Origin of the sequence: Mucilaginibacter sp. SMC90 (genome assembly GCF_022811725.1) — a bacterium.
GTDB lineage: Bacteria > Bacteroidota > Bacteroidia > Sphingobacteriales > Sphingobacteriaceae > Mucilaginibacter.
On the sequence record NZ_CP094527.1, the window covers coordinates 2,709,204 to 2,939,889 of the forward strand.

At 41.9% G+C, this 230,686-nt stretch carries 170 protein-coding genes (2 of these 170 only partly in view); 98 read left to right on the forward strand and 72 right to left on the reverse strand.

The genetic code is table 11. From position 1 onward, the window contains the following. Positions 1-4, reverse strand: the 5' end (the start) of a protein-coding gene (locus tag MTO98_RS11710) for a penicillin-binding protein 1A (protein ID WP_243486835.1). It extends 2,327 nt beyond the left edge of the window; the window shows 4 of its 2,331 coding nt (coding positions 1-4); it begins with the start codon at positions 2-4; its stop codon lies off the left edge, out of view. 248 nt (positions 5-252) lie between these two features. On the opposite strand from MTO98_RS11710, the gene MTO98_RS11715 reads away from it, so the two are divergent. Next, complete coding sequence (locus MTO98_RS11715) at positions 253-1,131, forward strand: polyphosphate kinase 2 family protein (RefSeq protein ID WP_243486836.1); 879 nt, start codon at positions 253-255, stop codon at positions 1,129-1,131. A gap of 64 nt (positions 1,132-1,195) precedes the next feature. Here MTO98_RS11715 and MTO98_RS11720 read toward each other — a convergent pair whose 3' ends face one another. The 9 genes from MTO98_RS11720 to MTO98_RS11760 all read right to left on the reverse strand — a co-directional run bounded on the left by MTO98_RS11720 (position 1,196) and on the right by MTO98_RS11760 (position 15,805). Then, complete coding sequence (locus MTO98_RS11720; RefSeq protein WP_243486837.1) at positions 1,196-1,564, reverse strand: DUF4870 domain-containing protein; 369 nt, start codon at positions 1,562-1,564, stop codon at positions 1,196-1,198. Between the two features lie 123 nt (positions 1,565-1,687). Then, a complete protein-coding gene (locus tag MTO98_RS11725) occupies positions 1,688-4,735 on the reverse strand; it encodes a GH92 family glycosyl hydrolase (protein ID WP_243486838.1) in 3,048 nt (1,015 codons plus the stop codon). Between the two features lie 208 nt (positions 4,736-4,943). Next, positions 4,944-8,081 (reverse strand): efflux RND transporter permease subunit, encoded by a 3,138-nt coding sequence (locus tag MTO98_RS11730; protein ID WP_243486839.1) that lies wholly within the window; start codon positions 8,079-8,081, stop codon positions 4,944-4,946. Between the two features lie 71 nt (positions 8,082-8,152). Continuing rightward, entirely contained in the window at positions 8,153-9,256 is a 1,104-nt protein-coding gene (locus MTO98_RS11735; protein WP_243486840.1) for an efflux RND transporter periplasmic adaptor subunit, read from the reverse strand. A 20-nt stretch (positions 9,257-9,276) separates the two neighbouring features. Further along, positions 9,277-10,551 (reverse strand): TolC family protein, encoded by a 1,275-nt coding sequence (locus MTO98_RS11740; protein ID WP_243486841.1) that lies wholly within the window; start codon positions 10,549-10,551, stop codon positions 9,277-9,279. Between the two features lie 168 nt (positions 10,552-10,719). Beyond that, complete coding sequence (locus tag MTO98_RS11745; protein ID WP_243486842.1) at positions 10,720-11,505, reverse strand: amidohydrolase; 786 nt, start codon at positions 11,503-11,505, stop codon at positions 10,720-10,722. A gap of 121 nt (positions 11,506-11,626) precedes the next feature. After that, positions 11,627-12,772, reverse strand: coding sequence for a methionine aminotransferase (locus MTO98_RS11750; RefSeq protein WP_243486843.1), 1,146 nt, complete (start codon positions 12,770-12,772; stop codon positions 11,627-11,629). A 142-nt stretch (positions 12,773-12,914) separates the two neighbouring features. Continuing rightward, positions 12,915-13,637, reverse strand: coding sequence for a DUF4184 family protein (locus tag MTO98_RS11755; protein ID WP_243486844.1), 723 nt, complete (start codon positions 13,635-13,637; stop codon positions 12,915-12,917). Positions 13,638-13,654: 17 nt separating this feature from the next. Further along, positions 13,655-15,805, reverse strand: a complete 2,151-nt coding sequence (locus MTO98_RS11760) for an FUSC family membrane protein (RefSeq protein WP_243486845.1) — start codon at positions 15,803-15,805, stop codon at positions 13,655-13,657. 273 nt (positions 15,806-16,078) lie between these two features. Between MTO98_RS11760 and MTO98_RS11765 the strand changes: the two genes are divergently transcribed. The 8 genes from MTO98_RS11765 (at position 16,079) to MTO98_RS11800 (ending at position 26,976) form a co-directional block, all read left to right on the forward strand. Next, on the forward strand, positions 16,079-18,655 hold the full coding sequence (locus MTO98_RS11765) for a phosphoenolpyruvate carboxylase (protein WP_243486846.1): 2,577 nt from the start codon (positions 16,079-16,081) through the stop codon (positions 18,653-18,655). 172 nt (positions 18,656-18,827) lie between these two features. Beyond that, a complete protein-coding gene (locus tag MTO98_RS11770; RefSeq protein ID WP_243486847.1) occupies positions 18,828-20,972 on the forward strand; it encodes a S9 family peptidase in 2,145 nt (714 codons plus the stop codon). Between the two features lie 221 nt (positions 20,973-21,193). Continuing rightward, positions 21,194-22,999 (forward strand): M61 family metallopeptidase, encoded by a 1,806-nt coding sequence (locus MTO98_RS11775; RefSeq protein WP_243486848.1) that lies wholly within the window; start codon positions 21,194-21,196, stop codon positions 22,997-22,999. Positions 23,000-23,252: 253 nt separating this feature from the next. Then, positions 23,253-23,465 (forward strand): hypothetical protein, encoded by a 213-nt coding sequence (locus MTO98_RS11780; protein WP_243486849.1) that lies wholly within the window; start codon positions 23,253-23,255, stop codon positions 23,463-23,465. Positions 23,466-23,471: 6 nt separating this feature from the next. Further along, the gene (locus tag MTO98_RS11785; protein WP_243486850.1) at positions 23,472-23,879 is read left to right on the forward strand and encodes a putative toxin-antitoxin system toxin component, PIN family; all 408 of its coding nucleotides are present in this window, start codon (positions 23,472-23,474) and stop codon (positions 23,877-23,879) included. Between the two features lie 129 nt (positions 23,880-24,008). Continuing rightward, positions 24,009-24,287: a 30S ribosomal protein S15 gene (gene rpsO / locus MTO98_RS11790; RefSeq protein WP_243486851.1), complete on the forward strand. Its 279-nt coding sequence runs from the start codon at positions 24,009-24,011 to the stop codon at positions 24,285-24,287. A gap of 127 nt (positions 24,288-24,414) precedes the next feature. Beyond that, positions 24,415-26,547 carry a polyribonucleotide nucleotidyltransferase gene (gene pnp / locus MTO98_RS11795; protein ID WP_243486852.1) on the forward strand — a complete coding sequence of 711 codons (2,133 nt, stop codon included), beginning with the start codon at positions 24,415-24,417 and terminating at the stop codon, positions 26,545-26,547. A gap of 156 nt (positions 26,548-26,703) precedes the next feature. After that, on the forward strand, positions 26,704-26,976 hold the full coding sequence (locus MTO98_RS11800; protein WP_243486853.1) for a hypothetical protein: 273 nt from the start codon (positions 26,704-26,706) through the stop codon (positions 26,974-26,976). A gap of 194 nt (positions 26,977-27,170) precedes the next feature. Here the strand turns inward: MTO98_RS11800 and MTO98_RS11805 are convergent, their stop codons facing one another. Next, a complete protein-coding gene (locus MTO98_RS11805) occupies positions 27,171-28,337 on the reverse strand; it encodes a putative sensor domain DACNV-containing protein (RefSeq protein WP_243486854.1) in 1,167 nt (388 codons plus the stop codon). A 237-nt stretch (positions 28,338-28,574) separates the two neighbouring features. Here MTO98_RS11805 and MTO98_RS11810 point away from each other — a divergent pair, with 237 nt between their 5' ends. From MTO98_RS11810 to MTO98_RS11840, 7 genes are all read left to right on the forward strand, one after another. After that, positions 28,575-28,745 (forward strand): hypothetical protein, encoded by a 171-nt coding sequence (locus MTO98_RS11810; protein ID WP_243486855.1) that lies wholly within the window; start codon positions 28,575-28,577, stop codon positions 28,743-28,745. Positions 28,746-28,803: 58 nt separating this feature from the next. After that, complete coding sequence (locus tag MTO98_RS11815; RefSeq protein WP_243486856.1) at positions 28,804-29,964, forward strand: MFS transporter; 1,161 nt, start codon at positions 28,804-28,806, stop codon at positions 29,962-29,964. A gap of 95 nt (positions 29,965-30,059) precedes the next feature. After that, the gene (locus MTO98_RS11820; protein WP_243486857.1) at positions 30,060-30,575 is read left to right on the forward strand and encodes a DinB family protein; all 516 of its coding nucleotides are present in this window, start codon (positions 30,060-30,062) and stop codon (positions 30,573-30,575) included. A 141-nt stretch (positions 30,576-30,716) separates the two neighbouring features. After that, on the forward strand, positions 30,717-31,331 hold the full coding sequence (locus tag MTO98_RS11825) for a TetR/AcrR family transcriptional regulator (RefSeq protein WP_243486859.1): 615 nt from the start codon (positions 30,717-30,719) through the stop codon (positions 31,329-31,331). Positions 31,332-31,734: 403 nt separating this feature from the next. Further along, positions 31,735-32,880, forward strand: coding sequence for an efflux RND transporter periplasmic adaptor subunit (locus tag MTO98_RS11830; protein ID WP_243486860.1), 1,146 nt, complete (start codon positions 31,735-31,737; stop codon positions 32,878-32,880). Positions 32,881-32,904: 24 nt separating this feature from the next. Further along, positions 32,905-36,108 (forward strand): efflux RND transporter permease subunit, encoded by a 3,204-nt coding sequence (locus MTO98_RS11835; RefSeq protein ID WP_243486861.1) that lies wholly within the window; start codon positions 32,905-32,907, stop codon positions 36,106-36,108. Positions 36,109-36,173: 65 nt separating this feature from the next. Then, entirely contained in the window at positions 36,174-37,586 is a 1,413-nt protein-coding gene (locus MTO98_RS11840; protein ID WP_243486862.1) for an efflux transporter outer membrane subunit, read from the forward strand. An 80-nt stretch (positions 37,587-37,666) separates the two neighbouring features. Here MTO98_RS11840 and MTO98_RS11845 read toward each other — a convergent pair whose 3' ends face one another. The 3 genes from MTO98_RS11845 to MTO98_RS11855 form a co-directional block, all read right to left on the reverse strand. Continuing rightward, positions 37,667-38,146 (reverse strand): OmpA family protein, encoded by a 480-nt coding sequence (locus tag MTO98_RS11845; RefSeq protein ID WP_243486863.1) that lies wholly within the window; start codon positions 38,144-38,146, stop codon positions 37,667-37,669. A gap of 53 nt (positions 38,147-38,199) precedes the next feature. Then, entirely contained in the window at positions 38,200-39,630 is a 1,431-nt protein-coding gene (locus tag MTO98_RS11850; protein ID WP_243486864.1) for a hypothetical protein, read from the reverse strand. 362 nt (positions 39,631-39,992) lie between these two features. Continuing rightward, a complete protein-coding gene (locus tag MTO98_RS11855; protein WP_243486865.1) occupies positions 39,993-41,552 on the reverse strand; it encodes a hypothetical protein in 1,560 nt (519 codons plus the stop codon). Positions 41,553-41,901: 349 nt separating this feature from the next. On the opposite strand from MTO98_RS11855, the gene MTO98_RS11860 reads away from it, so the two are divergent. Beyond that, complete coding sequence (locus MTO98_RS11860) at positions 41,902-43,689, forward strand: beta-N-acetylhexosaminidase (RefSeq protein ID WP_243486866.1); 1,788 nt, start codon at positions 41,902-41,904, stop codon at positions 43,687-43,689. A gap of 41 nt (positions 43,690-43,730) precedes the next feature. On the opposite strand, the gene MTO98_RS11865 is transcribed toward MTO98_RS11860, so the two are convergent. Beyond that, entirely contained in the window at positions 43,731-44,072 is a 342-nt protein-coding gene (locus MTO98_RS11865; RefSeq protein ID WP_243486867.1) for a hypothetical protein, read from the reverse strand. A gap of 332 nt (positions 44,073-44,404) precedes the next feature. On the opposite strand from MTO98_RS11865, the gene MTO98_RS11870 reads away from it, so the two are divergent. Beyond that, positions 44,405-46,183, forward strand: coding sequence for a glycoside hydrolase family 9 protein (locus MTO98_RS11870; protein WP_243486868.1), 1,779 nt, complete (start codon positions 44,405-44,407; stop codon positions 46,181-46,183). 357 nt (positions 46,184-46,540) lie between these two features. Continuing rightward, a complete protein-coding gene (locus tag MTO98_RS11875; RefSeq protein WP_243486869.1) occupies positions 46,541-47,326 on the forward strand; it encodes an alpha/beta fold hydrolase in 786 nt (261 codons plus the stop codon). Here MTO98_RS11875 and MTO98_RS11880 read toward each other — a convergent pair. The 4 genes from MTO98_RS11880 to MTO98_RS11895 all read right to left on the reverse strand — a co-directional run bounded on the left by MTO98_RS11880 (position 47,323) and on the right by MTO98_RS11895 (position 53,426). Continuing rightward, positions 47,323-48,360 carry an Atu2307/SP_0267 family LLM class monooxygenase gene (locus MTO98_RS11880; RefSeq protein ID WP_243486870.1) on the reverse strand — a complete coding sequence of 346 codons (1,038 nt, stop codon included), beginning with the start codon at positions 48,358-48,360 and terminating at the stop codon, positions 47,323-47,325. The two genes, MTO98_RS11875 and MTO98_RS11880, sit on opposite strands and share 4 nt — an antisense overlap. A 3-nt stretch (positions 48,361-48,363) precedes the next feature. Next, a complete protein-coding gene (locus MTO98_RS11885) occupies positions 48,364-50,691 on the reverse strand; it encodes a family 20 glycosylhydrolase (RefSeq protein ID WP_243486871.1) in 2,328 nt (775 codons plus the stop codon). An 88-nt stretch (positions 50,692-50,779) separates the two neighbouring features. Then, positions 50,780-52,690 carry an AAA domain-containing protein gene (locus MTO98_RS11890; RefSeq protein WP_243486872.1) on the reverse strand — a complete coding sequence of 637 codons (1,911 nt, stop codon included), beginning with the start codon at positions 52,688-52,690 and terminating at the stop codon, positions 50,780-50,782. A gap of 97 nt (positions 52,691-52,787) precedes the next feature. Next, positions 52,788-53,426, reverse strand: a complete 639-nt coding sequence (locus MTO98_RS11895; protein WP_243486873.1) for a two-component system response regulator — start codon at positions 53,424-53,426, stop codon at positions 52,788-52,790. A gap of 420 nt (positions 53,427-53,846) precedes the next feature. Here MTO98_RS11895 and MTO98_RS11900 point away from each other — a divergent pair, with 420 nt between their 5' ends. Beyond that, a complete protein-coding gene (locus MTO98_RS11900) occupies positions 53,847-54,380 on the forward strand; it encodes a DUF4142 domain-containing protein (protein WP_243486874.1) in 534 nt (177 codons plus the stop codon). Here the strand turns inward: MTO98_RS11900 and MTO98_RS11905 are convergent. From MTO98_RS11905 to MTO98_RS11915, 3 genes are all read right to left on the reverse strand, one after another. Continuing rightward, a complete protein-coding gene (locus MTO98_RS11905) occupies positions 54,372-55,574 on the reverse strand; it encodes a DUF763 domain-containing protein (RefSeq protein WP_243486875.1) in 1,203 nt (400 codons plus the stop codon). The genes MTO98_RS11900 and MTO98_RS11905 overlap by 9 nt on opposite strands. A 193-nt stretch (positions 55,575-55,767) precedes the next feature. Continuing rightward, positions 55,768-57,678, reverse strand: a complete 1,911-nt coding sequence (locus tag MTO98_RS11910; protein WP_243486876.1) for a long-chain fatty acid--CoA ligase — start codon at positions 57,676-57,678, stop codon at positions 55,768-55,770. A 59-nt stretch (positions 57,679-57,737) separates the two neighbouring features. Then, a complete protein-coding gene (locus MTO98_RS11915; protein WP_243486877.1) occupies positions 57,738-58,472 on the reverse strand; it encodes a DUF2625 domain-containing protein in 735 nt (244 codons plus the stop codon). A 124-nt stretch (positions 58,473-58,596) separates the two neighbouring features. Between MTO98_RS11915 and MTO98_RS11920 the strand changes: the two genes are divergently transcribed. Then, the gene (locus tag MTO98_RS11920) at positions 58,597-59,193 is read left to right on the forward strand and encodes a short chain dehydrogenase (RefSeq protein WP_243486878.1); all 597 of its coding nucleotides are present in this window, start codon (positions 58,597-58,599) and stop codon (positions 59,191-59,193) included. A 262-nt stretch (positions 59,194-59,455) separates the two neighbouring features. Continuing rightward, complete coding sequence (locus MTO98_RS11925) at positions 59,456-60,286, forward strand: nuclear transport factor 2 family protein (RefSeq protein WP_243486879.1); 831 nt, start codon at positions 59,456-59,458, stop codon at positions 60,284-60,286. 124 nt (positions 60,287-60,410) lie between these two features. Here MTO98_RS11925 and MTO98_RS11930 read toward each other — a convergent pair whose 3' ends face one another. From MTO98_RS11930 to MTO98_RS11940, 3 genes are all read right to left on the reverse strand, one after another. Next, the gene (locus MTO98_RS11930; RefSeq protein WP_090526181.1) at positions 60,411-60,737 is read right to left on the reverse strand and encodes an iron-sulfur cluster assembly accessory protein; all 327 of its coding nucleotides are present in this window, start codon (positions 60,735-60,737) and stop codon (positions 60,411-60,413) included. A 131-nt stretch (positions 60,738-60,868) separates the two neighbouring features. Next, positions 60,869-61,282, reverse strand: coding sequence for a Fe-S cluster assembly scaffold IscU (gene iscU / locus MTO98_RS11935; RefSeq protein ID WP_076378185.1), 414 nt, complete (start codon positions 61,280-61,282; stop codon positions 60,869-60,871). Between the two features lie 111 nt (positions 61,283-61,393). Continuing rightward, on the reverse strand, positions 61,394-62,605 hold the full coding sequence (locus MTO98_RS11940; protein ID WP_243486880.1) for an IscS subfamily cysteine desulfurase: 1,212 nt from the start codon (positions 62,603-62,605) through the stop codon (positions 61,394-61,396). 110 nt (positions 62,606-62,715) lie between these two features. Between MTO98_RS11940 and mce the strand changes: the two genes are divergently transcribed. The 6 genes from mce to prmA all read left to right on the forward strand — a co-directional run bounded on the left by mce (position 62,716) and on the right by prmA (position 67,669). After that, positions 62,716-63,552 (forward strand): methylmalonyl-CoA epimerase, encoded by an 837-nt coding sequence (mce, locus tag MTO98_RS11945; RefSeq protein ID WP_243486881.1) that lies wholly within the window; start codon positions 62,716-62,718, stop codon positions 63,550-63,552. 238 nt (positions 63,553-63,790) lie between these two features. Next, positions 63,791-64,039, forward strand: a complete 249-nt coding sequence (locus MTO98_RS11950) for a type B 50S ribosomal protein L31 (RefSeq protein WP_090524811.1) — start codon at positions 63,791-63,793, stop codon at positions 64,037-64,039. Positions 64,040-64,103: 64 nt separating this feature from the next. Beyond that, on the forward strand, positions 64,104-65,288 hold the full coding sequence (locus MTO98_RS11955) for a GlmU family protein (protein ID WP_243486882.1): 1,185 nt from the start codon (positions 64,104-64,106) through the stop codon (positions 65,286-65,288). Between the two features lie 120 nt (positions 65,289-65,408). Continuing rightward, the gene (tpiA, locus tag MTO98_RS11960; protein ID WP_243486883.1) at positions 65,409-66,173 is read left to right on the forward strand and encodes a triose-phosphate isomerase; all 765 of its coding nucleotides are present in this window, start codon (positions 65,409-65,411) and stop codon (positions 66,171-66,173) included. 134 nt (positions 66,174-66,307) lie between these two features. Continuing rightward, positions 66,308-66,778 (forward strand): hypothetical protein, encoded by a 471-nt coding sequence (locus MTO98_RS11965; RefSeq protein WP_243486884.1) that lies wholly within the window; start codon positions 66,308-66,310, stop codon positions 66,776-66,778. A gap of 54 nt (positions 66,779-66,832) precedes the next feature. Next, positions 66,833-67,669: a 50S ribosomal protein L11 methyltransferase gene (gene prmA / locus MTO98_RS11970; protein WP_243486885.1), complete on the forward strand. Its 837-nt coding sequence runs from the start codon at positions 66,833-66,835 to the stop codon at positions 67,667-67,669. A 119-nt stretch (positions 67,670-67,788) separates the two neighbouring features. On the opposite strand, the gene MTO98_RS11975 is transcribed toward prmA, so the two are convergent. Then, the gene (locus tag MTO98_RS11975; RefSeq protein ID WP_243486886.1) at positions 67,789-68,430 is read right to left on the reverse strand and encodes an NAD(P)-dependent oxidoreductase; all 642 of its coding nucleotides are present in this window, start codon (positions 68,428-68,430) and stop codon (positions 67,789-67,791) included. A gap of 55 nt (positions 68,431-68,485) precedes the next feature. Continuing rightward, positions 68,486-68,893 (reverse strand): Rrf2 family transcriptional regulator, encoded by a 408-nt coding sequence (locus MTO98_RS11980; RefSeq protein ID WP_243486887.1) that lies wholly within the window; start codon positions 68,891-68,893, stop codon positions 68,486-68,488. A gap of 310 nt (positions 68,894-69,203) precedes the next feature. Between MTO98_RS11980 and MTO98_RS11985 the strand changes: the two genes are divergently transcribed. Beyond that, positions 69,204-69,545, forward strand: a complete 342-nt coding sequence (locus tag MTO98_RS11985; RefSeq protein ID WP_243486888.1) for a helix-turn-helix domain-containing protein — start codon at positions 69,204-69,206, stop codon at positions 69,543-69,545. Positions 69,546-69,569: 24 nt separating this feature from the next. On the opposite strand, the gene MTO98_RS11990 is transcribed toward MTO98_RS11985, so the two are convergent. The 5 genes from MTO98_RS11990 to MTO98_RS12010 form a co-directional block, all read right to left on the reverse strand. Beyond that, positions 69,570-70,691 carry a GNAT family N-acetyltransferase gene (locus MTO98_RS11990; RefSeq protein ID WP_243486889.1) on the reverse strand — a complete coding sequence of 374 codons (1,122 nt, stop codon included), beginning with the start codon at positions 70,689-70,691 and terminating at the stop codon, positions 69,570-69,572. Between the two features lie 81 nt (positions 70,692-70,772). Next, entirely contained in the window at positions 70,773-70,967 is a 195-nt protein-coding gene (locus tag MTO98_RS11995) for a hypothetical protein (protein WP_243486890.1), read from the reverse strand. A 142-nt stretch (positions 70,968-71,109) separates the two neighbouring features. Then, on the reverse strand, positions 71,110-71,661 hold the full coding sequence (gene scpB, locus MTO98_RS12000) for an SMC-Scp complex subunit ScpB (RefSeq protein WP_243486891.1): 552 nt from the start codon (positions 71,659-71,661) through the stop codon (positions 71,110-71,112). 126 nt (positions 71,662-71,787) lie between these two features. Next, positions 71,788-72,912, reverse strand: coding sequence for a cyclic dehypoxanthinyl futalosine synthase (gene mqnC, locus MTO98_RS12005; protein WP_243486892.1), 1,125 nt, complete (start codon positions 72,910-72,912; stop codon positions 71,788-71,790). Between the two features lie 166 nt (positions 72,913-73,078). Continuing rightward, positions 73,079-74,581 (reverse strand): ATP-binding cassette domain-containing protein, encoded by a 1,503-nt coding sequence (locus MTO98_RS12010; RefSeq protein ID WP_243486893.1) that lies wholly within the window; start codon positions 74,579-74,581, stop codon positions 73,079-73,081. A 757-nt stretch (positions 74,582-75,338) separates the two neighbouring features. On the opposite strand from MTO98_RS12010, the gene MTO98_RS12015 reads away from it, so the two are divergent. After that, entirely contained in the window at positions 75,339-75,506 is a 168-nt protein-coding gene (locus tag MTO98_RS12015) for a phosphatidate cytidylyltransferase (protein ID WP_243486894.1), read from the forward strand. Positions 75,507-75,588: 82 nt separating this feature from the next. After that, positions 75,589-76,044, forward strand: a complete 456-nt coding sequence (locus tag MTO98_RS12020; protein WP_243486895.1) for a PA2169 family four-helix-bundle protein — start codon at positions 75,589-75,591, stop codon at positions 76,042-76,044. A gap of 79 nt (positions 76,045-76,123) precedes the next feature. On the opposite strand, the gene MTO98_RS12025 is transcribed toward MTO98_RS12020, so the two are convergent. The 3 genes from MTO98_RS12025 to MTO98_RS12035 all read right to left on the reverse strand — a co-directional run bounded on the left by MTO98_RS12025 (position 76,124) and on the right by MTO98_RS12035 (position 77,270). Further along, the gene (locus MTO98_RS12025; protein ID WP_243486896.1) at positions 76,124-76,573 is read right to left on the reverse strand and encodes a hypothetical protein; all 450 of its coding nucleotides are present in this window, start codon (positions 76,571-76,573) and stop codon (positions 76,124-76,126) included. 109 nt (positions 76,574-76,682) lie between these two features. Further along, on the reverse strand, positions 76,683-76,892 hold the full coding sequence (locus MTO98_RS12030; protein WP_243486897.1) for a hypothetical protein: 210 nt from the start codon (positions 76,890-76,892) through the stop codon (positions 76,683-76,685). Between the two features lie 177 nt (positions 76,893-77,069). Then, complete coding sequence (locus tag MTO98_RS12035) at positions 77,070-77,270, reverse strand: hypothetical protein (protein ID WP_243486898.1); 201 nt, start codon at positions 77,268-77,270, stop codon at positions 77,070-77,072. A gap of 330 nt (positions 77,271-77,600) precedes the next feature. On the opposite strand from MTO98_RS12035, the gene MTO98_RS12040 reads away from it, so the two are divergent. Further along, positions 77,601-78,170, forward strand: a complete 570-nt coding sequence (locus tag MTO98_RS12040) for an RNA polymerase sigma factor (protein ID WP_243486899.1) — start codon at positions 77,601-77,603, stop codon at positions 78,168-78,170. 12 nt (positions 78,171-78,182) lie between these two features. Then, on the forward strand, positions 78,183-79,277 hold the full coding sequence (locus MTO98_RS12045) for a S1C family serine protease (RefSeq protein ID WP_243486900.1): 1,095 nt from the start codon (positions 78,183-78,185) through the stop codon (positions 79,275-79,277). 192 nt (positions 79,278-79,469) lie between these two features. Here MTO98_RS12045 and MTO98_RS12050 read toward each other — a convergent pair whose 3' ends face one another. The 4 genes from MTO98_RS12050 to pdxH all read right to left on the reverse strand — a co-directional run bounded on the left by MTO98_RS12050 (position 79,470) and on the right by pdxH (position 82,910). After that, positions 79,470-80,594 carry an NADH-quinone oxidoreductase subunit D gene (locus tag MTO98_RS12050; RefSeq protein WP_243487926.1) on the reverse strand — a complete coding sequence of 375 codons (1,125 nt, stop codon included), beginning with the start codon at positions 80,592-80,594 and terminating at the stop codon, positions 79,470-79,472. Positions 80,595-80,798: 204 nt separating this feature from the next. Continuing rightward, the gene (locus tag MTO98_RS12055) at positions 80,799-81,647 is read right to left on the reverse strand and encodes a cupin-like domain-containing protein (RefSeq protein ID WP_243486901.1); all 849 of its coding nucleotides are present in this window, start codon (positions 81,645-81,647) and stop codon (positions 80,799-80,801) included. A gap of 121 nt (positions 81,648-81,768) precedes the next feature. Further along, on the reverse strand, positions 81,769-82,266 hold the full coding sequence (locus tag MTO98_RS12060) for an NADH-quinone oxidoreductase subunit C (protein WP_243486902.1): 498 nt from the start codon (positions 82,264-82,266) through the stop codon (positions 81,769-81,771). Continuing rightward, positions 82,263-82,910 (reverse strand): pyridoxamine 5'-phosphate oxidase, encoded by a 648-nt coding sequence (gene pdxH / locus MTO98_RS12065; RefSeq protein WP_243486903.1) that lies wholly within the window; start codon positions 82,908-82,910, stop codon positions 82,263-82,265. Before pdxH ends, MTO98_RS12060 begins: the two co-directional genes overlap by 4 nt. A gap of 108 nt (positions 82,911-83,018) precedes the next feature. Here pdxH and MTO98_RS12070 point away from each other — a divergent pair, with 108 nt between their 5' ends. Beyond that, positions 83,019-83,582: a YqgE/AlgH family protein gene (locus tag MTO98_RS12070; protein ID WP_243486904.1), complete on the forward strand. Its 564-nt coding sequence runs from the start codon at positions 83,019-83,021 to the stop codon at positions 83,580-83,582. A gap of 135 nt (positions 83,583-83,717) precedes the next feature. Here MTO98_RS12070 and purE read toward each other — a convergent pair whose 3' ends face one another. The 3 genes from purE to MTO98_RS12085 form a co-directional block, all read right to left on the reverse strand. After that, positions 83,718-84,215, reverse strand: coding sequence for a 5-(carboxyamino)imidazole ribonucleotide mutase (gene purE, locus MTO98_RS12075; RefSeq protein WP_243486905.1), 498 nt, complete (start codon positions 84,213-84,215; stop codon positions 83,718-83,720). A gap of 110 nt (positions 84,216-84,325) precedes the next feature. Next, on the reverse strand, positions 84,326-85,465 hold the full coding sequence (locus tag MTO98_RS12080; RefSeq protein ID WP_243486906.1) for a 5-(carboxyamino)imidazole ribonucleotide synthase: 1,140 nt from the start codon (positions 85,463-85,465) through the stop codon (positions 84,326-84,328). 65 nt (positions 85,466-85,530) lie between these two features. Next, positions 85,531-85,920 (reverse strand): hypothetical protein, encoded by a 390-nt coding sequence (locus MTO98_RS12085; RefSeq protein ID WP_243486907.1) that lies wholly within the window; start codon positions 85,918-85,920, stop codon positions 85,531-85,533. Positions 85,921-86,224: 304 nt separating this feature from the next. Between MTO98_RS12085 and MTO98_RS12090 the strand changes: the two genes are divergently transcribed. Then, entirely contained in the window at positions 86,225-87,205 is a 981-nt protein-coding gene (locus MTO98_RS12090; RefSeq protein ID WP_243486908.1) for a glycosyltransferase family 2 protein, read from the forward strand. Positions 87,206-87,382: 177 nt separating this feature from the next. On the opposite strand, the gene MTO98_RS12095 is transcribed toward MTO98_RS12090, so the two are convergent. Further along, the gene (locus MTO98_RS12095; protein WP_243486909.1) at positions 87,383-88,597 is read right to left on the reverse strand and encodes an NAD(P)/FAD-dependent oxidoreductase; all 1,215 of its coding nucleotides are present in this window, start codon (positions 88,595-88,597) and stop codon (positions 87,383-87,385) included. Here MTO98_RS12095 and MTO98_RS12100 point away from each other — a divergent pair. The 6 genes from MTO98_RS12100 (at position 88,596) to MTO98_RS12125 (ending at position 92,320) form a co-directional block, all read left to right on the forward strand. Beyond that, entirely contained in the window at positions 88,596-89,225 is a 630-nt protein-coding gene (locus tag MTO98_RS12100; protein WP_243486910.1) for an NADH-quinone oxidoreductase subunit A, read from the forward strand. The two genes, MTO98_RS12095 and MTO98_RS12100, sit on opposite strands and share 2 nt — an antisense overlap. Beyond that, complete coding sequence (locus tag MTO98_RS12105) at positions 89,218-89,700, forward strand: NADH-quinone oxidoreductase subunit B (protein ID WP_121227190.1); 483 nt, start codon at positions 89,218-89,220, stop codon at positions 89,698-89,700. Before MTO98_RS12100 ends, MTO98_RS12105 begins: the two co-directional genes overlap by 8 nt. A 28-nt stretch (positions 89,701-89,728) precedes the next feature. Beyond that, on the forward strand, positions 89,729-90,181 hold the full coding sequence (locus MTO98_RS12110) for a hypothetical protein (RefSeq protein ID WP_243486911.1): 453 nt from the start codon (positions 89,729-89,731) through the stop codon (positions 90,179-90,181). Between the two features lie 47 nt (positions 90,182-90,228). After that, on the forward strand, positions 90,229-91,137 hold the full coding sequence (locus MTO98_RS12115) for an alpha/beta hydrolase (protein WP_243486912.1): 909 nt from the start codon (positions 90,229-90,231) through the stop codon (positions 91,135-91,137). Positions 91,138-91,263: 126 nt separating this feature from the next. Next, entirely contained in the window at positions 91,264-91,743 is a 480-nt protein-coding gene (locus MTO98_RS12120) for a hypothetical protein (protein WP_243486913.1), read from the forward strand. 7 nt (positions 91,744-91,750) lie between these two features. Beyond that, positions 91,751-92,320 carry a GNAT family N-acetyltransferase gene (locus tag MTO98_RS12125; protein ID WP_243486914.1) on the forward strand — a complete coding sequence of 190 codons (570 nt, stop codon included), beginning with the start codon at positions 91,751-91,753 and terminating at the stop codon, positions 92,318-92,320. Positions 92,321-92,366: 46 nt separating this feature from the next. Here the strand turns inward: MTO98_RS12125 and MTO98_RS12130 are convergent, their stop codons facing one another. From MTO98_RS12130 to MTO98_RS12140, 3 genes are all read right to left on the reverse strand, one after another. Further along, positions 92,367-92,954, reverse strand: coding sequence for a fasciclin domain-containing protein (locus tag MTO98_RS12130; protein WP_243486915.1), 588 nt, complete (start codon positions 92,952-92,954; stop codon positions 92,367-92,369). A gap of 305 nt (positions 92,955-93,259) precedes the next feature. Then, positions 93,260-93,940 carry a hypothetical protein gene (locus tag MTO98_RS12135; protein WP_243486916.1) on the reverse strand — a complete coding sequence of 227 codons (681 nt, stop codon included), beginning with the start codon at positions 93,938-93,940 and terminating at the stop codon, positions 93,260-93,262. Between the two features lie 61 nt (positions 93,941-94,001). After that, positions 94,002-94,625: a hypothetical protein gene (locus tag MTO98_RS12140; protein WP_243486917.1), complete on the reverse strand. Its 624-nt coding sequence runs from the start codon at positions 94,623-94,625 to the stop codon at positions 94,002-94,004. Between the two features lie 41 nt (positions 94,626-94,666). Between MTO98_RS12140 and MTO98_RS12145 the strand changes: the two genes are divergently transcribed. The 6 genes from MTO98_RS12145 (at position 94,667) to MTO98_RS12170 (ending at position 105,816) form a co-directional block, all read left to right on the forward strand. Then, complete coding sequence (locus MTO98_RS12145; protein ID WP_243486918.1) at positions 94,667-95,683, forward strand: low specificity L-threonine aldolase; 1,017 nt, start codon at positions 94,667-94,669, stop codon at positions 95,681-95,683. A gap of 599 nt (positions 95,684-96,282) precedes the next feature. After that, entirely contained in the window at positions 96,283-96,870 is a 588-nt protein-coding gene (locus tag MTO98_RS12150; RefSeq protein WP_243486919.1) for an RNA polymerase sigma factor, read from the forward strand. Between the two features lie 110 nt (positions 96,871-96,980). Beyond that, a complete protein-coding gene (locus MTO98_RS12155; protein WP_243486920.1) occupies positions 96,981-98,183 on the forward strand; it encodes a FecR family protein in 1,203 nt (400 codons plus the stop codon). A 276-nt stretch (positions 98,184-98,459) separates the two neighbouring features. Further along, the gene (locus MTO98_RS12160) at positions 98,460-101,909 is read left to right on the forward strand and encodes a TonB-dependent receptor (RefSeq protein WP_243486921.1); all 3,450 of its coding nucleotides are present in this window, start codon (positions 98,460-98,462) and stop codon (positions 101,907-101,909) included. Between the two features lie 21 nt (positions 101,910-101,930). Beyond that, positions 101,931-103,430 (forward strand): RagB/SusD family nutrient uptake outer membrane protein, encoded by a 1,500-nt coding sequence (locus tag MTO98_RS12165; RefSeq protein WP_243486922.1) that lies wholly within the window; start codon positions 101,931-101,933, stop codon positions 103,428-103,430. A 103-nt stretch (positions 103,431-103,533) separates the two neighbouring features. Then, the gene (locus tag MTO98_RS12170; protein WP_243486923.1) at positions 103,534-105,816 is read left to right on the forward strand and encodes a GH92 family glycosyl hydrolase; all 2,283 of its coding nucleotides are present in this window, start codon (positions 103,534-103,536) and stop codon (positions 105,814-105,816) included. Positions 105,817-106,111: 295 nt separating this feature from the next. Here the strand turns inward: MTO98_RS12170 and MTO98_RS12175 are convergent, their stop codons facing one another. Together MTO98_RS12175 and MTO98_RS12180 are read right to left on the reverse strand one after the other, a co-directional pair. After that, positions 106,112-106,726 (reverse strand): trimeric intracellular cation channel family protein, encoded by a 615-nt coding sequence (locus MTO98_RS12175; protein ID WP_243486924.1) that lies wholly within the window; start codon positions 106,724-106,726, stop codon positions 106,112-106,114. Between the two features lie 210 nt (positions 106,727-106,936). After that, complete coding sequence (locus tag MTO98_RS12180) at positions 106,937-108,169, reverse strand: dicarboxylate/amino acid:cation symporter (RefSeq protein ID WP_243486925.1); 1,233 nt, start codon at positions 108,167-108,169, stop codon at positions 106,937-106,939. Positions 108,170-108,341: 172 nt separating this feature from the next. Between MTO98_RS12180 and MTO98_RS12185 the strand changes: the two genes are divergently transcribed. The 3 genes from MTO98_RS12185 to MTO98_RS12195 all read left to right on the forward strand — a co-directional run bounded on the left by MTO98_RS12185 (position 108,342) and on the right by MTO98_RS12195 (position 110,654). Beyond that, positions 108,342-108,917 carry an HD domain-containing protein gene (locus tag MTO98_RS12185; protein ID WP_243486926.1) on the forward strand — a complete coding sequence of 192 codons (576 nt, stop codon included), beginning with the start codon at positions 108,342-108,344 and terminating at the stop codon, positions 108,915-108,917. 12 nt (positions 108,918-108,929) lie between these two features. Further along, a complete protein-coding gene (locus MTO98_RS12190; protein ID WP_243486927.1) occupies positions 108,930-109,808 on the forward strand; it encodes a YitT family protein in 879 nt (292 codons plus the stop codon). A gap of 207 nt (positions 109,809-110,015) precedes the next feature. Then, complete coding sequence (locus MTO98_RS12195; RefSeq protein ID WP_243486928.1) at positions 110,016-110,654, forward strand: hypothetical protein; 639 nt, start codon at positions 110,016-110,018, stop codon at positions 110,652-110,654. A gap of 239 nt (positions 110,655-110,893) precedes the next feature. On the opposite strand, the gene MTO98_RS12200 is transcribed toward MTO98_RS12195, so the two are convergent. The 3 genes from MTO98_RS12200 to MTO98_RS12210 form a co-directional block, all read right to left on the reverse strand. Beyond that, positions 110,894-111,937, reverse strand: a complete 1,044-nt coding sequence (locus tag MTO98_RS12200) for an adenylate/guanylate cyclase domain-containing response regulator (protein ID WP_243486929.1) — start codon at positions 111,935-111,937, stop codon at positions 110,894-110,896. After that, positions 111,937-112,314: a response regulator gene (locus tag MTO98_RS12205; RefSeq protein ID WP_243486930.1), complete on the reverse strand. Its 378-nt coding sequence runs from the start codon at positions 112,312-112,314 to the stop codon at positions 111,937-111,939. The genes MTO98_RS12200 and MTO98_RS12205 overlap by 1 nt, the downstream gene beginning before the upstream one ends. A 64-nt stretch (positions 112,315-112,378) precedes the next feature. Further along, positions 112,379-113,770, reverse strand: coding sequence for a sensor histidine kinase (locus MTO98_RS12210; RefSeq protein WP_243486931.1), 1,392 nt, complete (start codon positions 113,768-113,770; stop codon positions 112,379-112,381). A 296-nt stretch (positions 113,771-114,066) separates the two neighbouring features. Here MTO98_RS12210 and MTO98_RS12215 point away from each other — a divergent pair, with 296 nt between their 5' ends. After that, positions 114,067-115,755 (forward strand): ABC transporter ATP-binding protein, encoded by a 1,689-nt coding sequence (locus MTO98_RS12215; RefSeq protein WP_243486932.1) that lies wholly within the window; start codon positions 114,067-114,069, stop codon positions 115,753-115,755. 49 nt (positions 115,756-115,804) lie between these two features. On the opposite strand, the gene MTO98_RS12220 is transcribed toward MTO98_RS12215, so the two are convergent. From MTO98_RS12220 to MTO98_RS12245, 6 genes are read right to left on the reverse strand one after another with little or no spacing between them, the layout of a single operon-like run. Beyond that, positions 115,805-116,908, reverse strand: coding sequence for a glycosyltransferase family 4 protein (locus MTO98_RS12220; RefSeq protein WP_243486933.1), 1,104 nt, complete (start codon positions 116,906-116,908; stop codon positions 115,805-115,807). Beyond that, on the reverse strand, positions 116,908-117,828 hold the full coding sequence (locus tag MTO98_RS12225) for a hypothetical protein (RefSeq protein ID WP_243486934.1): 921 nt from the start codon (positions 117,826-117,828) through the stop codon (positions 116,908-116,910). Before MTO98_RS12225 ends, MTO98_RS12220 begins: the two co-directional genes overlap by 1 nt. Before the next feature lie 5 nt (positions 117,829-117,833). Continuing rightward, positions 117,834-118,769, reverse strand: a complete 936-nt coding sequence (locus MTO98_RS12230; protein WP_243486935.1) for a GNAT family N-acetyltransferase — start codon at positions 118,767-118,769, stop codon at positions 117,834-117,836. Further along, entirely contained in the window at positions 118,762-119,766 is a 1,005-nt protein-coding gene (locus tag MTO98_RS12235) for a polysaccharide deacetylase family protein (RefSeq protein WP_243486936.1), read from the reverse strand. Before MTO98_RS12235 ends, MTO98_RS12230 begins: the two co-directional genes overlap by 8 nt. Beyond that, on the reverse strand, positions 119,763-120,920 hold the full coding sequence (locus tag MTO98_RS12240) for an amidohydrolase family protein (protein WP_243486937.1): 1,158 nt from the start codon (positions 120,918-120,920) through the stop codon (positions 119,763-119,765). Before MTO98_RS12240 ends, MTO98_RS12235 begins: the two co-directional genes overlap by 4 nt. Next, entirely contained in the window at positions 120,907-121,659 is a 753-nt protein-coding gene (locus tag MTO98_RS12245) for a class I SAM-dependent methyltransferase (protein ID WP_243486938.1), read from the reverse strand. The genes MTO98_RS12240 and MTO98_RS12245 overlap by 14 nt, the downstream gene beginning before the upstream one ends. A gap of 318 nt (positions 121,660-121,977) precedes the next feature. On the opposite strand from MTO98_RS12245, the gene MTO98_RS12250 reads away from it, so the two are divergent. From MTO98_RS12250 to MTO98_RS12265, 4 genes are all read left to right on the forward strand, one after another. After that, a complete protein-coding gene (locus tag MTO98_RS12250; RefSeq protein WP_243486939.1) occupies positions 121,978-123,480 on the forward strand; it encodes a radical SAM protein in 1,503 nt (500 codons plus the stop codon). A gap of 3 nt (positions 123,481-123,483) precedes the next feature. Further along, positions 123,484-124,536 carry a radical SAM protein gene (locus tag MTO98_RS12255; RefSeq protein ID WP_243486940.1) on the forward strand — a complete coding sequence of 351 codons (1,053 nt, stop codon included), beginning with the start codon at positions 123,484-123,486 and terminating at the stop codon, positions 124,534-124,536. Positions 124,537-124,763: 227 nt separating this feature from the next. Beyond that, positions 124,764-126,227, forward strand: coding sequence for a radical SAM protein (locus tag MTO98_RS12260; protein ID WP_243486941.1), 1,464 nt, complete (start codon positions 124,764-124,766; stop codon positions 126,225-126,227). Next, on the forward strand, positions 126,224-127,045 hold the full coding sequence (locus tag MTO98_RS12265) for a bifunctional 2-polyprenyl-6-hydroxyphenol methylase/3-demethylubiquinol 3-O-methyltransferase UbiG (protein WP_243486942.1): 822 nt from the start codon (positions 126,224-126,226) through the stop codon (positions 127,043-127,045). The genes MTO98_RS12260 and MTO98_RS12265 overlap by 4 nt, the downstream gene beginning before the upstream one ends. Positions 127,046-127,079: 34 nt before the next feature. Here MTO98_RS12265 and topB read toward each other — a convergent pair whose 3' ends face one another. The 3 genes from topB to MTO98_RS12280 all read right to left on the reverse strand — a co-directional run bounded on the left by topB (position 127,080) and on the right by MTO98_RS12280 (position 131,253). Beyond that, a complete protein-coding gene (gene topB / locus MTO98_RS12270; protein ID WP_243486943.1) occupies positions 127,080-128,933 on the reverse strand; it encodes a DNA topoisomerase III in 1,854 nt (617 codons plus the stop codon). 127 nt (positions 128,934-129,060) lie between these two features. After that, positions 129,061-130,146, reverse strand: a complete 1,086-nt coding sequence (locus tag MTO98_RS12275; protein ID WP_243486944.1) for a phosphotransferase enzyme family protein — start codon at positions 130,144-130,146, stop codon at positions 129,061-129,063. Positions 130,147-130,227: 81 nt separating this feature from the next. After that, on the reverse strand, positions 130,228-131,253 hold the full coding sequence (locus MTO98_RS12280; protein ID WP_243486945.1) for a LacI family DNA-binding transcriptional regulator: 1,026 nt from the start codon (positions 131,251-131,253) through the stop codon (positions 130,228-130,230). A gap of 447 nt (positions 131,254-131,700) precedes the next feature. Here MTO98_RS12280 and MTO98_RS12285 point away from each other — a divergent pair, with 447 nt between their 5' ends. The 9 genes from MTO98_RS12285 to MTO98_RS12325 all read left to right on the forward strand — a co-directional run bounded on the left by MTO98_RS12285 (position 131,701) and on the right by MTO98_RS12325 (position 149,027). After that, complete coding sequence (locus MTO98_RS12285) at positions 131,701-133,014, forward strand: DUF3472 domain-containing protein (RefSeq protein WP_243486946.1); 1,314 nt, start codon at positions 131,701-131,703, stop codon at positions 133,012-133,014. A gap of 24 nt (positions 133,015-133,038) precedes the next feature. Beyond that, the gene (locus MTO98_RS12290; protein ID WP_243486947.1) at positions 133,039-134,388 is read left to right on the forward strand and encodes a Gfo/Idh/MocA family protein; all 1,350 of its coding nucleotides are present in this window, start codon (positions 133,039-133,041) and stop codon (positions 134,386-134,388) included. Between the two features lie 766 nt (positions 134,389-135,154). Then, on the forward strand, positions 135,155-138,259 hold the full coding sequence (locus tag MTO98_RS12295; RefSeq protein WP_243486948.1) for a TonB-dependent receptor: 3,105 nt from the start codon (positions 135,155-135,157) through the stop codon (positions 138,257-138,259). 40 nt (positions 138,260-138,299) lie between these two features. Beyond that, the gene (locus MTO98_RS12300) at positions 138,300-139,820 is read left to right on the forward strand and encodes a RagB/SusD family nutrient uptake outer membrane protein (RefSeq protein WP_243486949.1); all 1,521 of its coding nucleotides are present in this window, start codon (positions 138,300-138,302) and stop codon (positions 139,818-139,820) included. 84 nt (positions 139,821-139,904) lie between these two features. Further along, complete coding sequence (locus MTO98_RS12305) at positions 139,905-141,305, forward strand: aryl-sulfate sulfotransferase (RefSeq protein WP_243486950.1); 1,401 nt, start codon at positions 139,905-139,907, stop codon at positions 141,303-141,305. 10 nt (positions 141,306-141,315) lie between these two features. After that, positions 141,316-142,329 (forward strand): c-type cytochrome, encoded by a 1,014-nt coding sequence (locus MTO98_RS12310; protein WP_243486951.1) that lies wholly within the window; start codon positions 141,316-141,318, stop codon positions 142,327-142,329. A gap of 259 nt (positions 142,330-142,588) precedes the next feature. Then, positions 142,589-145,570: a glycoside hydrolase domain-containing protein gene (locus MTO98_RS12315; RefSeq protein ID WP_243486952.1), complete on the forward strand. Its 2,982-nt coding sequence runs from the start codon at positions 142,589-142,591 to the stop codon at positions 145,568-145,570. 7 nt (positions 145,571-145,577) lie between these two features. Beyond that, positions 145,578-148,679: a DUF5107 domain-containing protein gene (locus MTO98_RS12320; RefSeq protein WP_243486953.1), complete on the forward strand. Its 3,102-nt coding sequence runs from the start codon at positions 145,578-145,580 to the stop codon at positions 148,677-148,679. 75 nt (positions 148,680-148,754) lie between these two features. Then, entirely contained in the window at positions 148,755-149,027 is a 273-nt protein-coding gene (locus MTO98_RS12325; RefSeq protein WP_243486954.1) for a hypothetical protein, read from the forward strand. A gap of 15 nt (positions 149,028-149,042) precedes the next feature. Here the strand turns inward: MTO98_RS12325 and MTO98_RS12330 are convergent, their stop codons facing one another. After that, a complete protein-coding gene (locus tag MTO98_RS12330) occupies positions 149,043-149,861 on the reverse strand; it encodes an AraC family transcriptional regulator (protein WP_243486955.1) in 819 nt (272 codons plus the stop codon). Positions 149,862-149,922: 61 nt separating this feature from the next. Here MTO98_RS12330 and MTO98_RS12335 point away from each other — a divergent pair, with 61 nt between their 5' ends. The 3 genes from MTO98_RS12335 to MTO98_RS12345 are packed head-to-tail and all read left to right on the forward strand — an operon-like array spanning position 149,923 to position 153,922. Beyond that, a complete protein-coding gene (locus MTO98_RS12335; RefSeq protein ID WP_243486956.1) occupies positions 149,923-151,263 on the forward strand; it encodes a TolC family protein in 1,341 nt (446 codons plus the stop codon). 2 nt (positions 151,264-151,265) lie between these two features. After that, the gene (locus tag MTO98_RS12340; RefSeq protein WP_243486957.1) at positions 151,266-152,321 is read left to right on the forward strand and encodes an HlyD family secretion protein; all 1,056 of its coding nucleotides are present in this window, start codon (positions 151,266-151,268) and stop codon (positions 152,319-152,321) included. Positions 152,322-152,326: 5 nt separating this feature from the next. Continuing rightward, entirely contained in the window at positions 152,327-153,922 is a 1,596-nt protein-coding gene (locus tag MTO98_RS12345) for an MFS transporter (protein WP_243486958.1), read from the forward strand. A 5-nt stretch (positions 153,923-153,927) separates the two neighbouring features. Here the strand turns inward: MTO98_RS12345 and MTO98_RS12350 are convergent, their stop codons facing one another. Continuing rightward, positions 153,928-156,339, reverse strand: coding sequence for an FtsX-like permease family protein (locus MTO98_RS12350; protein ID WP_243486959.1), 2,412 nt, complete (start codon positions 156,337-156,339; stop codon positions 153,928-153,930). A gap of 353 nt (positions 156,340-156,692) precedes the next feature. Further along, entirely contained in the window at positions 156,693-157,025 is a 333-nt protein-coding gene (locus tag MTO98_RS12355) for a helix-turn-helix transcriptional regulator (protein ID WP_243486960.1), read from the reverse strand. 837 nt (positions 157,026-157,862) lie between these two features. On the opposite strand from MTO98_RS12355, the gene MTO98_RS12360 reads away from it, so the two are divergent. Continuing rightward, on the forward strand, positions 157,863-158,423 hold the full coding sequence (locus MTO98_RS12360) for an inorganic diphosphatase (protein WP_243486961.1): 561 nt from the start codon (positions 157,863-157,865) through the stop codon (positions 158,421-158,423). Between the two features lie 187 nt (positions 158,424-158,610). Here MTO98_RS12360 and MTO98_RS12365 read toward each other — a convergent pair whose 3' ends face one another. Then, a complete protein-coding gene (locus tag MTO98_RS12365) occupies positions 158,611-158,979 on the reverse strand; it encodes a hypothetical protein (protein ID WP_243486962.1) in 369 nt (122 codons plus the stop codon). A 107-nt stretch (positions 158,980-159,086) separates the two neighbouring features. Then, positions 159,087-159,620, reverse strand: a complete 534-nt coding sequence (locus MTO98_RS12370; protein WP_243486963.1) for a UpxY family transcription antiterminator — start codon at positions 159,618-159,620, stop codon at positions 159,087-159,089. Positions 159,621-160,439: 819 nt separating this feature from the next. Here MTO98_RS12370 and MTO98_RS12375 point away from each other — a divergent pair. Further along, positions 160,440-161,741: a WcaI family glycosyltransferase gene (locus MTO98_RS12375; protein WP_243486964.1), complete on the forward strand. Its 1,302-nt coding sequence runs from the start codon at positions 160,440-160,442 to the stop codon at positions 161,739-161,741. Between the two features lie 28 nt (positions 161,742-161,769). Here the strand turns inward: MTO98_RS12375 and MTO98_RS12380 are convergent, their stop codons facing one another. Then, complete coding sequence (locus MTO98_RS12380) at positions 161,770-161,991, reverse strand: hypothetical protein (protein WP_243486965.1); 222 nt, start codon at positions 161,989-161,991, stop codon at positions 161,770-161,772. 166 nt (positions 161,992-162,157) lie between these two features. Between MTO98_RS12380 and MTO98_RS12385 the strand changes: the two genes are divergently transcribed. Beyond that, positions 162,158-162,547, forward strand: a complete 390-nt coding sequence (locus MTO98_RS12385; RefSeq protein WP_243486966.1) for a response regulator — start codon at positions 162,158-162,160, stop codon at positions 162,545-162,547. A gap of 7 nt (positions 162,548-162,554) precedes the next feature. Here the strand turns inward: MTO98_RS12385 and MTO98_RS12390 are convergent, their stop codons facing one another. Continuing rightward, positions 162,555-162,794 carry a hypothetical protein gene (locus tag MTO98_RS12390; protein WP_243486967.1) on the reverse strand — a complete coding sequence of 80 codons (240 nt, stop codon included), beginning with the start codon at positions 162,792-162,794 and terminating at the stop codon, positions 162,555-162,557. A gap of 206 nt (positions 162,795-163,000) precedes the next feature. Here MTO98_RS12390 and MTO98_RS12395 point away from each other — a divergent pair, with 206 nt between their 5' ends. From MTO98_RS12395 to MTO98_RS12520, 26 genes are all read left to right on the forward strand, one after another. Then, a complete protein-coding gene (locus MTO98_RS12395) occupies positions 163,001-163,789 on the forward strand; it encodes a polysaccharide biosynthesis/export family protein (RefSeq protein ID WP_243486968.1) in 789 nt (262 codons plus the stop codon). A 38-nt stretch (positions 163,790-163,827) separates the two neighbouring features. Then, positions 163,828-166,161 carry a polysaccharide biosynthesis tyrosine autokinase gene (locus MTO98_RS12400; RefSeq protein WP_243486969.1) on the forward strand — a complete coding sequence of 778 codons (2,334 nt, stop codon included), beginning with the start codon at positions 163,828-163,830 and terminating at the stop codon, positions 166,159-166,161. A 76-nt stretch (positions 166,162-166,237) separates the two neighbouring features. Further along, a complete protein-coding gene (locus tag MTO98_RS12405; protein ID WP_243486970.1) occupies positions 166,238-167,539 on the forward strand; it encodes a polysaccharide biosynthesis protein in 1,302 nt (433 codons plus the stop codon). Then, on the forward strand, positions 167,539-168,096 hold the full coding sequence (locus MTO98_RS12410; RefSeq protein WP_243486971.1) for an acyltransferase: 558 nt from the start codon (positions 167,539-167,541) through the stop codon (positions 168,094-168,096). The genes MTO98_RS12405 and MTO98_RS12410 overlap by 1 nt, the downstream gene beginning before the upstream one ends. Positions 168,097-168,102: 6 nt before the next feature. Beyond that, entirely contained in the window at positions 168,103-169,071 is a 969-nt protein-coding gene (locus MTO98_RS12415; protein ID WP_243486972.1) for a hypothetical protein, read from the forward strand. Positions 169,072-169,106: 35 nt separating this feature from the next. Continuing rightward, positions 169,107-170,240 (forward strand): hypothetical protein, encoded by a 1,134-nt coding sequence (locus tag MTO98_RS12420; RefSeq protein ID WP_243486973.1) that lies wholly within the window; start codon positions 169,107-169,109, stop codon positions 170,238-170,240. Next, on the forward strand, positions 170,237-171,109 hold the full coding sequence (locus MTO98_RS12425; protein WP_243486974.1) for a glycosyltransferase family 2 protein: 873 nt from the start codon (positions 170,237-170,239) through the stop codon (positions 171,107-171,109). The genes MTO98_RS12420 and MTO98_RS12425 overlap by 4 nt, the downstream gene beginning before the upstream one ends. Before the next feature lie 12 nt (positions 171,110-171,121). Continuing rightward, positions 171,122-172,228 (forward strand): acyltransferase, encoded by a 1,107-nt coding sequence (locus MTO98_RS12430; RefSeq protein WP_243486975.1) that lies wholly within the window; start codon positions 171,122-171,124, stop codon positions 172,226-172,228. A 1-nt stretch (position 172,229) separates the two neighbouring features. Then, positions 172,230-173,279: a glycosyltransferase family 4 protein gene (locus tag MTO98_RS12435; protein ID WP_243486976.1), complete on the forward strand. Its 1,050-nt coding sequence runs from the start codon at positions 172,230-172,232 to the stop codon at positions 173,277-173,279. Positions 173,280-173,286: 7 nt separating this feature from the next. Continuing rightward, positions 173,287-174,453: a glycosyltransferase family 4 protein gene (locus MTO98_RS12440; protein WP_243486977.1), complete on the forward strand. Its 1,167-nt coding sequence runs from the start codon at positions 173,287-173,289 to the stop codon at positions 174,451-174,453. A gap of 11 nt (positions 174,454-174,464) precedes the next feature. Then, positions 174,465-175,850 carry a hypothetical protein gene (locus tag MTO98_RS12445; RefSeq protein ID WP_243486978.1) on the forward strand — a complete coding sequence of 462 codons (1,386 nt, stop codon included), beginning with the start codon at positions 174,465-174,467 and terminating at the stop codon, positions 175,848-175,850. A 19-nt stretch (positions 175,851-175,869) separates the two neighbouring features. Then, the gene (locus tag MTO98_RS12450; protein WP_243486979.1) at positions 175,870-177,081 is read left to right on the forward strand and encodes a glycosyltransferase family 4 protein; all 1,212 of its coding nucleotides are present in this window, start codon (positions 175,870-175,872) and stop codon (positions 177,079-177,081) included. 8 nt (positions 177,082-177,089) lie between these two features. Beyond that, entirely contained in the window at positions 177,090-178,274 is a 1,185-nt protein-coding gene (locus MTO98_RS12455) for a glycosyltransferase (protein WP_243486980.1), read from the forward strand. A 41-nt stretch (positions 178,275-178,315) separates the two neighbouring features. Next, positions 178,316-179,458, forward strand: a complete 1,143-nt coding sequence (locus MTO98_RS12460; protein ID WP_243486981.1) for an acyltransferase — start codon at positions 178,316-178,318, stop codon at positions 179,456-179,458. A 75-nt stretch (positions 179,459-179,533) separates the two neighbouring features. Beyond that, complete coding sequence (locus tag MTO98_RS12465; protein WP_243486982.1) at positions 179,534-180,085, forward strand: WcaF family extracellular polysaccharide biosynthesis acetyltransferase; 552 nt, start codon at positions 179,534-179,536, stop codon at positions 180,083-180,085. Between the two features lie 23 nt (positions 180,086-180,108). Then, a complete protein-coding gene (locus tag MTO98_RS12470) occupies positions 180,109-180,816 on the forward strand; it encodes a thioesterase II family protein (RefSeq protein ID WP_243486983.1) in 708 nt (235 codons plus the stop codon). A gap of 13 nt (positions 180,817-180,829) precedes the next feature. Then, entirely contained in the window at positions 180,830-182,452 is a 1,623-nt protein-coding gene (locus MTO98_RS12475) for an MBL fold metallo-hydrolase (RefSeq protein WP_243486984.1), read from the forward strand. 35 nt (positions 182,453-182,487) lie between these two features. Continuing rightward, positions 182,488-188,787, forward strand: a complete 6,300-nt coding sequence (locus MTO98_RS12480; protein ID WP_243486985.1) for a non-ribosomal peptide synthetase — start codon at positions 182,488-182,490, stop codon at positions 188,785-188,787. 54 nt (positions 188,788-188,841) lie between these two features. Beyond that, positions 188,842-203,100, forward strand: a complete 14,259-nt coding sequence (locus tag MTO98_RS12485) for a non-ribosomal peptide synthetase (RefSeq protein WP_243486986.1) — start codon at positions 188,842-188,844, stop codon at positions 203,098-203,100. Positions 203,101-203,148: 48 nt separating this feature from the next. Then, the gene (locus tag MTO98_RS12490; protein ID WP_243486987.1) at positions 203,149-216,720 is read left to right on the forward strand and encodes a non-ribosomal peptide synthase/polyketide synthase; all 13,572 of its coding nucleotides are present in this window, start codon (positions 203,149-203,151) and stop codon (positions 216,718-216,720) included. A gap of 14 nt (positions 216,721-216,734) precedes the next feature. Then, positions 216,735-218,537: an ABC transporter ATP-binding protein gene (locus MTO98_RS12495; RefSeq protein WP_243486988.1), complete on the forward strand. Its 1,803-nt coding sequence runs from the start codon at positions 216,735-216,737 to the stop codon at positions 218,535-218,537. A gap of 66 nt (positions 218,538-218,603) precedes the next feature. Further along, entirely contained in the window at positions 218,604-219,446 is an 843-nt protein-coding gene (locus tag MTO98_RS12500; RefSeq protein ID WP_243486989.1) for a glycosyltransferase family 2 protein, read from the forward strand. 46 nt (positions 219,447-219,492) lie between these two features. Beyond that, entirely contained in the window at positions 219,493-220,614 is a 1,122-nt protein-coding gene (locus tag MTO98_RS12505; RefSeq protein WP_243486990.1) for an XrtY-associated glycosyltransferase XYAG1, read from the forward strand. A 258-nt stretch (positions 220,615-220,872) separates the two neighbouring features. Continuing rightward, a complete protein-coding gene (locus MTO98_RS12510; RefSeq protein WP_243486991.1) occupies positions 220,873-221,856 on the forward strand; it encodes a UDP-glucuronic acid decarboxylase family protein in 984 nt (327 codons plus the stop codon). A gap of 284 nt (positions 221,857-222,140) precedes the next feature. Beyond that, positions 222,141-223,256 (forward strand): GDP-mannose 4,6-dehydratase, encoded by a 1,116-nt coding sequence (gmd, locus tag MTO98_RS12515; protein ID WP_243486992.1) that lies wholly within the window; start codon positions 222,141-222,143, stop codon positions 223,254-223,256. Between the two features lie 92 nt (positions 223,257-223,348). After that, positions 223,349-224,434 carry a mannose-1-phosphate guanylyltransferase gene (locus MTO98_RS12520; protein WP_243486993.1) on the forward strand — a complete coding sequence of 362 codons (1,086 nt, stop codon included), beginning with the start codon at positions 223,349-223,351 and terminating at the stop codon, positions 224,432-224,434. Positions 224,435-224,545: 111 nt separating this feature from the next. On the opposite strand, the gene MTO98_RS12525 is transcribed toward MTO98_RS12520, so the two are convergent. The 5 genes from MTO98_RS12525 to MTO98_RS12545 all read right to left on the reverse strand — a co-directional run bounded on the left by MTO98_RS12525 (position 224,546) and on the right by MTO98_RS12545 (position 228,986). Continuing rightward, positions 224,546-225,358, reverse strand: coding sequence for a hypothetical protein (locus MTO98_RS12525; protein WP_243486994.1), 813 nt, complete (start codon positions 225,356-225,358; stop codon positions 224,546-224,548). A gap of 90 nt (positions 225,359-225,448) precedes the next feature. Next, complete coding sequence (locus MTO98_RS12530) at positions 225,449-226,543, reverse strand: SGNH/GDSL hydrolase family protein (protein WP_243486995.1); 1,095 nt, start codon at positions 226,541-226,543, stop codon at positions 225,449-225,451. Positions 226,544-226,650: 107 nt separating this feature from the next. Next, on the reverse strand, positions 226,651-226,974 hold the full coding sequence (locus MTO98_RS12535) for a phosphoribosylpyrophosphate synthetase (RefSeq protein ID WP_243486996.1): 324 nt from the start codon (positions 226,972-226,974) through the stop codon (positions 226,651-226,653). A gap of 33 nt (positions 226,975-227,007) precedes the next feature. Continuing rightward, positions 227,008-227,940: a cation diffusion facilitator family transporter gene (locus MTO98_RS12540; RefSeq protein WP_243486997.1), complete on the reverse strand. Its 933-nt coding sequence runs from the start codon at positions 227,938-227,940 to the stop codon at positions 227,008-227,010. 5 nt (positions 227,941-227,945) lie between these two features. After that, positions 227,946-228,986 (reverse strand): AI-2E family transporter, encoded by a 1,041-nt coding sequence (locus MTO98_RS12545; RefSeq protein WP_243486998.1) that lies wholly within the window; start codon positions 228,984-228,986, stop codon positions 227,946-227,948. A gap of 231 nt (positions 228,987-229,217) precedes the next feature. Between MTO98_RS12545 and MTO98_RS12550 the strand changes: the two genes are divergently transcribed. Both MTO98_RS12550 and MTO98_RS12555 read left to right on the forward strand, forming a co-directional pair. Beyond that, entirely contained in the window at positions 229,218-230,456 is a 1,239-nt protein-coding gene (locus tag MTO98_RS12550; protein ID WP_243486999.1) for an MFS transporter, read from the forward strand. A 7-nt stretch (positions 230,457-230,463) separates the two neighbouring features. After that, positions 230,464-230,686, forward strand: the beginning of a protein-coding gene (locus tag MTO98_RS12555) for an ROK family protein (RefSeq protein WP_243487000.1). It continues 632 nt past the right edge of the window; only the first 223 of its 855 coding nucleotides appear in the window; the start codon lies at positions 230,464-230,466; its stop codon lies off the right edge, out of view.

The following is a 230,686-nucleotide window of genomic DNA, read 5'->3' on the forward strand; positions in this document are numbered from 1 at the left end:
ACATTGGGTAAAGATGAAAAATTATAGCACTACATCATAGTGTTGTTTGACAAATATAAACAACGTAAAATAGACAGGTAAATTTTAGGTTAACACTGGTATAATACATATTTATGATGTGCAAAGTACACAATAAATAAATTAAATGCTGCCGGGATCAAAAAAAGACGCTTTTGTTACGTACCGGCATGTTTAAACCAGGTTAGTAAAACATTATCCGGTATTTTATATTTTGTTTAGATACCTATTAATATGAAGAATCTTACAGAACAATTCAAAGTAAAAAATGACGCTAAATTTTCGTTGAAAGATTACGATCCGGCGTTTAGCGACGGCTACAAAAAAGAGGATGCCAGGGATGTACTAATTGAGTTGATAGGCGAAACTTTCAAGTTGCAAACCCAGCTCTATGCTTCAAACAACTATTCATTACTGATCATTTTTCAGGCAATGGATGCAGCAGGGAAAGACAGTGCCATTGCTCATACCATGTCTGGCTTAAATCCCCAGGGCTGCCAGGTTTATAGTTTTAAACAGCCAAGTTCTGAAGATTATGATCATGATTTTTTATGGCGGCATTACAAAGCCCTGCCCGAGAGAGGCCGCATAGGTATCCATAACCGGTCGCACTATGAAAATGTGCTGATAGTTAAAGTGCACCCGGAACTTGCTTTAAAGGAGAATAACCCGGCGATAAAAGAAGTGAAAGATATTGACAAGCAGTTTTGGGAGCAGCGGTATGAGAGTATCCGTAATTTTGAAAAGCATATTAGCAGCAGTGGTACTGTTGTAATCAAGTTTTTCCTGAATGTTTCTAAACAGGAGCAAAAAAAACGGTTTTTAAAGCGAATTGATAACCCGGAAAAGAACTGGAAATTTCAGGCCAGCGATATAGCAGAACGGGAACATTGGGATGAGTATATGAGTGCTTACGAAAAGGCTATCAGCGAAACATCTACAGATGATAGCCCATGGTATGTGATCCCCGCTGATAAAAAGTGGTTTACCCGTATAGCAATCTCAACTATAATTCGCGATACCTTGAAAGACTTGAAGCTGGAGTTTCCTGTTTTACCTAAAGATGAAATGGACAAGCTTCAGGAAGCAAAAGAGATATTAGAAAAGCAGTAGCAATGTATCAAGCCTTACAAAGTTTTTAAAACTTCGTAAGGCTTAAGGACAATTTAATTCAAGATTAAATGCCCGAAAACATATTTTGAGCAGGTTCACCAATAAGTGGCATGGGTTTTCTTTCTCCGTTGATCGCGCCTATCAGCCCGATGATCCAGATAACTAAAAATCCTAAACGAACTATCCAGATAATGGATACGCCTACAAATACACCCGATGTTACAAAGGCCATACCGATAATGAAACCGGCAATCCACGAAACCAGTATTGAAGCAAGGTGAAATAATAAGGTTTGCCTTAACTGGTAAGCTGCCAGGGGAGTCTTATTGTTGGTATACAAAGCAAAGTAGGCAATAAGCCAGCCAATAAGCGTAAAATAACTGATGATGCCGGCGGTTTTGCCGTCGTCGGTTGTTGGTTTGAAATTTTCCATGTGTGGTAAAGTTTTTTGTATAAATCTAACTATTTAAAAATGAAATGGTTTTAGTCATTTTTAAATGGTGCCTCCATGACCGGCTGATTCATTTACACATCCGCACATCTGAAATCTACACATTTACTCTACCGTTATCTCATCAGCAAAAATGTATGATTGGCTGCCTTTATTTTCATGCCAATCGGGCAGCGGACCGTATTGTTTGGCTATCAGTTTAATATAACGGGTACTGGTGTTTAGCGGTGCTGTAAATTGCTGGGTTTGTACACTGGTATCTTTAATGTCAACTTTGGTATCAACGGTAGCGGCAAGTTTATAAGTTTTGCCATCATTTGATGTCCAAAACTGCACATATTTAGGGAATACGATCCATGCACGGCTATCCTGCAATGCGCCAATGCTAATTTGCTTTACAGGTTTAACAGCGCTCATATCAACCACAGCAATAAAATCTTTACCCTGGTAGCCTTGCCAGTTTCCTAAGCGCCAGTTGGTGGTACCATGCTGCCCGTCAATTAATGATTCATCGCCTTTAGCCGCGTAGTTTGGCAGGTATTTATTTACAATGGTTAGCTTAATATCATTGCGCAATTTGATGAAACTCGCTTCATCAATAAAGCTGCTTTTGCCATCTTTTATAGCGACGGCTTTCACCGTAATATTATCACTGATGTTAATAGGTTGGGTATAAGGTGTTGAAGCAGTGGTAGGGGCAGAGCCATCAATGGTATAATAGATATTTGCATCAGCGTCCTGGTTTTTTATCTGGATGCTGAATGGCTGTTTAAATGATTTGGCAGGCGCTATGATGTAAGGATTGGGAACAATTAGATTATCAGTGATCTTTGAAACAGGCTTTTCCAAATCCTGGGTAAAGATCTTATTAGCCAACCGGCCGGTAAACACTTCAAAATCTCCGCCTTTTACAATATCATCGTAATTAATAAAAAGTTTGCTGTACACTTTTTTATCAAGGTTCATGCCCTGCAGATAGATATTGCTTCGGGTGATACCGGCACCGGGGTTGATAATATTGAATTTTTTACCGTTTTCGAGATTGATCACCGCCTTATCAAATTGTGGGATGCCGATCTGGAAATCCTGCTGACCGGGCGCAATATTATAAATGCCCAGTGAACTCATCACATACCAGGCCGACATTTGTCCGCAATCCTCATTACCTGCTAAGCCGTCGGGTTTGTTGCTGTATTCTTCGCGTAAAATCCGGCTTACGTAAAATTGGGTCTTATCAGGCGAATCGGTAAAGTTGTACAGGTATGCCATGTGATGGCTCGGCTCATTGCCATGGGCGTATTGACCTATGAGGCCAGCTACATCCGGGATGTCGCTGCCACTCAATTTTGATTGTGTGCTGAACAGTTCATCAAGTTTGTTTTCAAATGATTGTTTGCCGCCCATTTTTTCAATGAGGGTTTCTACATCATGAGGAACTAAAAACGAATATTGCCAGGAGTTGCCCTCAGTATAATTTCCGTTGATCTCTGTAGGATCAAAAGGTTCCAGCCAGCCGCCGTTTGTGCGGGCCTGCATAAAGGTATTTTGGTTGTTGTAAACGTTTTTCCAGTATTGGGCCCGCTGAATATATTGGATATAATCATCAGTTTTATTGAGCATTTTGGCCATCTGTGCTATGCACCAATCATCATAAGCATACTCTAAAGTTTTGGATACGGAGGCATCTTCCACATCCGATTGAACTGCTCCGTTTTTGCGATAATTATCAAGGCCGAACTGATTCCTGTTAACGGCGGCTTTCATTGCTGTAAAAGCTTTCTCTGCATCAAAATCACGGATGCCTTTTGCGTAGGCATCAACAATAACAGGGATGGAGTGATTACCGATCATGCAGTAAGTTTCGGTAGTGGCCAGTGGCCATATCGGTAGTAAACCACCCTGATCATACATCGCCATAAAGCTTTTGATGAAATCAAGCGTACGTTTACGATCAATCAGCGTCAGTAGCGGGTTCTCGGCCCTGAAAGTATCCCAAAGCGAAAATACGGTGTAATAATCAAATCCCTGTGCTGTATGCACCTGCTGATCCATGCCACGGTATTGCCCGTCAACATCGCTGTAAATGTTCGGGGCTACCATGCTATGGTATAGCGCGGTGTAAAAGATGGTTTGCTTTATTTTAGCATAATTAGGCTGGACTACTTTTTTGGCGGGTGCGGTGTAATTGTATGGGCCGGTACCGCCTACCGCCTGAGTTTGCGACGATGGTGCGGGAGCGCCACCTTCAACCTGAATTTTATTAAGTTCATGATTCCAGGCTATTTTGGCATCCTTTTGGATTTTTTTAAAGTCGAAATCCGGTACTTCTGCATCCAGGTTTTTCAAAGCGCCTTCGGTACTCACGGAAGAGATACCTACTTTGCTGACCACTTCGCCGGGATTATCAAATTGCAGAAACAGCTTTATATTTTTACCCTGTACTTTACTCTGCCCATTTTGAACCTCGTTATTTGAGGCAATGCCATAGGTTTTAAAAGGCTTTGAAAACTTGGCGTAAAAATACACCTGTTGTTTATCTGCCCATGATTTTGACATGCGGAAGCCGCGTACCTCATGATCGTTTACCACTTCAATCCATGAATCCAGCACTTCATCGCGATGCTGCAGATCAATAATAATGTTTGCCTTATCGGTAGACGGATACGTGTATCGATGTACCCCCGCGCGCGTGGTGGCTGTTAACTCAACGCCAATATTATATTTATCAAGCAGGGTATGGTAGTAGCCGGGGGTAGCGCTTTCATTCTTTTTGGTAAAATGAGAACGGTATTCGGTGTTTTTAAATTTAGGGTCGCCGGTGGTTGGCATAAAAAGTACATCACAATAATCGGGTACGCCGGTTCCGCTTAAATGGGTATGCGAAAAACCATAAACCAAACTATCGGTATAATGATAGCCCGAGCAGCCATCCCAGCCTTCTAACCTTGTATCCGGGCTAAGCTGCACCATGCCAAACGGCATTACCGCACCGGGGTAGGTGTGCCCATGCCCGCCGGTACCTATAAAAGGATCAACCAGTTGGGCGTAGTCCTTATCCTTTTCTTTTTTCTTTTGTGCCGATGAAAAAAAAGGCAAAACAAGCAACAAGGCGACTGGTAAAGCAGAACGGAATACGGGCTTTATGAGTGACATATTATTAAAAACCAATTATATGATTTGAGTGTGCACAAATTACACTAATTACCATGAATATTTATTAACAGGAACGGTCTCTATTTTATTGTCAGGATAATAATGATCCGTAAAAACAAATAGCGACAGGTATACAACCCATCGCTATCTGTTTTAGAATAACTAATTCTTGAAATTCGATTTAGTTCGAAATAATCAGCGTTCAATCTTATCCTTTTATCATTCCTACTTTTTTAAGCAGTTTACGGTTTTCACGACGGTGAATGAGGCGGTAAACTATGGCGTAGATGATTGGTAATATCAATAAGGTAAGTATAGTTGAAGTTACCAGGCCACCAATTACCACTATAGCCAGCGGTTTTTGTGTTTCAGAACCAATGCCGGTTGAAATAGCCGCTGGCATCAAACCAATGGCAGCCATCAATGCGGTCATCACTACAGGACGAACGCGTGATATCACGCCTTGCATAATGGCCTCATCAAGGTGCATTTTATCTTCAATGTTTTTCTTGAACACCGATATCAGGATCACCCCGTTTTGGATACAGACACCAAATAGTGCAATGAAACCGATACCTGCCGATATACTAAAGTTTGTGTTGGTGATATGCAATGCTAAGATACCGCCTATCAGGGCGAATGGAACATTGAGGATAACCAATACTGCATCTTTAGCATTACCGAAGGTTATGAACAGGATCAGGAATATCACCAGCAAACATATTGGTACTACGTGTGCTAAAGTATTTGAAGCCCTGATCTGGTTTTCAAATTCACCGTTCCAGGTAAATGAATAGCCCTGATCCAGTTTTACGGCAGCACCTACTTTTTCCTGTGCTTCGGCTATGGTACTACCTAAGTCGCGGCCACGCACCGAGAATTTTACAGCGATATAGCGCATGTTGTTGTCGCGGTAAATAAATGCCGGGCCGGTTAAAGTAGTGATCTTCGAGATCTCTTTGATGGCAATTTTTGAACCGTTTAAGGTTGGCACCATCAGGTTTTCAATTTTACTTTGAGTATCCCTGAATTGTTTTTGATAACGGATCCTGATATCAAACTTACGTTCGCCTTCATAAAGTTGTGAAGCTGCTTTACCGCCTATAGCCATTTCAATAACGGAGTTGGCATCGGCAGTTGATACACCATAAAGTGCCATTTTACGTTGGTCGAGCTCAATACGGAACTCTGGTTGGCCAAGGTTGCGAAGGATACCAAGGTCTTCAACACCCTGGATCTTTTTAAGTACAGCCATAACCGAATCGGCCTTTTCATCGAGTACCTGGAAATCCGGACCGAATATTTTAACAGCCATTGACGCCGGTACACCCGCAACAGCCTCGGCCACGTTATCAATAATAGGCTGCGAGTAGTTGAACACTATACCCGGAAACTGACTCAGTTTTTTATCCATGTCAGCTATCAGCTGTTCCTGGGTGATACTGCGTTTCCACTCTTTTTTAGGTAAAAGGTCAACTTGTATTTGTACGTTGAAAAAACCTTTAGGGTCGGTACCGTCATTGGTTCGGCCAACTTGCGATAGGGTTTGCTTTACTTCGGGGAAGGTTGCAAGGATCTGTCTCATTTTATCAGTTACCTTAACCGAGCTTTCCAACGATGTGCTCATTGGCAACTGCGCAGTTACCCAAAGGGCACCCTCATTAAGCTGCGGAAGGAACTCTGATCCTAAAAACTTAGCCGAGAAAAAGGTAACTGCCATGAAGGCTACAGCTACAATGAGGCTTAATTTTTGGTTACGGTAAGTGTAGCTAAACATACGGCGGATACCTTGTTCAAAAAACAATACTACCGGGTTGTGTTTTTCTCTTACATTTTTGTTAAGCAATATGCTTGACAGGGCCGGTACAAGTGTAAGGGTAAATATCAATGCACCAAGCAAAGCGAAGCCTAAAGTGTAAGCCAGCGGGGAGAACATTTTACCTTCAACCTTTTGAAACGCGAAGATTGGCACCAAACAGGTAAGGATAATGAGTTTAGAGAAGAAGATAGCTTTACCCATCTCTGCACCAACGTTCTTAAACAAGCCGAGCTTGGCAAGACCATTAAATTTCTGCATGCCTACCTCCTTGGCCCGGTGATCAAGCGCTACGAAGATGCCCTCAACCATCACCACTGCTCCATCTATGATAATACCGAAATCGACCGCCCCCATCGAGAGCAGGTTGGCGCTCATCCCTTTTAATTTTAAACAGATAAAGGCAAACAATAAAGCCAGCGGAATGATGATTGCTACGGTAAGTGTAGTACGCCAGTCGGCCATGAATAGCAGCACGATAACAGTTACCAGTATAATACCTTCGCAAAGGTTATGGATAACGGTTTCGGTACAAAAATCCATCAGGTTGGTACGATCGTAAAAGGTAGAGATCTTTACGTCGGCAGGTAACACGTTTTTATTAAGGTCAACAACCTTTTGGTTAATGAGCTTTAACACCTCAGCAGGGTTCTCGCCCTTACGCATTACCACAATGCCTTCGATAACATCGTTATCTTTATCACGGCCAACCTGGCCTAAACGAGGTAACCCACCTTCTTTAATTTCGGCAATATCGCGGGCCAGGATAGGTACATTATTTACATTTTTAATAATGATATTCTGGATCTCGTCAATATTATTGATCAAACCTATGCCACGTACAACATAAGCCTGGTCATTTTTTTCGATGATATCACCACCCACATTAATGTTACTGCGGTTAAGGGCAGTATAAACATCAAGCGAGGTAAGCCCGTATTTTTGCAACAGTGAAGGGTTTACGCTTACTTCATAAGTTTTTTCTTCACCGCCAAAGCTGTTTACGTCGGCTACACCCGGAATTGATTTAAACTGGCGGTCGAGTACCCAATCCTGTATCGCAGTAAGATCATGTAATGATTTGGTATGGCTTTTTAACGTATAGCGGAAAATTTCACCTGTTGGGCCGTATGGAGGCTCAACTTCAGGTTTTACACCATCTGGCAAATCGGCGTTGCCCAGCCGGCTTAATACCTGCTGGCGCGCAAAGGCGTCATCAACGTCGTCATCAAAAATGATACGGATGTATGAAAGACCGAATGATGATGTGGTACGGAGGTTAGCCTTTTTCTGTACCGAATTTAGAACGGTTTCCATTGGGATGGTAACCATCTTTTCCATCTCCTCGGCACTGCGGCCAGGCCATTGGGCTATAATGATGATCTGCGTATTGGTAACGTCAGGAAAGGTCTCGATAGGGGTATTGGAGTAGCTCCAAACACCCAATACCACCAGTACCAGTGTCATGAAAAACACGAAGTAGCGGTGCCTGAGCGAGAAGTATATGATATTTTTGATGAACTTGTTCATTGTAGTCTTTATGTTTAAAAAACGTAATTGCCTGGTTTTAAAGTCAGACAGTTGTTTTAATAACCTGCCTCTTAGTTATTGCCGGCAATGGCATCATAAAAAAGTAACTGGTTTTTCGATATGATCTTATCACCTGCCTGCAGGCCTGATGATATATAGGTGGTGTCCTCAACCGTTTTGATAACGGCTACCTGGCGCACTTTCAAATCGTCTTTACTGTTATAAACTACTACAAAGTTTTTGCTGTTATCGTAAACAACCGCTTTTGCCGGTATGGCTACTGATTGTGCTTTTTCACTATTGGCTATTACCACGCTGGTAAACATCTCCGGCTTAAGTAGCATGCCATCGTTAGGTAGTATTATCTTGATCTTTAATACTTTGTTATCAGGGTCAAGTACCGAGCTAACCGCATCAACTTTACCGGTAAATACCTTATCAGGGTAAGCAATGGTAGTAACTTTAGCTGTATAGCCAACTTTAACACGGCTGATGTCTGATTCAAATACGTTAGCCCAGATCCACACATCTTTCATGTTTGATATGGTGAACATACTGTTTGCATTATCCGGACGGATGAAGCCGCCTGCTGTAATGTTTTTTTCAACTACGAAACCGCTTTCAGGGGCTTTGATCACCAAAGTACCACCCGGGCTGGTGTTGCCACCACCGTTAATGGCAATTTGATCTTTTACTTTGCTGTAAGCTGCTTCGGCTTTGTTATAGTTCTCTTTAGCCTCGGTATAATCGCGCTCGCTTGATATACCGTTTTTGTACAGGTATTCGGCCTGTTCAAGCTGACGTTTGTAAATGGCAAGATCTGATTTTGATGAACTCAAATCAGTATAGTTCCCGGCAACATCGGCGCTGCGTACAATGGCCAGGGTTTGCCCTTTGCTTACTTTATCGCCCAGCGAAACTTTCACGTCCAGCACCTGCCCGCTTGAAAAAGGGAATACTTTAACAACAGTATTGTCATCGTATGATACCTCGCCCGAAAGGGTAAGCTCGTTTTTTATAGTGGCGATCTTGGCTGTATCGATAGTGATAATTTTTGCCATTGAATCACTTACGGTTACCTGTTTGTTTTCGACAGCAGGAGGGGTTTTGCCTTTGCAGGCAGCAAGTAGTAGCAAAGCTGAGATGCCGGAAAACAGCGTTTCTCTTTTCATCATAGTAAGTCTTAAAAAGTTAGTCAGGATTTTATTACGGTTGTGCCAACAGCAAAATTGAGGTCGGCAATAGCTTTTTGCAGGTTGAATTGCTGCTGCAATATTTTCAGTTTGGTATCCTTATAGGTATCAAAAAAATCAACAAATTCTACAAGGCTTATCTGGCGTTGCTGGAAACTCTTAAGCATTGCGCTAAACAGTTTGTCATACTGTTCATTAAAGGCTATTTGCTGAGTTGAAAACAATTGGATGTTTAATTTATACTGATTAACAGCTGCAACTACATCGTTTTTAAGCTGAAACTCACTTTGTTTTAAAGTGCTTTCCTGGCTTTTGATATTATATTGTGCCGATTTGATATTGCCCTGGTTACGGTTAAACAACGGTATAGGAAAACCAACTTGCAAACCGTAATAATGCGGGGCATAGCTGCTGTTTTGATCGTATGATAAACCTACGGTAACATCGGGCACAGCAAGCGCTTTTTGATAAGCAAGGTTGTGCGTAGCTGAACTTAACTGGTACTGGTTTGATAAATAATCGGGCCTGTTGGTCATGGCCTGATTAATAAGGGATTGAACATCCAAATCAACTGTTTCTGTTGGTTTGTCGTTAATGACAGGCTGTACAAACGTAGTCTCTTTGGTTTGCAGCAACGTTTTAAGCTCCGTTTGCAGATCATTGATCTGGCGGTTATTTTCAACCATATCATTCTGCAAGCCAAATAGCAATGCTTTTAAACGGATAAGGTCTTTAGCCGAAGTGTTTCCTACATCATAGGATTTTTGAATGGCGTTAACCAGATCGGTTGCCGATTTGATCTCGTTTTGGTAAACCAGTTGCTGCGCGTTAAGCGAACCTAACTGACTGAAATCAAGCTGCAGATTGTAACGAAGGTTACGCATCAGATCATTAAAAGCAGCTTCCTGAACCTTGGCATCATCTTCGGCTACTTTTACTTGTTTGCCGCGTTTACCGGCAGTAGCAAACACCTGGTTTAGCTGAACAAATACTTGTCCGCCGCCATTTGAGTGATTGAAAAATTTATTTGTGCTGCCGTCATGAATATTCTGATCGGTGCTTAAAACGGGGTTATCCCATAGTTTAGCTTGTTGAATGAGCGCCTTTGAGGCATCAACGTTATACTTTTGGGCAAGCAGGCTAAGGTTATTTTCAATGAACTGCTTTTCAGCATCAGGAAAAGTGATCTTTAACGTATCTGTTTGTGCTTCGGCCTTTTGTGTTAGTAAGCTAAAAAATAAGGGTGATATAAATAGCAGGGATTTTATATTTCGCATTGTCCTTCATCAAATTCAACAATACAAAAATTCAAAACGGTTATGAATTTTGTATGAAGTGAAGGAAAACTAATGGTAGAGGGGGGGGACCTTGATTCGTAGGATTTAAGGATTTCTTGATAGTTAGCTGAATCAAGTTATCCTTAAATCCTACGAATCAAGGTTCCTTCAGATATTGATCTCAAAACCATCTGCATCTTTCAAAAACGGCAGGGCAGTACGTACCTTCTCAATCTCATCGCCTACAATGCTAAAAGTGTAAAGGTCTTCTTCATCGCGCTTATAGTAAATCACTTTGCCGTTAGGATCAATACAGGTAGAATCGCCGCTATGGTAAACCTCGTTACCATCATGGCCCACCCGGTTAACCGCAATAACGTACGATTGGTTTTCGACAGCGCGTGCAGGTATAAGGGTACGCCAATGTGCAGCACGGCGCTCGGGCCAGTTAGCTACAACAATAAGCAAATCGTAAGCGTTTTCTTCAATGTTGCGTAACCATACCGGAAAACGCAGGTCATAGCAAATCACCGGGCAAATTTTCCAGCCATTAAGCTCAACAAACAGTTTTTTTGTACCGGCGGTATAGGTATTATGCTCCTGGCCAAGCGCAAAAAGATGACGCTTGTCATAGTGCTCGTGGGTGCCATCCGGGCGCATCCATACCAGACGATTGTAGTATTTGCCGCTTTCTTTAATAATGATACTTCCGGTTATAACACAATCATATTGCCTGGCGGTTTTCTCCATCCATTGCATGGTTTTGCCATTCATGGGCTCGGCCAGCTCCGCTGCATTCATGGTAAAGCCGGTGCTGAACATTTCGGGCAATATAATGAGGTCTGTTTTTTCGCGGATCCCACCCGATAGCCTTAGCGTAATATTTTGAAGATTTTTATCGGTGTTTTCCCAAAAAAGGTAACCCTGAAAAACAGTAATTTTTAGATTTTCCATAGTTAGTTCATAATTGATGGATCATGGTTCATCGCTAAATTGCACGAATAGTTTTCAGACCCATAAAAGTAAAACCTATTAAATGGTTATGGTACGTTATTGATGAACCATGAACCAAAAATTAAACTCGAATTAACCTATCAACGGCTTTATCCAAAGTTTCTTGTCTTTTGGCGAAACAAAACCTTAACACATGGTGATCAATTCCCTTACTATAAAAGGCGGAAACAGGTATAGTAGCTACCCCGAATTCCTTAGCTATGCGGATGGAAAAGTCAACATCTTTTTCATCGCTTATGTGCTGGTAAGTTACTGATTGAAAGTACGAACCGCTGCAAGGTAAAAGCTTAAAACGTGTTTGTTCAAGCCCTTTGCGGAAATGGTCGCGTTTCTCCCTGAAAAATTCGGCTAAACCCAGGTAAGTTTCTTCATTTTTTAAATGCTCGGCAATGGCATATTGAATAGGTGTATTCACTGCAAATACCAAAAACTGGTGAATTTTTCTGAATTCGTTCATCAGATAAGCAGGGGCCATGCAATATCCAACCTTCCAGCCTGTGGCGTGAAAAGGCTTGCCGAACGAAGCTACTATGAAACTGCGTTGCTGCAATTCAGGGTAGCGGGCCATGCTGTGGTGCGTTTCGCCATCGTAAATAAGGTGTTCGTAAACCTCATCACTTAAAATAAGTATATCCTGGTTTTTTACCAGCGCGCTTAGTTGTTCAATATCTTCCTTATGCAAAATCGTTGCCGTTGGGTTATGCGGCGAGTTAAGGATGATCATTTTTGTTTTTTGATTGATAAGCCGCTTTACCATGTCCCAGGCAATACGATAATTGGGTGGCTCAAGGGCAAGCGATTTTACAACGCCGCCCATCAATTTAATGGCAGGAGCGTAGCAATCAAAAGCGGGTTCAAAAATGATCACTTCATCATTAGGATGTATCACAGCACTTATAGCCGTAAATATGGCCTGTGTGCCGCCTGCGGTAATAGTGATCTCTGTTTCCGGGTTATAAACGGCACCGTAAAGTTTTTCTGTTTTTTCGGCAATACGTTCTCTTAAAGCCATTACACCAGCCATGGGCGCATATTGATTATGCCCTTCTTGCATGGCCTTATTTACAAGTTCGATCAGCTCTGGCGAACAATTATAGTCGGGAAAACCCTGCGACAGATTTATTGCACCCAGCTCGTTGGCCAGGGCCGACATGACGGTGAATATGGTAGTTCCGGTTTGGGGTAATTTTGAAACAACGGGTATCATCAATGGCTAAAGTAGGGAAAAATCATCATGAACCTATCCACATAAGTGGGTATTTTTTGTATTTAGAAATATTTTAATTTATAGGTTTAAACATATTTGGAATATTTTACAGCGAAATTTTGACTGAAAAACGATTTACTTCTCAATTTGAAACAGCGGTTTTAAAAAATAAAGAAGCGATCATGATCGCCGACAAAAATGCCGAAATTACAGATACCACCACATTGGCAACAAGCCGGTAGTCGGGAATTATCCAAAACCTCAACGCAATTATAATTGTTGCCGAACTACCTGCCTGGATCCAGTATTTTGAAGTTGGCAGGTTTGTGTGATGAATTGCAGGCATCTTCAGGAAGTAATAAATTATATATAAAGTACTGATCAGTGTAAATGAATGTTGCAGGATTTTATACAGCGGAATATCGGCGATAATAGTTTGGTTAAACACGCCGGGTAGCAGATTGACAAAATACCCCGCCGGGTGAGTAAAAGCGTCTAAAAATAAATGGGATACTGCACCAATAAAAACCGAATACAAAACCACAAGCCAATGCTTTTTGAAATAGTTATTCCAATTAAAGGTTTTGTAAGTTAACAGGCGCTCACTTAAAACAGGCGGTAAATTATCGAACAGCTCGTTACGAACTATATTGTGGAATAAAAATGCCAGCAATATTCCCAAAGGAATATCAAACCAAAACAATCCGCAAATAGTGTGGCTGTAAATGCTGTAGATACGCATCCTGATAAAGTATTCAAAATCCGGAACAAGGGCACCGGTGATTAATCCGGTTAAGGAAAACCTGCGGGTTTTAAGGTTATCAAGTGGTAAAACTATAGCCGGATGCGCAAAGGTAAAAGGCATGGGGTGTTGTTTAATAGCTAAACCAGGATACTATCTGTGATCCTGGCAATATCATAGCTGATTTTGTTGATAAAGCCCAATTGCTCCTTTAATAATACATCCTCTGCCAGTGCTACCGACTTTGGGGTTTCGGCACCGACAGGCGGAATTTTACCTATATTAAACTCAATATTTTGAGCATGCAGTTTTTGACCAGTATCATTTAGCACGGTTATGCTTTTCTTGATCAGCTTCATGGCTTCGGGGTGGGCAACGGGGATCTCCTTTTTGCTTTGTGCCGATGCAATGGTTGCTATGTACGATGAAAGAATGTGGTTAAGCACCACAAATTTATGCACCTCCTTTATTTTGCGCTGTTTGCTTTTAGGCTCTGATGTCATGCGCTCAAACATGGCCGAAAGGTTAGCTGATTTTACGTAAACTTCTTTGCGCGCCAGCTTATAGGTAGTAATGCTGATCATCTTACCCGAGATGCTTTCTGCAATGGTAACCAGGTAGTTGATATTTGCAGTAACCACGTCTCTAAGGGTTTCCTGGATCTGTTCAAACTCCCATGTTGGGAAAATTAAATAGCTGGCTACCAAAGCAATGGTTGAGCCTATGATAGTGTCAATGATCCTTTCCTGTGCCACATTGAGCAAACCTACCCCTAAAAACTTAAACAGTATAAGTACGTAAGGTGTGGTGAAAATAACGCTTACTACATAATTAAGGCGTTGAAAGCTGTAAGCGCCCATCATAAATATGATCAGGAAAATAAATTGCACAGTTATGTTAGGTATAAAAGTAAGTATGGCTATACCTATAACACCGCCGCCAATAGTGCCTATCAAACGTTGATAGTTACGTTGTTTGGAAAGGCTGAATCCTGGTTTTAATATTACAATGATAGTGAGCAGCACCCAATAGCTATGGTGGCCCAGGGATACCAGTTTAGCTGTAACAAAGCCTATTAAACATACCAGGGCTACCCGTAGGGCATGCTTAAACGCACCCGAGGCCAGAGTGAAGTTATCAAAGAAAATATGAGGTGCAAAATCCTGGTGGCTAACAAATGCAGTATACTCCACATCGCCTTTAGGTTCGTTTAATGATTCGGCTGCTTTTGAGCTGTAGTATTTATAAATGTTGTTGATGCCTTCGCCAAGCGTACGCAGGTTTATCAGGATTTTTTTAAGTACCAGGTTGCTTGTTTCCTGGTTGTTTTTGCCAATTGAATCAATCTTTATTTTAAGTTTTTCCAGCTCAATATTAAAATCTGTAAGATGACGGCGACGGGTGTTTGATAATACGATATAGGCTACGTCATCGAGCTCATCGGCCATGTTGTGGATAATGCGGGCCACCTCAGTAAGTACACCGGTATCTTTAAATTTTTCACGAATATAGGCGTAGTCGTAATGTGTGGCCATGATCTGCTCATAGATATCAACCAGGTCAACAAAGGTGAGTATTAATATGCGGCTCGGAGCCGTTGATTCACGTGCCATAATACGGCTTTTGAAAAGCAGTTCACGTACTGCATCCTGGTGCTGGCTCACCTGTATTTGTTTGGAAACCAGTTTGCGATAATTTTCATCGATATCAGTATCCGATAAATAAAAATCGGCTTTGATGCGTAAAAAGCGAGCTATATCGGTTACGTTTTCGCCAAGTGCCTGTTGTGCGGCGCGGTAAGGACGAATGCCAAAAAAAAGAAGACTAAAGATCATATACCAGATACCGCCTGCCAAAATTGTAGCGCTGTAACCCAATACCTCGGGTGCGGCCAAAGCTTTATCCATCATGAATATCATGATCAGTAATGAACAGGTACCCACTGATGCCGCCCTGTTGCCATACACAGTGAACATGGAAAACAAAAAAGCAAAGAAGGTGATCTCAATGCCCAGGGTAACTACGTTGAGCCGTGCGAAACCGGTAATAACAGCTACTAAAAACAGGCACAGATTACCCGCAGCCATAGCATTACGTTTATGCGATACAGGGCCGGGGGTATCAATAACGCAAATGCACAATGCACCCAGTGAAAGCGTAAGGCCAAGATCAAATTTATCAAACTGCATCAACAGTAAAGAAGGCAGTAAAATGCCTGTGCATATCCGGATCCCATCAGAAAAATATTGGCTGTAAAAGAAACTTTTTATCTCCCTGATGTTTATAGACATGGTAGTAGCAGCTTTATAAATAACAGAACTATTATAAGCAATTTTGTTTGTTCGGGCTGTTTTTATTAAATATAATTTATTGCCCTCAAATTGCGTTTTGGATTTTCATTTTTTTAATTATTGTTTGTTTTTTTGAAAAAATGGTATTAATTAAAGATTTGTGTTAATAAATATTTACTTTTTGATGAATTTAAATTAAAGATCAGTAAATTCACCCCCCGGAAAAGGCCAAAAGCTAAACCAATCAATTTTACCTCAATTTAAATTTTTACTATGTCGCCAACGTTAAAACTCAGCCAAAGAGAAGCAGCCTTCAATAATGAGGTTGTTACCCGATTTGAGTTATATAACAGTTTGTTTCAAACACTTCCGTTTTACCAGGTAAAGGATACCGGTATTTTACTACCGTTCTTTAGTTCTCATTGTGAAAAAGGCGCTATCACCCATGATTCGCCGACAGCTATTATTGAGTCGTTTTTTGAAAAATACGTACCCGGTATTGAACATCGCGAGCAGATTAACCGAATGTTCAGGTTTATACAATATATAGAACGGCAGGTGGTTTTGTTCGATGCTATTGAAGACTCGTCGTTTAATAAAATAGGAAAGTTTGATGACAGCGGTACCCTGCAAAGTTTACTGCAACATGCTGCCATAAGCGATGAGAGCCGTCAGGACATCAGCGAAAAGCTTAAAGATTTTTCGTTACGCCTGGTACTTACCGCTCACCCTACGCAATTTTATCCGGGCACGGTGCTTGGCATCATGACCGATTTGATTGAGGCCGTAAAAACCAACGATATTAATAGTATCGATGTATTGCTGCAGCAATTGGGTAAAACCCCTTTCTTTAATAAAACATCGCCAACACCGGTTGATGAGGCTGTTAGTCTTTCCTGGTTTTTGGAAAATATATTTTACCATGCCGTATCAGATATTCAGGCCAAGCTTGAAGAAGAATTTGATATTGACGCAGCAAGCCGTCAGATACTGGAACTTGGTTTTTGGCCGGGCGGAGATCGTGACGGTAACCCTAACGTAACCACCCAAACCACCAAAGAAGTAGCCAGCTTTTTAAGGCAACGTTTGTTCAGGTGTTATTATCGCGATTTCAGGACACTTAAACGCCGTATTACCTTCCGCGGGGTTGAGCAGGCTATGGCCCAATTGGAAAACCTGTTTTATAAAAATGCCAATGAACAGTTGGCACCGGTTGACTTACAGGGTGAAATATTGGAATTATTGCTGTCCATTAAAGATGTGATCCTTAAAGATCACGATGGCTTGTTTGTTGATATCGTTGAGGATATGATCCAGAAAGTACGCCTTTTTGGATGCTATTTTGCAACGCTGGATATCAGGCAGGACAGCCGTATTTTACGTAAAGTATTTGAATACGGTACCCAAAACATTGGTACAGGGGTGCCCGATGGTTATGCTGACTTAAGTGAGGATGAAAAAATAAACAGCATCGTTTTTAAAGAGGCCGACTTTGTTTGCCCTGAAGCGGAAAAAGATGCTATGATCCATGATACACTGGATACCATCAGGCTGGTTAAGCAGATTCAGGAAGGTAATGGCGAAAGGGCATGTCAGCGCTTTATCATCAGTAATTGCCAGCGGGCATCAGATATCCTGCAGCTTATCGACCTGTTTTTATGGAGCGGATGGAAAAAAGATAACCTGAGCATCGATTTCATGCCTTTGTTTGAAACCGTAAACGACCTGGAACATGCGGCGGGTATCATGGAGCAACTATATACACATCCGTTTTATGCCGAACATCTTAAAAACAGGGGCAGCCAGCAAACCATCATGCTCGGTTTTTCGGATAGTACAAAAGACGGTGGTTACCTGATGGCTAACTGGTCGATATATAAAGCTAAGGTCGAGCTTACTGCTATGGCCCGCAAATATGGTATTCAACTGGCGTTTTTTGACGGCAGGGGAGGCCCACCCGCTCGTGGTGGTGGTAAAACACACCGTTTCTACGCATCAATGGGTAAAGAGATTGCCAATGAGCATATCCAGTTAACTATCCAGGGACAAACGGTGAGTTCACAATATGGTTCGGTTGAAACTGCAAGATTTAACATGGAGCAGCTGATCAATGCCGGTGTTATTTCGGCACTGCACCCTAACCGTAACGATCTGTTGGATAACCGCCATAAAGAACTCATTCAGCAAATGGCCGATGTGAGTTACAAGCTGTTTATCGATCTGCGTGCACATCCTTTATTTGTTGAATACCTGGAGAAATTCAGTCCGCTTAAATTACTTTCCAGGATTAATATCAGCAGCCGCCCAACCAAACGTAATGCAGGTGCGCAATTGAAACTGGAAGATTTAAGAGCTATCAGTTTCGTGACCTCATGGAGCCAGCTAAAGCAAAACATCCCTGGTTTTTATGGTGTTGGCACAGCGCTTAAACAGGTTAAGGAAACCGGCGGCTGGGATGAGGTTAAAGAGCTTTACCAAACTTCGGGTTTCTTTAAAACCATGCTTGATAACTGTATGATGTCGATGTCGAAATCAGATTTCAGGGTTACAGCTTATCTTGAGGAGGATGAAAAATTTGGTGCTTTCTGGAAAGTGCTGCGTGACGAGTTTACGCTTACCCGCGAAATGCTGATAGAACTAACAGGCAGTACAGTACTCATGGAGGAATACCCTGTTGAGCGTCGTTCTATCGCTATCCGCGAAAAAATTGTGTTGCCATTGGTTATCATTCAGCACTACGCCCTGCAGTGTATAAACTACGAAAAGGATACCGAGCTTAATGATATTTATAATAAGCTGGTGATCCGTACAGTTTATGGTATTGTAAATGCCGGGCGCAATTTGGCTTAGTAGTTTATTGTTTTAATTTATATCCCCATCCACCTGTTAGCAATAGCAGGTGGATTTTTTTTGCCCGTATCGTGCGCTTATGTTAAAAACGGTAACCGCTTAAAATGCTGACTGTTATTGGCTTTTTATGTTTATAAACTTAACTTTATACAAGTCCCTCAAACCATCACCTATGAAAAAAGTAATTATCCCGGTAAGTATTTTGATCTTTGCCGCTTCGTGCAAACAAAAAACAGAAACTACTATGTATAAATGGCCTGATGTAAAACCTCCCATTGCCGAAGTTAAGCCGCATATCCGCACCATCCACAATGATACGGTTACTGATAACTATTACTGGATGATAGACTATTTTAAGAAAGGGCCTGACAGTACCAAAGCCGTGGACTACCTGAAAGCCGAAAACGCCTATCAGGATACCATGATGAGCGGTACCAGGAGTTTTCAAAAGGTGTTATTTGATGAGATGAAGGCCAGGATAAAGGAGAAGGACGAATCGGTACCGGTATTTAAAAATGGTTATTACTATTATTCGCGTACGGACGAAGGAGAAGAGTATTTTAAATATTGCCGCAAAAAAGGAAGTCTTGAGGCCAAAGAGGAAGTGTTGCTTGATGTGGATAAAATGGCCAAGGGACATAGCTATTATTCGGTTAGCGGGTTTAATATTAGTCCGGATAACAAGTTGCTTGCTTATGGAGTTGATATGGTATCGCGCAGGCAGTACGCTATTCATATTAAGAACCTGGAAACGGGGGAGATCTATACCGATGCAATAATTAATACAACCGGCGGATCTGTTTGGGCCAAGGATAACAAAACACTATTCTATACAGCCAAGAACCCGGAAACGCTGCTTACAGAAAAAGTTAAGCGTCATGCGCTGGGATCGAAAGAGGCTGACGTTGTTGTATACGAGGAGAAAGATAAATCAAACTACATAGGTGTAGATAAATCTAAATCAGGTGAGTATATTTTTATCCAATCGCAGGCTACCTTATCATCCGAATTAAGGTATTTGGATGCCAATAAACCTAATGACGCGTTTAAAGTTTTTCAGCCGCGCATCAAAGATGTATTATACAGCGTAACCGCGCTGGCCGATAAATTTTTGATAGTGACTAACCAGGATGCCATTAATTTTAAGTTGATGGAATGCCCGCTTAATAAAACGGAAAGCAGCAACTGGAAGGAAGTATTACCGCATCGTAAGGATGTATTGCTTGAAGGTGTTGAAGAATTTAAGGATTATATTGTGATCACCGAGCGCAAAAGCGGACTGAGCCAGTTCAGGGTGCGTAACCTTGCATCAGGACAGGAACATTACGTTGACTTTAAGGAAGCTGCTTATGCTATTTACGTTGGTGCCAATCCCGATTATAACAGCAAGGTATTAAGGTATGGTTATACATCGCTTACCACGCCATCATCTACTTTTGATTATAACATGGATACCAAAACATCCAAACTGATGAAGCAACAGGAGGTATTGGGTGGTTACAAAACCGATGACTATGTAACCGAACGTCTTTATGCAACTGCTACCGACGGTACTAAAGTGCCGATATCGCTGGTTTACAAAAAAGGCTTTGAAAAGAATGGTAAGGCACCTTTGCTGCTGTATGGTTATGGATCGTACGGGTATACCAATGATGTGTATTTTTCAAGTGCCAGGCTGAGTTTGCTTGACAGGGGATTTGTTTTTGCAATGGCCGGAATCCGCGGAGGGCAGGAGATGGGCCGTCAATGGTACCTGGATGGTAAACTGATGAAAAAGAAAAACACGTTTACCGATTTTATTGACTGTGGTAAATACCTTGTTGATCAAAAATATACCAGTAAAGAACACCTGTATGCCGAAGGTGGGAGTGCGGGTGGTTTACTGATGGGTGCTGTAGCCAACATGGCTCCCGATTTGTGGCATGGCATTATTGCCGAAGTTCCCTTTGTTGACGTGGTGAACACTATGCTTGACGAAAGTATTCCGTTAACCACCAATGAGTTTGACGAATGGGGAAATCCTAAAAATGAGGATGCTTACAAATACATGAAGAGCTATTCGCCTTATGAAAACGTAGAGAAGAAAGCTTATCCGAATATGTTGGTTATAACCGGTTTGCACGATAGCCAGGTGCAATACTTTGAACCTGCAAAATGGGTAGCCAAGCTAAGGGCTGATAAAACAGGTAGCAACGTATTAATGCTTCATACCAATATGGATTATGGCCACGGTGGTGCATCGGGCAGGTTTGATTATTTAAAGGAAGAGGCATTGAATTACGCGTTTTTATTTGCTTTAGAGGGAATAGATAAGTGAGTAGTTGGTAGGTAACAGAACTTTAACAGGTTAATTAGGCACGCAAAGGCGCTAAGACGCAAAGTTTTTCTTAGCGCCTTCGCGTCTTTGCGTGATCATATTGGTAGCTGTTTGTAAATTTTATCTCCTTAAAATAGATAGCTTTATCTTTATAGCTAATTTAAGGTGAGTAGTCGAATAAATAATTGCGGTTTATTATATTCGGCAAAACCACTGCGATAATGAGATTACTATCTAAGTTAACCCTGTCATTTTGCCTGTTTTTGAGCACCGGCGCTTGGGCTCAGCAGCTTGTTAATATGCAATATTCGGTATCGATGGAAAAGGCGGCCGAACATTTGTATCATGTTGAGCTCACCAATAAAACCCACCTCCAAACGCTTAGTTTTAAAATGTGCGTTTGGACGCCCGGGTATTATCAGCTGATCAATTTTGCAGGTGCCGTACAGAATTTTACTGTTGCCGATGCAAAAGGCAACCCGCTTAAATTTGATAAGCCTACTAAAGATACATGGAAGGTTACTAACCCTGCAGCCGGTGATGTGAAGATCACTTACGATGTTAAAGCCGTTGTGCCCTTTGTAGGCAACGTTTATTTGGATGAAACAAGAGCTTACATTACGCCCGGCGGCTTGTTCATGTACCTCGAGCAGGAATTGCGCCACCCGGTTACCATCAAAATGAAGCCATACAGCAAGTGGAAAGATTTGGTAGCAACGGGACTGGATACCTTGAAAGGACAATACCATATTTATAAAGCGGCCAATTTTGATGTGCTTTATGACAGCCCGTTTTTAATGGGCGAGCTGGAAGTATTGCCGCCATTTAACGTGCAAAACAAACCGCACAACTTTATCGGTTATAAGCTACCCGCTTTCGACAGGCAGGCGTTTATGGATGATCTGAAAAAGATCGTAGTTACCGGCAGTAATATCATAGGCGAAATCCCTTATACGCATTACACCTTTTTATCAATAGGTGAAGGTGGCGGCGGTATCGAGCATTTAAATTCAACATCATTAAGTTTTAGCGGTGGCGAGGGATTTAATACGCCCGAGGCCCGTAAAAGACTTTACAATTTTATAGCGCACGAATATTTTCACCATTATAATGTTAAACGCATCAGACCGGTTGAACTTGGTCCGTTTGATTACTCAAAAGAGAACCATACCAATATGCTGTGGGTATCGGAAGGGTTCACCGTTTATTATGAGTACATGATCACTAGGCATGCCGATTTAATGAACAACGAAGATATGTTTGGTGATTTTCAGAACAACCTGCGTAACTACGAAAATCAGCCGGGGCATTTATATCAATCGGCAACGCAGGCCAGTTATGATACCTGGGATGACGGGCCTAACGGCAGGCAGGGCGATGATTTTAATAAAACAATCTCTTATTATGATAAAGGACCGATTTTGGGTCTGATGCTCGATTTTAACATTCGTCACGCTACCCAAAACAAAAAAACGCTTGATGATGTAATGCGCCTGCTTTATTACAAATATTATAAAAAACTGAACCGTGGGTTTACCGAGCAGGAGTTTAGAAACGAATGCGAAAAAATGGCCGGTGTACCTTTAACAGAGGTCTTTGAATATGCGTCGACTGTTAAACCGCCCGATTATCCTAAATATTTTGCTTATGGTGGTTTAGCTGTTGATACGGCAACTAAAGTAGTTTCAGAATCATGGGCCGGACTTAACGTGCGGCAGCAGGGCGATACCCTCCGGATCAATACCGTTGCTTATAAATCACCAGCCTGGGACAAAGGTATCAGAGGCCGTACGGTTATCCTTACGGTTGATGGCTCCCCTGCAACAAAGGATGTACTTTTTAAAGCTTTTGAAACCAAGAATACCGGAGACAGCTTAACACTGGGTTTGTTAAAGAATGGAGAAAAGAAAGATGTAACCATTGTTTTGGGCAGGCTGAGAGAAAAGACATTTAAAATAACGCCCTTGCCAAACCCTGATAAACTGCAGGCTGCCATTTTTAAAAGCTGGACGGAGGGTGACCGCTGATTTTATTTTTTAGGATTTCACCGATTGAAGAATGATTTCATTGATTTTATAAATTAGTAATTGATTGGGTAGGATTAAGTGAGTAGTTGGCTCAAAAACTTTAATTATGATCTAAGTTGACCAAAGGTAGCGGATACCGTCCTGTTACTAAGGTTGGTAGGCATTTGGGCGTACAGCACGGGCTGTGGTTAACACCATCATTTCAATAGGTAATAGTAATATTAATTGTTTATTTTTGTATAAATACGGCATTATGAGCGCGGTTGAAAAATTAACCAATGTGCAATTGGAATTGTTAAAGCTATTTCCATATAATCTACCGGAGAAACAACTGGTAGAGATAAAAGACATTCTCGCGAAATATTTTGCACAATCAGCTACAAAGGAAATGGATAGATTGTGGGAAGAAAATAATTGGGATGCAGAAACTATGGAGAATTGGACAAAAGAACATTTAAGAAAATAATATTAAATGATCGTTGTTTTAGATACTAATGTCCTGTTGGTATCGATTCCTGAAAAATCTAAATATAGGCCAATTCTTGATAAATTAATTGATTCAAAATTTGAATTGATATTAAGTAATGAAATTCTGTCTGAATATGTAGAGATCATCGAGCAGAAAGCTAATAGCGTTGTTGCCAGTAATATAGCCGAAATGCTATTGAATTTACATAATGTGCGAAAGATAGATGTTTATTTTGAATGGAAACTAATTGAACAGGACTTGGATGGCAATAAGTTTGTTGATGCGGCAATAGCCGGGAGTGCTGACTTTATAGTTACCAATGATACTCACTTTCATAGATTAAAATTGATTGACTTTCCTAAGGTCAATGTGATAAGTATTGATGAATTTCTTAATCAAGTGACAGTTTAACCACTCACATAAATAACCCAATCAACCATTCACCCAAAATTCACCCACCCCGCTTGCTTTTGCATAATTAATCACTATCTTTGCACCCACAATTAATAAAATAGTTAACGCTTTAATATTATTCAAGTAATGTATTTAGGTAAAGAAGCAAAGGCAGAGATCTTTGCAAAACACGGTAAATCAGCTACAGACACAGGTTCTGCAGAAGGACAGGTAGCTTTATTCACCACTCGCATCGCGCATTTAACTGGTCACCTGAAAAAAAACAAACATGATTTTTCAACCCAGTTATCACTGCAAAAATTAGTAGGTAAACGTCGCGCTTTACTTGCGTACTTATTCAAAAAAGACATTGAAAGATATCGTGCTATCATCAAGGCTTTACAGCTAAGGGATATCATTAAGTAATTCTCTCCTTTTTTATTTAAAAGCCATCCCCATTTTAGGATGGCTTTTTTACTTTTGAAACATATATTTACAAACATAAAATCCGATACGCTCCCGAAGATGAAAAGTGTATCACAAACAAAAAAAGATGAGTTTAAACGTAATTAAAAAAGTTATTGATCTGGGCGACGGACGCACCATTGAGATCGAGACAGGTAAACTGGCCAAGCAAGCAGATGGCTCGGTAGTAGTAAAAATGGGTGATACCATGTTGCTGGCTACTGTTGTATCATCGCCTGAAGCTAAAGAAGGTGTTGACTTCTTGCCGTTATCTGTTGACTACCAGGAAAAATACGCTGCAACAGGCCGTATCCCGGGTGGTTTTTTACGCCGCGAGGCCCGTTTATCAGACTATGAGGTATTGATCTCTCGTTTGGTTGACCGTGCTTTGCGTCCATTATTCCCTGAAGATTATCACGCAGATACACAAGTGATGATCTCTTTAATATCTGCCGATAAAGATATCATGCCTGATGCATTAGCCGGTTTGGCAGCATCTGCAGCTTTATCTGTGTCTAACATCCCTTTTAACGGTCCTATCTCTGAAGTACGTGTTGCTAAAATTGATGGTCAGTTAGTAATTAACCCTACTTTAAGCCAGCTGGCAAACGCTACTTTAGAATTTATTGTAGCAGGCAGCGAGCATGATATTAACATGGTTGAAGGCGAATCAAAAGAAATTCAGGAAGCTGAATTGGTTGAAGCTATCAAATTTGCCCATGCTGCTATCAAAGTTCAGTGTTTAGCTCAAAAAGAACTGACCATTGAAGTTGGTAAAACAGAAAAACGTGTTTACAGCCACGAGCACAGCAATGAGGACTTGAAAAAAGCCATCTACGCTGCTACTTATGACCAGGTTTACGCCATTGCTTCTGCTGCATCAGCAAAAGAAGAGCGTGGTGCTAAATTTAAAGAAGTACGCGACGCATACATCGAAACTTTAGGTGAGATCGACGATATCACTAAAGGTCTTGCTAAAAAATATTACCACGATGTGGAGTATGATGCTATCCGTAACCTTGTATTAGACGAAGGCAAACGTTTAGACGGTCGTACTACTACTCAGATCCGCCCGATATGGAGCGAAGTTGGTTATTTGCCATCTGCTCACGGTTCGGCGGTATTTACCCGTGGCGAAACTCAATCATTAACTACTGTTACCTTAGGTGCTAAGGATGATGAGCAAATGATTGACGGTGCGTTCATTAACGGATACCAAAAATTCCTGTTGCACTACAATTTCCCTGGTTTCTCAACCGGCGAGGTTAGGCCTAACAGGGGTGCTGGTCGCCGCGAAATTGGTCACGGTAACCTGGCTATGCGTTCATTGAAACAAGTATTGCCTTCTGAAGATGAAAACCCATACACTATCCGTGTAGTTTCTGATATTTTGGAATCAAATGGTTCATCATCAATGGCTACAGTTTGTGCCGGTACACTGGCACTTATGGATGCGGGTGTTAAAATCAAAGAGCCAGTATCAGGTATTGCAATGGGCTTGATCACCAATGAAATGGGTACCAAATATGCTATCCTTTCTGATATCCTTGGTGACGAAGATCACTTAGGCGATATGGACTTTAAAGTTACCGGTACTAAAAACGGTATCGTTGCTGTACAAATGGACTTGAAGATCAATGGCCTTTCGTACGAAGTTTTAACCAACGCGTTAAACCAGGCTAAAGATGGTCGTTTACATATCCTTGGCGAAATGGCCAAAACCATTACCGAGGCACGTGCCGATTACAAACCACACGCTCCGCGTATTGTTACCATTAAAATTGATAAAGAATTTATTGGTGCAGTTATCGGGCCCGGTGGTAAAATCATCCAGGAAATGCAGCGTGAAACTGGCGCAACCATTTCTATCGAAGAAAAAGACAACCAGGGTATTGTTCAGGTATTTGCCGATAATAAAGCCTCAATTGATGCTGCTTTAGGACGCATTCGCGCTATCGCTTCAAAACCTGAAGTGGGTGAAATTTACGAAGGTAAAGTAAAATCAATTATGCCTTTTGGTGCATTTGTTGAGATCATGCCTGGTAAAGATGGTTTACTGCACATATCTGAAATTGATCACCGCCGTATCGAAACTATGGATGGTATCTTCCAGATTGGTGATGAGGTTAGGGTAAAACTGCTTGACGTAGATAAGCAAGGTAAGCTTAAGCTGTCGCGCAAGGTTTTATTACCAAAACCGGAGCCAAAACCGAATAATTAAGTAATTTTTTATAGTAACAAAACCCTCTTTATGAGGGTTTTGTTATTTTGTTTGAATTTTTTTTAATTTTTTTAAAACAAAAAGCGGATGTTTAAACTTATTAACTGTTAATACATAGTTGGTAAAACCATAATTCCGATCCTGTTTGATAAAAAAATGACCCCTGCTACTAACGATCCTTTAGATTTCCTGAATAAAAATTCGGCTGGAATGCAGGCGGGTACTCAGACTGATTTGGTTCAGCAGCTACTGTATGAAATAATCAGGGTAAAAGAAATTATTATTTATTACGACTCCATCCCAAACGGAGGCGGTCAGTTGGGCTCATCTATCCTTAACGAACTGGTTTCAGAGGCCTATCAGTCGCTGGTTAATTATGATACCGTGCTGATGAGAAAATATTACGATTTGTTGCTGAATTGCGATTAGTCTGAACCAGGATTTGGGGGGATTAATGGATTGCGCAGATAAAAGTCATGTCATTGCAAGGCACGAAGCAATCAGTACGGAAGCATGGCCGCGCTGTATAGTTTGCGATTACCGCGCTACGCTTACAATGACATAGTTACCAGTTTCGCAGCCTGAGTCTTCCTAACCTCCAATCACCAACCTCTAATCTCTGCTCACAGCAACAATATATCAATCTGATGTGCATGCACCATGCCTACAACCGGCGACCATGCAAATACCGTAAACCGGCCATCCTGCGAAGCTACCAGCGCCAAAGCATCCTTCTGGTCATAAACAAACTGAGCTGCCGCCAAATGCCTTGTACCGCCGTTTTGAGCAGGGTGGATCACCCGGGTTGAGCAGCCTACTATTGGTTCGGTCACTACGATCTCCTCGATAGGTGAGCTTTTTTCTGAGCGGCCTATTTTGGCACCGAAAGCCAGTAGCTCATGCTTATCATTTATTAGTGTAGCGCCATCTATCGACGTTAACCCGCCTATGGTATCAACCGCACGGCGCATTTTTTCCTGCCATGAGGTGTGGTACCGGTCAATGCCTTCGTGAATCATCAGATCGGTAAGTCCTGAAAACGGAGGATCGACAGGGTAGGAGATAGGGGTGATGATGGAATCGCGCCACTCTTCACTTCCGGAGGGGACAACCAACAATATGCCGCCGCGTTTGTGGGCTTGCATAGAGGTAGCCAGTTGAACTAATACGTTTACCGGATCATTCCATAGGGATGGCAAAGTAAAATCAAGCATGGCCGAAAGCACATTAGGACAATCAGAAATGCTGGAGCCGTGTTCATCAACTACTTTAATCTCGTCGCCTTTTAATATGGCTATGTTTACAAATTTGCCAAAACCCTCTATACGGCGATGCTTGATCACTAATAACCCGGGTTCAATTACCTCCAGCACAAAACAATAAGCCGGGATAGCCAGGGTGGTCCCCCAGATATATAGCTCATCATCTTCTATCCAGATACCTAAATGGATGCCCGGCTGTTGTACTGCCGAAGCAAATTTGGTTAGGATATTAGGCGCGAGTTTAATTTTACCACCAAACAACAACGGCTGACCGGCGGCTTCGGGCGGTAAAAATGCCAGGGTGAATTTTGGTGAAAATCCCTCTTCCCGGCGTAAACTGGCCCAAAATGAAATATCGATAAGTGATTCGATAGTGGTACAGCTGGGCGTAGGGGCAAGGTCTATCTCATTGTTATCGGCAAGAGCCTTGGCGTGAAAATGCCTGAAATGCCTTTCGATGATGGTTGCCACTTTGCCGGCTGCTTTATATGTAGGTCCTGAACTCAAAGTTTTGGTGGTGTCTTTCATTTAAATACTTATCTCAAAAGTAAAGCTAAATAAACAGGCTTACAAACAAACGCCTCAATATTGCAATTGGCGGATAATTGGTTTAAATAGCTAATATTTAAACTTGTTTAAATATTACATTGTCAGCTGTTTATCATACTTACACGCAATTATCTGCCAAACGTCAGGTGTTAATGTATGTCAATTTTTTTTTGAAATGATTGTAGCACTTTTGCGGCCGGAAACGATAATGTAATTATGAAACTGCTATCACACATTATATCACTCACACTGCCTGATACTACTCCGCTGCAGGTGTCGGCGGTTTTAAACTTAGGTTTAACTTATGTACAAAGGGGCTTTAACAAGGTTTTCCATAAGGAGCAAAAGACCGAAAACCCTTGCGGACAATTGCAGCCTTGTATGTAAGCCGCATTAAATTAACGTAACAGCGTCTATGCATGCAATTTATCCATAAATTTGCGGCATGGATCAGTTATCGGCTGCGGGCAAATCAAAAATGAGGATTGCCAACAGTGTATTCTTCTTCATTTCGGGCTTTGGTTATTCATCATGGGCCTCACGTATTCCATCCATAAAACATCAGCTTAATTTAAATGAAGCTCAGTTAGGGCTCGTATTGTTCGCTATGCCTGTTGGTTTGATGCTTACCATGCCTTTAACGGCCAAAATGATCAAGCATTTCAGCAGCCGTATAATGATGCTGATAGGGGCGCTGGCTTTTAGTATAATACTTTGTCTGCCGGGCTTTATGGCCTATATGTGGCAGCTGATGGTTGTTCTGTTCTTTATAGGTTCTACACGTAATATATTAGGCTTATCCATGAATTCGCAGGCAGTGGGGATCCAGGCTTTATATGATAAGTCTATCATGGTAACTTTTCATGGCATCTGGAGCCTGGCCGGTTTTGGCGGAGCGGCGGTAGGCTATCTGATGGTATTGTTTAACATAGCTCCATCATATCACTTGTTATTTGTGGGAATTGCGATGCTGATCCTATCTGCAATGTTTTATCCTTCGACATATGATTACCGGCCTCCGGAGACACCTAATAAATCGGTATTTTCAATGCCTGATAAGCACCTGCTTAAATTTTCATTGATCTGCTTTGCTTCCATGGCTTGCGAAAACACTTTGTATGACTGGAGCGGTGTTTACTTTGAAAAAGTTGTACACGCTACCAAATCATTTGCAGAAGCCGGTTTTGTAGTTTATATGGTAACCATGACCATTGGCCGTTTTGCAGGCGATAGGGTAGTATCGGCTATCGGAGTAAAAAGGGTTTTAACATACAGCAGCGGGCTGGTATTGGCAGGTTTACTGGTTTCGGTGTTTTTGCCATATACGTTAACCGTTTATTTAGGTTATGCCATGATCGGCCTCGGCGTATCATGTATAGTACCGCTGATATTTAGTATGGCCGGTAAGTCAAAAACGATGAATAGCAGCCAGGCGCTGGCAGCCATATCAACAGTTGGTTATCTTGGCTTTGTGATAATACCTCCAATTGTTGGTTTTATCGCCCAGATAGCCAACCTTCAGATAGCTTTCTTTGTTGTTGCCGCCTTTGCTGCTATGATGATATGGATGGTTCGTAAAATTGAAGATGAGCCCGTGGTATCATAGTTTTGTCAAATAAGTAAGACAGTATATAGGTGGATTCTGTTTTGGCTTATAATTGTAATATCAAATCAGCCGGTTTGGTATTACATCTGCAAAAAATGAGCACAAACATTACCGATATCAACGTACAGCCGTCAACAGAGTTATTTATTAAGATGGTAGTTTCTAACTGGGAACTGCAAAACAGCCGTTTGAATGGTTTGCTTGATAAACTTACCGACGAAGCACTTGCAACTGAAACCGCCCCGGGCCGTAACAGTGGTATTTACCTGCTCGGTCACCTTACCGCTGTAAGCGACGGAATGTTTACCTACTTAGGTTTAGGTGAAAGGCTGTATCCTCAGCTTGATCAGATTTTTGTTAAAAGTCCTGAAAATTCAGGTTTAGAGAAACCTTCGTTGGCCAAGCTTAAGCAATATTGGGCTAAAGTGAACGAGGTATTAACAGAAAAAATGAATGCTATGCGGCCCGAAGATTGGTTTAAGCCGCATAGTGCGATTGCGGCAGATGATTTTGAGAAGGAACCACATCGCAACAGACTGAATATTCTGATTAATCGTACTATACACCAGGGCTACCACATAGGACAATTGGTTTACCTGGTAAAGAAATAAGCTTTCAGCGACCGGATTTGGCTCAAAAGGTTTAATCCATGACAATAGGATGAAACCTTTTTGACAAAGGGATGGTAAATAATCCTTAAAACCGTCATACTTTTGCTTAACACTGTTAAATGATTTAATGGTGTAATTAAAATGGCAAGTAAAGAACGTATACAGCGCTTAAAAGAAGAAACCAGGGTCAATATCCTGGATGCTGCGCTCCACATAGTTAAGCATGAAGGCTGGCAGGCCTTAAGCATGCGTAAAATTGCTGACGTAATTGAATATACCGCCCCTATTATATATGAATACTTTGCAAACAAGGATGCCATATTAATGGAACTTACCCGCAAAGGTTACTTGATATTAGCAAAGGATATGGAGATAGCAAAAAAGAACTATCACCTTCCCGAAGAGCAATTGGAAGCCATGTGGCTTGCATACTGGAACTTTGCTTTTGACAATAAGGAACTTTACCAGGTGATGTTTGGCGTACAGATGAACTGTTGCTGCGAGGTGGTAAGATCAATGCCTGAAGCTCAACGTTTCACTACTATGGTTAGCGAAGCGATTATGCAGGTTATGCATATAAAGGATATCAATGACGAAATGATATGTACAAAATACTACACTTTCTGGTCGGTTGTACACGGATTGGTATCCATCAACTTACTAAGCAGAGGATTCTCTGACGAAGTTAACCGCCAGGTTTTGAAAGATACCATAGGCGGTATCATCAGGTCGATGAAAGACGCTGTTCTTTTGTGATCCAAAAACAACACTGTTAAATTATCTTACAGTGTTAAGTAACTGTTAAGCACTTTAAAATAAACTCTTAATACAATGGAAAAGCTCACTCACAACCCACACAATCTATTTAACAGTGTTAAACGATTTAACGGTGTTGTAACATCTAATTTACACAACTGCTTTTATTAGCGCACACCTTCTTGATATATCGTAATGAGAAATCGCGAGTATCACGATATAAAGCACTTGGAATAAAAATACATATTATAAAATATTGATATTAAGCCTGTTGTGAAACTGGCACCTCAATTGAAAAATGATCGGCAACAATAAAACAATGAAAACAATCAAATCATCATATATCACAAGCCCAACGGCTTATTCTAATCCTATCCATTCACCACTCTTAAAATCATCACTCATGAAAACACTCCTTTTAGCAGCAGTTGCGGCTTTAACATTATATGGATGTTCATCTGCACCGCAGGCTCCAACAGCACCACCGCCGCCGGCTTTACCGGTTGCTACAATTGCATCAGGTACCGAAACTACTTTCCAGGAATATCCTGCTTCAATTGAAGGTACTGTTAACGTAGAGATCAGGCCGCAGGTGAGCGGCACTTTAGATAAAGTATTTGTTGACGAAGGTGCATTTGTATCTGCCGGACAGCCAATATTTAAAATTAACGAACAACCATACCGCGCAGCTTTAAATAATGCATTGGCGAGCTTACATGCCGCCGAAGCAGCACAGGTAAACGCGCAACTGGAAGTTGAAAAATTAACCCCGCTTGTAGCAAATAAAGTAGTATCTGATTACCAGTTGAAAACAGCTAAAGCGGCAGCTGATGTTGCTAAAGCCAATATCGAATCGGCTAAAGCCAATGTAGCTACTGCGCAGATCAATTTAGGTTATACCTTAATTAAAGCTCCTGTAAGCGGTTATATCGGTCGCTTGGAAAAGAAACAAGGTAGCCTTGTAGCACCTGCGGATGTTGCAGCACTTACTCAATTATCTGATGTTCACGACGTACACGTTTACTTTTCATTGGGCGAAAAAGATTTCGTAGCCTTTAAAGAACAATATCCTGGTGCTAACCTGAAAGATAAATTAAAAAATGTACCATCAGTATCATTATTACTTGCTGATAATACAGAATACGCTAAACAAGGTAAAATTGATATCATCGACGGTCAGTTTGATAAAAACACCGGTGCTATTACACTAAGAGCAAATTTCTCAAATCCTGACGGTCTTTTACGTTCAGGCAATACCGGTAAGATCCGTTTAAGCCTGAGCCATAAAGATGCTTTGATCGTACCTGAAGCCTCAACTATTGAAATGCAGGATAAAGTATTTGTATTTATCGTTGGCGATAGCAGCAAAGTTAAAAAACAACCTATTGACATCGTTGGTAAATCAGGCGATCACTACCTGGTTAAAGACAAAGAGGCTATTAAAGCAGGCGACCAGATTGTGTTAGAGGGCATAGATAAACTACAGGAAGGTATGGTTATCCAGCCTCAAAAGGCTTCAGATAAAGTAGCCGCTGTAGTTAAGAAATAATACATACACTTAAACTTTAAAGTCATGTTTCAGAAATTTATAGAAAGACCGGTACTCTCAACTGTTATCTCCATATTGCTGGTGATAGTGGGTGTACTTGGTTTAACAAAACTGCCCTTAGAGCGGTTTCCTGATATTGCCCCTCCGTCAGTATTGGTATCTGCTGTATATCCGGGCGCCAATGCCGAAACTATTTTACGTTCCGTTACGCCTTCGTTAGAAGAAGCAATTAACGGTGTGGAAAATATGACCTATATGACCTCTACTGCCAGTAATGACGGTACATTAGGTATCACTGTTTACTTTAAACAAGGTACCAACCCCGACCAGGCAGCGGTAAACGTTCAAAACCGTGTTTCTCAGGCTTCAAGCCAGTTGCCTGCCGAGGTTTTGCAATATGGTATTACAACTACCAAGCAGCAAAACAGCTTCATTGGCGCTATGGCAATTTACTCTGATGATCCAAAAAAATACGATCAAACCTTTGTAGCCAACTACGCGCAGATCAATATCGTTCCGGAAATTAAACGTATACCGGGTGTAGGTTCTGCAAGTATCTTTGGTGGTATTAAGGATTACTCCATGCGTGTTTGGTTAAATCCTACCCAAATGGCAGCCTACAATGTTACACCTGCCGAAGTAACCGCAGCTATACAGGACAAAAACCTTGAAGCGGCACCAGGTAAATTTGGTGAGCGCAGCAACGAAGCATTTGAGTATGTAATTAAATATAAAGGTAAACTTACCAAACCAGAAGAATATCAAAATATCGCTATCCGTGCAAATGCAGATGGTTCTGTATTACGTTTGAAAGACGTTGCACGCGTTGAATTGGGTGCTTACTCCTATAATAGTGTAAGTAACCTGAATGGCCACGACGGTATTATTATTGGTATTATCCAGCTGTCAGGTTCAAACGCTAACGAAATTCAGATCGCGATTGATAACCTGATGGTGAAATTATCAAAGGATTTCCCGGTTGGTATCAAATATAACCAGTTCTATCGTACCAAAACCGACCTTGATGAATCAATTAACCAGGTTGAACATACGTTGGTAGAAGCCTTTATACTGGTATTTATCGTAGTATTTATATTCCTGCAGGATTTCAGGTCGACCCTGATCCCGGCAATAGCGGTTCCGGTTGCTATTATCGGTACGTTCTTCTTCATGAACCTGTTTGGTTTCTCGGTTAACTTATTAACCCTGTTCGCATTGGTGCTGGCTATTGGTATCGTTGTGGATGACGCCATTGTGGTGGTGGAGGCGGTGCATGCCAAAATGGAGCATGATCCAAGTCTTACCCCTAAAGCGGCAACTACCGAAGCTATGCACGAAATTACCGGTGCGATCATATCTATTACGCTGGTTATGGCTGCGGTATTTTTACCGGTGAGTTTCATGACCGGGTCTACAGGTATTTTCTATCGCCAGTTTGCATTAACTATGGCTATTTCCATCATTATATCAGCTGTTAACGCTTTAACCTTAAGTCCGGCTTTGGCTGCCTTATTCTTAAAGAATAAACACAGCGAAGGTGGTCATGGTGCACCCAAGAAAAGCTTTTTAGATAAATTCTACGCAGGCTTTAACGGCGGGTTCAATTACATGACCAACAGGTATGTTGGAGGCTTAAAATTCCTTATCCGTAAAAAATGGATAGGCATAGGCGGGCTTATTTTGGTAGTTGCCGCTACTGTTTACATGGTAAACAAAACAAAAACAGGCTTTATTCCAACAGAGGATCAGGGCTTTGTGGCCATAGCTGTTAATACACCATCCGGTACTTCATTAAGCGGTACCAACAAAGTGTTTAAACAAGCCGAAGATCAGCTGAAAACTTTACCATCAGCAAGGTTCGTTACTGCGCTGTCTGGTTTCAACTTCCTTACCCAGTCAAGCAGTCCGTCGGCAGGTGTTATCTTCCTGTTGTTAAAACCTACTGAAGAAAGGGGCGAGGTTAAAAACATCGATGCTATTCAGAATATAGTGAGGGGCAGATTAGGTGGTATACCGGGCGGTACATTCTTCGTGTTCAGTTTCCCAACTGTTCCTGGTTTCAGTAACGTTGAGGCGCTTGACGTTATGCTGCAGGATAAAACCAACGGCAGGCTGGATAAGTTTAGCGGTGTTGCCAATAACTTTATTGCTAAGCTGATGCAGAAACCGGCTGTTGCTTTTGCCTTCACTTCATACAAAGCTGATTATCCTCAGTTACAATTAGAAGTTGATGATGAAAAAGCTAACCAGTTAGGTGTAAGTGTGAAAGATATCCTGTCAACCATGCAAGCTTACTTTGGTACTGCACAGGCGTCAGACTTTAACCGCTTCGGTAAATATTACCGTGTGGTAGTTCAGGCTGATATTGCCGACAGAACCGACCCATCGGCCATTGACCGTGTGTTTGTTAAAAACAAATCGGGCGAAAATGTACCTATCAATACCCTGGTTAAACTAAAACGTGTTTACGGTTCAGAAACTGCTTCACGTTACAACTTGTTTAACTCTATCGAGATCAATGCCATCCCTAAACCTGGTTACAGCTCTGGTGATGCTATCAAAGCGATAGAGGAAACAGCTAAAGAGCAATTGCCATCTGGTTTTGCTTACGAGTTCACCGGCCAAACCCGTGAGGAGATTTCTTCAGGCGGTCAGTCAACTGTGATCTTCCTGTTGTGTTTGGTGTTCGTGTACTTCCTGTTATCGGCACAGTATGAAAGTTATATCCTGCCATTAGCAGTAATACTTTCAATACCTACAGGTTTATTCGGTGTGTTTGTAGTGTTAGGTTTAACCGGTATCGAAAATAACATTTATGTACAGGTTGCACTCATCATGCTTATCGGTTTGTTGGCGAAGAACGCCATTCTGATCGTAGAGTTTGCGGTGCAACGCCGAAAGGCAGGGCATGGACTGGTCCAGTCGGCTATTGAAGCTGCACAGCTCCGTATCCGTCCAATCATCATGACCTCAATGGCTTTCGTATTCGGTTTATTCCCGATGAGTATTGCTACCGGCCCATCTGCACAGGGTAACCACTCTATCAGTATCGGTGCAGCAGGCGGGATGGTTTCAGGTGTAATATTAGGTTTGTTCATCATACCTGTATTGTACGTGATATTCCAGGGTTTGCAGGAGCGCATAAGTGGTAAGCCTAAACCGCTTGCCGCCAACGCCGGCGACCATGGTAAAGATGTGCCCGTGTTTGAAAACGAATATTCAGCTTAATCAACTAAACATCAACTAAAACTATCATGGGTTTTAAACCCGTGATAGTTTAAAAAGATATAACAATGAAAAATATAATAGGCAGTTTGGCTATTGCACTGGTGGTGCTGGCAGGCTGTAAAGTTTCAAAAGATGTTGCTACACCAAAGGATGGGCTGCCTGAAAACTTCAGGAATGCAGTTACCACCGGCGATACAAGCAGCATTGCCGACTTGCAATGGAAAAACTTTTTCACTGATGCTGCTCTTCAAAAATTGATTGATAGCGCCATAGAAAGAAATTATGATTTGCAGGTAGCCGTTAAAAATATCGAAGCCGCACAATTGCAGTTTAAACAGGTTAAATGGAACTATGTGCCGGCCGTAGGCTTAAATGTTACAGCAAGCAGCAACCGTCCGTCTGATAATAGTGTTACCGGTTTAAGCCTAACCCAATACAATATCGGCACTAAACATATTGAAGATTATAATGCTAATCTTTCGCTTTCATGGGAGGCAGATATCTGGGGTAAAATTCGCAGTCAAAACCGCGAAGCTTTGGCTCAGTACCTGCAAACAAATGAAGCAAAAAGAGCAATTCAAACCAATATTGTATCAAGCGTATCTCAAGGTTATTACAACCTGCTAATGCTTGATGAGCAACTGGAAATAGCTAAGAAAAACGTAAAGCTGAATGATAGCACCTTACGCATCATCAAATTACAATATGATGCCGGTCAGGTAACGCTTTTGGGCGTACAACAGGCCCAGGCACAGTTAGAGGCGGCCGCCCAGTTGGTTCCTCAGTTTGAGCGCGATATCAATGTTCAGGAAAACGGGTTGAGTATATTAGCAGGCAGATTACCTAATGCAATTGAGCGCAATGTTACGCTGAATGATATTACTTTCCCTGAAGCCCCTTCAACAGGTGTGCCATCGGCTATGGTTAGCCGCAGGCCTGACGTAAGGAGTTCTGAACTTGCTTTAAATATTGCTAACGCAAGGGTAGGGATAGCTAAAGCTCAGCTTTATCCTTCATTAACTATTACCGGCCAGGGAGGTTTAAATTCATTTAAATCAAGTAACTGGTTTAACATTCCTGCTTCATTATTCGGTACTGTTGCAGGTGGTATCGCCCAGCCTTTGTTACAACACAAGCAATTACGTACCCAATACGAGGTTGCAAAAGTTGATCGTGAAAAAACTGTGATCCAATTCCGTCAATCTGTATTAAATGCGGTAGGCGAGGTGTCAGATGCTTTGGTTAGGCTTCAGAAATTGAAAGAACAACAAACCATCGCTGCCAGCCGGGTTAAAACATTGCAACAGGCTACTACCAATGCCAGCATGTTGTTTAAAAACGGACTTGCTACCTATCTGGAAGTAATTACTGCTCAGGGTAACGTATTACAAGGCGAACTTGAATTAGCTTCAATTAAAATGGCTCAACTTAGCGCCAACGCCGAGCTTTACCGCTCATTGGGCGGCGGCTGGAAATAATATTTATCTACCCCTATAAAAACCGAAACGGCTGATCATTAACAATGATCGGCCGTTTACATTTTACAGGGAATTAAGATTTAGTTTGTAAAATGAATTTCAACGCGTCGGTTTTTTTGACGGCCTCCGGATGTTTTATTTGATGCAATCGGGTGGGTATAGCCATATTCGGTAGCGGCAATACGTGCCGAATCGGCACCGTTTTTTACAAGGTAAGCTTTTACTGCTTCGGCGCGGGCTTTTGACAGCATCCAATTATAAACGTATGCACCTTTATTATCTGCATAGCCCCCCAGCTTAAGAGATGCATTGTTATCTGTCATCAATTTCGCTACATTTTTCAGGTTGCTTTGAGCATTATCAGGAATAGTAGATTTGTTGAACCCAAATTCAATGTTTTTGATCTTCAGGTTGGCAAGTGCTTTAGGTGACATTTTTTTCGGAATGTCACTTTTTTTCTTTGAAGGGGCATCCGGATTAGCTGCTGCAACAGTATAAGATACTAAACAAAACAAAACGGCTAATGCCGGCGCAATCAATTTTAAATAATTCGTTTTCATGATTTTAGTGGTTATGTTTTAATAGAATATTTCGTTTTGAATTTTTACGTTATCTAATGATGGCGTGGATGAAGGTTCACTCTCTTTACCGATAACAGGTAGCTATTTAACGTGATCAACAAAACCGGAACCAGCAACCCAGCTAACAGCGCAAAAAGATATACCAACAATGATTTTGAAACCACAGATACTCTGTTGTCTGATTTTTGGATTACATTAAGCCGGGGCACTGCGTTCTGTTCATTTACACCTTGTAACTTTCTGTTATACAGCTTTTGTTTGTTGCCTATCACTGCATTGATCTGGGTCAGCGAATCATTTAACTGTGCCAGTACAAATGCGCCTACCGATCTTGACCATTTAGGCTGGCTACTATCTTTGATTTGCTTATCCCTTAATGTTATCGTATTTAAAAGCTCTTTCTTTAATAATTCAATCTCAATATCGAATGCATGTATGCTTGCATCGGATACGTCTGAATCTCGTAATTCCCGTTGCTTATCAAGCTGAACCTGGTTAAAGTCCTTTATAAGTTTATCAATATGACTATCGTTAACATCATAGCCGTCGGGTATCAAAACAAAGGTGTTTGTTGGTTTTGTGATATAAGGCTTAATTGCAGTAAATACGTTTAAGGCAACTTTCTCTTTTTCTGTTGTAACTACCGGCGTTGCTTTTTGTATGCGATTTAGCACGTTCTGTTGTTCCCGGTAAGTATTAGCTATAGTTTTAAAATATGCTATACTATCCTTAAGGGCTACTAAGTGCGAAGCATTATTTGCCGGCTTTTCGGGCGGGTATGCTTTGGCGTACCGGTTATTTACAACATTTATTAATTTGCTTAAAAAGTCATGGCCTTTTTGAGCATTATCCGCGCTTAAAATTAATTCAAAGGTTTTGCCGCTTAAAATTTTCGTATCAAGGCTTTTGCTGAATTGTTCAGTTAAGTAGGGAAGAGGGGTAAGTTTTATTGTTAGCGGCTGCTGCACAGGTTTAAACGCGGGCCCTCTTATTATCATATAATTTAAAGAGCCATATTTAACCGGATGATATAAGGGGACATCTGTGATCACATTGTTTTGATCAACCCTGCAAACATTACTGCTGATTAAATTAATGGTAATTTCCGTAGGTGTGGTATAGATACTCCCTTTTCCGAGTACAAATTTTATGGGCAATGAATCGCCATAAACCTCTGTGTTGGTAAACGTCCCCTTTCGGTAATAACTAACCTGGAGGGGTAATGAATCAAGAGCCTTATGTATCGCAGAATCAGATCGCAATTCGTTAATAGTACTTGCTAATGATTGCCCATCTCCCGAAAGAGATAATTCAACCTGTACTTTATATTTAGGTGATGAAAAGAGCAGGTAGGAAGACGCCACCAAAGCGAAGACTACTACCGAAGTGATAATTAAATATTTATTATGGGATAATAGGCCAAAAATATTCCAGCCTTCTCCATTACTGTGAGCCTGGTTCATAAAATGTTAGTCGTTAGGTATGATGTAATTTTCTGTAATAGAATAACTTACGTATTTAACGAACGAGTGTTTCTATTATTTGGTTTTTGGCCTTTCATGGTTTCTTAGAGCTATTTAGAGTGTCTCACGAGGTGTTATAGCTGTATTTCACACTCTTGTCTCAAAAATTGTAAAGAGATTTATACAACTTTTGAAGCGATTTTGCAGATGACTTTCATTTAATTTAAACGTTATGCCATGTTAGTTTACCAACCATGAGACAGTGCCGGATTAAAAACGCCCCGTTGCGACTGTAAGATTTAAACACCTTGTTACAATTGATCGGCTTTTTTAAATGTTAGGGACAACGCCATTGGTTATATTTATTGTGCAGCTATTTTTTTAGCCGATATTATAAAAACATTTATGGTTAGCCATAAAACAGGTAGCAGCAGGCCCGCCAGGAATGCAAACAGATATACGTACAACGATTTAGAAATCATGGACTCCCGCACATCCGATTTATAAGTTATAGTGAGTTTCGGCCCGGTGTTCTGTATACCTGCTCCGTGTAACAGCCTGTTGTATTGTTGCTGTTTGCTCTTAATTATAGCATTTACCCGGGCCAGCGAATCATTTAATTGTAGTGCTATAAATGACGCTATTGATTTTGGATCTTTTGGTGGTCCGGCATCTTTTGGCGGTTCAATGTCGTCGGGAGGAGCGATATCTTTCGGTTGCTCAACAACCTTAGGTTGGCGGGTAACTCTGATTTGATGAGCATCCCTGATTTTTTGTTCCTTTTGCGTTATGCTGTTAACGAGCGCATCCTTTACAGAATTGATTTCGAGCTTGAAAGCGTAAATGCTTGCATCTGCATTGTCTGAATCCTGCTGTACCCGTTGCTTATTAAGCTGAGCTTTATTGAAATCCTGTATGAGCGCTCCTATGCGATAGTCGCCGCCTTGATAATTATCCGGTATTATAACTAAAGCGTCATTAGGTTTCAATGCATATGATTTGATGGAATTAAGCGTATTTAAATCGGTCTTTTCTTTGTCAGTCAATGGCGTTTGCACGGTTACCGGTACAAGTACCGGTTTCGGTTTTGGCTTTGGCAATCGTCTTGGCTTTTTGATGTTATTCAGTATGTTTTGCTGTTGGCGATAATTATCGGCCATCGCTTTATAATATGTTATACTATCGTTTAATTTAGTAAGTAAAGCACTGTCAACAACTGCGGGTTTGCCTGGTAAACTTGTTTTGGCATATTGGGCATTAACAACTTCAACAAGCTTATTCAAAAAATCTTCTCCCTTTTTAGCATTATCTGCATTGAAAATCAATTCAAAACTGTCACCGCTCAAAATTTTTGAATTTAAGCTTTTACTGAATTGTTTAATTAAGGCGGCAGGAGGAGTGAGCTTTACTGTTAATGGTGGTTGTATGGGTTTAAAGGCAGGGCCTTTTACTATGGTATAATTTAAAGAGGCATATTTAACAGGATGGTATAAGGGTACATCTGTAAGTACGTTATTTTGATCAATCCTGCAGACATTGCCGTTAATTAAATTGATGGTGATTTCGGTAGGCGAATCGTAGGTACTACTTTTGCCAAGCATAAATTTAACGGGTAACGAATCGCCATAAATTTCTGTTGTGGTAAAAGTACCCTCATGATAATAGCTTACCTGAAAGCCTAACGCTTTGACCGCTTTTTCTATTGTCGTTTCAGAGCGTAGTTCGTTAATTGCTGCCGTTGGTATTTCCCAGTACTCAGAAGCAGATAACTCCATCCTCACTTTGTATTTGGGAGATAAAAAGAGTAAATAAACCGAGGCCGCTGCAACAAAAATTACTACCGAGGTAATAATTAAATACTTGTTGCGGAATAACAGGCCCGAAATATTCCTTCCCGCCTTTTTGATGCGAGCATGGTTCATAGAAGATAGTTGTTTTTCGTGGTGTAAATTACTGTAATTTAGTAATTTAGAATTGATTTGGAATGTGTGCCTTTGCGGTTTGTTCTTTGAGGCTGTGGTAATTTCGGTGATTTTCGTAATGATTCACATGTTGCTACAGCTAAACTTCACAGTTGTGTCTCGAAAATTGTAAACTAAAGTTCACAACTCACGGAGCGTGTTGCCAGGTATTTTCATAAAAAGATGGGGTAATCTTACCAATAACGGGCCGGCTGATTTGAGATTTAAACACTTTGTTACAAACAAATTGCCGTCTTTTTCAAAGAAAATTCATATCATAGCAGCCCCAAACTATTTGAGTTGTTTTTAAATGAAGTTTAAGACCGTACTTGTATTTCTTCTGTTTTGCGGTTCCGTTCGGGCGCAAAATGTCAATATAATCCCGCAGCCTAAATCGGTTATTAATGGAACCGGCCAGTTTACCTTTAGTAATCACAGTACTGTTGGAGTAAACGATGCATCGTTATTGCCGATAGCGCGCTACTTTCAAAAACAAGTAAGCCAGTCGGCTGGTTTTACGCTTGCAGTTGATAATAAAGATGCGGGCAGTGTCATTCATTTGCTTTTAACAAACGGCGATCCTACTGCCGGGGCATATTCTTTAAAAATTGTTGCTAACGAAATCACTATTTCCTCCTCAAACCGCGACGGGGTATTTTATGGAATGATCTCGTTATTGCAAATGATCAAAGACCAGCCAAGGGGAGAAAGCATCAATTTATCATCGTTAACCATCACCGATACCCCACGTTACCAGTGGAGGGGATTAATGCTTGATGAATCGCGCCATTTTTTCGGGATGGAAAAAGTTAAACAGATCCTTGATTGGATGGCTTACTATAAGTTGAATAAGTTTCACTGGCACCTGACCGATGCCCAGGGCTGGCGTTTAGAGATAAAAAAATATCCTAAGCTAACATTGGTTGGCGGCATAGGAAACTATAGTGACTCATCTGCCGATCCGCAATATTATACCCAAGCGCAGATCAAAGATATCATTGCTTACGCAGCCGAGAGGTTCATTACCGTGATCCCTGAAATTGATATGCCCGGCCATGCTACGGCAGCTAACAAGGCATACCCTCAGTTTAGCGGTGGCAGCGTTGAAGGTTATCCTAATTTTACGTTCAATCCTGCAATCGATAGCACCTACCAGTTTCTCGGTAACATTATCAAAGAAACCAGTGCGCTTTTCCCTTCCAAAATGATTCATTTAGGAGGTGATGAGGTTGCATTGGGAGTCAAAGCATGGTCGCTAAATCCTTCTATCGCAGGGTTTATGCAGAAAAATAATTTTGCAGATGTGGGTGAGCTGGAGCGTTATTTCTTTAAAAGAGTAGCCGACACGGCTTTGAATGCAGGCAATAAAATATTGGCCTGGGACGAAGCAACCGGCACAAACCTGCCTGCTGATAAAACCATTATTTTTTGGTGGAGACAAAACTTGCCCGGCCAGTTGCATTTAGCTGTGCAAAAAGGCTATCAGGTAGTACTTTGTCCGCGACTGCCGATGTATTTTGATTTTGTGCAGGATGCTGATCATATCTCAGGCCGCAGATGGAAAGGTGTATACAACACGGTTGGCAGTGTTTATGGCTTTCCGGAAAGACAATTGCAAAACAATGAGGACTTACAATCAAAACAGATCATTGGTGTACAGGCCAACATCTGGACTGAAATGATCGGTTCTGAAAAACGCCTTGATTTTATGCTGTTCCCGCGCATTGCAGGCTTAGCAGAAGCCGGGTGGACTGCACCTGAATTGAAGGACGAAGAAGCGTTTAACAATCGCTTAAAGGCAAGTATCAAAATTTACGATGCTGCCAGCATTTATTATTTCAATCCATTCGATAAGTTTTTCCATGATGAAGCCATTGATTTTGGCCCTAAGATCAGGAAAATGGAAAGACCGCCAGATCAGAATATTGATGAAGAGGGCTATCGTCCGCACAGAAGGCATGGAAGGGCGTCTAAAAGGAGCAGCCATTCGTCAAAACATTCATCATCAGTAAAGCATTCGTCGTCAAAAAAATCTTCTTCAAAAAAATCTTCCTCATCGGGTAAAAGCAAAAAAGCATCTCATAAAAAAAGGAAATAACCAACAGGTTATTTCCTTTTTGAAATCACATACGGATAGTATTATCTGTAGGAGGATAAATGTGTGGTTTTAATGCTCAGAACAAACGATTTGCCAACGCTCATCTTTACATTCTTATCTTTTAAAAGCTCTTTGATCGCGCTGTCGGCTTTAAGGAGCTCGTATAGGTCGCGGGCCACTGCCGATCCGCTGATGTTGTTGGTAACCTTGCCGTTTTCCATGTTGATGCTAAATGTATAACCGGATTTGCCTCTGCTGCCTGCTGCTTCAAAATCAGTTATATTTAGCTTAAACTGCTGTTCTTCCTGCAGGCTTCTTTTTAAGTGCAGGCGTATTACAGGCATGTACTTTTGCCATGTCATCAAATAATTTCTTTCGTCCATAATCGTTTTTTAAAAGCAAAAGCCCTCGTATAGTGTGGATACAAGGGCTTCGGTTATCGGGTTTAGGAGCTTGTAAAATCTCCTGGTATAATGCGTTGTAATTATCAGCCTGTTGCAGCGGCCAATTTTTGTAACTTTTCAAAGTTAATTAAATAAATGAGTAAAGCGGTTGGTATTATTAGTTTGTTTTTAATAGGCTCAATAAGCAGCCAGAGCTGTTTAAATACATTGTAGTGGTGAATTAGGGGCAATGGCCAATGCTTTTTAACAGAGATCATTAACTGCCGGTTTGTAAATGCTGTAAATTGCGCCATCAATAAACCTCTATTTACATGAACCTGTTTAACCGCTGCCAGCTTATCCTTTCCGTTTTCTTCGTTTTGTTTTGCTGCCTTTGCAAAGCCGAACCTGTTTTTTATATGAATCAGGTGGGTTATGATGTGCGGGGGGCAAAAACTGTTGTTGTGCGTTGCGATGCTAAACTTGTTAAGGGGATACTTTTTTCGTTACAAAATTCAAATGGGAATGCTGTACATATCGCTCCATTAAAAGGCCCGTTAAAGATTAATGAATGGGACAAGGGCGGATATTTTTACCAGGCCGACTTTTCCGGATTCAAAACGGAAGGAAAATACAGGGTTTATATTGGTACCAAAGATTTTCATTCTCAATCCGATTGGTTTGAGATTAAGGAAAATGCGCTCGCAGTAACTACCATTCCGTCGGTATTGAGCTATTATAACAGGCAGCGGGCCAATACGCCAACCGAGTTGCAGGCCGATGCCGCTGTTCAGCTTTATGGCAGCGACAAAACTGTTGATCTGCGCGGCGGTTGGTGCGATGCCTCCGGCGATGTAAGCAAATACTTTTCGCATTTAGCTTACGCCAATTTTGTATCGCCTCAGCAAATACCTCTGGTAACATGGTCAATGATCAATACGATACAAACCGCGCCGGGTTTGTTAAACAAACTGAATGTTTATAATGGCATGGTGAATGAAGCCCTGTGGGGAGCCGATTACATGATGCGGGCTCTGTCGAAAGACGATTATTTTTACATGATCGTATTCAGCTATTTTAATAAAGATCCTAAAGCCCGCCGTGTAGTTGGGCTAAAAGCAAACAGTGTTACTACAAATGAATACCAGGCGGCTTTTCGTGAAGGTGGAGGGATGGCCATAGCTTCGCTGGCGAGGATCTCACAATTAAAAAAGGACGGCGATTTTAAATCTGCCGAATACCTTGCAGCTGCTAAGCGGGGCTTTGCTCATTTGTTGGCTAACAATACTAAGTACGATGATGATGGTAAGGAAAATATCATTGATGATTATTGTGCACTGATGGCTGCAACCGAATTGTGGATAGCTACAGACAGCGCTCTTTATCGTGATGAAGCCCGTAAGCGAGCCAGCCACCTGAATAAGCGAATGAGCCCGGCAGGTTATTTTATTGCAGATGATGGCGACAGGCCTTTCTGGCATGCGGCAGATGCAGGGCTGCCTGTGGTAGCTTTATGCCGTTACCTGGATAAAGAAAAAGATGCCGATGAAAGAGGTGCCGCGCTATCAACCATAAAAAAAGCCTTGGATTATAACCTGAAGGTAACGGAGAATGTGGAAAACCCGTTTGGTTATGCCCGGCAGTCATTTAAATTCAGGGGTGAGATAAAAGATGGCTTCTTTATCCCGCATGAAAATGAAACCGGCTGGTGGTGGCAGGGAGAAAATGCCCGCCTGGGTTCGCTGGCTACGGCTGCGTTAATTGGGGGGCGACTGGTGTATCCTGAAAAGAGCGGCTGGGGCGTGAAAAAAGAGCTGGCCGAATATGCATCGCACCAAATAGCCTGGATCCTGGGATGCAATCCTTACCAAATGTGTTTTATGTACCAGTACGGCAAAAATAACGTGCCCTATATGAGTTCAAACTTCGGCCACGGGTCGGGTAAAGGTGGTATCTCTAACGGCATCACCGGTAAAAAAGAAAACCCGGATGGCAGCGGTATCGACTTTAAAATGAAAGACGATGGCAACGAATGGCGCTGGACAGAGCAGTGGCTGCCCCACGCCGCCTGGTACTTACAGGCAGTTACGGCAATGGCTGTTAAAGAGTGAGTGATATGCATGAAAAATAAAAAAATGTCATGGGTAGGTACAAAGCATCTTCCTTGCCATATATAGCGGCCATACTTGTTGCAGAAAATCCTTCGTACCTTAGGATGACAGTCTTTTTTAATTATGCATGGGTAACTTGTTTCAACACCTCAATGCTAAGCCATATGCTGAATAAATCACCGGCCTGTCCTGTGGGATACTGAACAAGTTCAGCATGACGGCATAGAGGTGTCATTTTACCTTTGGAGTCCATCGTATTTTAAAATCGCTTTGGCATTTTTGGATCCCCTGATTGTCACTTTCACGCCTTGAAGCGACCATATCTATAGGTATATTTGATATATTAAACCTATAGATATGACACAAACAAAAGGTGCCGGCAGCTATGCCGAAGTTAACGGCCTCAAAATGTATTACGAAATTCACGGGGAGGGTTTCCCGCTGGTATTGATTCACGGCGGCGGTTCGGATATTGACGTTACGTTTGGTAGGGTATTATCAGCCTTTGCGAAAAACCACAAGGTAATAGGGGTAGATCTCCAGGCCCATGGCCGTACTCCTGATAGGGGTGTACCTACCTCTTTTGAACAGGATGCCGACGATGTTGCTGCCCTGCTGAAAAGTCTTGGTATTAAACACGCTGATATTATGGGTTTTAGCAATGGTGGTAATACGGCCATGCAGGTAGCTATCCGGCACCCGGAACTGGTTCATAAAATAGTGATCGCTTCTTCTTTTTACAAGCGCGATGGCTTCGACCCCTGGTTTTGGGATTTTATGCCGAATGCCAGCCTTGATAATATGCCCAAACCTTTGCAGGAAGCATTTCTCGCTATAAACAACGACCAGGCTGCGTTAGAAATAATGCATAACCGGGACCGCGACCGGATGGTGGCCTTTCAAGACTGGGATGATGATGCCATCCGTTCCATAACCATGCCCGCATTAGTTATAGCGGGGGATAAAGATGTGATCAGACCTGAGCATACTCTTCAATTATACCGCACGCTTCCTGATGTACAGCTTTGTATTTTGCCTGCCGGGCATGGCGATTATATAGGTGAGATTGCTGAAGTACGTGAAAACGGAAATTATCCCGCTGTAGCTATTATCGAAGAATTTTTAACCAAGGCAAAAGCTTAAGCTTTTGCCTTGGTTTCTTTACGTACAACAGGAGCTACCTTTGTACCATAAATTTCGATCGCTTTTAAAATGTCATTATGTGCGGTGAAACCGGTCACCAACTGCGCTATAAAACGGGTGTTGCCAAATAGCTCATATTGCTTCATGATTTTATCGATAGCCTGCTGCGGGTCACCTACAACCAATGGCCCGAAATCGCGGAGGTATTCAAATTGCTCCCGTGTCATGGGCGACCAGCCCCTGTCGCGGCCAACACGGGTCATGAGGGCCTCATAGCTTGGGTAAAATTCGTCAGCAGCTTGCTGCGAGTTTTCGGCCACATAAAACTGCGAACTGATGGCCAGCTGCAGCTTGCTAACATCATGCCCGGCTTTGGCGGCCGATTCACGGTAAAGTTCAACAAACGGAACGAAATGTTTTGGTGCGCTGCCTAATATGGCAATGATCATGGGCAGGTTAAGCGCACCAGCTCTTTTTGCCGAGGCTGGGGTACCGCCAACGCCAATCCAAACCGGGATTTCCTGTTGCAGCGGACGAGGGTAAACGCCCTGGTTCCTGATCGGTGCCCTGAAGTTACCTTTCCATGAAACAATTTCCTGCTTGTTGATCTGCAAAAACATTTCAAGCTTTTCGGTGAACAACGCATCGTAATCATTCAGATCGAAACCAAAAAGCGGGAACGATTCAATGAAAGAGCCACGACCGGCTATCATTTCAACACGACCGCCGGATACCAGATCGGCAGTAGCGAAGTTTTGAAATGTACGCACAGGATCGGTTGAGCTTAATACGGTAACCGAACTGGATAAGCGGATATTTTTGGTTATAGCAGCAGCTGCCGAGATCAAGATCTCGGGTGCAGAGATCACAAAATCGGGCCTGTGGTGCTCGCCGAAGGCAAAAACATCCAGGCCAACCTCGTCGGCCAGTTTTACTTCTTCCAATAATTCCTGCACCCGTTTGTGGGCGTTTACGGCATTGCCGCTTTTACCATCGGGATGTACCTCACCAAAGGTGCTTATACCTAATTCCATGTATTAATAATAAAGATCGGCTGCGTTGAGCTCTTTCTTTTCAAAACTACCGGGTGCAGTAATATATACTTTAAGCGGTGCTATACGCTGTCTGTACCTGCCGGTTGGCGGTGGCGGCGCGTTGTATATATACTTTACCTTTATTTGATGAAAACCTTTTGCCAGCGGCAGCGCGTATTCAGCTTCTGTTAATTGCACACCATCAATAAATAACTGGCTGGCGGCATAATTTGCAAGGGTAAAGTTATAAGTACCCTCGGCTAAAACATTCACGTAACCGTCATAAACAACGCCAAAATTGGGGTTGTCTTTTTTCAGGGCTTCAGCATCCGGTTTATTGATAGTTGATGAATCCTGTGCGGTAACATAGCTAAGCTGATCGGGGGAGGTAAACGTGCTTTTTGTCCATTTGTATTTAAGGCCCTGTTTATTGGCAGTATAATTTACGGCCGGAATAGGTGCCTTATTATACATTAAAGTTCGGGTTGCAATACTCCTGCGGCCCGAAGGGGTGATCACTCTCGTCCTTAATTCCCGCTTTTCGTTTTGGGGGATGGAGAAAGTTATCGGCCCATCATATTCCAGGTCGGTATCCAGCGGATCGCGGCCGTTAAGCGTATAGTAGATCTTAGCGCCTGGCACAACTGATTTCAGCGTGTAAACAAACTTCGGCCCTACAACCATGGTATCAATAGTAGTTAACGCTGTTGGTACGCGGTAGTTGTAGTTCATGGCATCGAGCCTTGCAAAATGTTTGGCCAGCCTTACTTCAGAAAAATTGGTGTAGTTTTTATTTGCAGGTTGTGTCCAGGCCACTTCCGACAGGGCGAATACCCTCGGCATGATCTGGTATTGTAATTTTGCTACGGTTGGCACATACTCTGTCCACAGATTGCCCTGGGTGCCGATTACGTATTTCTGCTCATCAGGAGTCAATTGTTTTGAAACCGGGTCATAGTTATAGGTTTCCTCTAAAGTGGCGTAACGGCCAAATGATACCGGCTCCTGCGGTGAGCTGCTTTGGTAATGATCAAAGTAATTACCGGTAGTTTGCGGCGTCATGATCACGTTATGTTTTTGACGTGCAGCGTTAATGCCGCCTTCTTCGCCCTGCCAGCTCATTACCGTGGCGTTAGGGGCAAGGCCTCCTTCCAATATCTCATCCCAGCCAATAATACTGCGCCCTTTGGAGTTGATAAATTTTTCTATCCTTTGGATAAAATAGCTTTGCAGTTCCTTTTCATCTTTCAGGCCTTTTTCCTTCATCAAAGCCTGGCAAAAAGCCGATTGTTTCCAGGGTTCTTTACCGGCCTCATCGCCGCCTATGTGGATGTATTTGCTTGGGAAAAGCGTCATTACTTCGGTAAGTACATCCTCCAAAAAGGTAAAAGTTTGTTCGGTAGGGCAGTACAGGTTGTTGATATCACGCGGGGCTTTCTGACCGGCTACGGTGTCACATTTAAATTCGGGATAAGCGCGTAGCGCAGCTTCAGAATGGGCAGGCATTTCAATTTCGGGGATGACATTGATATAACGGTCGGCAGCAAATTTCACAACGTCTTTAATCTGCTCCTGGGTATAAAAGCCTCCGTAACTGAGCGAATCGGGCCAGTCGCGGTTGCTGCCGAACATGGTTTGCTGGCGGAAAGCACCTACCTGGGTTAGCTTCGGGTATTTTTTGATCTCAATACGCCATCCCTGTCCATCAACCAAATGCCAGTGAAAGGTATTAAGCTTGTAGGATGCGATAAGCTCGATAACTTTTTTCACCTCCGCAACAGTAAAGAAATGACGCGATACATCCAGCATCATACCCCTGTATCCAAAGCGCGGCGAATCTTCTATTACCGCGCACGGTAATTTGTACGCCCTGGCGTTTTCAACCGGGAAAAGCTGCAGTAAGGTTTGAATACCATAAAACAAGCCTGCATCCTTGCCAACTATAACAATATTACGCGGCGTAATAGTTAATTTATAACCTTCCTTTGGTAATTTATCAGATCCTTTTGCCGTTAGGATAAGGCCCCTGCTTTTTGCTGCCTTAAGTTTTGAGTTGTATTTGGCTATTTTAATGTTAAGGTGTCGGTTGGCCTGAAGGTAATCTTTCAACCATATAACTGCTTTGTCTTTTGGATTATCCGCTTTGATTGATGTAAGCGGGCCGAAGGTAAATACTCCGCTGTTTCTGGTTATTGAAGCAGGGGCAGGGATGATACCCAAATGCGGGTCATCAGCACTGGTTTGGCCCAATACGTTATCGGTGTGTCCTGTAAAAATAATGAGGCTTATAAAGGCAATAAGTTTGGTCAGGTACTTTTGTTTAAAATTCATACAGCGGTGGTTATAAGGCTAAAAGATAAATTTAGTCATTATCCTAAGCCGTAACAGTATTAAAACCAATGTAACAAATAATTGACGTTTAATCATATCCTGCATAATCCCAGGCACTTTGATAGCCATTTAGCTGCTCGGCATAACTGATCATATCTGCATAAAAAGCCGAAGATGCCAGGGTTGAACTGTCACCAATCATTACCAACTTTTTACGGGCGCGGGTCATGGCTACGTTCATGCGCCGGATATCATTCAGGAAACCAATTTCGCCCCGGGTATTACTGCGGGTTAAGCTAATGTAAACTACATCACGTTCCTGCCCCTGGAAACTATCAATCGTATTTATTGCAATTTTATCGGCGTAGATCAGCAACTCCGGCGAATCCACGAGCAATTGATTTAAAATTCTGATCTGTTCTTTGTATGGGGAAATAACTGCAATAGTTGGGAAATTTTCTGCCGGATAATGTCCGGTAAGTTCATTAACCAATTTGTGAAGGTGTTTAAACAGGAATGCCGCCTCTTCGGGATTGGCTGTACTTGTACCTTCCTGTTTTTCATCAAAACCACAACCTGCAGTATCCACAAAACTAAGCGGGATATCTCCCTGAAACAATAACTGGTTAGCTACCGATTCATGAGCTTTTAGCCTGTTGTCATAAAACTCTTTTGAAGAGAAACCCATAATAGCTTCATTCATACGGTATTGTTCTTCAAGTAAGGTGACAGCTTCAGGATACAAAGCGGTACATTTTTCGAGCAATGTGGTGCTCAGGCCATCTTTTGCAGCCTGCTGGGATTTTATAGTAGGAGGGAGCTGTAAATGATCGCCGGCAAGGATCACTTTTTTTGCTTTTGATATCGGGATCCAGCAGGCCGGTTCAAGAGCCTGCCCGGCTTCGTCAATAACTACTGTGTGAAATTTTACATCGCGGATAGTATAATGATTAGCCCCTACAAGTGTAGCTGTAATGATCTGTGCTTTGCTGATCAGGTCCTGGGCAATAAACTGCTCGGTTTTGTCAACCTCTTTGATAAGCTGATGGGCTGCATCAAAAAGCGCTTTGCGCTGGTCGCGCTCGGCTTTACCAAAATTGCGCTTGTATTTATGCGCCATGTTCTTGTATTCTGAAGCCTGCTTTTTAAGCTTTTTGATCTCTTTAGTATCGGCGTGGGCGCTTATCCTGCTATCTAAAGTTAAGGACATCAGCTTTTCAGATACCCTTGCAGGATTACCGATGCGAAGTACATTTAAGCCTTCGGTGCTCAGCTTTTCACTTAAAAGATCTACTGCTGTGTTACTCGGTGCTACTACCAAAACCTGTTGTTTGTTTTGTTTTATGAGCGCTTTGATAGCCTGTACAAGAGTAGTTGTTTTGCCAGTGCCCGGAGGCCCGTGCACTATGGCCAGTTCCTGTGCTTCAATTATTTTTTTTACCGCCTGCTGCTGTGATGTATTCAGGCCCTGAAGCGGGTAATGAACTGTTTCGGAAACAAAACCTGGCGCACTTTGCCCAATTAACACGCGGGTAAGATGGCCTTCTTTATTATCATCAACAAGCTTAGCCGCAATTTTGAGTGCTTTCTGCATCTCATCATAGCTGTTATCATCAAACAGCAAATCAATGCCAAGCTTTCCGTTCCTGCTCCAGTCGGGGAGCTCATCTGTATTTAAAGTTAATTTTAACCTGTTACCGCCCTGGTATGATACCGTGCCGTTTATACGATCGGTTTTAGGGTCATGGTTTGAAAACAAAGCTGCCGAAGCCCCAAACCTGAACTGGTGACTAAGGTCCTGATGTGAAGGACGTTCAATTTCTACAGAGAGGTAATCGCCCCTGCCTATTTCAGTGCCTTTTATGGCTATTGGGTACCATGTAAGCCCTGCTGCCCTGCGTTCGGCAGTTGAAGAGGTTTCTGTTAATTTGAGGTAAGCCCGGCGGTCTTCATCCTGCTCTGTTTGTAATAAGCCGAGCAGTTTTTTAAAATAGTCCATTTTGCAAAGGTAAAGCTTAGCCCTGGCTTTTTTGATTTGTTGAAAACACAAAAGGGAACCCGAAGTTCCCTTTTGCATATGAATTGATGTTTGATGCTTACCAGTTAGATGCAGGTTTTAATTCAAGACCAGCTGCATTCCTTGAAACCTCTTCATTTATCTTACCCAAAAAGTGCCTTGTTAATGGTTTGGAAATAAAGCTTTTAACAAAAGGATATGCTTTGATCCGTTTCTGATCGGCAGGATCGACGGAGTTTGAAATAATATAAATAGATACAGGTTTTACCAGCGAACGATGGAGATTATTGAACAAATCTAAAAATTCCCAGCCATCCATTAACGGCATATCCAGATCAAGGAAAATAATATTAGGGATTTCTGCATGTTTATTACGGTTGGTGTACAATGCGTTATACACAGGTTCGGGGTTCATATAAAAACTGGCATTCAACCAGTTATCTTTCAATATGATCTTAACTGTTTCATGAAAAATGATATCATCATCAATAATAGCAACCGAATGGCGTTGATCGTCTTTAATAAGATTGAGAATGTCTTTTTTTATTTCAATTAGCAACGGAGATAGTAGTTCTGCACCGCATTCAATACAATTTAATGTACGTGACAATGCTACTTCAAGGGGGACTTGTATTGATAAACAGGTGGTATCATTATATATTGAGGCAGCACAATCTTTATTAAAGCAATAACATGTGATTTTTTCGGCGTTTAACATAGTGCAAAGGTTTCGTTTAGTTTGTTCATTTAAATAGCCTCAACATTGATGCCCTTTTGTTTGTTTGTAAGAAAATATTTACAAAATATTGTAAATGGCAGAAAATTCGATGCGTTTAATTTAATGTAAATTTTTGTAAATCAGGATTTTAAGTTGATTTAAGCAGGGCAGTACTAAATCTTAAATTTAGCAAAACGTGTTTGCTGCGGCGGTTGTTTTAAATCTAAGCAAAAATAACTACGGATGCAAGTGTGGGTTTTACACCTCAATTGTATGTTTAACATAACAATTGAGCTATTGCTTTATTAGTGCTTAATAATGATATTGATCAGCCGGCTAAGTAATTTGAAATTGGGGTGTTTATGGAAGCGAAAACTATTGTCGCTAATTTTTGTTAAATTAGAACATTAAACTATTAGCATGAGCCGAGCAACAAGCGTTTTATTTTCTATGTTTCTTTTGTTGATGTTACAGGCCTGCCAAAGTAACCGGCAAGCTAATAACTATAATAAAGCACAGGTAGATGATAACGGTTTACTGTTTCTTAAAAGTGGCGAAGAATCAACCCTTGCGTCGGTAAAGGCCTCGGGTTTGGCTATAGCAAATTCAAAAAATCAACGGGTTATTCAATTTGCCAAGCTTATGATTGATGATCATACTATGCTGGCTGATGATTTCAAGAAACTCAAAGCGGATAACCTTGTTGCCGATTCGGTTGCGATAAGCCCGGTTCATCAGCAAATGATCAATGACCTTGATATAAAAAAAGCAGGAGCATTTGACAGGGCGTATATACAGATGGTTATCGATGACCATACAGACCAGATAGCATTGTATAAAACCGTAGCGAAAGATAATAAAAATGCATCCCTTGCCGAGTTTGCTAATAAAGCTTTACCTGGGTTACAGGCTCACCTGGACACTGCAAAGTTCATCAGTACTGTTTTAAAATAGCTTTAATTGCTGCTCAACAGGTGGTTTTGCTTTCCCGAAAACTGTGCGGCCACCATATTTCCACGAATCGTTGCGTTCCTTTTCAACTACTTTGTCAAAATTGGCATTAGGTGTAAAATCCTTTTCAGCGTTTTGGGCTATCTGCGATAGTCGTTTGATAGCTTCATTTTTATCGGCATTACCCATTTTTGCTTTATGTATGGCCGTTTGCAGCGTATTTAAGGTTTCGTCATAAACTTTTGTTGGCACCGGAAATGGAGCGCCATCTTTCCCGCCATGCGCAAAGGAAAACCTTGCGGGGTCCTTAAACCGGGACGGGGTTCCATGAATTACTTCACTTACCAGGGCCAGGGATTGTAATGTGCGCGGGCCTAAGCCTTGCAATAATAACAGATCCTCAAAATCTTTAGGTTGTTTTTCGTGTGCCAGCCAAAGTACAGCGCCAAGTCGTTTAAGGTCTACATCTTTGGCATGTACTTCATGATGATTAGGCATCACCAGCTTGCTTATCTCATTGATCATAATCCCTGGATTTTCTCCGGCAATCTGCATAACGCCATTGCGTGAACTGCCGGCTTCTTTATCTGTCATGTTCAGGATGTAGCCGCTATTTTTTCCGTAAATAAAAGTATGCGGATCATCAACAAACGAGCTAAGCTGTTCTGAATGCCAATGGTAACGGCGTGCAGTACCACTGGCATCGCTCATGCCTTGCTGTACCACAGCCCATTTGCCGGTGTCGCTTAAAATGAAATTATGGGTATAAAGCTGAAAGCCATCCTGAATGGCTGTATTATCTACCTTAGCACTCAGCTTACTGCATTTTACCAGGTAGTTACCGTCCAATCCGGTGGTTTCGCTTACCTTTAAAAGCTCGGCCGGGGTTTGTTTGGAGTGTTTGCCTTTGCCTCCGCAAATGTAAATCCCTAATTCGCGGCTGTGCGGGTTAATGGATTTCTTTAATGCACCCATTACAGAAGTTGTTATGCCCGACGAATGCCAGTCCATCCCCATAACCGCACCCAAGCTCTGAAACCAGAAAGGATCGCTTAACCGGCGAAGCACTTCATCCTTACCATAATCCATAACTATGGTTTCCACCACGGCAAGGCCAAGCTTAGCCATTCGCTCGGCAAGCCACTGCGGTACATAGCCATAATGTAAAGGTAGGTCAGCACTGCCAGATCGCTTCATGCTAACAAATTTAGTATTTTATTGGGATTACACCGATTGTTTTTTGATGATTACACCGATTTTTGATTGAACTTTGAATTGATAGATACAAAAATGCCGTAAATTTGAGTCTACGGCATTAAGGTTATTAATCAAAAATAATCTAAGATTCTCAAATCGGTGAAATCAAAATTAATCGGTGTAATCCCTAAAATTAATCTTCATCCGCTTCACCAGCATACAGCTCGTCAATATCGGCGGCGTATTTCTTTTCGATAACTTTGCGTTTGGCTTTCATGGTAGGGGTGATCTCGCCATCATCCATACTGAAAGGGTTACGTTTTACTTTGAATGATTTGATCCGTTCAAACTTGGCCAGCTCGTTACTGTATTTACGGATATCAGCACCTATCCAATCAACAATTTCTTTATCATCAATGAATACTTCAGGGCGCTCAAAGAAATCATTTTGAAGGTTAAAAGTTTCCTGCAATGTTTCGCGGGCCGGAACAATAATGGCAGCAATGTATTCGCGTTTATCGCCCACTAAAAATACCTGCTCAATTTTAGGACTTTTAAGGTAAGTGTTCTCTACCGGGGTAGGATAAATGTTTTTACCGTAAGCGTTAACCAGCATGTTTTTGAGCCTGTCGGTAATCTGGAGGTTACCACGGAAAAACCTGCCGATATCACCGGTATGGAACCAGCCGTGCGAATCAATAACAGTAGCAGTTTCCTCGGGCTTGTTCCAATAACCCTTCATTACACAATGCCCGCGAACGATGATCTCGCCCTCTTCAGTAAGCGTATCTTCTTTAAAATTATCGTGGGTTTGGATGCTGTAAATATGTTTGGTATCCACGTTTTGGATAGCCACTTCGATACCTGGTATAATGCGCCCTACGGTACCATATATTACCCTGTGGCGTTCTGTGACTGCCATAACCGGCGAAGTTTCGGTTAAGCCAAAACCTTCTAATATCACGATACCAAGGTCGCCAAAAAATTCACCGATGTTTTTAGGCAATGCACCACCACCGGATACCATGAACTTTAATTGCCCGCCGGTTTTTTCTTTGATCTTGCTGAATACCAGTTTTTCGGCAATACCATGCTGCGCTTTCAGTATAACATTAGGCGATTTACCGGCTTCCTGTGCCAGGCGTACTTTTTTGCCAACTTCAAATGCCCAAAGAAAGATCTTGGTTTTAAGGCCACCTGCTGATGTGCCGCTTTTGATAGCCCTGTCATGGATACGTTCAAGCAACCGTGGTACACAGCAAAGTATGGTAGGTTTAACCTCGGCCATATTCTTGGCCAGCAATTCAAGACTTTGGGCGAAGGCAATCTGCGAGCCCCGGTAAATGGCTATGTGATAAATTGTGCGCTCAAAAACATGCGATAACGGTAGGAATGACAAAAACCTGTCTGTTTTTTCAACAAACGGAATTTGGATTAAGCTGTTGATTGCATTTTGTGTTAAATTGTGGTGTGTTAAAACCACGCCTTTGGGTACACCTGTAGTGCCCGAAGTATAAATAAGGCACGAAGTATCAGTTGTTAATATGGCTTCACGTGCTGCGTTAATGGCATGGCGATATTGATCAATCAGTTTGCGGCCTTCGTCAATTACCTGGTCAAAACCAATCACACCTGCATTTATGCTTACTTTATCGCTGAATTTTTCAAAATCATCGAACGCTGGGATCAGGCGGATCAGTTCCGGGCAGCTGTTGGCCACCTTTAAAACTTTCCTGAACAGGAACGGGTTGCCGCAGATAATAGTGCGCGCGCCAGAGTCGTTGAGGATATATTCTATCTCGTTTTCGGTAAGGGTTGGATATATAGAGGTATTAACCGCGCCAATCTGTTGCAGGGCCTGATCGTAATAAACGTAATTCGGGCCGTTTTCGATAATAAGCGAAAGCCTGTCGCCTTTCCTGATACCGATGTGCAGGAACCAGGCCGAGATAGCATCAATTTTCTCTAATGCCTCACCGTAGCTGATCTCAACCCAGGTATCTTTAACTTTATGAAGCAGAAAAGTATGCTCTAAGGGATGGATGTTGGCAACGGTATTTCTAATGAAACTCGGAACAGTTGAAAGTTCGGTATTTTTACTCATTTATATAATTGGATATTGTAAGCAAACTTATAGTATTTAGTAACAAAAACCAATGTTGATTATTGTTTAAGTTGTTTCATGCTATCTATTGAAAAATCGTATTGCTCTTGTACAGGAACAATTTTTCTTGATACTTTATTGATATCCTTTCCTTCAGCTGTCCAAAGGAATGGATAAAAGCTGAACACCTGGTCTGGTGATAGTTTTCTGATCTCTTCCCGCCAGCCTTTCCATCTTAAATCCTCATAAAACTTATTAATATCACCTGCAAAACAAAAGTTAAGAAATTGCAGATATGTAATATTCAAGGCTTCCCATTTGAGGCTCTCTGGAGCTAAATAATAGATCTGCCCGAGGTCCTGCCCAAATTCGCCGCCATTAATTGCAAAAAATCCGCCAACTACATCATCTGCTATCAGCAAAAAGTTGGGTTTTTCTCCAAATTCTTTAAATGATTTACCTTTATTCCATCCGGGGAGGCTTCGATTTAGCTTTGGATTGCCCGAACCTAATATTCTTATCCAACCATCGTCTATCAACAATCCCCCGGTAAAGTAAACAACAGCACCCATGTATGAATGCGTGGTCACCTGTGTTTGGTAAATGGCTTCTTTGTTTTTACCTGCTATTGTTTTCAGTATTTCTACTTTGTTCTTCGCCCCTGCAATTTCCTGTTGCAATAGCGGCCATGCAGTGGTATCGCTTGTTAATTCTTCGGCAGTGCGCATTTTAGTTTGTCCGAATAAACTTTGGAATAGCGTAATTAAACAAATTGAAATAATAATCCGTTTCATGAAAGGTTTATAGCGGCAAATATATTAATTGCCTCAACACCGATTTGTAATAATGCTGACGCGATAACTTTATTGATGCCGATTTATATTAACACTTATTAAATTGTACAAAAAAACACAGACTATGAAAATAATTATCATTGGCGCTTCGGGCACTATTGGCAAAAAGGTTACCGAAGCATTTCAAGGTAAGCACGACATCATTACTGCCGGCTCAAAAAGCGGTGATTTTCAATTAGATATTACTGCTCCCGAATCAATTGAAAGATTTTATGAAAAGGTTGGTGGATTTGATGCATTAGTGAGCACAACCGGCTCGGGCCATTTTGGCCCGTTAACCAGCACAACACCTGCCGATTTCAAAAAAGGTATTGAAAGCAAGCTGCTGGGGCAGGTAAACCTGGTACTTATTGGGCAGCATTTTATTAATGCTAAAGGATCATTCACACTTACATCGGGGATCCTATCTGAAGACCCGGTGATCAATGGAGCTAACCTTGGTACTATCAACGGCGGCTTAAACGCTTTTGTGCTGGCCGCATCTATCGAGCTTGAAAAGGGGGTAAGGATCAACGCTATCAGTCCCGGTGTAGTAGAGGATTCTCCCGGCTATTTTGAGTACTTTCCAGGTCACGAACCAGTAGCTATGGATAAGGTTGTCAATGCGTATGTTAAAAGTGTATTTGGCGCTATCACCGGGCAGGTGATCAAGGTGTTTTGATAAAATCCAACCACATGTCATTGCGAGGAACGAAGCAATCGCACGAAGTATAACCGCTCTGTATAGCGTGCGATTGCCACGCTTCGCAATGACATTTTTCTTTTTTGCTAAACTTTGTCTATCTTCACTTCATAATTACTATCTCCACATATAAAACAAGGGTCGCCTGAAGGCCCGGCCTGTTGCTGCAGGTTTGGTAACACGCTGCTATCTGCGGTAGTGTTGAGTATTGTCTGAAATTTTTAATCTTATTTAACCGGTAATGAAAATTACTCAAGTGTTTACTTTGGGCATATGCTGCATTTTTATATGTGCTGCCCATAACGCAAAATCGCATACCTATATGGATACCATAACGAATAAGCAAAAAGTACTGTCTTTTTATAAACAAATAGTTGGGCAACGTAAAGCCGAGCTGATTCCCGAATTTATAGTTGAAGGCTATAAGCAACATAACCCTACCGTTAAACAGGGGAGGGCAGGTATAACCGAAATGATCAATTACCTGAAAACTTTGCCACCACCACCCGAAGGTGCCAAATCGCCGATCATCAGGGCGATACAGGAAGGCGACTTGGTAGTAACCCACCTTGATATTCAATTTATGGGCAAGCGTATGGCTGTGATCGATCTGTTTAAGTTGAAGGATGGTATGTTGACCGAGCATTGGGATGCTATACAATCTCTGCCCGATGAAAGCGAGAAAGAGACAACATCAACTAATGGTACTGCTGAAATTGATCATCATATTTCTGCAGAAAATAGCAAATTGATTGTTGACCAGTTTTACAAAGCAATCTTAAACAAACAATCTACTAATCAGTTTATTGATGCTGCTTACATTGAGCATGATGCTTCTGTAGCAGCATCAGGTGTGGGATTGGCAGGCTACCTTGACCAGCCTGAGCGAGCTGTTAAAATTCACAGGATTATAGCCGAAGGAGATTTTGTTGCAGTTCAATCGCAGTTTAACAGATCAGGAAAATGGTTTGCATTGTACGAGATATTTAGGGTGGCTAACGATAAGATAGCTGAGCATTGGAGTGTGGAACAGGGGATGCCTGAGGGGATTAAACCGGAGGATATGTTTTAGGTTGTTCGGCTGAAAGCTGAAGCGATGATTAGCCACGGTCTGGAAGCCCGCGGCAGCATTGCAGTTTTAATAAAACAAAAAGAGGCGCTCATCGCGCCTCTTTTTATATTTTAAGGTTGAATATTTATACCGAAAAACTTTCGCCGCAACCGCAGGTACGGCTGGCGTTAGGGTTGTGGAAATTGAAGCCCTTACCGTTAAGGCCGTCAGAAAAATCAAGCTCAGTACCGGCAAGGTACAGGAATGATTTCATGTCGAGGGCCATACGCACGCCCTGGTCTTCAAAAAACTGATCGCCTTTTTTCTCTTCGTTATCAAAATCAAGATTGTATGATAAGCCAGAGCAACCACCGCCCTGAACAGATACACGCAGAAAATAAGAGGCATCAAGCCCTGCATCCTGCATCAGGTGTTCTATTTTGCTTTTTGCTTTATCAGTTACAGTTACCATTTTTTTAAAGAGTCAAGATTATTAGATTCAAGAGTCAAGATTTTTACCCGTCTCTTGCGCACTACACTATTGAAATTTAAGATACAGAAGGGATGTCTTACTTTCCTGGCTCCTGCATCTAAAATTCTTTCTTAGTGGTGTACTTTTTCGCTTTCAATTGGCGCTAAGCCATTTTTAACGCGGAAATCATTGATCGCTGCTTTGATAGCGTCTTCGGCTAATACCGAGCAGTGAATTTTTACCGGTGGAAGTGCAAGCTCTTCAACGATATCCATGTTGTCTATTTTCATAGCATCGTCAATGCTTTTGCCTTTAAGCCACTCTGTAGCCAATGATGAAGAAGCGATTGCCGAACCGCAACCGAATGTTTTAAATTTTGCATCGGTGATAACATTGTTATCATCAACCTGGATCTGCAGGCGCATTACGTCGCCGCACTCAGGTGCACCAACTAAACCGGTACCTACTTTGTGGCTGCTTTTATCCAAAGTGCCCACATTGCGGGGGTTAGTGTAGTGATCGATTACTTTATCTGAATATGCCATTTTTTTAAAGTTCTAAGTAGTAAGTTATAAGTTCTGAGTCTTTTGCAAGACTCTTATATGTCAAATCGAAAATGGGGATCCGAAATCGAAAATCCCAAATCCGAAATTAAATTAATGTTCTGCCCACTCAATTGAGTTAAGGTCGATACCTTCTTTAAACATTTCCCATAGTGGTGAAAGATCACGCAGGTGGGTAACCGCTTTCTTGGTTACTTCAACAGCGTAATCAACTTCCTCTTCGGTAGTAAAGCGGCCTAAGCCAAAACGGATAGAAGAGTGTGCCAGGTCGTCAGACAGGCCTAAGCTTTTCAATACATATGACGGCTCCAATGAAGCAGAAGTACAAGCCGAACCTGATGATACAGCCAGATCTTTCATCGCCATCATCAAACCTTCGCCTTCAACATATTTGAATGAAATATTAGCTACATGTGGTAAACGATGTTCTACATTACCGTTTATATAGCTTTCTTCCAATACAGTTAAAGCTGATTGCAGTTTATCGCGTAAACCCGAAAGGCGTTTTGCTTCGCTTTCCATTTCCTGGGCGCAAAGTTCGCAGGCTTTACCTAAACCAACAATACCAGGTACGTTAAGGGTACCAGAACGCATACCACGCTCGTGACCGCCACCGTCCATTTGGGCAGTAACTTTAACCCTTGGGCCTTTACGGCGTACGTATAATGCGCCAACGCCTTTAGGACCATATATTTTATGTGCTGATAAGGCCAATAAGTCAATACCATCAGCGTTAACGTCAACAGGGATTTTACCAACTGCCTGGGTGGCATCTGTCATGAACAAAGCACCGTGTTTGTGGGCAATGGCAGCAATTTCTTTAACTGGTTGTATAACACCAATTTCATTGTTACCATACATGATAGATACCAGGATAGTTTCAGGGGTCATTGCTGCTTCAAGCTCGGCTAAATCAACAAGTCCATCTTCTTTAACAGCAAGGTAAGTTACCTTACCACCCAGTTTCTCAACGTGTTTGCAGGCATCAAGCACAGCTTTATGCTCTGTAACTGCGGTTATGATGTGGTTACCTTTGTCTTTGTACATTTCAAATACCCCTTTAATAGCAAGGTTATCTGATTCTGTAGCACCAGAGGTAAAGATGATCTCTTTTTCAGATGCGCCGATCAGTTTGGCAACCTGTTCGCGTGCGTAATCAACCGCCTCCTCTGCAACCCAGCCAAACGCATGGTTACGGCTTGCTGCATTACCAAATTTTTCGTTAAAATATGGTAACATAGCCTCCAGTACCCTTGGGTCCATCGGTGTAGTTGCATTGTTATCTAAATAAATTGGGATATTCATAGTCCTTTTGAAATATATTAACAAAACAAAGATACGCAAGTTTTTATCTAAATTCAGCTAAAATACTTCGCAATTAATCAAAGCTGACCATTAATTTACAATATTTGGACATGAACAAAGTGGAGCACATTGGCATAGCGGTTAACAATGTTAAATTAGCAGGTGAAATTTATTCCAAATTGCTGAACACGCCGGTATATAAAACCGAAATTGTAGAAAGCGAAGCGGTTGAAACTGCTTTTCTGCAAAGCGGACCCAATAAAATAGAACTGCTCCAGGCACTTAATGATGATAGTGCTATAGCTAAGTTTATATCAAAAAGGGGAGAGGGGATTCATCATATAGCTTTTGATGTTGATGATATTGAGGCTGAAATGGATCGTTTGAAGGCTGAAGGCTTTGTATTACTTAACGATAAACCTAAACGTGGGGCCGATAATAAATTGGTATGCTTTGTACACCCTAAGAGTGCTAATGGTGTTTTGATAGAACTTTGTCAGGGCAACGATTATCCGGAAAAAACTAAACGCAAAGAGTTGACCCTGGAAGACGAGCTCAGCCTGTTTCAGTTCCGAAATAAATTGATTATTCCAGATGATTTACTTGCTTATCTGAAATTAACAGACGAAGAGATTGATGCCTATAATGAGGATATGTTTGTGTTTTACAAATTCTCCGAATTTAAAAGCGTAAAAGAAGAAGTTAGTGATTATGGCGGGGTACCAGACTATCGCAAAATAGTGGATATATTACCACAACATCAAAACTGTTTTGTATTTGCAGAATATTCAATACACCTAATGGTATTTGCTATCAGGTTATATGATGATAATAGTGACAAAAATGAGGTTTACACTATTTGTGGTAGTAGTTATGAAGTTGTAGCAAATTCGTTTGAAGAGTTTATGGCAATTTATAAGGATGATTTTAGCAAATTATTTATTTAATATATTGCTTGTGTTAGATAGTAGCGGTACCGGCCAAGCGCGCAATGCCCGCAGGCGTATTTATCTAACATGTTTATAGTCAATTCCTTCAAATATTGTTTTCACCTGGCTATGAACCATGAACTATTATCCATAAACAATAATGAACTATTTTTAATTTGCTATTCCGAATTACACTTTTATTATTACATTTGCACCTCTTTTAAGTAAAGTACAGAAGGTAAGTTTATATAATATAATGAAAAAAGATCTGCATCCATCAAACTATAGGTTAGTTGTATTTAAAGATATGTCAAACGACTACTCTTTTATCACTAAATCTTGCATCGATACCCGCGAAACCGTTAAATGGGAAGATGGTAACGAATATCCATTGGTTAAATTAGAGATTTCTCATACTTCGCACCCGTTCTACACCGGTAAAATGAAACTGGTTGATACTGCAGGTCGTATTGACAAATTCCGTTCACGTTACAACAAGAAGTAATTTTTGTTTAAACAATATTTACAAGTCCCGGCTTTGCAGTCGGGACTTTTTTTATTTTTGCGCCATGGCAATTATCCTTTTTGACGATAACGCACATCAGTCGCTGCTGCCGCTTACCTTTACCAGGCCTGTAGCCGATCTTCGCATCGGTATATTCACCATTGCCGAAAAATGGGCTAAGCATTTAAACCAGGCTTGCTCCTTTCATACGCTTGATTACTTAAAAATAAAGTTCCCGGTAAGTATTGAGGCCGATAACGTTTTTATTAATGGTGCCATATGCCCCGATGAAAACCTGGTTGAAGCAATCAATAAACTGCAAACAGGGCAGGCGCTTAAATACAACGACCAGTTAATAGCCGTTAAACTTAAAGCTACGGATGCCTTGGGCTTTAACGCTGATGCTGATTTTGATGATGTTATAAGTTATCCTAACCTTTTTGTATCGATCAAATATCCTGAAGATATTTTCAGGAAGAATGATATTGAACTTCGCAAGGATTTTCAGCTGCTTACCAAAGGGCGCACCAGTGCAGTCATCAGTTCAACTAATATTGTTATTGGCGGCGATTTTTTTGCTGAAGAAGGGGCTGTTGCCGAGTGCTCTACATTTAACACCACTAACGGTCCTATTTATCTTTCGGCTAATACCGAAGTTTGGGAAGGTACCCATATCCGCGGGCCGTTTGCTATTTGCGAACATTCGCAGGTAAAAATGGGTACCAAAATTTATGGTGCTACAACAATAGGCCCATATTGCAGGGTTGGAGGCGAAATAAATAACTCGGTAATATGGGGATATTCGTCTAAAGGGCACGAGGGGTACCTCGGTAATTCGGTTTTAGGCGAATGGTGTAATATCGGCGCTGATACAAACAATTCCAATCTGAAGAATAACTATGCTGAGGTGAAACTTTGGGATTACAGCACGCAACGCTTGCGTAAAACAGGACTCCAGTTTTGCGGTTTGATCATGGCCGATCATGCTAAAAGCGGTATCAATACCATGTTTAATACGGGTACCGTAGTAGGTGTAGGGGCCAATGTTTTTGGTGCCGGTTTTCCAAGTAACTTTGTCCCCGATTTTTCATGGGGAGGAGCACAAGGTTTTGACGTTTATTTGATCAATAAAATGTTTGAAACCGCACAGAAAGTGTTTGACCGCCGGGATCATCGTGATTTTGACGAAACTGAACAAAATATACTAACAACCATATTTAAGCTGACAGAAGAGTACAGGACGTTTTAATTTGGTGAGTGGTTTATTGGGTTGATTGGGTGAGTAGTTGACAACGAATATACCATTTGATAAATCCAACTAACCATTCACTTAATCAACTAATCAACCACCCACTAAAATAATAAAATCATGAGAAAGAAAATCGTTGCCGGAAACTGGAAAATGAACCTTGATTACAATGAAGGTTTAGCTTTATTTTCAGAGATCATCAACATGGTTAAAGATGAGGCTACCGGCACGCAGGAAGCAGTGATCTGCAGTCCATTTATTCACATCCACAGCCTGGTACAACTATCAAAAGGTTATAGCAAAATTGCCGTTGGCGCACAAAATGCCCACCAGGAAGAAAAAGGCGCTTACACAGGCGAGATCTCTGCTAAAATGATCAAATCTACAGGTGCTGCTTATGTGATCCTTGGTCACTCAGAGCGCCGTCAGTATTTTGGCGAAACCAATGCTTTGCTTGCCAAAAAAACAGATACCGCTTTAAAGAATGATCTTCGCCCTATTTTCTGTATTGGCGAAACTTTGCAGGAGCGTGAAGCTAATACACATTTTGATGTGATTAAAACTCAACTGCTTGAAGGTGTATTTCATCTTGATGCTGAGCAATTTGCTAAATTAGTTATTGCTTATGAACCAGTTTGGGCTATCGGTACCGGTGTAACTGCTACCTCTGCACAGGCACAGGAGATCCACGAGTTTATCCGTAAAGAAATTGCTGCCAAATACAGCCAGGAAGTTGCTGATGCTACTACTATTTTATACGGTGGCAGCTGCAACCCAAGCAATGCTGCCGAGCTGTTTGCGCAGGCTGATATTGATGGCGGTCTTATCGGCGGTGCTTCGCTAAAATCACGCGATTTCACTGATATCGTTAAAACGTTTAATTAATATTAGTTATGAGATTTTAGATATGAGATCTGAGACAATGCTCAAACTTAATTTCAAACAGAAATGAGGTTTGCGCTGTTTATTAAAAAATAAACTCTCAAATCTCATATCTCACGTCTCAATCTAACAGAAGCATGAAGCTTTTAAAAGTTCTTTTACCGGTTTTGATCGACTTTGGCATTTTTTGGGCAGTGGTGTATATCAACATGCCCGATCATCCCATGCGTATTGGCGAAATTGGTAACGGGAATTTGTATAGCCTTATGGCTTACTTCAGTCTTTTTTGGGGCTTGCTGCTTGCCGATGGTATTCTCACGCAATACCTGATCATTACACCGCTTTGGAATTGGGTTAAACATAAAGGTGCCCTGGCCCGTTTTATTGCCGGAGCCTGCATTGCCCTGGTTTGTATATTATTTGGCGGAGCCCTCAGTTACATTATATGGCTACCCGAAGAAGGATACAGCCCCTTGCTTAGTTTTTGGTGGTACATGACCGAAATACAGGCTGTTTACTGGCTTGTTAACTTCGTTGTGCTGTATTTGCTCGACAGGAAAAGAGCAGGTGCCGATAGCGGGCAGGTTGAGCCTGAAGTTGCAGGTTAACCCCGCTCTCTTATTAGCTGGTTTTGTGTAGAGTGTTAATGACAAAAAAACAAAATGAATTATTACGAACTATTTTTTACAACCATCACTACCGAAGATTATCAGCAGGACCTGCTGATAAATGCTTTGGGCGAGATAGGTTTTGATACTTTTGAAGAGCTTGAGCTTGGTTTTAAGGCTTATATCCCCGAAGATATTTTTGACCAGCAGGCGCTTGATGAGCAGTTATTACCTTATAAATCCCTGTTCACTTTTAGTTACGAGGTAACCCTTATCCCTCAAAAAAACTGGAACGAGGTATGGGAAAGCAACTTTGAACCGATAGAAATAGGCAATAAGATCTATGTAAGGGCAACTTTTCATGAACCTAAGCCTGAGTTTGAATACGAGATCGTGATCGATCCTAAAATGGCATTTGGCACCGGGCACCACCAAACCACGGCCATGATGCTGGGCCTGATGCTGGAAAATGAATTTGCAGGTAAAAAGGTGCTTGATATGGGCTGCGGTACCGGGATCCTTGCTATTATGGCCGCCAAATTAGCTGCTGATGATATCACGGCCATTGATTACGATCCTGTTTGCTATGAAAGCACTATCGAAAATTCGGCTCTGAATAATGTAAGCAATATCAAACCACTTTGTGGTTCAAAAGAGGTTATTCCTGATGAGCAATATGATACCATTCTGGCTAACATTAACCGCAATATTCTTATCGACCAGATGCAGCGCTATGCCGAAGTATTAAAAGCTGATGGAGAGATCTACTTCAGTGGTTTTTATGAATCGCCAGATCTGGATATCATTACAGATGAAGCACGGAAGTATGGCCTGAAATATATCACCCATAAGAAAGACAAAGAATGGGTTGCCGCTAAGTTTATAAAGTAAGAGCCCTAAAATAAAGTTATGTCATTGCGAGGAGGGACGACGAAGCAATCGCATACTATGCATATCCGCCCTGTAAAGTATGCGATTGCCACGCTATCGCTCGCAATGACATAAAAATATTAATACCCCACAGTAAACCTTCTCTTCACAAACTGGTTGTTTTCCAATTCATCCAGTATAGCAACTGCTAAATCTTCAACTGAAATTTCGTGCTCGTGTTTGTCATTAAATACCGGTTCATCTGTGCCTGTGCGGTATACGCCTGTACGGGTACCTGGGTGCAGGTTAATAGCGGGGCTCAGGAACGTCCAGTCTAACTCTTCTTCTTTTTTGATGATGTTCAGGTAGTCGCGGGCTGCGGTAGCGCCGGCTTTCCATTCGGCAGGGAATTGGGGGCTATCAACTAATTGCACGCCTGGCGCAATGTAAAGGCTCCCTGCACCGCCTATAACCAATAAGCGTTTTATTCCGGCTTGCTTAGTTGCTTGCTGTATAGCTTCAGATCCCTTTATAAAATCGTTATACAGATTGGGGTTTGTCCAGCCTGCATTAAATGAGTTTACTACCGCGTTATGGCCTTTCAAAGCTTCTGTTAACTCATTAACATTATATACGTCGGCAGTTTTGAGTGTTAGCCTGGAGTTTTCAATATCCGTTTTTGGATTGCGGGCTATGGCTGTTACCTCGTATCCTCGTTGTAAGGCTTCTGCTAATACTGCTTTTCCTACAAAGCCTGTGGCTCCAATTAATGCTATTTTCATTGTTTTTTGGTTTTTATATTGTAATTAAAATTGTTACAGTTTGTTTTAAAATTTTTTAATCGAATTGATTTACAAAATCAAAAATGGTTATGGTACTTAATTTTTTGATTATAGCTGCTTCAACATCATCAGCCAGGTGGTCAAGATGGGCACCAATTTGCTTGCCGACCGGGCAATCAGGATTGGGCTTGTTTTTGGCCTGGCCCAAAGCAGGTGGTAGTTTTACAGCCTTGTAAACATCGGCAAGAGTAATTTTTTGTGGTGGAAGGGCAAGGCTATACCCGCCGGTTTTACCTTCTTTACTTTCAATAAGGCCACAGGCGCGTAGTTTGCGCATCTCTTTACGTACTAAAACCGGATTTACATTCATGCTGCCAGCTACGTAATCTGACGATAACAGTTCACCCGGCTGTTTGCAAAGCAGGGTTAATACATGGGTTGCTATTTGGAATTGTCCGTTCATTTATCTGTAATAAAAAATATTACAGTACAAAAGTGAAATTTAAATTTTAAAAAGAAGAATTTTTTGCGCTTTTTTGCGCACTAAATTACAATGGGGTGAAGATCCCGGTTCAGATTATTAGTAAAAAATACCATGTTGTAGGTATGTTTTTGAACGATTAATTTGTTTTAATTTAAAGGATTTGCCAATCGCAACAATTAACTACACTTTTAAATAAAATTTTACGCAAATTAGTTGATAATTAGCGTGATAATAAATATTATTGTAAAGTAATTAACTTTTGCGAAACCTACACTATTAATTTAACCAAATGAAAACTCTCGGAAAAAAAATCAGATTATTACGTCATCAAAAAGGGTGGAGCCAGGAGGATGTTGCAAAGAGATTGGATATTTCAATTCCTGCTTTCTCAAAGATTGAAACGGGGATTACCGATATAAATTTGTCAAGACTTGAGCAGATAGCAAATTTATTTGAAATGTCTGTAGTTCAGTTGCTTACATTTAATGATAACGAGCAGGATCAGAAATTTGTTAACGAGTTGGAAACCGTTAATAAACGTTTAATGGACCGCGAAACTGAAGTAATCGATTTGCAGAAAAAAGTAATTGAACTATTTGAAGAACTTCGACATTCAAAAGTAACCGCATAATTTTTGAGGCCCGGTTTGGCCGGGCTAATCAAAAATGTAACGCATTGTTAAATGCTTTTTGCCAAATGTAGCGCCAACTGCTTCATGGATGGCTATCATTTTGTCGTTGAAATCTCCTACCCAGGATAATTCAAGCTCATCATAACGCTTGAGCGGCAACACATATTCCTTTAATTTTATAAACATTGCCGATTCGAGGCCGTGTTTTTGATACTTTGGTTTAGTACCCATTACAATGGCGCGCATGCGGGATACCCCTTTCCACCGGTAATATAAAAACTTAAGTTTACCAATAAGGTTCAGCTTGCCGTTAAGCGGTTTAAGCATTTGGTTGGCATCAGGTAAAATGATCATGAATGATGCAGGTTCATCATCAACGTAAGCAAACCAAATCAGTTTTGGGTCCATCAGTGGCTTCATTTTTTCAAAGCTTTCCATGATGGTGCTGTATGTAATGGGGACAAAATTTTCAAAGTCTTTCCATCCGTCGTTATAAACCTCAATAAAATCGGCTGCAAACTTTTCTATTTTTTTTATTTCGAAATGCCTGAAATCATAACCTGGTTTTTGGGCCACCCAGTTGGCAATTTTGGTAAATCGTTCGGGAAAAGGTTTATGGGCGTCAACGTGGTTGGTGATCTGGGCGTATTGGGTTTTAAAGCCGTATTCATCAAAAAAGGCCTGGTAATACGGATAGTTATAGTTCATGCCGTATGACGGAGGGGTAAAGCCTTCAACAAGTAAGCCCCAAAAGTTATCATTTTCACCAAAGTTGATGGGGCCATCCATGGCTTTCATGCCATTTTCTTTAAGCCAGCTCTTTGCCGTGTCAAATAAGAGGAAAGCCGCTTTTTTGTTATTGATGCATTCAAAAAAGCCCATCCCGCCTGTTGGCTGTTCATAATTGTACGCCTTTTTTTCATTTATGAACGCTGCAACCCGGCCAATTAGTTTGCCATTATCATCGGTAAGGATCCAGCGGGTACATTTTCCATGCTGGTGAAAATTGTTTTTTGCGGGATTGAATACAGCCTCGATATCATTATCAAGCGGACAAACCCAGTTTGGATCGTCTTTATAAATGATGCGGGCCACATCCAGGAACGCTTTTTTTGATGTTTTGTCCTGTACTTCAGTTACTTTCATACTTGTTGGTGCCGGTAGATAATAAAAAAAGCATCCAGAGGCATAGTCTGAATGCTTTACAAAATACTATATTTTTAAATACTAATAATCGTCTTCGTCTTCGTCATCAAATGACTCATAACCACCTCTGCCCAGATCATCGTCTAAGGGGCCGTCAAAGTCATCATCATCGTCATCATACTTCTTCGTTGCTTTTGTTGGCTCCAGATCATCATCCTCCGCATCGTTATCAGAGTCTTGGACCTTTTTAGTGTTCGGTTTCTTTGGCGCTCCCATTGTAATGGATTTTATAAATTAAACTTCGTCAATAATAATAATTTAAATCAGATAAAGAAAAGCGTTTTTTCAGATCCTTTATCTTTACCGATTCAATAGTAAAAATAATTAAAATTGATTTTTTTTAAAACAGAAATTAAAATTATTCTGATTGTTCGCCAATGGTGGCGGTATTGTTTGTAAAGTCCTTAAGTTGAGGCAATTCCTCAATGCTGTTAATGCCAAAATAGTCCATAAACAACAAACTTGTGCCGTAAAGTATAGGTTTTCCAAGCCCTTCTGATTTGCCAACTATAGCTATCAGCTCTTTTTCCAGTAATTTTTGGATCGAATAATCACAGTTTACTCCTCTTATTTGTTCAATATCGGGTTTGGTTACCGGTTGCTTATAAGCGATGATGGCAAGGGTTTCCAAAGCGGCCTGGCTCAATTTTTTCTTTGATCGTTGCAGCTGCAGCAAATTGATAACGGCATGGTATTCCTTTTTAGTGAGGAATTGATAGCCGTTGCCAATTTTAACTAATTCAATAGCTAAGCTATGATGCTGATACTTTTCATGGATCCTGTTTATAGCATCAGTTACTTCTTCGCTGGCAAAATCACGTTCAAACGCCGCCTGGAGGCAATACATAATCTCTTCCAGCCTGATTGCCTGTTCTGACGCAAAAATTAGTGCCTCTACGTATTGTTCCATTTTTTAAGTCGAAAGCCTACAGTCTTAAGTTCAAAGTCTTAATCTTAAATACAAAGTCAATAATCTTGGATTGAGAGCTATTGACTTAAAACTTAGGGCTTGAGACTTAAAACTTCCGACTTAATACTAATAATTTATAACCTGTTCTTCAATTTCAACGGGGATGTCGCGCCACTCGTATCGCTGGGTACGAAGTTGCGGTTCAAAGCCAGCTTCTTTAATAGACTCCTGGATGCCTTTGGCGGTAAACCTGTGCGGCGCACCGGCTGCCGATACTACATTTTCCTCAATCATGATAGAGCCAAAATCGTTAGCGCCTGCATGTAAGCAAATTTGGGCAACCTGTTTACCTACAGTAAGCCACGAAGCCTGGATGTTTTTAACGTTTGGCAACATAATACGGCTCAGTGCAATCATGCGGATATATTCATCGCCGGTTACATTATTGGTGATGCCGCGTACTTTACGTAAAAGGGTACCATCATCCTGGAAAGGCCATGGAATAAATGCTATGAAGCCGTAATTGCCTTCTGGTTTCTCGGCCTGTACTTCACGGATCCAAACTAAATGCTCGAAGCGCTCTTCAATAGTTTCGATATGGCCAAACATCATGGTTGCAGATGTTGGCAGGTTAAGCTGATGAGCGGCACGCATTACGTCAAGCCATTCTTTACCGCCGCATTTGCCTTTTGAGATCAGGCGGCGAACACGGTCGTTCAAAATTTCGGCACCGGCACCTGGCAATGAATCCAAGCCGGCCTCCTTCATGGCCCTTAATACTTCAATGTGAGGCATGCCCTCTAATTTGGCAACATGCGCAATTTCAGGTGGACCTAATGAATGTAGCTTTAATTTAGGATATAGCTGCTTCAGTTCGCGGAACAGATCAGTATAAAATTTCAGCCCCAAATCAGGGTGGTGACCGCCTTGTAACAACAGCTGATCGCCGCCATAACGGAACGTTTCCTCTATCTTCTTTTTATATGTTTCAATGTCAGTTATGTAACTGTCTTCGTGACCAGGACGGCGGAAGAAATTACAAAACTTGCAATTAGCGATACAAACATTGGTGGTATTAACATTACGGTCTATTTGCCAGGTAACCTTACCATGCGGAACCTGTATTTTACGAAGTTCGTTGGCAGTGTACATCAACTCGGCAGTAGAGGCGTTGTTATACAGGTAAACGCCTTCTTCAAGCGTTAAAAAATCAAACCGCAACGCGCGTTGCAACAGATCGGCTGTATTCATATCAGGCAAATATACGTAAGTTGATAATTTGATTTTGCCCGCTGTTAAATAATTGACAAAAAAGATAGAAAGGAAGAAGCGGAAAGCTCAAGGCCTAAAGCCCAATGCTTATCATTCCCTGAGCTATCAGCTTTTTGCCTTTAGCTTTAAGCTTTCGGCTTTCAGGTCAAGAAACCACCTTCCCTTTATCCAGCCTCAAAACCTTATCAACACTGTTAGGGATTTCATGCTGATAGTGAGTTACATAAATGAGGGTAACATTACCGAGGCTGCAAATGGTATCAACCAGGTTTTTAAAGTGGAGTTGCTGATGATCATCCATGCCCTGGCAGGGTTCGTCAAAAATTAATAACGCCGGGTTTTTGATAAGGGCCCGGGCCAGCAGGCAGAGGCGCTGTGCACTTGCCGGGATATTTTTGAGTAATACGCGTGCATACTTTTCAATTTCCAAAGCCTTCATCCATCTTAATGCAACTTCCGCACGTTCTTTATTACTGAGCCTGAACAGCCCAAGGGTGTCATAATAACCAGATTCGATCACCTGCAAGCAACTGTTATCGGTGGGGAAGTACTGGTGCAGTTCGGGAGATACAAAGCCGATCTTCTTTTTGATATCCCAGATGCTTTCGCCGGTGCCGCGTTTTTTATCAAATAAAATAATGTTATTAGCATAAGCCTGCGGGTTATCGCCATTGATCAGGCTTAGCAAAGTTGATTTTCCGGCACCGTTTGGCCCCAGTAAAGCCCAATGCTCACCGGGCTTGATCTGCCAGTTTACATTATTCAAAATTATCTTATCGCCATATTGAATATGTACCTCCTCCATTTTTACAATTTGTGCATAAGCAGCAGGGTTCTTATCAATATTGAGTAACGCACTTAGTTCGCCTGTGTCAATGGTGTCGGTATTATCTATCTGAAATAATTCGGGCTTAAAATCCTGTTTGGCACTTTGGTGCACAATAGCCCCCTTACTTAACACGGCTATATGTGTTATAGCCGCCGGTATTTCATGAACCGAGGTGGCCATAATAACATTAATGCCCGAAGCTGTGATCTGTTCAATGATATCATTAAATTCTTCACGGGTTCTTACATCGAGGCCGGTTAAAGGACTATCGAGCATGAGCAATAAGGGGTTTTTAAGTAGTGCCGCAGCCAGCATAAGGCGTTTGGTTTCGCCGTTTGACAATTTGATGATCTGTTTATTTAACAGTGCATCAAGCCTTAATAACGAAACTACTTTTTCAAATGTCCATGATGCATCGGCACCCAAAAATTTAGGTACAGTATTAAGATAATCCACTACAGAAAGCGCGTCTTCCGAGTCGGACGAGTTATAGCGTTGCTGGTAATAAAAATCAGTGGTGTTTGAAAGATTACGGAAATGATGTTTGGGTTCAACCAGGGCTATGAGCTTATGCGGCGTAGCTATATCATTAGCGTTAAAAAAGCGGGCATAATCATTCCAGAAATGGTAATTGATTTCGCCTCCGGTAACATTGAAACGCCCTGCTATGGTTTGTAGCAAGGCGCTTTTTCCTGATCCGCTTTCACCGATAAGGGCCCAGCTTTCGCCTTTATTTATATTGAAGCTTAAGCCGGTAAATAATGTTGTATTTAAGAAACGTACAGTTGCTTTATTTATTGATAGAAGTGCATTTGTCATAGCTTAACAAGTAGAGTAGCGCGTAAATGTACTCATCTGGGTTAAAGCCATGAAATTTTTTATGGATTTATATATTAACCATCCTCCCAACAGTTTTAAGCTGTACGCTTTAATGTATCGGCTGAAGCCGGCACTTCGTTTATTTTTTTATTAAGCCGGTTCCAGGTTTCAAAGTCGACTGTAAGTGATTTTACCAAATTTTTACAGCTTTTGTTAGGACACGTTAACACCCAATATTTTTTTTGCTGCTCAACATGTGGCCTTCTGCCGCATTTGATACAGTTTTCACATTGAATGTTGGGTTGTACCTGTATTATCATAATTAGTGGAAATAAATTGTTAATAATATTTTATAAAAACACATCCTCTTACAGCAGGCAGAGGATTTATAACCGTCAATAAATTCTTGATATTTTTTGTGGTTTATAATGTTGCTATATTAACACCTGCCATCGGTATTTGTTTTTTCAGGCAACGGTTATTTATAAAATATTTAAAACCGCATTACCGCTTAATAAACAACTATTGATCTTTTAGAGCCTATTCAAAGTCTTAGCCTGTGGTGCAGGCTGTTTACCGGCAACAATACAATAATTGTATACATCTGCATACAATAGCTGCTTTAAAAATCCGTGTGTTACAAACAGATGCCCGCCTGGGGGGCTATTGTTAAAAAGGCCTGATTATTGCATTCGGGTTAACACAATTAATGACCGGAATAAACCATCATTAAACTTTATCTATTTAAACATCAGTCATGAAAAACTTACATTTTTTACTATTTGCGTTTGTGCTGTTTACATTAAGCAGTTGCTCGGTTATAACCGGTATATTTAAAGCTGGTGCCATTGCAGGTATCATTGCGGTTATTGTGGTAATCGCCGTTATCATCTGGATCATTTCGCTTTTTCGTGGAAAGAATTAATTTCTTTTTGAGATATTTTTTATATAATTAATTAAACAATTTGACTTTTGAAAGGTTGATTATTATATAAAAACATCTAATCATGGAAAATACACAAGCAACCGTACAAATTTTGAATGATCTGATACAGATCAACAACGACAGGATTGAGGGCTATCAACGTGCTTCAAAAGATTTAAAAGAAGATGATGCCGATTTAAAATCGCTTTTCACAAGGCTTATTGGGCAAAGTCAGGGCTATAAACTTGCTTTGGGTACCGAGGTTAGTGCTTTTGGAAAAGATATCGAAACCGGTACAACTACAAGCGGCAAAATACACAGGGTTTGGCTTGATGTTAAAGCAGCTTTTACTGGGCATGATACCCATAACGTACTTGAGGAATGTGAGTTTGGTGAAGATGCTATTTTAAAAGCATACCGGACAGCACTTGAGGATGAGAATTTGCCGGCCTACCTGCGGGAAACCATCAGCCAGCAGGAAAGTGAATTACTTGATGCTCATGATGAGGTTAAAGCACTGCGTGATAGTGTTCATTAAACTATTGGACATTTATTATTGGGTTAACAGGAGGGAGCAGTTTTATAACTGCTCCTTTTTTGTTATCAAACTATAATGTTTAGTTTACTGGCTGAGTGCTTATGTTAACGTCTTTTACCTGCCAGCTATTTTTTTCCGCCCAGTCACCATTGGTGTATTGCATTTTAACTTCCCAGGCCGATTGCACCATCTTGCCGCTTTCGTTTTCAACTTTCACCGTTGATTGCACCTGGTAGCTGCTGGTTGTGGTGTCGATATCGGATTTAAATGCATTTTCCGGAAACACCGCTTTTTCGGGCTGTTTCAGTTTATCCTTTACAAATTGTTTGGCCATGGCAAAAGCTTCCTTTGGTGTTGGCTTGCGGTTAAGATGCACCGTGCTGTTTTTACTTATGCCCATTACTACAATAATAAATGTTATTGCAAAAGCTATAGCAAAAAGGGTAGCGGTACGGATGTGGGGATGACGGTGCCAGCGGATGTTTTTACGCTCGTCGGCACTGAGGGCTTTCCATTCAGAATATTTCATATTTTATTGCTTAACACATTAAGCAATACCGGCAGAAATTGTTTGAAAAGTATTGGGCAAAAAAAATGCCCCGGAAAACCAGGGCATTTTTTTAACATAAAAAGTTAAATTACTTTTTAGTAGTGTCTTTTTTAGTAGTGTCAGCAACAGCAGCTTTAGAAGTATCAGCTTTAGAAGTGTCAGCTTTAGTAGTGTCAGCAGCCATTTTAGAAGTATCAGCTTTAGAAGTATCAGAACCTGAAGCTGAAGAAGAACCTTTACAAGCAGCGAAAGAAACAGCGATAGCTAAAGCTAAAAAGCCTAATTTGAAGTTTTTCATTTCTTAAATTTTTTAATAAGTGATTTAATAGTTTACACCTTAATACCAGAAATAAAAAAAGGTAACCCATAATTTTAAAAAAAAATTACAAGTCACCTTTTTTATTGATGGATAACTAAAAAATCAATAGAAAAAAATTAAAAATGATATTTAACTGCTTCCTATTATATGGGATAATTATTTTTTAGTAGTGTCTGCTTTAGTAGTATCAGCTTTAGTAGTATCAGTAGAAACTTTAGTTGTATCAGTAACAACTTTAGTTGAATCAACTACAGTTTTAGTAGTATCTTCACCACCTTTTTTAGCATCACCGTTACAAGCTGAAAAAGAAGCTGCAAGAACTAAAGCTACGAAACCTAATTTGAATGAATTTTTCATTTTTTGAAGTTTTAAAATGTTAATGTTTTGTGATCGTTTGATAGTTAATACAGGTTATTGAAAAAGGTAACCCATAAAAATTAACTAATTGTAAATTCTTAGGATTATTAGTTTAATATGACTGTTTCTGCAAGCGGTTTTTTTATTGCAGATTTGCCTGCATAGTTTTTAACATAGGGTTACCTTGTTTGCCTGCGGGTATTAAATATTAAACTAAAGCATTACACAATTGTTACAGGCGAGGAAATGTAATGCCAATGTTATTAATTTATTTTAGTTTGATTTTTTTTGATAATAGTGGGTTACAATTTGGCCTAAATAGTATTAAGAGTGAATAAAGACTTAAAAGCTTCGGCTCCAACAGATAGTGAGATAGTTCTTGGGATACTTAATAATTCGGAAATAGTGCTGAAAAGGCTCTATACAACCTATTTTCCGATGATATTACAGTTGATCATCAACAACAATGGCGATGAAGATGATGCCAAAGATATTTACCAGGAAGCCATTATAGTTCTTTATAATAAGATTAAAGGCGGGGATTTTGAGCTTAACAGTAAGCTTAAAACATATATATACTCGGTTTGCAGGCGGCTTTGGCTCAAAAGGCTAAGTCAAATGAACAGGTACGGCGGTGATATCAGGGATTTTGAAGAACACCTGCCCGTTGAAGAAGAGGTTGAAAGCCATAGTGACAGGGATATCCAATTTGGTAAAATGGAGAGTGCTCTCCAGCAATTAGGGGAACCTTGTAAAACTATTATGGAAGATTTTTATATCAAAAACAGATCGATGCAGGAGATCTGCGAACGTTTTGGCTATACCAATGCAGATAATGCTAAAACGCAAAAGTATAAATGCCTGCAAAGGCTGAAGAAATTATTTTTTCAGCAAAAATAAGGAGATCAAGAGATGAGTGATAACCAGCTTACGGAATTTATTGAACGGTACTTTGACGGCAGCATGACCGCCGAAGAACGCGTTCAATTTGAATTGCTTCGCAAAAATGATGCGGCGGTTGAAAGTAAAGTTACCGAACACGTTAAGTTTATAGGCTTATTGAAGCAATATGGTGAAAAGCTTGAGCTTGAAAGGCGTTTAAACGATATTCACAGTGAGATTGATGTTCATGCGCTGAAGGAAGAGGTGATGATCCACCCGGTATGGATTGTGCGTATGTGGCGTAATCATCATTCAAAAATATCGGTTGCGGCTTCAATCGCCATTTTTGGTGTTTTGACTATCTTAATTCTTACTGGTAAGTTAAGTAGCGATAAATCGAAATACGAACAGCTGGTAAACAAGGTAAGCAACGTGGAGAAAGCCGTAGCCCAGATAGGTCATGGTAGTATCGCCGTAAAACCTAAGATAGTGAAGAGCCCTCCGGCTAATTTCAGAGGAACGGGTTTTGCCTTAACATCAAATGGTTATTTAGTTACCGATTACCACGTAATTAAAAACGCCGATTCGGTTTATGTGCAGAATGCAGCTGGCGAATCGTTCCACGCTAAAGTAATTTATACCGAACCTCAATATGATCTGGCTATATTACAGATCAACGATTCAACTTTTAAGAATCTCGGCCCTGTACCTTATAACCTGAAAAAAGCTGAAAGTGATTTGGGTGAGAACGTTTACACCTGGGGATATCCCGGCGATAATGTAGTATTTAGCGCAGGCTCGCTGTCATCTGCAGCCGGCTACTCAAACGATACCACCGAATATCAGGTATCACTACCTGTAAACCCAGGTAACAGCGGTGGCCCTTTGCTTGATGAAAAAGGTAATGTTATAGGCATTATTACAGCAAGGCAAACACAAATGGCAGGTGCTTCTTTCGCAAAGAAATCAGCATATCTGCTGAAAACTATTCAGAATATTCCAACAGATTCATTATCGAAAACACTGAACCTGAATAATAAAAATATGCTCGCCGGTTTAAGCCGCAAACAGCAGCTTAAAAAGCTTAAAAACTACGTGTTCATGGTTAAGGTATATAACCAGTAATCAATAGCCCACTCAATAAAAATTAATATATTAAAATGAGAAGAGACGCCGTGAGGTGTCTCTTTCTTGTTTAGCGATATTTTTTTGCAACCCGTCATTGCGAGGCACGAAGCAATCCCCGATTTACAGAGCCGTTCTATATAGTTCGCGATTGCTTCGTGCCTCGCAATGACGGGATGGAGATATTGGTTTTTACCTATCCACCTCACCCAAAACAAAGTCGATAGAGCCTACTATAGCTATCAGATCAGCAATTAATACGCCTTTTGATAGTTCGGGCAATACCGAAAGGTTATTAAAGCTTGGGCCGCGGGATTTTACGCGGGTTGGGATCTCAGATTTACCATCTGTCGTAAAATAAAAACCAAGCTCGCCTTTGGCACCTTCACAACGTACGTAGTAATCCTGCGCCTTGGGAATAGTTTTGCGTGGCATTTTAGCTCGCGGATCAAAATCGGGCATGCGTTTCAGCTCTTTTTGCAAACGGTCAAGGCATTGTTCAACTATTCTTAATGATTGCTCAATCTCATCAACACGTACCTTATACCTGTCCCAGCAGTCGCCAACTTTACCCATGAGGCCCGTACCAACCGGAATTTCAAAATCAATTTCAGGGTAAGCCGAATAATTATCGATACGGCGCAAGTCCCATTTTAAACCTGATGCACGTAACATTGGCCCTGAGCAGCCATAGTTTATAGCTACATCAAGCGGTAAAACACCCACATTGGCCGTGCGCGAAATAAATACCTGGTTATCGGTAAGCAACTGGTTAAGTTCAACCATTTTAGGTTTAAAGTATTCCACGAAATCGCGGCAGCGTTCCTCAAAACCAACCGGAAGGTCATAAAACAAACCGCCCACCCAAATGTAATTGTATAACATGCGCGAGCCCGAAGCCCATTCCAACATGCCCATAATATGTTCCCTGTCCCTGAAACACCAAAGGAAGGGGGTAAAGGCACCTATATCAATGCCGTAAGTACCAATAGCTATGAGGTGCGATGCTATGCGGTTAAGCTCGCAAACCAGCACGCGGATATATTCTACACGTTTAGGGATATCTTTATCAATGCCCATCATCCTTTCAACACCCATTACAAAGGCATGGCTGTTATTCATGGAAGCCAGGTAATCCAGCCTGTCGGTAAAAGGAATGGTTTGCTGATAGGTTAATGATTCGGCATGTTTTTCAAAGCAGCGGTGCAGGTAACCGATATGAGGAATAACATCTTTTACTATTTCGCCATCGGTGATCAGTTCAAGGCGTAAAACACCATGGGTTGAGGGGTGCTGCGGGCCGACATTAAGGATCATATCCTCAACGCTGGCATCGGCAATTTTTTTGTTATACCTAAGTAGGGCTTCTTCGTATTTAGGGTTTGTAATGACCAATTTTATATCCTGTTAAATTAGTATCCGGCCGGATTGTTTGAGATACACGGCCGGATACCAAAAATCAGCTTTTTTTTTCATTTATCAGGATATTTGTCCTGTAAAAATGAAGTAAAAACAAAGCGGTTATTTAACTGTGGATTTGTCTGCCATTTTGCTTAGCTGAGTGGCTACCCAGGCGTAGCCGTACATGGCAATTGCTTTTGCCTTGCTGTCACGGCTTTTGAAGGTCCAAACATCCTTCATAAATTCCTTATGGTTTTTATTATTCAGTGTATCAAATGCAACTGATATGGTAGGGGTTAATGAATACGCCGAATGCCAGGTGCCAAAAGGAATGAACAATGTTTCGCCCGGGCCTACAACAAAATGTATTGGGGTAGCATCTTTGTATTTCGGATATTTTTCATAATCAGGTTCAAAAATATTCAATTCTGAACGCCAGGGATCATCTGGTCGCGGATAAAGCATATCTTCCTGTCCGCGCGGGAACACGGTAAAGCGTTTTTCGCCATAAAGCTGTGTTATCCAGGCGTTAAGGTGATAATAATCAATGTGCATGTAAGGAAACCTGCCACCGGGACCGCCAACAAACATTTCAATAGCGCCACCCCATTTACCGATATTGAACATTTTATTACGCAGCCAGTTTGGCGACGCGTAATTCAGGTCAAGCGGATCCAAAAGCGGCATCAACTCGGGAATGGTTGACGGGATATCGAAAATCATAGGATAGGGGGCCGGCTTATCTTCAGTGCTGGCCTCAACCATATCCATAACCTGTTTCATGGTGTAAGTAGTGCCCCTGACGTCGGTTTTACGGTCGGGATAATTTTCACGAAACCAATCGGGAGTGAAGAGGCCATTGGCTTTCCAAACCTTAGCAGCTTTGGTGAAAACCAGCGGAATGCCGGGTTTATAATGCTCCTCAATAAACTCCTCGTAAGTGATGTTATCTCTCCTTATAATATCCATGGTTTAATAAATAGGGTTTACAATCTTACTAAAAAGATTTGTTTAAACTATGGGTATTATACGATAAGGAAAGTAAATAGTTAGGCCCGCCAAACAAAAGTATTTGTCGCAAGGCAAGAGGTTAATCTATCCTGATCCCTTTGTAAAATTCGGCGTTCTGGTAGTCTTTTCTCAAAGGGAAGCCTTCCCAGTCGTCGGGCAATAAGATCCGGCGAAGATCGGGGTGGCCATCAAAGTAGATGCCTAACAAATCGTAGGCTTCGCGTTCATGCCAGTCGGCTGTGCGGTAAACGGAGGTTATACTTTTAAATTCGGGCAGTTCGGCACTTTCTTTCTGATGGGGCTTGCTTATCTTTAAAGTAAGCTGAGTTTTGTATGGGATGGAAGCCAAATGGTAAACCACTCCAAAACGGTTTGCATCGTCATTGTAATGCATGCCGCTCAGGCTCGACAGGAAATCGAAATAAGTTTTAGGATTGTTGCGTAACTCCATGCATACGGCTGTAATATCATCCGGGTTAATGATCAGAGCGGGTTGCAGGCCGCTAGTTTCTTCGCCGGTAATTACAGCATCACCAAATTTTTCGGTGAGCAATTGTTTAATATCATCAAAACTCATGGTGCAAGGCGTACTTTTTTCCAGGTTTTTTTATCAGTTTTTTTGTACAGAATACGGTCGTGCATGCGGCTTGGTCTTCCTTGCCAAAATTCAACCAGTTGCGGGTTTAAGATGTAGCCACCCCAATAAGATGGTTTAGGCACTTCTTTATCGGCATATTCTGCTTCCAGTTCGTTCCATTTTTGCTCCAGTATTTCGCGGCTTTCAATTTCCTGGCTTTGTGGCGATACTACTGCACCAACCTGGCTGCCTTTAGGGCGCGAGTGGAAATATTTTTCAGAATCTTCCTTGCTTACCTTTTCAATAGTACCTTCAATACGTACCTGGCGCTCCAGGCCTCCCCAAAAAAAGGTTAATGCACCTTGCGGATTTTTGGCTATCTCTTTGCCTTTGCGGCTTAAGTAGTTGGTGAAGAATATAAAACCGCCTGTATGGAAGCCTTTTAAAAGTACAATGCGAGCCGAAGGCTTGCCGTTTATGGTGGCTGTTGAAAGCGTCATTGCATTGGGTTCATGCAATTTTGCCTCCAAAGCTTCGTTAAACCATTGTTCAAACTGTTTAATAGGATCACCCTTGGTGCTGTTTTCTGACAGCGTAGATGCGCTGTAATCCTGCCTTAAATTTTGTATTTCCTGCTGATTCATTTTAATGCAAACTTACAAATTAATTAAGCCGTATATAATGATGTAAATCATTATTCATAATTGAACATATTTTTGCTATGCTTGTTATGTATTTAAACGCTAAACTTTATGCTTAGTCCAATAGCGGCCGCGGCAGGCCATTTACTTATTTCGGAACCTTTTATGATGGATCCGAATTTTAAGAGATCGGTAATAATTTTAACAGAATACTCTGAGGAAGGTGCTATGGGCTTTATTCTGAACCATCAAAGCGAATATTTATTGGGCGATGTGCTACCTGATGTTTCTTATTCGGAGATGCCTGTTTATGAGGGAGGCCCCGTAGCAAAAAATACATTACACTTTATTCATTGTGCTCCTGATAAAATAGAAGGGGGAATTGAAATAGCCGATGGCCTGTATTGGGGAGGTGATTTTGAACAAGTTAAATACCTGGTATCCAATTACCAGTTAAGCACCGAAGAAATTAAATTTTTTGCCGGATACTCTGGTTGGACGCCAAAACAACTTGATGAAGAAATAAAAGACGATAGCTGGATAGTGACCAACAAGTTTGATGTAGAAACATTATTTACCCTTGACGAGCAAAATCTATGGCGACAGGTAGTGATCAGTCTTGGCCAACGCTACGCCCACATTGCTAATTTTCCGGAAAATCCGGCGTTGAATTAGTGTGAGAGATTAAAGGTTGGAGATTAGTGATTAGACTATAATATTTAGAAATGAGAAAAGGCCGTAGTAAACTATGGCCTTTTCTCATTTCTAATTTGTATAAGCTTGAGCTAACTAATCTCTAATCTCCAACCTCTAATCACTATCCTCCATTTCCCTTGCCGATTCTTCAACTTTCTTTTTAAGGTTTTCTTTGAAGTCGATGAGGTTTTTAACAAGGTATTCATCTCCGGTTGATAGGATCTGAGCGGCAAGGATCCCTGCGTTTTTGGCTGCATTTAAAGCAACTGTTGCAACCGGGATACCGTTTGGCATTTGCAATATGGATAGGATGGAATCCCAGCCATCGATAGAGTTACTTGACTTTACAGGTACGCCAATCACCGGCAAGTGCGTTAATGAGGCTACCATGCCCGGCAAATGTGCTGCACCACCGGCACCAGCAATGATTACCTTTATACCACGATCAGCAGCGGCGCGTGCATAGCTGAACATGCGATCAGGTGTGCGGTGGGCCGATACTACGGTTATTTCGTATTCAACGCCTAATTCGGCTAAAACATCGGCAGCATCCTGCATTACATTCAGATCGGATTTGCTGCCCATTATAATGGCGACTTTTGTAGTACTCATGGTTTTATTTTATAAGCGTCATTGCGAGGTACGAAGCAATCCCTGATTAGCAGGTTCGCTCTCGTTTGCGATTGCTTCGTACCTCGCAATGACGCGTGGTTATCTTTGTGTTAACTTATTACTTTTAACGTTTTCTGCACAAAACGTGCTTTTTCAATAGCTTTCTCCCTGTCTGCATCTACAATAGTAACGTGCCCCATTTTCCTGAAAGGTTTAGTTAGCGCTTTACCATAAAGGTGAATGTACACTCCCGGCACTTTCAATACCTTTTCGATACCCTGGTAAATAGCGGGGCCTTCGTAACCGGCTTCACCTAAAACGTTTACCATAATGGCATTGTTTAGGCAGGCAGTATCGCCCAATGGCTGATTAAATATCGCCCTTAGATGCTGTTCAAACTGTGACACTACGTTGCCCTCAATGGTTTGGTGGCCGCTGTTATGCGGGCGCGGGGCAAGTTCATTCACCAGGATGCGGCCTTGCTTATCTAAAAACATTTCGACAGCCAGTAAACCTACAATTTTAAGACTCTCAGCAATTTTCTTGGCTATCTGTTCTGCCTTTTGCTGTACGGCGAATGGGAGGGTAGATGGGGCTATCAAAAATTCAACAAGGTTGGCTTTGGGGTTAAACTCCATTTCAACCATTGGGAAAGTGCTAACCTCGCCGTTTTCGTTACGGGCAACAATTATCGCAATCTCTTTTTCAAAATCGATCCATTGCTCAATAAGGCTCGGTTCTTTAAAAGCACCGGCAAGGTAACTTTCGTCAATAACTTTATATACGCCTTTACCGTCATAGCCATCCTTACGCAGTTTTTGAATATAAGGGAAAGGGATCAGGCTTTGTTGAAGCTGCTGTGGCGAAGATATGATCTGGAAATCGGCTGTAGGGATATCGTTTTCTTTAAAAAACTGCTTTTGAAGGCCTTTATCCTGGATCAAGCGGATAATGCGCGATTGCGGATAAACCAGTACACCCTCTTTTTCGAGCTGTTCAAGGGCATCAACGTTAACCTTCTCTATTTCAATAGTTAGCAGGTCGACAGTTTTGCCGAAGTTATATACCGTTTCGTAATCGCCCAATGAACCTACAGTAAACTCATCACAAAGTTTACGGCATGGCGCTTCCCTGTCGGGATCAAGTATTTTAACAGTAACGTTATAGTTTATGGCTTGCTGTATCAGCATGCGGCCTAACTGCCCGCCGCCTAAAATACCCAGTTTTAAATCTCCGTAAAATGCTTTCATATTTGAAGATGCAAGTTTAGCCTAAATCTTTCAAAAAGCCTATAAATGCTTTAAACAACAATAGCTTAACGACGTTTTTTGGTCATCAGGTAATAAAACACACTGTGTACTACTATAAAACTGATGGCTGTAATGAAGTAAACAGCTTTATTTTCGGGGCTCAATTGCAGGCGAAAAGCAGTAATAGTAAATACAATGGAACCTGCATAATACAGCACCAGCCTAATAGACAAATTGTTGTAATACGCAGGGTTAACCAGAAACAAGGCAGGGAGCGACATTACAAAAATGATAATGTTAAGAAACGCTACTCCTTCAGATATAGAAGGCAATATCGCCTTCAGATCTTCGCCTACGCCTTTATGCTGAAGTGCATAATAGATACAGCTTGCTACTATGGATATGATTACAGAAAAAAGAAAAGTTTTGAAAAGTTGCCTGGCGAGTGCCTTCATAGTGATATTTTATTGATATGGGTTGCCGCTGATTGCGGTGTATTAACATCATGCAAAGAAACGCAACTGCCGGCAAAATGCGTTAATCCCAATGTCACAAATTGACAGTACGTAAATCTGTTAATCTCGGAGAGCAATGTCTTGAATGAGGGAGATCGCTTTTAACCACATGTAGATTAAAAACAATAAATGAAAAATTTTCACACTAATTTTTGCGTATTAATCGAATTGAATCAATTTAAGATTCGTGTAATTCGATTAATTGTAGAGAGCTTGCAAGGCATTTGTGTAGAAATTCTTCAGCATGAGATTAGTAAAACAGATCGAATTATTTAAACGCGATTCCCTGTGTCTTGAATCTTGTATCCTGATTCTTGTTTCTCTTATTATCTTTACGCCGCTTATGAAAGTATCCGGTTTTACCTTTATCAGGAACGCAGTACGTAACGATTATCCAATTGTTGAGGCTATTACATCGATATTACCGCTTTGCGATGAGTTTATTGTAGTGGTGGGCAATTCGGATGATGGCACCCGTGGACTGATCGAGGCTATCAACTCGCCAATTATCAAAATTATTGACTCGGTTTGGGATGAGTCATTGCGGGAGGGTGGAAAGGTTTTCGCCGCCGAAACTGATAAGGCATTTGAAGCCATATCGCCTGATGCCGACTGGTGTTTCTATATCCAGGGCGATGAAGCGGTACATGAAAAATATCACCCGCTCATCAAAAAGGAAATGCAGGATGCCTTAAATAAACCTAACATTGAGGGATTACTTTTTAAATACTTGCATTTTTATGGCTCGTATGATTATTACGGACATTCAAGGCGCTGGTATCGTCGGGAGATTCGTTTACTGAAGAATATTAAAGGAATCCATTCCTATCGCGATGCGCAAGGTTTCAGGCTTGACGACCGCAAAATAAATGTAAAGCTCATCGACGCTTATATCTATCATTACGGCTGGGCAAAACCGCCGCAAGGGTTAACCAGTAAGGTGCGTAACTTTAATAAGTTTTATCACGACGAAACCTGGTTTGCCGAACACCTGCCCGAAACTTATGAATTTGATTACGGCAATGCAGATCGCCTGATCCATTTTACCGGCACTCACCCAGCACCTATGCAAAAACGCATAGCCGCCACCAACTGGAATGTCGATTTCGACTCAAAAAAGTTAAGGGCAGGTATGGACTTCCGCCGCAAAGCATTGCAAAAGATAGAAGACGTTACTGGCTGGCGCGTTGGTGAGTATAAGAATTATAAGATAGTGGAGCGGTAACATCTTATTGAGCCGACAAGATTTTGTCATTCTGAGCGATAGCGAAGAATCTTCTTCGACATGCAGAACCGTTATACAGGGCGAAGAAGATGCTTCGTACCTCAGCATGACAAGGGGCAAATGAAACGGGAGGCAGGCGATAATCAACGAAATCAACGTAATCAAAAAAATCGACGGTCATATGTTCTGCGCAATAACAAAACCGCTTGCCCAGGCCCATTGAAAATTATAGCCGCCAAGCCAGCCGGTAACATCCACGCATTCACCTCCAAAAAATAGTCCGGGTACCTTCTTAGCTTCCAGTGTTTTGGATGAGAGTTCATCGGTAGCTACACCGCCGCGCATTACTTCGGCTTTGTCATAACCTTTATCGCCGGCAGGTTTAACTTTAAAATCATGAATGAGTGCGCTAATGCTTTCTATTTCGGCTTTAGTGAGCGACGCCATGTTTTTTTCAGAAGGGAGTTTATCACTTAAAGCTTCGGCAAATTTGCGGGTATATAAGGATGCTATATAGGCCAGCAGCATTTTTTTACCGTTGGTTTCTTTTTCCTGTTGAATAAGGTCGGCAATGTTTTGATTGGGGAGCAGATCGATATTGATGGTTTCGCCGGGCTTCCAGTAAGAGGAAATCTGTAATATGGCTGGTCCGCTGAGGCCCCAGTGGGTAAACAGGATATTTTCTTCAAAACTGGCCTTGTCATTCCAAACACGGCAAAAAATGCTGTTACCTGATAGTTGCTCGTACCAGGGCTGGTCTTTGCCGGTAATGGTGAGCGGCACCAGGGCAGGGGCGGTATCGGCAACTTTTAAACCGAAATTGCGGGCCGTTCGCAAACCAAAATCAGTAGCGCCCATTTTGGGGATGGGTAAACCTCCTGCTGCCATTACTACACTGGTGGCGCTTACGTACTCCTGTTTGCCGTTAACTTCGGCGCGTACTGTAAAGCCATCGTCAGTTTTTTCAACTATTTTAACCTCGGCATTAACCCAGATCTCCTGCCCAAGATCATCGCACAGGTTTGTGAAAACCTCAACCACATCTTTAGCTTTATCACTTACCGGGAAAAGCTGACCTAACGTTTTTTCCTTGCCGGTGATGCCGTAGGTTTCAAAAAAGCTGATGGTATCATCAACCGTCCACTGCGAAAAGGCTGATTTACAGAAATGTGGGTTTTGCGAAATAAACTGCTGATCGGTAGCGTAAAGATTGGTGTAGTTACAACGACCACCGCCGCTGATGAGGATCTTGGCACCAACGCGGTCGTTTTTTTCAAGCACCAGTACACGCTTGCCTAAAAAGCCGGCCTGTACGGCGCACATGAGGCCGCATGCGCCTCCGCCAATTATTATAGCGTCAAAATCTGTTTGTTTTACTAAATTTGTACTCATGACGGATGTTTCGCAAATATCAGAATTTGGAAAGATACTCATCTTTATTATTACGGGGATAATAATGGTGTGTGTGATATTTTTTATCAACAGACTTTTAGCACCCAATAATCCCAATGCCGAAAAATTAAGCTCGTACGAATGCGGCGAAGAACCAACCGGTAATGCCTGGTTGCCCTTTAACCCGCGCTTTTATGTTATAGCACTGGTTTTCCTGCTGTTTGATGTGGAGATGGTTTTTATTTTTCCATGGGCAACGGTGTTTGGCAGCCATGAAATTGCTGCGCAGGATGCGCGCTGGGGCTGGCTTTCACTTGCCGAGATGTTTGTGTTTTTGGGCATCCTGATTATAGGTTTAATATACGTTTGGCGCAAAGGCGACCTTGACTGGATAAAACCTACTCCAGTTGTACCGCATACCGATGTGCATATCCCCTCATCGCTTTACGAACAATTAAACCAGGAACAAGGCCGCTTCACGGTAAAGGCTTTTAATGCTGATACTATAACAGCAACTGCAACTGCAACTGCTGCTGCCACTGCGACTACTACTGCTGCTCCTCCAACAGTTGAGCCCGCCCGCAAACCTATGTTTAAACCAACCTTTAAAAAGCCTGCAAATGAGTAACGATATAACAAGCGAAAATGGTGGTGTAGTGATAACCAAGATGAACGATCTGCTCAATTGGGCCCGGTTATCATCGTTGTGGCCGCTTAGTTTTGGTATAGCCTGCTGCGCTATTGAAATGATGGGCTCCATGGCTTCCACCTATGACCTCGACCGCTTTGGTGTTTTCCCACGTCCGTCTGCCCGTCAGGCCGATGTGATCATTATTGCCGGTACAGTTACCTTTAAAATGGCCGAACGTATTAAACGTCTGTATGAGCAAATGCCTGATCCTAAATATGTGATCTCGATGGGTTCATGCTCCAACTGTGGCGGCCCGTACTGGCAGCATGGCTATCATGTTGTAAAAGGCGTTGACAGAGTGATCCCGGTTGATGTATATGTGCAGGGTTGCCCGCCGCGCCCCGAAGCGCTTATAGGAGCTATTTTAGAATTACAGAAGAAGATTGAAGGGGAGCAATTGATTAAAGCTTAATCCCCGATATTTACCTTATTTAATCCTTATGAAAGTCCTGCTCGTTCTCATCATAAGTTTTATACTTACGGTTGTTATTTCGCGTCTCTTTGTTGATGAATGGAATATCATATTAAGTGGCAACATAGCCATGATGCTGATGCTTTGGTTTGCATCATTAGGGCATTTTATGTTTACCAAAGGCATGGTCATGATGATGCCTGCATTTATTCCATTTAAAGGCGCTTTGGTTTACTTAACAGGAGTGATGGAAATTATACTTGGGCCGTTACTTATCATCAATTCCACAAGGCATATTGCAGGGATCATTTTACTTATCATGTTTGTAGTAATGCTGCCTGTTAATATAAATGCTGCTATTAAGCGTGTAAATTTTGAAAAGGCTACTTATGATGGTAGCGGTAAAAGCTATCTGTGGTTTCGTATTCCTTTACAATTGTGGTTTATAGCCTGGGTATCGTATTTTTCGGTAGGGATTTAGTTGTTGGGTTTTACAGATATACGTTATCTTTAAGCAATTAACCAATTATGAAAAAGATTACCCAAAACCTGCTGATCGTCCTGATCAGTGCTTTATCTGTATCAATCCATGCACAAACATCGAGTCCTAAACAACCGTTTTTTCCGAAGGGGACTATATTGTATGGTGATATAAACTATGCAGGTGATACTTTAAAAAAGCACCTGCTGGATATCTACCTGCCGCCAACGGCAAAAGATAGCTACCCCGTTATAATCTGGATTCACGGCGGTGCCTGGATGCTGAACGATAAATATGCCGATATGGGTTACATGCAGAAAACCGTGCAGGGCTTTATCGATAATGGTTATGCCGTGGCTTCTATTGATTATCGCTGGAGTACTACCGCACCGTTTCCGGCACAAATTCAGGATTGTAACCAGGCCATTGAGTTTCTGTATCAAAACGCTTCAAAATATAAGCTTAACAGGGATAAGTTTGGGGTAATTGGCTTTTCTGCCGGAGGGCACCTGGCATCGTTACTGGCTTTATCTAATAATAACGATATCAAACAATTTTACCCGGAAGGGCGTAAACCTCATTTTAAAATCAAGCTCGCGCTTGATTTTTATGGCCCGTCAAACTTTCTGTCACTTAAAGGCACCGATGTTAATGACCCCAAAAGCCCGGTTAACCTGTTGCTTGGTGCGTACGCTATCGATAGGCCCGATCTGGCCAATATAGCCAGCCCGGTTACCTATGTGGATAAAAACGATCCGCCATTCCTGATTGTTCAGGGCGAAAAAGATGAATCTGTAAATTATACCCAATCGGTATTGCTAAGCTCATACTTGAAACTTGCAGGAGTTAAAAATGAGCTTATCATCGTACCCAACGCGCCGCATTACGGAGTGATGTTTGATGCCGAAGAGATTAGGAAAAGGGTGTTTTATTTTATGGATGAATATCTGAAGTGATAATCACGCTGCAGAGACTCATTATAGTTAAGTTTTATCAATCACGTTACGCAGGTAAAAAATATGTTTCATACGCAGTTTATCGAAACATAAAAGCATAAATTTATCCCCTTATAATTTCTGCCCATGCTAACAAAAGTGAACCCGAAGAAGAAAAGTAAACTTGTCAATATCCTGTTCGCTGGGTTTATAACCGGCACGCTTGATGGCCTTGCAGCTTTGCTCGTGAATTACAAAGTTAATCCGGGTGTTATTTTTAAATTTATTGCCAGTGGGGCTTTCGGTCCGGCCGCATTTGCAGGTGGTGCCGAAATTATAATTGCCGGAGTCATTTTTCACTACGTTATTGCGTTTTTATTTAGCGCAGTATTTTTTCTGCTTTATCCATTCTTTTATAATGGTTTGCGTAATAAATATTTTGTTGCGGTTATTTACGGAATGGCAGCCTGGCTTATTATGAATTTAGGTGTTGTGCCATTAAGTAAAATAACCATGAAGCCAGGATATCATATCCCTGTGAGTACTATCCTGGTTGGGATGTTGACACTGGTAATTTGTATAGGTTTACCTGTTGTGTTTATTGCTGACAGGGAAAATAAGAAATAACATAGCTATGAACTCACTTGAAGCATCAGCGCTTATTACCAAACGCCTGAATTTACGCCAGTTGCTTGAAGCAGATGCTCCACAAATTTTGGCCCTCCGTTCCAATGCCGAAGTGAACAAATATCTTGATCGGGCCAGTGATACTACCATTGATGAAGCCCGCTCATTTATTAAAAAAATAGAAGGTATCGTAAGCAGGGGCGAAGGCTTTTATTGGGCTATAACCCTGAAGAATGATCATAAACTCATCGGAACCATCTGTTATTGGAATTTTGAATCAGCCGATAAAAAGGCAGAGATAGGCTATGAGCTTTATCCTGATTACCATGGGCAGGGCTTTATGCAGGAAGCTATTTCTGCTGTTTTAGCCTTTGGTTTTAATGACCAACATTTTGAATTGGTAACCGCATGCCCAAAAGAAGGAAACCAAAGTTCGGTAAAGTTATTAAAGAAGATAGGCTTTTCGCTCTCCGGAGATTTTACGGATGATAACACCCGGAGCAAATATTTTGATTTCAGACTGGCCAAATCCGAGTATTTAAAAAGGCTTGCAATAAATGAAAAACCCGGCCAGTAAAGCCGGGTTTTTCATGGATTTAAAATTTAAACAAAATGATTTGTGATTAAGGTGTCATGATACCATTAACGCCGTGTATAACACCGTTACTCGCCTCAGTGTCAAACGATGTTACTAACACTGCAACGCCTTTAGCGTCAACGATCTGCAAATTGCTTTTATCGTTTACAGATAAATGCAATGTTTGCCCGTCGATGGTTTTCAGATCGGCTTTGCCTTTACCGGCACCTAAAGCCTTAATGATATCGGCTTTGGTATATTTACCCGCTACTACGTGATATTTCAATATAGGGGCAAATTTGGCCGGATCTTTCATCAGGGCATCAAACTGCGCTTTTGGCAATTTGCTAAAGGCTACATCATTTGGTGCAAATATGGTGAATGGGCCGGGTGCCTGCAAAGTTGGCTCAAGCTGAGCTGATTTTATTGCAAGTGCCATTGGCGCGTAATTGGTTGAAGTTGCCATAACGCCAACCACATCACCTGATGCGGCAGCTGTTGATGGAGTTGTTGCAGGAGCGGCAGTTGTTTTAGCAGTGTCCTTTTTGGTTGTATCCTGTGTTTGAGCTATTGCCTGGTTTGATAAAAAACCAACGGCTATTGAAGCAACGGCTATTAAAACTGACTTTTTCATGTTCATCTTTCTTTCTGTTTTTGTTAGTGAATTAAAATGTAATGAGTAGTCGTCTGTATCGATATATTTAATTAAAAGTTATTTATTTAGTTAATTACTATAGTTTGATAACTTGTAATTACGTTAAATGGTTTTTATTTTGTTAACATTTGTGGTTAAACACGTGATGTTCAGGGGAGAAAAAAGACCTTGGGACGTGGGGTTTAAGCTATGAGAAAAGGCTGTTGCCACCGGATCGAACAAAAAAAAGCTGCCGACCCTGGGTACTCCAGGCCGGCAGCTTTTTATAGCAAAACAATCAATATTTATTGCCTTGCTTTTTGCAACTCGTTGAACTTTGCAATGAGCTTATCAATACTTTTAATATTGAATTTATGTTCATGGATCTGATCAACCAGATCTGGTTCATCGCCCATAATGTCACTCATAATGTCTTCAAAATTTTCGTCGGTGAGGCGTTTCATACCTGCGGTATTTTCGCCATAATAGTAGGTTGTTTTTGAACTACCGCCGCCCCTGCCGCCGCCAAGGTTGATACCTATGCCTCCGCCAATTCCTCCACCGTATCCACCTGAGCCATACCCTGCTGCTATCCCGGGTGTAATGCCAAAGCCGCTGCCACCACCGCCTTTGCCTCCCTTGGCCATAAATAACTTCACGGGCTCATCAAGTACCACTTTTACAAAGTCTGTTTCTTCCTTGGTCCACGATTCGTTTGCCGGAGCATGTGCTACAACAAAACTATCCTGCCCAACAACAAACGATTTTAAATCGCTGGCGCTTAGTTTGTATGGATTGTTTTTTTCATTTTCTTTAAACTCAATGAAGCCTTCACCTTTTATTGGCCCTTTTCCCGAAGGATTAGTGCGGATAAGCCCAGTTTCGCGGTTGCCCTTTACATCGGTAAAACTACCTGGTTGCCATTTTTGCGAATAAGCTGTTCCGAAACACAGCACGAAGAATAATATGATTGAAATTGAACGCATAATAAGTTTCAAGTACTGATACAAAGAACGCAAATTTTGACTTTTTAATATCCCTGCCTGCTTACTTTAAGTTTTTGGGCAATTCGCCGGTTTTGTAATATTTAACAAGGTCATTAATGTGTTTATAATCAAATGTTTTATCGGTTATTCGGGCAATAACTTCGGGCTTATCGGCCATTATTTTTGATAGCATCTCCACAAAATTATCTTTAGTGATATGGGTTATGTTTTCCGCATCAGGGCCTGCATAAAAAGTATAATAGTTTAAATCACTACCACTTTTAAAATATGTTGGCATACCATTAAAGCTCCCTGCATATCTGTTGCTTGTATATGGCAGGTAATAATAGAGTTTTTCTGCATTATTGATTGCCACTTTAATGATAGGATTGCGTCCAAATCCCTTTGCTTTGGTTATCATAAATGTGTCGGCCTCCATGGTAAAGCACTTCATCCATTCGGTTGATATGTAAACAAAATCAGCATCCTTGTTTTCTTTGTAGGAAATACAACCACCTTTGTCAAACATATCCTGATCGGCGAGGGTCCAGCTGATCAAACCGGTGCGGGTGCGGTTTGCAGTATCGGTAAAAGAACCTGGCACCCATTTATCAAATCGTTTACTTTGGGCCTTTGTAGTAAGGGTAACACTTAAAATACATAATAACAGAAAAATAGTACGCATAAGATTTAGATATTTGAGCCTAAAATATAAAGAAATATTAAATGCAACTCACTGTTGATTTACGAAGCGATACTGTAACCAAACCAACGCCCGGCATGCTCGAAGCGATGTGGAGCGCTAAAGTAGGGGATGATGTTTTTGGCGAAGACGAAACTATAAATGCCCTTGAAGCCAAGGCTGCTGCCATGTTTGGCATGGAGGCCGGCATATTTTGCCCCTCAGGTACTATGACCAATCAAATTGCCATTAAGTGCTTTACGCAACCGCTTGATGAACTCATTTCCGATCAAACTGCGCATGTTTACCGCTATGAGGGCGGGGGGATAGCCTTTAACTCGGCGGTGTCTACCCGGTTGCTGAACGGCTACCGTGGTATCCTTACACCGGAGTTGATAGAGCCCGAAATCAATGCCGAAAACATCCATTACCCGCATACCAGTTTGGTTGTTTTAGAAAACACAGTTAACAAAGGCGGCGGCAGCTGCTACACGCTCGATCATATTAAACCCATTGCCGGCCTTTGCCAGGAAAAAGGTTTGAAACTTCATCTTGACGGGGCCAGGATTTTTAATGCACTTGCACATACCGGCGATGCCGCGGTTAACTATGGTAAATATTTTAACGGCATTTCGGTTTGTTTATCAAAGGGTTTGGGAGCACCTGTAGGTTCAGTTTTATTAGCTGATAAAGAAACAATCAAATATGCGCGCCGCATTCGTAAGGTATTGGGTGGCGGCATGCGTCAGGCTGGGTTTTTAGCTGCCGCAGGTATTTATGCGCTTGATCACCATATCGAGCGCCTTGCGATTGATCATGCCCATGCGCGTATTTTAGGTGAGGAGCTGGGGAGTTTATCATGGGTGGGCAATGTGATCCCGGTTGAAACTAATATAGTTTTGTTTGATACTGTGGAACCGGCTTCTGCCATACTTGCCAAACTTGCTGAAAAAGGCATCAAAGCCAGCGACACAGGTAAAAACCGGATCCGTTTTGTGACTCACCTGGATGTACATGCCGAACAGATTGAGTACACAGTAGGGGTATTGAAAGGATTATAAGTTTCTCCGAAGATCTCTATCGCAAAAGTTTAAAATAGAATAGGCCGGGGCCTTCATTTCAAAATACCGTCTGTGTATTTTGAATGAAGGCTTTTGTTTTTTACAGCTAAAACAGTTACGTCAATATCTAAGCATTGTCAATTAAAAGTTTTTTATAAGATGCCTGATCTTACCTGATAATAGAAATGAAGAATAGAATGAGCTTTAATTTTTAATATTCATATGGCCTCCCGGCAAACTACAGAAGGTAATATTGAACTGGCTCAAACCTCCTGTAGCTAAAACGTATTGAATTATAAATATTTAGGGGAGGTAATTGTACTGTAAAATGGGCCGAAAACAAAGGTGAACAGGGGGGAGGCCGATTATAAACAAGAGAAAAAACGGGTTAGTTTGGATGGATTGGCAACCCTCATTGTACTGATGATACTTTATTTAAATACATGCCTAATAGTTAAACAACCTTAAGGAATAGGCCCTTGCCGTATTTTTGAAACATTCCAATTTCTTTATAGTTATATGTTGGTTTCATCGATATAAATATTAATGCTGCAAATACTGCGATTTTTATAATATTTGCAACAACCATACATTAGCCTATGTTTGAATTTACTCAATCAATTGAGAAGGAACTGCTTATGCAAGTAGCTCAGGGTAATGAGTTTGCTTTCCGGCAGCTATTTTCAGCTTATCATCAGCGTTTAGGCGTTCATATTTTGCGTATAACACAATCTGTTGAACTGGCCGAAGAGGTTGTTCAGGACGTTTTTATAAAGATCTGGATGACCCGCGAAACGCTTACCGGGGTTGATAATTTCAAGGCTTACCTGTTTGTAATTTCAAAAAACCATGCTTTAAACTGTTTGCGGAAAGTTGCCCGGGAACAAGTTCAACTCAAAAAGCTGGAAGAAACCCGAATTGTACCTTTTGTTGCAGAGGTGCAGGAAACAGATCATTATTATAATTTGATTGATGAGGCTATTGACCGGTTGCCACCACAGCAGCAAAAGGTTTATCTTATGAGCCGCCATAACCGCCTTAAATATCATGAAATTGCCGATGAATTGGAGCTATCCCGCGAAACTGTAAAAAAGTATCTGCAAATAGCCACTACTGCAATAAAAGACTATGTGCATGAGCACATGGAAGTTATAGTACTGGCAATAGTACTGATTCACTTTTTTTAATTTTTTTTTAAAAGCAATACCCCCTTTTTTAATCTAACAGGTGTCATGTATATGAGATCTGCCCTAACTCACTGTAGCCAATTATACAGTTACACCGAAAAATATTTACCATGAGCGAACTTTACGCCAGGCTTGATTATTTATTTAGCGCTTATTATAATGGCACCGCTACTAAGGCCGAGCTTGATGAGTTTTTTGAGATCATCAACTCGTCGGCAACTGATGCGGAGCTTGCCTCGCTCATACACCAGGCCTGGGATAGGCTTGATGATAACGGGCCGCTTTTTGACCGCTCAAAAAGCGCGGATATGCTCAATAAAATTTTAAGAACTAATAACTACGAACAGCCTGCCCCGGTTCTGCCAAAGCATAATAATTTGCCATGGAAGAAGCTGGGGGTTGCCGCTTCGCTTTTATTTCTTGTTGGCTTTGGCGCTTACATTTACAGCAATCAAAAAAAGCAGGTTGTTACAAAAAAAAGTATTGCCAAAGCTCAATTTAAAAATGATGTTTTACCGGGTGGCAACAGAGCTGTATTGACCTTAGCCAACGGTAAAACCATTACACTTGATAGTGCCCGGAATGGTTTGCTGGCGCAGCAGGGAACTACCAGGGTCAATAAAACCCGTAACGGCCAGCTGGTTTACGAAACCAGCACTGATGCTGATGCTCAGGCTTCGGTTATAAATACTATTTCAACCCCGCGCGGCGGCCAATATCAGTTGGTTTTGTCGGATGGGAGCAAGGTTTGTCTGAATTCGGCATCTTCATTAAGTTTTCCAACCAAATTTACGGGCAAAACGCGAGAGGTCACCATTACCGGCGAAGCTTACTTTGAGGTTGCTAAAAATCCGAAGATGCCTTTCAGGGTTAAATCGGATAATACAACAGTTGAGGTTTTAGGTACGCATTTTAATATCATGGCTTATAATGACGAAGCCGAAATGAAAACTACCTTGTTAGAAGGCTCGGTAAAAATAACAAACGGCACTGCAAGCGGTACTTTAAAACCGGGACAGCAGGCCCTGCTCAGTAAAGCAGGCAGGTTGAAAGTACTTAGCAATGTTGATGTAGATGATGAAATAGCCTGGAAAGATGGTATTTTTCAATTCAGGGATGCGGGGATAGAGGCGATTATGAGGCAGGCTGCCCGCTGGTATGACGTGGATGTGGCTTATGAAGGCAAAATACCCAAGCGCGAATTTACAGGCCGGATCTCCCGCAATGTAAAAGCATCAGAATTAATGAGTATGCTTGGCTATGCCGGGGTGAAATTTAAAATTGAAGATAAGCGCATTACTATACAGCAATAGCATAATTATTATACCTACTATATTAAACAACCAATTTTTAAACAATTTAAACAACCCTATGATGGAAGAAATACCTAAGATAAGTTAGCCCGACCCCATGGGACCAAAATGGTAAAACGGTTTATCATGCGTTTAAACACCTATGGTAATTCCCTAAAATCAGCATATAAAAAGCCGGGAAGTATTCGCAGTACTTTCCCGGCCTAAATATCTGGGTCCCAAAAATCTACAATCGACGAATTGAAAGTTAATGTTTAACCCAAACTCTACAAACTTATGAATTTTAATTCTAAGGCCACGCCTTTGGCATGGCCCCAATTACGCAAATTTATATTGGCCATGAAGCTAACTGCCTTTATTATAATTGCGGCCCTTACCAATGTAAGCGCCAAAAGTTATAGCCAAATAGTTACTTTGCACCAAAAAAACACTACCGTTGAAAAAGTACTCCGCTCAATAGAAAAGCAAACCGGCTATCATTTTATGTATGACAAGCAGGATGTATCAAAGGCCGGAGAGATCAACATTGAAGTTGCAAACGTATCTATCGAAAACGCACTTGATCAGTGCTTTAAAGATCAGCCGCTTACTTACAAAATTTTTGACCAAACTATCGTTGTAAAAAAGAAGGACGAGCCGATTGTTTCGCAAATAGCTGTTGCTCCTATAAAAATAACAGGTACAGTAAGCGACGCTAAAGGCCCTATTCCTGGCGTCACCGTTAAGGTAAAAGGCACCGAGGTTGGAGCTCAAACCGATATGAATGGTAAATACACCATTAACGCTCCGGATGGTAACGGTACATTGGTGTTTACTTTTATCGGCTATTCTACTAAAGAAGTCCCAATTGCCGGTAAAACCCAGATAGATGTTACTTTAGCCGAAGAGCCAAAAGCATTAAGCGAGGTTGTAGTGGTTGGTTACGGTACATCTAAACGTGTAGATTTAACAGGTTCTGTTGGTAGCGTAAGTGCAAAAACATTACAGGATAGGCCGCAAACCAACCTTGAGCAGGAACTATCAGGCCGCATTGCCGGCGTTAACGTATCATCAAACTCGGGCGAACCGGGCGGTGATACCAAGATCCGTATACGTGGTTACAGCTCCATTAATACCAGCACCGATCCCCTTTATGTGGTAGACGGTATTATCTGGACAGAAGGCGGTAATTCCATCAACCCTAATGATGTTGCCTCCATAGATGTTTTGAAAGATGCTTCATCAACAGCTATTTATGGTACACGTGGTGCCAACGGTGTAATTTTAATAACTACCAAACGCGGCGCTAAAAACCGCCCGAGCACAGTTAGTTATGACGCTTATGTAAGCGTAAGCAACATGGCAAAAAAATTAGATGTATTAAACGCTAAAGAGTTTTTAGCTGTTGAAGACAAAGCCTACGATAACATTAAAAAATATGACCCTACAGGCTGGGCAGAAGGTAAGTGGGCCAAAGATGATCCGAAAGTAATAAGAACTGCGTTGATTGGAAAATTATTTGATGCTAACCTTAACCCGCTTTATGATGTAGACTGGCAAGATGCTACTACCCGCACCGCAGTTAGCCAAAACCATAACCTTTCTTTTACCGGCGGTTCTGATAAAATCAATTACGGCCTGTTTTTAAACTATGCCGATGATGAAGGCATAATCTTAAACAGTTATTTAAAACGCTATAACACACGTTTAAGCATTGACGACCAGGTAAAACCCTGGTTAAAAATTGGTGGTACCTTAAACTTTAACGCGCAAGATCAGCGTGCCGGTAATTATGGTACTGGCGGTAACAATATTCCGCGTATGTTAGTAGAGATGATTCCTATCATACCTGTTCGCTACCCTGACGGCACCTATGGTAAGCGTACCGACTATCCAAACATGGAAGGTGGCGATAACCCGGTTGCACAGGCTAACGAGATACAGCAACTGGCTAAACGCAGGGTATTTAGTGGTAATGGTTATGCCAATATTACACTGTTCCCTGGTTTGGATTTCCGCACGGTATTAGGTGTTACTACATCGGCAAACTATATCCCGCGTTCGCAAACCGGTTTAGTGGGCGGTCAATCTGCCGATCAGAAATATAGCTCGGCATCAATTGATGAGTACAACCGTACGTTCTGGCAATGGCAAAACTATTTTACTTACAACAAAGTATTTAATAAAGTACACTCATTAAACGTTGTTGTTGGTACTGAACGCCAAAACTCGCAGCAACTAAGGCTAAATGCCTCTACAAGCGGTTTAATTGATGATTACTACCAGTTTTACAATTTAGGCGCAGGCGCAATCCCAAGCTTGCCCATATCTAATTATGATGCGTGGCAAATGCAATCATATTATGGCCGTTTAAATTACAACTATAACGACAGATACTTGTTAACACTTACCGGCCGCGAGGATGGTTCATCAAGGTTTGGAAAAAACGTAAAATATGGTTTCTTCCCTTCTGCTGCATTTGCCTGGAGAGTATCCCAGGAAGATTTTATGAAAGATAACAAAACCATATCCGACCTTAAGTTCAGGTTAAGCTATGGTTTAACAGGTAACTCGGAAATTGGCGAATATCGTTCACTGGCAAACATCAGTACTGATATAAACGGCAACCCAAACAACTATGTTTTTGGTAACGCTGTAGCTAATGCCACTACCCTTACAAGTATCGGCAATGAGGATCTGCAATGGGAAAAAACAGCTGAATACAACCTCGGCGTATCATTTGGTTTATTTAATAACCGCGTTACCATTGATGCAGATGCTTACCTGAAAAAAACCCAGAAACTTTTGTTAAATGCGCCATTGCCTGAAACAAGTGGCTTTACCAGCGTATATAAAAACATCGGTAAACTGGAAAATAAAGGTATTGAGTTAAGCATCAATACGGTAAATATTAAAACAAACGATTTTACCTGGAACTCATCATTTAACATCACCTTCCTTAAAAATAAAATTTTACAGTTAGGCGCTTCTAACGATGATATCTTTCTTGATCCTACCTTTCTTTCACAATTTAACCTGATGCGCGTTGGGTTACCTGCCGGTAGCTTTTACGGTTACAAAGTGTTAGGCACATGGGGTACGGCAGAGGCTGCTAAAGCTGCATCATACAACTTGCTCCCGGGCGATTTGAAAATTCAGGATACTAACGGAGATGGTAAAATTACCGTTGATGATAAAGTAGTATTAGGTAAATCGATACCAGATGGGTACGGTACTTTCACCAACAACTTTAGTTATAAAAGCTTTGATCTGGGTATAGATCTCCAATTTAACTATGGTAACCAAATCATGAATTTAACTAAGCACTCGGGTCAGGACCGCACCGGCCAGGCAAACAGCTACGCTACCGTGTTAGACGCCTGGACTCCTGAGCACCAGAACACCTCAATTGCAGAAACAAGGCCCGCTTACATACGCTACCAAACTGAAATCTACTCTACTAAAGTAGAGAACGGCAACTTTATCCGTGGCCGTGCAGTAACACTGGGTTATAACTTTGGTAAATCTGTATTGGATAAAATAAAACTTACCCGGTTAAGAGTGTACGTTCAGGCACAAAACTTATTTGTAATAACCAAATACACCGGTTATGATCCTGAGGTATCAACCTACAACGGTGCAGCAAACTTTTACCAGGGTGCATCAAGCAACTTTACGCAGAACATCCAATTTTATGATTATCCAAAACCAAGAGTGTTCTTGTTAGGGATAAATGCAAGCTTTTAATAAATAGTAAACAGAAACATCATGAAATTTAAATCATATATCTATCGGGTCGGTTTAATATTGATCCTTGCAATTAGCGTTAGCGGTTGCCAAAAATATCTCGATGAGAAAAACAAAAGTGGTTTTGATAAAGACAACTATTTCCAAAACGCCGGCCAGGCGCAAACGTTTGTTAATGGTATTTATACATCATTATACATGTTTCAAAATGGTGATGCCTATGGCGAAAGTCCGTTTATTACTCTCGAACTTTTTGCCGGCCACACCACATCACTGGGCCAGAGCGTAAACAACGGTAATGTTATTCACCAGCGTACCGATGCTGTTAACCCTGGCTTTGAAACTGTTTGGAAAAATAGCTATGCGGCAATAGCCAATGCCAATCTGGCAATTGAGCGGATACCTGGTATTACTATGGACGACGGGGTGAAAAAAAACCTGTTAGGCCAGGCTTATTTTTTAAGAGCTTTCTTTTATTACCACCTGGTTAGGTTATATGGTGATGTACCATTGATCACTAAATCTCAAACTTTAAGCAGCGCGGATCTGTATCCTCCGCGTTCTCCGGTTGCCGATGTTTATAATTTGATCATCAGCGATCTGGAATCTGCTAAAACATCAGGTTTACCAAATACCGACCAAACCGGCAAGGTATCATTAGGCGCAGTTAAAACCTTGCTGGCAAGTGTTTATTTAACAACTGCAGGTTTCCCAATGCAGAAAACAGAGAACTATGCAAAGGCCGCTGCCGAAGCTAAGGATATTTTAACCCTGTACCCATTGTTTGATAGCTACGCCTTTTTACATGATAATGCACATAAAAATCAGGGCGAATTAATTTTCCAGGGCAACTACCTGGTTGGTGTAAAAGAAAACGCTATCCCGCAATTAACCTTGCCGTTTAACCTTTTAGTGGGTGGATATGGAGATCACTTAGGAGCGATGATTCCTACAGATCAATTTTTTGCCAGTTATGAAGCCGGTGATTTGCGTACCCAAGAACGTCAGTTCTATTTTTCAAGCTATCCACAGTACCAAAAGCCTGCAACAACTATTCAGTTTGGCGTACACGCTTTGTACAAATATTTCCATGTTGAGAGTGCCGCTGATAATGGTAACGCAAAAAGCGACGAAAACTGGACTTTCCTTCGCGCTCCTGAATTGATGCTGATATATGCTGAAGCATCTAACGAAGTAAACGGCCCAACTGCCGACGCTTACGCTGCTGTTAACGCTATCCGCACCCGTGCTAAGCTGGCTCCGTTAAGTGGCTTAACTAAAGACACTTTCCGCCAGGCTATCTGGAGAGAGCGTTATCACGAGCTTGCTTATGAAAACAAAGCTTACTTTGATATGCAGCGTACACATATGGCTTACTTGCCGCAATCAAATACTTTTGCCGATCCTACTGCTTCGCAAACCGAGCAGGGGGTTACCATGAAAGCAGCATATTATCTGTGGCCAATACCGCAGCGTGAGATCAGCACTAACAATAAACTGACCCAAAATCCGGGTTGGTAGTTGTATATTGCAAATAATACACATAAAAGACTGGCCATATCAAGCCAGTCTTTTATATTTACGGCTGGTAAAACGTTTCACCAAAAATTAAACATTTAAAACAATGAAAAAAGCCCTGGTACTTATCACATCCGTGTTGTTGGCCTCCGGTACTTTTGCGCAACAGGTAAATAAAATTACCGATCCTGTTGAGTACATTAATCCCTTAATGGGTACCGACTCGCATTATGACCTTTCAAATGGTAACACTTATCCCGCTATAGCCCTGCCCTGGGGAATGAACTTCTGGACGCCCCAAACAGGTGTTATGGGCGATGGATGGGCGTATACCTATGATGCGCATAAAATTCGCGGGTTTAAACAAACCCACCAGCCATCACCATGGATGAACGACTATGGGCAGTTTGCCATTATGCCGGTTACCAAACACGCTGTGGTAGGGCAAAATAAAAGGGCCAGCTGGTTCTCGCACAAAGCTGAAACCGCTAAGCCATATTATTATAGTGTGTACCTTGCCGATCATGATGTAACTACCGAAATTACACCTACCGAACGCTCGGCCCAGTTCAGGTTTACTTATCCTAAAACTGATAGCTCATTTATCGTGATTGATGCGTTGAATAAAGGTTCGTACGTAAAGATCATGCCCGATCAAAAGAAGATTGTAGGTTACTCAACCAAATACGCCCGTGGCCCGCTTAAAAACTTTAAAAACTACTTCGTTATTTATGTTGATAAGCCGATCACCTATGCGCACACCTTCAGCGACACTACTCAAGCAGATGGTTTGGAATTGAAAGCTGAGCATGCCAGTGCTTTGATAGGTTTTAAAACCACACAAGGCGAAAAGGTTCACTTGCGCGTAGCATCATCGTTTATCAGTATTGAGCAGGCCGAAGTTAGCCTGGAGCGTGAGCAGGGAAAAGACAGCTTTGACGTTACCGAACAAAAAGCCAAAGCTGTTTGGAACAAAACCCTTAACCATTTACAGGTTGAAGGTGGTTCGGTTGATCAGATGCGTACTTTTTATTCATGCTTTTACCGCATGGTGTTTTTCCCGAACAAATTGTATGAGATAGACAAAGACAACAAGATAGTACACTACAGCGCTTCTACAGGTAAAGTGTTTCCGGGTTATAAATTTGCCGGTACAGGCTTCTGGGATACCTTCAGGGCTTTATATCCTTTCCTGAACCTGGTTTATCCGTCTATCAACAAAGAAATGCAGGAAGGGCTCATCAACGACTATAAAGAAGGTGGCTGGTTACCTGAATGGTCAAGCCCGGGATATTCGGCGGTGATGATCGGTAACAACTCGGCTTCTGTAGTTTCTGAGGCTTATTTAAAAGGTTTACGCGGGTATGATATCAATACTTTGTGGGATGCCCTGGTGCACGGCGCTAATAATGCTGGTCCGCAGGCTACAGGAAGGCAGGGAGTTGAATACTATAACAAATTAGGTTATGTACCTTATGATGTAAAGATTGATGAAAATGCAGCCCGTACTTTAGAATACGCCTATGATGATTTTGCTATTTACAAGTTAGGTAAAGCGCTGGGCAAACCCGAATCAGAGATAGGCATTTATAAAACACGTGCCATGAACTATAAAAACCTGTTTGATCCGGAAACTAAGTTGATGCGCGGTAAAAACCAGGACGGTACTTTTGAAAAACCTTTCAGCCCGTTTAAATGGGGTGATGCTTTTACCGAAGGCAACAGCTGGCACTACAGCTGGAGTGTTTTCCAGGATATGCAGGGCTTAATTGACCTGATGGGCGGCAGGCAGAAGTTTATCACCAAGCTTGATTCGGTATTTACCATGCCGCCGGTATTTGATGATAGCTACTATGGCGGCGTTATCCACGAGATCCGAGAAATGCAGATCATGAATATGGGGCAATACGCGCATGGCAATCAGCCTATCCAGCATATGATTTATCTGTACAACTACGCAGGTGAGCCGTGGAAAACCCAATTCCACGTACGTGACGCTATGGAGAAGCTGTATAAAGCTACTCCTGATGGCTATTGCGGCGATGAAGATAATGGCCAAACGTCAGCCTGGTACGTGTTTTCGGCAATGGGTTTTTACCCGGTAACCCCAGCCAGTGATCAGTATGTATTAGGCACACCACTATTCAAAAAAGTTACCATTAACCTTGAGAATGGCAAAACTGTAGTGATCAATGCCGCTAACAACAGCCCGGCTAATAAATATATTAATACGTTGAGCGTTAACGGTAAGCCTTATGATTTAACCTGGTTAAGCCATTCGGAGCTTAAAAAGGGTGCGGTGCTTAACTTTAACATGGCACCTCAGCCTAATAAAACAAGAGCTGTGAAAGTGAGCGATGTACCGTATTCGTTAAGTACGGAGAAGTAGCCCCTAACCCCTAAAGGGGGACAATGGTGTGGATAAAATATAAAATGCGCCATGCTTGTTTCAGTACCTCACATGCAGGGTGTAAACCAGGCATGCAGTCTTAGCAAGTGGGATCCCGAAATAAATTCGGGATGAGGTTTGGACACAAAACAACAAAAGCGAGATGAAATCTCGCTTTTGTTGTTTATAAAAATACCACTGCCGCAGGCTTTCAGCCTGTGGTGAGCCACAGTGTCAGCTTTCAGCTGACGTAAGCAGAATCCGAAATCGAAAATCCCAATTCCGAAATCAAAAATCAATGCCATTCTTCCCGGTACACAAATTTGGGCATTTGCCAGTTGTATTTGATAGAGAGCAAGCGGAGGGCCAGACCGATAGTACAAGCCACTACGATAGATACTCCGGCAGGGGCACCCAGATGTTCAATCCCCAAGTAAAAGGCTCCTGTAACAATGGAGGCACTGGCGTAAACCTCCTTACGGAACAACAGAGGAACCTCATTACATAATACATCGCGCAGCACACCTCCGGCACAACCGGTTATCATACCGCTCAGTAAAATAATAATGATGGGGAGATTGATCTGCTCAGCTATCTGGCAACCGATAATGGTAAACACCACCAGGCCCAAAGCATCCAGGTAAAGGAAAAGGGTTTTCATTTTGGTCATGAGGCGGGCAATAACAGCAGCTAATATGGCTGCCACTGCAGTGATCACTAAATATTCAGGGTGTTCAACCCAACTCATCGGGTAATGATTAAACAAAATATTGCGAACAGTGCCGCCACCTAATGCTGTTACCCAGGCAATAATGCAAACACCAACCCAGTCCATGTCACGCCTTCCGGCAGATAAGGCAGCTGTCATGGCCTCGGCGATAATAGCGATAATGTAAAGGATGTGGAGCATATAGGTAATGTTTAAGGTTTATTCAAGATACAAACTATCAGTAATAAATAAACAACAGAAAATTAAGCACTGTGACGGAATTAAGTGCCCGGCAACGGTATTCAGTATCCTGCACCAGAGGTGTAAAAGGTTTGCAGATACAAAGAAAAATTGCCTTTGCGTGCCAGAGGCCCGCCACCCTGCGTTTAGACTATGTAAGCGCAGTCTCCTTTAGCTTCCTGTGGGTACTTCCGGTTTCATCCAGCTCTTACCCTCTGTAAACCGGGCCACAAGCATGGCTGAAACCGTATCTCCGGTAGCGTTCAGCAGCGTCGCCATTGGGTCAACCAAAGTACCAATGATGATAGCAGGAGGGAGGGCTTCGGGCGGGAAACCATAGGCAGAGATAAACAGCAACTCACCTATGTAGCCTCCATTTGGGATTCCTCCCTCAACAAGGCTTACTAAAACTGTCATAGCAAGGGCTATCATTATGGTTTCGGCATTGTTAAAGCTTTTGCCAAACAACGCAAATACAACAGCCATTTTCACTATGGATGAAATGCTTGAACCATCTTTATGTAAAGTGCCGCCGAGCGGAATAGTGATATTGGCAATGGCATCAGAGATTCCCATTTTTTTTGCTGCGTTTAAATTTGCCGGGATAGTGGCAATGCTGCTGCAGGTGCCCACTGCCGTAGCTGATGGCACGATGTTGTTTTTCCAATAGCGCTTAACTGCACTAATTCCACCTGCAACAAATGCATAAAGACTAAACAAGGCCAGGTAATAAAACGCACCAACACCATAGTATAAAGCCATTGAGCGCGCATAACCACCAAATAATTGCGGGCCAAACACGCCTACCTGATAAGCGAAATATGCTCCAAGCCCAATGGGGCCTACCTTCATGATAAGGGTAAAAATATTCTTAAAAACCTCGTTTCCGCTATGCAGAAAGCTGCCGAAGGCCTTGCCCTTTTCACCGGCATGTAACGTTGCAAACCCTGTTATTACAGCGAAAATGATCATTGCCAGCATGCTTTTGCGGGATAATAACTGGTAAAATTCGCTGGTTGTAAACAAACTTGTCAGCTGGTCTCCAAAAGGTTTTTTAGTGATTGCTTCGGTAATTGGACTGGCCACAAGGTGTTGATGGATAGGGAAGATCCATATGGCTATGATGGTGACTATAGCTGCCACTAACACGGTGGAAACAAATACGAGCGAAGTAACCGCTAAAAGTTTCCCCAGTTTTTGTGAGCTGTCCAGCGCTGCAATGGCCGAAGCGATAGCAAAGAAAACAAGAGGAACAACAGCTGTAAACAACAGGTTCAGGAAAATATCGCCGATGGGTTTGATCACCTCTACTTTATTGCCCAAAACAGCTCCGGCAATACTGCCAATGATAATGCCTGTTATTAGTAGGATAATGCCTTTATAGTTTTGAAACCAGCTGTTCATTGTGCTAAGATAATTGTTAGGTTTTGCTTTTGTTGCAGATACAGATAGTAGCATTGTCAAATATTTATTTGAATTGTGATATTTGACTTGCAACGCAGGTATGCAATTGTGCCCCTCTGCATATATTCATATCCTTCTTAAATTAATATATTAGCCCCATTATAAATACTGAATGCAAGTAGAACAAGCCGGGGCTTTTATCCTCGACAAAATAAAAATAGAACTGCCTGAACATTTCCATTACCACAATGCCGATCATGCGCTTGATGTTTATACCGCTGCAAAGCAAATTGCAGAAGGCGAGGGAGTGAAAGGGTACGACCTGGAGCTATTGCTTACTGCAGCATACTATCATGATTCGGGTTTTTTGTTCGGACAGGTTAATCATGAGGTTGGTTCATGCAAAAATGCAAGGCAATACCTACCTCATTTTGGTTATACCAGCGATGAAATTGAGCAGGTTTGTGATATTATTATGGCAACTCAAATGCCGCAAAACCCTCACAATCATTTAGGACAGATAATTTGTGATGCCGATTTGGATTATTTGGGCCGAAATGATTTTTTTATCCTTAGTAAAAGGTTATTTTCGGAACTTGTAATTACAGATCACCTTGAATCAGAATTGGAGTGGGACAGGCAGCAGGTGAAGTTCCTGCAAAGCCATCATTACTTTACTCAAACCGCACTCGGGCTCAGGGCTGAAGGTAAAAACGAGCATTTGAAAGTTATCACAACAAAAATTTAAATACTGCTATTAATGACACAACCGGGTTTAAAAATTGAAGAAGTTTTAAAGGACGTAGTAACAGTAATTATCGGCATTTTATTCTGCGGTTTTGCGTTAAAGGGATTTTTGGTACCCAACAGCTTCTTTGATGGCGGAGTAACGGGTATTTCGCTTCTTCTTCATGAACTTTATCACTTCAACATAGCCTATGTAATTATCATAGCCAATATCCCCTTTATTATTATGGGGATGTTCCAGGTTAATAAATCTTTTGCACTAAAAACGCTTGCCTGCGTAATTGGACTTGGCCTATGCCTGCAATTTATACAATATCCTGTTATTACTTCTGATAAGTTACTTGTATCGATTTTTGGCGGGGTATTTATGGGGCTTGGCGTGGGTTTGTCGATAAGGGGAGGTTGTGCGTTGGATGGTATTGAGATATTAGCTTTATACACCTTGAAGCGCAGTAGTTTTACTATCAGCGAGATTATTTTAGGTATCAATATTATTATCTTCCTGATAGCGGCGGTTGAACTTGGTTTGCCTACGGCGTTATACTCAATTTTAACCTATTATACGGCGTCGCGCACTATCACTTTTGTTATTGATGGTTTGGAAGAATATACGGCTATAAATATCATCTCCGGTCAAAGCGAAATAATTAAAGAACGACTTGTAATGGAACTCGGTCGCGGAATCACCATTTATAAGGGCGAACGCGGCTTCATGAAGGAAAGTTTTGATGTTCATCAGCCGGTAGACATCATTTTTACAGTAGTAACCCGTTTGGAAGTACGCAGGTTAAAAAACCTGGTACACAGTATTGATCCAAAAGCTTTTATTTTCACTAATAGCATTAAAGAAGCTGCTGGCGGGGTGTTGAAGAAAAAGGTGAGGGATCATTGATATTCCAATATAAAGACAGCAATGCCATCCTAAAAGGATGGCATTGCTGTTAAATAAGCAAACTACTTCGGGTTTAGCGGAGCGTAACAGCAATACATATGGGTTCAAAATAAAAGTGGGTGGTCTTGAATTATTATTCAATCTCTTCAAGCTACATGGAAGCCGGGCGAAATTGTTAGCTTAGCATAACAAAACCTAAGCTGTAACATGAAAGAAGAATACTGGGTATTCGGAGGCGCGCTTCTTTTCCATTTCGGAAGATTACTTTACAAATATTACCAAAAAAAGCGCTACGAGAAGGTCAGTGACGAAATAGCCGACTACCGTTACGATACATACCTCGAACTGCGGGACGAAACATTTGCGCTGAAGCCGGAAGACATAGGCATTGTGTTGTCCAGTGATAATGAAACCGCTTTTGCCCTGATACTGGAAATGCATGTTGCTGAAGCGTTGCAGGCTATTGTCGCGTTTTCTGATGGTAAGGTTTGGGCTTTTAATACCTATAATGCACGCAAAAATATTGTTGATAATGATGCAGAGGATTTACGTTTCGCGGCTATTGAGGCTGTAGCAGCGGCTCAATACCATTTTGCAAGAATGAGGAGAATGGATGCCGGGACCCTTCTTCCCGGGCATATAAAAATTCATATATTAACCAATCAGGATACTTACTCGGCAGGTGGTACAATCACCGCAATGTGTAACGAATCATCAGAATGGGCCGAATTAGTTGCAAAAGTTTTTACGGTAGTCTGTGAACTGGATAGCGTGTTTGAAAATAAGCCCAAGAAGCCTGTTTATACCCAAATTGCCGTAAAGCGTAGTAAGCCTGCAAATTTCTAAAGTTATTAAAAGCCATGTCATGGCGAAGAGGAACGACGAAGCAATCTCGTAGCTACACAGATCGGTCATGTATTCGCTACGAGATTGCCACGCTGCGCTCGCGATGACATGTTTTTTATTATTTAAAACAGAGAGAATTTTATTTTCCGAACATTTGTGGAGACAACACCAATAATAGTTTCGGGCATCAGTAACAACTTAAAACTACCGACTCCGTACTTTAGATTTCAGACTTAGAACTAATCAACCACCTCGTAAATCTCTACCGGTTTCAGTTTGTTCTTCAAACTTACCTCTCCAATTTTATTGAGTGCGAAGGAGCCTTTGGCTTGTTCATATACATCGGCACTTACAATGATCTGGTTGGCTTGTGCTACGGTTTGCAGGCGTTGGGCCAGGTTTACTGCATCGCCAATTACGGTATAGTCCAAACGTTTCAATGTGGCAGAGCCTATATTGCCCGAGATCATCTCGCCCGAATTGATCCCTATAGAAACAGAAGGTTTAAAAGTTTTGTCGCCTGCCTGAATTTCATCAGCATCATGCATTTTATCACGAACGGCGAGGGCCGCATCAATAGCACGGTCAAGGTGGTATTCGCCACGGAAAACGGCCATAACGGCATCACCCATAAATTTATCAATATGGCCGTTTTGTGCAATGATCTCCTGTACCATTACATCAAAGTATTTGTTGATCATACCAACAACGGTATTGGCAGCAACGTGCTCCGTAATGGCAGTAAAGCCACAGATGTCAATAAACAACACCGTTGCATCTATAGTTTCGTTGCTAAGCAGGCTGTTTTCAAATTCCTTGTGGGTCATGAAATTGAGCACGTTTTCATCTACATACATGCGCAGGATGTTGTTCTCCTTTATGGCCTGCATGGTTTTTTTGAGCTCAATTACGTGTTGAAGCGTTTTTTCGATAGTGATGTCAAGATCTTCAAAATTTACCGGCTTGCATACAAAATCAAATGCACCGCGGTTCATGGCCGTGCGGATATTATCCATATCACTGTAAGCCGATACCATCACCGCTTTTAAGATTGGGTTGGCATCGGGCAACTTGGTAAGCAGGGTAAGCCCATCCATTTCAGGCATATTGATGTCGCTTAAAACCACATCAATGTCAGGATGAGAGGCCAGTTGAGTTAACGCTTCAAAACCATTTTGGGCAAATACAAACTCATACACGCCTTCCCGTATCTTTTTCCTGAACTTTTGCCTGATCAGTAATTCCAGGTCCTGCTCGTCATCTACCACCAGTATCTTGGCCATTATTGTTCTAAGTGTTTAAGTTTATCTTTCAAATTAGTGAAATCAAGCGGCTTGGTTAAAAAGTCGTTGGCCCCAAGTTCCATTGATTGTTTATAGTTTTCGTCGTCGCCGTAAGCGGTGATCATCATAACCACCGGCGGCGGTTTTTCGTAGCTGTGCCTGATATTGCGTAATAGCTCCAGGCCACTCATGCCCGGCATGTTGATGTCAGATAGGATCAGGATCACCTGCGAACGATATTTATCGAGGAAAAGTAAAGCTTCTTCGCCCGATTGCGCGAAATTAAATTCTACTTCGCCGCTTTTTATTTCTTTCCGGAAACGTTGTAAAAACAAAGGCTGAACATCTGCCTCATCATCAACAACAAGTATTTTCATAGCATTTCAAAGTTAAACGTTTGTTAGGTTTTATTTGCGGTTAAACGTAAAAATTACGGCACGTTTAACTTTGGGCAATATTGCCAACCGGTATGCAGATGACAAATCTGGCAAACTCGCCTTCGGCAGTTTCAACTTTAAGCTCGCCGCCATGGCCTTTGGTAATAATATCATAGCTCATTGAAAGCCCAAGGCCTGTTCCCTGCCCGGTAGGTTTGGTGGTAAAAAAGGGCTGGTAAATTTTATCCAGTACCTTTTGGGGAATGCCGGTGCCGTTATCCTCTACCGTAATTTGTACCATATTGACACCGGCCGCCGACCGGACTTTTTGAGTTTTAACAGTTACCGTTGGTTCATATCCATCACCTAAAACCCGTTTCTTTTCACTTACCGAGTAAAAAGAATTATTAAACAGGTTAAGGAGCACACGGCCCAGGTCCTGTGGAATAGCTTCTATTTTGCCAAGGTTTTCATCAAAGCTGGTTTTCATGCCTGCATTAAATGATTTATCCTTGGCACGGAGGCCGTGGTAGCTCAGCCTCAAATACTCATCAGAAAGAGCATTAACATCAGTAGGTTCTTTTTTTCCGGTTGTAGCACGCGAATGCTGCAGCATGCCTTTAACAATAGCATCTGCGCGTTTGCCATGCTGGTTTATTTTGCCCAGGTTTTGGGTGATATCATTAATAATATCAGCAGCGTCTTCCTTAACATCGTTGGGAAGTTTATCAAGTACTTCTTCTTTCAGTTCTTCAAGCAGTTCGATACTTACCTCACTAAAATTGTTCACAAAGTTTAGTGGGTTCTGAATTTCGTGCGCTATGCCGGCGGTAAGCTCGCCCAGCGAAGCCATCTTTTCTGACTGTATAAGCTGCGCCTGTGTACTTTGAAGTTCTGATAGTGCCTGCTGAAGTTCTTCGGTTTGCTTGATTAGCTCGGCAGTGCGCTCACGTACCTCACTTTCAAGGTTTACCTTCATAGCTGCCATCATGCGGTTTTGTGCCTGCTCTGCAAAGCGCTGTTTGCGCTCATTTTCAAGGGCTTTGGTTTGTTTCCGGCTGATGAGCCAAAGCGAGAATGCCCAGATGAGCGAAAATACCACTAAGCTTTTTATGGTGTTGTCATGGTTGTCATAAAATGTCGGGAACCATTTTTCCAGTACATCCTGTATTAATCCCGCAATGGCGTATGGAATTAATGCAAAGGCAAGCTGCCTACCCGATTTTAGGTCTTCAATATAATAGGGCACTATTACAACTCCTAAAAAAAACAGGTGCGAGATTACCGTGGTCAGCCTTTCTCCGTGGTCAAAACTTACACCAAATACAAATATGCCTATAGCTATAAAATAGCCAATATTGAGGTATTTGTCCCAATTGGTTAGCAGCCCATCATTTTTCAGGTGTCTCCTGTATTGGGTGATCACAAATACGGCGAGGAAAGGTTCTAAACTCATGAAGATTGTTTTACTTCTTTTATAAATGCGAAGCCGAAATTTAAGAATTTTAGAGGGATTATTAAACTATGCCCATTATTTATCAGAATAAGGGGTTAAAAATGATCTGTTTTGATTTTATAGTAGCGAATATCAACTTGCAGAAGGTAACACTGAGTTTGAGGTTTTTTTCTTTACAAGTTAACACGATCAAGCTTTTGCCGGGATTAAATGAACAAAGCGCAGGTTATATCCATATACCCTCATGCGAAGCAACCATTGATCCGCATAAAACGTAATCAACAATAAAACCAGCGATGAACCTGGTTTTATTGTTGATATCCCCCTTGAAGCAAATTTTAAAAAGCATCCTGCCCATACTTACCCGGCGCGAAAAGACGAGATTTATCAGGCTGATCATCGGCGATATCGTTATAGCCCTATTGGATGTTGCTTTTTTAGGAATGCTCCTGCTGATAGTTAATTTTTATACGCTGCAGGGTACAAGAAATAATTACGATTTTTTACCGGCAGGCCTTGTAAATAATAGATCGCTGTGGCTTATCGGAGTATTTCTGGTGCTTTTTGCTGTAAAAAATTGTATTGGTTTCTTTGTACAAAACGCGCAGCATCATTTCTTTTATAGTGTATCATCAAGACTATCCGAACGTAATATCAGGAATTATCTTGATGCCGGGTTTGATCAGTTTACCCACGTTGATTCATCTATCCACACGCGGCGCATTAGCCAACAGCCTATCGAGTTTAGTCATTACATCCTTACTAATTTACAGCAAATCATATCGCAATTGGTATTGATCCTTTTTACCATTGGGGCAATCATGTTGTATCACCCTGCTTTGTTTGTTTTGCTATTTATATTATTACTGCCGCCTGTTGCAGCGCTGGGCTGGTTTATCAAAACAAAATTAAAATCCATTCGCGGGCAGATCAAAACCGTGAGCGAAAAAACGCTTCAGCATTTAAACGAATCATTGGCTGGTTATGTGGACAGCAACATTTATCAAAAGAATGATTTTTTTAGTCACCGTTTTTTTAGCTACCAACAGCAACTTAACCAAAATATAGCCTCGCAGCAAACGTGGCAAAACCTGCCATCGCGCTTAATGGAGGTTTTTGCCGTACTGGGTTTTTTTATCCTCATCGCTGTAAATAAACTAATGGGCGATAATTCGGCGGTTAGTATCCTGACCATCGGTATTTTTGTGGCTGCTGCATACAAAATTATTCCCGGTGTAGTGAAGATTCTGAACAGCGGCGGACAAATGAAAACTTATGAGTTTATCCTGGCCGACCTGGCTATTGTGCCAAATAAAGAACACCAGATTAACGAACCTCTTGACGAACATATCAGGTCATTGAAATTTGAAAATGTAAATTTCGGTTACGCCGACAAAGTTATTTTAGATGAGTTTGATTTGGAGATAGTTCCGGGCGATATCATTGGGATATCGGGTAATTCGGGTAGGGGGAAAACAACTATTATTAACCTTTTGGCCGGGTTTTTAGAACCTGCAACCGGTGGCATTTATATCAATGATAAAATTGCCGTTGCTGCTACGCGCAGGTTGTATCGTAAAAATATCTCCCTGGTAAAACAGCAACCGTTTTTTATATACGATACAATTCTTCAAAATATAGTACTCGACGATGCAGCTGTTGATCAGGAACGATTTGCCGAGGTTTTAGCTTTTTGTGGTTTAAATAAACTTATTGCCGGATATCCGGAAGGCATAGGAAAGATCATTACCGAAAACGGTAAAAATATTAGCGGTGGCCAGCGCCAAAGGATCATGCTGGCGCGGGCGCTTTATCATGATCATGACTTACTGATATTAGATGAGCCTTTTAGCGAAATGGATGCTGATGCGGAAAATGAACTGTTAACGAAATTACAGCAATTGACCCGCCAGGGTACAATGATTATCCTGATTACGCACAATAAAGCGAGTTTAGCTATTTGCAATAAAGTTATTTCACCCTGATTTTTAATGCCCCTTGCCTTTCGTTTTGCGCACGTTTGCAACGTTTGCTTTATTCTAAGCCCTTTGCTATTTCCTCAATTCGCCCGGCTATGGCTTCAAATGACAGGTTTCGTTTGTAGTATTCTATCGATAACCTTCGCTTTTCGGCTATATTCATCTGGGCTGTTTGTTGGAGTACAGCAAGTAACTCAGCTTCGTTTCCCGGTTCGTACAATACACCGCATTCGCCATTATTGGTAATCATCCTGAACGAAAGGATGTCGGTAACGAGGGGTACACACCCGCATGACATCGCTTCACAAATAGCGGTGCCGCTGCCTTCATAATGCGAGCCGGAGATGATAAAATCGGCACTGTTATACCAGTAAAGTAAATCGGCGTGAGGTACCTTACCTATCAGTTCAATGGCGTCTTTATTTGGAGAGGCATTTAGTAACTCGTTGATGTTAGGTAAGAGCTCTTCAGTGTGATAGATCATGTGCAGCTTTACATCCGGCATGTTTTCGGCAAATTTCAAAAAGGCCTTTACTACGTTTAATGGATCTTTATTATCGTTTAAACGGCCCACCCATAAAAACACAGGCGCATGTTTTGTACTTGTTTTGGATTTGGCTTCTGAACGGTCGATCGGAAAAAATACAGATGATACTTCCATCACCTCATGTATTTTACCCGGCGACTTTAAGTTGCCTGCAGTCACCCATTCAAGCCCCATATCATGTGAGGCAAACAAATAGGCATCTGCATATTTATCTGCCAGTTTTTGCAGTTGCTTTTTTATACCACCAGGAAAAGGTTTCTCTGCATGGTTTTGAACAATAATACGGGTATGCTTATTTAGCATCAATCCAAGCTGGATTAATTGAACCGGTTGGTGCAGGCCGTGAAATATCACTATATCAGGGTTTAAGCTCTTTACATACAGGTTGATCCCGAAATTGAAATAGATCTTTTTTTTGCTGAAGTTCACAAAATGATAGGCGATGTTATTATGGTTAACAATACCTTCATAGTTGATCTGTTTCACGTTGATCACCTCATGTCTTTTACTTAGCTGGTCCATAAGGCCGGTATAACCCAGGGTTCGGACAAACCAGGCTTGCGGGTCATCAAAATCGGGCGAATAGTTATAACTGACAAAAACGTATCTCATTAAAATAAACCCTCAATACTGGTATAATTGCTGTTTTGAAATTGCAGAAAACCCACGTGGTACAACGATTCGGGATTTGTTTTCAATACCTTGTTATTAATTACCTTGCCAATCATCAGCATGTGATACCCCATTTTTTTATGTTCAAAAATCTCTATCTCTTTGTATCCTCCTGAACAAGCCGGAACCGGAAAATTAAACACTTCGCTCTTAATGGTATCAAATGGCAGCTGATCAACCGGTGTTGGTGCAGTGCTGGAGTGCTTGCCCAAATTATAAACCGAATTAATGTCGACTGTGTCTGTGTCGCACACCACAACTTTGCCGGCGTTGAGGATTTTATCTAAAGTGATATTGGTTGTGCGTAATCCCAGCAGGTAAATACCTTCTTCCTCAATAAAACCGTGAATATCCATCGGGAAAACGTTGCAATATTCACTATCAGCGTAAGACACGATGATTATACTACGCGGGTAGGAGTACAACGCGCTGACAACTTTTCTGCTGTCATAAGTATTCTTTTTTGATCGCAGAAAATACCTGAAAAGCACTTCCCGTTTCAGGGCATTAAGCTGATGGTTTTTGACGCCTTTTATCCTGAATAAAAGCAGGCTGCCTATGTCGGTATTGATCGTTTCAATCAATGATACACTGATAGAGGCGCTTAACATACCATTGGTTTTAAATTCGATGACCGCATTTTCAGCATTCAGGTTAGCAACTTCATTGGCAGGTAGCCACGCGGCCATGCAAAATGGATCAAGGCAGATCATGCTGTTATTGCGGGTGATATCATGACTTTTCCCGGCAAGGTTCAAAAAAACCTTCTCTTTGATCTGGCTTTGTTGTAAACGGGTTATGTAAAAGGTTTTGACGGGGTGCCCGTTAAACAATAGTTTTTTGATTGATTGAGTTATCATATCACTTAAAAAATATCAATGTCGGCAAAAGCGAATGCCATTTTATCAAGCGGTATTCGTGCGCCAAGATCTTTAACAATTACCGGGAATGATGGGATTGGATCGGCATAGCGTTTCAGAAAAACATTCAATGCTGATCGCTTATCGGCCTGAAATTGTAGTTTTTGTAGCCCTAAACGTCCGGCTATTTTTTTTAGCCTGGGTATAATGTCACGCAGGTCGTTAGTTGTAATGTCTATATCGCCTATTATCATTCCATTCCCAATCCTGAACCAAACTAAAGTATCGCCTGTTTTAATGGTAAAACTCTCAGTATATGTTTTATGGCCAAGGTAATAGCTATCTCTATGCAAACCGAGAAACCCTTCGTTAATTAAGCTGCTTCTCATTCCTTTTTGAGGTGACGCATACTTTTTAATTATGTTGTTTGTAAAAAGCCTGTATAACCCTTTTAACAATGGAAACTTGTTCGCCAATCTCTCCAGCGGGAGTGCTTTAACCGGGATAATGAAACATTCCATTTGGGCCGATACCTGCCAGTTGAGCTTGTTTACAAAACCGGGAAGCGAGTTTTGATTGGGAAACCCAAACAGGATCAGGATTTCTTCTTCATAACAAAGCTTATAGGTAAGTTCGGCCAGTTTAATAAACAACCCTTTGCCCCGGTGGTCAGGATGGGTCATGGTATCTGCCGATTGGGCAGCCAAAACAGGTTGTCCACCCCTCTCGATAAAGCAGGGGATCACACCATAAAAGGCTGCAGGCACATCATCTGCGTAAGCCAGGTAACCAGTGTACATTACCCCGGTAAAAGCGGTGTTGTATTTCCGGCTAAAGAAACCGGATGGCAATGCCTTGCCATAAACAGCCTTATGCAGACTGGTCATGTCGGCAAGCCGCTCCTCGGTTAAACGTTCTATCCTGTACCCGTCGCTATGCATATTTTCCTCTTATTATGGCGTTTAACTGGTTAGGAGTGGATATGAACGGATTTACAGTAAAGCGTTCGCGCATGGTGTTATCCTGTCCATCTTCGGTATTAATAAAATCAGTGGCAAGCAATTGGTTATAACCAACAGCTTTGGCATCTTTTAAAACTTGCCCATTGTATGAGCCATAAGGAAAAGCAAAACTGTTGATTGGCTTACCGGTTAAGCTTTCAAGATACTCTTTGCTCATGGCCATCTCTGTTGCGGCGTTGGTTGATGGGATGCGCGCGAGGTCGTTATGATAATAACCATGCGCACCGATAGTTACGTAAGCAGAAGCGGACATGCTTTTAATTTGTGCAGAAGTCATCTGCAGCCAATAATCATCATCCTGCCGGTTGGCCTTAAAACCTGTAAGCTGCTCAAGAAAACTCATCAGTGCGGCTTTTTCATTGAACCCGGTTGACCTTAGCTTATCGGCATAAGGGGTTCCGTTTTCGTCTACGTATTTGTTATTCCTGTTTTTACGATAAGTTTGGTTTTTATAGGTGAATTTTTCGGGCCCATAATATCCCGCAATACTCAGCATATCGTTCCACAAAATATCGAAACCTGCATTGCGGATGGCTGTGACAAAAAAGGTGGCCGGTACGCGATATTTAGTTAGCAGGGGTAATACGTAATTGTAGTTGTTGGCCAGTCCGTCATCAAAAGTAAGGCAGACGTTAAATTTTTCATTGCTGAAGTTACCTGCATAATAATCGTCGAGCGAAACCAGGTTGAAGTACTTTTTATAGTATTGCAGGTGTTCTTCAAATCTTTCGCAGGTTAAAAACAATGTGTTGAATTTATGCGGATCGTTTTTACAAACATTATGATAAAGTACAATCCGGCGTCCACGCGCATTTTGATATAATTCTTTATCCAGCCCCAAAATATGGCGTGCATCGCCGCTTAAATAAGCCGCTTTGCGCTTTGATCCCGACCATATTTTCTGAATGATACTCATGCGGCTGGCTGTATAGGGTAAGGTACAGGAAATCCGGCGTCGGGCTTATAGCGTTTTATCTCGGCTATTAATCCATGGATATCACCCTGTACATATTTGAAATGATTACCGGTAAATACTTTACTGTAGTTTTGAGTAAGGATGCCTGTAAGTTGATGATAAAGCGATTCATCAAACAAAAGGATCTCGCCTTTGTGCATTACAAGCAGGATATCATCAGGAGTAACATCATAAAATGCCGATAAACTTGTTTTACCATTTGATTTGGCAACAACGAGATCAGCATCAGATCCGGCAGCAATGTTGCCGGTATTCAGTTTCCATGTTTGGGCCGGCAGTGATGTCAGTGAGCGATAAAGCTCCTGATCGTTTAGCATTTCGGCTTTGCGTGCAAGACGGATATGATACCAGATATCCCAAGATCCTGTAAGCGTACTATCTGTACCAAATAAAATATTTGTTTTGGTTTTCAGCTGATCAATAGCCGCTGTTTTATTCAGCAGGAAATAATTAGACTCGGGGCACCAAACCAGGGCCTTAAAATGCTTAGCCTGCAGGGTGTCCATAGCTACGCCATGAATGCCGATGATTTTACGCCTGAGCAGGTTCCATTTTATCAGTTCATCAATTTCGTTGCGGGCAGCGTTGTTTGTTCCCTCGCCGGTGTGGATCACCGCAGGTTGATTTATTTTAAGCGGATTGTTAAGCCGTTTTCTCCAGTTTTTTTCGAACTGAACCGAATGGATACTTTGGCAGTTATCAAATACGGTGATCAGCGGATCATTTATTGTGACTTTTTCGCCGTGGTTTACAACCGTGGTGACCCCGCAGAGCAGGTTTTTATAAACGCCCCAGCGCTCACGCAGGGCAATGGGGATCTTTAGCACGGATGAAATTTCATCTGCATACGCCCGGTGAATGTGCTTGCCCCACTCGGTGTAGCTTTCATAGGTTTGATTGCCAAATTGCGGGAAAAGGTTAAAATCAAGATGGTCGTGCGAATTGATCAAACCCGGGAAAACAATGGCGTCAACAAAGGTTAGCTGCTCACGCTCATCGGTAAAAGAGGGGCCAACCTGTTTGATTTTAGCCTCGCTTATGCCTACGCTCACCGCAGCCTCGTTTCCCGGTATCGTCACATTATTCAGTACCATTTGTCCTTCTTAAATGCAGTCCGTAAATAATTGGGAAGCCTTTGTACCTGTCATAAACATGAAGTGCATTTTTATCGGTATAATAATGCTTCATACTTTCATCTATCTTAATTTCTTCTTCGGTAACCAGCATAAAATTGTTGCGCAATAACAAATCTTTGATGGTGTTTACCGGGTGCACATAGTTTTCAACGGCTATAAAACTGTTGCCATGTTTAAATGTGCGTTTGCCGCCGTTGGCCAACGTATGCGGATGAAAATCGGTAATAATGATATCGCCATTGGGTTTCAGGATCCTCATCCAGGCTTGCAGGGCGGCTTCAATGTTTTTGATGTGGGCAACGGTAAGTGTTGAAACTATTGTGTCAAAACTGCCCGGTGGCATATCGCTGAACAGATCATCGGTAATACGGTAAATATTTGCCGGCGGAAATTTTTGTTGCAAACGGGCCAGCATCCCGCCGGATGTATCAAAACCGGTTAGTTTTTGAGGATGCAAGGCAAACAGCTTTTCCCAATGTCTGCCTGTGCCGCAACCAATATCGGCTACCTTTTTATCTGTGATAACTATATCTGTAACCAGCCGCGGAAATAATACCTCGTCCAGATCGAGCATCAGGTTTCCGGGCTGCTGATCGTAATTTTCGGCCCAGATATCATAGGCATCTACCGAGTTTTTCTCCAGGATGTTTGGCGGAAAAAAGCGCTGCTTAATATAGTTCTTTACAGTTTGGATCACAGTTACGGGGTATTTAATTAATAACCTTATATCAGCAAATACGGCTGTTAAATAATAATGGTTGCCAGCTATTTTATTTATAAAGGCAGGCAACCCAGGCAAAAAGCCGGGCGTATTTATTAATGTGAAAGCGATAGTGCAGAGGCTCAGAGATAATTGTTGTATGGGCAATCCCCCGCATTTGTGATTGGGTATGGCAGTGGGTTTTATTTTGAATGTTGGCTTGTATTGGCAGGGGTGCTTTGCAGGCCGCTTAAACTAAAAAATAAGCCCATTGCCGGGGGATTGAAGGTGAAAGCAAAGTATTAATACTAACAAATGAACAAAATATTATTATTTAACCCGCGCAGCGCTAATAACAAGTACCGCATACCTAATTCGATACTGAATATAGCTGCATCGGTTGATGGAAAATATGACTGGGTTATTGTTGACGGCAATTGTGAACATGACCCGATGTTGAAGATAGACAGCTATTTAAGCACCGGCGAGTTTAAATATTTTGGCTTTACGGTTATGCCTGGCCCGCAGTTAAGGCAGGCTATTATAGCTTCTAAAACTATCAAGCAAAAATACCCTGATACTAAAATGATTTGGGGAGGATACTTTCCTTCAAATCAGCCTAACGCGGTTTTATATTCGGGCTATGTTGATTTTATTATTAACGGGCCAGGCGATCATGCTTTCCCGGCGTTAATTGATGCCTTGGAAAAAAACGAGCCCTATGAGTTTATCCGTAACCTCATTTATAAAGCAACGGATGGTAAGATCATCAAAACCGCTAAGGAAGACCTTTTAGACCAGGACAGCCTGCCTCCATTACCATATGATAAGCTGAATACTTTTTACCCTATCACCAAGTTTCTGGGTAAAACTTACCTGGGTGAAAAAACGATGGCTTATCACTCAAGCATCGGGTGTCCGTTCACTTGCTCATTTTGTGCCGTGGTGCCCATTTATGAAGCAAGATGGAAGGCAAAATCGGCCCAGAATGTTTATAACGATGTAAAATATATAAAAGACAAATGGGGGGCCGATGCCATTGAGTTTCACGATAACAACTTTTTTGTATCAGAAAAACGCGCTGTTGAGTTTGCACGATTGATTAAGCCAGAAAATATGACCTGGTGGGGCATGGCCCGCATTGATACCATGTCGAAATTCAAAGATTCATCGCTGGCCGCCATTCGCGAATCGGGCTGTAAAATTATTTTTTTTGGGGCCGAAAGCGGCAATAACGCCATACTGGAGCAAATGGATAAGGGCGGTACCCAAACCGGCGACCAGATCATTGAGTTTGCCGAGCGCCTGAAAAAGTTTGACATCATTCCCGAATATTCTTTTGTGCTGGGTACCCCGGCACCAACCCAGCAGCAGGTACAATCACAAATTGATTTTGAGATAGATTTTATCAAAAAGGTAAAAGCTGTTAATCCTAAAACCGAGATCGTGATTTACACCTATAGCCCGGTGCCTACCGAAGGTTCCGAACTTTATAAACAGGTGATCAAAAGCGGTTTCCGCTTTCCTGAAACGCTGGAAGACTGGATTAGCCCTGCCTGGGAAAGCTTTGATCTGCGCAAAAACCCGCTTACGCCATGGCTTACGCCGGAGATGATTGATAAGATCAGGAATTTTGAAACGGTGCTGAACGGAGTATATCCAACCGTAACCGATATCAGGTTGAATATGCTTAAACGCATGGCAATTAAAATGGTAGCCACCATGCGCTATAAAGCCAGCATGTACCAGTACCCTTACGAGATTAAGTTGTTACAAAAAGTTTGGCGCTACAGGCAGCCCGAAATACAGGGATTTTAATTTATGCAGATGACAGGCCAATCCTTATATCATACTTTTCAGCGTTTTCGCACACTGCAAACGCACCGTATTGCTGCGCTGCCCATTGTGATATTGATGCCGCACAGCGCCTGCAACTGCCGTTGTGTAATGTGCGATATATGGAAGGATAATAAAAACCTGAAACAGCTTACCGAGGCCGATGTAACAGACCTGCTTGGTGCGCTACGGAAGTTTGGCACCAAACAGGTGCTGATGTCAGGGGGAGAAGCATTGCTGAATACCAATTTTTTCAGGCTCTGTGAGATCCTGCGTGCCGAAAAGATCAAGGTTACGCTGCTTTCAACCGGTCTTTCTATCAAGAAAAACGCGCTCAATATTTTGAAATGGGTTGATGATCTGATTGTTTCTTTAGATGGCGATGAGCCTTTGCATGATGCCATCCGCAATGTTCCCGGAGCGTTCAATAAATTGCGGGAAGGGGTAGAGTATATCAAATCTATCGAACCAAAATATCGCATAACAGCGCGTACGGTGATCCACCGGTTAAATTACAGAAACTGGCCGGCCATTATTGAAGCTGCAAGGCAAATGGGTATAGACCAGGTAAGTTTTTTACCAGCCGATGTAAGCAGTCATGCTTTTAACCGCCAAACCGCCTGGGCCGAACCTAAGCAGCATGAGATATTGCCGACTGAAAGTGAACTTGCCGAATTTCAGGAAATAACAAGTCAGGTGCTTGCCAATCATAGCGATTTTACCAACAGGTTCATTGCCGAGTCGCAGGCTAAGATCCAGGATATCTACGGTTATTACGCTGCTTTTTACGGCCATAATACGTTCCCGTTTAAAAAGTGCAACGCGCCCTGGGTATCGGCAGTTATTGAGGCCGATGGTGCGGTGCGTCCCTGCTTTTTTCACGAGGCAATAGGTAACATCAGGGATAATACATTGGATGATATTTTGAATAGCAAAGAAGCGATCAGTTTTCGCAAAACACTGGATATGAGTAGTGATCCTACATGTGTTAAATGCGTGTGCTCGCTTAATTTATCGCCATTGGCGAGGTTGGATTAGGATAAAAGAGAAAAAATAAACTATAAAAAGGGCGGCTTCGCGTAATTCCCCTCTTGAGAGGGGGCGCAGAGGAAATGAGCGATGGCTGGGGTGTGTTATGCGAGATACTTATCAATGCAGAAACACACCCCTCCACCCCTCTCAAGAGGGGAATCGCACTTCCCTCCCTTTTTCCCAACTTGACGGCTATGTTTTCAGGAAGGGGATTTAGAAATAGGCTTTAACGTATGAACAATATACTGTTTACACATTCTTACTTTTTACGGTTCGATCCCAAGCAATGGGGGATAGGGCTGCCTTATGCGCCGCTGGGCACTATATATGCCGCAGCTTTAATGCGCCAGCAAGGTTATAATGTTAGTTTGTTTGATACCATGTTTGTGAGCGATCCTGATGAGGTAATACCGGCCATCGAGTTGAATAAGCCCAATTTTTTTGTGATTTATGACGACGGGTTTAACTACCTGACTAAAATGTGCCTTACTAACATGCGCGAAGCCGCTTTTAAAATGGCTAAGCTGGCAAAGGAAAGGGGATGTACGGTAATTGTTTCAAGTTCTGACTCAACCGACAGGTATGCCGCTTACCTTTCCGAAGGTGCTGATTTTGTTATACTTGGTGAGGCTGAGCAAACGCTGCTTGAGCTTACCCAATACATCAGGGATGGTAATACCGATCATTTTGCTATTAAAGGATTAGCCTATATGAACGGAAGCGAGATCATTAAAACACCTAACCGCACGGTGATGAAGGATCTGGACAGCTTGCCAATGCCTGCATGGGATTTGGTGAATATGGACACTTACCGCGGCATGTGGTTAAAAAACGCCGGTTATTTTTCTGTAAACGTAGTTACTACCCGGGGGTGCCCCTTTAAATGCAACTGGTGCGCCAAGCCTATTTATGGTAACAGGTACAATTCGCACAGCCCGCAATATATTGTTGATGAGATAAAAATGCTGAAAGAAAGATACGGCATGGACCATATTTGGTTTTGTGACGATATTTTTGGATTGAAACCCGGCTGGGTACAGGAGTTTGCCAAATTGCTTGGACAGGAAGGGATCAGGATCCGCTTCAAGATCCAGTCGCGGGCCGATTTATTGGTTGAAGAAGAAGCTGTAAGCGCATTGGCTGCTGCCGGCTGCGAAAACGTTTGGATAGGGGCCGAAAGTGGGTCGCAAAAGGTACTTGATGCCATGGATAAAGGAATCACTATCGATCAGATCCACACCGCTACCCACCTGATGAAAGCACATGGCATCAAACCGTCGTTCTTTATTCAGTTTGGTTATCCGGAAGAAACCCGCGACGATATCACGCTTACTATTGATATGATCAACCAATTACTTCCCTTTGAAATTGGTATTTCGGTATCTTATCCTTTACCGGGTACTGGTTTTTATGAACGCGTTAAAACCGAACTCAGAAAAAAAACCAACTGGACAGATTCGGACGAGATGGCCCTGATGTTCAAGAACACCTATCCGGCTTATTACTACAAGCAATTACATAAATACGTACACCGTAACTACCACAAGCACCTGGCTAAAAACAGCCTGCAAAAATTGCTTAAAGATCCGTTCGGAAGTTCGGCAAACAGCATAAAAAAGGCATTATCCGTATTTTATTATGGCCCGCTTACTTATCTTGAAAAGTTAAAGCTGGAAAAATTTGAAAAAGCGATATGACCGGAACGGCCACAAATATAAACGAACAACTTGCCGAAGCTGCTTTCAGCAATCAGTCGGTGATTTTTGATGAGCTTTATTCTGGTGATACTATTATCAGCTATAAACGCAGACGGGTACGCAATCATATTCTGCAATATGTAAAAGCCGGTGGTAATATTTTGGAATTAAACAGCGGTACCGGCGAGGATGCTTTATTTTTTGCTCAAAATGGTTTTAAAGTTCATGCTACCGACATTTCAAAAGGGATGCAACAACAATTGCAGGAGAAGGTGTTGAAACGCGGTGTACAGCATTTGGTAAGCAATGAAATTTGCTCCTACACACAACTTGAACAATTAAACAATAAAGGTCCTTATGATCTGATCTTTTCCAATTTCGCAGGCCTGAATTGCACTGGCGAGTTGGACAAAGTGTTAAGCTCATTTGCCGAATTGCTAACCCCTGGGGGTATGGTTACCCTGGTAGTACTGCCCGGCTTTTGCCTTTGGGAAACTTTGCTTGTTTTTAAAGGAAAATTCAAAACCGCTTTTCGCAGGTTTTTTAGCAGTAAAGGCCGCAGAGCGCATGTTGAAGGTGTTTACTTTGATTGCTTCTACTATAATCCTTTGTATATAAAAAAACGCTTAAAGCGTGATTTTGATGTGCTGGGTATTGAAGGATTATGCACGGTAGTGCCACCTTCCTATATAGAAGGTTTTGCGGAGAAGCACCCGCGTGCTTATAAAATATTGACAGGTTGGGAAGATAAGTTAAAAACTACCTGGCCATTTAAATACATAGGCGATTATTACATTATTTCATTGAGGAAAAAATAAATTCCCAATCGGGCAACCTGATCAATACAAACTGCTACGCGCTTACTTTAACATCGTTTGTTGTTGGGATCTTTAGTGATTTTCCTTGCGCCAGTAACTCAGTGGTAATAGCGCGTGTATAGGTTTTGATCTCATTTTGAAAATCGGTAACCGATGCTCCCGAACGGATTTCCTCAAGTCGTTTTTCCCATGTTCCGGTAAGCTCTGCCTGGGCTATCTGCTGATTTTTTACCACTTCATAAACAGCAATTCCCGTAGTAGTTGGTACCAGGTTTTTCTTTTCCCTGATAATATAATTACGCTTAAGCAGGGTTTCGATGATGGCTGCTCTTGTAGCCGGTGTGCCAAGGCCGCTATCTTTCATGGCATATCGCAGTTCTTCGTCGTCAATTTCTTTGCCTGCCGTTTCTAATGCCTTAAGTAAAGTTGCCTCGTTATATAATGGCCGTGGTTTGGTTTGCTTTTCAAGCAAAGCTTTGGCTGTTATAGGCAGGTTTTCGCCCTGAATAACTTTTGGCAGTGTAGCGTTTTCCTCGTCTTTTTTATCGTCTTCCTTATCATTGAAAACGGCGCGCCATCCGGCAGTATGGATCACTGTTCCGCTGGCGTTAAATTTTGCGCCCGATTGTACAACAATTTTAGTGATCTCCTTAATACAATCCTGGTGAAAAGCTTCCAGCATCCGGCCGGCCACCATATCGTAAACAGCCTGCTGATCGGCCGAAAGCTGGTGCAGGTTTTCGCCGGTAGTAAGTACCGCATGGTGATCTGTTACTTTCTTGGCATTCACACTTCGTTTGTTAAGTGTGGCGCTACCCAATGCAATAGCTTGTTTGCCAAAAAGCGGGTGTTGCTCCAGTTTTTCTATCAGTGCGGGTACTCCTGCAAAAACATCATCGCCTATGTAGCGGCTGCCGGTACGGGGATAGGTAACTAATTTATTTTCGTACAGGTTTTGAAGAATGTTTAGGGTTTGATCGGCAGTAAAGCCCTTGCGTTTATTGGCTTCCTGTTGCAGGCTGCTCAAATCATGCAATAGCGGTGGTGGTTCTTTACGTGGTTTGGCTTCTACCTGTAAAATATGACCACCCTGCGGAAACCCGCCTTCAACATCCTGGACCTGGTCAACTACAGCTTGCGCCTCTTCCTTTGTTTTATAGTTTTCGGCCGATATAGCTTTGAATACCTGTCCGTCTTTATCAGGATGGATACTTACCTGGTAAAATGTTTCAGGAACAAAGTTTTTATTCTCAATATACCGCGAACAGATCATGGCAAGGGTAGGGGTTTGCACCCTGCCTAAAGAAAGCACTGCACCACGAATCCCTGACGAAAGACTAAGCGCCTGTGTGGCATTCATTCCCACCAGCCAATCCGACTGTGAACGGCAATGGGCCGAATTGAAGAGGGTATCATAATCGCTGCCCGGTTTCAGGTTACGGAAGCCTTCTTTTATGGCCTCATCTGTTTGCGATGAGATCCAAAGCCTTTTAAAGGGCTTTTTGCATTTTAGATAGTAATAGATATAGCGAAAGATGAGTTCGCCTTCGCGCCCGGCATCCGTTGCAACGATGATCTCGGTGGCTTCATCAAATAGCTTCTGAATGGTATCCAGTTGTTTTTTTACAGATGGATCATCCACCAAACCATCTTTGGTTTTTACCTTACGGATAGAAAGTTTAAACTTTGGAGGCAACATAGGCAGGTGCTGAACGCTCCAGCCATAATAGCCGTATTCCTGCGGTGCGGCAAGCTGCAACAAGTGACCGAAAGCCCAGGTAAACGTAAACCCTTTGCCTTCAATATAGCCGTCTTTTTTGGTGTTTGCCCCAAAAACTTTGGCAATTTCCCTGGCTACAGATGGTTTTTCGGCTATAATAACTTTCATAAATGCTGCTCCCAATGCACCGGTTTACACCTGTACCTGTTAATACGGGCATCGAAAGTATGAATTTAGTGAGGGTTGTGCAAGGTTTGTTGGTAACATTGTACCGGCCAGCCCGATTGTACAATTGTTAAATATCATTGGTTGTTGCCAGTAACTCTTTATCAACGCCGGTAATTATATCTTTAAAGAGGGGCCCGGCATTGATGTAACCTTCAAGCAGTTTAAACTGGTTTTTAGCCCTGATCAAATTGTGCCCTTCGTATTGTGCGCCGTAGTAAATATCGTTGTTTAAAAAGTCGGTCAAAAAGCGGAGCCCCTGCATGTAGATCATCATCTCGCCCGAAAAAATGAAGTATTTTTTCTCGGCTTCGGTAAGGATAGTACCCATTTCGCTCATGTATCCTTTATATATCGCCCGGAAAAAATCTGTCCTGATAACGATTTTACCAAGGTCTTTTTCTTCCTCGTTAGCCGGCGAAAGATACGTGCGCATCATATCGCCAACATCACTTAAGTAGTAACCTGGCATTACGGTATCCAGGTCAACAAGGCAAAGCGCATTTTGCCGGTCATCAAACAGCACGTTATTTATTTTGGTATCGTGATGTATCACACGCAATTTGATTTCGCTGTTGGCGGTAAACTTATTGTAAGTATGTAGTATTGCTATGTAACCGCGTGCTTTTTTAATTTCGTCGTCGGCTTGTTTCAGTTTTTCATCATCTGCCGTTTGCAGCGCCTGTTCAAACTGGCTGAACCGAAGTTTCAGGTTATGAAAATCAGGGAGTGTATACTCCAGTTTATTGATATCAAAATTGTTCAGCAGGCGGGTAAACCTGCCAAATTGTACTGCCGCGCTGTAGGCTTCCCGCGTATCCTGTAAAAAGTTTACTGTGTGCGATCCTTCAATAAAGGGAAACATGCGGTAAAATTTACCGTCGGCCGATTGGATGATGGATTTGCCTGTTTGGCTTTTTAACGGTGCCACAAACAAATATCCCGGACTGGTTTCATCAAGATATTGCTTGATCAGGGCAAGGTTGCTATCAATATGACCGGGATGTTTAAAAACCGAATCGTTGATTTGCTGCAATATATAAGCCTGGTTAACATTACTTATTTTAAAAGTATGGTTTATTAAACCCGAGCCAAAAGGCTGAATTGTATATTCAGAAACGTTTAATCCAAAACTTATAAGGATATCATTAAACATATTATAGCTGTTAACTCATCAAACATAGCTAATTGCAAAGCGATAGCCATGCGCAAACGTTTGAGTGTTTTTTGTTTAGGTTTATTTTTTGTTTTCGACGAGTTGTGATTCAATGATCACCTTGTAAAAAGCGCTTGGTTCATTACTGCCCGTACCCTGGTGATGCAGCAGGTCCATCAGGATGTCCGTTGCCTTTTGCCCCTGTAAATAAGGGAATTGCTCAACCGAAGCAGCAGGGATATTCTCCATGTAGTTGATAAGTGGTAAATTGGCATAGCTTACAAACTCCAGGTCTTTATTTACCCTAATATTTAGTTTGGCTGCATGCTTAATTGCAAAAAGCGCTACGTAATCGTTAAAAGTTACTATTGCCGTTGGCTTGCGTTTGCTGGCCAGTAACTCATCTAATGCTTTTTTAGTTCCTTCCTCGGTAAGATCGCACGAAACTATAAGCGAAGGATCATATTTAAGCCTGTTTTTGGTCATGGCTTTAATATAACCTTCTTTACGTTCGCCGGTGGCTACCATGGTTTGTGGTCCATTGATCATACCTATTGCCCGGTGACCTTTTTTTAAAAGATAGCTGACGGCTTCAATTGTGCCTATTTCCATGTTACAGGCCACATAATGAATGTTAGGAATGCCAGGTATCCTATCGAAATAAACAACCGGAATATTATACTTCTTTAAGTTTTCGAAATGCTGATAGGATGAAGTGTTTTTGCCTACTGATACCAGCAAGCCATCAACCCGGTGATTTTTCATTTTTTCAACCAGTTGTTTTTCCTTTTGCTCGTCATCGTGTGACTGTGCCAACAATACAGTGTAGTTTTTTTTATAAGCGGTATCTTCAATAGCACTTATGGCCGAAGAAAAAAAAGCCTCCGAAAGTTCAGGTAAAATAACGCCTATAGTGTGTGTTTTGCCCTTTTGCAAAAAAATAGCCGTTTGATTAGGCTCATAATTTAGCTCGCCGGCCAGCTTTTTAACTTTTGCCCTTGTGGTTAGCCCAATGCTTGGATGATCATGCAGGGCCCTTGAAACTGTAGACACCGAGATGCCTAATATTTGCGCTATCTCTTTTATAGTAGTTGGCTTTGTCTGCATTAATTATGGGCTAATGATATTTTATAGTTAAAGTTAAGCGATTATTATGAAATTATAACTGGAATTGGCCCAATTGCAAACGTTTGCGTGGCGTTTTGCGGCCTGGACCGCCAATTTATAAACTTTGCCTGCTTCTTATCAGGAATATCTGAAAACTGGCTTTGCAGCGTTAGCAGCCACCGATTTTACCTGATTTAACGATACAGGTGTTTCCCTGAGCTGAAAGATTTTGAATAAAAAGCGGTTCATGACGAGATTTTTATCTGCTTTTTTAAAACGCGGGCCATGAACACAGCACATCGATAAATACCTGTTTTTCAATTAATACCAGTTAAAAGATAATTATGGCCATTTTTCAAACGTTTGCGTTGAAAATTGAACCTTTTATTTTTTATAAAAGCGGCTAATGCAAGTACATTTATGAAACGGTACCAGTACCATAAGCCAATGATTAAGAAAGCTACCATATTTTACCTCTCGCTGTTGTTTATTGCAATTAGCAGCAAGTTTGCTGTTGCACAGGAAGCACGTATTGATGCAACGAAGTTACGTCACACGATCCCACTCGGCGGTAACGCCTGGGTGAGTGCTCCCGACACCATTACAGACGAGGGCTTGACTGGCTTAAAAAGCCCTAAATCTGCTGCCGATATTTATTTCAGGGTAAGCATTCCGCAAAATATTGAGCTTGCACTGGTTGTACGGGTGCCTCAAGGCAGCAGCACCTTACAACTATCAACAGGGAAAAGCACGTTTATCAAAAAATTAAGTAATAACACATTTGATACCATCAGTTTTGGAAAAGTACATATTGCCAAACCTGGTTATATAAAGGTAAGCTTAAAAGGTATTAATAAAACCGGAACAATCTATGCCGATGTTTCGGATCTGGTAGTTACCTTGCAACAACCTGATAACGATATTGCTTATGTTACAAGGGGCAGTTCATTTCATTTTGGCAGGAGAGGGCCATCTGTACATTTACGCTATCCTGTAGCTGCAGATAAAGAGAATAAAGTAAAATGGTTTTATAATGAGATCATTGTACCCCAAGGGCAGGACGTAATAGGCTCCTACTTTATGGCTGACGGCTTTGGTGAGGGGTATTTTGGAATGCAGGTAAATTCGGCAACCGAACGCCGGGTGTTGTTTTCTGTATGGAGCCCTTTTAATACCGAAGATCCGAAAAGTATACCCGATAGCATGCGCATTAAACTGGTAAAAAGCGGAAGCAATGTTCATATAGGCGAGTTTGGCAACGAAGGCTCGGGTGGCCAAAGCTATATGCGTTTTCCATGGAAAGCGGGGCAAGCTTACGCTTTTCTGTTAGGTGCGGAGCCCGATAACGTAAAACATACTACTACTTATACGGCTTACTTTAAAGATGTTACTGCAGGTAAATGGTTTTTAATAGCCAGCTTTACCCGCCCGCAAAAGGCTACTTATTTAACGCATTTATATTCGTTTGTTGAAAATTTTGAACCTGAAAACGGTGATAAGGTACGCAAGGCTTATTTTACCAACCAGTGGATAGGGGACAGCGAAAATAACTGGCAGGAACTTACCAACGCCATTTACACCGGCGACGCCACTGCTAATGCCAATTACCGTAAAGATTACGCAGGCGGAAAAGAGGGTAATAAATTTTACCTGCAAAACGGAGGTTTCTTTAACAATTATATCCAGCTTAAAACCCCGTACAACCGCAACGCAACAAAGCAAAAACCCTTAATTGAATTTGAAAAACTCCCCAATAAATAAGCCAAAAAGAAACAGAGATATTATATGGAAAGAAGACAGTTTTTGAAAACCAGCGCAATAGCAGCAGCCGGTTTTAGCATTTTACCATCAGGAAGCCTGTTTGCATCGGCACCTGCAAAAGTTCGTTTAGGTTACATTGGCGTAGGTGCCAGGGGCATGAGCCATATTGCCGAAGGTTTGCTTCGCGACGATGTGGAGATCGTGGCCATTTGCGATACCCAGGAAAGTTCATTGAAGATCTGCCGCGAGTACATTGCAAAAAAAGGCCATGCCCCTGTAAAGGAATATACCGGTGGATTGGACGCTTATAAAAAACTGCTTGATCATAAAGATATTGATGCCGTAATCATCGCCACGCCATGGCAATTTCACCACCCGCAGGCCATTGATGCCATGAAGGCAGGCAAGTATGTGGGCTGTGAGGTAATTGCCGGCCTTACGGTTGAAGATCATTGGGATATCGTTAATACTTCAGAAAAAACAGGTATCCCCTACATGACGCTCGAAAACGTTTGCTACCGCCGCGATGTAATGGCTGCCTTGAATATGGTACGCCAGGACCTGTTTGGTGAGATCATTCATTTGGAGGGTGGATATCAGCACAATTTAAGAGGTGTGTTGTTTAACAACGGCAAGCAGTATTATGGCGGCGGCGTTGAGTATGGCCCTAAAGCCCTGAGCGAAGCTCAATGGCGTACCCAGTTCAACATTGATGTAGATGGAGATATTTACCCAACCCATGGTGCCGGCCCATGTATGCATTATGCCAATATCAATTCGGGTAACCGTTTTACCAATCTGGTATCATTCAGCACGAAAGCAAAGGGTTTAGCTGCTTATGTGGAAGAACTGTCACCCGGGCATCCCAATGCCAAGATCCATTACAAAAATGGCGATGTAACTACGACTATGATCAACTGCGCCAATGGCGAAACAGTGATGCTGAGCCATGATACACACCTGCCTCGTCCGTATTCATTAGGTTTCAGGGTGCAGGGTACTAAGGGTTTGTGGATGGATGTGAACAAAAGTGTGTACATCGACCATAAATCAAAAGAAGACGATTCATGGGATCCTGCGAAAGATTGGTTTGATAAATATGACCATCCGCTATGGAAAAAATACGAAAAATTTGCCGAAGGTGCGGGCCACGGCGGTATGGATTGGTTTGTGTTTAATGCTTTTGTCGAGTCGGTAAAGCAAAAACGCCAAACACCTATTGATGTTTATGATTCAGTTACTATGAGTGTAATTACACCTTTATCAACCAAATCATTGAAAGAAGGCAACGCCAGCGTGGAGTTCCCTGATTTTACCAAAGGCAAATGGAAGGAGCGTAAAAACACATTTGCGCTTGATGACAGCGGCTTTTAAGAATTGTTTAATTTTTGCATGTCTATGTTTAGCCTGGCCAAAAGCCGGGTTTTACTTTTTTAAGGGGTATCAGTGATGCCGCCGAGCGGCTGGAGCCCATAGCCGTTAACTTAAGGGCGTAATTTGGCGCAAATCTTTTAAAAATCCCCTCTCGAGAGGGGGCGCGTGGGAACGTGTTGTAGCAGGGGTGTGTTATATAAGTGATAAGCTGCACGTAGAATAACACACCCCTCCACCCCTCTCAAGAGGGGAATCGCACAATCCCTCGCTTTTGAGGAGCTTTTTAATTTAAGTTAACTGCTATGGGCTCCAGCCGAGCGGTGACGGGGCTTTATTTTTTAAGGGCATAATATCTAAAAGAGTTTAGCGTGGCAATCGAATGCTGTACAGAACGGCCCTGCTTTTGAGCGATTGCCACGCTGCGCTTATAATGACATGTGTTTTTATTCCTTTCAATTTGCTCATAATCAAATTCTTCGGGCATAATCCCGAAATACGCAGAATCTACAGAATTAACGTGCTGATCGGCTCATTTGTAACCTGCTTAATGCCGCAAAAGCCTTCAAAAACTGAGTTTTACTACCGCAAAATACTTTGAGTCAAACGTTTGCGTAAGCTTGTTTTTGCTCAAAGCAAACGTTTGCGCTGTGTTTGGAGGGGTGATTTTTTGCTTTCAAAATCCTGTATCTCTAATTTCCAATATTCAAAAACAAAGCTAAATCACAACAAAAAACTAACAATTAATTAATACAAACACCCACCACGTATGATTAAAATTTACTCACACCCCGACCAGGGCTTCAGCAAACACATTTATTTAAAGAGGCATATAAGCGGCCTGTTTAAATTGATGTGCTGTTGCCTGCTATTATTATTGCCCGTACTTGCGAGCGCGCAAACAATTATCAGCGGTAGCGTGAAAGATAAAGATGGCCCCATCATTGGCGCAACTGTAACGCAAAAAGGCGTTAAAAACACAACATCTACCGATGTTAACGGAAAGTTTAAACTTACATTAAAGGGTAACTCAACTGTATTGGTTGTTTCTTACGTAGGATTTAAAACACAGGAGGTATCGGTAGGAAATTCTACTGATATAACTATCACTTTACAGGAAGATCTCAACAAACTGAACGAAGTAGTTGTGGTTGGTTATGGTACCGTTAAAAAAGGCGACTTAACCGGCTCAATCAGTTCTATAAAAAGTGATAACCTGACACTTGGTGGTACTACATCTAACATCGGCCAGGCTATTCAGGGTAAAGCAGCCGGTGTACAGGTACAGCAAGCCAGTTTTGCGCCGGGCTCCGGTATCAACATTACCGTGAGGGGTGGTAACTCCATCAATACTTCTACAGCACCACTTTATGTAGTTGATGGTTTTATAAGTGAGGCAGGCAGCCAGGTTAACCCGAACGATATTGAGGACATCCAGGTGCTTAAAGATGCATCTGCAACTGCCATCTATGGTTCAAGGGGCGGTAATGGTGTTGTTTTGATCACCACAAAAAAAGGAAAAAATGGTAAAGTTTCTTTAGATGCTGATCTATCTGGCGGTACACAGTATTTAACTTATAAACCCGATTTGCTTACCGGACAGCAATATACCGATATTCAAAATGCTACAGCAATTGAAGACGGTAAGCCTCAGCCATATCCTTCAAGTTTTCAGGTAGCCAATACCAATTGGTTAAAACTGGCTACCCGCAATGCTACGGTTCAAAATCAAAGCCTTAGCCTGAGCGCCGGCGATCAAAATTCAAAATTATATATCGCAGGTAACCATATAAAACAAGTAGGCGTACTGGAACATACCGGTTTTGAAAGGTATACTGCAAGGATTGGTGCCGAAAAAACAGTTAACGAAAATATTAAGATCACGGGTAACTTTTATGGTGCAAATTCAACTGCTACTTTACAGTCATACTCGGGTGATATCACTGCACCATTGTTTAGTTTACTTACTGCACCACCTAACGTGGCACCTTATAATGCCGATGGTACCTACAATTATTACGTTACCCAGGGTACAAAAACTAACGCGTTGGCAGGCCTGTTGGAGCCAACTAACAATAATGGCAATAAATTGATAAATGCCAATGTTGGCCTGGATTATAAGATTGTTAATGGTTTAACTTATCACCTTACTGCAGGTACAGAATTTAACCAGACAACAACCGGGCAATACCTTCCAACTACTACAATTGCCGGTGCAAAACAAGGTGGTGTAGCTGCCGAGCAGATCTATTCAAACTTCAGGTGGATTGCTGAAAACTACTTTACCTATAAATTCAATATCAAAAAAGACCATGACTTTACGGTATTGTTAGGTACATCAAACCAAAAAGATGTTGCCGAATCATTGCTTTCTGGTGGTAAAGGATTTTCAACCGATGCATTTTTGTACTATAATTTAGGTGCTGGATCATTAAGTAACGGTTATGGAAGCAGTAAGGCAGAAGCTTTTCTTACTTCGTATTTCACAAGGTTAAATTATGCTTATAAAGACAAGATCCTGGCATCGTTCTCTTATCGCGATGACCGTTCGTCGCAGTTTGGTTCAAACAAGCGCTCGGGATTTTTCCCTGCAGGTGCTGTAGCTTATAAATTAACCGACGAGGATTTTGTAAAAGATCTGAATACCTTTTCAAATTTAAAGGCACGCGTTAGTTACGGTGTTACCGGTAACGACCGCATCCCTGCAAGCTTATACCTTGCTACTTTCGGGTCATATAATACCGTATTAAACGAAAGCGGGCAGCTGCAAACAGGTATTGAACCTAAAGCCCTTGCAAATCCTAACCTTAAATGGGAAGCCACCAGGCAACTGGATATTGGTTTGGATATGGGCTTTGCTAATGGCCGTATTAACGCAAGTGTTGATTATTACAGCAAAAAAACTACAGATCTTCTGATCCAGATTCCGATAGGGCAGCAATGGGGTTTTAGTACGCAGTATGTAAATGGCGGTGCCGTACAGAACAGAGGTATTGAACTATCTGTAAATACAAATAACCTGCGCAGCAAAGATCTGTCATGGAACACAACAGTAACATTTGCTTACAACAAACAAAAAACATTGGATTTAGGTCCGGGTGTTTCGATAATAAGTACTAACACAGCTAACCCGAGCGGTACTGTTTCGGGCCAGGAATTTACAAGGGTTGTGCCGGGTATTGAGTTGGGCGAGCTGTATGGCTATGTTTACCAGGGTGTTATAAAAACCGGTGAAAAATACGCTCCGCAGCCAAATTCAAAAGCAGGTGATCCTAAATATAAAGATGTTAATGGCGATGGTGTAATTACACCGGACGACCGTACTTACCTCGGCAACTCAAACCCACATTATATGGCTGGTTTTGGTAACGATTTTCATTACAAAGGCATTGATCTGGGTATATTTTTCCAGGGGGCCTTTGATTATTACCTGTACAACATGAACGCCATGGTATTGGAATCAACCACAGGCGCTGCTGCATTAAACAGGTTTGTTGCCGGTAAAAACGAAAATACTGATATCCCGCGCGAGGGTTATTACTTAAGTACTTACGGTAGCTATGTAAACTCGCGTTTTGTTGAAAATGCTTCCTATGTTCGTTTAAAATCACTCACACTGGCTTACAATTTCCCTGCTTCGTTATTTCAGCATATGAAAATTTTACAGGGTATAAGGATTTATGCCGAAGCCCAAAACCTGTGGACAATTACCGGATATAAAGGTACCGACCCCGAAGCAAACGTACATGCCGACGATACTAATGCACATCCCGGCCAGGTAGCGTTAAGATCGGCTACTGCCGGTGGCCTTGACTTTAACTCGTTCCCGGCATTTAAAACGGTAACGTTCGGTATTAAGGCATCTATCCATTAATGAAATTATCCGTTCAAGGGATCAACAAAATTTAAATCAAATGAAAAAATATAATATTCTACTCCTTGCAGCTGCGGTAGTTACTCAGTTTTCCTGTAACAAATCCAGCCTCGAACCTAAGATATATAGCAGTTTAACAAGTCAAAACGCGTTCTTGACCAAATCTGACGCCATTGCGGCGGTGAACGCAGTTTATGCCCGCTTAAAAGGTCCATCTGTTGGTGATAACTTCGACTATTGGACTGTAAGGCACTTCGCACTTACCGATTTAACTACCGATGTAGGTCATTGCAGCTATGCAGGTGATCCCGGACAGTTATCGCAGGTACAGTGGAACTCAGCAAACGGATTAATTGCCGAGGATTACCGGCAGATTTATAAATTGGTAGCCAATGCCAATAATGCTATCTACAACATTGCGGCAATGAAAAGCATCAGCGATGCACAAAAAAATCAGTTTTTAGCCGAGATGAAGTTTTTACGTGCTATAGCCTATTCTGACCTCACCGACTCCTGGGGGCCAGTGATCCTAAATACCGAAAAAGATATAGCCAATCCTGACTATAAGGCTCAAACTCCTCCAAGTCCGGTAGCTGATGTTGATGCCTTAATGATCAGTGACCTGCAAAATGCTATTAACGTACTGCCTGTTGATTATACCAAAAGCGACATTTATACCACTAACGATGTTGGTCGTGCTACAAAAGGTGCAGCCATGTTCCTGTTAGCTAAAATTTATCTGCGCGAGCATCAATGGCAAAAAGCTGCGGATTTAACCAAACAGGTAATGGACCTGGGTATTTATCAGTTATATCCATCATACGAAGGTTTGTTTAAAGAATCAAACACCTGGTGCTCTGAAAATATCTTCTCGGTATTGAGTGATGCCAATGTTAATGGAACCGAGTTATTGAACCACTTTGGTCCGCTGAGTCATCCGGTACTTACAGATAGGTGGCAATATTATGCTGTAACCTGGGACTTCTATAATAGCTATGGTGATGAGGACGACCGTAAAAAAATGTTCTTCACCCAATACCAGGGCGTTGATGGCTTAACTCACAAACAAGCCCCTTCACTGGGCGCTACCGCTCCTGATGGCGTATTGTATATGCCTGATGTTGCAACCATGAAATATGCCGACCCTAACGGTGCTAATACTTATTATGATGGCCACAGTGTTGACGTTTTGCGCTATGCCGATGTATTGTTAAGCCGCGCCGAAGCTTTAAATGAGTTAGGAGGCCCAACTGCCGAAGCTGTTTCCTTAGTAAATCAGGTTAAAGGCCGGTCGCACGCTAAATTGCTGGTGCAGGGCAATCTTACCCAGGCAACCTTCCGCGATGCTTTATTACAGGAGCGGGGCTGGGAGTTGTACTACGAGGGTAAAAGAAGGGCCGATCTGAAACGCTTTGGCAAATATGATGTGATAGTGAATGCTTACCTGAAACGTATTGGTCAAACAAATACCGTACAGTTGCCACGTGATGAGTATTTTCCATATCCGCTTAATCAGGTTACTGTAAACCCTAAGCTAAATAATGCAGGCAGGCAGCAATAAACATAAAATTCAATGAATGAAGAATATACAACGTTTAACAGGTTGTATATTCTTTACTGTTAACCGGTATTACAAATTTTAGTGATGAAGGATTGGTTTAAAGTTTTAGCGGCAGGTTTATTTGTTTCGATCATCTGCGGGTGCTCGGGCGGAAACCTTGTAAAAGAAATCCATATAGGTTTGTACAATAATAACGAGCTGAAAATAAAGCTTGATGTTATAACCAGTAAGCCTGTTGATGTTTATGCCGAGTATTGGATAGAGGGTAAGCAACCGATAAAATACCGGTCGACCGCTACGGGTAATTCTAAATCGAACAAGCTTGTACTTTGCAATATTTTGCCCGATACAACTTACTCGTACCACATTGTAACTGTTGACGGTCATGATACCGTTGTTAGTAAACCTCATACTTTTAAATCGCACCAGCTGCCGTTGTTCTTGCAGGAACAGTTTAATGCAAAAGTAGCCGCGAAAGCCACACTACCGGCTCAGTTTAACAATGGGCTGATGCTCATCAATAAACGTTACGCGCCGGGTGTGGCTTATTTGGTTGATGCTAAAGGGCAGATACGATGGTACCATATGATTGACAGGCTGGGTTTCAAAGTGATCAATTTCACTAAGGATAGAACCCTGCTTTCTATTTTGGGCCGAAATGATGAGCCAACCAGTTACGGTAGTGAGATACTGGAAATTAATATGCTGGGTGATACGCTGCTGCATTTGACCAAAGGACAAGGCGATTTTAAGCAAACCATCCATCACGAAATTCTGAAGAATGATAAAGGCCAGCTGGTAACCATTTTTGTTGATCAACGGTTAATGGACCTTACTTCTGTAGGTGGCGGTAAGCAGGATACCGTAAATGGCGATGGAATTATGGTGATGGATAAAACCGGTAAGCAGCTTTATAAATGGAGCGTTTTTGATGTGATGGATCCGCTGAAAGATCCGAAGATCCTGAAAACTAAAAAAGACTGGATGCATGCCAATAGCCTTAATTATGATGTTGATGGTAACTACCTGATGTCGTTTTATAACAACGGGCAAATCTGGAAGATAGATGCCCATAACGGTAAAGTGATTTACAAATTTGGCAAGGGCGGCACCATTGCCATGCCTGCCGACTGCAACTTTACCCAAGCCCACGCTGCCCACATCAATAAGCAGGGAAACCTCATGTTTTTTGATAACGGGGTAGAGAAACACCAGTCGGGCGTGTATGCTATGAAAATTGATGAAAAAAATCAAACCTCAACTATTGCCATGCACATTAAACTGCCCAAAGAAATTTTTAATGGCCGTATGGGCAGCGCATACATGATCAATGATACAACAACATTGGTATGCTGCTCAAAAAGACACATCGTGGTACTGGCCGATAATAAAGGTGTTTTGCAGTGGACGATGGAAACATCGGTACCAACCTACCGCGCCGGTTTTATCAAATACGAAGAGCTTGATCCATTTTTAAAACCATAACTTATTAAAAATGAAAAAGAAATATCAATATATAACTTTCCTGTTGTTGCTATTTGCTTTGGCAAATGTTGCTCAGTTGGTATCGTGCAGTGGAAGCAAAGCCGAAGAAGCTGATAAGGCCGATTCTGCTGCTGTGAGTATTGTTTCGGTAGATACTACAAAAATGCCGGTCGGTAAGTATGGTGCGGCTGTGCGTTATGGCCGGGAGCTGATGCTGCATACCGCCTATTATATTGGTCCTGAAGGTATTAATGGCCATTACACTGGCAATAAAATGAACTGTACCAATTGCCACCGCGATGCCGGTACAAGGCCATACGCTTTTAACCTGGTAAGGTCGTTTCGGGATTACCCACAATACCGTGCAAGAGAGGGCAGAATTTTATCTTTGGCCGAACGCATCAACAATTGTGTAATGCGCCCTAACCTGGGCAGGCCGTTACCACTGGATGGGAAGGAGATGATCTCGATCATGGCTTACCTGAAGTTTTTGAGCGATTCATCAAACGTTGCAAAAACTACTAAAGGCTTAAAGAATATGGAGGTTGAGTTGCCTGATGTAGCGGCATCATCAGACAGGGGCGAGGTTTTATATGCTCAAAATTGTGAGCGCTGCCATGCCAAAAACGGCGAGGGCAAAATGCGTTTTGATAATGTAACTTACGAGTATCCGCCGGTATGGGGATTGTTGGCTTATCGTCCGGGTTCGAGCATGCATAGGGTAGTTAAGCTGGCGCAATGGTTAAAGGGCAACATGCCTTATGATAAAACCGCCGAAGGCAAACCGTTCCTAACCGATGCCGAAGCGCTTGACATTGCAGCCTTTGTTAATGATGATAAAAAGCATAAACGTCCTTTGCCATCAGCAACAAAAGAGGTTGATTATCCGCATTATGAAGAAAAAGCAATTGATTATGATAAAGGGCCTTTTAAAGATCCTTTTTCTGAACAGCAGCATAAATATGGGCCATATAAGCCCATAGTTGATTATTGGGAAGGCAAGGGGATTACGCTTGCTATTTAATTAAAAAGGATTACACACATGTCATTGCGAGGCACGAAGCAATCGCATGCTATACAGAGCGGCTATGCTTCCGTGCGATTGCCACGCTGCGCTCGCAATGACATGGTTTTTAAACCGGGCGATGAACCTCACTCATATGTCATTGCGAGGAGGAACGACGAAGCAATCGCGAATTTTACAGGGCGGCTTTGCATCCGCGCAACTGCCACGCTGCACAATGACATAGCTTTATTATAAAAAGACTGACTAAATTTATTTCATGAAAAAACAATTTTTAGCTATCACTTTCCTTTTATCGGGCTTTGCTGCATCGGCGCAAAAAGTACCTTATACCAATTGCGATAAATGCTGGCTGGCCGATTCATTAGGCAACCACCGCGTGGTGCTAACCTTTAACGGTACAGGTAAAGTGGCTAAAGCAGTAATCAATTGGAGGCGTAGAGATAACGACCCCGAAAACAAGCGGATCATTATTGAGGATGCTAAAACCAAGCAAAAAATAACCAACGTAAAAATCGGTACAGTAAACCGTGAAAGCGGTGAAATATTCTTTGAGCCAACATCTGGCAAGGGCACTTACTTTGTGTACTACATGCCTTACAAAAATGAGGGCCGTTCAAATTATCCTAAGGGCGTTTATCTTAAGCCTGAAAATACAGCTTCGACGGAATGGCTTAACGCTGTAAATGGCAAGGCACCGTTAGCTTCGGTAAAAGAATTTCAGTCGATAGATGCTTTCAATAGCTTTTACCCGATGGAAGTGATCGCTACTAAAGCCGAAACTGAGGCCTTGGTTAGCAAACACAAGACTGAACCATTTTTAGTTTTTCCAGAGGGTAGGATGAACTCAATACGCATGACCAAAGATCTGCCGCAACGCTGGATAGAATTTGGTCCACGAACAGCATATGCCGGTGAAGCTGCCCGTGGAGAAAACTTTGCATTTCAGCTGGGTATTTATGCGTTGCAGAATCTCGAAAATGTACAGGTAACATTCAGTGACCTTAAATCAGCTACTGGTAAGGTTATTCCGGCTTCGGCACTGTTTTGTATCAATACCGGAGGCACTACATACGATGCTAAACCGCTTACTAAAGTAGTAAACGTAACCAAAGGTGATATCCAGGCCTTATGGTGCGGAGTTGATGTGCCGGCTGCGATATTACCTTCGGTTTATACAGGTAAAGCCACCATCGCCATAAACGGAAAACCTGTAAAAACGATCGCTTTATCTATAAAAGTAACTACCAAAGTATCGAAAGATGGCGGTGTAAGCGAACCTTATAAAATGACCCGCCTTGGTTGGTTAAACTCAACCATGGCACAGCAAAATACCGTTATTGCACCGTATACGCCGCTTGAGGTAAATGGCGACGTTGTAAGTCTGTTAGGTCGTAAGGTAGAAGTGAACAAGGATGGTTTCCCAAAACAGATCCAGACTTATTTTACGCCTGAAATGACGGAGTATGCCACAGCTCCGAATAACCTGCTTACAGAAGGTATCCACTTCCATTTTATTGATGCGGCCGGAAAAAAGATTAACCTGAAAAGCCAGGGCGTACAGTTCACCAAAAAAGAAGCTGGTACAGTACAATGGACAGCAGTAAGCACCAATGATAGCTTGCAGATGGATGTAACCGCCTCGTTGGAGTTTGACGGCTTTATGGCTTACACCGTAAAAGTAAAAGCCCTGCAGGATGTGAGCCTGAAAGATATTACCATGCACATTCCCTTTAAAAAGGATTTTGCAAAATACATGATGGGCTTGGGGCAAAAAGGCGGCTATCGTCCTGAAAACTTTGAATGGAAATGGGATGTAGCCCATAAAAATCAGGATGGTGCCTGGATAGGTAATGTAAACGGCGGGTTGCAATATTCATTGAGGGGCGAAAAATATGTCCGTCCGCTGAATACTAATTTTTATTTGCAGAAACCTTTGTTATTGCCAACCTCGTGGGGTAATGATAACAAGGGCGGTATCAAGGTAGCCTTTGATGGTAAAGCAGTACTGGCCAATAATTACAGCGGTGAACGCGACCTGAAAAAAGGTGATGAGCTTTATTATAACTTCACGCTGTTGGTAACACCTTTTCATACCATCAATACCGATTTTCAGTGGGCTACAAGATTCTACCATTCTTACAAGCCTACCGATACAATTAAGAGTGCAGGTGCAACGCTTATCAATATTCACCACGCTACGGCTATAAACCCTACCATCAACTATCCGTTTATCGCATGGCAAAAGATGAAAGCCTATGATGATTCGGCACATGCGGCAGGGCTAAAGGTGAAGATCTATAACACCATCCGCGAGTTGTCAAATCATGCATACGAAACATTTGCATTGCGCAGTTTGGGACATGAAATTTATTCGCCGGGTAAGGGTGGTGGTTTTAGCTGGTTGCAGGAGCATGTGGGAGATGATTACATAGCTGCCTGGTTTGTACCCGAAATTAAGGATGCAGCCATCATTAACAGTGGCATGAACCGCTGGCATAACTACTATGTAGAGGGAATGAATTGGTTAACCCAAAACGTAGGTATCGACGGTATTTACCTGGACGATGTGGCTTTCGACCGTGTTACCATGAAGCGCATCAAACGCGTACTGACCAAAGATGGTCACCCGGGGATTATTGATCTGCACTCTGCCAATCAATACAATAAAAGCGATGGTTTTAATAACAGCGCCAATCTGTATATGGAGCATTTTCCTTACCTGAACCGCCTTTGGTTTGGTGAGTATTTCGATTATGAAAAAAATGATCCTGATTTCTTCCTGACCGAAGTAAGCGGTATCCCGTTTGGTTTAATGGGGGAGATGCTGCAAGGCGGAGGTAATAAATGGCGTGGTATGGTTTACGGGATGACCAACCGTATGCCATGGAGCGATGGTGCCGATCCGCGCCCGATATGGAAAGCCTGGGATAATTTTGGCATGAAAGGCACAAAAATGATTGGTTACTGGGTTGATGATAACCCGGTAAAAACCGATAAAGCCAAAATAATTGCAACCGTTTACAAAAAAGACGGCGCTGCCATGGTGGCTGTTGCCAGCTGGGAAGATGCCGATACCGATTTTCAATTAAATATCGACTGGAAAAAATTAGGCATCGATCCTGCCAAAGCAACTATTACCGCTCCCGAAATTAAAAGTTTTCAACCGGGCAAAACATTTGGCTTGAATGACAGGATCCCGGTTGAAAAAGGTAAAGGCTGGCTGTTGATCATTAAATAACACGGTAATGAATAAAAAATGGTTTATCGCCGTATGCCTTTGCATTGGCGGCCTGAAAGCATTTGCCCAGCAAACTGCAAGTGTGCGTGAGTATACTAAGGGTATTACCACTTATCCTTTTTCGGATCCTAACCCGATACCTGCATTCAACAATATTTATCCATATTTCCGTTATGACGGATTTACGGATAAGCCGGTGCAAAAGGAATGGAAAGTGGTTGAGCTGGAAAACACGTACATCAGGTTAACCATTTTACCGCAGATAGGCGGCAAGATCTGGTCGGCCGTTGAAAAATCGACTGGTAAGCCAATTGTTTATGAAAATCATGTAGTGAAATTCAGGGATATTGCCATGCGTGGCCCTTGGACAAGCGGCGGCATCGAGCCTAATTATGGTATCATTGGGCATACACCAAATTCGGTTACCCCGGTTGACTACCTGACCCGTACAAATGCCGATGGTAGCGTAAGCTGTTTTATCAGCGTACTCGATCTGCTTACCAACACCACCTGGACTATGGAAGTAAACCTTCCGGCAGATAAGGCTTACTTTACGACCAAATCTTTCTGGCATAACTCAACACCACTTGAACAGCCTTATTACCACTGGATGAATACCGGTATTAAAACAAGCGGTAAACTTGAATACATTTTCCCCGGCACCAAATATCTTGGTCACCAGGGCGAGTATGCCGACTGGCCTATCAACAAGCAGAACGGGAAGGACCTGTCCTTTTATGATAATAACAACTTTGGCGGTTATAAATCATACCATGTGTTTGGCAAGTACACCGACTTTTTCGGCGCTTACTGGCATAACGATGATTTTGGTATGGCAAGATACGGTGGTCACGAAGATAAAGCCGGTAAAAAGATCTGGATCTGGGGATTATCAGATCAGGGCATGATATGGGAAAAACAGCTTACTGATAACGACGGGCAGTATTCCGAGATTCAATCGGGGAGGCTGTTTAACCAAACTGCTGCTAAGAGCACGTTTACGCCGTTCAAGCACAAAGGCTTTGCGCCGGGCACTTCAGATACCTGGACGGAATACTGGTACCCGGTATTAAAAACAAAAGGTTTTGTACAGGTCAATAACTATGGCGCACTGAATGTTAAGGCCGATGGTGGTTGGTTGAAACTCTACTTCAATCCGGTTCAAAAGATCGCCGATACGCTGAAAGTAAAACAGGGCGATAGGGTAATCTACAGTAAAAAGATAAGCTTAAGCCCACTTCAATTATTTGCCGATTCGATAAAAGCGGATGCTGGCGACGTACTGGTAACACTGGGCAACGACAAGCTTATCTATAACTCGAAAGCCGATGCTGATAATTTAAGCCGCCCGGTTGATTTGCCAAAAGATTTCGACTGGAACAGCGCTTACGGGTTATATACCCAGGGGAAGGAGTTCATGGATCAAAAAATGTATCCCGAAGCTGAAGAAAAACTGCAGGCAGCATTAAAGAAAGATTCATACTTTTTGCCTGCTTTGGTACAATCGGCGGCATTGATGTACCGTAATATGCGCTATGCCGAGGCTTTGGTTTTTGCCAAAACTGCTTTGAGCATCAATACCAATGATGGCGCTGCAAACTACTATTATGGCACTATCAATGCGCAGCTGGGTAATGTGACTGATGCTAAAGATGGTTTTGATATGGCTGGTTTATCGGTTGAATACCGCAATGCTGCTTATTCGGCTTTAGGTAGTTTATATCTAAAAGAAAAGAACGATATAAAGGCGCTGGAGTTTGCTTCAAAGGCGCTGGATTTTAACAGATACGATGTGTCTTCGCTGCAAGTGCAGGCCATAGCTTACCGCCATTTGAACGAGCGCAAAAATGCCGAACAGGTTTTGGATACGATACTGGCTTACGAACCGCTTAATCACTTTGCCCGCCTTGAGCAGTATCTATGGCAATCATCTGAAGCTGCTAAAAGTGGGTTTACCTCAATGATTCGAAATGAGCAGCCTATCGAAAGTTACCTCGACCTGGCGGATCTGTACGATCATAATGGCTGTACCGTAGAAAGTGAAAACGTTTTAAAGCTTTCGCCAGCCAATGCGCTTGTGGATTATAAACTGGCCTTTTTGCAGTATAAGCAGGCAAAGCCATTTAGTGAGGCGTTAAATAAAGCCAATGCAGCAACGGCTGCATTTGTATTCCCTTTCCGCAACAGTGATGAAGAAGTGTTGCAATGGGCTATGCAACAAAGCAATAACTGGAAGCCAAAGTATTTCCTCGCGCTGCTTTATAAAGACCGTAATCGTATTGATGAGAGCAAAAAACTATTTGCTGAATGCGGTAACCAGCCCGATTTTGCGCCTTTTTATGCGGCAAGAGCTGCCATCGAAACAGGCGACGATGTCCTGGCCGATCTGAACACGGCAGCCAACCTTGATAAAGGCTGGCGCTACAACAAGTTACTTGGCGAATATTATATTAATAATAAGCAATATGCCAAAGCATTAACTACTGTTGAGCCGTTTTATAAATCACATCCTGATAATTACATCATAGGCATGTTATACGCCAAAACATTGCTGCTCAACAAGCGCTACAGTGAATGTGGCAAGCTTTTATCGCGGATTGATATTTTACCGTTTGAAGGCGCAACTATTGGCCGTGAGTTGTACAGGGAAACAGAATTAATGCAGGCGGTTCAAAAACTTGATGCTAAAAACTATAATGCTGCTTTAACTTACATAACCGAAGCTAAAAAATGGCCGGCAAATCTCGGCGTAGGTAAGCCTTATGCCGAAAATATCGACGAACGTCTGGAGGACTGGATGACCTATCTGTGCTATACTAAAATGGGCCAAACTGAAGATGCTAAACAGTATCTGCAAAAAATAATAGCCTTTAAGCCTCAGATTGATAATACGGTAAGTAATTTCCTGCCGGCTAATCATTTGGTGACTGCATGGGCTATCGAAAAGATAAATGGCAATACAGCGGCAGCTAATTGGTTAAACGCGGAGATCAAAAAATATCCGGATGATAAAGTGATTGAATGGTGCAAAGAGGTTTATGAAAGTAAAACTTTTAAAGAAAGTGATGTGAGCGATGCAAGTATTAGGGTATTGGAAAAGTTGATGTAGGTTTAAATCCGATATTAGATTTTGTAAAGGTTCAAAATCTAATTTGCTTGTATATTGCGAAATTAAATGCTACAGATGAGCCGTAAAGAAGTTGGTTATTATATATTTTACATTGTCTGTTTTATATTGTCGGTATTGTCAGGAATATTCCTGGGATTTACAGACACCCATACGCCGCCAGTTCCGTTTGTAATTCAATTTTTTACGTTAATGATCGGAAGTGTTATTTGCATTCGTGATTGGATGAAGTCCCGGCCGGTATCTTTTAAAAAAATCCAAGTCCATATCTGGGGACTTGTTATTAACGGTTTAGTAATGGGCGTTATCCTTTTATTGGCATTTGTTTAATAATAATTTATGTAATTACCTCAGCTGTTTAGCAAATTCTGACGGCCTGATATTAGTGAGCTGGTAAAATATTGCGCTAAAGGCAGATAAGCTGTTATAGCCCAATTTGTAGGCGATCTCGCTCATGGACATATCAGTTTGAAGCATTAGCTCAATGGATTTAACCATTTTTAGTAGCTTAAAATACTGCAAAAATGAAGTGTGCAGAGTCGACTGAAACAGGCGCGAAAGTGTCCTTTCGCTGAAACCGGTTTCTTCGCTAACAGATGAAAGGGTTAAAGGCTCAAAAGCGTTTTCATTCATATAATCCAATACCGGGTGCATCCGGGGATTATCGGTAGTGGGCAGCGCTACAGGTAAAGCTTTTTTGCTGATCTCCGGCAGGATCGCTTTTATTCCCGCTAAAAAATGAAATGCCTGTTCATCGGGGTGTACATCTCCGTTCCAGCGTTCGGAGTAAATAAGCATCTGTAATAATAAATTGTTGATAGGGTAGATGCCGCCTTTCGTGTAAAAAGGGTTACTATCATCATCGTGCCAGTAAAAATACACCGTACGCGTAACTGCCGATTTATGCATCTCTACAAAATGCATCATCCCACCCGGGATCCACACATAATGCCTTGCAGGTATCACTAAAGTTTTATCGGTTAGGTGGATGTATGCAATCCCGCCTTCAATATAAATCAGCTGTCCTTTTTTGTGATTATGGTTGGGGAAGTTCCTTTCTGTTTTCCAGTTAATTACATATACTGATTCGGGGAATTGATCTATATCCCTGAAAAAGTTTTTGGCAGTAACCGCATCTATGTTTTGGCTGGAATGAATAAGCATTTGGCAAATTTAAATAAAATAAGCTTTTAACAACAACCGAACTTTGTGCTATTAAATCACCATGAACTTTAATAGTAAATTTTATCTGGCCTTGTTGCCAGTTTTGTTGTTGGCCATTTCAATAAAAGCACAACAACCCATAGCTGATACCAGCAAAAACCTTCCTTTAACCATAGCACAGGTTTGGCAAAAAGCAGCCATTAACAGCAAAGCTGTACAAATTAGACAATTACGTGTAACAAGCAGCGCGGAGGCCATCAAAGATGCCAAAGCCGAGCGTTTGCCAGAGATCGGCATTAACGGCGAGTACGCCCGTGTGAGCAATATGCCGGTTTATGAAAACGGCATTTTTAATACGCCCACTCAATTCCCAGTTTTGCACACTACCTACACTGTAGGCGGCGAGGCTTATTTAAACATTTACAACGGTAATAAAACCAATTTGGAGATAGACGCCCGCAAACGCGAGAATAACATAGCCGGCGAACAGCAAAAATTAACTGTATCTGAAGTGAAGCTACATGCTGCCGCTTATTACCTCGATATGCAACGCAGCATCATATTTAAAGATCTGCTGCTGAAAGATATCGCAGCGCAGGAAAAACAATTATTGCAGATTAAAACACTCCAAAAAAATGGTGTGGTATTAAAGAGCGATGTGCTGAGGGCCGAGTTAAAACTCTCCAAACAAAAACTCTCGTTGGTGCAGTTAGATAATGACCTCGCGATAGCCAATCAAAAGTTGAACATCCTGATAGGCTTGCCTGATGAGCAACGGGTTGTCCCTGTTGAAGCGGTGCAACTGGATACCACAGGAAAGGAAACTTATGACGAGTACTTAACTGATGCGGGAAAGAATGCTTATCAGCTTAAGATCTCTGAACAGGAAACAGAACTAAGCAAACTGAAATTGAAGAATATAAAAGCCAATGTATCTCCAAAAGTAGGTTTGTTTGCAGCTTATAATTATAGCTATCCGCAGATCCTTTTTTACCCCTATTCACCAAGTTTGTACGGGTTGGGTTTTGCAGGTGTAAAAGCTTCTTTTTCTATCTCATCTTTTTATCATAATAGCCACAAAGTAAAAGTGGCCAGGTTGGATCTGGAAAGCCAGGAAATTGAGCATGCCCAAACTGAGGATGGCATTCGTCAGCAGGTTAACGAAGCATGGCTTAGGTACAAGGAAGCACTGAACAGGGTAGACGTAAGCAAAACCAATGTACAGCAAGCTACCGAAAACAGGCGAATTGTGAACAACACTTACTTCAACCAGCTTTCGCTGATAACTGATCTGCTCGATGCGGATACGCAGTTATTACAGACGCGCTTTGACCTGGCTGCTGCCAGGATAGCCGCTCAACTTCAATATTATCAATTACAAAACGTAACCGGGAAACTTTAATCATGAACAAACATATAAACACTTATACCGCAACTGATAAGTTAATAACGAAAATAACCACGTGGATAGCCGGCATAGTTGCCGCCGGTTTGTTAGTATGGGGCGTTATAACATTGATACACCTGTACAGCTATGAAGAAACCGATGATGCCCAGGTTGAAGCTTACATTAACCCCATTACGGCGAGGGTGAGCGGTTTTATTAAAGAAATACGTTATGATGAAAATCAGGACGTAAAAAAAGGGGATACCCTGCTTGTTATCGATAACCGCGAATATCAAATACAACAGGAAGAAGCTGGCGCAGGCTTACAAAACGCCCGCGAACAGGTGAGTGTGTTGGAAAGTAATGTAGAAACTGCTGCTAAAATAGCGGAAGTAAACAAAGTACAGATAGCTGCCACCAAAGCTAAATTGGTTAAAGCCCAGCAGGAATTCGACAGGTTCACCAAACTATATGAAGCCGAATCGGCCACCAAGCAACAATTGGAAAATGTACAGAGCGCCCTTGATGTTGCCCGGTCTGATTATCAGGCTTCGTTAAATAACTACCAGGCGTCGCTGTCAAAAGTAAATGATAGTCGTTCGCAAATTTCGCCGGTGTTATCCGAAATTAAACGCCGTGAGTTGGTATTGCAGCGTAATAAGCTTGATGTTTCTTATACCGTTGTAACTGCACCATATAATGGTAAAATGGGTAAAAGAACCATCCAGCCCGGTCAGCAAATCCAGTTAGGTCAAACGCTTGCTTATATCGTTGATAAAGAAACCGGCTTGTGGGTAGTAGCTAACTTTAAAGAAACACAGTTGCACAATATGCACATAGGCGGTGGTGTGGAAATTACTACAGACGCTTATCCCGACAGGAAAATAAAAGGGGAGATACTTTCATTGTCACCGGCAACAGGATCCCGTTTTTCGTTGTTACCGCCGGATAACTCAACCGGCAACTTTGTGAAGATAGCCCAGCGTATCCCCGTAAAAATTAAAATTGATAATAAGGCTGCCGATTTTTTAAGCGCCGGTATGAATGCCAGCGTAACTGTACCTAAAAACTAATGGACATGAGCAATCTTATTCCTGTTTTTAAACCCTGGGTGCCCGAGTGGCTTATCAGGATCACGTTACTGCTGGTTGTATTGCCGGGTATTATCCTGTTTTCATTATCTATCAGTAACGTAAGCGCTGCTGCCGGTTATTATGGCATAAGCCCTAATGATGCGCAGTTTTCGATGATCATCCTGTATGCGGCAACAGCAAGCTTCGTGGTATTGGAGAAACGTTTTTTCAAAAGTATAGCCAGTAAAACTTATTTGCTCATCAGTGTATTGCTGTTGGTAACGACCTGTTATATCTGTTACTATGTGCACACCTTTTTTGTGTTGTTGATTTTTAGATATATACAGGGCATGCTCACCTGTGCAAGCCTCAGCATTACACTCACGCTGATGTTTACCCGCTTGCATAGCGAGCGATCTAAGGAAATCGGTTACTCGGTTGTTTACTGTATCCTGCTGTGTGTATCACCCTTGTCAACGCTGTTTACGGCTTCCATTATCGATAACTTTAACTTTAATGTGATATACAAATGCGCCATCTATTCCTTTTTGCCGGGAGCTATATTGATGTGTATCATCATGAACAATGTACGCCTTCACCGTAAACTGCCCCTGTACCAGCTGGATTGGGCCAGTTTTGTGATCTATTCGGCAGGGCTTTGTTTAATCGGTTATATCATGGTTTACGGCCAGCAGTACGATTGGTTTGACGACAACCGGATTCTTTATAGTGCTGTAGGAGCCACAGTATTGCTTGCTATTTTCGTGATCAGGCAGCTTAGCTCCAAGCGGCCTTACTTTCATATCCAGGCCTTTAAATACCGCAAATTTGTATTGGCTGCGCTGCTGTTGTTTGTGTTTTACATCTGCCGTGGTTCGTTCGGGGTTACCACTTCATTTATGAGTAGCGCAATGGGTATGGATCCGATACATGTGGGATACCTGCTTATTTATAATCTTGCTGCTATCATTATAAGTGTTATCATATCGTCACGGTTCTTACTAATGAAGACACCGTTGCGGCAGGTCCTGATTTTGGGTTTTACCTTTTTGTTGGCATTTCATGTATACATGTGCTTTGTATTTTCAACACAAGTTAATACCGAAGATCTGATCATCCCGGTAATATTACAAGGCTTGGGCGCCGGTATGTTAATGACCCCGGTAATCCTATTTGTAATTTCATCATCTCCGGTTCAATATGGTACAACCGGTTCTGCAGTTGGTATTTTTATGCGTTTTACGGGCTTTAGCAGTAGTATAGCACTTATCAATTATTTTCAATTATACAGGCAAAATGATCATGCCAATCGTTTCCAGGAGCAATTGAGCCAGTTAAACCCGTTTGCTGTTCAAAAGTTAGCTGTATATAAGCAAGCTTTAACAGGCAAAGGTATAGCTGCCGATCAGGCCACGAAAATAGCCAACGGTTTGCTCAACAAAAATATCAATGCGCAAACCCAGCTGCGTTTTGCTGTTGATTATTATCAGCTCATCAGCTGGGTATTGCTTGCTCTTATTTTGTTGGTGATTTTATTCCCATCGGCTAACCGCACAATCATAAACCTTAAATCACGCCAGCCTGCGCCGGTAGTTTACTGATCGTTTTATTCACTTCTTAAACTCTTTACCGGGTTTTCCAGTGCCGCCCTGATGCTTTGATAGCTTACCGTTAATAAGGTGATCACCAAGGCACCTGCAGCAGTTATTGCGAAGATCCACCAGGAAATCTCGGCCCTGAATTGATAATGCTGCAACCACTTGTTCATGAAATAGTAAGCAAGGGGAGAGGCAATTAGTAATGATATCATCACCAGTAATACAAAGTCGTTAGAGAGCAATCGCCATAAATTAAATACGGATGCACCCAATACCTTGCGTACGCCAATTTCCTTAACCCTTTGCTCAGCAACAAAAGAAGCAAGCCCAAAAAGGCCAAGGCATGAAATGATAATAGCCAAGCCGGCAAAAACGGTAGCCAGCCTGCCAATATGTTCTTCGGCGGTAAATTTGGAGGCGTATTCGTCATCGGCAAATTTGTACTCGAAGGGGGCCGATGGAATGAGCTTCTTGAAAACTGCTTCTATTTTAGGTAATGCCTGGCTGGCGCTTACATCGGGTTTTATCTTAATGTTGATCAGGCTTGTGGAAACATGGCCTTTGATCATAAATATGGTTGGGTACATTGGTGCGTATGGTGATTCCATGATCATATCTTTAACCACGCCCAAAATCTTATAATGTTTTATAGGCTGATCCTGGAATTTCCAGCTTACTTCTTCGCCGATAGGGTTTTTTAGTCCCATATATTTAACGGCCGATTCATTGATGACAAGGCCAGATGAGTCGGTAATAAAATTCCTTGAAAAATCGCGCCCGTTTACAAATTGCCAGCCGACGGTTTTGCCATACTCAAAGGTTACTGGTAAGGTGCCAAACTGATCCTCAAGGTTAGGGTTTTTGCCGCGCCACGTAAAGCCTCCGTTACCCGAAGCTATCTCGGTAACTTTGCCAAATGATTCGGACATTTCGGTTACTACGCCTGTGTTTTTCAGCTCGGAGCGGAGCAGATCGTACTTTCCATCAAAATCGCTCGATTTTTTTTCGATCATCACCAACCCTTCACGGGTATAACCTACCGGGCGGTTTTTGGCTATCTGGATTTGTCTGTAAACTACTATAGTACATATGATAAGGGCAACTGATACAGTAAATTGTGCCACCACCATCACCTTGCGCGGAATGGATGCAAAACGCCCAACCTTGAAAGCTCCTTTTAATACTTTTACAGGATTAAAGGATGACAGGTACAAGGCCGGATAGCTGCCTGCTACAATGCTGGTTATAAAAATAAATAGAATCCCGGCCGTCCAGAAATAAACATTTTGCCATGGTATTACTATTTGCTTGCCGGATAGATCATTGAACCAGGAGAGCGATAAGCGTACCAGGATGAGCGACACCACAAAGGAAAGCAGCACAACCAAAAAAGATTCGCTGTAAAACTGGCCTATCAGTTGTTTGCGCATGGAACCGATGGCTTTCCTTACACCTATTTCCTTAGCCCGTTTTTCGGAACGCGCAGTGCTTAAGTTCATGAAATTGATACAGGCCAGGAGTAACACAAAGGCACCAATAATACCGATAAGGTATAGCATTTGCATGGGGCCGCTATCTGCAACGCCTCGTTTGTAGTTGTGCAGGTGCCAGTCGCGCATGGGGTGTAAAAATACCTGCGGGTTTAGTTTAGCCTCGTCTTTAAAGTTGGCAAGGTTCTTTGATTCGGCGTCTTTAATGTTTTTTGAAACCTTTTCAAAATCGGTGTTGGGGTTGATCTCCACATAGATTTTAAGGAAGTGGTTTTGCCAGTCGTTTGATGCCTGTTTTATCCAGGGATTATCGATTATCCATAAATCGGCAGGTGAGATAAACTTAAGATCCTTAAACTGTGTATTTACCGGCAGATCTTCATAAACACCGGTAACTTTCACGTTCAATTTGTTATTGATCTTCATTAACCTGTTTACCGGGTTAATATCACCAAAAAATGCCCGGGAGGTTGATTGCGAAAGCATAATTGAATAAGGATCTGTTAGTCCCGCCCGCGAGCCATAAATCATTTTCAGTGTCAGCATTTCAGGAGCGCCGGGATCCATGAACAGGCCAGTTCTGGATAGTTTCTTATCGCCGGCCGATAGGATATCGTCAACATCCCACGAAGCCATGACAATATGCTTGAAATTATCTTTATAGTTTGCTTTAAGCTCCGTTACCATCGGTACCTGCATCGATCCATTTGCAAAGGGCTCTTTGGTATGGGGATCGGTAAGCCGGGTCCGTACCTGGGCAATGCGGTCGTAGTTTTGATGATATTTGTCAAATGACAACTCGTCCCAAATCCATAAACTGATGAGTACAGTTACGGCCATACCTATCGCCAGGCCGCCGATATTGATCAGGGATGAAACCTTATTCTTTAAAAGGTTTCTCCATGCAACTTTTAAGTAGTTTTTAATCATGGCTTTACGGGTTAACTTTACTAAAAAAGGGAGCTTTAAAAGTACAGCTAAAAATATAATGCCATGTATTTAATATATTGATTATTAGCTATTTGTGTTGTTTTTTTGGCAGGGCTGTTGTATCAAAAGCGTACATGCTGCGTTCATTTTCATAACAAGCCGCAAATTGGTAAGTTGTTATGAATAGATGAGCCGCCCGGGAACAAACAGGATGTTGAGGGAAGTTGTTCAGTTCCTTCTCCGTTTTTAAATTTAAAATGGAGAAGGAATTGAATATTGAATTATGATTCGTGAATTGTTTAGCAGAAGATCACGAATTTATATTTAGCTAAATATCGGTGTGTTAAAATAGCTTATTCGGCAGATAGTAGTTGAACATACTGTTCCAGCAAAATAATGTATTTGTCTTTCCAAAGGTTTACCCTGCTTTGGTTTGGCCTCATCATTTCCCGGCTCCTAACGTCATATATATCATTTGTTTTCTGGAAATATTCCGGAAATTCTTTCGAAAAGTCATGATCTACAATTTTGCCTATGCGGTGAATGATATCTGCATTTAACTCTTTTCTGTTAAACCATTGATATACTACGCTTCTGCTCACATCTGAGTGCTGCGCAAGTTCTGTAATACTGAATCCTTTTTTTCTAACGAGTATCTCTACAATTTGACCGTGATGTTTTTGCATAATTTTTAGCTGTGAAAAGTTAAAAAACTAATCCAAAATAAGCTTAGGTACTATCCAATAATTAGTTGTTAATCAATTCACTAACTATTGCCATGTAACCGTGTATTACAACATCTATGCCAGTGTATCCGATTTAATCTCGACGAAATTGATAGAACATGTTAGTTTGCGAGCAAAAGAAAATTCCAACTTTTAAGAATAATTTTAACTTTAATGATATTTATTTTCTCTCACTGGTTATTTGAAATGGGGAATTGTGTATTTATTTGCGTCCACGGTGTGGAATAATGTGTACATAGTGAGAAATTTTATTCCCGATTTGGAATTTTTGAAATAGTAGGGTGTTGTTAAAAAAGAAATAGTGAGAAATAACTGCCCTAAGTGTTACAATAATGTTACATTTTTAATACCCGATTTGCAAATGTGTGAATCCATGGCAGAATTTTTTTTACCAGTAGATATTATATTAAAAGTTAATTAATATCGAATTAACATTAGGCTCAGCTGATTCACAGCATTAAAAGTAATTGTTTAAATATAATTATATAGCCTGCCAAATAACATGTATCGGTTTTATTTATTTAACGAGTAGCTGTCAATAAAGTTTGATAGCAATTGTAGTTATTGCTTGCGCTGTTTCATACTTTGCCAGGATTATTATATAACGGAATTTTATTGGTGCACCAGCCTGTAAATCAGCTAAAAGTGGTTGAAATTACAAGCTGTGAAGTGATTGGGCAGTAAAGTGTATAAAAAAACGAATAGGAATATTTCAATGAAATTGCTAAATTGTTAGTACTTTCATAAAAAAATTACCAGAAGATTAAATTACTACCAATGAATACACAACATCCATGGCATGAAGTATCAACAGGGCCTAAAATTCCTTACGTTGTAAATGCCGTTATTGAAATTCCTAAAGGATCAAAAGCTAAATATGAAATTGATAAAGAATCCGGACTTTTAAAGTTAGACCGTGTTCTTTTTTCATCGGTAATGTATCCGGCTAATTATGGGTTTATTCCTCAAACCTATTGCGATGATGAAGATCCGCTTGATATTTTAGTATTATGCTCGGTTGATGTTTTTCCGATGTCAATTATTGAAGCAAAAGTGATAGGGGTGATGCATATGATTGATAATGGCCAGCAAGATGATAAAATTATAGCTGTTGCCAATAATGATATGTCTGTTAATTATATAAATGATTTAAGCGAGCTGCCTCCTCACACTATTAAAGAGATTGAGTGTTTCTTTAAAGACTATAAAGTTTTAGAAGGAAAAAATGTAACAGTTGAACGCTGGATGGGAGTAAGCTACGGGCATCGCGTTATAGAAGATAGCATGGTGTTGTATGATGTTAACTTTAAACCAGCTCAAAACAAGGTGGCCGGATAATAAATGTATCCTGCATCAATAAAAAAATGCTTAACTCGGTTTGTGTTATTTAACTCTTCCGAATTAAGCATTTTTAATTTTCTACTTATCCTTGCCTGTTTACGCAGTTTAAGTTAATAGGTCAGATATTATAGTATACCTTTTAAGGTTTTTGCTGTTTCCTTGCAATCATCGACACATTACTATTTTAGCGTCGTTCATCAAATTTCCTTTTTGAATTTTCGAGAAGGCTCTTATTATACTTTTCCAGTAACTCTATGTATTTATCCCTCCAGTAAGAGTCTTCCATCTCTTCTGTATGATAATCCGGGGTTTGATAGCCCTGGGTTTTAATATTGTCAAATTCGCCCTCTGTAAACAAGTGGGGAAATTCGACAGAAAAATCATGTTTCAGGCAAAGGCCTATCTTGTATATGATTTTTGGCTTCAGATATTTTTGATTAAACCAGTAATAAACGGAGCGTCGGTTAACGTTAGTGAATCGTGCGATTTCGCTTATGCTGCAGCCTTTGCGCCTAACCACTTTCTCCACTATTTCACCATGGTGCAAATCCATAAGTTTCTATAAATAAGTTTTGAATTGCCTGATAACAACTTAATTGTAAAGTAAGTTGATAATTATTATAAAATATAAATAACAAGTTAATAATACACCTTAAAAAATTAACTTGCAACATTTAAACATATTTGGTCTACGTTTACTTTTACTGTCAAAACGCAATTAAGCTGCTCAATGGTCATCAATATATTTTTGCCCATTATCTGAGTAACTACGCCCTGGTAATTATAAAGTAAACCGTCTTTTATTTTAACTTTATTGCCAATATTTAAGTTTTGAATGCTGATGAGCTCAACTTCTGAGTAGTTATTGACAATTGATTTTATGCGTTCAATTTCTGCATCATTTAATATTACAGGTTTTCCGCAATAGGATACAAAATTTATTACTCCCGGAACCTGCTTCACCTTAAGCTGTTCGCCGGCATTTACTTTAACAAACACATATGATGGAAACAAAGGTGTCTCTATCATCTTGTTTCTATCAGCCCATTTTTTAAGTGATTTAATCACCGGACAAAAGGCTGTGATCCTGTTATCATTTAAAGTTCTGTCTATTTTTTTCTCAAAACGGGATCTTGTATATACAACCATCCAATTGTGTGATGCAGGCTTAAGTAAAACGGCGTTTTTCATCATATTTATTTGATTGCTGTTTTTATTCGTTTGAAAATGAGGTATATAATCAAAATAATGTTTTTCAATTTTTAATGCATTATTTTCATAAAAATCGCCAATTAGTTTAATAATTCGCATAGCCTCACACAATTTGTTTGAAAACTGTGAAAAAAGTGTGGTGTGAAAAATAGGTGATATCGAAGAATCAGAGGGGCGCTTGCAAGCCTGTTAAGATGACAATTATTAACTGCGGGGAAGATAGAAATGTAAAAAAATTAATGAATAGTTATCTAAGGTTCGAGTTTAATTAATAGTTATTTTTTGGCAATTTTATTTTCTTTATAGGTTAACAGGAATATCTGCTTGATAACTTTAACAACATACGTATGGTGTGTTGTTGATGCTTTTTATCAACCCGCGCCATACGTAAAGGCCTCTTAATTTGTTACAAGAATGTGAATAATATCTCACTTTTGTACAATTTAAAACAATCGTTGCTTTTATTGATGGAAAGTAAATAATATGGGTAATTTTGTATCAATGTGTTAAATAAAATTCATGTTTAATTAAACATTGATAATGAATTGTTAAATAGGCGCATGAATTTTTAATAAAAAACGGTCATTGTAAGTGAAATGGCGAAGCTATATTCAATTATCAATTAACATCGCCGACCAATCCAATAATTATAACACCACAGGTTCACATTGATTTACTTTATTTTAAGCATAGGTTCCCAGGCCTGGGTTTAATACCGTGGAATAATAAATTAACTTTAAGTGAATTAAATTAAAGCGTAACAGGATCATATCAAAATCCCGTCGCTGATAACTTAATCAAATGAATACGCCAAACGCATCGAGCAAAAAGATATTAGTTATAGGCATCAACTTTTCTCCTGAACTAACCGGTATAGGTAAATATACCGGAGACATGGTTGATTGGTTTGTTGACAATAATTATAAATGCACCGTAGTTACATCGTTTCCGTATTACCCTTTCTGGAAGGTACAATCACCTTATAAAAACAGGTTTTATAAGCGTGAAGTATTAAAAGATGGCCGACTTACCGTTTACAGATGTCCGTTGTATGTACCTGAAAAGCCCGGTGGCCTAAAACGATTGATTCAGGAAGCCAGTTTTTTTCTGTCGGCTTTTTTTGCACTTGTTTACTTATTATTTAAGTCAAAAAATGATTATATATTTTGTATAGCCCCACCGTTTCATTTAGGCTTTTTAGGGCTGTTTTACAGATTTTTTAAACGGGGAGAGATCATTTACCATATCCAGGACCTGCAAATTGAAGCAGCACGGGATTTAAATATGCTAAAATCAAAGCAAGCATTTAAAGTGTTGTTCGGAATGGAAAAGCTGATTATGAAGAAGGCTGATTTTGTAAGCTCTATTTCAAAAGGAATGCTTAAAAAAATTAGCCGTAAAATTGATCGTGAAATATCTTTTTTTCCCAATTGGGTTGATACAGATACCTGCTATCCTCTAAACAATAACGCCGAATTGAAATTAGTGTGGAATTTTGATGTGAACGATAAAGTTGTATTATATTCTGGCAGCATAGGCGAAAAACAAGGGATAGAAGCTATTTTGGATGTAGCAGACAGGCTTCGGGAATTTAAGTTTATAAAGTTTGTTATTTGCGGAACCGGGCCTCACAAAGATAAACTCATTCAGCGTGCTAAGATACAGCAGCTTGATAACGTTAGTTTTTTTCCGCTTCAGGAGCGCCGCTTATTTAACAGCTTTTTGAATATGGCCGATGTACACCTGGTTTTGCAAAAAAAGAGTGCGGCCGACCTTGTTATGCCATCTAAGCTTACCACTATTTTAGCTGTTGGAGGATTAGCGCTGGTAACAGCCGAACAAGGCACTACCTTATATGAAGTAATAACAGATAACAGCATGGGGGTAGTTATTCCTCCCGAGGATATTGATCATTTGAAGGATGCTATCCTGAACTGCTGCACATCTGATAATACTGAAATTAAATTAAATGCCCGTAATTATGCCGAAAATCACCTTAACGTTGGCAAGGTGATCAAAAGGATGATGTCAAATATGCAAAAAACTGTATATCCCGAACCCAATGAAATTCAGTATTTGAGGTTAGACAGGGATGCGGATTAAAATTAAATGTTAATTAAAGGTGTATATTTTATACGGCATCTTCAATATGGAAACGTGATGCAGGGCCCGACATGGAGATTTCGGATTGAGAGTACAAATAATTGGAGGACGAATACTCATAAACAGTCACATTTTTTAAAGTAACTGTAATGTTTTCATCCTTATTTTCAAAAAAATCAACCTCTCCCAAAAATGTAAGGTTAATGTTCAAATCAGTAATATATATCTTTTTTGTAACGGGCTCACTCATAGTTTAATTATTGGCGCAAAGAAAATAAAATTTTATATCAATCTTTTTTCGGGATCAAAAGAAATGATTGTTTTTTAATTGGATCTATGTGATTGCTTTTAACTGACATAAATTGTAGTACGCTAAAATGCTTGTTCAATTATAAACTCTGCAAAACCTAACCTTTGTGAAATTAATATTTATTGATGATGAGCTAATTCAACATTTTATTATTCAAAGAATGATTGAAACGTATTTATCATATCTGCCGTCAGCTAAATATTATTTCGATGCAACAAAGGTTCTTGATTTTTTAGTTGAACACAAGGCTAACAGTAACGAGCTGCCCGATATGATATTTGTTGATATTAACATGGCTATCATGAGCGGTACCTCATTTCTACATAAATATAATAAGCTGAGGCCCCGATTAGCAAAAAAAATAAATATTTATATTATGTCTTCGTCAATTGATCCCTCAGACCTGGCGTTGTCAAAAAAATATGATTTTGTTTTAGATTATATTATAAAGCCCTTAACAAAAGTTACGCTCAGAAAAATATTGGAACCTGCATAATAAGGGTTCAGCTATTTACACAACAAGAAGTAACTGCCTCCATATAGATCTTCCCCTTGCTTTTTTTAAAAGTAGTTTCCCTTAAACTGAATAGGGGAGCTGATGACGAATAATCATAAACTTCAATATCCCTCATGGTAGCAATAACGTTGTCCCTTTCTTCTTTATACGAAGTAAAAAAGCCCGCAAAGGTAATGTTTTGTTCAAGGTCGGTTAAGTGAATTTTTTGGTGAGGGCCTGGCATCATTGAAAATATGCTTTTGAATAAAGAATAAAGTGTATATGCCTGCTATACGGTTTTCTTCAGATAATGTTGCAACAATTATCTGATCATTTAAAGTTGCTGTTCAATTAATCATATTCTTCTTACAACAGCTAAAATCCAAAGTAATCTCTTTTGAGTTGCCGGAGATAAACTCACGGCCGGTTTTTAAAGAAATAATTAAATCAATCATGATGAAAAATCAATTATTTGCTACTTGTTTAATTTTAATGGCCTTGTTGGCATCCTGCAGCAGCTACAAGGAAAATATTTACTTCCAGGGCCTTGAAAGAAACCCGGAGATGGCTTACAAAATCACCAACTTTTCGCCGCCAACAATACAGCCCGGTGATGTTTTAGCGGTAACTGTTAAAAGCTTAAATTCAGACGGATCGGCCATTTTTAATAGTGGCTCTGCAAGTAGTACTTCAGCTAAAGGCAAAGACGCCGGCGCGGCTGCACCTTCCGGAAACGATGGTTATCTGGTAAATAAAGATGGCGAAATTCAGCTTCCGTTGGTGCACGGCGTTAAAGTGGGCCAGCTTTCACTTGAAGAGGCCGCTGATGCTATTAAAAATAAAATTTCATCATACCTGAAAGAGGCCGATGTTACTGTGTCTTTGATGAATTTTAAAGTTTCGGTATTGGGCGATGTGGCTCACCCTGACGTGCTTTCGGTTACTGACGAGCGGTTTTCTATCACTGACGCGCTTAGCAGGGCGGGTGACCTTACCCCAACGGCCAACAGAAAGAATATTTTATTGGTTAGGGAAATTGATGGTAAAAGGAAATATATAAACATCGATATCACCTCTCCAAAGCTGTTCGAATCGCCATATTATTACCTTAAAAGTAACGACCTGATTTATGTTGAGCCGGGTAAAGATAAGTTTGCAAGCCAAAGCACAACATTTAAAATACTGCCAATCATAATTTCAATAGCCTCGTTGATATTGGTTACTTACCAGGTAACTAAATAATATACCCTAAAAGTTATTTCAATAAATAAAAATATAATATGGACGTTGCTAATTCAAACGATTCAGGTTCGGCCAAAATCAGGGTCTTTTTTAATAAGATCTTGTTTCATTGGCCATTGTACCTCATTTTCCTGACTGTATGTTTTGGGCTTGCCGTTTTTTATCTTAAGTATAAACGGCCTGTTTACCAGATATATGCCAAGGTGATGGTTAAAGACCAGCAAAAGGAAGCAAACAAAGCCGCCCTCGAAGCCATTAATTTAACAGAAGCCCAAACCGGCATTGATGAGCAAATGGGCTTAATGAGTTCGATCCCGGTAACGAAGCAGGTAGTAGAAGACCTGCAACTTTGGACTACCTATCTTGAACCAACACCATATTATTCATATAAAGACATTTATAGCAGCACTCCGGTGCAGTTTAAATTAATCAGCCGCGGAAAAGGATCATTAAATTCGGTATTTGATGTTGTAATTGAAAGCGACAGTACGTTTTTAATAAAACAGCCAAAGGAAAAATCAATCAGGTTTGCATTTCAAAATAGCCTTGTGAATACCTTTGGCACATGGAAGCTTGATAAAACGCCTGATTTTAACCGGTATATAGGTAAAACTATAAGGATAAAGTTACGCGAGATAGATGATGTTGTAGGTTATTATCAAGGTGCTATTCACGAATCGCCGGTAGCTAAAAGTTCGACAGTTATTTTTAGACTGGAAGATGAGGTACCCGAAAGAGGACGTGAAATTGTTGATGACCTGATAAGGGTTTACATGGCTGCCTCGGTAGAAGAAAAGCGTCGGTCGACTCAAAATACCATTAAGTTTGTTGAAGAGCGGTTGGGCTCTATTACCCAGGAGTTAAACAACGTTGAAAACAAGTACACCGGGTATAAAAGTGTGCGCGGTATTACAGAAATAGCCGACCAGTCATCCCAATACGTAGGCGGTGCCCAGTCAAATGATAAGCAGCTTAACGACATCAAAATTCAAATAAGTGTTTTGGATGGTGTTGACCGCTATCTTAATTCTGATGATAATAAGGGCAATACACCGTCAACTTTAGGCATAAGCGATCCGACGCTGCAAAGCTTTATCGACCGCTTAAATGATTTGCAATTGGAGAAAACCAAAATGCTGTCTACATTGCCCGAAAGTAATCCTTTATTTAATCCTATAAACCAGCAAATAGCTTTAACACGGGCTGCCTTAAAGGAAAATTTAAAAACAACCCGCGCTTCGTTAACGGCAACTCAAAAAAATTTACAAAGCGTTGGCTCTATGTACCAGTCAACCATACGCAGCCTGCCAGGTCAGGAACGAGACTTGAAGGATATAGACCGGATGAAGGGTATTAAGGAAAACCTATTTGTTTACCTGCTTCAAAAGAAGGAAGAACTGAGTTTAGATTATGCCTCAACCATTTCTGATGCAGCCATAATTGACCAGGCTCATAACGGATCACAAAGCGCACCAATTCCCGGATCGGTTTATGCAATGGCATTTTTATTTGGCCTAATTGTACCTACAGGAATGATATACGGACGAGAGATCTTAAAAAACAAAATCTCAAGTAAAAGTGCCATCATTGAAGGTACAGGATTACCTGTATTAATTGAGATCACCGATTCAGATAGTGAGGAACCGATTGTGGTGCTTAATCAAAAAACTTTTATCGGCGAACAATTCAGGGATCTGCGTACCAAATTAAGTTATTTGCACAATAACAATAATAACCCAGGTAAAACCACGCTTTTTACTTCGAGTATCTCGGGCGAGGGAAAAAGTTTTGTAATTAGTAACCTTGCCGCGGTTTTGGCCATTGCCGGGCGAAAAACAGTACTTATTGAGCTGGATTTACGTAATCCAACCCTGGCAAAACGCTTTAAATTGAAAAACCCAACCGTTGGTCTTACTGATTTTATAATAGGCGACGCCACTCAAGCACAAATACTTCAAACATCTGAAATTTCTGACGACTTGCACATTATTTGCGGGGGAGCTGTTCCGCCTAATCCTTCAGAATTGCTTGGGAGCAAGCAACTGGCCGATTTGATTGCCGAACTGAAGTTAAAGTATGACCACATACTTATCGATACTCCTCCGGTTCATATTTTGACAGATGCTATGATCATTTCGCCTTTGTGCGATCTATGCTTATACGTAATCAGGCAAGATTATACCCCGAGCCAGGAACTGGGCTTTATAAGCGAATTGAGCAATGATAATAAACTGCCAAGGATGAAGCTGATCTTTAATGCCGTGAAAAGCGAGTTGCACGCAAACAGCTATATCTATCAAAAAAACAGCTATATCAAAGAACCAACCAGAAGCATGAAAAGCAAATTGAAAAAATTTGCAAGCAGGTTCTGATCATTTCATAATAAACAGGGCCAATATCTAACTATATGCATTTCATGCACCTACCTCAACATTTATTACCTGCTATATGAAAAGTTTAACAAGTAACCTTTCTGTAAATGGCAGGTTTGAGAAATGGCAGCAATGGACCAAACTTGTTGCCGTTACATTTTCTGCACAGGCAGTTATTCAACTACTGGGCTTATTAACCGGGATCTTGATTGTGAGGTTGCTGCCTACAACAGAGTACGCTTTTTACACACTGGCTAATACCATGCTTGGTACAATGACAGTATTGGCCGACGGTGGCATCTCATCAGGAGTGATGGCGCAAGGGGGGAAAGTTTGGCAGGATCGTGAAAAATTGGGCGTTGTAATTGCCAGTGGACTTAAACTGCGTAAAATCTTCGGCATATTTAGCCTGCTGATCTCGTTACCTGTACTTTTTTATCTGCTTGTACATAATGGAGCATCGCCACTATCTTCTTGTTTTGTGGTACTGGCTATTATTCCATCTTTTTTTGCTGCATTAAGCGATACATTGCTCGAAACAGCTTCCAAGCTGCACCAGGGAATAAGCAAATTGCAAAAAAATCAGCTATCTGCAGGACTGGGCCGTTTTGTGCTGATGATAGGTTCGTTACTGGTATTTCCGTTTACTGCTGTTGCAATATTAGGAAATGGTATTCCACGTATGTGGGCTAATCTTCAATTAAGGAAAATCTCGGCCGAATACGCAGATCCTGAGCAAAAATCAGATCCGGCTATTGAAAAGGAAATACTTACAATAGTAAAGCGCTCGTTACCGGGTGCCATTTATTTTTGTGTATCAGGACAGATAACCATTTGGCTCATCTCAATTTTCGGCAACACGCAATCAATAGCCCACGTTGGCGCTTTAAGCCGTTTAACTACAGTATTGACGGTTTTTACCAATTTGTTTAGCACACTGGTTGTGCCCCGTTTTGCCAGGCTGCCCGAGCAAAAGAAATTGCTGGTACAGCGGTTTATTCAAATTGAAACGGCGCTTTTTGTGATCAGCTTTTTTATTGTTGCCATTGTATTATTGTTCCCTTCGCAGGTGCTGTGGATATTGGGCAAGGGCTATGCAAATCTCAATAAAGAGATGTTATTAATTACCATTTCAAGTTGTTTGGCTATGCTTGCCGGCGTTACCTATTCAGTTTTGGTTTCGCGTGGCTGGATCATTAAGCCGGTAATTAATTTAACCATCAATATATTGTTTCAGGTATTGCTGGTTGTTACCATGGACCTGTCAAAAACAACCAATGTGCTGATGTTTTCTATAGTAGATTTTTTGCTTGCCTTTATCATTTTAATTATATACTTCATTTACAGGGTTTCCAAATTACCCAAACAAACACTTTGATGAAACAGCGATTCCCGGCTATGCTAAGGCATAAACTTAGCAATGTTAGCTTGTTGCTCCGGAAAAAATATTATAAGGTTTTAGGGATGCAGATCAATGAAAAGGTGGTTTTAGGAAAGATAAAATGTAAATGGCCCGGCAAAATCACTGTTGGAAAGGAAAGTGTGATAGAAGACGACGTTGTTTTCAAAACTCCCCAGCCATTTGCCGAAACCAATTTTGTAAAAATAGGTGAGCGCGTTTTTATAGGCCATGGATGCGATTTTAATATCACATTGGGCTTAACCATAGGTGATGATTGCCTTATAGCCGCCAATACAACATTTGTTGACGCGGGCCGTGAAATGAGTCCCGATTTACCAATCAATCAGCAGCCTGTTATACATAAGCCAATAATATTAAAAAACGATGTTTGGATTGGGACGCATAGTATTATTCTTCAGGGGGTAACTATAGGTGAGGGCAGTATTATAGGTGCCGGTTCTTTGGTCAACAAATCAATTCCCGATTACCAGATATGGGCCGGTACACCCGCCCGCTTTATAAAAAACAGATAAAATACTATGCAAACAGTTATTTGTACGCTTTTTGAAGGACATTACCATCTTGGCGTTGCGGCATTTGTTAATTCACTTCATAAACATGGTTTTAAAGGAGATATTTATGCCGGTTACTTAGGGCAATTACCTCCCTGGGCCAAAGCAGCAGATTTATCTCTTTTTGACGATCATCAGTTAGCTACCTACAAGGTTAATGACGATATAAAAATTCACTTTGTTGAGTTAAAAACTTCTTATCACTTAGCCAATTATAAGCCCGATTTTTTAAAGTGGCTTTTTGAAGGGCCCGCCCGCGATGCGGAAAATATTTTTTACTTCGATCCGGATATCATTTTAGATTATAGCTGGGATTTTTACGAGGAATGGGTATCATTTGGGGTCACTGTTTGTGAGGATGTAAATTCACCGCTTCCACCCAATCATCCACGTAAAATGGCCTGGAAGAAATATTTTTCGCAGTTTAATATCAACCTCAATCTCGAAAGAGAGATTTATGTAAACTCAGGCTTTATAGGTGTTAATAAAAAGGATATTGGCCTTGTAGATACCTGGATCATGATCCAGGAAAAAATTGGCCCTTTAATCGGCGGTTTAAGCCGGGCCCCTTTCCCCGGCGAGGCTAACCTGGCCAAAGAACATGCCGGTGATTATGCTCCATTTAGCAAAACCGATCAGGATGCTTTAAATATAGCAATTGGTGCATGGGACGGCGTTGTGAGTTTTGTTGGCAAAGAGGGGATGGGCTTGCAGGGAGGCGCTACATTGATGCTCCATGCTTTGGGAAGCCCTAAACCCTGGCGCATTAAATTCCTGAAACAATCCCTGTTGGGGGTTAGTCCGAGGAGTGTTGACAAGAAATTCTGGAAGTGTGTTGATCATCCTATCAACCTGTTCAACAACAATTATATAAAGCGCAAGAGCCTGGTAGTAAACATGGGCGCATTTATCGGCAGGTTTTACACCAGGAACTAAGCAAATAATCAATTTTACCGCATTTTATACAATATATGAGGATTTTGCTTGTTTGCGGATCATTGGAACCCGGGCGTGACGGCGTAGGGGACTACTCTCGAAAACTGGAGCAGGAATTTGTGAAGATGGGGCACCAGGTATTTCTTTTTGCCCTGAATGACCGCCATGCCAGTACTTTAATTGAGGATGCAGCACGTAAGGAGATCTCAGAAATTCGCATTCCCGCTTCAATGGACACCCGCGAGCGCTTCGCAAAGCTGCAGGATATCACTGAAGCCTTTGCGCCTGATTGGATAAGCTTGCAATTTGTAGGTTATTCGTTTAATAAGCGCGCTGTTGTTTTTGATTTGGCTAAACAGCTTAGGCGCTTAAAGATCAATACTAACGTACATATCATGTTTCACGAGATCTGGCAGGGCGAATCAAGTGACAGCACATTAAAAGATAAGGTCATCGGTTTTTTTCAAAAGCGATCAGCAATAGCAGTTGTAAAAGCTTTGAAACCCAAATGTATTTCAACCACAAACGGATACTATCAAAAAAGCCTTTTAAAAGCGGGCATCAATACCAATAAAATACCGGTATTCAGTAATATGCCGCTTGGCAACCGTAACTGCAACAGAATTTACGGGCAGTTACCTGCTGATTTCAGGAATAACAGTAATGATTATGTTTTAGCTTGCTTTTTTGGTGGTTTTCATGCTCATGACCTCCTTGTTGAACGGATCAGGCAACTATCGGCAGCGGTTAAAGATCAGCTTAATAAAAAACTGACGGTTACACATGCAGGTAAAAGCCCGGGGATAAAGGAACAGTTTGCTAAACTAAGTGAAGCAACAAATATCCCAATGTATGTATTAGGAGAGTGGCCGGAGAACGATATAGCCGACTATTTAGGGGCCTGCGACGTAAGTCTCTCCAACCATCCCAAAGTTTTGTTTGAAAAAAGCGGCAGTATAGCAGCCGCGCTTTACAACGGGTGCCCGGTTATCATTTTGCGCGACGGGTTTGCAGATGATGATCAAAAAAGGGATGAGATTGATGAATTGAAATACATAAATGATTTTAAAAAATTTATAGATCAGGATACGGGCTTTGCTGAAAAATACAGCCCTCAAAATGCAGCCGGACAATATAGCGCCATGTTTAAATCGAGTGTAAAATCATGACCGTCGGAATAATAACTACCAACTACAACACCATGGAAATGACCTCCAGGTGTATTGATCACTGTTTACGTTATGCAGATGACAAAATAGACCAGTTTACTGTTGTTGACGATTGCTCAACCGAATTGTTCGAGAGCAAGTTTAACAATGTGCAATTGCTTCGTAACCCGCAAAACATGGGTTTGGTTAAAAGCTTAAACAGGGGGTTAAACGCAACCGACACTGATCTGGTGATCCTGTTTGACTCTGACGCCTGGCCGCTTGAAGAGTACATCATTAAAACAAAAGCTTTTTTTGAGGCCAATCCTACTATCGGTATCGCCGCTTACAGCACCGAAAATGCCGATGGAAATCCGGCAGTGGCCTTTGAGCCCGAACCCGATGCCATGAGTGTGATACTTGGTCAAAAACTGCACGGCTATTATCAAAAATATTTTAACAAAACCCCTAAGCAAATAACTGTGTATACCTGCGCCATGGTGATCAGGAAAGAGGTACTGCAGCAGGTTGGCGGCTTTGATGAAAATTACGATTGGCTGGAGCTTGATCATGATATTTGCATGAGCGCTATACGCAAAGGCTGGGGCATTGGTTTAATTCCGGTGAGGGCTTTTCATAAAGGTAGCGGTACACCGCAAAAAGTAGGCAGGCGGGTGATCCGTTTTTATCAAAACAGGATCAAATTGCTTAAAAAATTTGGTAAATATCCGGCAAAACCACTTTTAAACTCATTGATAGTTGGCCGTTTGGCGATGGAGTATTTAGCTATAAATACATTGGGCCGCATCAGGATGACCAACGAGGTTAGGGCCGATAAATCTTATTCAAGGTCAAGCCTTATCGGTATGTTTTTTACCGGGAAAATCTAATTGCAAAAAACAATGGCTTACTCAAACACTCCCCGGAAAATAGCTGGCGGCACAAGTATTTTTATGGATAGCCTGCGTATTGTGGCTGCTTTGGTTGTTTTTTTAGGGCATGGTTATGCGCAATGGTTCACCACAGTTGGGTATGATTACAATGGCGTTGATTGGGGGCATATGGCTGTTGTCATATTTTTTGCTTTATCAGGCTACGTTATAGCATATTCAACAACTGCAAATAACAGGGGGCTTTTACAATATACACAGGCAAGGTTAAGCAGGTTATATTCAGTTTTAGTACCCACATTGCTCATCACCGCGTTGATTGAAATTGTTGTTAAGTTTTCTGATCCGGCATTATTAGCCCATTATACCAGAGGCGTTTCATGGCCGCGATATATAATATCCGGTTTGTTCCTCAATGAAGTTTGGTTCTTATCTGCTTCGCCGCCTATAAATGGGCCTTTATGGTCGTTATCATATGAGTTTTGGTATTACGTAATATTTGGCCTGTTTTTTTTCAGGGTAAAAGGCTGGAAAGGCTTATTACTTCCGTTGATAGCCTGCTTGGTAGCCGGCCCCAAGATCTTGTTAATGATGCCTATCTGGCTTTTAGGCAATTGTGCATATCGGTTTAAAAGCCCGATAAAAAGCCATGCCGTATCGTGGTTGTTAATTGCAGTACTGATGGGCGTAGCAGTAGCATTGTTTTGCTTACTGCCGGGATATCCGCTTCACCTGGGCAAGGCTCCGTTATTTTTTGCAGGGCAGTTTATTACGGATTTTATTATCGGGATTTTTATAGCATCGGCAATATGGATGCTACCTCAGTACGAAAATAAAGACATAAAAAAGCCGAGCCCGGTTGTAAATTTCATCAGGAAGTTTGCAGACCTTACATTTCCCTTATACGTGCTGCATGACCCCATGCTGGTACTGGTGCGGTCAATATGGAAAACGAGGTTGTTTGATGGTACACAATTTACAATAGCCATGCTGATTGTATTCACCGCTACTATGGTAATAGGTTTCATTATGGAAGAAAACCGGAAACACTGGACAAGCTTTTTTAAGAAAGTATTGCAAAAGGGAAAAACCTTATCACTGGCAAAAGCCAATACCTAATATGGCTCAATCTCTGAAAGTATTATTGATTACACATAAGTTTTACCCCGATTTGGGTGGAACAGAAGCCAATGCCGAGTTTTTGGCAAAGGCATTTCACAACTATGGTGCACAGGTACATTTGCTCACATGGACGCAACAATCGGGTACCAAAGTATTTCCGTACCAGGTTGTTCGTAACCCCGGCCTGAAACAGCTACTGGCCGAACATAAATGGGCCGATGTAGTTTTTGAAAATAGCCCTGTTTTAAGGATGTCGTGGCCCGCTGTTTTCTTCAGAAAGCCATTGATCGTTTCACTAAATACATGGTTAAGCAACGAAGACGGTTCGCAGTCGGTACAGGCCAAAATGAAATATCTGTGGTTAAGAAAAGCATCAAGCGTTATAGCTGTTAGTGATGCCATTCGCCAAAAATGCTGGCCCGCTGCAGTTGTGATTGAAAACGCATATAACGATGAGCTTTTTGTACAAACTGTAACCAGTGATGAAAAGCCTAAAAGTTTCGTTTTTTTGGGACGGCTGGTATCCGATAAAGGAGCTGATTTGGCCATAGAAGCTATAGCGCAATTACATAAAGAATACCGGGAGGCAAATATAGATACTTCCGAAATTACGCTGACAGTGATAGGAGAGGGAAAGGATTTTGAAAAATTAAAACGGTATGTTATAGACGCCGGCATAAAACAGATTGTAAGATTTGAAGGCAGTTTAACCGGCGAAAAGCTTGTTGATAATTTAAATCAGCACCGTTATATGCTGATCCCCTCAAGATGGCAGGAACCATTTGGCATAGTTGCTTTGGAAGGCCTTGCATGCGGCTGTATCCCAATCGTATCTGACGGTGGTGGTTTACCTGACGCTGTTGGTAAAGCTGGATTAGTGTTTAAAAGGGGCGATTTACCAGATCTGGTAAATACCATTAAACGTTTATTGAACGATAAGCTTTTACAGAAAAAATTAAGACACGAGGCAGACGCTCATCTGAAAGCGCATACCAGTAAAGTAGTTGCCCGGCAGTACTTTGACATCATTAATCCCGTAGGGCAATAAAAAGTTTATGAAAGTAATTTATACGTCGCCTAACCGGAGCCATCACTATCGTTATGCACTTGCGCTTCACCAGGCAGGAGTACTTCACAAGTTTGTAAGTGGTTTTTCGCGCTGGAGCCCCCGCGCCGCATTTACAGAAATAGGAGATAAGTTAGTTCGCAGTGATAAAATTCAAAGCATTTATCTGGCTTGTTTGAAATTTAAAGCACCTAAAGCTATAAGTACACAGCTTGCTTATTTAGCAAAAATTGAACAGGATAATGCATGTATAAAATATCTTGATGGTGCCGACATTTTTATGTACTACAATGGCAGCGGCCTTAACGCCAGTAAAAAAGCCAAGAGCAAAGGGAAAATAGTTATTGTAGAAGCTGTAAACAGCCATGTGCAGTACCAGGAAAATTTAATGAAGGATGAGTACGAATCGTTAAAACTGCAATGGCAGCCCTTTCATGATAAAGAAAAAGCAAGAAGGATTGAGGAGTACCATATTGCCGATTATATATTAATGCCATCAAACTTTGTGAAAAGAAGCTTCATTGAGGCAGGGTTTCCAGAGCATAAACTGATCAGGGTTCCTTACGGGTTTAACCAGTTAACAACAAATACAGACATTGCAGATAACAAAACTCAGGATGTTTTTACCGTTCTGTATGTTGGCAGTATTTCCGTTCGTAAAGGGTTAAGGTATTTGATTGAAGCTTTCAGGTCATTAAACCATCCCAATAAAAAGTTAGTGATTGTAGGCCCGGAAAGTAATCCTAATGGTTTGGCAGATATCGTTATTCCGGATGGAGTTGAATTTACGGGTGTACTAAAAGGAGAAGAACTGGAAGCCGCTTATAAAAGTGCCAGCGTTTTTTGTCTTCCCTCAATCGAAGAAGGTTTAGCATTGGTTTTGGGCGAGGCTTTGTCATTTGGGATTCCGATAATCGCCACTGAAAACACCGGTGCTGATGATATCATAGCTGATGGGGAAGAAGGATTTATAGTTCCTATCAGAAGCAGTAAAAGTATTGCCGAAAAGCTGCAATTGCTGGCCGATGACAGGCAGCTTTATGAAAGCATGAAAGCAAAGGCTGTTAAAAAAGCCACCGGTTTAAAAGGTTGGGACGAAACAGGCCGGTTATTGATAGCATCGCTCAACGATGTATTTACCGCCAAAAATAATTAACCAAAAATTAGATGGATAATCAGCAGGAGAAATTAAGGGTTTATATTAAAAAGCTGCTTTACGTACTGGTCTTCGTACTCATTTTTGAGGGCCTTATGCGTAAAATGCTTCCTTCTGCGTTAGGGCTTCTGGTGTTCTTTTTGAAAGATATTTTATGCATCATGGCTATATTCAGCATTAGCAAAGCGAAGTTGAATGGACTGGCATTAAAGCTTTTCAAAACCTGGAAAACGGTGATGCTGGTTTTTATTCCCCCAATGGTATTCACTATATTTCATGATCCCATTTTAAGTATCTTCGGTTTAAAGCAGTACCTGCTGTACATGATTGTTGGCGTGCTGATGCCTTTTGCCTTCCCTCCTGATAAGATGGACGAATTTAAAAAGTTTGTTACTTGTATTTGCCTTGCTTTGATACCTACAACAGGTGTAGCCGTATTACAAAATAGCTTACCGGCAAGCCATTGGTTAAACTTAAGCGTTGACGGCGGTTCATTAGAAGGTTTTTCGGCAGCGGGACGTTTAAGGGTAAGCTCCACATTTTCTTTTACCGGGCAGTACTCCTGGTTTTTAAATATGGCCTGCTCATTTTTAGCCATGAGCTTTTTCTGGCCAAAAGAAGAGGTTAAAGGAAAAGCAAAAAACTGGCAGATCTTATATTTAGTCGCAACAGGCGTATCATTACTGATAGGTACATTTATAACAGGTGGCCGCTCGGCTGTATTAGGTTGTGGCGTTTGTTTGGTGCTTGGCCTCGCATTTGCAGCAATTAAATCGCCCGGACAAATTGTTTCAAAAGGGTTGATAGGTATTGCTGTGTTTACCGTATTGCTTGGAGGTATCCGGGCGGCCAAACCTGAGTTTTTTGCCGCATATGATGAACGCTCAAGCGATAACGATTCCGGCACCCAATCATCAGAGATGAAAGACAGGGTTCAGGGAAACTTTTTAAACTGGACCAATTGGGTATTTGAACAGGATATCGTTGCTATAATGTTTGGCAATGGCCTTGGCGTGATGAGTAACGGCTCCGAAAAAATCAGCCAGTATGCATATGATTTAAAATTAGAATCAACCGGTACGGAAAGCGATTTTGATACCACAATCTACGAAGGAGGAATTTACCTTGCCATTGTATGGTACGCATTCAGGTTGTGGATGATTATATTTTGCCTTGGTATATGGCAAAAATCACGAAGTAAGAATTGGGGGGTATTGCTTTCGTTTTTACTGAGTTATGTAATTCTCAATGCATCAATAGGCGCAGTGGGCAAAAATCCGCCTGTAAACATTTGGCTGTGGCTGGCAATGGGCAGCGTGTTAATCATCAAAAATTATAACGATCAGCAGGATAGGGAGCTGAAAAAGTCTGCAACCCGCTCGGTTCTTGCAGCATAGATATTACCAACAAAATCTTATGTCAAACACTAATTTTCGGGTGGCTATCATTGTATCCCACCCAATCCAGCATTTTTGCCCGCAGTATATCAGCTTTACAAAAATGAAAGGTGTAGAGGTAAAGCTCTTTTTTGCCTCAATGCTGGGCTATAAAAAATACGTAGATAAAAATTTTGGACAGGAGATATCCTGGAACAATTTAAGACTGGAGGAATTTGACCATAAATTTTTAAACGGCGAGCAGGTTTTACCTTCCTCTAAAGAACTTGATGCCCCCTCAGTTACGGCAGAACTTGATTCTTATAATCCGGATGCCATTGTTACCTACGGCCATTTTCAAAAAGTACAGCGCAGGGCACATCAGTGGGCTAAAGCCAACAATGTACCCATCGTATATATCACAGATTCTGAAAATCGTCAGCGCCGCAAATGGTATAAGCGTTTGGCCAAGTTCTTTTTACTGAGGCAGTACTATAACAAAGTAAATTACTTTTTTACCGTAGGCGATGCCAATGAAGCATATTTTAAGCTTTATGGTGTACCCGAAAAAAAGTTTATCAGGATGCATTATCCTATTGATGTTGATGTTTATGCCGAAGCCTATCAAAATAAAGCCGCGTTAAGAAGCTCGATCCGTGAGCAATATGCTATCCCCGAAAATGATTTTACAATTGCCGTAGTAGGCAAGCTGGTTACCTGGAAAAACCAGGAACACCTGATAGACCTGTTGATAGATCTGGAAAGCAAAGGGCATAAAGCCCACGCATTTATCTTAGGTTCGGGGAAAACACTGGATGCTCTAAAGCAGAAGGCCGAACAGCTGAAAGTAAATAAAGTACATTTTACAGGCTTCGTTGATCCGTTAAGTTTGCCTGCTTATTATGCTGCTATTGATGCTTATGTACATCCGGCAAGCATCGAACCACACTCGTTGGCTATCAGCGAGGCTATATACATGGGTTGCCCCGTAATTTTGAGCAATACATGCGGCAGTTATGGCGATACCGATGATGTTCAGGTAAACAAAAATGGATTTGTTTACACCTTTGGAAACATTGAGGAACTTTCAGATAAGGTTGTAAAGTTGATTAATGATCAGCAACTGCGCCGGCAATTCGGTGATCATTCCCGTAAAATCTCGCTGAAATTTCAACAACGGGCTCACGGCGAATCAATGCAGGATTTGATCAATAAAGTCAATAAAACTAAACGCAGGTTCGTATCTGCTTAACTATCACAATGCGCATTGTTTTTTTTACGCATCCGCCGTTTTTAGGCTCGCAAAGCATGCCCCGTTTTGCATCAATGTTGGCTAACGGTATGCAGCAACGCGGGCATCAGATTGAAGTTTGGACACCTGAGGCTTATTTTTATAAGCTATCGGCACCAAATAGTTTAAAAAAATGGCTCGGATATCTTGATCAGTATATGATGTTTCCCGGCCAGGTTCGTAAAAGAATAAAATCGTATCCGGGCCAAACATTGTTTGTATTTACTGATCATGCTTTAGGCCCCTGGGTGCCCTTAGTGGCCAACCGTCCGCACGTGATTCACTGTCACGACTTTTTAGCGCAGCAATCGGCCTTTGGCAAAATAAAAGAAAACCCAACAAGTTTTACCGGCAGGTTGTACCAGAAATTTATTCATAAAGGATACTCAAAAGGGAAAAACTTTGTATCTGTCTCTAATAAAACGAGCCGGGACCTTAATGAGTTTTTGATAAAGAAGCCGCAACTTTCGGATGTTGTTTACAATGGCCTTAACCGCAATTTTAAGCCGCTTGAAATTGAAAAATCCCGCCAGGTATTTGGTAAATCTGTAGGTATTGACCTTTCAACCGGGTTCATTTTACACATAGGCGGTAATCAATGGTATAAAAACCGCGAAGGTGTAATTGAAATTTACGAATCCTGGCGAAAGCTCGGCAATGGCAAATTGCCCCTGCTGCTCATTGGCAAAGAGCCCTCATCTGCATTAAAACAAAAACAAGAACAGTCTGCCTTTGCCCGGGACATATTTTTCCTGACCGATATCAATGATGAGCAAACCCTATTAGCCTATGCAGGTGCCACGCTGTTATTGTTCCCATCGCTTGCTGAGGGGTTTGGATGGCCAATTGCCGAAGCAATGGCATCCGGATGTCCGGTAGTTACTACCAACGAAGCACCCATGACTGAAGTTGCAGGCAACGCAGGTTTCCTGATTAAAAAACGCGATGATCAGAAAGGCGGTATAAACTTATGGGCAGATGAAGCTGCCCTTGTTGTAGATCGTGTAATCAATTTATCTCCCGCTGAACGCGAAATCGTGATAGAAAGCGGGATAAAAAACGCTAAACGGTTTCAAACCGAAAACATGCTGAATAATATTGAGGAGATCTACAGGTTTTTGACAAAAAGCTTTGAGATCCGGCTTGAAAAATAGTTGTTTTTCCGGGCCAATGCACCATTATTTAACTTATAAAAATGACTACTAAAGCTTCTAAGGCCGAATCTGCTACTATTGTTTACCTGCGAGGGATAGCGGCATTTGGTGTTGTGCTGTACCACGTGCGGGAGGATTTATGGGTTGGCTGGAACGCTCTGCGCGGATCATCTTCGGCTTCTGCGTTTGATAAAGCTGTTGCCTGGCTATCTATACCCACACCGTTTTTAGGGTCGGGAGTTATCCTGTTTTTTCTTTTAAGCGGCTTTTGCATTTCATTGCCTTATGTTGGCAACAACGCCCGTAAGCTAAATTTAGAAGAATATGCTATCAGGAGGTTCTTCAGGATCTATCCCCCATATTTAATAGCCATAATCGTTACCTTAATAATTGAATTTATCTTATTGAAAGTATATGCGCTGCCGGTTGCACCTTATACCTCGTACCTGGCAAATGTTTTTATGGTTCAAAACTATACAACAGGTGCCTTAACATCAAACGGTGCATTGTGGACCTTGCCGGTTGAATTGGAACTTTATATTGCATTCCCTGTTGTGTTTTATTTACTCAAAAACTGGGGTAACAAAGCGCTGATAATTATTACAGGTATAGTATCACTAATTGCACTCTGTCTTTTTATCAGCGGCCAGTTTTGGCTGGGATCTGATTTTGCCATGTATTGGGTTGTTTGGTGTGCCGGTGTTTTACTTGCACGGGAATATGCCAACGGTACTTTAGGTAAACCTTCGGGCTGGTTGTTGATAACGGCGGTAGTGGCAATTGGGTTAGCGGTTGTGCTTCAGGTGCGTGGTGTACCTTCACCATATCTTGAATTGCTATTCGGCTTTTTCTACCTGATGCTGCTATGGTTGGGTATTAGTACCGAACACCAATGGAATAAATATATTCCAGGTGGCATTGTTAAAGCCATGAACGTATTAGGTACCTGTTCATTTTCGCTGTACCTGATCCACAAACCTGTTTTTAGGTTAATTGGCATTGTCTGGAGTAACTACTTTGGTGGTAAGCCGGTTAATTTTTTGATCCCCGTTGGTTTTTCAATACTCATGGTTTTTATAGCATGGGGTTTTTATCTGCTTATTGAAGCCCCAACACACGCTTTGGCTAAAAAACTCTCCCGCACTAAAAAACAACCGGCGGTCATAGTGCCTGTAAACGAATAGGTGCGGTATTAGGCCCACTGATTAAACAAGTAAAGAATTTAATAAATCGAAGATTAGTAATCATTTTATTATTTCATGCAAACAGATCTTTCAAAGTTTACTATCGGCAATTATAAAAACGGCAGCAAAATAAAAGTGACGGTTTGGTACTTTATCAACTATTTTATTTTTAACAGTGCCTTTCCTTGGCCCTACAAATTCAAAGTAGCTTTACTTCGTCTTTTCGGCTCAAAGGTGGGTAGTGGTGTTGTTATCAAAACAAAAGTTAAAATAAAAAATCCCTGGAGGCTTACTATAGGCGATCATACCTGGATAGGCGAATCGGTTTGGATCGATAATCTCGAAGATGTAAGCATTGGCAAAAATGTTTGTATTTCGCAGGATGCCATGCTGCTTACCGGTAATCATGACTATACCAAAACTGATTTTCCTTACCGACTCGGTAAGATCACACTTGATGACGGAACCTGGATCGGTGCAAAAAGTGTGGTGTGCCCGGGTGTTGTTTGCCGTAGCCATTCCATTTTAACGGTTAACTCTGTCGCCACAAAGGATTTGGAGCAGTGGAGCATCTACTCAGGAAACCCGGCCTCATTTGTAAGGGTCAGAAAAGCGTTAACCGATTAAAATGCCAGTGTTCAGAAACAAAAATGAGCGAAAAGATCAATTTAATTTGCCTGCCGTTTGCCGGCGGGAACAGGTATTCATACAGACCACTATTTACCGAAACCTCTGCCATATTTAATGTAGTAACACTTGAATATCCCGGCAGGGGAACAAGAATTTTTGAAGAGCTTACAGCGGATATTAATAAGCTTGTTAATGACCTGTTTAACCAGCTGAAGCCTATTTTGAGTAAAGGTGATTATGCGCTTTACGGGCATAGCCTCGGAGGGCTTTTAACATATTTACTTGCGGTAAAAATCCGCGAAAATAATTATAAGTTGCCCCTGTATCTTTTTATAACAGGTACTTCGGGGCCTTCGGCTCCATCAAGGCTCACAAAAAAGTTCCACTTATATCCTCATAAAGAATTTATAGATGAGGTGATCATATTGGGCGGTATGCCCGACGAGATCTTGCAGGACAGTGCCATGATGGAATTTCTTGAGCCAATCATTCGTAATGATTTTAAAGTGAGTGAAACATATGTGCATCAGGCTGCCGAACCGCTGAATATTCCATTTACCGTTATCACAGGTACTGACGAAGATCTTACAGCTGAAGAAGTTTTGCTGTGGCAAAATGAAAGTATCGAAGCTGTTGATTTTATACAACTGCAGGGTGATCACTTTTTTATAATGCAACACAAGGATTTTATTATCAATGCCATTGCTGAAAAGCTAAAAAACAATTAGAATCATTTTAGTCATGAACGAGGAACAATTATACCTGAAACCCAATGTGGTAATTGAGCCGCTGGTAGATAAATGGTATGCCTGGAGCCATTTAATTTCACCTGCAACTGCCGCCATGAATATAGTTGGAAGGCATCTGGCCATTATCGAATCATATTTGATGGCCCCTGCTATTCATGCCAATGCTGTACTTAACCCTAAAATGAAAGGCGGCCCCTTCATGGATTTTGGCGGCGGAAGAATTGATGAGGTAACTGAACTTCAGGATCAATCGCTCGAGAAACAAAAAAACGTTATTGAGTTTGCTAAAGCGATAAAAACGTTAGACAGGTTGCTGGATAGTGAAGCAACAGGTTATGGCTTAGAGGATCTGTACAAGAAGGTTCCTGAAATTTTAAAAGGGTATGTAGAATTGTATTATGATCGGAATAACAATCCAGGGTTCCGTTTTTTTGAATCACTATTATACCAAAGCGAATTTTATAACAAAAGTTCACAAAGCCTTGCAATGTGGATCACCAATAACGATGAACGTCCGTTTTGTCTTAGCACGCCACGCCTTAACGAGCCCAATGTGCTAAGCCTTGATGTTCCATTTGACCATGCCTGTATTGATGCGTTAGCCAAAATGAAGCGGGCCCCCAATAGTTACGCAGCCATTAAGCAAATTTGCGGGATCACCCCGGAGCAGGAGCCCTTGTTTAAAACGTTCTTTACAGAAACACCTCCGCCCCCCTATGAAAAATATACCGGCGATAAGATCAGGATGCGCTATTTCGGCCATGCCTGTATCCTGGTTGAAACTAAGGATATCAGTATTTTGGTTGACCCCCTGATCAGTTATTATGGTTATAGCTCGGATGTTCAGCATTTTTCGGATGTTGACCTGCCTGATACAATTGACTATGTGCTGATCACCCATAACCATCAGGATCATATCCTGTTTGAAACCCTGCTGCCTTTAAGGCACAAGATCAAAAACCTGATTGTTCCGCGTACATCAAGCGGCAAACTGGAAGACCCCGATTTGAAGCTGATGTTTAATAGTATCGGTTTTAATAATGTAATGGATATCAGTGAGATGCAAACTATTCATTTTAACGATGCCATTATTACAGGTTTGCCTTTTATAGGTGAGCATAGCGATATGAATATCCTCACAAAAGCTTGCTACCTGGTAAAAATAGGTGATTTTAAATTGCTGTTTTTGGCCGATTCAAGAATTGTTGAGCCACGTTTGTACGAGTTGGTGCACAAGCATATAGGTAACGTTGATGTACTGTTTATTGGTATGGAATGCGATGGGGCTCCGCTAACCTGGTTGTACGGACCATTACTTACCAAAAAATTGGCGAGGGACATGGACGGCAGCAGGCGTCTTGCCGGTTCTGACTGCGATAAAGGAATGGCCCTCATTGATATTTTTGAACCTAAAGAAGCATACGTTTATGCGATGGGCCAGGAACCATGGGTTGAGTTTATCAGCAGTATCAAATACACCGACGAATCGAACCCCATTGTACAATCTGATAAGCTGGTAAAGCTATGTACAGAACGGGGAATAGTTGCCGAACGTCTTTACGGCGAAAAGGAACTATTGTACAATAAACAGGTAGATAGTCTTATCGAACAATAACCATCCGGTAATTTAAGTATTCATAAAACAGTAGCATGTCAAGGCTTCAGTTTCCATTACATCCCGCACAACGCGAGGTTTACATTAATCAGCTTTTAAATATGGATAGTCCGCAATATAATATTGGCGGGTATATCGTATTGAAAGGCGATTTGAACGTGGAGAAATTTCACGAAACCGTGGGCTCGCTTCCTTTTGTGTTTGATGCTTTTAAAATGAGTTTTGACTTTAAGTCACCGGATTTTATTTATCAGCTAAATACCGAAATTAATGAGTGTGAATTAATTGAAGCAGATTTTAGTACACAGGCCGATCCCGGGGCCGAGGCTAAAATATGGATGCAACAAGCTTTCAGTATCCCATTTGATTTAGCCGGTGGAACTACTCCTTATGAACACTATCTGATAAAGATTGCCGACAATGAGCATTGGTTTTTAATGAAATATCATCATTTAATTACCGATGGTTATGGAGTTGGTGTAAGTGTTGAATACCTGGCAAAAAAATACCGGTCGCTTGTTGCAGGTGAGCCGTTTATTTTCAATGCGCCGTTTTACCAGTTTGAAACGGTTCGTGCTAACGAATATTATAATTCAGAAAGCTATAAAAAGGATGGCGATTACTGGAAAGGGAAAATTGCTGCTAAACCCGAAAAACTGCTTTCAAAGAGATACCCTCAATACAATAATGAAGGTAAAACAGGAACTACCTTTAATATTGATATTTCAAATAATCAAAAAATACAGCTTGAACATGTTCAGCTTATTTGCAATGCCAGCTTACAACAGTTAACGATTGCGGCACTGATTATATATTTTGGAAAAATTACATCTTTAACCGATTTTGTGATTGGCACTCCGGTTCACAAACGCGGGGCAAGACAGCAAAGGGGCACAGTGGGCATCTTTACCGGCGCGCTCCCCTTTAAAGGAAATTACAAAGAAGAGCAAACGCTGGCCGGGTTGCTTGCTGAAATTATAAGCACCCAAAAACAGGATTACCGGCATTATAATTACCTGACAGAAGATTTGAGCCGCGCCCTTAAAATCAATCCGGCGGTTGATAGTTTGTATGATGTAATCGTAAACTACGAGCCGCTTAACCTTGATTTAAATTTTGGAGAAGCCATTGAAGCGTGCCTTTTGCGGCTGGCTAATGAAAGCGAGCGTACGCCTTTGCAATTATGCTGGCGCGATTATAGTGAACAACAAAGCCTGCAATTACAGATCCAGTTTTGTTACGAATACTTCACGCACAAAGAAATTGAGCTTTTGGGTGAGCGTATCTTTCATATAATCATACAATTGCCCGAGTTTCTGAATAAAAGTGTAAAGAGTATTGATATTTTGCCGGTTAGGGAGCACGATTTACTTTCAGTATTCAGCACATCTGATCAGTATATCAACGATGATATAGCTCGGCATGTGTCAATAATTACGGCTTTTGAAAAACAGGCAGCCTTCAGTTACGGATCTGATGCATTGGTGTTTGAAGAAGAGGTTTTAAGTTACCATGAACTCAATGCTCGATCAAACAAGATAGCTAATTACCTGAAAGGGTTAGGGGTAGGAAAAGAAACGCTGGTTGCAATTTGCATTGAGCGCAGTATTGAAATGATAACCGGCATTTTAGGTATCCTGAAAGCCGGCGGCGCTTATGTACCGGTAGACATTGATTATCCCAGCGAACGGATCAGCTATATCCTCAATGATACAAGTGCAAAAATTATCCTAAGCAGCAAAGCGGGGAGTACCAAACTTTTCAATCAGAACGCAATGATTGTTGAGCTGGATAATGAACCGCTAATAGAAGTTCAAAGCAGCGAAAATTTAAATGCTGCCATAGGTTCAGGGCAGCTTGCATATGTGATGTACACCTCTGGTTCAACAGGTAAACCCAAAGGGGTAATGGTTGAACATGGCGGAGTAGTAAATCTTGCGGCCAGCCAGGCTTCAGCATTAAAATTGGCTCCCGGCATGCGCACATTGCAGTTTGCATCTATCGGCTTTGATGCTTCCAGCTATGAAGTTTTCAATACTTTTTTAAGCGGCGGCTGTTTGGTATTATGTAAGAAGGAAGTATTACTATCGGCCGAAGAATTTAAGAAACTACTTAATAAGCAAAAGATAGAATTAGCAGTAGTTCCGCCTTCATTTCAACAAGCTATCGCCGATTCGCTGGGAACAGTTAAAACCATAGTTTCTGCGGGTGAGGCTTTAAACGAAGTTGTCGGAACATATATACAATCACAGGGTGTAAGGCTGATCAATGCTTATGGTCCAACCGAAAATACAGTATGTGCAACCCTAAGCGATGAGCCTGTCCGGGCCGATAAAGTCATAACCATTGGAAGGCCTATCGCTAATACACAGGTTTATATCCGCAACCAATCTGGCGAATTGAGCCCGATAGGTGTGCCAGGTGAGATCTGTATCGGCGGTGTGCAGGTAGCGAGGGGATATCTGAACCAACCTGAACTGACTAAAGAAAAGTTCATTAATGATCCATATAGCGAGGAGCCAAACGCGAGGTTATACAGAACGGGCGACCAGGGGAGATGGCTTGCAGATGGTAACATTGAATACCTGGGGAGGATAGACGACCAGGTAAAGATCAGGGGATATAGAATTGAGCTTGGCGAGATCGAACAGGTATTGCTGCAAAACGAAAATGTAAGGCAGGCAGTAGTATTGGCGAGAGCCGATAAGCAAGACACCAAACGCCTGACAGCCTATGTGGTGATAGAAGATGCAGCTTACGACAAACAGGAGTTGCAAAACTACCTGGGTGAAAGGCTGCCTGAATACATGGTGCCGCGGTTATGGGTAAGACTGGACAGCCTGCCGTTAACGCCAAATGGCAAAACGGATAAAAAGGCATTGCCTGAAGCGGAAACAAGTCATGAAGAAAGTTATACTGCGCCGCAGACAACCACAGAGAAGCAACTGGGTAAAATCTGGGAAGAGCTATTGGGGGTAGAGAAAATCGGCACAAAAGATAATTTCTTCGAGCTTGGCGGCCATTCATTGCTGGCCATGCGTGTGATCTCACAGGTAAGAAAGGAATTGAACAAGGAGTTGACGATCCGCGATTTGTTTGTATATCCAACGATTGAAGGCCTTGCCAAACAACTGGAAGAAGAAACACAGATAGCTGGCAGTATTATAAAAAGTGTAAAGCCACGGCCGCAATATATTCCGCTGTCGTACAGCCAGGAAAGATTGTGGTTTATCGACAGGTTGGAGGGGAGTGTACAATATCATATCCCGGCGGTAATTAAATTAACAGGAGAGGTAAATACATCAGCACTGGAAAATGCGCTAAAAGAAGTAGTAGAGCGTCACGAGGTACTGCGTACAGTGATCAGGGAACACGACGGGCAGGGCTACCAGTGTATTAAAGCCAACAGTTGGGCATTAAAGCAAAGCGGGGCAAACGAAAGCGAAACAACATTAAAAGACTACATCAGTAAAGAAGTAAGAAAGCCATTTGATCTGTCGCAAGATGATATGTTGCGTGCAGAGCTGATCAGGACGGGGCAAAACGAATACTTATTACTATTAGTATTGCACCATATAGCAGCCGACGGTTGGTCGATGCCTGTACTGGTATCTGAGTTCAGCAAGCTTTACAACAGTTTAAGTAACAACGAAACAACAGAGCTAAAAACACCTGAGATCCAATATTCGGATTATGCGATCTGGCAAAGGGGGGATCTGGATGCAGCGAAACTGCAAAGCAAATTAGGCTATTGGCATGAAAAGTTAGCAGGTACGGCCACGTTGGAGTTGCCCATTGACCATATGCGCCCTGCATTACAAAGCAGTAAAGGTGCCATTCATGAGTTTATGATAGGCAAAGAGCAGTCATCAAAACTGCAAAAGCTAAGCATTGAGCAAGGAGCAACGCTGTACATGACGCTGCTGTCGATATTTAAAGTGCTGCTTTACCGTTACAGCGGCCAGGAAGATATCTGCATAGGTACGCCTGTAGCAAACCGCGACAGGGAGGAAACCACCAAGCTGATCGGCTTTTTTGTGAACACACTTGCGCTTAGAACAAACCTGAGCGGTGAAGAAGCATTTACAGAGCTGCTATCCAAAGTAAAGCAAACTACGCTGGAAGCCTATGGTAACCAGGAAGTACCGTTTGAAAAAGTAGTAGAAGCAGTAGTAACGGAAAGGGATCTGAGCCGGAGCCCATTGTTCCAGGTGATGTTTGTGCTGCAGAATGCAGGAACTGTATTGGATCTGGAACTTGGTAATATAAAAGCCACTATAGAACGTGCAGGTGATACTTCGAGCAAATATGATCTGACTTATAACGCAGAAGAAACCAAAGATGGGATCCGGTTTGTAGTAGAGTACAATACCGATTTATATGAGGCAGCAACCATTGCAAGAATGGCTGGGCATTATGCCGAGTTGATTGCGTTGGTAATCAGCAAGCCAGCAACTCAAATCAATAAACTGCAATTGCTAAGCAAAGCAGAGGAATATGAATTACAACAATTCAACGAAACAGCGGCGGCCTATCCAAAAGAAGAGAATATCATCAGCCTATTTGAGGCGCAGGTAAAAGCTACACCAACAGCAATAGCTTTGGTGTTTGAGGAAGAAACGATAAGCTACCAGGAACTGAACGAGCAATCAAACAGGGTAGCCAACTACTTAAAAACACAAGGCGTAACCAAAGAAACCCTGGTAGCAATTTGCACCGAAAGGGGCATCAATATGATGGCAGGCATCCTCGGGATCCTGAAAGCAGGTGCAGCCTATGTACCTGTTGATACTGATTACCCGAAAGAGCGGATCAGCTATATCATTGAAGACGCAAATGCCCAAATTATATTAAGCACCAGTATTAAAAAAATAATATTGGAGGATGTTAATGTCCAGGTTGTTGAACTGGATAATAACCAGGAAATACGATCACAAAGCAGCGAGAACTTAAATACTTCCATTGGCCCTAACCAATTGGCGTACATCATGTACACATCTGGTTCAACAGGCAAGCCTAAAGGTGTAATGGTTGAGCATGGAAACGTTATCAGTCTTGTAAAAAATGCATGTTACTTTGAGGCCTGCCATGAAGATACGCTGCTGGTAACAGGTTCGCCATCATTTGACGCAACTACTTTTGAATATTGGAGCATACTGCTCAATGGCGGAAAACTGATTCTTTGTAGCGATAAAGACCTTTTTAATAGTAACACACTTAAAAAGCTTATATTACAGCATAAGGTAACCGTAATGTGGTTTACATCAAGCTGGTTTAATCAGCTTGCTGATGACGCTCCCGAGGTATTGAAAGGGTTAAACACCGTATTGGTTGGGGGCGAGAAACTCTCGGTTCCGCATATCAAAAAAATACGGTCGATATATCCGGCTTTAAAGCTTATAAACGGCTACGGCCCAACAGAAAATACTACCTTTTCATTAACCTATCCTATAGCCGAAATTGGCAGTGACGGAATAATCCCGGTAGGCAGGCCTTTAAATAATCGCAAGGCATATATTCTTGGTCCTGCGCAACAGCTAAATCCTGTTGGTGTATTTGGAGAGGTGTGGGTCGGTGGGGCCGGCGTATCGCGCGGTTATCTGAATCAGCCAGAGTTAACAAGCCAGAAATTTATCAAGAACCCTTTTACAGATGCCAATGAGCTGATGTATAAAACAGGTGATATCGGTCGTTGGCTTTCCGATGGAAACATCGAATATAAAGGAAGAACAGACGATCAGGTAAAGATCAGGGGCTACCGGGTTGAACTTGGAGAGATAGAAAATGTATTATTACAAAGCGGCCTGGTAAACCAGGCTGTTGTGATAGCCCGTCCCGACAATAAAGGCGTTAACCGTTTAACAGGATATATAGTTGCGGATGCAGCTTTAGATAAGCAGAAACTTCAGGATTATTTGCACACGCAAATGCCCGATTATACAGTGCCCCGTTTATGGGTACAACTTGAAAGCTTTCCGCTTACTGTAAATGGCAAAATAAACAAACGCGCTTTGCCTGAAGCCGAATTGTCGGCAGCACAAGGCTTCGTTGCCGCACGAAATGAAATAGAAAAACAGCTTACAGCTATCTGGCAGGAATTGCTGGGTATAAATCCGATAGGTATTTATGATAACTTTTTTGAACTGGGTGGGCATTCGGTATTAGCCATGCGCGTTGTCCATTACGTTGAAAAAGAGCTTGCAATAGCTATGCCTATCAGTGTGCTGTTTCAGTTTGCTTCTATTAGCGAGTTAAGTAAATACATCACCGTCCGTAAAAATAATAAAGAAACCAATCAAGCATCAACATCATCATTTACCATAGTTGATATATAAGAAGAAAAACCTGATCCTGTTCCCTCTAATCCCCGTTTTTCAAAAAAGTAGTACATGAAAGAACTGTTTACTAAAGCTATTGATATTTTATACCTGGCCGAACAAAATGATGTAAAAATCATATTGAACGGAGATCGTCTGCAACTTCAGGTTCCTGAAAATGCAACTGTCGATCCGTTGCTTATCGACGAAATCAGGGAGAATAAAGAGGCGATCATTGCTTTTTTAAAGCAGGATAGTTGGAATGCAAAAACAAACATTGAAGGGTCTGGTAAAATAACATCTTTCGACAGAAACATCGTTACAAATATCCCGGTATCATTTAGCCAGGAGCGTTTATGGTTTATTGACCGTTTGCAGGGCAGTTTGCAATATCATTTATCCGAAGTGCTTTTATTAAATGGGAGCCTGGATATCAATGCACTGGAAAATACTTTTAAAACCATCGTTAACCGTCATGAGGTGCTTCGCACTGTGATCCGGGAAAAAGAAGGGGTTGCTTACCAGGAAATAAAAGCTGTGGACGGTTGGCATTTAGGCTGTGACCTTTCGGGTACTTATCTGAACGGTACCGAAGAATTGAAAGAGCGAATTAGTTCACTTATTGAAAAGCCTTTTGACCTTGCCGCTGATGATATGCTTCGTGCCGATGTGATCTGGCTTGAAAATGGAACACATATATTGGTGATCACCATGCACCACATTGCGGGGGACGCATGGTCAATGCCCATCCTGGTACAGGAAATTGCCGCTTTGTACAAGGCATATTCAAAAAATGAAATACTTGAGTTGCCTGCATTACCTCTGCAATTTGCCGACTTTGCGCTATGGCAACGAAACCCTTTGCACGAACAGCAACTGGAAAGCAAACTGGAATATTGGAAGCAAAAACTTGCAGATGTTCAGCAACTACAGTTACCGGCAGATAGTATCAGGTCATCAGGTGCTGTTGTTAACGGTTCAACATTAACGTTCAACATTGGCAATGATCTCACATCAGCATTACATAAATTAAGCCAGCGAAACGGAGCAACATTATATATGACCCTGCTCACCGCTTTCAAGGTATTGCTTCACAGGTACAGTGACCAGGAGGATATTTGTGTTGGTACATCAATAGCCGGAAGGCCGCAGCAAGAGCTGGAACACTTGATTGGCTTTTTTGTAAATACCCTTGCGCTTCGTGACCAGGTAAGCGGCCAGGCTACATTTAACCAGTTACTTGCACAGGTAAAGCAAACTGTACTTGACGCTTTTACCCACCAGGATGTACCCTTTGAGCGGGTTGTTGAAGCAACTGTAAAAGAACGGGAAGCTGGCGTTAGTCCGCTGTTTCAGGTAATGCTTGTTTTGGGTAACACTCCTGAAATTCCGGCTATAACCCTTGGCAACCTGGAGTTGTCCGGATACGGAATAGAGCATAAAACAGTAAAGTTTGATCTTACCTTTTTTGTAACGGAAACAAAATACGGCTTAAAATGGGCGGTACAATACAATACCGATTTGTATAACACTGCGCGTATCAGGCGCATGGTCAGGCATTTTGAAACTTTACTGATCTCCATCGTATCAAACCCTGATATGAAGGTTGGTAAATTAAGGCTCTTGAATCGTAAGGAAGAGCTCTGGCTTGTAAAAAACGAACGCAGCCACTGCGCATATATCGCAAACGAAACTATAATTGAACTGTTTTTGGCGCAGGCATTGCAAAATCCTGATTTAAAGGCAGTTACATTTGAAGGAAAGTCTTTAACGTATCGTGAGTTACATGTACGCTCTAACCGGCTTGCACATCATTTGCAACGTTACGGTGTAAAAGCAGATGTACTGGTGCCTGTTTACATGGAACGTGGCATGGATATGATCGTAGCTATTTTGGGAATTCTTAAATCGGGAGGCGCATATGTACCAATTGATACTGATTTTCCATCGGATCGTGTAAAACATATACTGGATGACACTCGGGCTGGAGTTATTGTGAGCAGCAGCAAGTTTGCCGACCGCGCTTTGGCTATTACCGAATACCAAAAGGTGCTGGAATTGGATAACATGGATTGGGAACTTTCCCTCGAACCGGAAAACGACCCTGAATTATTCCCGTCGTCCAGTCATTTGGCATACGTAATTTACACATCTGGCTCAACCGGTAAACCTAAAGGCGTGCTGATAGACCATGATAGTTTGTTAGATTACGTATATGGTTTAAATGAGCGCACCGGTATCAGCGAATGCGAAACCTTCGGCCTGATGTCGACCATCGCAACAGACCTTGGCAATACTGTATTATTCAGTTCGCTGGCTTACGGTGGTACACTGCATGTTTTCTCTAAAGAAACGGTAAGCAATGTACACCAGATCCACAACTATTTTGGTCAGCACCAGATTGATTGCATTAAAATTGTACCATCGCACTGGAAAGCGCTTTCTCCTGATACAGATGTACCATTACTACCGGCAAAGCTGCTCATCTTTGGCGGCGAAGCCTTGCCTAAAGAAACCGTAACCCGTATTGCACGTTACAGCGCTTGCAGGGTTATTAACCATTACGGCCCTACTGAAACCACTATCGGTAAGTTATTATATGAGGCAACCGATAAATTGATTGAGGGTGCCCGTGTTCCTGTTGGTCGCCCGTTTTCAAACACAATCGTTTACGTTTTGGGTAAAGAAATGGAACGCTGCCCCATAGGTATCCCCGGCGAACTTTACATAGGTGGCCGCGGCCTTGCTCAGGGGTATCATCGCTTACCTAAATTAACCAATGAGAAGTTTATTGCCGATCCGTATCGCAGGGAGGGATCACGGATCTACCGTACCGGCGACCGCGTAGTTATGCGGGCTGATGGTAATATCGAATACCTGGGCCGCATGGATGATCAGGTAAAAATAAGGGGCTACAGGGTAGAGCCGGGCGAAATTGCCCTCGTGCTTGAGCACAGTAAGCATGTAAATCAGGCCGCGGTAATAGCCATTGATGATAAACTGGGCAACAAGCAACTGGTAGCCTATATTGTGCCATCGGCAAAATTTGATCCGGTTGACCTGAATATCTATCTGAAGGAACATTTGCCCGATTACATGCTGCCTTCGCATCTTATCCAGCTTTCGGCAATCCCATTAACGGCTAATGGTAAGATAGATCGTAAGGCCCTGCCGCATCCTGAAGTACAGGCATCTGGTAAGGAATTTACAGCTCCCCGTAATAAAGTTGAAAGCAAGCTTTCTGAGATCTGGCAAAATATCCTGGAGATAGAGGAAATAGGCATCAACGACAACTTCTTTGAACTCGGCGGCCATTCATTATTGGCGGTAAAGTTGATTTCTGAAGTTAGAAAAGCCTTTGAACAAGACCTTTCTATTGGCGAAGTATTCGATTATCCAACAATCGGTTCGTTGTCTTCACGCTTAGGTCGTGCGGAACAAAATATATCAGCGGGCATCATCGCAGGGCCTCGTCCTGAACTTATCCCGCTGTCATACAGCCAGGAACGTTTATGGTTTATTGACCGGATGTCGGGCAGTGTACAATATCATGTACCTGCTGTATTTAATTTATCAGGTACATTAAATATCGATGCCCTGCAAAATACGTTTCGGGCAATTGTGAACCGTCATGAAATATTGCGTACGGTGATCTTTGAACAGGATGGACAAGGATATCAGCATGTAAAACTTGCAAACACCTGGGAGTTAAAACAAACTGACGCAAAAGAATACGAGGATCAGCATTTAGCGCTTGAGCAATATATCAGGTTACAGGTAGCACAGCCATTTGATTTATCGAAAGATGACATGCTGCGCGCCGAACTGATAAAAGTTAATGAAAACGAATCCACTCTTGTTTTAACCATGCATCATATTGCTTCAGATGGCTCTTCATCGGCAATATTGGTAAAAGAATGGCTTGAGTTATATAATGCTTTTTCGACTAACAGGGAGCCGGTGTTGCCCGTATTGGCAGTACAGTATCCTGATTATGCTATCTGGCAAAGAACAAATTTACAAGGCGACCTGCTAACTACAAAGTTGGCCTACTGGCAACGGAAATTAGCCGGTGTTATTACCCTGCAATTACCGGCCGACCGTCAGCGCCCGGCAGAACAAAGCACTAACGGTGCATTGTATGAATTTGCGATAAGCGAAGATGTTACTAAAGGATTGCACGCGCTGAGTGTGCAAAACGGCGTATCGCTTTACATGACGCTGCTATCTGCCTTTAATGTTTTATTATACCGTTACAGCGGGCAGGAAGACCTTTGCGTAGGCAGCCCGATAGCAAATCGTAATCAGCCTGAAATAGCTGATTTGATAGGTTTCTTTGTAAATACCTTAGCTATCCGGAGCCATCTGGGTGCAGAAATGTCATTTACAGCACTTTTGGCACAGGTAAAACAAACCATGCTCGAAGCTTATGAGCACCAGGATGTGCCGTTTGAAAAAGTAGTAGAAGCTGTTGTTAAAGAGCGGGATTTGAGCCGGAGCCCGCTGTTCCAGGTAATGTTTGTATTGCAGAACACTGCCCGCATCCCCGAATTGCAGCTTGGCGATTTGACCCTTCAGCAAACTCAGGATGCGCATCAAACAGCTAAGTTTGATATTACGCTATTTGTAATTGAATCAGAAAATGGCTTACGTGCCGGGTTGGAGTACAATACTGATCTTTATAATGAGCTAACCATTAACGGTATGGCGGGTCATTATAGCCAATTGCTGAATGCTGTAGTTGATACTCCGAATGAATTGGTTAGCCGTTTAAATATGATTGGCGAGGCTGAAAGTAAACAGCTTGAAATATTTAACGCTACAAGAGCTGATTACACAGGAGAAGGAAACGTTATCAGCCTGTTTGAAGAACAGGTTACAAAAAATCCTGATGCAATAGCCTTGGTTTTTGAAAACGAAGAATTAAGCTATAGGGTTTTAAATGAACGCTCAAATCAGTTGGCAAGATACCTGCAAAAGCAGGGTGTAACCAATGAAACTTTGGTGCCTGTTTGTATAGAACGGGGTTTGGGAATGATCATTTCTATTCTCGGTATTCTGAAAGCCGGCGGCGTTTATGTGCCTGTTGATCCTGATTTTCCGCAGGAAAGGATTGATTATATGGTAGCCGATACCGGTGCATTGGTGTTGGTGAGCAGTATACAAAGCAGCAAACGGATCTTGAGTTCGGTTACCCTGGTGATTGAAATAGATGGAAAACAGGAACAGGATATTGCTAATGAAAGTAAAGCCAGCCTTGATATAAATATCGACGCTGAGCAGTTGATCTATATCCTTTATACTTCGGGCTCAACAGGCAAGCCAAAAGGCGTAATGATGCCGGAGCGGGCTATGTTTAACTTATTAAACTGGCAGGAAACGCAGTTTAAAAATAAAAACCGCAGGGTTTTACAATTTGCTGCTTACACGTTTGATGTAAGCTTCCAGGAGATCTTTTCAACACTTTGCTTCGGAAATACACTGTGTCTTATCGATGGCGATACCCGCCGTGATATGAATGCCTTAATTGATCATATCGTTAAATATGAACTGACGCACTTATTTTTCCCGGTGGTTGTGTTGCAAAATTTAGCAGAGCAGATCATTTCTGATCCGAAAATTTCACTTTTGGTAGAGGAGATCATCGTTGCCGGTGAACAATTGAAGATCACAGATGAAGTAAGGACCTTGATCCGCAGTGCCGATATCAAAGTGATCAATCAGTATGGGCCTACAGAGGCACATGTGGTAAGCAGTTTTACTGTTGATAGTTCAACCATTTCAGTTTTGCCGCCTATCGGCGCGCCAGTATCCAACACGCAGATCTATATCAGAAGCGCCTCCGGCGAATTGAGCCCCTTAGGCGTACCAGGAGAGATCTGTATCGGCGGTGTACAGGTAGCAAGAGGATATCTGAACCAGCCGGAACTGACGAAAGAAAAGTTCATCGCAGACGCATATAGTGAAGAACCCAACGCTAAACTTTACCGTACCGGCGATCAGGGCAGATGGCTTGCAGATGGCAACATTGAATACTTGGGCAGGATAGATGACCAGGTAAAGATCCGTGGTTACCGGATTGAACCTGGTGAAATCGAACAGGTATTGCTGCAACATGAAAATGTAAGGCAGGCAGTAGCACTGGCCAAAGCAGATAAACAAGGTACAAAACGCCTGACTGCCTATGTGGTCATGGACGAAACCGCCTACGATAAACAGGAGTTGCAAAATTACCTGGGCGAACGGCTACCTGAATATATGGTGCCAAGGCTTTGGGTAAACTTACAAAGTTTACCGTTAACACCAAATGGCAAAACGGATAAAAAGGCACTGCCTGAAGTGGAAACAAGCCACGAAGAAAGCTATACCGCACCGCAAACAGCAACAGAAAAGCAACTGGCCAAAATATGGGAAGAGCTGCTTGGTGTAGAAAAGGTAGGTACAAAAGATAATTTCTTTGAACTGGGTGGTCATTCGCTGCTTGCGATGCGTGTGATCTCGCAGGTAAGAAAGGAGTTAAACAAAGAGTTAAAGATCCGCGATTTGTTTATGTACCCGGTAATCGCAGATCTGGCTAAACAACTGGAAGGCGAGGACTCGCAAGCAGCAGACAGCACGATAAAAAGCATCAACCCAAGGCCTGAATATATCCCATTGTCCTACAGCCAGGAACGGTTGTGGTTTATCAACAGGCTGGAAGGGAGTGTACAATATCATATTCCTGCTGTATTGAAATTGGATGGCGAAGTAAATATTGTAGCTCTTGAAAACGCACTGAAGGCAATTGTAGAACGCCACGAAGTGCTGCGTACAGTGATCAGGGAGCATGAAGGTCTGGGTTACCAGTATATTAAAGCAAGCGACTGGACATTAAAACAAAGCCAGTCAAGCAATCAGGCGGATCTAAAATCATACATCAGCAAAGAGGTATCAAAGCCATTCGATCTGTCGCAGGACGATATGCTGCGTGCAGAACTGATAGCAACGGGAGCAAGCGAATATGTACTGCTATTAGTGTTGCACCATATTGCAGCCGACGGCTGGTCGATGCCTGTGCTGGTATCGGAGTTCAGCAGCCTTTACAGCAGCTTTAGCAGTAACCAAACTTCAACATTAAAAACCCCTGCGATCCAATATGCGGATTATGCGATCTGGCAAAGGGAGTATCTGGATGCAGCAAAACTGCAGAGCAAACTGAACTACTGGGAAGAAAAATTAACAGGCACAACCACACTTGAACTGCCAACTGATCATATGCGCCCTGCAGTACAAAGCAGCAAGGGTTCAGTATATGAATTTACAATAAACAAAGAAGTAGCAGAAAAACTGCAAAAACTAAGCCTTGAACAGGGCGCAACGCTTTACATGACTTTGCTGTCGGTGTTCAAAGTATTGCTGTACCGTTACAGCGGCCAGGAAGATATTTGCGTAGGCACCCCGGTAGCTAACCGCGATAGGGAGGAAATAGCAGAACTGATCGGCTTTTTTGTAAACACACTGGCGCTCAGAACAAACCTGAATGGCGAAGAAGCATTTACAAAGCTGCTATCCAAAGTAAAGCAAACCACGCTGGAAGCTTACGGTCACCAGGACGTGCCGTTTGAAAAAGTAGTGGAAGCGGTAGTCATAGAAAGGGATCTGAGCAGGAGCCCGCTGTTCCAGGTAATGTTTGTGCTGCAGAATACCGCGGTGATCCCAACGCTTGAACTTGGCGACATCAAAATCACAGGAGAAAGGGCCGGCGACCAGGCAAGCAAATACGACCTGAGCTATAATGCAGAAGAAACCAAAGACGGGATCAGGTTTGTAGTAGAATACAATACCGACCTTTATGAGGCTGAAACTATTGCGAGGATGGCTGACCATTATGCAGAGTTGATCGCATCGGTAACTAAAGAACCTGCAACAAGGATCAATAAACTGCAATTGCTAAGCAAAACTGAAGAAGAGGAGCTAAGCACGTTTAACGAAACGACAGCTGAGTATCCAAAAGAAGAGAATATTATCAGCCTTTTCGAGGCACAGGCAAAAGCTACACCCACTGCTACGGCACTGGTATTTGAGGGTGAAACAGTAAGCTACAACGCGCTGAACGAGCAAGCAAACAAGATAGCACACTACCTGCAAGAACAAGGTGTAACGAAAGAAACACCTATAGCGATATGTATAGAAAGGTGTACGGCAATGATAGCCGGTATCCTGGGTGTCCTGAAAGCAGGCGCAGCTTATGTACCTGTTGATATTGAATACCCAAGAGATCGGATCAGTTATATCCTGGAAGATACAAAGGCTACAATAGTACTGAGCAGCAGTACAGGCAAAGCCAATCTCGAAAAAGCCAATGTTATCGAATTAGATAATAACGAGGAAATAGCAAACCAAAGCAGCGATAACTTAAGCATTACCATTGGTCCAAACCAGTTGGCGTACATCATGTACACTTCAGGTTCAACCGGCAAACCCAAAGGGGTAATGGTGGAGCACCAAAACATCATCAACTACACTTTAGGTTTTGCGAACTACTTCGGGATCACAGCAGCAGATACAGTTCTACAACAATCATCCGTGTCATTTGATACGATGTGCGAGGAAGTTTATCCAGCACTGATCAGCGGTGCAAAAGTTGTGATGGTGAAAGAGGGCGGTAAAGATGTGGATGATATCATACGCTTGATTTCAAAGGAGTCGATAACCATATTAAGTGCGACCCCAACAGTTATAGCCTACCTAAACAAAGAAGCAGGTAATAACAATATAAATACCAAAAGCCTGCGTTATATCATCAGCGGAGGTGAACTGCTGCAGCCGGGCTTTATCGATAACCTTTACCCAACGGTAACTGTGGTTAACAGCTATGGTCCAACGGAGGGAACGGTATGCGCAACCTATTATACTATAGGTGACATCAACAAAGCCGCGCTAATCGGCAAACCGGTGTCTAATACAAAAATCAGGATCCGCAACCAATCCGGCGAATTGAGCCCGGTAGGCGTGCTGGGAGAGATCTGTATCGGCGGTGTACAGGTAGCAAGAGGTTATCTGAACCAGCCGGAACTAACGAAAGAAAAATTTATCACTGACCCGTACAGCGAAGGTCCCAATGCAAGGTTGTACAGAACAGGCGATCAGGGCAGATGGCTTGCAGATGGCAACATTGAATACCTGGGTAGGATAGACGACCAGGTAAAGATCCGTGGTTACCGAATTGAACCTGGTGAAATAGAACAGGTATTGCTGCAACATGAAAATATAAAACAAGCGGTAGTATTGGCGAGGGCCGATAAGCAGGGCACCAAACGCCTGACTGCCTATGTGGTCATGGACGAAACCGCTTACGATAAACAGGAGTTGCAAAATTACCTGGGCGAACGGCTGCCGGAATATATGGTGCCGCGGTTATGGGTAAGACTGGACAGCCTGCCGTTAACGCCAAACGGCAAAACAGATAAAAGGGCATTGCCTGAAGCGGAAACAAGCCATGAAGAAAGCTATACTGCGCCGCAGACAACCACAGAGAAACAACTGGCCAAAATCTGGGAAGAGCTGCTTGGCGTAGAAAAGGTTGGCACAAAAGATAATTTCTTTGAATTGGGTGGTCATTCGCTGCTTGCCATGCGTGTGATCTCGCAGGTAAGAAAGGAGCTAAACAAGGAGTTAAAGATCCGCGATTTGTTTATGTACCCGGTTATCGCAGATCTGGCTAAACAACTGGAAGGCGAGGGCTTGGAAACAGCAGACAGCACGATAAAAAGCATCAACCCAAGGCCTGAATATATCCCACTGTCCTACAGCCAGGAGAGGTTGTGGTTTATCGACAGGTTAGAAGGCAGTGTACAATATCATATCCCTGCTGTATTGAAATTGGAGGGCGAAGTAAATATTGTAGCTCTTAAAAACGCACTTAAGGCAATTGTAGACCGCCACGAAGTGCTGCGTACAGTGATCAGGGAGCATGAAGGTCTGGGTTACCAGTATATTAAAGCAAGCGACTGGACATTAAAACAAAGCCAGTCAAGCAATCAGGCGGATCTAAAATCATACATCAGCAAAGAGGTATCAAAGCCATTCGATCTGTCGCAGGACGATATGCTGCGTGCGGAGCTGATCGCAACAGGAGCAACCGAATACGTGCTGTTACTGGTGTTGCACCATATTGCAGCCGACGGCTGGTCGATGCCTGTGCTGGTATCGGAGTTCAGCAGCCTTTACAGCAGCTTTAGCAGTAACCAAACTTCAACATTAAAAACCCCTGCGATCCAATATGCGGATTATGCGATCTGGCAAAGGGAGTATCTGGATGCAGCAAAACTGCAGAGCAAACTGAACTACTGGGAAGAAAAATTAACAGGCACAACCACACTTGAACTGCCAACTGATCATATGCGCCCTGCAGTACAAAGCAGCAAGGGTTCAGTATATGAATTTACAATAAACAAAGAAGTAGCAGAAAAACTGCAAAAGCTAAGCCTTGAACAGGGCGCAACGCTTTACATGACTTTGCTGTCGGTGTTCAAAGTATTGCTGTACCGTTACAGCGGCCAGGAAGATATTTGCGTAGGCACCCCGGTAGCTAACCGCGATAGGGAGGAAATAGCAGAACTGATCGGCTTTTTTGTAAACACACTGGCGCTCAGAACAAACCTGAATGGCGAAGAAGCATTTACAAAGCTGCTATCCAAAGTAAAGCAAACCACGCTGGAAGCTTACGGTCACCAGGACGTGCCGTTTGAAAAAGTAGTAGAAGCGGTAGTCATAGAAAGGGATCTGAGCAGGAGCCCGCTGTTCCAGGTAATGTTTGTGCTGCAGAATACCGCAGTGATCCCAACGCTTGAACTTGGCGACATCAAAATCACAGGAGAAAGGGCCGGCGACCAGGCAAGCAAATACGACCTGAGCTATAATGCAGAAGAAACCAAAGACGGGATCAGGTTTGTAGTAGAATACAATACCGACCTTTATGAGGCTGAAACTATTGCGAGGATGGCTGACCATTATGCAGAGTTGATCGCATCGGTAACTAAAGAACCTGCAACAAGGATCAATAAACTGCAATTGCTAAGCAAAACAGAAGAAGAAGAGCTAAGCACGTTTAACGAAACAACAGCGGAATATCCGAAAACTGAGAATATTATCAGCCTTTTCGAGGCACAGGCAAAAGCAACACCAGATGCGACAGCATTGGTATTTGAGGGTGAAACAGTAAGCTATCAAGCGCTTAATGAGCAGTCAAATAAAATTGCAAACTATCTAAAAGAGCAAGGAATAAAAAAAGAAAGCTTAGTAGCGATTTGTATAGAGCGCGGCACGGCAATGATTGCAGGTATTCTGGGTATCCTGAAAGCAGGCGCAGCTTATGTTCCTGTTGATATTGAATACCCAAAAGATCGGATTGGCTTTATATTAAATGATACCAAAGCCGGTATTGTGCTGAGCAGCAGTACAGGTAAAGCAAATCTGAGGCATTCAAATATTCAAGTTGTTGAATTGAACAATAACCAGGAGATAGCAAACCAAAGCGGTGATAACTTAAACATCACTATTGATCCAAACCAACTGGCTTACGTTATATATACTTCAGGCTCAACCGGTAAGCCAAAAGGGGTAATGGTTGAGCATGGTAACCTGATCAATTATCTCGTAAATAATAAAACACAGTATATCAGCGGCAGCAACAATCAATCTGGTACGTTTATACATCTCTCTTACACGTTTGATGCCTCGGTTACAGGTTTATTTATGCCATTGATTAGTGGCAGGTCGATAATAATAGCAAGTACAAAATATGACAACGTATTTGAAGATGCTAACCTGTTAAAATATGCGCCTTATGAATTTATAAAAATAACTCCGGCCCATATCAGCTTGTTAAAGGAAGCCACATCTATACAAGACAGAAACAACCTTGCCGACAGATTGGTAATTGGAGGTGAAGCCCTTCGGCTTAACCATTTTGATGGATACCATACTGGTGGATGTAATACTGAAGTCATCAACGAATACGGCCCGACGGAAGCTACAGTGGGCTGCAGCGTTTATAGTTTCAACTTATCAGATAATCTTGAAACTATTCCTTCAGGCATCCCTATCGGTAAACCCATCTCAAATACAACACTGTATATTTTAAATGAGCAGGGTGATCAGCAACCCATAGGAGTAAAGGGAGAACTTTACATTGGGGGGGAAGGTGTGGCACGAGGTTACCTGAACAATGCTGATTTAACAGCTCAGAAGTTTATTAAAGATCCAATCAATAAAAGCGGTCGTCTTTACCGTACGGGTGATACTGCACGCTGGCTGGCTGATGGAAACCTGGAATACCTGGGGCGCGCAGACGACCAGGTAAAGGTCCGTGGTTACAGGATAGAGCCGGGTGAGATTGAAAATGTGTTGTTGCAAAATCCTGAAGTAACCCAGGCTGTAGTGCTTGCCCGGCCCGATAATCAGGGTGCTAAACGCCTTACCGCTTACGTGGTGATGAATGAAAACGCCTACAATAAGCAGCAATTGCAGCAATATCTGCAGGAGCGCTTACCTGAATATATGGTGCCGCGACTTTGGGTAAGGATGGAAAGCTTACCTTTAACTGTAAGTGGCAAAATAGATAAGAAGGCGTTACCCGAAGCGGAGATAAGCGGAGTGATATCGGATACCTATGTTTCGCCGCGTAATCAAACTGAAGAGCAACTGATACAGATCTGGCAGGAACTCCTGAATTTGGATCGTATAGGGATTTATGATAATTTCTTTGAGCTCGGCGGAGATTCCATCTTAACAATCCAGGTAGTAAGCAGGGCACGTAAATACGGGATAGAAATTCAGCCCAAAGATATCTTTTACCACCAGGTAATAGCACGTCTGGCCGAAGCCGTACAGAAAAACGGGGGTAATAAAATCCAAACCGAGCAAGGGGTTCTAAGTGGTGAAGCAGGCTTAGTACCTGTTCAGCAGTGGTACCTCGACAGAAACGAAACAGAGATCTCGCATTATAACCAGGCAGTTTTATTAGCTATTGATAAAAATATCAGCGCAGCTACCCTGCAAAAGTGTTTTGATGTTTTAGTTTCATATCATGATGCTCTAACATTCAAATACACCAATCTTAGTGGCATCTGGAAGCAACACTATGGTACTGCCCGGGTCGAAGTCTTGGTTGAAGATTTGACCAACGTACAGGATTTACATGCAGGCATAAGTGCATCCACTAACGAATATCAGCGTAGCTTGTCAATTACCGAAGGAAGGCTGATCAGTGTGGTTTTGATGAAAACGCCAGATAGCGAAACTGCAAATCGCCTTTCCATTGTTGTGCATCATTTGGCTGTCGATGGCGTATCATTGAGGATCATTTTAAATGATCTGAATACGCTGCTCGATAATATTGCCGCTGGTGAAGAACCTAATTTAGGTGCCAAAGGAAGCTCATACAGGCAATGGCATCAGGCTTTAACCCAATATGGCGAAAGCAAAAGGCTGCTGGCGCAGGAAAAATATTGGGAGCAGATCATCCTTAGCTATAACGCATTACCGGTGGATACAGCATTTAACGGTAAAGCGAAAATGAGCGATATGACTAATATCCGTGTAAAACTTAGCGCGGGATATACTGCTCAGTTGCTGCGCGAAGTACCTAAAGTTTATCACACGGAAATAAACGATCTGTTATTGGCCGCTTTGGCTAACACCTTATGTGGTTGGGTCGAAAAACAAGAGGTAGTGATAGGGCTTGAAGGCCATGGTCGTGAGCCGATAACTGATGAAGTTGATATCAGCCGCACCATGGGTTGGTTTACCAGCCTCTACCCGGTGAAACTCAGGGCCGAAGCAGATGCGGATAAGCTTATAAAAGAAGTTAAGGAAGATTTAAGAAAAGTAGCCGATAAAGGTCTCGGTTTTGGAGTATTAAAATATATCAATAAGGCGGATGGTTTACAGGGAAATGATCCATGGGATATCATGTTTAATTACCTGGGGCAGTTTGATCAGGCTGTAACTGCGGGCAATTGGTTTAACTATGCTAATGAAAATAATGGTGAAGCTGTAAACAAAATGCAGTTTTCGCCGGTTAAAATCACAATAAATAGCTATATTATTGCCGGAGAATTGATAGTAAACTGGAGTTTTAGTAACAAGCATTATATTGAAAAAACAATTAATGATTTGTCGCTAAACTATATAACCTGCCTGTCACAATTAATTGATCACTGTTTGGAACAAGCTAAATCGAAAATAGTATTTACGCCCGCCGACTACGGTTTAGGGGCCGAGATAAATTATCAGGAACTGGATAGATTCCTGGATGATAATGATACGGACAATATCATGAGTTTTTAAGTAACAGGTTTTATGGAAATAGGTGAATTTTTATCAAACCTTGAAAAAATGAACTTTTTATTATCGGTAGATAATGAAAAGCTGAATTTAAAAGCTAATAAAAACAAGGTTACCCAGGAGCAGATAAACGCTGTTAAAAACAACAGCGAGATTATTAATTTTATCAAAACCCGTAAAGATGAATTAATCCGGTATATTTCTAATATCCCCAAAGTATCGGCAGGTAATCAAAAAAATGTAGTTTCCATTTACAGGTTAAGTGGTTTGCAGGAGGGTATGTTATTTCATAGTCTCTACAACGAACAATTTGGCAACTATGTTGAGCAGTTTACCTGCGATATTGTTGATGCTGACCTTAACGTATTAAAAGCTGCCTGGGCCGAAATTATAGCAAAGCATACTATTTTACGTACAGGCTTTTACTACGAATCGTTTAGTATTCCTGTACAGTGTGTTTACAGGGATGTAACCCTTCCTGTAACAGAAATAGATTACCGGGAGCTGGAACCTGCATCTCAAACCGCTGCATTTAATGATTATTTAACTGCTGACCGCGAAAGGGGCTTTGATTTTAACCAGCCGCCCCTAATGCGCATCACCTTATTTCAGTTAAATGATAACCGGTACAGGATGTTATGGAGCTTTCATCATATTCTGTTTGATGGCTGGTCGCTGCCCGTATTAATGAATGGGTTTTTAGAAGCTTATGAGCTTTTAATACAAGGGCAGGCTGTAGCCAGAACACCTGAAGATAAGTATGAAGATTTTATCCGTTACCTGGAACGCAGGGACAAATGGGCCGAGGAAAGTTATTGGCGTGGTTACCTGCGGGGCATAACCGAGGGAACGTCTTTGCCTTTTGTTAAAAAAACAAACGCGATACTTTTAAAAGCCAAATTTCTTTCCATAACTAAAGCATTTGATAAAAATGCTTCCGAACCGATCTATGCCTATGCAAAAAGGCATCGTATCACTTTAAACACCCTTATGCAAGGGGTATGGGCGTTGCTGTTAAACAGGTATACTGCTAATGACGATGTATTATTTGGCACGGTTGTATCTGGCCGGCCTGATGAGTTGCCCGGAGTTGAGCATCGGGTAGGCCTTTTCATTAATACTATTCCATTCAAAGCCACTTTTGACAACCAGGAGGTAGCTACCTGGTTGCAAGGTTTGCAGGCAGATCAGGCTGCTTCAAGAAATTATCAGCACGCCACGCTGCAAAGTATAAAGGAGTGGACGGGCATCAAAGCCGACTTATTTGATAGTTTGCTGGTTTTTGAAAATTACCCGGTGAACGAAGCTATAAACGCCAAACAATGGTCGTTAAAAGTAGAGAATGCCAATACGTACGAACAAACTAATTACCCTTTAACTATTTTAATTGCCGATGCCTATGGCTTGAACTTTACTTTTAATTATAATGCCGATCTTTTAGAAACAAGTTATGTACAATCTATCGTTGATCAATTTGCCTATGTACTTAAGCAGATCATCGATGGCGCTGCAAAAAATATAAATGATATTTCGACTCTTACCCCAGCCGAAGTATTAGTGTTAAATGAATTTAATAATACGGTTGCATCCTATCCTGCAAACGAAAATATTGTAAGCCTTTTTGAAGCACAGGTGGAAAAAACACCTGATGCTGTGGCGTTATTATTTAATGATAAATGGCTTACATATAGTGAGTTGAATAGGCGTTCCAATCAATTGGCGCGCTACCTTCAATTACACGGTGTTACTAAAGAAACGCTTGTGCCAATTTGCTTAGAGCGGAGTTTTGAAATGCTTATAGGCATACTTGGCATATTAAAAGCTGGCGCTGCGTATATCCCTGTTGATCCTGAATATCCTGTGGAAAGGATCGCTTACATGCTTGATGATAGCGCCGCCAAAATAGTATTAAGCAGTGCTGCAGGTATCTCAAAATTGCAGGAAAATACCCTGCAGGTAATTGAGTTGGATAAAGATTGGGAATCAATTTCAAGCCAGGACCACAGCAACCTTGATACGGTTATTACAACCGATCAGCTGGCTTATGTGATCTACACTTCAGGGTCAACAGGCAAACCTAAAGGTGCTATGAATGAGCACGGGGGCGTTGTTAACAGGCTCACCTGGACGCAAAGCTATTTTGGGTTAACTGCTGCCGATACCATTCTGCAAAAAAATACATTCAGCTTTGATGTATCGGTATGGGAACTTTTGTGGCCTGTACTAACAGGGGCTAAACTTGTATTTGCCAAACCCGGTGCGCAGGGCGATAGCCTGTATCTGAAATCGATAATCGAAAGCCAAAATGTAACCCTGCTTCATTTTGTTCCGTCGATGTTGAGCGTGTTTTTGCTTGATATCGAAAAAGGGGATTGCCCTGAACTTAAACATGTATTATGCAGTGGCGAAGCGTTGACAACAGCGCAGGTTAAACTGTTCAGGAATAAATTACCTCACGTAGCATTGCATAATTTATACGGTCCTACGGAAGCCGCAATTGACGTTACTTACTGGAGCGACTTAGAAAAAGATCCCAATATTAATATTGTGCCCATCGGCAAGCCGGTATGGAACACACAGATCCATATCCGGGATAAATCGGGCGAGTTGAGCCCGATCGGTGTACCTGGAGAGATCTGCATTGGAGGCGTACAGGTTGCCAGAGGCTATTTAAACCAACCGGCACTAACGAAAGAAAAATTTATCACTGACCCGTACAGGGAAGGTCCCAATGCAAGGTTGTACAGAACAGGAGATCAGGGGAGATGGCTTGCGGATGGAAATATCGAATACCTTGGGAGGATAGATGACCAGGTAAAGATCCGTGGATACAGGATCGAGCTTGGAGAGATTGAGCAGGTACTGCAGCAACATGAAAATGTAAGGCAGACGGTTGTACTGGCCAAAGCGGATAAACAAGGCACCAAAAGATTGAGTGCTTACGTGGTGATGGAAGAAGCTGTTTACGATAAACAGAAACTTCAGGATTACTTAAGTGAACGGCTGCCTGAATACATGGTGCCAAGGCTATGGGTACGGCTGGACAGCCTGCCGCTTACGCCTAATGGCAAAACAGATAAAAAGGCGCTGCCGGAAGCAGAGGCCGGCCACGAGGAAACTTATACTGCCCCTGAAACAGGTACAGAGAAACAACTGGCCAAAATATGGGAAGAGCTGCTTGGCGTAGAACAGGTAGGCACAGGGGATAATTTCTTTGAACTTGGCGGCCATTCGCTACTGGCCATGCGTGTGATCTCGCAGGTAAGAAGGGAACTAAATAAAGAGCTCAAGATCCGTGATCTGTTTGTGTATCCAACCATTGCAGAGCTTTCAAAACAACTGGAAGTTGAAGAATCAACAACAGAAGGGACTATACAAAGAGCAGAACCAAGGCCTGAATATATCCCGCTGTCTTACAGCCAGGAACGGTTATGGTTTATTGACAGGCTGGAAGGCAGTATTCCTTACCATATTTCAGCGGTATTAAAACTGCAAGGCAATGTCAATACCACAGCGTTGGAAAAGGCGCTGAAAACAGTAGCCGAGCGCCACGAGATACTGCGTACCGTGATCAGGGAACACGAAGGGCAAGGGTACCAGTATATAAAAGCAAATAACTGGAGTTTAAAACAAAGCCATTTAAACGATAGCGAAGCAGGGCTACAAGACTACATAGCTAAAGAAACAGTCAGGCCATTCGATCTGTCGCAGGATGACATGCTTCGTGCAGAGCTGATTGTGACCGGGCAAGACGAATATGTATTGCTGCTGATGCTTCACCATATTGTTGCCGACGGCTGGTCAATGCCGGTACTGGTATCGGAGTTCAGCCAGCTTTACAACGATTATAACAATAATAAAATACCGGAGCTAAAAGCACCGGAGATTCAGTATGCGGATTATGCGATCTGGCAAAGGGCATACCTTAACGGAGAGAAACTGCAAAGCAAATTAGCCTACTGGCAAGATAAACTGGCAGGCACAGCGATGCTTGAATTGCCGGCAGATCACGCCCGCGGTGCGCTACAAAGTAATGCCGGAGCAATTTACGAGTTTACGATAGGCAAAGAGCAGGCGGCCAGGCTTCAAAAAATAAGCCTTGAACGGGGCGCAACGCTTTACATGACCTTGCTGTCAGTGTTCAAAGTATTGCTGTACCGCTACAGCGGCCAGGAAGATATCTGTGTAGGGACACCTGTAGCTAACCGCGATAGGGAAGAGACAGCAGGGCTGATCGGCTTTTTTGTAAACACACTGGCATTAAGAACGATCCTTAACGGCGAGGAAACGTTTACCGAACTGCTATCTAAAGTAAAGCAAACCACGCTGGAAGCCTATGGCCACCAGGAAGTGCCGTTTGAAAAAGTAGTAGAAGCGGTAGTCAAAGAAAGAGATTTGAACCGGGGGCCACTGTTCCAGGTGATGTTTGCCCTGCAGAATACAGGAGCGGTACCGATGCTTGAACTGGGCGACATTAAAATCACCAGCGAAAAGCCCGGCGACCAGTCAAGCAAATACGACCTGAGTTATAATGCAGAGGAAACTAAGGACGGGATCCATATCGTAGCAGAATACAATACAGATCTGTATGAGGCAGAAACCATTGCAAGAATGGCAGGTCACTATGAAGAGTTGATCAAGGCGGTAACAGAAGCTCCGGCAACTCAAATCAGCAAACTTCAGTTGTTAAGCATAGCAGACGAGCAGCAATTACAACAATTTAACGAAACAACGGCGGAATATCCGAAAACTGAAAATATTATCAGCCTTTTTGAGGCACAGGCAAAAGCTACACCGGAATCTACGGCACTGGTATTTGAGGGTGAAACAGTAAGCTACAACGCGCTGAACGAGCAGGCAAACAAGATAGCACACTACCTGCAAGAACAAGGTGTAACGAAAGAAACACCTATAGCAATTTGTATAGAAAGAGGTATCAATATGATAGCCGGTATTCTTGGTATCCTGAAAGCAGGCGCAGCTTATGTACCGGTGGATATCGATTATCCGAAAGATCGGATCAGTTATATCCTGGAGGATACTAAAGCAACCATTATCTTAAGTAGTAGCACAGGCAAGACAAGCCTGACAGATACCAATACCCAGGTTATCGAACTGGATAATAACCGGGAAATATCAAACCAAAGCAGCGATAACTTAGACATCATTATCGAACCAAACCAGTTGGCGTACATCATGTACACTTCAGGTTCAACCGGCAAACCCAAAGGGGTAATGGTGGAGCACCAAAACATCATCAACTACACTTTAGGTTTTGCAAACTACTTCGGGATCACGGCAGCAGATACAGTTCTACAGCAATCATCTGTATCATTTGATACGATGTGCGAGGAAGTTTACCCTGCACTGATCAGTGGTGCGAAAGTTGTGATGGTGAAAGAAGGCGGTAAAGATGTGGATGATATCATACGCTTGATTTCAAAGGAGTCGATAACGATATTAAGCGCCACGCCAACAGTAATCGCTTACCTGAACAAAGAAGCAGGCAATAACAACGTCGACACCAAAAAACTGCGCTATATTATCAGTGGCGGTGAACTACTGCAGCCGGGCTTTATCGATAACCTTTACCCAACGGTAACTGTGGTTAACAGCTATGGTCCAACGGAGGGAACGGTATGCGCAACCTATTATACTATAGGTGACATTAACAAAGCCGCGCTAATCGGCAAACCGGTGTCCAACACGCAGATTTACATCAGAAGCGCCTCGGGCGAATTGAGCCCTGTAGGTGTGCCGGGAGAGATCTGCATAGGCGGTGTACAGGTAGCAAGAGGTTATCTGAACCAGCCGGAACTGACGAAAGAAAAGTTCATCGCAGACGCATATAATGAAGAACCCAACGCTAAACTTTACCGTACCGGCGATCAGGGCAGGTGGCTTGCAGATGGCAACATTGAATACCTGGGCAGGATAGACGATCAGGTAAAGATCCGTGGTTACCGAATTGAACCTGGTGAAATAGAACAGGTATTGCTGCAACATGAAAATGTAAGACAGGCAGTAGTACTGGCCAAAGCCGATAAGCAAGGCACCAAACGCCTGACTGCCTATGTGGTCATGGACGAAACCGCCTACGAAAAACAGGAGCTGCAAAATTACCTGGGCGAACGGCTACCTGAATATATGGTGCCAAGGCTTTGGGTAAACTTACAAAGTTTACCGTTAACACCAAACGGCAAAACAGATAAAAGGGCATTGCCTGAAGCGGAAACAAGCCACGAAGAAACTTACACCGCACCGCAAACAACCACAGAAAAGCAATTGGCCAAAATCTGGGAAGAGTTGCTTGGTGTAGAAAAGGTAGGTACAAAAGATAATTTCTTTGAACTGGGCGGTCATTCGCTGCTGGCCATGCGTGTGATCTCACAGGTAAGAAAGGAGTTAAACAAAGAGTTAAAGATCCGCGATTTGTTTATGTACCCGGTTATTGCAGATCTGGCTAAACAACTGGAAGGCGAGGACTCGGCAGCAGCAGACAGCACGATAAAAAGCATCACCCCAAGGCCTGAATATATCCCATTGTCCTACAGCCAGGAACGGTTGTGGTTTATCGACAGGCTGGAAGGGAGTGTACAATATCATATCCCCGGTGTCCTGAAATTGAAAGGTGATCTTGATGCCGTTTCGTTAGAGCGGGCAATAAGGGAGGTTGTGGATCGTCATGAGGTATTACGCACGGTAATCAGGGAACACGATGGTCGCAGCTATCAATTTGTAAAACCGGCAGGTCAATGGAAATTACTTCAAACGTCATCTGCAAATTTAAAACCGCACATAGCCGGATTAATAGAAAAGCCGTTTGATCTGTCTGCAGATGATATGCTGCGCGCGGAACTGATCCAAACAGGTGACAATTCATATGTGTTGGTGATGGTTATACATCATATTGCGTCAGATGCATGGTCGTTGCCAATTATAGTTGATGAAATAGCCACTTTATATAGCGCTTACAGCAACGGTAATCAGCTGCGTTTGCCCGAACCTGTGTTGCAGTTTGCCGATTATGCTTTATGGCAGCGCGATAATTTGCTTGAAGAAAAATTAGAAGAAAAACTGCAATACTGGAAGTCGAAATTACAGGATGTACCGGCTTTACAATTACCGGCCGATTATATACGTCCAACCGGCAACAGCAGCAGAGGTGCAACCTTAACTTTTAATATTGATCAGCAGCTCAGCAATAATTTGCAATTGTTAAGCCAGGAACATGGCGTAACACTGTATATGACGTTGTTATCGGCATTTAATGTGCTGATGTACCGCTACAGCGGTCAGGATGATATTTGTGTAGGTACATCAATAGCAGGCAGGCCCAACCCCGAGTTGGAACGGTTGATCGGCTTTTTTGTGAATACGCTTGCATTACGAAACCAGGTTAAAAGCGATGAGCCATTTACGAAACTGTTAGCACAAGTTAAGCAAACAACCCTTGAGGCTTATGAGCACCAGGAAGTACCGTTTGAAAAAGTTGTAGAAGCTGTAGTAAAAGAAAGAACGGCAGGCTTGAGTCCGCTGTTCCAGGTTATGCTTGTGCTTGGCAACACACCAACTGTGCCCGAGTTAAAACTAAGCGGACTGCAGTTTGACGGCTACGATTATGAGCAATCTGCCGTAAAGTTCGACCTTACATTTTTTGTGAGTGAAAGTCCTGATGGTTTGCAATGTGCTGTACAATACAAAACCGATGTTTTTAGTGCCGTACGCATTGAAACTATGGTGGAGCATTTTTGCACCCTGCTGGCCTCGGCAGTTGCTGAGCCTGCAATGCAGGTAGGCAAATTGCAGATGCTCAGTCAACTACAAAAGGAAAGTTTGCTAAGCCTGGGCCAAAGTGTTTGCTTATATCCAACAGAACAAACTATTGCAGATATTTTTGAAGCTGTAGTATTAAAAGCCAGTGTTACAAATGCCATTACATTTGAAGGCCAGTCCATCAGCTTTGACGAATTAAATAAACGTTCAAACCGTTTGGCCCGCCATCTGCAGCGTTATGGCGTAGGGGCAGATACATTGGTGCCGCTTTATATCGAGCGTGGTATTTCGATGATCGTTGGTATCATGGGCATACTTAAATCAGGTGGTGCTTATGTGCCGGTTGATACCGATTATCCTGCGGAAAGGATTAATTTCATACTTGAAGATACTAATGCAAAAATTGCCGTAAGCAGCCCGAAATTTGCGGAGAACCTTAGTGATATATCCGAATGGCTGAAAGTTGTTGAGCTTGATGAACAAAACTGGGAACTGGCTGCCGAACCTGAAACCGATATTGTAAGATATATCTTACCCGATAACCTTGCATATGTGATTTATACATCAGGTTCAACGGGCAAACCCAAAGGCGTAAAAATTACCCAGCGAAACATAATTGATTATGTTTATGGCCTGCATGACCGTATTAACATCGGCAATTGCAAAACATTCGGCTTAATGTCTACCATAGCAACCGATTTGGGCAATACTGTTTTGTTCAGTTCATTGCTCTTTGGCCGTACGCTTCATGTTTTTTCTAAGGAAACACTGAGCCATATCGAGGCCCTGCATACCTATTTCGACGAACATCGGATAGATTGTATCAAGATAGTCCCATCGCATTGGAAAGCATTATCGGCAGATGAGCCTTTGGTTCCGGCGCGGATGCTGGTTTTTGGTGGTGAGTCGTTATCTGCAGAGATCGTATCCAAAATAAGGCAATACAGCGATTGCCGCATCATCAATCATTACGGGCCAACAGAAACTACCATAGGTAAATTGTTATATGAGGTAACAGATACAAACCATACTATCATACCAATAGGCCGCCCATTTTCAAATACACAGGCTTATGTGTTGAATAAAGATTTGCAACTATGCCCTGTAGGCGTTCCTGGCCAATTGCTTATTGGAGGGGTTGGGTTGTCAGCAGGATATCAGGGCAATATGGAACTGACACAGGAAAAGTTCATAACCAATCCTTACAGCAATGCAGATACATTGATGTACCAAACCGGTGATGCTGTACAATATAATGCTGAAGGGAATATTGTATACCTGGGCCGTGTGGATGATCAGGTAAAGATAAGAGGCTACCGCGTTGAGCCTGGCGAAATTAGCCGCATCCTGGAACAAAGCAAGCTGGTAAGCCAGGCTGTAGTAATGGCCCGCCGTGATAAACAGGGAAGCAATCAATTAGTAGGGTATGTAATAGCTTCCGGTGCTTTTGACCGCCCGGCTATCGTCAACTGGTTAAAAGAACAGTTGCCGGAGTACATGGTACCTGCCCATCTCATCGAACTTAAAGAAATCCCTTTAACAGCAGCCGGCAAAATAAACAGGAAGTTGTTGCCTGATCCCGAAACAGAAGTATCGGCAAAAAGCAATGATGCACCGGTAAGCGAAGCCGAATTAAAACTGACCACCATATGGCAGGACATCCTTGAAATAGATTCGATAGGTGTTCATGATGATTTTTTTGAGCTTGGCGGACATTCACTATTAGCTGTACGCCTCATTTCGGCGGTACGCAAGGCATTTATGGTTGAACTGCCGATAAGTGACGTATTTGATTTTCCTACTGTAAGCAAATTAAGTTCGCGTTTAAATATCAGCAAGCCCGGTAAGGAGATTATGAGCATAGGTGCGCAGCTGCGCCCGCAGCATATCCCATTATCATTCAGCCAGGAACGCATGTGGTTTATCGATAGGCTGGAGGGCAGTGTTCAATACCATGTTCCGGCTGTATTGCGTTTAACCGGTAAGCTAAATATTATGGCGTTAACTAATGCGTTCCGCGAAATAGTTAACCGCCATGAGGTTTTACGTACGGTGATAAGAGAGCATGAAGGTCGTGGGTATCAATACATAAAACCAGGAGGCGACTGGCTGCTGGGCCAAATATCAAGAGAAGAAATTGAAAATTCGGGCATTAATTTACAAGATTATATCCAGCGCCAAATAAACAAACCGTTTAATTTGTCGCAGGATGATATGCTGCGTGCCGAACTGATCCAAACCGACGGTGACGTATATATTTTGGTGCTTACCATGCACCATATAGCATCTGATGGCTGGTCAACTTCTATTCTTGTGCACGAGCTTAGTGTATTATATAACGCTTTTGCCACGGTTGGTGCAGATGCTGAAAATCAGGCATTAGCAGCCTTGCCGATACAATATGCAGACTACGCTATCTGGCAACGGAATCATCTTCAGGGCAACCTGCTTGAACAAAAGCTTAATTATTGGAAAGATAAACTGGAAGGTGTATCCGCTATTCAACTCCCAACAGACTACCGCAGGCCGGCGATAAGAAGCAACCAGGGGTTAACTGAAGCAATATTTATAAATAAAGAATTAGTTGATGGATTAAATGCATTAAGCCGTAAGCAGGGTACCACCCTGTATATGACATTATTATCGGCATTTATGGTACTTCTTTACCGTTATAGCGGTCAGCAAGACATAAGTGTCGGCACACCTGTATCCGGCCGCAGCTACCAGGAAATTGAGGGCTTGATAGGCTTTTTTATCAATACACTGGTTTTGAGGAATAACGTACAAGGTACCGAAGCATTTACTAAACTGCTCGAACAGGTAAAAAATACCACCCTCGAGGCTTATAACCACCAGGAAGTACCTTTCGAAAAAGTGGTTGAGGCGGTTGTAAAGGAAAGGGACATGAGCCATAGCCCGCTGTTCCAGGTGATGTTTACGCTTCAGAATACGCCCGAAATACCTGAGTTGAAACTGGCGGGTGTAACACTAAGCGCAGAAACTGCCGAAGACACGACATCTAAATTTGATATCAGCTTAAACCTGGTAGAAACGGCAGATGGTTTGGTTGGAGGGCTTACCTATAACACCGATCTCTTTAAAGCCCAAACAATGGCGCGCATGATCGGTCATTTTACGGCTATCCTGCAGGCTGTTGTGAAAACTCCAACAGAAGTTGTAGGGCGCATAAATTTACTGAGTGCGGTCGAAGAAGAAGAGCAGTTAAAGATCTTCAATGCAACAGATGCTGATTATCCTACAGATAAAAGCCTTCTGGATATTTTTGAGCAGCAGGTAGCTCAAACGCCTGACGCCGTTGCTGTGACCTTTGAAGAAGAAGTAATAACTTATAAGCAACTTAACGATAAGGCAACAAGCCTGGCAAAATACCTGCAGGCCAATGGTGTAAAAAACGAAAGCATAATACCGGTATGTACCGAACGCAGTATCGAAATGATAATTGGCATACTGGGCGTTATGAAAACCGGTGGTGTGTATGTGCCTCTTGATCCGGAGTATCCGCAAGATCGAATAGATTATATGCTGAAGGATACGGAAGCAAGGCTTGTTGTTAGCAGCAGTACCTGCAGCAGCAAATTTGCTAAAGCAAATATTCAGGTAGTTGAACTTGATAAGCATTGGGCCGCAATTGAAGGGCACAATAAAGCAGCACTGAACATATCGGTTAATGCAGAGCAACTTGCTTATATTATTTACACATCCGGTTCTACAGGCAGGCCAAAAGGGGTAATGGTTGAACACCGGAGTGTAGTTAATCTTGTATTGGCTTATAAACGCGATTTGAACCTGCAGCCAGGTACCCGGTTCCTTCAATTCGCTTCTTTCGGTTTTGATGCCTCATGTGTTGAAATATTCAGCACACTCCTAACCGGCGGTTGTTTGGTAATGTGCACTAAGGAATCGCTTCTATCTACCGATGGGTTTGAGCAGCTTTTAACAAGGCAGCGGGTTGAGATAGCCATATTGCCGCCTGCGTTTCAGCCCTTTATCGAAAATATGCCCGATACATTAAAAATTGTTTTGTCGGCCGGCGAAGCATTAAATGAAGCAGCCGGTAAGCACCTGCAATCAAAGGGGATAATATTGGTTAATGGATATGGGCCAACCGAATCAACGGTATGTGCATCACAAACGCATAATCCTATAAGGCCGGATGGGATCGTAACTATTGGTAAACCCATAGATAACGTAAAGATTTATATCCTGAATAAAGAAAATCAATTAAGCCCGGTAGGGGTAACCGGAGAGATTTGCGTGGGTGGGATCCAGGTGGCCCGGGGATATTTGAACCAGCCAGGGTTAACAAATGAAAAATTTATAAAAGACCCATTCTCTAAAGATCCGGGTGCCCGCCTGTATCGTACCGGTGATTTAGGGCGCTGGCTGCCTGATGGCGATATTGAGTATCTTGGCAGGATGGATGACCAGGTTAAAATCCGCGGTTATCGTATCGAATTAGGAGAGATCGAAAATGTGTTGCTGCAAAGTGGATTGGTATCGCAGGCAATTATATTAGCAAAGCCCGATGTTAACGGTATAAATAGCTTAATTTCCTATGTAACAACCGAAGGGGCTTATGACAGGCAAGCGCTGGTATCTTACCTTTCAGCTCATCTTCCTGAATATATGGTTCCCAAACTATGGGTGTTGCTTGATAAATTTCCGGTAACAACACATGGTAAAATCAATAAGCGTGCATTGCCTGATGTTGATACGGCAGAACAGTTAAACTACAACTATATAGCGCCGCGTAATAAAACAGAGGAAGGGCTGGCAGCAATATGGCAACGGCTTTTAGGGATTGACAGGGTTAGCATACACGATAACTTTTTTGAATTGGGAGGCCATTCCATATTAGCTATGAGGCTTATTGCGGCCGTTAAAAAAGAGATGGCAATCAACATCACCATTCGTGATTTGTTTATTTACCCAACCATTGCCAAACTTTACCGCCGGTCACAAAATCAAAATGTTGATTTTACGCAATCACTCATCCCAATAAAAACTACAGGTAATAAAATACCGCTTTATATTGTTTGCGGAGCAGGTGGCACGGCATTTAAATTTAAGGAATTTGTAAAACTGCTTGATCCTGAGCAGCCTGTGTATGGATTGCAGCAACCACTGCATATTAGTGATCCGGCTGATTTTCCGGGTACTATTGAGGGTATTGCTGAAAGGTACGTTGCAGAAATGCTGTTGGATAACCCTTATGGGCCTTATGCGCTTGCAGGTCATTGCCTTGGGGGGATGATAGCCGTTGAAATGGCCAGCCAGCTACAGGCAATGGGCAAAAAGATTTCGATGCTTGCCATGTTCGATGCTGAAGCAAAACCATTAAAAGATGTTGTTACCATTCAGAAAAATAATAGTTTCCCATCCTTAATGAGAAGATCGGTTGAGGTCATATCTACCAAGGTTAAATTTGAGTTGTTCCTGTTAATGAAGCACCCTAAACAGGCCGTAATGTATAAAGCAAGAAAAATAGGTCCGCTGTTTAGCAATGCCGAATCAAAACTGGCAAATGTTGATCAGGATATTTTTGACAAAATTACCCTGCAGATAAAAACAGCTGCAGATAATTACAAAATAAAGCCCTACAACGGCGAGATAGTTTTGTTTAACGCTACGCAGCAGTACTATTTTATTGACCGTGTTAACAAGATCATTTATAAAGAACTGGAAGTTAATTCTGAAAATAAGCATGCCTGGAAAAATTATGCTCAATCTGTTAAGGTACACGAGGTTAAAGGAGAGCATTCAACAATTTTTGATGAGCAAAATGCAAGAGAGTTTTCTGAAATATTACAACATTATTTAAGCTAATAGGCCGCAAAAGCATGGGATTAACAATTAAGGACAGACTGGCATCATACCGTAATCTTCCAAAATTTTTTTGCCTGGTTTGGAAAGTTAGCCCCCGGCTAACTCTCAGTAATATTCTGATCAGGGTTTTACAGGCAATTATTCCACTGGGTTTGCTCAACGTGGGTAAGTATATAATTGATGAAGCTATTGCTATAACTCACAATAGGAATTTGCCATATGATCATTTATGGAAATTAATTGCCGTTGAGTTTATCTTCATCTTGTTATTAATTATACTCGGAAAAGTTACCTCATTAATTGATGAGCTTTTAGGCGAGCGCCTAACTAACGATACCACTAACATGATTATGCAGCATGCTGCAAAACTGGATTTGGTACAGTTTGAAAATTCGCAATTTTACGATAAACTGGAAAGGGCCAGGCAGCAAACCACAGGTCGTGCAATTTTGCTTACGCATGTATTTAGCCAGGTGCAGGATTTGATCACTATTACCTCATATGTTGTGGTGTTGGTAGCCTTTAATCCCTGGGTTATTGTAATCCTTTTATCAGTTACACTGCCTTCAATGCTTGGCGAGTTTTATTTCAACAACAAAAACTATGCACTGCTGCGCAGCCAAACCCAAGCCCGGCGCGAGCTTGATTACTTAAGCCTGGTAGCAAGCAGTGATGTTGCGGCAAAAGAAGTGCGGTTGTTTGATTTGTCCGGGTTTTTTATCAATAAGTTCAAAAATATCTCACATAGCCTTTACGAGGCTAAACGCAAGTTTGGCGTTAAGCGGTTGGTTATAAGCTCTCTTATAAGTATCCCGGGGGTAGTAGGATTTTACCTTGTGTTTTTTTTCATTGTGCAACGGGTACTGCAGGGGAGTTTAACAATTGGTGGGTTAACACTTTTGCTGGGTACGATAAGACAATTGGGCGGTTTAATGCAAAACAGTGCCAGACGGTTCAATGCCGTTGCGCAGGGGGCTATTTACCTTACCGATTTTTTTGATTTCTTTAAAATTATGCCCGCTATTACGGTACCTGATAGCCCGCGGCCGTTTCCTGACCCCATTGTTTTAGGCTTTACTTTTGAAAATGTTGGGTTTAAGTATGGCAATTCTGATAAATGGGCTAACAGGCATTTAAATTTCACCCTTCGTCCCGGCGAAAAGCTTGCGCTGGTGGGCGAAAATGGCGCAGGTAAAACCACGCTGGTAAAATTGCTGGTAAGACTGTATGACCCAACCGAGGGCCGTATAACGCTTGATGGTCATGATTTAAAGGAATATAATATAGAGGACATCAGGAGGCAAATGGGTATTATTTTCCAGGATTTTATTAAATATCAAATGCCTGCGTCAGTAAACATAGCCGTAGGTGATATAGCTGCGGTAGGCGAAGAAAACCTTATAGTTGATGCTGCTAAGCAAAGCCTCGCACACCCGATAATTGACAGGATGCCTGGTAAATATCAGCAAATGCTGGGCACCCATTTTGATACGGGCGTTGAGCTATCGGGTGGGGAGTGGCAAAAAGTAGCACTGGCCAGGGCTTACATGCGTAATGCGCAAATTGTGATTTTGGATGAACCAACAGCTGCTTTAGATGCCCGGTCGGAATATGAAGTTTTTAAACGCTTTTCTGACATTACCCAAAAGAAGACTGCTGTACTCATCTCTCACCGTTTTTCAACCGTGCGCATGGCCGATAGGATCATCGTATTGGATAAAGGCGAGATCCTGGAAATAGGAAGCCATGAGGAACTTTTGCAAAGAGGCGACCGCTACGCCGAGTTGTTTGAATTGCAGGCCGCCGGGTATAAATAAAATCTATTTGCCAAAACCTTACATCAATAAAGACATTTACCTAATAAATAACATAATATTCGCAAGATGGAATTAACCTCATCAACCGTAGTTACTGCAATAATTTTAACTAAAAACGAAGAGCCTAATCTTAAACGGGTACTTGACAGGCTAACCTGGCTTCAAAGAGTTGTTATCCTGGATAGCTTTAGTACCGATGCTACGCTGGATATTGCCAATTCCTATCCCAATGTTGAAGTTTTTCAGCGAAAGTTTGATACTCACGGCAACCAGTGGAATTATGGACTTTCATTACTCAAAAGCAAATGGGCATTAACACTTGATGCCGACTATGTGCTTACACCTGAATTTATAGAAGAAACCAAAAGCATAGTTGCAAATCCTCAAGATATCGCTTATGAAACAACCTTTAAGTTTTTAGTTTTTGGAAGAAAGCTTTTTGCAGATAATACAACGCCACGCCCTGTATTATTTGATATAGATAAATGTATGTATTACGATGACGGGCATACACAGCGTTTAAAAATTAACGGTACAACGGGCAGATACAAATCCTATATTTTACATGACGACAGGAAATCTCTTTCAAGGTGGCTGAGTAATCAGGATGGCTATGCTATAAAGGAAAGCAAGAAACTGGTTAATGAACCTGCATCAGAAATGCCTTTGAGCGGAAAAATCCGAAAAACTAAGGTACTTGCACCTTTTTTAGTTTTTTTTCATTGCCTGTTTGTTAAAAGATTGATCTTCAATGGCTGGGAAGGCTGGCATTATACTCTTCAAAGAACAATGGTAGAGATATTGCTTGCTATAAGGCTGATTGAAGATGAAAAGCTCGCCGAAAAGCCCGGGCCTGCACCAACTTTAACCATCGTTAAGGACGATTTAAAATCAAACCTGGTTAAGTGAACTGTCAACAGCGCATATTTGCGTTTCTTTATACCTAATACTACTTATGAAAATACTGCACATTATACCTGCTTATAAACCTGCTTATGGGTACGGAGGCCCAACCGAATCTGTATCACGTTTGTGCGAGGGATTAGCGGCTAACGGGCATGATGTTGACGTTTATACCACAACAGCTAACGGTAAAACTGAATTGGATGTAATACCCGGGGCCATGACAAAGGTAGAGGGGGTTAATGTAACTTATTTTAAACGTATCACCGGCGATCATACCCATGTTAGTCCGGCTTTATGGCGCAGGCTTGTTAAAACTGCTAACCATTATGATGTGATCCATATCCATTCATGGTGGAGTATTTTAAGTGTAGTAGCAGCACGTATTGCCTTGTTCAGCAAAACCAAAGTGATTTTGGCCCCCCGCGGCATGTTAAGTGAATATGTGTTTGATACCGGGAACAGCGGCTATAAGAAATTGATCCATAAGCTTGGTGGTCGCGGAATTTTAAAAAAATGTGTGCTTCACGCTACCGCCCAGTCTGAATATATTGAATGCCGGAAGTTGATACCGGGATGGGAAGGATTTGTTTTGCCCAATATTTTGTCATTACCCGATATTGAAATAAAGGAAACCGATAACGAATGTTTTACGGTTATTTTCATGTCGCGTATTCACCATAAAAAAGGGATCGAGAAGCTATTTGCAGCTATAAATGAGCTTTCTTTTAACCTGAAGCTCGTTATAGCCGGTGATGGTGATGAAGCATACGTGAAGCAGTTGAAACAACTTGCAGATGAATTGAATATAGCTTCAAAAGTTGATTGGATAGGTTGGGTAAACCGTCAGGAGAAATTTGAACGGCTTAACCAGTCAGATCTGTTTATTCTCACATCTTTAAATGAAAACTTTGCAAACGTTGTGGTTGAATCGTTGCATATGGGCACGGCAGTTCTCATCTCCGAAAATGTTGGGCTTTCTGATTTTGTTATCGAAAATAACCTTGGCTGGATCTGTACATTAGATACCGATAGTATTGTTGAAAAACTTAATGAAGCCTACCTTGGGAAACAAAAATTAGATTATATCCGCAAACACGGTCGTGAAATCATTAAAACAACATTTCACGAGCAGGTGCTCATTACAAAGTACTACGAAGAATATTTAAAATAGCCCATTTTTTCTTTTAACGCATTTACCGTTCCAGGTAATTATCACCATACCCCAGCTTTGGTGGAGCTATAATCTTGTATCTGTTAAAAAACTAACATTAAAATTTATAAAACTAAACCTCACTTATCCTGGCCGCAGGCATGGCCAGTTGTTACGGTAAAATTATAACCTTATGTTTTAGTAAAGTAATGTTAATTAAGATACAGATAAGCTACCATAAATTATAACAGTATAAGCCGTAAAACAACAATTAAAAATATGACAGAAAGAAAAAGGATCCTGATCACAGGGGCAGCCGGCTTTTTAGGCTCGCATTTGTGCGACAGGTTTATTAAGGAAGGTTACCATGTAATAGGTATGGATAACCTGATAACAGGCGACCTGCGAAATATCGAGCATTTGTTCAAACTGGAAAACTTTGAGTTTTATAACCATGATGTATCCACGTTTGTGTACGTACCGGGCGATTTGCATTACATCCTGCACTTTGCCTCGCCGGCAAGCCCGATAGATTATTTGAAAATCCCGATCCAAACATTAAAAGTAGGTTCACTGGGTACACATAACCTGCTTGGCCTTGCCCGCAACAAAAAAGCAAGGATGCTGATCGCCTCAACTTCAGAAGTATATGGCGACCCGAACATCAGCCCTCAGCCTGAAGAGTATTGGGGTAATGTAAACCCGGTAGGCCCGAGAGGGGTATACGATGAAGCCAAAAGGTTTCAGGAAGCTATCACCATGGCATATCATACTTTTCACGGGGTAGAAACAAGGATAGTAAGGATCTTTAACACTTACGGGCCAAGGATGCGCCTGAATGACGGCAGGGTATTGCCGGCCTTTATCGGTCAGGCACTAAGGGGCGAACCGCTGACCATGTTTGGAGATGGCTCACAAACCAGGTCGTTTTGTTATGTAGATGATTTGATAGAAGGTATTTACAGGCTGCTGCTGAGCGATTATGCCCAGCCGGTAAACATCGGTAACCCTGACGAGATCACGATCAAACAATTTGGAGAGGAGATCATCAAGCTTACAGGTACCGATCAACAGCTGATCAGCCTGCCTTTACCTACAGATGATCCTAAACAGCGTCGTCCGGATATCACCAAGGCCAGGTCTATATTGGGCTGGGAGCCAAAGGTATCCAGGAGTGAAGGTTTGAAGATCACTTTAGAATACTTCAAATCACTACCCGAACAGGAAATACATCACAAAGATTTTGCTTATTATAACAAATAAAAATCCAAGTAAAGGGTACAGCGATAAGCCTTCCAAGGCAACATCGCTGTGCCTTTAAAAGAAATTTAACTATTACTCTCCGGAATAATCATCCGTTTGGCATATAGTTGAGATGATCTGTATCATCTTTTTTCTCTTTCACGAAACGGCCTGATCTGGCCGATAACAAACTCCTGTACCTGGTACCGGAACTTGAAACCACACTTTTAATGATATGTCTTATACCCCAGGCACAACATTAAGCCGATATTGAAACATAGTTACACATAAACCTGACTTTACAAATGAAAAAAGTAGCATTGATAACCGGAATAACCGGCCAGGATGGCGCATACCTTACTGAACTTTTATTATCAAAAGGATATGAGGTTCACGGTATAAAAAGAAGAAGCTCGTTGTTTAATACAGACAGAATTGACCATTTGTACCAGGACCCGCATGAGAAAGACATAAACCTGTTTTTACATTATGGCGATCTGAGCGATTCAACCAATTTAATAAGGATCATACAACAGGTACAGCCTGATGAAATATATAATCTGGGCGCAATGTCGCACGTTAAGGTAAGCTTCGAAACGCCTGAATATACAGCCAATGCCGACGGTATCGGTACTTTACGATTGTTGGAAGCCATAAGGATTCTCGGGCTTGAGAAAAAAACAAAAATTTATCAGGCCTCAACATCTGAGCTTTATGGTATGGTACAGGCTGTACCACAGTCAGAAACTACGCCGTTTTACCCCCGCTCGCCTTATGCTGTAGCAAAAATGTATGCTTACTGGATAACCGTAAACTATCGTGAAGCCTATGGCATTTACGCCTGTAACGGCATTTTGTTTAACCACGAAAGCCCTTTGCGCGGCGAGACTTTTGTAACCCGTAAAATAACCCGGGCAACCGCAAAAATAGCCATGGGACTACAAGATAAACTATACCTGGGTAATCTGGATGCCAGGCGCGATTGGGGCCACGCTAAAGATTATGTTGAAGCGATGTACCTGATATTACAGCAGGACACCCCCACAGATTATGTAATAGCAACGGGCATTACTACCCCTGTGCGTGAGTTTGTACGGATGGCTTTTTCCGAACTTGGCATTGAAATTGAATTTATTGGAAGTGGTTTAAAGGAAAAGGGCTATGTAATAAGCTGTAGTGATCCTGAATATCAGCTTGAAACGGGTAAGGAAGTAGTTGCTGTTGATGAAAAATATTTCCGGCCAACAGAAGTTGATCTTCTGATAGGCGATCCGACCAAATCAAAAACATTATTGGGTTGGGCCCCTAAATACGATTTGAAAGGCTTGGTAAGTGAGATGGTTGCTGCAGATGTGGAATTATTTAAAAGAGAGAAATTATTAAAGGATTCGGGTTACGCCATCAAAAACCAATTTGAATAGCAGATAGAAAATGACGGCCATGTAATTCATTAGGTAAGATCAATGCCAATCATGTACAATTTGATCCTTTTAATTCACATTAAAACCAGCACATGAACAAAAACTATTACGCAATAATTTTAGCAGGGGGTATTGGGAGCCGTTTTTGGCCAATAAGCCGTACCTCGCGTCCTAAACAATTTATAGATATTATTGGCAACGGAAAAACATTGATACAGGACACTTATCAGCGCCTTTCTAAAATATGCCCCAAAGAAAATATCTTCATATTAACTAACGAAAACTACACTAAACTGGTAAAAGATCAGCTTCAGGATATAACAGACCAGCAGATTTTAACTGAGCCCGTAATGCGCAACACTGCCCCATGCATAGCTTACGGTTGTTTTAAAATTGAAAGCCTGAACCCGGATGCAGTAATTATTGTAGCACCGTCCGATCAGCAGATTCTTGATGAGGACGCCTTTGAAAGCTCTCTTGAAAAATCGTTGGCAACAGCGGCCGAACATCATTGCCTGGTAACGTTGGGTATTAAACCATCCAGACCAGATACCGGTTACGGTTATATCCAATACGCCGATAGTGTTATAAACAATGATTTTCATAAAGTAAAAACCTTTACCGAGAAACCAACACTGGAGATTGCCAAAAGCTTTATCAACAGCGGTGATTTTTTATGGAATGCTGGCATTTTTGTCTGGTCGGCTAAGGCGATATTGAACGCATTTGAGACCTATATGCCCGATTTGCACGATATTTTTGCTGATGCAAGGCTGGTATATAATACAGAAAGAGAGGCTGCGCATATCAACGAGGCCTATCAGCACTGCATCAATACATCTATTGATTATGGTGTAATGGAGAAAGCCGACAATGTTTACGTGCTGCCATCTGATTTTGGTTGGAGTGATTTGGGTACCTGGGCATCCATATACGAGCTATCCGAAAAAACGGAGGCGGGCAACGCGGTAATCCCCAATGAAAAGGTGATCATGTACAATTCATCTGATTGTATGGTGAACATGCCCGATGGTAAACTGGTAATATTACAGGGCTTACATAACTATATTATTGTTGAAGCCAACAACACGCTGCTTATCTGCCCGCGAGATCAGGAGCAAAGTGTAAAGCAAATTGTTGCTGATGTAAAGAGCAGGTTTGGCGTTGAATATGCTTAATTAATACAATATCCCTGAATCGCATAATACCCCTTTTTAATAGCTAATAAGGCAAACGAGGCTGTTTTCGAAAGAGAACGGCCTTTTTTATTTGGTACATTGCTTGCTTGTTTAGATAGAGATTTCTTTCAGCGCGTAGGTTGCCGCCCTGCTGGCCGTTAATAATTGGCCCGCATGGGATGCGGTCTTTGAGGATTCTGCAGGATATATTGGTTTCCCGATCCGTACGTGTAAGCACATCCCTTTTTTATTGAAAAGTTCGGCAGGCAGCATAGCGGTTTGTAGCGATTTGTGAACATATCGGAGCAAACTGAACCCGATCCCATTATCGCCATAAAAATAAACCGGCAATACGGGTACTTTTGCCCGCTCCATGATTTTTCCCACAACCGGATGCCATTCCCTGTCGGTAATTTGCCTGGTTTTGAAGTCAAAAGCCGAAACTTCGCCTGCCGGAAATATGGCTACAGGTACGCCTGAACGCAGTTTGTTAAGTGTGGTTTTTAGCCCTGTGATACTTGAGGTATCTTTAATACTGTCAAACGGGTTTACTGCAATAACATATTGCTCGAGGTTGGGAACCCTTTTTAGTAAAAAATTACCCATAAACAAGGTTTCGGGCCGGGCAGTAACCAGCAGACTAAGTAAAGCAAGCGATTCAATAGCGCCAAACGGATGGTTGGCTACTGCAAGGAAACTGCCTGTTGCGGGGATCTGGGCAAGATCTTCAGGATCGATTTTAATGGTGATGCCCAAAAAATTGAGCACAAACGTACTAAAATCAACCCCTTCCAGGTCGCCTGCCTCATCCATCATGCGGTTGAATTTATCTATCTTCATCAGCCGCATAATAACCGAGCCTAAAAAAGGGAAATTCCCCGTACCCGTTGCTGCCATCACATCACCTTTACTAATCACCGCCATTTGGCGAAAATAGTGTTATAGTGTAAACTTATGACCGCATTCGCGTTAACCTTTAGTACCCTTTGTAAACATAGGCAATCTGTTAACACATTACTTCAGTAAACCAGCAAAAAAGGGTTCGAGCTCCTTTGCCAATATCTGATGATCGGCTACACTGGGGTGTCCTGAACAGCCATGGGCTTCCATTGGCTCAAAAAAGAAAGTAGCAACAGGTTTATCCGCCTGGTATGTTGCATCAACAGCTGCTTTTACCCGGCTTAAACACCTCTGCAATATCTCACGCGAATTTCCTTTAATCATAGGACTGGAGAGCAGGGCGATCTGTGCTTTGGGATATTTCGTTTTAACAAGCTGAACAAACTTTATATAATCGTTAACAAAACGCGCGGTATCAAATGCAGCCCTTGATGTGCCATCGCCATTGCTCATATCGTTTGTTCCTAAAGCAATGCTTACTATTCGGGGAGTGTAAGTTTTAAAATTCCATTTGAGCGAATCTTTTTCCTGGAAATTAGCGTGTTCGTACACCAGCGGCATGGAAGGGGAATCCCTGTTCCAGGTACGGTAAATGCCAATGCCGCTAACACTTGATAAAATAAAATTGGCATTTAATGCCCTTGCTACCCTTGGCCCGTAGGCCATATAGGCATTGTGATGATCCTGGTAATCACCGGTTCCGCAAGCAACCTCTGAATCGTCAGCTGCAGCTCCGCAGGTAATGCTGTTGCCTATAAATTCAATCAAAGGGAGTTTCGGGGCCGGGATGATTCTGGCACCCGCGGCAGCAATCTTTGAAAATATCAAAGCGCCCGTAGTAGCTTCTGTTGCCTTATATATCCAGATTCGGTGTGTGCCTGCACTATTGGCTTTGATAATAATGGGCTCCTTTAAATCCCCGTTTACCCTGATCCTTTTTTGATAAGTGCCATCAAGTTCGTATTGCAGGTAATTATGTGCATTGGCATCTGCAATGGTTACATATATGGCACACTCATTTCCCTTAAAGCTAAAACCAAAATGTGCACCGGAAGTGATCAACGCCAGATTGTGTTGGTTATTAATGAGCGAGCGTCCTACAGGTTGCAGGTCTGCTGCAGAAATGGTATCAGCGGTTTTGTTTTTTGCTATGCTTTGCAACACACAAAAAACAGATAGGATAAGGGTAGGTAATGTCCTGCTTTTCATAGTATCACAAGATTACTAATATCAGCAGCAGAAACCAAATACACTAAGTTTATAGGTATAAAATGCTGAAAAAGTACCAGGTTGGCTTAAACAGTTGCAAGGCCAAACTATTGTTGGCCCTGCTGATATTTATAATGCAAATTCTTTAATGTTTCGATAGTAGCTTCATCTGTGGAGATGCCGTACCCGGTTACCAATGTGCCTTTTACGTTATTTGTAGATGCAAGGGCATAAACAATAGCTTCATCGGCAGGGTCGGAGGGGCCTTCGTAGCGGTAGAGGTCTACTATTTCAAACTCCTTAACCGGAAAAATTTCTTCACCAGCTTTAAGATGATCACCTTCGAGGCTAAATTCATGAGTATAGCCTTGTTCCTTTAATTTGGTTATGGCTTCGGTTACTGTTGCGTAATGAAATTTTTGTTCTTGCATGAGATAGATTGTTTAGTTATAGCTAATATACAATTAAAGTACACTGCCTGTTTCAGTAATTTCTGCCGAATATGTTTCGGGCTGTACCAAAACAAAGCGCACTAAATTAAACTCCTGTTTAATACAATCGCGGATCCGGTCGATAGCCTCGTTGATCTGCTGTGTATCGAGATCTTCTTTAAACGCTACTATCAGCATTAAAATAATTTCATCGGGTGATTGATAGGTAGATAACATATGCATCACTTTCAAAACGGCACTGTCACGTTCAACAAGGGCGGTTATTCTGGTACGCGATTCGGACGAAATTCCTTCGCCCATAAGTAAACTCCGGCTTTCACGGGCCAGTATGGCCGAAACACCAACCAAGATCAATCCAACTAATAAGGATGCCACCCCGTCAAGTATAGGGATGTTATAACGATGGTTCAAGAACATGCAGATAGCAACAATGAAAAGCCCTGCAACGGCGGCGCTATCCTCAAACATCACTAAAAAGGTAGATGGATCTTTACTTTTAATTACGGCATCCCACCAGGTTTGATCACCCCGGATAGTGTTAAATTCTTTCAGTGCGATGATGAGCGATGAGCCTTCAAATATGACCGATAGGCCCAAAACAATGTAGCTCAATGTAGGATCGCCAAGAGTTTCAGGTTGGCGGATATGTAAAATGCCCTGGTAAATGGATAACCCGCCGCCTAACCCAAATATCATGATAGATACAATGAACGACCAGAAATACAGTTCCTTGCCATAGCCAAAAGGATGAGTTTTATCTGGCTCTTTACGTGCCCGGTGCAAGCCAAGTAACAGCAATAACTCGTTTGCGGTATCAACCAATGAATGGATCCCTTCAGAGATCATAGACCCGCTGCGCCCAATAAAACCTGCTATAAATTTGGTTACAGCTATAAGCAAGTTAGCAATAAGCGCACTGTATATCGATTTTTTTGATGAAGCCATGTTATTTAATGGGCTATAACTTCAGCATCTCCAAGTTTTTTAACATATAGTTCGTCAACCAAAATTACAATGATAGCTACAATAGGCACGGCCAATATAATGCCCAGCACACCTGAAAGTGTCCCCATAACCACCTGGCTGATGATAGTAAGGGCCGGCGGCAGGTTGATCATCCGGTTTTGAACTATAGGTACCACAATATTGCTCACTATTGTTTGCGATACGATATAAATGAGTGCTACTATAATAGCCGTGTTGGTGCCCATGGTAAGCGCCAGCAAAACGCCGGGGATCATCGCTATAGCAGAACCCAAATTGGGGATGATCTTTAACATGCCCGCAAATAAGGCTAATATTAATGCAGCCGGTATCCCCATTATACTTAGGCCTGTGGTAAGCAGCACGCCTAATAATACCATAGAGAGCAGCATTCCTTTAAGCCAGCCTTTTAATGATAAACTGATCCTGTCCATAATATCCTGACCCAATTGCTTTTTCTTATCAGATAGCAACATCAGAATGCCATTTTTATAAACATCGGGATTAGTGGTGAAAAAGATACTCAAAAACAGGATGATATAAATGTCGCCAAGTACACCAAAGCTGGTACTGAAAAAGCGCTGTACGGTAACTACAACTTTATCCGGATCATTATCACCCGAAAAATAATCAAGTATTTGCTTCCCCGTTGGATTTGAAGCCAATTTGTCCTTGAAATTATTGATAGTATGCGGCAGGGTATCTTTAAGTAAAGTGATCTGGTGCTGGATGGTAGTGCCCATTAAATAAAATAAGCCAACTACAATCAAAAATGATCCAACTACTGAAATGATCATGGCGTACCTCCTGTGCATTTTAGTGTTTCGTTCAATAAGGTCGCCAAGGCCGTGAAAATAAGTAGCTATCAATACGCCCGAAAGCACCATTAACAGCACATTAAAAGCAACCCGCGCTATTAATATTACTACTACTAATAAAGCAACGATGGCAACCGTATGCCATACTTTTTCAATGTAGGTAAGTTCTTTTTCTTTTTTTGGGGTCATATAGCAGGTGTTTGTTCCCATTAACACATCAATATACCTTAAATGTTTTGATGTGAAGCATTTTAAGGTTAAAGTGCGTGGAAAGATTTGGCACTGATGATTTTGTATCTTTTTAAAATATTTTAAAAAGAATATGTAACAATTTAAATAAGTTTTTGTAAAATTATAGCGCCAACGGATTTTTAACGATATTAGTTACTACCGGACCTCTAAACTATAACCCTCCAATTAATGAAGAAAAACTACTACATCGTAACGCTGATCATGCTTACGTTTTTTGTTATTTCGTTTTTAACCAATATCATCGGCCCGCTATCTCCCGAGTTTATCAAGGATTTTAAGTTAAGTGATGCAATGGCGGGGTTATTGCCCTTCGCATTTTTCATTGCCTATGGGGTAATGTCAATTCCATCGAGCATGCTGGTTCAAAAATACAACGAGAAAGCAATCATGGTAGCCGCGTTTGTGGTGGCGTTTTTAGGCTCTTTACTATTGGCTGTTTATCCTAATTACCTTACAGCCATAGCGTCCCTGTTTTTAATTGGCTGCGGTATGGCTATGCTGCAGGTTGTCATTAATCCGCTGCTCCGTACGTCGGGCGGAGAGGAAAATTATGCCTTCACATCGGTGCTGGCGCAATTAATATTTGGCGGGGCATCGTTTGTTAGTCCGCTGGTTTACTCCTATATGGTTAAAAACATGGGAAGCAGCAAAGGCGGCATTTTTCCGCTGCTTGAAGCTCATGTCCCCACAACCATGCCCTGGATCTCATTATACTGGCTGTTTGCAATAATATGTTTGGCTATGCTCGTGATCATGCTGATATCCAAATTTCCGAAGGTTGAGTTGGCCAGCGATGAAAAGGCCGGGCCGTGGAAAACACATGTCGACCTTTTTAAAAAGCCTGTTGTTATTGCCTACTTCATTGCATTGTTTTGCTATGTGGGCAGCGAGCAGGGTGTATCTTACTGGATGTCGGAGTTTTTGCAGCGATACCACAAATTTGATTCGCGAACTATTGGGGCCGACGCGGTAGCCTACTTTTGGGGGTTGATGACAGCAGGTGGTATTTTAGGGCTGTTCCTGCTAAAACTGATGGATAGCCGTAAACTGCTGGTGATTTTCACCATACTGGCACTTATATTTCTGTCGCTGGGCTTATTTGGCGGCCCGCAAACTTCATTGTACTCATTTTCGATAGTTGGGTTCTTCATGTCGGTGATGTACCCGATCATATTTTCGCTGGCGTTGAGTTCAGTAGCCGAAGATCATGGTTCGTTTGCCGGGATCCTGGTAACCGGCATTATAGGCGGCGCAGTTGTTCAGCTTCTGATAGGTGGTTTGGGCAGTTTGTTTGGATTAAGGCAGGGGATGTTTTTCCTGTATATCACTTTCGGCTATATGCTGAGTATCGGTTTTTGGGCTAAGCCACTGGTTACCAATAAAACTATTTTCGATAATAAAGCATAAAATTTACATGAGCAATATAAAAGTTATAGGTATTGATCTGGGGGCTACCAATATTCGCGGTGCCCTGGTTAACAATAGCACAATCGGTAACATCATATCGCAACGAATTAAAAGTGATGGCAGTGTTGATGATGTACTAAATGATATTTACACTGTTGTCGACACCCTTTTGCTAAATGATTCGGCCAGTGCCATTGGCATTGGCGTACCAAGCGTAGTTGATGTAGCCG

Excerpts from the sequence above, each read along its gene's own strand:
- MTO98_RS11800 (WP_243486853.1), top strand. The coding sequence starts at position 26,704 with ATGACCCCTGCTACTAACGATCCTTTAGATTTCCTGAATAAAAATTCG.
- MTO98_RS11780 (WP_243486849.1), top strand. The coding sequence starts at position 23,253 with ATGAGCGCGGTTGAAAAATTAACCAATGTGCAATTGGAATTGTTAAAG.
- MTO98_RS11925 (WP_243486879.1), top strand. The coding sequence starts at position 59,456 with ATGAAAATTACTCAAGTGTTTACTTTGGGCATATGCTGCATTTTTATA.
- MTO98_RS12095 (WP_243486909.1), bottom strand. The coding sequence starts at position 88,597 with ATGAGTACAAATTTAGTAAAACAAACAGATTTTGACGCTATAATAATT.
- iscU (WP_076378185.1), bottom strand. The coding sequence starts at position 61,282 with ATGGCATATTCAGATAAAGTAATCGATCACTACACTAACCCCCGCAAT.
- MTO98_RS12340 (WP_243486957.1), top strand. The coding sequence starts at position 151,266 with ATGAACAAACATATAAACACTTATACCGCAACTGATAAGTTAATAACG.
- MTO98_RS11715 (WP_243486836.1), top strand. The coding sequence starts at position 253 with ATGAAGAATCTTACAGAACAATTCAAAGTAAAAAATGACGCTAAATTT.
- MTO98_RS11835 (WP_243486861.1), top strand. The coding sequence starts at position 32,905 with ATGTTTCAGAAATTTATAGAAAGACCGGTACTCTCAACTGTTATCTCC.
- pnp (WP_243486852.1), top strand. The coding sequence starts at position 24,415 with ATGAGTTTAAACGTAATTAAAAAAGTTATTGATCTGGGCGACGGACGC.
- MTO98_RS12035 (WP_243486898.1), bottom strand. The coding sequence starts at position 77,270 with ATGAAAAATTCATTCAAATTAGGTTTCGTAGCTTTAGTTCTTGCAGCT.
- MTO98_RS12190 (WP_243486927.1), top strand. The coding sequence starts at position 108,930 with ATGACACAACCGGGTTTAAAAATTGAAGAAGTTTTAAAGGACGTAGTA.
- MTO98_RS12010 (WP_243486893.1), bottom strand. The coding sequence starts at position 74,581 with ATGACAAATGCACTTCTATCAATAAATAAAGCAACTGTACGTTTCTTA.
- MTO98_RS12110 (WP_243486911.1), top strand. The coding sequence starts at position 89,729 with ATGAAAGTCCTGCTCGTTCTCATCATAAGTTTTATACTTACGGTTGTT.
- MTO98_RS12105 (WP_121227190.1), top strand. The coding sequence starts at position 89,218 with ATGAGTAACGATATAACAAGCGAAAATGGTGGTGTAGTGATAACCAAG.
- MTO98_RS12445 (WP_243486978.1), top strand. The coding sequence starts at position 174,465 with ATGGATAATCAGCAGGAGAAATTAAGGGTTTATATTAAAAAGCTGCTT.
- mce (WP_243486881.1), top strand. The coding sequence starts at position 62,716 with ATGAACAAAGTGGAGCACATTGGCATAGCGGTTAACAATGTTAAATTA.
- MTO98_RS11990 (WP_243486889.1), bottom strand. The coding sequence starts at position 70,691 with ATGAAAGTAACTGAAGTACAGGACAAAACATCAAAAAAAGCGTTCCTG.
- MTO98_RS11830 (WP_243486860.1), top strand. The coding sequence starts at position 31,735 with ATGAAAACACTCCTTTTAGCAGCAGTTGCGGCTTTAACATTATATGGA.
- MTO98_RS11730 (WP_243486839.1), bottom strand. The coding sequence starts at position 8,081 with ATGAACAAGTTCATCAAAAATATCATATACTTCTCGCTCAGGCACCGC.
- MTO98_RS12150 (WP_243486919.1), top strand. The coding sequence starts at position 96,283 with ATGTTTGAATTTACTCAATCAATTGAGAAGGAACTGCTTATGCAAGTA.
- MTO98_RS12135 (WP_243486916.1), bottom strand. The coding sequence starts at position 93,940 with ATGCGTTCAATTTCAATCATATTATTCTTCGTGCTGTGTTTCGGAACA.
- MTO98_RS12430 (WP_243486975.1), top strand. The coding sequence starts at position 171,122 with ATGGCTTACTCAAACACTCCCCGGAAAATAGCTGGCGGCACAAGTATT.
- MTO98_RS12050 (WP_243487926.1), bottom strand. The coding sequence starts at position 80,594 with ATGATCCTTAATGTCGGCCCGCAGCACCCCTCAACCCATGGTGTTTTA.
- MTO98_RS11755 (WP_243486844.1), bottom strand. The coding sequence starts at position 13,637 with ATGCCTTTTACCTTTGCGCATCCGGCTATAGTTTTACCACTTGATAAC.
- MTO98_RS12550 (WP_243486999.1), top strand. The coding sequence starts at position 229,218 with ATGAAGAAAAACTACTACATCGTAACGCTGATCATGCTTACGTTTTTT.
- MTO98_RS11815 (WP_243486856.1), top strand. The coding sequence starts at position 28,804 with ATGGATCAGTTATCGGCTGCGGGCAAATCAAAAATGAGGATTGCCAAC.
- MTO98_RS12155 (WP_243486920.1), top strand. The coding sequence starts at position 96,981 with ATGAGCGAACTTTACGCCAGGCTTGATTATTTATTTAGCGCTTATTAT.
- MTO98_RS12300 (WP_243486949.1), top strand. The coding sequence starts at position 138,300 with ATGAAAAAATATAATATTCTACTCCTTGCAGCTGCGGTAGTTACTCAG.
- MTO98_RS12450 (WP_243486979.1), top strand. The coding sequence starts at position 175,870 with ATGTCAAACACTAATTTTCGGGTGGCTATCATTGTATCCCACCCAATC.
- MTO98_RS12365 (WP_243486962.1), bottom strand. The coding sequence starts at position 158,979 with ATGGATTTGCACCATGGTGAAATAGTGGAGAAAGTGGTTAGGCGCAAA.
- MTO98_RS12310 (WP_243486951.1), top strand. The coding sequence starts at position 141,316 with ATGAAAAAGAAATATCAATATATAACTTTCCTGTTGTTGCTATTTGCT.
- MTO98_RS12525 (WP_243486994.1), bottom strand. The coding sequence starts at position 225,358 with ATGGCGGTGATTAGTAAAGGTGATGTGATGGCAGCAACGGGTACGGGG.
- MTO98_RS12165 (WP_243486922.1), top strand. The coding sequence starts at position 101,931 with ATGAAATTTAAATCATATATCTATCGGGTCGGTTTAATATTGATCCTT.
- MTO98_RS12425 (WP_243486974.1), top strand. The coding sequence starts at position 170,237 with ATGACCGTCGGAATAATAACTACCAACTACAACACCATGGAAATGACC.
- MTO98_RS11920 (WP_243486878.1), top strand. The coding sequence starts at position 58,597 with ATGAAAATAATTATCATTGGCGCTTCGGGCACTATTGGCAAAAAGGTT.
- MTO98_RS12185 (WP_243486926.1), top strand. The coding sequence starts at position 108,342 with ATGCAAGTAGAACAAGCCGGGGCTTTTATCCTCGACAAAATAAAAATA.
- MTO98_RS12145 (WP_243486918.1), top strand. The coding sequence starts at position 94,667 with ATGCAACTCACTGTTGATTTACGAAGCGATACTGTAACCAAACCAACG.
- MTO98_RS12200 (WP_243486929.1), bottom strand. The coding sequence starts at position 111,937 with ATGGCCAAGATACTGGTGGTAGATGACGAGCAGGACCTGGAATTACTG.
- MTO98_RS12085 (WP_243486907.1), bottom strand. The coding sequence starts at position 85,920 with ATGAAGGCACTCGCCAGGCAACTTTTCAAAACTTTTCTTTTTTCTGTA.
- MTO98_RS12325 (WP_243486954.1), top strand. The coding sequence starts at position 148,755 with ATGAGCCGTAAAGAAGTTGGTTATTATATATTTTACATTGTCTGTTTT.
- MTO98_RS12090 (WP_243486908.1), top strand. The coding sequence starts at position 86,225 with ATGAGATTAGTAAAACAGATCGAATTATTTAAACGCGATTCCCTGTGT.
- MTO98_RS12510 (WP_243486991.1), top strand. The coding sequence starts at position 220,873 with ATGACAGAAAGAAAAAGGATCCTGATCACAGGGGCAGCCGGCTTTTTA.
- MTO98_RS11740 (WP_243486841.1), bottom strand. The coding sequence starts at position 10,551 with ATGCGAAATATAAAATCCCTGCTATTTATATCACCCTTATTTTTTAGC.
- MTO98_RS12470 (WP_243486983.1), top strand. The coding sequence starts at position 180,109 with ATGAGCGAAAAGATCAATTTAATTTGCCTGCCGTTTGCCGGCGGGAAC.
- MTO98_RS11860 (WP_243486866.1), top strand. The coding sequence starts at position 41,902 with ATGAAGTTTAAGACCGTACTTGTATTTCTTCTGTTTTGCGGTTCCGTT.
- MTO98_RS12175 (WP_243486924.1), bottom strand. The coding sequence starts at position 106,726 with ATGCTCCACATCCTTTACATTATCGCTATTATCGCCGAGGCCATGACA.
- MTO98_RS12030 (WP_243486897.1), bottom strand. The coding sequence starts at position 76,892 with ATGAAAAACTTCAAATTAGGCTTTTTAGCTTTAGCTATCGCTGTTTCT.
- MTO98_RS11805 (WP_243486854.1), bottom strand. The coding sequence starts at position 28,337 with ATGAAAGACACCACCAAAACTTTGAGTTCAGGACCTACATATAAAGCA.
- MTO98_RS12455 (WP_243486980.1), top strand. The coding sequence starts at position 177,090 with ATGCGCATTGTTTTTTTTACGCATCCGCCGTTTTTAGGCTCGCAAAGC.
- MTO98_RS12475 (WP_243486984.1), top strand. The coding sequence starts at position 180,830 with ATGAACGAGGAACAATTATACCTGAAACCCAATGTGGTAATTGAGCCG.
- MTO98_RS12045 (WP_243486900.1), top strand. The coding sequence starts at position 78,183 with ATGAGTGATAACCAGCTTACGGAATTTATTGAACGGTACTTTGACGGC.
- MTO98_RS12225 (WP_243486934.1), bottom strand. The coding sequence starts at position 117,828 with ATGATAACTCAATCAATCAAAAAACTATTGTTTAACGGGCACCCCGTC.
- MTO98_RS11850 (WP_243486864.1), bottom strand. The coding sequence starts at position 39,630 with ATGAACCAGGCTCACAGTAATGGAGAAGGCTGGAATATTTTTGGCCTA.
- MTO98_RS12330 (WP_243486955.1), bottom strand. The coding sequence starts at position 149,861 with ATGCTTATTCATTCCAGCCAAAACATAGATGCGGTTACTGCCAAAAAC.
- MTO98_RS12415 (WP_243486972.1), top strand. The coding sequence starts at position 168,103 with ATGCAAACAGTTATTTGTACGCTTTTTGAAGGACATTACCATCTTGGC.
- MTO98_RS12395 (WP_243486968.1), top strand. The coding sequence starts at position 163,001 with ATGATGAAAAATCAATTATTTGCTACTTGTTTAATTTTAATGGCCTTG.
- MTO98_RS12320 (WP_243486953.1), top strand. The coding sequence starts at position 145,578 with ATGAATAAAAAATGGTTTATCGCCGTATGCCTTTGCATTGGCGGCCTG.
- MTO98_RS12120 (WP_243486913.1), top strand. The coding sequence starts at position 91,264 with ATGCTAACAAAAGTGAACCCGAAGAAGAAAAGTAAACTTGTCAATATC.
- MTO98_RS12070 (WP_243486904.1), top strand. The coding sequence starts at position 83,019 with ATGCTTAGTCCAATAGCGGCCGCGGCAGGCCATTTACTTATTTCGGAA.
- MTO98_RS12170 (WP_243486923.1), top strand. The coding sequence starts at position 103,534 with ATGAAAAAAGCCCTGGTACTTATCACATCCGTGTTGTTGGCCTCCGGT.
- MTO98_RS12295 (WP_243486948.1), top strand. The coding sequence starts at position 135,155 with ATGATTAAAATTTACTCACACCCCGACCAGGGCTTCAGCAAACACATT.
- MTO98_RS12125 (WP_243486914.1), top strand. The coding sequence starts at position 91,751 with ATGAACTCACTTGAAGCATCAGCGCTTATTACCAAACGCCTGAATTTA.
- MTO98_RS11735 (WP_243486840.1), bottom strand. The coding sequence starts at position 9,256 with ATGATGAAAAGAGAAACGCTGTTTTCCGGCATCTCAGCTTTGCTACTA.
- MTO98_RS12335 (WP_243486956.1), top strand. The coding sequence starts at position 149,923 with ATGAACTTTAATAGTAAATTTTATCTGGCCTTGTTGCCAGTTTTGTTG.
- scpB (WP_243486891.1), bottom strand. The coding sequence starts at position 71,661 with ATGGAACAATACGTAGAGGCACTAATTTTTGCGTCAGAACAGGCAATC.
- MTO98_RS12020 (WP_243486895.1), top strand. The coding sequence starts at position 75,589 with ATGGAAAATACACAAGCAACCGTACAAATTTTGAATGATCTGATACAG.
- MTO98_RS11840 (WP_243486862.1), top strand. The coding sequence starts at position 36,174 with ATGAAAAATATAATAGGCAGTTTGGCTATTGCACTGGTGGTGCTGGCA.
- MTO98_RS11975 (WP_243486886.1), bottom strand. The coding sequence starts at position 68,430 with ATGAAAATAGCATTAATTGGAGCCACAGGCTTTGTAGGAAAAGCAGTA.
- MTO98_RS11890 (WP_243486872.1), bottom strand. The coding sequence starts at position 52,690 with ATGGACTATTTTAAAAAACTGCTCGGCTTATTACAAACAGAGCAGGAT.
- MTO98_RS11810 (WP_243486855.1), top strand. The coding sequence starts at position 28,575 with ATGAAACTGCTATCACACATTATATCACTCACACTGCCTGATACTACT.
- MTO98_RS12235 (WP_243486936.1), bottom strand. The coding sequence starts at position 119,766 with ATGAGTATCATTCAGAAAATATGGTCGGGATCAAAGCGCAAAGCGGCT.
- MTO98_RS12285 (WP_243486946.1), top strand. The coding sequence starts at position 131,701 with ATGATTAAGAAAGCTACCATATTTTACCTCTCGCTGTTGTTTATTGCA.
- MTO98_RS12400 (WP_243486969.1), top strand. The coding sequence starts at position 163,828 with ATGGACGTTGCTAATTCAAACGATTCAGGTTCGGCCAAAATCAGGGTC.
- MTO98_RS12130 (WP_243486915.1), bottom strand. The coding sequence starts at position 92,954 with ATGAAAAAGTCAGTTTTAATAGCCGTTGCTTCAATAGCCGTTGGTTTT.
- MTO98_RS11725 (WP_243486838.1), bottom strand. The coding sequence starts at position 4,735 with ATGTCACTCATAAAGCCCGTATTCCGTTCTGCTTTACCAGTCGCCTTG.
- MTO98_RS12055 (WP_243486901.1), bottom strand. The coding sequence starts at position 81,647 with ATGGATATTATAAGGAGAGATAACATCACTTACGAGGAGTTTATTGAG.
- MTO98_RS11910 (WP_243486876.1), bottom strand. The coding sequence starts at position 57,678 with ATGAGTAAAAATACCGAACTTTCAACTGTTCCGAGTTTCATTAGAAAT.
- MTO98_RS11985 (WP_243486888.1), top strand. The coding sequence starts at position 69,204 with ATGAAAACTCTCGGAAAAAAAATCAGATTATTACGTCATCAAAAAGGG.
- MTO98_RS12140 (WP_243486917.1), bottom strand. The coding sequence starts at position 94,625 with ATGCGTACTATTTTTCTGTTATTATGTATTTTAAGTGTTACCCTTACT.
- gmd (WP_243486992.1), top strand. The coding sequence starts at position 222,141 with ATGAAAAAAGTAGCATTGATAACCGGAATAACCGGCCAGGATGGCGCA.
- MTO98_RS11895 (WP_243486873.1), bottom strand. The coding sequence starts at position 53,426 with ATGTTAAACGCCGAAAAAATCACATGTTATTGCTTTAATAAAGATTGT.
- MTO98_RS11900 (WP_243486874.1), top strand. The coding sequence starts at position 53,847 with ATGAGCCGAGCAACAAGCGTTTTATTTTCTATGTTTCTTTTGTTGATG.
- MTO98_RS12180 (WP_243486925.1), bottom strand. The coding sequence starts at position 108,169 with ATGAACAGCTGGTTTCAAAACTATAAAGGCATTATCCTACTAATAACA.
- MTO98_RS11745 (WP_243486842.1), bottom strand. The coding sequence starts at position 11,505 with ATGGAAAATCTAAAAATTACTGTTTTTCAGGGTTACCTTTTTTGGGAA.
- MTO98_RS12360 (WP_243486961.1), top strand. The coding sequence starts at position 157,863 with ATGAATACACAACATCCATGGCATGAAGTATCAACAGGGCCTAAAATT.
- MTO98_RS11845 (WP_243486863.1), bottom strand. The coding sequence starts at position 38,146 with ATGAAAACGAATTATTTAAAATTGATTGCGCCGGCATTAGCCGTTTTG.
- MTO98_RS12060 (WP_243486902.1), bottom strand. The coding sequence starts at position 82,266 with ATGAGTTTTGATGATATTAAACAATTGCTCACCGAAAAATTTGGTGAT.
- MTO98_RS12280 (WP_243486945.1), bottom strand. The coding sequence starts at position 131,253 with ATGCAGACAAAGCCAACTACTATAAAAGAGATAGCGCAAATATTAGGC.
- mqnC (WP_243486892.1), bottom strand. The coding sequence starts at position 72,912 with ATGAATACAGCCGATCTGTTGCAACGCGCGTTGCGGTTTGATTTTTTA.
- MTO98_RS11855 (WP_243486865.1), bottom strand. The coding sequence starts at position 41,552 with ATGAACCATGCTCGCATCAAAAAGGCGGGAAGGAATATTTCGGGCCTG.
- MTO98_RS12195 (WP_243486928.1), top strand. The coding sequence starts at position 110,016 with ATGAAAGAAGAATACTGGGTATTCGGAGGCGCGCTTCTTTTCCATTTC.
- MTO98_RS12405 (WP_243486970.1), top strand. The coding sequence starts at position 166,238 with ATGAAAAGTTTAACAAGTAACCTTTCTGTAAATGGCAGGTTTGAGAAA.
- MTO98_RS12520 (WP_243486993.1), top strand. The coding sequence starts at position 223,349 with ATGAACAAAAACTATTACGCAATAATTTTAGCAGGGGGTATTGGGAGC.
- MTO98_RS12215 (WP_243486932.1), top strand. The coding sequence starts at position 114,067 with ATGAACCTGGTTTTATTGTTGATATCCCCCTTGAAGCAAATTTTAAAA.
- MTO98_RS12305 (WP_243486950.1), top strand. The coding sequence starts at position 139,905 with ATGAAGGATTGGTTTAAAGTTTTAGCGGCAGGTTTATTTGTTTCGATC.
- MTO98_RS12080 (WP_243486906.1), bottom strand. The coding sequence starts at position 85,465 with ATGAAAGCATTTTACGGAGATTTAAAACTGGGTATTTTAGGCGGCGGG.
- MTO98_RS12230 (WP_243486935.1), bottom strand. The coding sequence starts at position 118,769 with ATGCATAGCGACGGGTACAGGATAGAACGTTTAACCGAGGAGCGGCTT.
- MTO98_RS12420 (WP_243486973.1), top strand. The coding sequence starts at position 169,107 with ATGAGGATTTTGCTTGTTTGCGGATCATTGGAACCCGGGCGTGACGGC.
- MTO98_RS11720 (WP_243486837.1), bottom strand. The coding sequence starts at position 1,564 with ATGGAAAATTTCAAACCAACAACCGACGACGGCAAAACCGCCGGCATC.
- MTO98_RS11775 (WP_243486848.1), top strand. The coding sequence starts at position 21,194 with ATGAGATTACTATCTAAGTTAACCCTGTCATTTTGCCTGTTTTTGAGC.
- MTO98_RS12260 (WP_243486941.1), top strand. The coding sequence starts at position 124,764 with ATGAACAATATACTGTTTACACATTCTTACTTTTTACGGTTCGATCCC.
- prmA (WP_243486885.1), top strand. The coding sequence starts at position 66,833 with ATGAATTATTACGAACTATTTTTTACAACCATCACTACCGAAGATTAT.
- MTO98_RS12205 (WP_243486930.1), bottom strand. The coding sequence starts at position 112,314 with ATGAAAATACTTGTTGTTGATGATGAGGCAGATGTTCAGCCTTTGTTT.
- MTO98_RS12535 (WP_243486996.1), bottom strand. The coding sequence starts at position 226,974 with ATGCAAGAACAAAAATTTCATTACGCAACAGTAACCGAAGCCATAACC.
- MTO98_RS11870 (WP_243486868.1), top strand. The coding sequence starts at position 44,405 with ATGAACCTGTTTAACCGCTGCCAGCTTATCCTTTCCGTTTTCTTCGTT.
- MTO98_RS11940 (WP_243486880.1), bottom strand. The coding sequence starts at position 62,605 with ATGAATATCCCAATTTATTTAGATAACAATGCAACTACACCGATGGAC.
- MTO98_RS12480 (WP_243486985.1), top strand. The coding sequence starts at position 182,488 with ATGTCAAGGCTTCAGTTTCCATTACATCCCGCACAACGCGAGGTTTAC.
- MTO98_RS11770 (WP_243486847.1), top strand. The coding sequence starts at position 18,828 with ATGAAAAAAGTAATTATCCCGGTAAGTATTTTGATCTTTGCCGCTTCG.
- MTO98_RS12345 (WP_243486958.1), top strand. The coding sequence starts at position 152,327 with ATGAGCAATCTTATTCCTGTTTTTAAACCCTGGGTGCCCGAGTGGCTT.
- MTO98_RS11760 (WP_243486845.1), bottom strand. The coding sequence starts at position 15,805 with ATGTCTATAAACATCAGGGAGATAAAAAGTTTCTTTTACAGCCAATAT.
- MTO98_RS12275 (WP_243486944.1), bottom strand. The coding sequence starts at position 130,146 with ATGTTTAATGATATCCTTATAAGTTTTGGATTAAACGTTTCTGAATAT.
- MTO98_RS12160 (WP_243486921.1), top strand. The coding sequence starts at position 98,460 with ATGAATTTTAATTCTAAGGCCACGCCTTTGGCATGGCCCCAATTACGC.
- MTO98_RS12545 (WP_243486998.1), bottom strand. The coding sequence starts at position 228,986 with ATGACCCCAAAAAAAGAAAAAGAACTTACCTACATTGAAAAAGTATGG.
- MTO98_RS12410 (WP_243486971.1), top strand. The coding sequence starts at position 167,539 with ATGAAACAGCGATTCCCGGCTATGCTAAGGCATAAACTTAGCAATGTT.
- rpsO (WP_243486851.1), top strand. The coding sequence starts at position 24,009 with ATGTATTTAGGTAAAGAAGCAAAGGCAGAGATCTTTGCAAAACACGGT.
- MTO98_RS12460 (WP_243486981.1), top strand. The coding sequence starts at position 178,316 with ATGACTACTAAAGCTTCTAAGGCCGAATCTGCTACTATTGTTTACCTG.
- MTO98_RS11915 (WP_243486877.1), bottom strand. The coding sequence starts at position 58,472 with ATGAAACGGATTATTATTTCAATTTGTTTAATTACGCTATTCCAAAGT.
- MTO98_RS11785 (WP_243486850.1), top strand. The coding sequence starts at position 23,472 with ATGATCGTTGTTTTAGATACTAATGTCCTGTTGGTATCGATTCCTGAA.
- MTO98_RS12465 (WP_243486982.1), top strand. The coding sequence starts at position 179,534 with ATGCAAACAGATCTTTCAAAGTTTACTATCGGCAATTATAAAAACGGC.
- MTO98_RS11950 (WP_090524811.1), top strand. The coding sequence starts at position 63,791 with ATGAAAAAAGATCTGCATCCATCAAACTATAGGTTAGTTGTATTTAAA.
- MTO98_RS12355 (WP_243486960.1), bottom strand. The coding sequence starts at position 157,025 with ATGCAAAAACATCACGGTCAAATTGTAGAGATACTCGTTAGAAAAAAA.
- MTO98_RS12255 (WP_243486940.1), top strand. The coding sequence starts at position 123,484 with ATGCAGATGACAGGCCAATCCTTATATCATACTTTTCAGCGTTTTCGC.
- MTO98_RS12350 (WP_243486959.1), bottom strand. The coding sequence starts at position 156,339 with ATGATTAAAAACTACTTAAAAGTTGCATGGAGAAACCTTTTAAAGAAT.
- MTO98_RS11880 (WP_243486870.1), bottom strand. The coding sequence starts at position 48,360 with ATGGAATTAGGTATAAGCACCTTTGGTGAGGTACATCCCGATGGTAAA.
- MTO98_RS11820 (WP_243486857.1), top strand. The coding sequence starts at position 30,060 with ATGAGCACAAACATTACCGATATCAACGTACAGCCGTCAACAGAGTTA.
- MTO98_RS12100 (WP_243486910.1), top strand. The coding sequence starts at position 88,596 with ATGACGGATGTTTCGCAAATATCAGAATTTGGAAAGATACTCATCTTT.
- MTO98_RS12370 (WP_243486963.1), bottom strand. The coding sequence starts at position 159,620 with ATGATGAAAAACGCCGTTTTACTTAAGCCTGCATCACACAATTGGATG.
- MTO98_RS12265 (WP_243486942.1), top strand. The coding sequence starts at position 126,224 with ATGACCGGAACGGCCACAAATATAAACGAACAACTTGCCGAAGCTGCT.
- MTO98_RS11965 (WP_243486884.1), top strand. The coding sequence starts at position 66,308 with ATGAAGCTTTTAAAAGTTCTTTTACCGGTTTTGATCGACTTTGGCATT.
- MTO98_RS12500 (WP_243486989.1), top strand. The coding sequence starts at position 218,604 with ATGGAATTAACCTCATCAACCGTAGTTACTGCAATAATTTTAACTAAA.
- MTO98_RS12490 (WP_243486987.1), top strand. The coding sequence starts at position 203,149 with ATGAACTTTTTATTATCGGTAGATAATGAAAAGCTGAATTTAAAAGCT.
- MTO98_RS11765 (WP_243486846.1), top strand. The coding sequence starts at position 16,079 with ATGTCGCCAACGTTAAAACTCAGCCAAAGAGAAGCAGCCTTCAATAAT.
- MTO98_RS11875 (WP_243486869.1), top strand. The coding sequence starts at position 46,541 with ATGACACAAACAAAAGGTGCCGGCAGCTATGCCGAAGTTAACGGCCTC.
- MTO98_RS11750 (WP_243486843.1), bottom strand. The coding sequence starts at position 12,772 with ATGATACCCGTTGTTTCAAAATTACCCCAAACCGGAACTACCATATTC.
- MTO98_RS12505 (WP_243486990.1), top strand. The coding sequence starts at position 219,493 with ATGAAAATACTGCACATTATACCTGCTTATAAACCTGCTTATGGGTAC.
- MTO98_RS12375 (WP_243486964.1), top strand. The coding sequence starts at position 160,440 with ATGAATACGCCAAACGCATCGAGCAAAAAGATATTAGTTATAGGCATC.
- MTO98_RS12390 (WP_243486967.1), bottom strand. The coding sequence starts at position 162,794 with ATGATGCCAGGCCCTCACCAAAAAATTCACTTAACCGACCTTGAACAA.
- MTO98_RS12115 (WP_243486912.1), top strand. The coding sequence starts at position 90,229 with ATGAAAAAGATTACCCAAAACCTGCTGATCGTCCTGATCAGTGCTTTA.
- MTO98_RS12240 (WP_243486937.1), bottom strand. The coding sequence starts at position 120,920 with ATGGTACTGAATAATGTGACGATACCGGGAAACGAGGCTGCGGTGAGC.
- MTO98_RS12290 (WP_243486947.1), top strand. The coding sequence starts at position 133,039 with ATGGAAAGAAGACAGTTTTTGAAAACCAGCGCAATAGCAGCAGCCGGT.
- MTO98_RS11955 (WP_243486882.1), top strand. The coding sequence starts at position 64,104 with ATGGCAATTATCCTTTTTGACGATAACGCACATCAGTCGCTGCTGCCG.
- MTO98_RS12530 (WP_243486995.1), bottom strand. The coding sequence starts at position 226,543 with ATGAAAAGCAGGACATTACCTACCCTTATCCTATCTGTTTTTTGTGTG.
- MTO98_RS12435 (WP_243486976.1), top strand. The coding sequence starts at position 172,230 with ATGGCTCAATCTCTGAAAGTATTATTGATTACACATAAGTTTTACCCC.
- purE (WP_243486905.1), bottom strand. The coding sequence starts at position 84,215 with ATGAGTACTACAAAAGTCGCCATTATAATGGGCAGCAAATCCGATCTG.
- topB (WP_243486943.1), bottom strand. The coding sequence starts at position 128,933 with ATGAAAGTTATTATAGCCGAAAAACCATCTGTAGCCAGGGAAATTGCC.
- MTO98_RS12380 (WP_243486965.1), bottom strand. The coding sequence starts at position 161,991 with ATGAGTGAGCCCGTTACAAAAAAGATATATATTACTGATTTGAACATT.
- MTO98_RS11865 (WP_243486867.1), bottom strand. The coding sequence starts at position 44,072 with ATGGACGAAAGAAATTATTTGATGACATGGCAAAAGTACATGCCTGTA.
- MTO98_RS11930 (WP_090526181.1), bottom strand. The coding sequence starts at position 60,737 with ATGGTAACTGTAACTGATAAAGCAAAAAGCAAAATAGAACACCTGATG.
- MTO98_RS11995 (WP_243486890.1), bottom strand. The coding sequence starts at position 70,967 with ATGGGAGCGCCAAAGAAACCGAACACTAAAAAGGTCCAAGACTCTGAT.
- MTO98_RS12440 (WP_243486977.1), top strand. The coding sequence starts at position 173,287 with ATGAAAGTAATTTATACGTCGCCTAACCGGAGCCATCACTATCGTTAT.
- MTO98_RS12015 (WP_243486894.1), top strand. The coding sequence starts at position 75,339 with ATGAAAAACTTACATTTTTTACTATTTGCGTTTGTGCTGTTTACATTA.
- MTO98_RS11980 (WP_243486887.1), bottom strand. The coding sequence starts at position 68,893 with ATGAACGGACAATTCCAAATAGCAACCCATGTATTAACCCTGCTTTGC.
- MTO98_RS12315 (WP_243486952.1), top strand. The coding sequence starts at position 142,589 with ATGAAAAAACAATTTTTAGCTATCACTTTCCTTTTATCGGGCTTTGCT.
- MTO98_RS11885 (WP_243486871.1), bottom strand. The coding sequence starts at position 50,691 with ATGAATTTTAAACAAAAGTACCTGACCAAACTTATTGCCTTTATAAGC.
- MTO98_RS12495 (WP_243486988.1), top strand. The coding sequence starts at position 216,735 with ATGGGATTAACAATTAAGGACAGACTGGCATCATACCGTAATCTTCCA.
- MTO98_RS12025 (WP_243486896.1), bottom strand. The coding sequence starts at position 76,573 with ATGAAATATTCTGAATGGAAAGCCCTCAGTGCCGACGAGCGTAAAAAC.
- pdxH (WP_243486903.1), bottom strand. The coding sequence starts at position 82,910 with ATGAATCAGCAGGAAATACAAAATTTAAGGCAGGATTACAGCGCATCT.
- MTO98_RS12250 (WP_243486939.1), top strand. The coding sequence starts at position 121,978 with ATGAACAAAATATTATTATTTAACCCGCGCAGCGCTAATAACAAGTAC.
- MTO98_RS12210 (WP_243486931.1), bottom strand. The coding sequence starts at position 113,770 with ATGAGTTTAGAACCTTTCCTCGCCGTATTTGTGATCACCCAATACAGG.
- MTO98_RS11825 (WP_243486859.1), top strand. The coding sequence starts at position 30,717 with ATGGCAAGTAAAGAACGTATACAGCGCTTAAAAGAAGAAACCAGGGTC.
- MTO98_RS12220 (WP_243486933.1), bottom strand. The coding sequence starts at position 116,908 with ATGAGATACGTTTTTGTCAGTTATAACTATTCGCCCGATTTTGATGAC.
- MTO98_RS12540 (WP_243486997.1), bottom strand. The coding sequence starts at position 227,940 with ATGGCTTCATCAAAAAAATCGATATACAGTGCGCTTATTGCTAACTTG.
- tpiA (WP_243486883.1), top strand. The coding sequence starts at position 65,409 with ATGAGAAAGAAAATCGTTGCCGGAAACTGGAAAATGAACCTTGATTAC.
- MTO98_RS12485 (WP_243486986.1), top strand. The coding sequence starts at position 188,842 with ATGAAAGAACTGTTTACTAAAGCTATTGATATTTTATACCTGGCCGAA.
- MTO98_RS11905 (WP_243486875.1), bottom strand. The coding sequence starts at position 55,574 with ATGAAGCGATCTGGCAGTGCTGACCTACCTTTACATTATGGCTATGTA.